General features: G+C 70.4%; 135 protein-coding genes and 10 pseudogenes. 82 read left to right on the plus strand and 63 right to left on the minus strand.

The features are described 5' to 3' along the window. A pseudogene (locus ACFVYN_RS03090) lies at window positions 1–219 on the plus strand (hypothetical protein); the annotation flags it as partial. 67 nt (window positions 220–286) lie between these two features. On the opposite strand, the gene ACFVYN_RS03095 reads toward ACFVYN_RS03090, so the two are convergent. Continuing rightward, window positions 287–1054 carry an SDR family oxidoreductase gene (locus ACFVYN_RS03095; protein ID WP_389991660.1) on the minus strand — a complete coding sequence of 256 codons (768 nt, stop codon included), beginning with the start codon at window positions 1052–1054 and terminating at the stop codon, window positions 287–289. Window positions 1055–1181: 127 nt separating this feature from the next. Here ACFVYN_RS03095 and ACFVYN_RS03100 point away from each other — a divergent pair, with 127 nt between their 5' ends. The 3 genes from ACFVYN_RS03100 to ACFVYN_RS03110 all read left to right on the plus strand — a co-directional run bounded on the left by ACFVYN_RS03100 (window position 1182) and on the right by ACFVYN_RS03110 (window position 4735). Continuing rightward, the gene (locus ACFVYN_RS03100) at window positions 1182–2036 is read left to right on the plus strand and encodes a helix-turn-helix transcriptional regulator (RefSeq protein ID WP_389991663.1); all 855 of its coding nucleotides are present in this window, start codon (window positions 1182–1184) and stop codon (window positions 2034–2036) included. 108 nt (window positions 2037–2144) lie between these two features. After that, complete coding sequence (locus tag ACFVYN_RS03105) at window positions 2145–4160, plus strand: FAD-dependent oxidoreductase (protein ID WP_389991665.1); 2016 nt, start codon at window positions 2145–2147, stop codon at window positions 4158–4160. A gap of 32 nt (window positions 4161–4192) precedes the next feature. Beyond that, a complete protein-coding gene (locus ACFVYN_RS03110; protein ID WP_389991668.1) occupies window positions 4193–4735 on the plus strand; it encodes a PadR family transcriptional regulator in 543 nt (180 codons plus the stop codon). A gap of 26 nt (window positions 4736–4761) precedes the next feature. Here the strand turns inward: ACFVYN_RS03110 and ACFVYN_RS03115 are convergent, their stop codons facing one another. Next, complete coding sequence (locus ACFVYN_RS03115) at window positions 4762–5313, minus strand: hypothetical protein (protein ID WP_389991671.1); 552 nt, start codon at window positions 5311–5313, stop codon at window positions 4762–4764. Between the two features lie 188 nt (window positions 5314–5501). Then, entirely contained in the window at window positions 5502–6482 is a 981-nt protein-coding gene (locus ACFVYN_RS03120; protein WP_389991674.1) for a fibronectin type III domain-containing protein, read from the minus strand. Window positions 6483–6849: 367 nt separating this feature from the next. On the opposite strand from ACFVYN_RS03120, the gene ACFVYN_RS03125 reads away from it, so the two are divergent. After that, the gene (locus tag ACFVYN_RS03125; protein ID WP_389991677.1) at window positions 6850–7575 is read left to right on the plus strand and encodes a glycoside hydrolase family 75 protein; all 726 of its coding nucleotides are present in this window, start codon (window positions 6850–6852) and stop codon (window positions 7573–7575) included. On the opposite strand, the gene ACFVYN_RS03130 is transcribed toward ACFVYN_RS03125, so the two are convergent. From ACFVYN_RS03130 to ACFVYN_RS03150, 5 genes are all read right to left on the minus strand, one after another. Continuing rightward, window positions 7560–7970, minus strand: a complete 411-nt coding sequence (locus tag ACFVYN_RS03130) for a PTS-dependent dihydroxyacetone kinase phosphotransferase subunit DhaM (RefSeq protein WP_389991679.1) — start codon at window positions 7968–7970, stop codon at window positions 7560–7562. The genes ACFVYN_RS03125 and ACFVYN_RS03130 overlap by 16 nt on opposite strands. After that, the gene (gene dhaL, locus ACFVYN_RS03135; protein WP_389991682.1) at window positions 7963–8562 is read right to left on the minus strand and encodes a dihydroxyacetone kinase subunit DhaL; all 600 of its coding nucleotides are present in this window, start codon (window positions 8560–8562) and stop codon (window positions 7963–7965) included. The genes ACFVYN_RS03130 and dhaL overlap by 8 nt, the downstream gene beginning before the upstream one ends. A gap of 37 nt (window positions 8563–8599) precedes the next feature. After that, on the minus strand, window positions 8600–9592 hold the full coding sequence (gene dhaK, locus ACFVYN_RS03140; protein WP_389991685.1) for a dihydroxyacetone kinase subunit DhaK: 993 nt from the start codon (window positions 9590–9592) through the stop codon (window positions 8600–8602). A 131-nt stretch (window positions 9593–9723) separates the two neighbouring features. Then, window positions 9724–10374 carry a TetR/AcrR family transcriptional regulator gene (locus tag ACFVYN_RS03145; protein WP_389991688.1) on the minus strand — a complete coding sequence of 217 codons (651 nt, stop codon included), beginning with the start codon at window positions 10372–10374 and terminating at the stop codon, window positions 9724–9726. A 17-nt stretch (window positions 10375–10391) separates the two neighbouring features. Beyond that, window positions 10392–10856: a PaaI family thioesterase gene (locus ACFVYN_RS03150; protein WP_389991691.1), complete on the minus strand. Its 465-nt coding sequence runs from the start codon at window positions 10854–10856 to the stop codon at window positions 10392–10394. Between the two features lie 43 nt (window positions 10857–10899). Between ACFVYN_RS03150 and ACFVYN_RS03155 the strand changes: the two genes are divergently transcribed. Beyond that, the gene (locus ACFVYN_RS03155) at window positions 10900–11553 is read left to right on the plus strand and encodes an NAD(P)H-binding protein (RefSeq protein WP_389991694.1); all 654 of its coding nucleotides are present in this window, start codon (window positions 10900–10902) and stop codon (window positions 11551–11553) included. Window positions 11554–11619: 66 nt separating this feature from the next. On the opposite strand, the gene efeB is transcribed toward ACFVYN_RS03155, so the two are convergent. The 3 genes from efeB to ACFVYN_RS03170 form a co-directional block, all read right to left on the minus strand. After that, on the minus strand, window positions 11620–12891 hold the full coding sequence (gene efeB, locus ACFVYN_RS03160; RefSeq protein WP_389992236.1) for an iron uptake transporter deferrochelatase/peroxidase subunit: 1272 nt from the start codon (window positions 12889–12891) through the stop codon (window positions 11620–11622). Window positions 12892–12941: 50 nt separating this feature from the next. Next, a complete protein-coding gene (efeU, locus tag ACFVYN_RS03165) occupies window positions 12942–14975 on the minus strand; it encodes an iron uptake transporter permease EfeU (protein ID WP_389991697.1) in 2034 nt (677 codons plus the stop codon). Window positions 14976–15181: 206 nt separating this feature from the next. Then, window positions 15182–16555 carry a Tat pathway signal sequence domain protein gene (locus tag ACFVYN_RS03170; protein ID WP_389991700.1) on the minus strand — a complete coding sequence of 458 codons (1374 nt, stop codon included), beginning with the start codon at window positions 16553–16555 and terminating at the stop codon, window positions 15182–15184. Between the two features lie 448 nt (window positions 16556–17003). Between ACFVYN_RS03170 and ACFVYN_RS03175 the strand changes: the two genes are divergently transcribed. Next, complete coding sequence (locus ACFVYN_RS03175) at window positions 17004–18644, plus strand: hypothetical protein (RefSeq protein WP_389991703.1); 1641 nt, start codon at window positions 17004–17006, stop codon at window positions 18642–18644. A 34-nt stretch (window positions 18645–18678) separates the two neighbouring features. Here the strand turns inward: ACFVYN_RS03175 and ACFVYN_RS03180 are convergent, their stop codons facing one another. Together ACFVYN_RS03180 and ACFVYN_RS03185 are read right to left on the minus strand one after the other, a co-directional pair. Continuing rightward, complete coding sequence (locus tag ACFVYN_RS03180; protein ID WP_389991706.1) at window positions 18679–18873, minus strand: hypothetical protein; 195 nt, start codon at window positions 18871–18873, stop codon at window positions 18679–18681. A 95-nt stretch (window positions 18874–18968) separates the two neighbouring features. Beyond that, window positions 18969–19286, minus strand: a complete 318-nt coding sequence (locus ACFVYN_RS03185; protein ID WP_389991709.1) for an AsnC family protein — start codon at window positions 19284–19286, stop codon at window positions 18969–18971. A gap of 365 nt (window positions 19287–19651) precedes the next feature. Between ACFVYN_RS03185 and ACFVYN_RS03190 the strand changes: the two genes are divergently transcribed. Next, window positions 19652–21391 (plus strand): glycoside hydrolase family 15 protein, encoded by a 1740-nt coding sequence (locus ACFVYN_RS03190; protein ID WP_389991712.1) that lies wholly within the window; start codon window positions 19652–19654, stop codon window positions 21389–21391. Between the two features lie 102 nt (window positions 21392–21493). On the opposite strand, the gene ACFVYN_RS03195 is transcribed toward ACFVYN_RS03190, so the two are convergent. Beyond that, window positions 21494–21871 carry a DUF6479 family protein gene (locus ACFVYN_RS03195; RefSeq protein WP_389991715.1) on the minus strand — a complete coding sequence of 126 codons (378 nt, stop codon included), beginning with the start codon at window positions 21869–21871 and terminating at the stop codon, window positions 21494–21496. Window positions 21872–21976: 105 nt separating this feature from the next. Here ACFVYN_RS03195 and ACFVYN_RS03200 point away from each other — a divergent pair, with 105 nt between their 5' ends. After that, a complete protein-coding gene (locus ACFVYN_RS03200; protein ID WP_389991718.1) occupies window positions 21977–22351 on the plus strand; it encodes a ferredoxin in 375 nt (124 codons plus the stop codon). Window positions 22352–22421: 70 nt separating this feature from the next. Continuing rightward, a complete protein-coding gene (locus ACFVYN_RS03205) occupies window positions 22422–23600 on the plus strand; it encodes an acyl-CoA dehydrogenase family protein (RefSeq protein WP_389991721.1) in 1179 nt (392 codons plus the stop codon). Window positions 23601–23669: 69 nt separating this feature from the next. On the opposite strand, the gene ACFVYN_RS03210 is transcribed toward ACFVYN_RS03205, so the two are convergent. Both ACFVYN_RS03210 and ACFVYN_RS03215 read right to left on the minus strand, forming a co-directional pair. Then, entirely contained in the window at window positions 23670–23897 is a 228-nt protein-coding gene (locus ACFVYN_RS03210) for a hypothetical protein (protein ID WP_389991723.1), read from the minus strand. Beyond that, window positions 23795–24175 (minus strand): hypothetical protein, encoded by a 381-nt coding sequence (locus ACFVYN_RS03215; RefSeq protein ID WP_389992265.1) that lies wholly within the window; start codon window positions 24173–24175, stop codon window positions 23795–23797. The genes ACFVYN_RS03210 and ACFVYN_RS03215 overlap by 103 nt, the downstream gene beginning before the upstream one ends. Here ACFVYN_RS03215 and ACFVYN_RS03220 point away from each other — a divergent pair. From ACFVYN_RS03220 to ACFVYN_RS03240, 5 genes are all read left to right on the plus strand, one after another. Beyond that, on the plus strand, window positions 24174–24710 hold the full coding sequence (locus ACFVYN_RS03220) for an ImmA/IrrE family metallo-endopeptidase (RefSeq protein ID WP_389992239.1): 537 nt from the start codon (window positions 24174–24176) through the stop codon (window positions 24708–24710). The genes ACFVYN_RS03215 and ACFVYN_RS03220 overlap by 2 nt on opposite strands. A gap of 1192 nt (window positions 24711–25902) precedes the next feature. Then, window positions 25903–26166, plus strand: coding sequence for a helix-turn-helix transcriptional regulator (locus ACFVYN_RS03225; RefSeq protein WP_389991726.1), 264 nt, complete (start codon window positions 25903–25905; stop codon window positions 26164–26166). Window positions 26167–26325: 159 nt separating this feature from the next. Further along, window positions 26326–27210 carry a DUF6083 domain-containing protein gene (locus ACFVYN_RS03230; RefSeq protein WP_389991728.1) on the plus strand — a complete coding sequence of 295 codons (885 nt, stop codon included), beginning with the start codon at window positions 26326–26328 and terminating at the stop codon, window positions 27208–27210. Continuing rightward, entirely contained in the window at window positions 27207–27698 is a 492-nt protein-coding gene (locus ACFVYN_RS03235) for a hypothetical protein (protein ID WP_389991731.1), read from the plus strand. The genes ACFVYN_RS03230 and ACFVYN_RS03235 overlap by 4 nt, the downstream gene beginning before the upstream one ends. Before the next feature lie 10 nt (window positions 27699–27708). Next, window positions 27709–29184: a UvrD-helicase domain-containing protein gene (locus ACFVYN_RS03240; protein WP_389991733.1), complete on the plus strand. Its 1476-nt coding sequence runs from the start codon at window positions 27709–27711 to the stop codon at window positions 29182–29184. Between the two features lie 595 nt (window positions 29185–29779). Here the strand turns inward: ACFVYN_RS03240 and ACFVYN_RS03245 are convergent. Further along, window positions 29780–30019 (minus strand): RICIN domain-containing protein, encoded by a 240-nt coding sequence (locus ACFVYN_RS03245; RefSeq protein ID WP_389992242.1) that lies wholly within the window; start codon window positions 30017–30019, stop codon window positions 29780–29782. Window positions 30020–30584: 565 nt separating this feature from the next. Between ACFVYN_RS03245 and ACFVYN_RS03250 the strand changes: the two genes are divergently transcribed. Beyond that, complete coding sequence (locus tag ACFVYN_RS03250; protein WP_389991736.1) at window positions 30585–31820, plus strand: MFS transporter; 1236 nt, start codon at window positions 30585–30587, stop codon at window positions 31818–31820. Between the two features lie 56 nt (window positions 31821–31876). Beyond that, window positions 31877–34030 (plus strand): alpha-galactosidase, encoded by a 2154-nt coding sequence (locus ACFVYN_RS03255; protein ID WP_389992245.1) that lies wholly within the window; start codon window positions 31877–31879, stop codon window positions 34028–34030. A gap of 96 nt (window positions 34031–34126) precedes the next feature. Here the strand turns inward: ACFVYN_RS03255 and ACFVYN_RS03260 are convergent, their stop codons facing one another. Together ACFVYN_RS03260 and ACFVYN_RS03265 are read right to left on the minus strand one after the other, a co-directional pair. After that, window positions 34127–34312, minus strand: coding sequence for a transposase (locus ACFVYN_RS03260; protein ID WP_389991739.1), 186 nt, complete (start codon window positions 34310–34312; stop codon window positions 34127–34129). Window positions 34313–34654: 342 nt separating this feature from the next. Continuing rightward, window positions 34655–34954: a DUF1330 domain-containing protein gene (locus ACFVYN_RS03265; RefSeq protein WP_307672739.1), complete on the minus strand. Its 300-nt coding sequence runs from the start codon at window positions 34952–34954 to the stop codon at window positions 34655–34657. Between the two features lie 136 nt (window positions 34955–35090). Between ACFVYN_RS03265 and ACFVYN_RS03270 the strand changes: the two genes are divergently transcribed. Continuing rightward, window positions 35091–36044: an AraC family transcriptional regulator gene (locus tag ACFVYN_RS03270; protein WP_389991741.1), complete on the plus strand. Its 954-nt coding sequence runs from the start codon at window positions 35091–35093 to the stop codon at window positions 36042–36044. A 691-nt stretch (window positions 36045–36735) separates the two neighbouring features. Here ACFVYN_RS03270 and ACFVYN_RS03275 read toward each other — a convergent pair. Together ACFVYN_RS03275 and ACFVYN_RS03280 are read right to left on the minus strand one after the other, a co-directional pair. Continuing rightward, window positions 36736–37461: an SDR family NAD(P)-dependent oxidoreductase gene (locus tag ACFVYN_RS03275; protein ID WP_389991744.1), complete on the minus strand. Its 726-nt coding sequence runs from the start codon at window positions 37459–37461 to the stop codon at window positions 36736–36738. Between the two features lie 835 nt (window positions 37462–38296). Then, complete coding sequence (locus ACFVYN_RS03280; RefSeq protein WP_389991747.1) at window positions 38297–39178, minus strand: helix-turn-helix domain-containing protein; 882 nt, start codon at window positions 39176–39178, stop codon at window positions 38297–38299. 173 nt (window positions 39179–39351) lie between these two features. On the opposite strand from ACFVYN_RS03280, the gene ACFVYN_RS03285 reads away from it, so the two are divergent. From ACFVYN_RS03285 to ACFVYN_RS03330, 10 genes are all read left to right on the plus strand, one after another. Continuing rightward, entirely contained in the window at window positions 39352–40368 is a 1017-nt protein-coding gene (locus ACFVYN_RS03285) for a zinc-dependent alcohol dehydrogenase family protein (RefSeq protein ID WP_389991750.1), read from the plus strand. A gap of 84 nt (window positions 40369–40452) precedes the next feature. Then, a complete protein-coding gene (locus ACFVYN_RS03290; protein WP_389991753.1) occupies window positions 40453–41118 on the plus strand; it encodes an SDR family NAD(P)-dependent oxidoreductase in 666 nt (221 codons plus the stop codon). A 4-nt stretch (window positions 41119–41122) separates the two neighbouring features. Next, window positions 41123–41650 (plus strand): cyclophilin-like fold protein, encoded by a 528-nt coding sequence (locus ACFVYN_RS03295; RefSeq protein ID WP_389991756.1) that lies wholly within the window; start codon window positions 41123–41125, stop codon window positions 41648–41650. A gap of 166 nt (window positions 41651–41816) precedes the next feature. Beyond that, complete coding sequence (locus ACFVYN_RS03300) at window positions 41817–43073, plus strand: MFS transporter (protein WP_389991759.1); 1257 nt, start codon at window positions 41817–41819, stop codon at window positions 43071–43073. Window positions 43074–43143: 70 nt separating this feature from the next. Beyond that, on the plus strand, window positions 43144–43266 hold the full coding sequence (locus ACFVYN_RS03305) for a hypothetical protein (RefSeq protein ID WP_389991762.1): 123 nt from the start codon (window positions 43144–43146) through the stop codon (window positions 43264–43266). Window positions 43267–43372: 106 nt separating this feature from the next. Beyond that, complete coding sequence (locus tag ACFVYN_RS03310) at window positions 43373–44140, plus strand: SDR family NAD(P)-dependent oxidoreductase (RefSeq protein ID WP_389991765.1); 768 nt, start codon at window positions 43373–43375, stop codon at window positions 44138–44140. 166 nt (window positions 44141–44306) lie between these two features. Then, window positions 44307–44627 (plus strand): carboxymuconolactone decarboxylase family protein, encoded by a 321-nt coding sequence (locus ACFVYN_RS03315; RefSeq protein ID WP_389991768.1) that lies wholly within the window; start codon window positions 44307–44309, stop codon window positions 44625–44627. 71 nt (window positions 44628–44698) lie between these two features. Then, window positions 44699–45133 (plus strand): cupin domain-containing protein, encoded by a 435-nt coding sequence (locus ACFVYN_RS03320; RefSeq protein WP_389991771.1) that lies wholly within the window; start codon window positions 44699–44701, stop codon window positions 45131–45133. Continuing rightward, entirely contained in the window at window positions 45130–45987 is an 858-nt protein-coding gene (locus ACFVYN_RS03325; RefSeq protein WP_389991774.1) for an aldo/keto reductase, read from the plus strand. The genes ACFVYN_RS03320 and ACFVYN_RS03325 overlap by 4 nt, the downstream gene beginning before the upstream one ends. A 172-nt stretch (window positions 45988–46159) precedes the next feature. Next, on the plus strand, window positions 46160–47146 hold the full coding sequence (locus ACFVYN_RS03330) for an aldo/keto reductase (RefSeq protein ID WP_389991777.1): 987 nt from the start codon (window positions 46160–46162) through the stop codon (window positions 47144–47146). Here ACFVYN_RS03330 and ACFVYN_RS03335 read toward each other — a convergent pair. Further along, entirely contained in the window at window positions 47110–47967 is an 858-nt protein-coding gene (locus tag ACFVYN_RS03335; RefSeq protein WP_389991780.1) for a carbohydrate ABC transporter permease, read from the minus strand. The genes ACFVYN_RS03330 and ACFVYN_RS03335 overlap by 37 nt on opposite strands. A 79-nt stretch (window positions 47968–48046) precedes the next feature. Here ACFVYN_RS03335 and ACFVYN_RS03340 point away from each other — a divergent pair, with 79 nt between their 5' ends. The 8 genes from ACFVYN_RS03340 (at window position 48047) to ACFVYN_RS03375 (ending at window position 57490) form a co-directional block, all read left to right on the plus strand. Further along, window positions 48047–48460 (plus strand): cupin domain-containing protein, encoded by a 414-nt coding sequence (locus ACFVYN_RS03340; protein WP_389992248.1) that lies wholly within the window; start codon window positions 48047–48049, stop codon window positions 48458–48460. A gap of 341 nt (window positions 48461–48801) precedes the next feature. Further along, entirely contained in the window at window positions 48802–49452 is a 651-nt protein-coding gene (locus ACFVYN_RS03345; protein ID WP_389991783.1) for a (2Fe-2S)-binding protein, read from the plus strand. A 12-nt stretch (window positions 49453–49464) separates the two neighbouring features. After that, window positions 49465–50445 (plus strand): FAD binding domain-containing protein, encoded by a 981-nt coding sequence (locus ACFVYN_RS03350; protein ID WP_389991786.1) that lies wholly within the window; start codon window positions 49465–49467, stop codon window positions 50443–50445. Next, on the plus strand, window positions 50442–52637 hold the full coding sequence (locus ACFVYN_RS03355; RefSeq protein WP_389991789.1) for a xanthine dehydrogenase family protein molybdopterin-binding subunit: 2196 nt from the start codon (window positions 50442–50444) through the stop codon (window positions 52635–52637). Before ACFVYN_RS03350 ends, ACFVYN_RS03355 begins: the two co-directional genes overlap by 4 nt. A gap of 160 nt (window positions 52638–52797) precedes the next feature. After that, window positions 52798–53952, plus strand: coding sequence for an XdhC family protein (locus ACFVYN_RS03360; protein WP_389991792.1), 1155 nt, complete (start codon window positions 52798–52800; stop codon window positions 53950–53952). A gap of 201 nt (window positions 53953–54153) precedes the next feature. Then, complete coding sequence (locus tag ACFVYN_RS03365; protein WP_389991795.1) at window positions 54154–55143, plus strand: aldo/keto reductase; 990 nt, start codon at window positions 54154–54156, stop codon at window positions 55141–55143. Window positions 55144–55577: 434 nt separating this feature from the next. Further along, window positions 55578–57101 carry an MFS transporter gene (locus ACFVYN_RS03370; RefSeq protein WP_389991798.1) on the plus strand — a complete coding sequence of 508 codons (1524 nt, stop codon included), beginning with the start codon at window positions 55578–55580 and terminating at the stop codon, window positions 57099–57101. 14 nt (window positions 57102–57115) lie between these two features. Further along, complete coding sequence (locus tag ACFVYN_RS03375) at window positions 57116–57490, plus strand: DUF2255 family protein (protein ID WP_389991801.1); 375 nt, start codon at window positions 57116–57118, stop codon at window positions 57488–57490. A 400-nt stretch (window positions 57491–57890) separates the two neighbouring features. Here the strand turns inward: ACFVYN_RS03375 and ACFVYN_RS03380 are convergent, their stop codons facing one another. From ACFVYN_RS03380 to ACFVYN_RS03425, 10 genes are all read right to left on the minus strand, one after another. Beyond that, complete coding sequence (locus ACFVYN_RS03380) at window positions 57891–61079, minus strand: RICIN domain-containing protein (RefSeq protein WP_389991804.1); 3189 nt, start codon at window positions 61077–61079, stop codon at window positions 57891–57893. Window positions 61080–61162: 83 nt separating this feature from the next. Then, complete coding sequence (locus ACFVYN_RS03385) at window positions 61163–62923, minus strand: amylo-alpha-1,6-glucosidase (protein WP_389991807.1); 1761 nt, start codon at window positions 62921–62923, stop codon at window positions 61163–61165. 68 nt (window positions 62924–62991) lie between these two features. Further along, window positions 62992–63816, minus strand: a complete 825-nt coding sequence (locus ACFVYN_RS03390; RefSeq protein WP_389991810.1) for a carbohydrate ABC transporter permease — start codon at window positions 63814–63816, stop codon at window positions 62992–62994. Beyond that, a complete protein-coding gene (locus ACFVYN_RS03395; RefSeq protein ID WP_389991812.1) occupies window positions 63813–64796 on the minus strand; it encodes a carbohydrate ABC transporter permease in 984 nt (327 codons plus the stop codon). The genes ACFVYN_RS03390 and ACFVYN_RS03395 overlap by 4 nt, the downstream gene beginning before the upstream one ends. Window positions 64797–64815: 19 nt before the next feature. Beyond that, window positions 64816–66066: an extracellular solute-binding protein gene (locus ACFVYN_RS03400; RefSeq protein WP_389991815.1), complete on the minus strand. Its 1251-nt coding sequence runs from the start codon at window positions 66064–66066 to the stop codon at window positions 64816–64818. Window positions 66067–66210: 144 nt separating this feature from the next. Next, the gene (locus ACFVYN_RS03405) at window positions 66211–67257 is read right to left on the minus strand and encodes a LacI family DNA-binding transcriptional regulator (protein ID WP_389991817.1); all 1047 of its coding nucleotides are present in this window, start codon (window positions 67255–67257) and stop codon (window positions 66211–66213) included. A 1135-nt stretch (window positions 67258–68392) separates the two neighbouring features. Next, the gene (locus tag ACFVYN_RS03410; RefSeq protein WP_389991820.1) at window positions 68393–69229 is read right to left on the minus strand and encodes an ABC transporter ATP-binding protein; all 837 of its coding nucleotides are present in this window, start codon (window positions 69227–69229) and stop codon (window positions 68393–68395) included. Then, window positions 69226–70986 (minus strand): dipeptide/oligopeptide/nickel ABC transporter permease/ATP-binding protein, encoded by a 1761-nt coding sequence (locus ACFVYN_RS03415; protein ID WP_389991823.1) that lies wholly within the window; start codon window positions 70984–70986, stop codon window positions 69226–69228. The genes ACFVYN_RS03410 and ACFVYN_RS03415 overlap by 4 nt, the downstream gene beginning before the upstream one ends. Continuing rightward, window positions 70983–71924 carry an ABC transporter permease gene (locus ACFVYN_RS03420; protein WP_389991826.1) on the minus strand — a complete coding sequence of 314 codons (942 nt, stop codon included), beginning with the start codon at window positions 71922–71924 and terminating at the stop codon, window positions 70983–70985. The genes ACFVYN_RS03415 and ACFVYN_RS03420 overlap by 4 nt, the downstream gene beginning before the upstream one ends. Before the next feature lie 9 nt (window positions 71925–71933). Continuing rightward, window positions 71934–73487: an ABC transporter substrate-binding protein gene (locus ACFVYN_RS03425; RefSeq protein WP_389991829.1), complete on the minus strand. Its 1554-nt coding sequence runs from the start codon at window positions 73485–73487 to the stop codon at window positions 71934–71936. A 436-nt stretch (window positions 73488–73923) separates the two neighbouring features. Between ACFVYN_RS03425 and ACFVYN_RS03430 the strand changes: the two genes are divergently transcribed. Both ACFVYN_RS03430 and ACFVYN_RS03435 read left to right on the plus strand, forming a co-directional pair. Next, on the plus strand, window positions 73924–74925 hold the full coding sequence (locus tag ACFVYN_RS03430; RefSeq protein WP_389991832.1) for a LacI family DNA-binding transcriptional regulator: 1002 nt from the start codon (window positions 73924–73926) through the stop codon (window positions 74923–74925). Between the two features lie 138 nt (window positions 74926–75063). Continuing rightward, window positions 75064–75984 carry an alpha/beta hydrolase fold domain-containing protein gene (locus ACFVYN_RS03435; protein WP_389991835.1) on the plus strand — a complete coding sequence of 307 codons (921 nt, stop codon included), beginning with the start codon at window positions 75064–75066 and terminating at the stop codon, window positions 75982–75984. Window positions 75985–76055: 71 nt separating this feature from the next. Here ACFVYN_RS03435 and ACFVYN_RS03440 read toward each other — a convergent pair whose 3' ends face one another. Genes ACFVYN_RS03440 through ACFVYN_RS03455 form a run of 4 tightly spaced genes read right to left on the minus strand, consistent with a single transcriptional unit; the run spans window position 76056 to window position 83071 of the window. Beyond that, window positions 76056–78320, minus strand: a complete 2265-nt coding sequence (locus ACFVYN_RS03440) for a glycoside hydrolase family 3 C-terminal domain-containing protein (RefSeq protein ID WP_389991837.1) — start codon at window positions 78318–78320, stop codon at window positions 76056–76058. 31 nt (window positions 78321–78351) lie between these two features. Then, window positions 78352–80994 carry a family 78 glycoside hydrolase catalytic domain gene (locus ACFVYN_RS03445; protein WP_389991840.1) on the minus strand — a complete coding sequence of 881 codons (2643 nt, stop codon included), beginning with the start codon at window positions 80992–80994 and terminating at the stop codon, window positions 78352–78354. After that, window positions 80991–81767 (minus strand): alpha/beta hydrolase, encoded by a 777-nt coding sequence (locus tag ACFVYN_RS03450; RefSeq protein WP_389991842.1) that lies wholly within the window; start codon window positions 81765–81767, stop codon window positions 80991–80993. Before ACFVYN_RS03450 ends, ACFVYN_RS03445 begins: the two co-directional genes overlap by 4 nt. Next, on the minus strand, window positions 81764–83071 hold the full coding sequence (locus ACFVYN_RS03455; RefSeq protein WP_389991844.1) for an MFS transporter: 1308 nt from the start codon (window positions 83069–83071) through the stop codon (window positions 81764–81766). Before ACFVYN_RS03455 ends, ACFVYN_RS03450 begins: the two co-directional genes overlap by 4 nt. Window positions 83072–83284: 213 nt before the next feature. Here ACFVYN_RS03455 and ACFVYN_RS03460 point away from each other — a divergent pair, with 213 nt between their 5' ends. Continuing rightward, window positions 83285–84289 (plus strand): LacI family DNA-binding transcriptional regulator, encoded by a 1005-nt coding sequence (locus tag ACFVYN_RS03460; RefSeq protein WP_389991846.1) that lies wholly within the window; start codon window positions 83285–83287, stop codon window positions 84287–84289. A gap of 1301 nt (window positions 84290–85590) precedes the next feature. Here the strand turns inward: ACFVYN_RS03460 and ACFVYN_RS03465 are convergent. The 4 genes from ACFVYN_RS03465 to ACFVYN_RS03480 are packed head-to-tail and all read right to left on the minus strand — an operon-like array spanning window position 85591 to window position 91959. After that, a complete protein-coding gene (locus ACFVYN_RS03465) occupies window positions 85591–87549 on the minus strand; it encodes a TniQ family protein (RefSeq protein WP_389991849.1) in 1959 nt (652 codons plus the stop codon). A gap of 5 nt (window positions 87550–87554) precedes the next feature. Continuing rightward, window positions 87555–88805: an AAA family ATPase gene (locus ACFVYN_RS03470; protein ID WP_389991851.1), complete on the minus strand. Its 1251-nt coding sequence runs from the start codon at window positions 88803–88805 to the stop codon at window positions 87555–87557. Next, window positions 88802–91192, minus strand: coding sequence for a transposase (locus tag ACFVYN_RS03475; protein ID WP_389991854.1), 2391 nt, complete (start codon window positions 91190–91192; stop codon window positions 88802–88804). Before ACFVYN_RS03475 ends, ACFVYN_RS03470 begins: the two co-directional genes overlap by 4 nt. Beyond that, window positions 91189–91959 carry a TnsA-like heteromeric transposase endonuclease subunit gene (locus ACFVYN_RS03480; protein ID WP_389991856.1) on the minus strand — a complete coding sequence of 257 codons (771 nt, stop codon included), beginning with the start codon at window positions 91957–91959 and terminating at the stop codon, window positions 91189–91191. The genes ACFVYN_RS03475 and ACFVYN_RS03480 overlap by 4 nt, the downstream gene beginning before the upstream one ends. Window positions 91960–92429: 470 nt before the next feature. Here ACFVYN_RS03480 and ACFVYN_RS03485 point away from each other — a divergent pair. The 5 genes and pseudogenes from ACFVYN_RS03485 to ACFVYN_RS03505 all read left to right on the plus strand — a co-directional run. Beyond that, window positions 92430–92885 (plus strand): annotated as a pseudogene (locus ACFVYN_RS03485) (TniQ family protein); the annotation flags it as partial. A 1581-nt stretch (window positions 92886–94466) separates the two neighbouring features. Continuing rightward, window positions 94467–94956, plus strand: a pseudogene (locus ACFVYN_RS03490) (transposase). A 525-nt stretch (window positions 94957–95481) separates the two neighbouring features. Then, window positions 95482–96327, plus strand: a complete 846-nt coding sequence (locus tag ACFVYN_RS03495; RefSeq protein WP_389991859.1) for an oxygenase MpaB family protein — start codon at window positions 95482–95484, stop codon at window positions 96325–96327. Window positions 96328–96387: 60 nt separating this feature from the next. After that, the gene (locus ACFVYN_RS03500) at window positions 96388–98661 is read left to right on the plus strand and encodes a tetratricopeptide repeat protein (protein ID WP_389991862.1); all 2274 of its coding nucleotides are present in this window, start codon (window positions 96388–96390) and stop codon (window positions 98659–98661) included. A gap of 62 nt (window positions 98662–98723) precedes the next feature. Then, window positions 98724–100295, plus strand: a complete 1572-nt coding sequence (locus tag ACFVYN_RS03505; RefSeq protein WP_389991864.1) for a phytoene desaturase family protein — start codon at window positions 98724–98726, stop codon at window positions 100293–100295. Window positions 100296–100348: 53 nt separating this feature from the next. Here ACFVYN_RS03505 and ACFVYN_RS03510 read toward each other — a convergent pair. Continuing rightward, window positions 100349–100528, minus strand: a pseudogene (locus tag ACFVYN_RS03510) (SDR family oxidoreductase); the annotation flags it as partial. Between ACFVYN_RS03510 and ACFVYN_RS03515 the strand changes: the two are divergent. The 3 genes and pseudogenes from ACFVYN_RS03515 to ACFVYN_RS03525 all read left to right on the plus strand — a co-directional run. Further along, window positions 100528–100830 (plus strand): annotated as a pseudogene (locus tag ACFVYN_RS03515) (transcriptional regulator); the annotation flags it as partial. The pseudogenes ACFVYN_RS03510 and ACFVYN_RS03515 sit on opposite strands and share 1 nt — an antisense overlap. Before the next feature lie 111 nt (window positions 100831–100941). Next, window positions 100942–102051, plus strand: a complete 1110-nt coding sequence (locus ACFVYN_RS03520; RefSeq protein WP_389991867.1) for a nitronate monooxygenase — start codon at window positions 100942–100944, stop codon at window positions 102049–102051. Beyond that, on the plus strand, window positions 102048–103601 hold the full coding sequence (locus ACFVYN_RS03525; protein WP_389991869.1) for an acyl-CoA synthetase: 1554 nt from the start codon (window positions 102048–102050) through the stop codon (window positions 103599–103601). The genes ACFVYN_RS03520 and ACFVYN_RS03525 overlap by 4 nt, the downstream gene beginning before the upstream one ends. A gap of 3 nt (window positions 103602–103604) precedes the next feature. On the opposite strand, the gene ACFVYN_RS03530 is transcribed toward ACFVYN_RS03525, so the two are convergent. Then, window positions 103605–106001 carry a penicillin acylase family protein gene (locus ACFVYN_RS03530; protein WP_389991872.1) on the minus strand — a complete coding sequence of 799 codons (2397 nt, stop codon included), beginning with the start codon at window positions 105999–106001 and terminating at the stop codon, window positions 103605–103607. 63 nt (window positions 106002–106064) lie between these two features. Between ACFVYN_RS03530 and ACFVYN_RS03535 the strand changes: the two genes are divergently transcribed. Next, entirely contained in the window at window positions 106065–107561 is a 1497-nt protein-coding gene (locus tag ACFVYN_RS03535; protein ID WP_389991874.1) for an acyl-CoA synthetase, read from the plus strand. Between the two features lie 22 nt (window positions 107562–107583). Here the strand turns inward: ACFVYN_RS03535 and paaK are convergent, their stop codons facing one another. Then, the gene (gene paaK, locus ACFVYN_RS03540; RefSeq protein WP_389991877.1) at window positions 107584–108879 is read right to left on the minus strand and encodes a phenylacetate--CoA ligase PaaK; all 1296 of its coding nucleotides are present in this window, start codon (window positions 108877–108879) and stop codon (window positions 107584–107586) included. Window positions 108880–109021: 142 nt separating this feature from the next. On the opposite strand from paaK, the gene ACFVYN_RS03545 reads away from it, so the two are divergent. Continuing rightward, window positions 109022–109480, plus strand: a complete 459-nt coding sequence (locus ACFVYN_RS03545) for a hypothetical protein (RefSeq protein ID WP_389991879.1) — start codon at window positions 109022–109024, stop codon at window positions 109478–109480. A 69-nt stretch (window positions 109481–109549) separates the two neighbouring features. Continuing rightward, window positions 109550–110284 carry an alpha/beta fold hydrolase gene (locus ACFVYN_RS03550; protein WP_389991882.1) on the plus strand — a complete coding sequence of 245 codons (735 nt, stop codon included), beginning with the start codon at window positions 109550–109552 and terminating at the stop codon, window positions 110282–110284. Here ACFVYN_RS03550 and ACFVYN_RS03555 read toward each other — a convergent pair. After that, window positions 110262–112109, minus strand: coding sequence for a sulfatase (locus tag ACFVYN_RS03555; RefSeq protein ID WP_389991884.1), 1848 nt, complete (start codon window positions 112107–112109; stop codon window positions 110262–110264). The two genes, ACFVYN_RS03550 and ACFVYN_RS03555, sit on opposite strands and share 23 nt — an antisense overlap. A 144-nt stretch (window positions 112110–112253) precedes the next feature. Further along, on the minus strand, window positions 112254–113870 hold the full coding sequence (locus tag ACFVYN_RS03560) for an acyl-CoA synthetase (RefSeq protein ID WP_389991886.1): 1617 nt from the start codon (window positions 113868–113870) through the stop codon (window positions 112254–112256). 176 nt (window positions 113871–114046) lie between these two features. Between ACFVYN_RS03560 and ACFVYN_RS03565 the strand changes: the two genes are divergently transcribed. The 9 genes and pseudogenes from ACFVYN_RS03565 (at window position 114047) to ACFVYN_RS03605 (ending at window position 120530) form a co-directional block, all read left to right on the plus strand. Further along, window positions 114047–114847 (plus strand): crotonase/enoyl-CoA hydratase family protein, encoded by an 801-nt coding sequence (locus ACFVYN_RS03565; protein WP_389991889.1) that lies wholly within the window; start codon window positions 114047–114049, stop codon window positions 114845–114847. A gap of 150 nt (window positions 114848–114997) precedes the next feature. After that, window positions 114998–115939: a Zn-ribbon domain-containing OB-fold protein gene (locus ACFVYN_RS03570; RefSeq protein WP_389991891.1), complete on the plus strand. Its 942-nt coding sequence runs from the start codon at window positions 114998–115000 to the stop codon at window positions 115937–115939. Further along, entirely contained in the window at window positions 115936–116979 is a 1044-nt protein-coding gene (locus tag ACFVYN_RS03575; RefSeq protein WP_389991894.1) for a thiolase domain-containing protein, read from the plus strand. The genes ACFVYN_RS03570 and ACFVYN_RS03575 overlap by 4 nt, the downstream gene beginning before the upstream one ends. Further along, the gene (locus ACFVYN_RS03580) at window positions 116976–118142 is read left to right on the plus strand and encodes a thiolase domain-containing protein (RefSeq protein ID WP_389991896.1); all 1167 of its coding nucleotides are present in this window, start codon (window positions 116976–116978) and stop codon (window positions 118140–118142) included. The genes ACFVYN_RS03575 and ACFVYN_RS03580 overlap by 4 nt, the downstream gene beginning before the upstream one ends. Before the next feature lie 95 nt (window positions 118143–118237). Beyond that, window positions 118238–118480 (plus strand): DUF397 domain-containing protein, encoded by a 243-nt coding sequence (locus ACFVYN_RS03585; protein ID WP_389991899.1) that lies wholly within the window; start codon window positions 118238–118240, stop codon window positions 118478–118480. Between the two features lie 39 nt (window positions 118481–118519). Further along, window positions 118520–118765 (plus strand): annotated as a pseudogene (locus ACFVYN_RS03590) (universal stress protein); the annotation flags it as partial. A gap of 26 nt (window positions 118766–118791) precedes the next feature. Continuing rightward, window positions 118792–119275 (plus strand): annotated as a pseudogene (locus ACFVYN_RS03595) (CGNR zinc finger domain-containing protein); the annotation flags it as partial. A gap of 7 nt (window positions 119276–119282) precedes the next feature. Continuing rightward, window positions 119283–119882, plus strand: coding sequence for a hypothetical protein (locus ACFVYN_RS03600; protein WP_389991901.1), 600 nt, complete (start codon window positions 119283–119285; stop codon window positions 119880–119882). Window positions 119883–120032: 150 nt separating this feature from the next. Further along, window positions 120033–120530 carry a hypothetical protein gene (locus ACFVYN_RS03605; protein ID WP_389991904.1) on the plus strand — a complete coding sequence of 166 codons (498 nt, stop codon included), beginning with the start codon at window positions 120033–120035 and terminating at the stop codon, window positions 120528–120530. Between the two features lie 53 nt (window positions 120531–120583). On the opposite strand, the gene ACFVYN_RS03610 is transcribed toward ACFVYN_RS03605, so the two are convergent. Next, on the minus strand, window positions 120584–122539 hold the full coding sequence (locus ACFVYN_RS03610) for an N-acetylmuramoyl-L-alanine amidase (protein ID WP_389991907.1): 1956 nt from the start codon (window positions 122537–122539) through the stop codon (window positions 120584–120586). Between the two features lie 283 nt (window positions 122540–122822). After that, window positions 122823–123962: an aminoglycoside phosphotransferase family protein gene (locus ACFVYN_RS03615; protein ID WP_389991909.1), complete on the minus strand. Its 1140-nt coding sequence runs from the start codon at window positions 123960–123962 to the stop codon at window positions 122823–122825. Between the two features lie 243 nt (window positions 123963–124205). Here ACFVYN_RS03615 and ACFVYN_RS03620 point away from each other — a divergent pair, with 243 nt between their 5' ends. Then, window positions 124206–125699: a hypothetical protein gene (locus ACFVYN_RS03620; RefSeq protein WP_389991912.1), complete on the plus strand. Its 1494-nt coding sequence runs from the start codon at window positions 124206–124208 to the stop codon at window positions 125697–125699. 5 nt (window positions 125700–125704) lie between these two features. Here ACFVYN_RS03620 and ACFVYN_RS03625 read toward each other — a convergent pair whose 3' ends face one another. Beyond that, window positions 125705–127135, minus strand: a complete 1431-nt coding sequence (locus ACFVYN_RS03625; RefSeq protein WP_389991914.1) for a PP2C family protein-serine/threonine phosphatase — start codon at window positions 127133–127135, stop codon at window positions 125705–125707. Between the two features lie 373 nt (window positions 127136–127508). Between ACFVYN_RS03625 and ACFVYN_RS03630 the strand changes: the two genes are divergently transcribed. Then, complete coding sequence (locus tag ACFVYN_RS03630) at window positions 127509–127922, plus strand: SsgA family sporulation/cell division regulator (protein ID WP_389991916.1); 414 nt, start codon at window positions 127509–127511, stop codon at window positions 127920–127922. Window positions 127923–127954: 32 nt separating this feature from the next. Here the strand turns inward: ACFVYN_RS03630 and ACFVYN_RS03635 are convergent, their stop codons facing one another. The 3 genes and pseudogenes from ACFVYN_RS03635 to ACFVYN_RS03645 form a co-directional block, all read right to left on the minus strand. Further along, window positions 127955–129052, minus strand: a complete 1098-nt coding sequence (locus ACFVYN_RS03635) for a chemotaxis protein (protein WP_389991918.1) — start codon at window positions 129050–129052, stop codon at window positions 127955–127957. Window positions 129053–129167: 115 nt separating this feature from the next. Continuing rightward, window positions 129168–129560, minus strand: a pseudogene (locus ACFVYN_RS03640) (PaaI family thioesterase); the annotation flags it as partial. A gap of 249 nt (window positions 129561–129809) precedes the next feature. After that, window positions 129810–131396: an alpha/beta hydrolase gene (locus tag ACFVYN_RS03645; RefSeq protein ID WP_389991921.1), complete on the minus strand. Its 1587-nt coding sequence runs from the start codon at window positions 131394–131396 to the stop codon at window positions 129810–129812. Between the two features lie 81 nt (window positions 131397–131477). Here ACFVYN_RS03645 and ACFVYN_RS03650 point away from each other — a divergent pair. Beyond that, window positions 131478–131612 (plus strand): annotated as a pseudogene (locus tag ACFVYN_RS03650) (chaplin family protein); the annotation flags it as partial. Between the two features lie 149 nt (window positions 131613–131761). On the opposite strand, the pseudogene ACFVYN_RS03655 reads toward ACFVYN_RS03650, so the two are convergent. Beyond that, window positions 131762–132239 (minus strand): annotated as a pseudogene (locus ACFVYN_RS03655) (nucleoside deaminase). Window positions 132240–132254: 15 nt separating this feature from the next. After that, window positions 132255–133454 (minus strand): MFS transporter, encoded by a 1200-nt coding sequence (locus ACFVYN_RS03660; RefSeq protein WP_389991924.1) that lies wholly within the window; start codon window positions 133452–133454, stop codon window positions 132255–132257. 58 nt (window positions 133455–133512) lie between these two features. On the opposite strand from ACFVYN_RS03660, the gene ACFVYN_RS03665 reads away from it, so the two are divergent. Beyond that, on the plus strand, window positions 133513–133890 hold the full coding sequence (locus tag ACFVYN_RS03665; protein ID WP_389992250.1) for a MerR family transcriptional regulator: 378 nt from the start codon (window positions 133513–133515) through the stop codon (window positions 133888–133890). A gap of 40 nt (window positions 133891–133930) precedes the next feature. Then, window positions 133931–134707, plus strand: a complete 777-nt coding sequence (locus ACFVYN_RS03670; RefSeq protein ID WP_389991927.1) for a GNAT family N-acetyltransferase — start codon at window positions 133931–133933, stop codon at window positions 134705–134707. Between the two features lie 89 nt (window positions 134708–134796). Here ACFVYN_RS03670 and ACFVYN_RS03675 read toward each other — a convergent pair whose 3' ends face one another. Both ACFVYN_RS03675 and ACFVYN_RS03680 read right to left on the minus strand, forming a co-directional pair. Next, window positions 134797–135678, minus strand: a complete 882-nt coding sequence (locus ACFVYN_RS03675) for a GNAT family N-acetyltransferase (RefSeq protein WP_389991930.1) — start codon at window positions 135676–135678, stop codon at window positions 134797–134799. Window positions 135679–136139: 461 nt separating this feature from the next. Continuing rightward, the gene (locus ACFVYN_RS03680; RefSeq protein ID WP_352386050.1) at window positions 136140–136403 is read right to left on the minus strand and encodes a GlsB/YeaQ/YmgE family stress response membrane protein; all 264 of its coding nucleotides are present in this window, start codon (window positions 136401–136403) and stop codon (window positions 136140–136142) included. A 230-nt stretch (window positions 136404–136633) separates the two neighbouring features. Here ACFVYN_RS03680 and ACFVYN_RS03685 point away from each other — a divergent pair, with 230 nt between their 5' ends. Next, window positions 136634–138076: a hydrolase gene (locus ACFVYN_RS03685; protein ID WP_389991932.1), complete on the plus strand. Its 1443-nt coding sequence runs from the start codon at window positions 136634–136636 to the stop codon at window positions 138074–138076. Here the strand turns inward: ACFVYN_RS03685 and ACFVYN_RS03690 are convergent. Beyond that, a complete protein-coding gene (locus ACFVYN_RS03690; protein WP_389991935.1) occupies window positions 138069–138614 on the minus strand; it encodes a hypothetical protein in 546 nt (181 codons plus the stop codon). The two genes, ACFVYN_RS03685 and ACFVYN_RS03690, sit on opposite strands and share 8 nt — an antisense overlap. Window positions 138615–138713: 99 nt before the next feature. On the opposite strand from ACFVYN_RS03690, the gene ACFVYN_RS03695 reads away from it, so the two are divergent. Further along, window positions 138714–139439: a phosphotransferase family protein gene (locus tag ACFVYN_RS03695; RefSeq protein WP_389991937.1), complete on the plus strand. Its 726-nt coding sequence runs from the start codon at window positions 138714–138716 to the stop codon at window positions 139437–139439. A gap of 75 nt (window positions 139440–139514) precedes the next feature. Here ACFVYN_RS03695 and ACFVYN_RS03700 read toward each other — a convergent pair whose 3' ends face one another. After that, window positions 139515–139955 (minus strand): SPW repeat protein, encoded by a 441-nt coding sequence (locus ACFVYN_RS03700; protein ID WP_389991940.1) that lies wholly within the window; start codon window positions 139953–139955, stop codon window positions 139515–139517. A gap of 171 nt (window positions 139956–140126) precedes the next feature. Between ACFVYN_RS03700 and ACFVYN_RS03705 the strand changes: the two genes are divergently transcribed. Then, a complete protein-coding gene (locus tag ACFVYN_RS03705) occupies window positions 140127–141098 on the plus strand; it encodes a MerR family transcriptional regulator (protein ID WP_389991943.1) in 972 nt (323 codons plus the stop codon). 38 nt (window positions 141099–141136) lie between these two features. Here ACFVYN_RS03705 and ACFVYN_RS03710 read toward each other — a convergent pair whose 3' ends face one another. Beyond that, window positions 141137–142510, minus strand: coding sequence for a cryptochrome/photolyase family protein (locus ACFVYN_RS03710; protein ID WP_389991946.1), 1374 nt, complete (start codon window positions 142508–142510; stop codon window positions 141137–141139). A gap of 37 nt (window positions 142511–142547) precedes the next feature. After that, window positions 142548–144074, minus strand: coding sequence for an SDR family oxidoreductase (locus ACFVYN_RS03715; RefSeq protein WP_389991949.1), 1527 nt, complete (start codon window positions 144072–144074; stop codon window positions 142548–142550). A gap of 159 nt (window positions 144075–144233) precedes the next feature. Between ACFVYN_RS03715 and ACFVYN_RS03720 the strand changes: the two genes are divergently transcribed. Next, window positions 144234–144422: a hypothetical protein gene (locus ACFVYN_RS03720; protein WP_352386039.1), complete on the plus strand. Its 189-nt coding sequence runs from the start codon at window positions 144234–144236 to the stop codon at window positions 144420–144422. Window positions 144423–144431: 9 nt separating this feature from the next. Here ACFVYN_RS03720 and ACFVYN_RS03725 read toward each other — a convergent pair whose 3' ends face one another. Continuing rightward, entirely contained in the window at window positions 144432–145352 is a 921-nt protein-coding gene (locus ACFVYN_RS03725) for a LysR family transcriptional regulator (RefSeq protein WP_389991952.1), read from the minus strand. A 143-nt stretch (window positions 145353–145495) separates the two neighbouring features. Here ACFVYN_RS03725 and ACFVYN_RS03730 point away from each other — a divergent pair, with 143 nt between their 5' ends. The 7 genes from ACFVYN_RS03730 to ACFVYN_RS03760 all read left to right on the plus strand — a co-directional run bounded on the left by ACFVYN_RS03730 (window position 145496) and on the right by ACFVYN_RS03760 (window position 151951). Continuing rightward, a complete protein-coding gene (locus ACFVYN_RS03730) occupies window positions 145496–145573 on the plus strand; it encodes a putative leader peptide (RefSeq protein WP_350786652.1) in 78 nt (25 codons plus the stop codon). A 146-nt stretch (window positions 145574–145719) separates the two neighbouring features. Continuing rightward, entirely contained in the window at window positions 145720–146829 is a 1110-nt protein-coding gene (sfnG, locus tag ACFVYN_RS03735) for a dimethylsulfone monooxygenase SfnG (protein WP_389991954.1), read from the plus strand. A gap of 13 nt (window positions 146830–146842) precedes the next feature. Beyond that, window positions 146843–148063: an acyl-CoA dehydrogenase family protein gene (locus ACFVYN_RS03740; RefSeq protein WP_389991957.1), complete on the plus strand. Its 1221-nt coding sequence runs from the start codon at window positions 146843–146845 to the stop codon at window positions 148061–148063. Between the two features lie 67 nt (window positions 148064–148130). Beyond that, a complete protein-coding gene (gene ssuE / locus ACFVYN_RS03745; RefSeq protein ID WP_389991960.1) occupies window positions 148131–148685 on the plus strand; it encodes an NADPH-dependent FMN reductase in 555 nt (184 codons plus the stop codon). Between the two features lie 6 nt (window positions 148686–148691). Further along, a complete protein-coding gene (locus ACFVYN_RS03750; protein ID WP_389991963.1) occupies window positions 148692–149900 on the plus strand; it encodes an SfnB family sulfur acquisition oxidoreductase in 1209 nt (402 codons plus the stop codon). A gap of 32 nt (window positions 149901–149932) precedes the next feature. Next, window positions 149933–151078 (plus strand): LLM class flavin-dependent oxidoreductase, encoded by a 1146-nt coding sequence (locus tag ACFVYN_RS03755; protein ID WP_389991965.1) that lies wholly within the window; start codon window positions 149933–149935, stop codon window positions 151076–151078. 57 nt (window positions 151079–151135) lie between these two features. Next, complete coding sequence (locus ACFVYN_RS03760; protein ID WP_389991967.1) at window positions 151136–151951, plus strand: alpha/beta fold hydrolase; 816 nt, start codon at window positions 151136–151138, stop codon at window positions 151949–151951. Here the strand turns inward: ACFVYN_RS03760 and ACFVYN_RS03765 are convergent. Beyond that, a complete protein-coding gene (locus ACFVYN_RS03765; RefSeq protein ID WP_389991969.1) occupies window positions 151948–152994 on the minus strand; it encodes an acyl-CoA dehydrogenase family protein in 1047 nt (348 codons plus the stop codon). The two genes, ACFVYN_RS03760 and ACFVYN_RS03765, sit on opposite strands and share 4 nt — an antisense overlap. Window positions 152995–153088: 94 nt before the next feature. On the opposite strand from ACFVYN_RS03765, the gene ACFVYN_RS03770 reads away from it, so the two are divergent. The 5 genes from ACFVYN_RS03770 to ACFVYN_RS03790 all read left to right on the plus strand — a co-directional run bounded on the left by ACFVYN_RS03770 (window position 153089) and on the right by ACFVYN_RS03790 (window position 157595). Beyond that, on the plus strand, window positions 153089–153445 hold the full coding sequence (locus ACFVYN_RS03770) for a YciI family protein (protein WP_389991972.1): 357 nt from the start codon (window positions 153089–153091) through the stop codon (window positions 153443–153445). Next, a complete protein-coding gene (locus tag ACFVYN_RS03775; RefSeq protein WP_389991975.1) occupies window positions 153445–154614 on the plus strand; it encodes an RNA polymerase sigma factor in 1170 nt (389 codons plus the stop codon). The genes ACFVYN_RS03770 and ACFVYN_RS03775 overlap by 1 nt, the downstream gene beginning before the upstream one ends. Before the next feature lie 118 nt (window positions 154615–154732). Further along, window positions 154733–156055 carry an aldehyde dehydrogenase family protein gene (locus tag ACFVYN_RS03780; protein WP_389991978.1) on the plus strand — a complete coding sequence of 441 codons (1323 nt, stop codon included), beginning with the start codon at window positions 154733–154735 and terminating at the stop codon, window positions 156053–156055. Between the two features lie 204 nt (window positions 156056–156259). Further along, a complete protein-coding gene (locus ACFVYN_RS03785; RefSeq protein WP_389991980.1) occupies window positions 156260–157144 on the plus strand; it encodes an NAD(P)-dependent oxidoreductase in 885 nt (294 codons plus the stop codon). A gap of 28 nt (window positions 157145–157172) precedes the next feature. Beyond that, complete coding sequence (locus ACFVYN_RS03790) at window positions 157173–157595, plus strand: PPOX class F420-dependent oxidoreductase (protein ID WP_389991982.1); 423 nt, start codon at window positions 157173–157175, stop codon at window positions 157593–157595. A gap of 73 nt (window positions 157596–157668) precedes the next feature. Here ACFVYN_RS03790 and ACFVYN_RS03795 read toward each other — a convergent pair whose 3' ends face one another. After that, a complete protein-coding gene (locus ACFVYN_RS03795) occupies window positions 157669–158463 on the minus strand; it encodes an IclR family transcriptional regulator (protein ID WP_389991984.1) in 795 nt (264 codons plus the stop codon). 255 nt (window positions 158464–158718) lie between these two features. Between ACFVYN_RS03795 and ACFVYN_RS03800 the strand changes: the two genes are divergently transcribed. Further along, window positions 158719–160509 carry a bifunctional sugar phosphate isomerase/epimerase/4-hydroxyphenylpyruvate dioxygenase family protein gene (locus tag ACFVYN_RS03800; RefSeq protein WP_389991987.1) on the plus strand — a complete coding sequence of 597 codons (1791 nt, stop codon included), beginning with the start codon at window positions 158719–158721 and terminating at the stop codon, window positions 160507–160509. Window positions 160510–160561: 52 nt separating this feature from the next. Continuing rightward, window positions 160562–161467 carry an oxidoreductase gene (locus ACFVYN_RS03805; protein WP_389991989.1) on the plus strand — a complete coding sequence of 302 codons (906 nt, stop codon included), beginning with the start codon at window positions 160562–160564 and terminating at the stop codon, window positions 161465–161467. A 4-nt stretch (window positions 161468–161471) separates the two neighbouring features. Here the strand turns inward: ACFVYN_RS03805 and ACFVYN_RS03810 are convergent, their stop codons facing one another. Continuing rightward, on the minus strand, window positions 161472–161927 hold the full coding sequence (locus ACFVYN_RS03810) for a pyridoxamine 5'-phosphate oxidase family protein (protein WP_389991992.1): 456 nt from the start codon (window positions 161925–161927) through the stop codon (window positions 161472–161474). Window positions 161928–162138: the final 211 nt, after the last annotated feature.

Consider the following 162138-nt stretch of genomic DNA (forward strand, 5'->3'; position numbering starts at 1 on the left):
CGGCCGATGGTGTGGCTGGGGACCTTCGAAGTGACCGAGGCGCGTTCCTGCCCACCGCCCGAGCCGTTGTCGTCCTCCGTCGAGATCGACGCGCAGGGTGGCTACTGGGCCATCGAGAAGCTTCGGAAGACGTTGGACTCGACGTTCACGGTGCGGGATCTCTCGTCCGCGTCGGGGGACCAGGAGCGGGAGCTGCACGTGCGACTCGAGAGCCGGTGACGGATCGTCGGTTCTCGACGGCGGGGGGGGTTGGTTCCCCCACCCCCCCCCCCCCCCCACCCCGCGGTCAGCCCTGCCGCACCGGTACCACCACCATCTCCGCGACGTTGACGTTGGGCGGGGCCGCGGTCGCGAAGACGACGGCCTCCGCGATGTCGTCGGCATGCAGGGGTTGCACATCGGTGCGCAGACGGGACAGTGCCGCCCGGGTCTCGGCGTCCCGCATGTCGGCGCCCAGCTCGGTGGTGGTCACCCCCGGCTCGATGTTCTTCACGCGCACTCCGCGCGGACCGAGTTCGGCGCGCAGATTGCGCGTGAGATGGGCCACGGCCGCCTTGGTGGCGCAGTAGACGGACCAGTCGGGGAAGAGCAGATGCCCGCCCACGGAACCGACGTGGACGAGGTCCGCCGGGCCGCCGCGGGAGGCCGCCGCGAGGAGATCGTCGGTGAAGGCGCGGGAGGTGTGCAGCAGACCGCGCAGATTGACGTCGATCATGCGGTCCCACTCGTCGGTCGCGGCGCGCTCGAAGGGGGCGCCCAGCATGACGCCGGCGTTGGCCACGACCAGGTCGACGGTGCCGAGCGCCCCGGTGACGGCGGCGGCCGCCCGAGAGACCGCCTCGGCGTCGGTCAGGTCCACGGGCACGGGCAGGACCGTGCCGTCGGCGGAAGGGCGCAGTTCGTCCGCCAGCGCCTTGAGGCGGTCCTCGCGGCGGCCCAACAGCGCGACGCTCGCTCCGCCGGCGGCGAGGCGCCTCGCGGTGGCCGCGCCGATCCCGCTGGTGGCACCGGTGACGACGGCGACGCGGTGGGTGAGGTTCCAGGTGTGTGTCATGCCGTCAACGGTGGGACCGGCCCCGGCCTGGGACCAGGCCGTGTCACCCCGAGGAGAACGGATCGTAGGAGTACCGCGGCCACCTTGTGGACTCCCGTGGGCCGGTGAACGGCCTAGGGTCGAGCGCATGGACAGTGACAACCGGCTCGGTCTCTTCCTGCGCGCCCGCCGTGCCCTGGTCCGGCCCGAGGACGCGGGGCTGCCGGCCGGAAGCCGGCGCCGGGTGGCGGGCCTGCGCCGCGAAGAGGTCGCGGTGCTGGCCGGGGTCAGTACCGACTACTACGTGCGCCTGGAACAGGGACGCGAGCGGAACCCCTCGGCGCAGGTGGTCGACGCCCTGGCGCGGGCCCTGGGCCTGGAGGAGGACGCCGTCGAGCATCTGCACGGGCTGGCCCGACCCGTCGCCGACCGGTCCCGCGCTTGGCGGTCCGAGGCGGTGAGCCCCGTACTGCTGCGGATGATGGAGGACTGGCACCGCACTCCGGCGGTGGTCCTGGACCGGTGCCTGACCGTGGTGGCCCGCAACGTCCTCGGAGGCGCGCTGTTCGCCGGTCACACCCACAGCGGGGACCTGCTGCGGCTGGTCTTCCTCGATCCGGACGCGCGCGGGTTCTATCCGGACTGGGAGCCCGTGGCGGTGAACACCGTGGCCGCGCTGCGGGCCGCCGCCGGAACCGGTCACGAGGACCCGCGGCTGGTCGCCGCGGTCGGTCAACTGTCGCTGCGCAGCGAGGAGTTCCGCAGGCTCTGGGCCCGCCACGACATCCGCCGCAAGACGCAGGAGAACAAACGCTTCCGGCATCCGTTGGTCGGTGAACTGACCCTGGACTACGAGTCGTTGACCGTCAACAGCGCCCCGGGCCAGCAGTTGGTCGTCTACCGGGCCGAGCCCGGCAGCCCGTCCGAGCAGGCGCTCGCACTGCTGGGGAGTCTGGCCGCCGAGAAGTTCGACGTGGCGAGCGGCAAGGACACGTACCGCTGAAGCCGCCGACGTGGCTCGGATCACCCGTCCCCGGTTGTGCAACTAGTTGCATAAAGGGTCCGCGGTCCTCTACAACAGAGAGGCACGAGACCGCGACGGAGGGGCCCCATGAGCCGTTACCCGCACCTGCTGAACCCGCTCGACCTGGGCTTCACCACGCTGCCCAACCGCGTTCTGATGGGCTCCATGCACGTGGGCCTGGAGGAGGCCGAGCGCGGCTTCGAGCGCATGGCCGCCTTCTACGCGGAGCGGGCCCGCGGGGGAGTGGGCCTGATCGTCACCGGCGGCATCGCGCCCAACGACGAGGGACGGCCCTACGAGGGCGGCGCCAGGCTCACCACCGACGCGGAGGCCGAGCAGCACCGGCAGATCACCGAGGCCGTGCACCGCGAGGGCGGCAGGATCGCGATGCAGATCCTGCACTTCGGCCGGTACGCCTACCACCGGGACCTCGTCGCCCCCAGCCCCCTCCAGGCGCCGATCAGCCCCTTCCCGCCCCGCGAACTCACCGACGCCGAGGTCGAGCGGACCGTCGACGACTACGCCCGCGCGGCCCGCCTCGCCCGGCAGGCCGGCTACGACGGCGTGGAGATCATGGGCTCCGAGGGCTACCTCATCAACGAGTTCATCGCCGCGCAGACCAACCACCGCACCGACCGCTGGGGCGGCTCGTACGAGAACCGCATGCGCTTCCCCGTGGAGATCGTGCGACGGGTGCGCGAGGCCGTCGGCGAGGACTTCATCATCGTCTACCGGCTGTCCATGCTGGACCTCGTCCCGGGCGGCTCGACGCTCGACGAGGTGATCACGCTCGCCAGGGCCGTCGAGGCCGCCGGGGCCACGATCATCAACACCGGCATCGGCTGGCACGAGGCCCGCATCCCCACCATCGCGACCTCGGTGCCGCGCGGCGCCTACACCTGGGTGACGAAGCGCCTCATGGGCGAGGTGTCGATCCCGCTCGTGACCACCAACCGGATCAACACCCCCGAATTGGCCGAGGAGTTGCTCGCCGACGGGTACGCGGACATGGTGTCGATGGCCCGCCCGATGCTCGCCGACCCGGAGTTCGTGAACAAGGCCGCCGAGGGGCGCCCCGAGGCCATCAACACCTGCATCGGCTGCAACCAGGCCTGCCTCGACCACACCTTCAGCGGGAAGATCACCTCCTGCCTGGTCAACCCGCGCGCCTGCCACGAGACCGAGCTGGTGCTGTCCCCGACCCGGCTGCGCAAGCGTGTGGCAGTGGTCGGAGCCGGCCCGGCAGGGCTCGCCTGCGCGGTCTCCGCTGCCGAACGCGGCCACGAGGTCACCCTGTTCGACGCCGCGAGCGAGATCGGCGGCCAGCTCAATGTCGCCCGCAAGGTCCCCGGCAAGCAGGAGTTCGACGAGACGATCCGCTACTTCCGCCACCAGCTCGACGCCCACGGTGTGGACGTACGTCTCAACACCCCCGTGTCCTCGGGCGACTTGGACGCCTATGACGAGGTCGTCGTGGCCACCGGCGTCACCCCGCGCACCCCCGACATCCCGGGCGTCGACCACCCCAGCGTGGTCGGCTACCTCGATGTCCTGCGCGGCGGCGCCCCCGTCGGCGACCGGGTGGCGATCCTCGGTGCCGGGGGCATCGGCTTCGACGTCGCCGAGTTCCTCACCGACGGCGGTGACAAGGCGCACGAGAACCCCGAGACGTACTTCCGTCAGTGGGGCGTCGACATGGACTACACGGCACCCGGCGGACTCGCGGCCCCCGAACGCCCCGCCCCGCCCCGCACCGTGCACCTCCTCCAGCGCAAGACCAGCAAGGTCGGCGCCGGGCTCGGCAAGACCACCGGCTGGATCCACCGCACCGAGCTCAAGCACCGGGGCGTCACCATGGTCCCCGGTGTGCGCTACGACCGTATCGACGACGCCGGACTGCATGTCACCGTAGGCGAGGAGAGCACGGTCCTGGAGGTCGACACCGTCGTGCTGTGCACCGGGCAGGAACCGCGCCGGGACCTGTACGAGGAGCTCGTCGCCGCGGGCCGCAACGTGCACCTGATCGGCGGTGCCGACGTGGCCGCCGAGCTGGACGCCAAGCGGGCCATCAAGCAGGGCACCGAGGTCGCAGCCGCCCTCTGAGGCCCCTGCGGCGCCGTCCCTAGGATGACTCCATGTCACTCCCGCACGCGATCCTCACCGCACTGCTCGAAAGGCCGTCGGCGGGGCTGGACCTGACCCGCCGGTTCGACAGGTCGATCGGCTACTTCTGGTCGGCCTCGCACCAGCAGATCTATCGCGAGCTGGGAAAACTGGAGGCCGGAGGGTACATCCGGGCCCTCCCCGCGGCCCAGCCGACCCGCGGGCAGAAGAAGAGCTATGAGGTCCTGCCCGCGGGCCGCGCCGAACTCGAACGCTGGACGGCCGCGGCGCAGGACCCCAAGCCGCACCGGGACGCCCTGCTGCTGAGGCTGCGCGCGGCCGCCGTCGTCGGCACGACGGGCCTGGAGGCCGACCTGCGCCGCCATCTCGACCTGCACCGGCGGCAGTTGGCCGAGTACGAGGAGATCGAGCAGCGGGACTTCCCGCCCGGCAACGACAGCGCGCAGGCCAGGCTTCAGCACCTGGTCCTGCGCGCGGGCATCGAGCTGGAGACCTTCTGGACGCAGTGGCTCACCGAGGCTCTGCGGGAGCTGGACCAACTCCCGGACAGCTGAAGGCTTTTCAGAAGTGCCGTCGCGCTTCAGAGGCGGTACGGCCGTGAGCGCCGGCGCAGGAACCACGCCGCGGCCACCGCGCCGACCGCCACCAGGCCGCCGCCGGCCGCCAGCGTCAGGGTGCCGTAGTCCTTGGTGGCGCCGCCGAGGCCGCCCATGACACCGCGGGACGGGGAGGCCGAGGCCGTCGCCGAGATCGTGGGCGTGGCGGACCCCGAGACGATGATCGACTGGGTGCCCGCCGTGCTGTTGTTGTGGGCGCACATCACGATGACGGTGTATGTCCCGGGGTTCACGCTCGACCAGGCCGCGGACTGCAGCGAGGTGGTCCCGGACAGGGCCACCTGTCGGCCCTGGCTGAAGTTCGCCTGGCTGCTGGTGAGCAGCGAGGCGGTGCCCCAGCCGCCGCTGGGCGCGGTACGGGAGCAGGACGTGGTCGTGACGGAGACCGTGGATCCGGAGGTGCTCACGGAGATGCCCGATGCCGCGGCGGCCGGCCCGGCGGTCAGGGCGAGCGGCAGCGCGGCGACGGCCGCGACGGTCAGGCCGGAGCGGAGAAGTAGCTGTTCAGTGCGCATGGACTGCCCTCCGGCGGCACGGTCGGCGGTACATCCGTGGCGCCGCCGAGGTGGGGGAAGCCCGTGCTGCCTCGGGGACAGCCAATGTGCCCGGGGCCCGGCGCGCATGCGGAGCTGCGCCGGACAGGTGACGGATCGCTCCGTCCGGCGCAACGTGAGCGGCCGTCATGAAGGGAGAGGGACGGCTGTCATGGGGGAGTAGCGGCGCCCGTCGTCACCGACCGTTCCACCGACAGGCCGCCCCAGGTGCCGTCGGGCAGCCGCGCCCGGATCCGCACCCGGTGCCTCTCCCCGGCCTCGCGCCCCAGGTAGAAGCTGTACGTCGCCCTCCCTCGCGGAAGTGTCCCGCCGAACACGAGCGAGGTGGCTGCCCTGCCGTCCAGGTGGACCTGGTACTCCGTGACGACACCGTCCGTCCGCGGCGGCATCCAGGACAGGTCGAGGTAGTACGCGCCGTCGGCCTCCTGCCGGGTGGTCGCACGGAAGTCCGTCGGTGCCGTGTCCCGGCCGTCGTCGCCGCCCGGTGTGGTCAGGCGGACGGCGTCCCCGGCCGGCGAGAGGTTGTCGGCCGCGTCCCGGGCCCGGACGGTGAAGGAGTAGCGGGTGCCAGGACGCAGCCCGGTGACCACGGCCGCCGTCTGGTCGCCGCCCACACTGTGGATCTTCGTGCTGCCCTGGTAGATGTCGTACGACACCACGTCCCGGTCGTCCGTGGCGGCGGCCCAGCTCAGCTGGACGGCCCGGTTGCCCGCCGTCCGGCCCCGCAGTTCGCCGGGGCGGGTCGGGGCCGAGCGGTCCGCCGCCGCGACCGCCGGAGTCGTCGCCCGCACCTCCCGGCTCGGCGGACCGAGGCGCCCCTCGGTGTCGCGGGCCCGCACGGTGAAGGCATACGGAGTGGCGGGGTCGAGCCTGATGACATCCACCATGTGATGTGAACCAGGCACATCCTCGACCTTTGTGGTGCCGCGATATACCTCGTAGCACTCGATCCCCGCGCCGACGGCGTTCCACATCACGTGCACACTGGTCGCGCTGCCCGCGGCGGCGGTGACGCCCACGGGGGCGGCGGGCAGTCGGCCGCTCTCGCCGTCGTCCGGTCCGCCCCACCCGCAGGAGCCGACGAAGACAAGCACGGCGCAGAGGCACAGGCGGACGGGAACGCCGCGCATGGCTTGCCTCCCGGGAGAACACCACTGCAATGGTCCGGACCAATATGACGCCGGGTGCCTGCCCGCATCAAGAGGGCGGACCGTGTGGGCCGAGCTGGGGAGAGTTACGCCGAGCTCGGAAGAGTTACGTATGCTGAAGGCCTTCACGGCCGAACTCGCCACCAGGTGACCGGAGTTCGTGCCGATGGCGCGGGCCGCTGTCGTCGCTGTCCCCGCGCCGTACGGGCGGCCGGGAGGCCGGGGTTCGTCGAGGACTCCGGCCCCCGGCCCCTGCCCCGTCCGGCCCTTCTGCGGTGGCCGCTCGGCTGAAGCGGCATCAGATTGGGCTGAGTGCCCGTCAATGCCGCCGAGGAGAGGGACCCTTATCGTGCGTGTCCAGTCGCTGACACTGGCCGCGGCAAGTGCCGCTCTGCTCGCCCCGACGACATCCCCCGCCGTCGAGCAGGCCGCCGCCCGGACCGAGCCTGTGGTGCGGCGCGAGGGGGCGGTCCTGGCCGCCGACCTCCTGGCCAAGGTGCGCACCTGCGAACCCGTGTCACACGGTCGCTACCGCAGCGACGACGGCACGGCCGCGACCATCCCGGTCTGCGGCACCAGGGATGCCGTCTTCTGGAAGGCCGACATGGACATCGACTGCGACGGCCGGCCGGGCAGCCGCTGCAACCGCCGCACCGACCCGCTGTTCTCCGACGCCACCGCCTTCGAGCAGTCCGACGGCCGCTATCTGAGCGCCGAAAGCCTGCCGTACATCGTGGTGCCGGCGCCGAGCCAGATCTGGGACCACCGCGAGCACGGGGTACGCGGCGGTGCTGTCGCGGCCGTCGTGTACGGGGACCAGGTGCAGTACGCCGTGGTCGGGGACGTAGGGCCCGGCCACATCATCGGCGAGGCGTCCTACGCCACCGCGAAGGCCCTCGGGATCCGTCCCGATCCGCGCGGCGGCGGCACGCCCTCCGGCGTCACCTACATCGTCTTCAGGAACACACAGGTGAAACCGATCGAGGACCACGCCGCCGCCGTCGCCCTGGGGGAGCGGCTGGCGAAGGAGTTCGTCCAGGACAAGCCGCTCCCCCCGCGTCACACCTTCCGGTAGCTGTACGCCTCCGCGGCCGCCGCCTCCACCGCGGCGAGGTCCGCTCCGGTCGCCGCCGTGACGACCGCGGCCACCGCTCCCTCGACGAACGGGGCGTCCACCAGCCGGGTGCCCTCCGGGAGCTCGTCACCCTCCGCCAGCAGCGCCTTGACGGTGAGCACCGCACTGCCGAGGTCGGTCAGGACGGCGACCCCGGCGCCCCGGTCCACGGCGGCGGCCGCCCCCGCGATCAGCTCCGCACTCGTACCGAGTCCGCCGCCCTCGGTGCCCCCGGCCGCGGCGACGGGCACCTCCGTGCCACCGCCCGCGAGCCCCTTGGCCAGTTCAGCCACGGACGCGGCGACCTCCGCGCTGTGCGACACCAGCACGATCCCGACCAGCTTCGCGTCACTCACCTGCGGCCTCCGCGAGCGCGGCGATCAGCAGGGCGGCCGAGGTCGCGCCCGGGTCCTGGTGCCCGATGCTGCGCTCGCCGAGATAACTCGCCCTGCCTTTGCGGGCCTGCAAGGGCGTGGTCGCCAGGGCCCCCTGCTCGGCGGCCATCCGTGCCGCGCCGAAACCGGTACCGAGGGCGTCGACGGCCGGCACCAGCGCGTCGATCATGGTCTTGTCGCCGGGAGCGGCCCCGCCCAGCGTCATGACCGCCTCCACCCCGGCCCGCAGCGCCTCGGTGAGCTGCTCGGCACTGACCTCACCGGCGTCCCCGAGCGCCTTGCCGGTCCGCCGCAGCAGGGTCCCGTACAGGGGGCCCGAAGCACCGCCGACCGTCGAGATCAACCGGCTTCCGGCGAGGATGAGGACCGCGCCCGGGGTGTGAGGGGCCTCCTTCTCCAGGATCGTGGCCACCGCGGTGAACCCGCGCTGAAGGTTGCTGCCGTGGTCGGCGTCCCCGATGGGGGAGTCGAGGGCGGTGAGCCGCTCGGCCTCACGGTCCACGGAGGCTGCGGTCGCCGTCATCCAACGGCGGAAGAAGTCGGCGTCGAGCACTGGATCTCCTTGCGTGGTCGGTACGTTGATCGCCTGCTCACACTCCCCAGCGCAGCCCCGGCGTCCTGACCGGCGCGTCCCACAGGCGCAGCAGTTCCTCGTCCACCTGGCACAGGGTGACAGAGGCGCCGGCCATGTCGAGCGAGGTGACGTAGTTGCCGACCAGGGTGCGGGCGACGGCGACCCCGCGGTCGGCGAGCACCCGCTGAACCTCGGCGTTGAAGCCGTACAGCTCAAGGAGCGGGGTCGCTCCCATGCCGTTGACCAGGACGAGCACGGGATTGCGCGGGCTCATGTCGTCCAGGATGGCGTGCACCGAGAAGTCGGCGATCTCCCGTGAGGTCATCATCGCCCGCCGCTCCCGGCCGGGCTCGCCGTGGATGCCGACCCCCAGTTCCAGCTCGCCGGCCGGCAGGTCGAAGGTGGGGCTGCCCTTGGCGGGCGTGGCGCACGCGCTGAGCGCGACGCCGAAACTCCGGGAGTTCTCGTTGACCTGCCGGGCGATCGCCTCCACCCGCTCGAGCGGCTGCCCCTCCTCCGCCGCTGCCCCCGCGATCTTCTCCACGAACAGCGTGGCGCCGGTGCCTCGCCGGCCGGCCGTGTAGAGGCTGTCGGTCACCGCCACGTCATCGTTGACCAGCACCTTCGCGACCTGGATGCCCTCGTCCTCGGCGAGTTCGGCCGCCATGTCGAAGTTGAGCACGTCACCCGTGTAGTTCTTCACGATGAACAGCACACCGGCCCCACTGTTCACAGCGGCCGCCGCCCGCACCATCTGGTCGGGCACCGGGGAGGTGAACACCTCGCCCGGGCAGGCCGCGGAGAGCATGCCGGGGCCGACGAATCCGCCGTGCAGCGGCTCATGCCCGGAGCCACCGCCGGAGATCAGGGCGACCTTCCCGGCGACCGGGGCGTCCCGCCGTACGATCACCCGGTTCTCGACATCCACGGTCAGCTCCGGATGGGCGGCCGCCATACCGCGCAGGGCGTCGGCGACCACGGTCTCCGGGACGTTTATCAGCATCTTCATGGCTATCTCCTGGTGATATTCAGGCTGCGAGTGCTGCTTTCGGCAGTATCGACCTTGCGGCAGCGGAGGTCACGCCGGGAGAGGTTCCGCTGTGCCGGTGACGGCCTGCGGCTGAGCCGGCCCGGCGTTCTTCAGCCCGACTGCGGCACACCGGCCAGTGAGGGGCTGATCATGTGGGACGCGGTGAGAAGGGCGCCGTGGACGGCCGAGGACGCCGCCCGTCTGACGTAGCGATCGCTGTCCGGTGGCCATACGTCACGCTCCTGGTGGATCAGAAGGGATACCGCCCCGTGCACGCTGGCACACAGCACTCTGGCCGTTTCGGTCCTGCTCGTCACAGGTACCCCGGCATCAGCGCAGGCTGCGACCTTGTCCCGGAAATATCGGAAGCATTCGTCTTCGTTCCGGCGGCTGGCCTCGGTGGCCTCACCGGCCATCACCAGTCGGTACTGGGAAGGATGACGAAGTCCGAATGCGATGTAGGCGACGCAGGTTTCGTACAGCGCCGTCACGGGGTCCGGGATGTCCCGGGACACCGCTTCCAGCTCGGTGAACAGTGAGCTCCACACACGCAGGCACGCCGCGTGGACGAGTTCCCTCTTCGAGGCGAAGTGGAGGTAGACGGCCGGCGGGCTGACTCCCGCTCTTGTTGCCACCGCTCGAATCGTAAGAGCGTCTACGCCTTCGTCTTCCAGCAGCCGATCGGCGATGTCGAGAAGCTGGTCCCGGAGCAGACCGCCCTGGCCTTTGGCGGCGCGCACCCGGGAACGGGTCACGGACATGGGTGCGTGCTCGGGCATCAGGATGTCTTCGGTTCGACGGTGGTGACCACCTGGGTCACCCGGGCGCACAGTTCGCCCTCGGCATCATGGATGTCGACCTCGATGACCGTGTTGCGTCCCAGACGCAACGGACGAGCTGTCGCGACGACGCTCGTGCGTGCCGAGCGTAGGAAATGCGTGGTCGACTCGACGGTGGCCGGCGCGGCGCCGGCTGGACCGCTGAGTGCTGCGCACACGGCGGCGCACACATCGGCGAGCCCCATCAACGCCCCTCCGTGGAGACCGCCGCCCACCGTGGAGAGGGAGTGGTCGTGCGCCAGTCCGGCTCGAACGCCGGCTTCCGTCATCTCCTCGAACTCGACCCCGAGTGTCTTGGCGTACGGCGCGAGCGCGTAGACGTCATCGGCTTCAAGTGTGACCACAGGCCACTCCTTCTCGTGGGTTAACGGCGATAAGTTATCGTCGTTAACCCAGGTGGTCAACGGGACACCCCCGAGTGGCATCGAGACAACGGGAGAATCCGAGGTGGACGTCTTCGTCATCGGCATCACGGGCGGTATCGGTGGTCTGCTCGCGCGGAAACTGCGCTCTCGGGGAGACCCCGTCCGCGGGCTGGTTCGCCGGGAGGACCAGCAGGCCGGACTCGCATCGCTGGGCGTGCACACACGCGTGGGTGATCTCTCCGGCATGACCGTGGAGGAACTCGCGACAGCGTTCGGTGACGCCGACGTGATCGTCTTCAGTGCCGGATCGAACGGCGGCAGCAGGGAGGTCACCAAAGCCGTCGACGGTGACGGGGTCGTCAAAGCGATCGAGGCGGCACGCCTCGCCGGGGTGGAGCGCTTCGTGCTGGTGTCGGTGCTCCCGGAATCTTGGCGGGAACGCGATCTCCCGGACGAGGTCGAGTACTACTTCGCCGTGAAGAAGGGTGCGGACGTCGCCCTCAGCCGCAGCGATCTGAATTGGCTGATCCTCCGTCCCTCACTCCTTCTCGACGGTCCGGGGACCGGCACCGTGTCCCTCGGGCCGGCGGAGTTCCACGGTCGGATCGCTCGCGACGACGTGGCCGCCACCCTCGCCGAACTGCTCCACGAGCCCCGGATCGGCCGGCAGATCCTCGAACTCAACACCGGGTCGACACCCGTCGACGAGGCGGTCCGGGCAAACGTCCGCTTGTGAGGCTGTCGGTCGCACGGGCAGGTGTCGCACAAACCCCGGCGCGAACCGAGGAGTTCCGCGTGGCCGTCACGGCGTGAGCAGTTCCCGGCCCAGCCAGTCGGCCGCGTCGCGGACACCGGGCAGGGCGAAGAAATAGCCGCCGCCGGTCGGGGAGATGTAGTCGACGAGGGGCTCGTCGATCAGGCGGGTCTGGGTGGCCTCGAACTGGCGCCGCACGTCCTGCTGGTAGCAGCAGAAGACCAGGCCCATGTCCAGGTTGCCGACGTCGTCGATGCCGCGGTCGTAGTTGTAACCCCGGCGCAGGATGCGGGAGTTGTCGGTGGCGGCGGTGCGCGGATTGGCGAGGCGGATGTGCGCGTCCAGGGGGATGGCCGTGCCGTGCGGGTCCTTGGCGTAGTGCGGGACGTCGGTCTCCTTGACGCCGTCGAGCGGGGCACCGGTGTCCTTGCGGCGGCCGAACATCTGCTCCTGCTCGGTCAGCGAGACCCGGTCCCAGAACTCGACGAGCATCCGGATGACGCGGATGACCTGGTAGCTGCCGTCGCGCGCCCAGGCCGGCTCGCCCTGTCCGTCGCCCACCCACACGAGCCGGTTCATCTCGCGGGCCGACGTCACCTCCGGGTTGGCGATGCCGTCCTTGAAGCCGAGGAGGTTGCGCTGGGCGCCGCTGGGGCGGGGCACGTTCTGGAAGCCGTCGACGCGCCATTTGATCTGCATCGCGCCTCGGGTGTGCTTGGCGATGTCGCGCAGTGCGTGCAGCACCGTGTCCTGGCGGGCGGCGCAGAGCTGAAGGGACAGATCGCCGTGGCACGCGGCCGGATCGAGGTTGTCGTTGGGGAAGGTCCGCATCGGGGTGAGCCGGCGCGGCTTCGCCTTCGCGAGGCCGTAGCGTTCGTCGAACAGCGAGGCCCCGACCCCTACGGTGACGGTGAGGGCGTCGGCGGGGACGTCCGGGCCGAGGATGCCGTTGTCGGAGGGCGGGGCGCCGACGCCGAGGTCGGTGGGGGTGCCGCCGGTGGTCAGGAAACGAGCGCGTGCGGTCAACGTCAGCAGCAGTTCGGCCAGTTGGGCGCGGTCGTCGGTGATGACGTCGAAGGAGACAAAGGTGGCCGCGGCCGGTGCGGGGGTGAGGATGCCCGCCTGGTGGACGCCGTGGAAGGGCACCTTCGCGGTGCCGGCGGCGTCCGCGGCCTGTGCCTCGGCCGTGCCGCCGCTCGCGCTGAGGGCGAAGGCACCGCCGGCCAGGGCCGCGCCCGCGGCCGAGGCGCCGAGGGCCGTGCGCACGAAGGAGCGGCGGCCGGCTCCCGCGGGACAGCCTGATGCTTCGGTCGACGGCATGGGGTGGTTCCCTTCAGGCTGCTGGTGCTGGTGCTGCTGGTCGTTGTTCTTCACGCGGACTTCCTGATCTCCAGCAGGTCCGGCACCGGCGCGAGGTCCTCCAGGAGCTGTCCGGTGGCCCCGTTCAACCGGCCCCGCGCGGTCGCGTCGAGACGGGCGACCGGGGTCCAACTCCCGCTCGCGTGCGCGGAGTCGAGCAGCTTCTGAAGCCGGGCGATGTCCGTGTCGACGGCGGTCAGCAGATGCGGGGCGCGGCTGGTCAGCAACGGCCGCAGGACGGTGAGGAGTTCGCGGGTGCCGGCGAGGTTGGCGTCGGCGGTGGCGAGTTCGGTGCCGCTGCCCTGGTCGGCGTCGCCGGTCAGTTCGAACTGGAGGGTGTTCTCCAGGATCTCGTGGGCGCGCAGGGGCAGGTCTCCGGGGTCGAAGTCCTGGGTGGGGAACGCCTTGCGCAGTGCGGCGGTGTCGGCGGCGAGCCGCCGGGCGGGCGCGGCCAGTTCACTCGCGTGCTCGCCGTGCCACAGGCCGTACTCGATCCGGTGGAAGCCGGAGAAGTCCTTGTCGTGCACGCCGCCGGGGAGTCCGTCGGGCCTGCCGTCGATCTTCTGGTCGTAGTCCTGGAAGGTGCCGTAGGCGGCGCCGAGCGAGGCGTAGGTGCGGTGCGCGGTCAGCCAGTCCGTGCGGGCCGCCCCGAGACGGCCGGCCTCGACGTCGTCGCTGAGCCGTCGGGTCTGCGTGACGAGGGTGGCCAGGCCCTGCTCGACGTACGCCTTGTACGACGCGAGCGGCGCCGCCAGATCGGCGGCGGAGACCGGGACGACCGCCGCCGTGGCCCCACCGCCACCCGTGACCCGGACCGCGCGCGAGGTGACCGCCTTGCCGGAGCTGGGCACACAGCGCCAGGCGTAGGTGCCGCCCGCGACGGTCGCCGCGAGATCACGGGTAGTGCCCGGAGCGAGGCCCTCGACCTCGCCGTAGACCGCGCCGGTGCCGGGGTCGATGAGGTACACCTCGGAGGTACTGTCGCCGGTGTTGTGCATCTGGAAGGTCCGGCGCCCGGGCTTCGGCGCGGTGAAGCCCTTGCCGCAGTCCGTCTCGGACACGGCCACGGTCTGGGCACCTGCGGGACGGGAACTGCCGAGGCTGACCGCCACTCCCGCCAGCGCGGCGGGCAGGGCGACGACCGCGACGGGAACCACCCAGGCGGGGCGGCGGCGAACGGGCGCCGGACGGGCCGGCTCGGTCTCCCGCGCCTTCGGAGCCGGTTGCGTCGGTCGGCCCGGCGTGCTGCGCAGGAACAGCGGCATCACGACCGCGAGATAGCCGGCGTACGCGGCCACCTGGAGCCCGGTCATGGTCGGCGTCAGGTTCAACACGCCCTGCACGAGAGTGCTGTACCAGGCTCCCGCGTCGATGCTGCCGCCGAGATCGACGGCGTACGACGTCCCGCCGGGCAGCACTCCGCCCTCCTGGAGGTCGCGCAGACCGTAGCCCAGCACTCCCGCCGCGATCACGATGAGGACGGCGCCGGTGGCGGTGAAGAACCTCGTCAGGTTGATGTGCAGGACACGCCGGTACAGCCCCCAGCACAGGCCCGCCGCGAGGACCAGGCCGATCGCGGCACCGGTCAGGGGGCCCGCGGACTCGCCGGCCGCGCGGGCCGTGGTCCACAGGAACAACGCGGTCTCCAGGCCCTCGCGGCCCACCGCCAGGAACGAGGTGACGATCAGCATGCCCGCGCCCATGCTCAGCGCGCCGGTGACCTTCTCCCGGATCTCACCGGAGAAGGTGCGCGCCGAGCGGCGCATCCAGAACACCATCGCGGTGACGAACCCGACGGCCACCACGCTCAGCGCACCGCCGAACGCCTCCTGGGCGGTGGCGGACAGGGATGCGGCGGTGAAGGTCAGCACAGCGCCGAAACTCAGGGCGAGGGAGATGGCGGCCAGGACCCCGGTCCACACCTGCGGCAGCCGGGCCCGGTCACCGGACCGCACCAGCGTGGCGATGAGAACGGAGACGATCAGTCCGGCCTCCAGGCCCTCCCGCAGTCCGATGAGGAAGCTCGGAAACGCGTCGTCCCACATGGGTGCTGCGCCCCTCCATGACAGTCGTTCTCGGCCTGCCGTGGTCGCTGGTTAGCGTAGGCACGCCTTACTTACGCCGACCATCATGAGTGCAGGCAGGCAGCTATCCGGTCATGGATCAGCAGTTATCCGGTCATCTCCCTGCCATGGGGCAGCAAAGATCGCCTCCTGTCGACCGGTCGGAGTGGGCGGAGCGGGCTGGGGCGTCAGCCCCGCAGCGGATTGGCACGGGCCGTGGCCAGGAGGTACCAGGCGGTGGCGCCGGTGTGCCGGTAGGGGTAGTAGCCGAACCCGAAACCGGTGTCGAGCGGGCTGCTCGCCGAGACGACCCCGGAACGGGCCGGAAGGGTAGTGCCGCCGATGGTCTGGGCCTCGCCGAGACGGTCCTGGGCGCGCTCGATCGAGCCGAGCAGGCGGCGGGCACGCGTCTCGTCGCCGGAGTGTCCCCGGTGCCGCAGCGCGAGCGCGAGGTGGGCGGTGCCCTCGAACCAGACGCCGTTGCGGTCGGGCCTGGGCTGGCCGTCGGCGATGGGGGCGCCCTCGTTCGCCAGCAGGCTCGCGGAGCTGAAGGTGACGCCCTCGTACGACTGCCCGACGGGAACCGTGCTGTTGGGGCGGTCGGCCGTGTCCCGTACGGCCAGCTCGGCCGCGGCCCAGTCGAGGGAGCGGGAGTGGGCCGGGGAGGCGAGGGCGAGGTGGGTCCAGGTCTGGGTGTCCTCGGGGATCGGGGACTTGTTGATCGTCACGCCGTCGTTGGTGCCGGTGTAGAAGAAGCCCCCCGACGGCTCCCACATCTTCTCGACGAAGGCCCTGGCATGCGCACGACGCTCCCGCCAGACCTTGTCCCCGGTCAGCCGGGCAAGCCGCCCGAACAGGCCGACCAGGTCGGTGTTGTGCTCGGTCGAGCTGAACGGCAGCCTCTTGTCGGCCCCGTCGACCCCGAACTTGTAGCCGCCGAGCGGCTCGTCGGTCCGCGCCACCCGCTCGATCCACTCGCCGATCCGTACCGCGCCGTCGAGGAAGCGCTGCTGACCGGTCCGCCCGGCGAGCGAGCTGAGCGCGACACCGGCCCACGCCATGTCGCCCACGGCGGTCCCGGTGAAGCCGAACTGCGTACCGACGTTGGCCGTGCCGTCGGCCTTCACGAACCCGTCCGGCTGCGGGGAGCCGTCGTAGAAGGTGTACGGCCCGACGTTGTACGCCTGCCGCAGTCTGCCGTCGTCGTGGGCGGGGTCGTGGGCCTGGGCGTAGAGGAGTGCGTCACCGAGGGCCACGGCCCGGTTCCCGCCCGAGGGGTCGGCCAGGAGGGCCAGGATCGTGAGGGCGTTGTCGTAGGTGAACGCGGTGCTGAATAGGCCCGCCTGGTCGGCGTAGCTCTGCGCGAGCCGGATCGTGCCGTGGTCGGGGTACCCGTCCATGGCGGCGGCGAGGAAGGCCTGCGCACGGCGGGGCGCGGAGGTCGCCGACCCGCCCTGCGTCGCCTGGGCCGGACCGGTGCCGGTGGCGGTGAGGACTGCGGCTCCGATGCCGCTCGCGATGAGCGTACGGCGGCTGAGGGGCCGGCGTGGGCTGCCGTTCATGGGTCTCCTCGGAAAGAGGGGTTTCGGCTGGAATTCTGAGAGCGCTCTCAAAGGGGCTGGCTCATTGTGCTGGAGCACTCGGGGCGGGTCAACGTCCGGGATACGAACAGCAGTTGCCTCCTGGGGCTCACCCCATGGGAACCGATGCCCGACGACGACCGGGAGTGAGCGGAGATCCACTGGCACGACAGGCCCCATCCCGCACCGGCCTCCGAGGCGATCCACCAGGTCATGCGGCACACGTGGGCGTCGACGTGGGGTGCCTCTGGACGGCGGGGTGGCTCTGGACGAGGGGCCCTCGGCCGAACGGCCGAGGGCCCCTCGTGCTCGGTGGCTGTTCCTGGCCGAACGGCCGATGCCGCCAGAGGGGACGCGATCAAGAATCGATCAGGAGTAGGCGCCACCTGACCGTGAGCGGCCGCCGGACCGCTGAACGGAGACGTCTCCCATGACCACTGCTGTCGCGCTGCCCCCTGCCCGGGTGGACCGGGTCGCACCGCGCAGGACGTGGCCCGGACACCGGCTGCGGGGGTTCCTGCACCGCCGCCGAATCCCGCTGCTCGCCACCGTGACCACGCTGCCGCTGTATCTGGTGTGGGCGTTCTTCCGGGCGAACGGGGGCGGGGACCTCGCGGCCCAGGAGACCTGGGCGCGCTTCGCGGTCGAGCACGGCGACTCGGCGTACGGCCTGTTCTGGTTCGGCGGCGCCCACACCGCCAACTACAGCCTGATCTCGCCGTACCTGATGGGTTTCTTCGGAGTCCGCACGCTCGCCGTGGCCTCGGGGCTGGTCGGCGGCTGGCTGGTCGCGGTCCTGGTGCTGCGCTGCGGGATCAGGCGGCCACTGCCGCCCGCCCTGCTCGCCGCGTTCGGGCTGTGGACCAACGTGGCGGCGGGACGTACGACCTTCGCACTCGGCGTCGCCTTCGGCCTGGCCGCCTGTGTGCTGCTGGTGGGGGAGCGGCGGACGGTCCTCGCGGCGGGGTACGCGCTGCTGGCGACGGCGGCGAGTCCGGTCGCCGGACTGTTCCTGGTCACGGCCGGCGCGGCGCACCTCCTCGCGCGTGACTGGAGGCGGGGCGGGGCGCTGATCGTCCCGCCGTTCGCCGTGGTGGCGACGACCAGCCTGCTGTTCCCCTTCCACGGCCAGGAGCCGATGGCCTCGGGCCGGATCCTGTGGCCCTGTCTGCTGGGCACGGCCGTCGCCCTGTTCGCGCCGCGAGGTCTGCGGACGTTGCGGCTGGGCGGCGCCGTGTACGCCGTCGGGGTCGTGCTGGCCTTTCTGATCCCCTCGCCGATAGGCACCAACGTGGAGCGGCTCGCGCTGATCTTCGCACCGGCCGTGCTGCTCGCCGCCCTGCTCTCGACGCACCGCCGCGCCCGGGCCCGGCGCGGTGTCCTCGCCCTCGCGCTGGCGGGCTCCCTGTTCTGGCTCGGATCGGGGACACCCACCTCGTTCCTGCGTGGCAGCGCCGAGGTCCCCGCGTGGGCCGCCGACACCGACGGGGTGCTGCGCTCCCTGGACCGGCTCGGCGCCGACCGCGCCCGTGTGGAGGCCGTTCCCGCCGACGATCACCGCGAGGCGGCCCTGCTCGCACCGCACGTCAATCTCGCCCGCGGCTGGAACACCCAACTCGACATGGAGCGCGGCCGGTTCTTCTACGACGGCACCTTCTCGGCAGCTGGGTACCGGGCCTGGCTGGACCGCTGGGCCGTCGGGTTCGTCGTCCTGCCCGACGCCGTGCCTGACCGGTACGGCGCGGCCGAGGCGCGGTTGGTGCGCAGCCGGCCTGCCTGGCTGGAACCGGTGTGGAGCGACGCGCACTGGCGGGTCTACCGGGTGCGGAACGCGGTGCCGCTGGTGTCGGCGCCCGCCACCGTGGTGCGCGCGGCGGCCGCCGAACTCGACATAGGGATGCCGTCGTCGGGCTCTGTGACCGTGCGGGTCGCGTACTCGCCGTGGCTGCGCGTCGACGCCGGATGCCTCAGTGCACAGGGCGAGTTCACCCGGCTGACGGTCAGAAGTGCCGGGTTGTACCGGATCGGTTCGGCCTATCTCGCACCCGATTCCGGCGCGGGCGGATGCTGATCTTCGGAAGGCTGTTGTGCCGTGCCCGTAGGGATCAGCCGGCCGGCCACGACGGGACCAGCCTGCCGTGCGCGATGAGGGAGGCGGCCTGTTCGAGGCGTCGGACGCGGATGCTGACGCCGTGGGCGTCGATTCCGGGGACGGCCGCCACGCGTGTGGTGAGGTAACGGTAGAAGTCCTCCGCGGCACGGCAGTTGGCGACGACCATGATGTTGTGGTCGCCGCTCATGCATGGCGCAGGCGAAGGCCACCTCCTCGTGCTCGGCCAACTCCTCGCCGATCCGGTGAAGATGTGCCGGGCCACCCGCAGCCAGAGGGTGGCGTTCAGGCGGTGACCCAGCCGCTCCGGGAGCAGGTCGACGTCGGAGGTGAGCGCGCACCCGAGGACTCCGGGACGTCGAGCCGTCGGGCGACGCGCGCTTTGGACCAGCCGGCGAGTTCGGCGAGCCGGGTGTGGGTGGTACGGCCGTCTTCCGCGAGGGCGTCGAGCAGCGGGGTGTCCTCGGCGGTGGGTGCCTGGAAGGGGCCGGTGGGCGCAGGCGGCCGGTCGGCGGTGAGCCGCGCCGTCTGGCGTCCGGGTGGGTGGTGAGGTGCCGGTTCGCGCGGGGGTGTGGGGCGCCGGCCCACGGGGGCGCGCGGCACGGCTCGGTGGCGGGATGCCGGTCGGCCGGTTGCGTTGGTGCGGGTCCGCAGGTGGCGTGGGGTGGTCGGGCGGGTGGTGGGACACCGCTCGAGCAGTGGTGGGGAGCGTGGCGTGGCCGGTCAGTCGGGTTGTATGACGCCAGTCCAGGGCGGTGCGGCACGGTCCCGTGAGGGCGGAGGGCGGAGGGCGGAGGGCGGAGGGCGGAGGGCGGAGGGCGGAGGGCGGTGCGCCACGGTCACCTGCCGGTGTGGGACGACGACCCGCGCCGGTTGGGGATCGGCGAGGGAAGGGGCGTTGGCCCAGCCGGGGGCAGCGGCGCGGATGCCGACCGTTGGCCCTCGCACCCCCTGGGTACCCGTGTGCCATGAGCAGCCCCTTCCCGCCCCACGCACTGCACGACTACGCGCTGCTGGCCGACGGCGAGCGCGGGGCGCTGATCGGGCCCGACGGGGCCATCGGGTGGCTGTGCGCGCCCACCTGGCACGACGAGGCGGTCTTCGCGGGACTGGTCGGCGGGCGGGGCACGTACGCCGTCACTCCCGCCGGACGGTATGTCTCCGGCGGCTACTACGAAGAGGGCACGCTCATCTGGCGCAGCCGCTGGGTCACCGACGACGGGATCGTCGAGTGCCGCGAGGCGCTGGCCTTCCCCGGCGACCCGGACCGGCTCGTCCTGCTGCGGCAACTGCACGCGCTGGACGGCCCCGCCCGGGTCTCAGTCGTCCTCGACCCGCACAGCGGATACGGCGCGACACCGATCGACCCCGGCTCGGTCCGCCGTGGCGACGACGGAGTGTGGGAGCTGCGCACCGGCCGGCACCGAGTGCGCTGGCAGGGAGCCCCGCAGGCCGTCATCGCGGAGCGGGGTCTGACCGCGGAGATCCAGCTGAGGCCCGGTGAGCGGCACGACCTCGTCCTGGAGTGCGCCGTATCCCCCCTGCCGGCCGAACCACCGAGGCCGGAACGGGCCTGGGCCGCCACCGAAGCCGCCTGGCACGAGACGGTCCCCGCGCTCGACGGCACCGCCGCACCCCGCGAGGCACGCCGGGCGTACGCCATCCTGCGCGGCCTCACCGCACACGGCGGCGGCATGGTCGCGGCGGCCACCACCAGCCTGCCCGAGCGCGCCAAGGAAGGCCGGAACTACGACTACCGGTACGTGTGGATCCGCGACCAGAGCTACGCCGGACAGGCCGCTGCTGCCGTCGGCGCCCATGACCTCCTCGACGCCTCCGTCGGATTCGTCACCGCGCGCCTCCACGCGGACGGGCCCCGCCTGGTACCGGCGTACACCGTGCACGGCGACCCCGTTCCCGCCCAGCGCGGACTCGACCTGCCCGGCTACCCCGGTGGTTTCGACCGCGTCGGCAACCAGGTCTGCGAGCAGTTCCAGCTCGACTGCTTCGGTGAGGCCCTCCTGCTCCTCGCCGCCGCCGAACGCCATGGGCGCCTGGACGAGGGCCACTGGAAGGCGCTGGAGATCGCCGTGCGGACCATTGCCGACCGGTGGCGTGAACCCGACGCCGGGATATGGGAGTTGAGCGGCCAGCTGTGGACCCACAGCAGGCTCGTCTGCGTCGCGGGCCTGCGGGCCGTCGCCGCGGCAGCGCCCCGCCACCCGCTCGCCGACGCCTGCACCGCCCTGGCCGGCACCCTCCTCGACGCCGTCGAGCGGACCTGCCTGCACCCCGACGGTCACTGGCAGCGCACCCCCGACGACCCGTCCGTGGACGCCGCCCTGCTGCTGCCCGGCATACGGGGCGCCCTGCCCGCCGCCGACCCGCGCACCCGGGCCACCCTCGCCGCATGCCGTCGGGAACTCGCGGACGACCACTTCCTCTACCGCTTCCGCCACGACGAACGCCCCCTGGCGGAGGCAGAGGGCGCTTTCGTGCTGTGCGGGTTCGTCATGGCGCTCGCCGAACACCAGCAGGGCCGGACCGTCGAGGCGTACCGCTGGTTCGAACGCAACCGGGGCGCCTGCGGGGCCTCGGGGCTGTACGCCGAGGAGTTCGACATCGCCCAGCGTCAGCTGCGCGGCAACCTCCCGCAGGCGTTCGTGCACGCGGTGCTGCTGGAGGCGGCCGCCCGGCTCGGTGAGTGACCGGGCGCCCGCCTCCAGCAGTTCCAGGGCTCTTCCAGCGGTCACCGCAGGGCCCGGCCGCGCGGCACGGCCGTGGACGTCAGCCGCCCCCGGCCGTGGACGTCAGCCGCCCCCCGGCCCACCGCTGCCGAACGAGCCGCTGCTGCCGTCGTCCCAGCGAGGACGTTCGCCCGCCGGGCCCGTCCGGGTCGGACTGTTGCCGTGCTGGGGCATCTCGTGCGGGGTCAGGCGGGTGTCGCTCCTGGGCACCTCGTCGGGCTCCCGGTGCTCCCTGACCTCACGGACCGGCCCGCCCTCGGGCAGCCTCGGCTGTTCCTCGGGAGTGGGCCGACGCGACTCCCGGCGCTTGACGCGGGAGCCCAGCCAGAAGGCACCGATCAGCACCGCCACGACGACCACACCCGCCGCGATCACTCCGGCCGCGAGGCCGCCCCGGCCCGCGGCCAGATCCATCCATTCGGTGTTCAGGGCTTGGTTCATGTCACGCGAGTACCCCTGGACCTGCGAGCGAATCGACCCACCCGGGGGACGCAAGCCCCCGGGAACGCCGGGTTTGGCCGCCCGGACCCCGGCTACCCGCCTGTCGTGACGACTTCGACTTCTCAGCAGGAGCTCTTCCGGTTCCTTGAGGACCGCTTCGCGTGCGCCCAGGCGTGTACCGAGTGCGCACGGGCCTGTGCGCTGCGCGCGAGCCTGGTCGATCCGGACGGTACCGAGGAACAGGAACTACTGCGACGCAAGGGCATCATGTGCGCCGAGGTGTGCGACGCGACCTGCCGGGTCCTGTCCGAGGAGAACCACCTCGACGAGGCCAGCATCCGCGTCCAGCTGGAATGGTGCAGGTCGGTCTGTCTGGAGTGCGCCCAGGTCCTGGACCGGCACGCCGGCAACGAGGACGCGGCCAAGGCATGCCGCGAGTGCGCCCAGGCGTGCACGGACTTCATGGCGACCCTCGTCTGACCGTTCCCAATTTCTGGAACACGTTCTACCGTGTGCGCCGTCAGGACCGGCCTGGGAGCCTGGAGGCGCCGTGCATCTCGACCACACGCCCGAGCAGCAGCGGCTGCGCACCGAGCTGCGCACCTACTTCGCCGATCTGGTCCCGGACAACGCACATGCCCGCTTCACCGACCGGGGCGCCCAGAAACGCTTCTACCGCGACACCATCCGGCGTCTCGGCACGGACGGCTGGCTCGGGGTCGGCTGGCCCAAGGAGTACGGCGGCCGCGGCCTGACCGCGATGGAACAGTTCATCTTCTTCGACGAGGCCGCCCAGGCCGGCGTACCGCTGCCGCTGATGGCCCTCAACACCGTGGGACCGACGATCATGCGGTACGGCACCGAGGAGCAGAAGTCCTGGTTCCTGCCGCGCATCCTCTCCGGTGAGATCGACTTCGCGATCGGCTACAGCGAGCCCGGCGCGGGCACCGACCTGGCCTCCCTGAAGACCCGCGCGGTGCGGGACGGCGACGAGTACGTCGTCAACGGCCACAAGATCTGGACCACCAACGGCGACACCGCCGACTGGGTCTGGCTCGCCGTGCGCACCGACCCCGACGCCCCGCCGCACAAGGGCATCACCATGCTCCTGATGCCGACCACCGACCCCGGCTACTCGTACACCGTCATCAACACCCTTGCCTCGCACGACACCACGGCCAGCTACTACGAGAACGTCCGCGTCCCCGTCTCGCACCGGGTCGGCGAGGAGAACCAGGGCTGGCGGCTGATCACCAACCAGCTCAACCACGAGCGCGTCACCCTCGCCGCCCACGGCACCATGGCGATCCGTGCCCTGCAGAACGTCCAGCGCTGGGCCACGGACACCAAGCTGGCCGACGGCCGCCGCGTGATCGACCTGCCGTGGGTGCGCCGCCGCCTCGCCCAGACCCACACCCGGCTCGACGCGCTCAAACTCCTCAACTGGCGGATGGTCAACGCCGTCGAGGACGGCACCCTCACCCCGCAGGACGCCTCTGCGGTCAAGGTCTACGGCTCCGAGGCCCGCCGGGACGCCTACGCGTGGCTCATGGAGATCGTCGCCGCGGCCGGCGCGCTGAAGGAGGGCTCGGCGGGCGATGTCCTCCACGGCGAACTGGAACGCGGCTACCGCTCGGCGGTGATCTTCACCTTCGGCGGCGGCAACAACGAGATCCAGCGGGAGATCATCTCGTGGATCGGTCTGGGTATGCCGCGGGTACGGCGGTAGCCTGCTTGTGACGAGGATTTTTAGTTGGCACAAAAGAGGGATAGTTGGCATCAAGATCACCGCCCCTTCTCAGAGGTGACGGCGCATTACTTCAATGCATGCCGCGCGGGCGGCTGTTGATCGGTCACGGGGGTAGGCCGCGCCGAGGTTCATCCCCTCGTCGGTCCTGATGGGCGGCTGCTGCCAGGCAAGACTCATTTGCGCGCCGGCTTTCGCGCGGGCCGTGGCGACGAGATTCGAGTACGGCCCTGCGACGGACGACGCTTCGATCTGGAGCCATGCCTGGTGGAACGCCATGCGCGCCAGCGACTGCTCACCTCGTCCGTGAGCTGCTGTCGCATGGAGGCCGAGGACTCCGGACGGCGCCGTATGCGGTACGGCATCTCCAGGTACTCCTCGACCGCTGTCAGGGCTTCGGCGAACGTCTTCGCCTGGTGCTCCCGTCTCGCCGCCCGCTGGTTGAGGGCGTACGTGAGGAAGGCGCCGAACACGGCGATGAACGGGACGATCAGCGCGGTGGTCTGGGACCAGGTCCACCCGCCGCTCGTCGCCGCTGTCGCCGCGATGACCTCCATGCACCACTCCCCGGCATGCTGTGCGGGGCGTCCTCAATTCGAGCGACTTCTCACCACCGAGCAGGAGGCCGTGAGTGCTCTCACCGTGCATGCAGGGACACGGCGACAGATCTGGGTGAACGACTCCCACGACCCGGGGCGTCAAAACAGCTCGGCCGACCACGAAATCGCCCATGCGCTCCTGATGCATCCGCCCGGTCCGGCGCTCGATGTTCGCGGTTGTCGGCACTGGGATGGAGAGATCGAGGAAGAAGCGGACTGGCTGGCCGGCAACCTGCTGATCACCAACGAGGGAGCGTGGTCTATCGCCAGAAGAGGGCTGAGTCCTGAGGCGGCGATGCTCCGGTACGGGGTCAGTAGGAGCATGTTGACCTGGCGCATGAACAAGGGTGGCGCCCAGCGGCCGCAGGGTTCGATCAGCCAGCTGAAGGTGCTTCGTCGAGGCGCTGGGCGACCGGTCTGCTGGGAGGTAGCGGGCCGGTCGCCTCAGCTCTCGGGATTCTTGAGAGCGTCAGATCGGCGGGCTGCCCGCTGATTCTGATTGCCCTTCGGCGGTAGCTCCCAGTGCAGATCGCCTGAGGCGAGGGCCATGCTCCAGGAGGCGAGGAACGTCGCCAATTGGTCGAGCGCAGGGAACAGAGCCTCAGGAACGAGTCCACACTCACGCGCGATCCGGTCCATGTCGGCACATCCGCGACCGGTTGAGGAGTCGGTGTGTGCCGCGAGGCAGAGGGCGGTCAGCCGCAGAGACGGGTCGCCGACACCCGCACAGCCACTTCTCGCCATGCGTAGCGCCCAGTCGGCAGCGCTCCTGCGGTCTGGACGTGCGGGATGCTGAGCAAACAACACGCCGTCGAGAATCTGGGCGCCCACCACCCGGTCGGCGGAGCTCCGGGTAACCGGCGTTCTGCGGAGCCATCGCGCCTGCTCCAGCTCGCTCCACGGGAGCGGATTGCGGCCAAGGAGAAGACTGCGTAGGAGTCCAGTCGGCATCCGGATCTTCCCTTCGGAGTCCATGCGCAGTGCGCACTGCACGGCGAGCAGTCGGGCTGCAGCCCCTGTGTGGCTTGGCAGGGCTGCGGCCAGGTAGCTGAGCATCTCCTGTACTCGGATCTGGTCGCCCGGCCCTTTGGTCCGTCGCTTGTGACGCCGTGAGGCGCCGCCCGACGACGCCACGGTCATAGGGAGGAAGGTTTCCGGAACCACGGCGGCCTGCGCCGTCACCGACGCGCAGGCCGTACAGGCATCGGCAAGTCGCCAGAGTCGTCCGCCCCGCTCGCGGGCGAGAAGTAGATGGATGGGGCCGGCGCAGCCGCGGTGACGGGGATGCCATCGGCAACCTCGCTCGTGGCACTGGCAGGTGCGCAGGTATGACGGCAGGGCGTCGCGCCGAGCGTGGCCGGCCAGATGCTCGAGTGCTGCGGAGCGCGCGGATACGGCAGCGAGCAGTGCACCCCGGTGATCGCACTGCTGACACACAAGCTGCGGCCCGTCAGAGCCTGGCCGCAGCTCCACCGTCCAGGCACGCCGCGTTGCCGGGCGTGTTGTGCAAAGCCTCATAGGGCGTGCTCCTCTCAATCCTGCTTCCCCGCCGTTGTCCGCTCAGGAGAGAGCGACGGCCGCACACGGTAGTGCAGACCTCTGCCCTCGCGCCTGCGCTGCGACCTGGGGAAATAGGGCAGAGGTCTGCACTGACAGGGCAGGTGTCTGCACCGTCGGATGGTCGGGTGACGATCTTTCCGCCCGATCCGGACTTCGAGGCACTCCGCCTGGAGCTCGCACGCCTGCGGGCGGCCCGAGGATGGAGCTATGACGAGCTCGCCGACCGTAGTGGCCTTGCCAGACGGACTCTCATCGAGATTGAGCAGGGCCGAACGATCGGGACGCTGAAAACCTGGCACGCCCTCGCGCACGCCCTGAGTACCCCGCTCGACGAGCTCTTCGCCACTCTGTGCAACGGACATGAGCCTCCCGGGAAGACCGACGGCTGACCGCTTTCGGGACGGCCTTCACCAACCGCCCGAACAGGTGACTCTGTGCGAACGCATGAGCGTTACCTCGAAAACCAGTCTCACCAAATGCGGCACTTCGAGGGATACCTACGGTACTGACACCCACTGGACGGCGTGTCAGCTGACAAGTTCGCCCGCATGCACTCCACACCCCATTCTTCACGCCGTTGCGATGGCAGCCCCGTCCATGTCCGCGCGAGGCGTTCCCTACGCGTAAGCCACGACAGCGCCAGTCGTCTACTGCGATGCGGGCAGAGTGGCCGCTGCCGGGACTGCGGCAACCGAATCGAGTGGTACCACCGCACCAACGAGCGGCCCATCCGCCTGCACCCTCACGAACTGCCTGCCGAAAGAGTGCCCGCTACCTGCCAATGGCACGTCAGCTGCGGCGTCGCTCACCCGGCGGGCGACGGCAGCAGTTGGTGCCGCCTGCCGCACGCCATGCTCTGCCCTGCCCGTCACGCCCTTCCAGCCGTGCCCGAACTGACAGGACTACGCCGCGCTCTGGCGGTCAACACCCGCCGCCTGATCGACAGCGGCGCCTTCGTACCTCCTTCCACCCCGCCGACGACAGAAGCCTCACCGATGGCAGCTTGTCGGCCTGGCCGTCCCGTCGTCCAGCTCCTGTACATCCGCTACCTCGCCAACCGCCCGGTGGACGAGATCCAGTGCGTCGCCCAGACCCGACGCCGCCACCGCTGCACAAGTCCCCTGATCACGCCCAAGACCCAGCCAGGTGTCTGGACTCTCGTGCCCCTCGCCACGGAGCCCGGTCAACTTCCTCTGCCCGGAGCAGTCCTGGCCGTCTACTCGCTCACCGGCCTGCCCTATGCCGAGCAACTGCGCTGGAGGGCCCAACGCTGCCCCGAGCACGCCGACATTCCCACAGCCGCCGACGTGGCGGTGACCGAGTGGGAACCCTTCGACTCCCTCGTTCACCACGAGCACATCCACACCCGGCTCCCGACACTCACCCGACGGCAGGCTCCTGCCGGCCGGGGCAGGAAGGCGACGCAACCATGACCGCGCACCACGCGATCGAGATCACCCTCACCCGGCCTGCCACCGACTGTGAATTGCACCGTGCGCGTCGTGTTGTGGCCCTGGCTGGCAACAGCGACGGCACCCGGCTGCTGACTCTGCAGCGCGCCAGGACTCCTGGGCGTGCTCTGCGAACCCTTCGGCGTCGACTCGGCGGCGCATTGCCCATCGATGTCCTGACCACCCATTACCCAGACCGGCAGGGCTGTGTCCTGCTGAACTTCGCTCTCAGTCACACCGCCCGCGCCATTATCCGCCAGGCTGCGGAAGCCTGCGGGCAACGGCCCCGGGACTTCCTAGGGCAGGCAGTCATCGACGCTGTCGCACAGCACAAGGAAGAGCGCGTCCGCCGGATGATGACCCGGTTCGAAGGGCTGCTGGACCAGCACACCCCAGAAGAGCTGCTGGTCTGCGCGGCGAGCACTCTCCTCCGTCATGACAACCGCCTGCCCAGCTCCACCCTTTCTTGAGGAGCCTTTTGTGCCCACCCCGACCGACGAGCAGGTTCAAGCCTCCGACACCTTCCGAGCAGGGCAGCACCTCGTTCTGCAGGCGGGGGCCGGTACCGGTAAGACCAGCACCCTCGCGATGCTCGCCGCCGGCACCAAACGACGCGGCTGTTACCTCGCCTTCAACAAGGACATCGCTCGCGACGCCGCCACACGCTTTCCCCGAACGGTGATGTGCAAGACCGCCCACGCGACCGCGTACGCAGCACTCGGACACCGCTACGCGGGCCGACTCAACGGCCCCCGTCAGCCCGCCTGGAGGACCGGCCAGGCCCTCGGCATCACCCGGCCCGTCCGCATCGGCGATCACGAGATCAGCCCCAAGACGCTCTCCCACACGGTGCTACGCGCCGTGACACGCTTCTGCTACTCAGCCGACCGCACTCTGACCCGCCACCACGTACCGCACCTTCGCCTGGCAACGCCCGCCGAGCACACCCAACTCGCCAACGCGGCCCTGCCGTTCGCGGCCAAGGCCTGGGCCGATCTACAAAATCCCGACCAGGGCGCTGTCCGATTCGAACACGACCACTACCTGAAGATGTGGGCTCTGACCGAACCAAAGATCGAAGCAGACTTCCTCTTCCTTGACGAAGCCCAGGACACGAACCCCGTCCTGGAACAGGTCTTCAACGCCCAGCGCGACCACGCCCAGCTTGTCATGGTCGGCGACTCTGCTCAGGCCATCTACGGCTGGCGCGGTGCGCGCGACGTGATGACCGACTTCGACGCCATCGGTCTCACCTTGACCCGCTCCTTCCGCTTCGGCCCCCTCCTTGCCGAGCAGGCCAACCGCTGGCTCGAACTTGCCGAGGCACCCATCCGCCTGACCGGAAGCGAGAGCATTCCCACCGAGGCCGGGGACATCGCCAACCCGGACGCGGTGCTGTGCCGCACCAACATCGGTGCCATGGCCGAAGTCATTCGCCTCCTCTCCGAGGGCCGCCGCGTCGCTCTGGCCCGCGGCGGACACACGCTCGCCGCGCTGGCGCTGGCGGCTGGCGACCTCAAAGAAGGCCGCCGCACCAGCCACCCCGAACTCGTTCTCTTCGGCTCCTGGGGCGAAGTTCAGGATTACGCGGCCTACGACCCCGCCGGGGGTGACCTCCAGCCCTTCGTCGACCTCGTCGACAGACATGGTCCCGAAGCCATCCTCGCAGCGGTGGACGAGCTCACCGACGAGGAACATGCCGACGTAATCGTGTCCACCGCCCACAAGGCCAAGGGACGCGAATGGCCCACCGTCCGGATCGGTGACGACTTCCCACCTCCCAAGGACACCGACCAACTCGGAGCAGAGGGCTGCCCAATCCCGGAACCGGTCAACGACACCGACGCACGCCTCGCATACGTCGCCGTCACGCGTGCCCGCCGCCGACTCGACCTGGGTGGGTTGTCCTGGATCGAGACGTACCCTGCAGCTCCAAGTGTCATTGAGGTTGCGTAACCCAACACGAGCGCACAAGCCCCATCCACCCCCCGCTCGCAGGATCTGACGTTCCCCTCACCGCCATGCCGCCAGGAACCTGGACTTCTACTACCTGCGCGACGGCGAAGTCCGCTGCCTGACGAAGACTTTCATGGCATGGGCAGGCCGGGACACGGCCGGCGCGCCATCGTTCTCGGTCTGGCTTCCGCCGCGGCGGCGTGGTCGTCATCCTCATCAGATCCCGTGGCCGTCACGAAACGCCCCATGCAGAGGCTCGTCCAGCCCACCGGCTGGACGCGTGCCCGCGAAGGGATCACCGACAGCCGAGCCTGCCGCCCGCGTGACCACAGCGTCGGGGCGAGACAAGCAGCTTCACACGCCTGCCCCTGGCGCGGACGACCTTGGCGTCGGGCCGTGCGTCACGCTGACCTCAACCAGCCGAAAGACGACAGAAAGACGGACAGGACAGCCGCTATGACCGACCCCGCTCCTTCAATGACAGCGAGCGGTTCAGCAACGGGTCGGGTGGGTTTGAGGTGCTCTTCGGCCCGCTCGCTCTGCTGCTGCAGTGAAGACATCGCTCCCGATCCTCAGACGACGAGCCACTGCTGGTTCACGCCGCCGTTGCAGCTCGACTGACTGAGGGCTGCTCCATTGTGGAGGTCGATGCTCCGGCGACCTGGAGGCACAAACCGCTGTTGACGTTGGTGGACGTGACGTAACCGCCTATCGCCGCCCTCTTGCGCCAGAGTTGATGCGTGCCGCCTTCGCAGGTCCACTGATCGGCCGTCGCACCGTCGGCGGTTGAGCCACCGGGGATTTCCAGGCATTTCCCGCTGTTGACGTTGACCAGCCGGTAGTTGGGTCCGACGAGGGGTGGGCACCCACTGCTGGTTGGTTCCGGAGTTGCAGTTCCCTGAGTTCACGGCCGCACCGTCGCCGGTGCTCGCGTACGTCGGCGCACTTGTCACTGTTGCGGTTCAGGAGGTGGTTGCTCGTGGAGCCCACCCCGCCTGGCCATCCGGCTTGCGTAGGCGCGTCGTCCTCGTTGCGGAAGGTCTCCGCCAAGCCGACATCGAGAGCGTCGGAGCCAGCCCGGCGAGATCCTCCGCCGCGCCGACCGCACGGGCCAGGGCGGCGTACGGCGTCAGGGCGCGCGTGCCCGCCCTGACGCCCCGGTGTGGGGCCGATCGCCGCCACGAGAGGCCGGGAGCCGCCCGGCTACGACCCTGACAGGACGCCACCCCTGACGCTCTCCCGGTAACTGTTGGACGGATAAATTCGCATACGCGGACTCTTTGCATCCGGCAAGGGAGAATTTCCTCCCCCTCACAGAACGGATTTCCGGTGCGAGGCTGTGCGGCGTCAGCACTCCCCGCGGCAGTCGCGGTTCGCTCCGGAAAGAGAACACCACTCAGATGCCACCCCTGACCGACGACCGATCCGCCAAGCTGCCTTTCGTCGTCCTGGTGCTGGCAGCCGGGATCTTTCTGATGGGCACCACCGAGTTCGTCATCGCGGGCCTGCTACCCGAGATCTCGGACGATCTGGGCGTCAGTGTGTCTCACGCGGGGCTGCTGATCACGGCCTTTGCGGCAGGCATGATCGTGGGCGCACCGGCGATGGCGATCGCGACGCTGCGCCTGCCGCGGCGGTTCACGCTGGTCCTCGCGCTCAGTGTCTTCGCGCTCGGCCACGTGGTCGCCGCGCTCAGTCCGTCCTTCGCGGTCGTGCTCGCGGCTCGCGTGGTGACCGCACTGGCCACAGGTACCTTCTGGTGCGTCGCCGCAGTCGTGGCGACAACCGCGGCAGGACCGGCAATGACGTCCCGGGCCCTGGGCATGCTGCTCGGGGGCATGACCGTGGCCAACATCGCCGGCGTACCGCTGGGCTCGTGGCTGGGGCAGGTATCCAACTGGCGGGGGCCGTTCTGGGTGCTGGCCGCCCTGTCCGCCGCCGCGGCGGCGGTCATCGGCCGGTACATCCCCGACGAGGAGCGGCGCGAAGCGCGTTCTGTCCGGGCTGAGTTCGCCGCGCTGCGCCAGGGCCGGGTCTGGCTGGCGCTGAGTGCCATCGCGTTGCTCATGGGAGGTGTCCTGGCGACCTACACCTACATCTCGCCCCTGCTCACCGAGCGGGCCCAGATCCCCGCCGCGGCTGTGCCCCTGGTTTTGACCGGCTACGGTGCGGGCGCCCTGCTGGGCACCACGCTCGGTGGGCGCCTGGGCGACCGTCGGCCGCTCGCCACCCTCGTCACGGCCGCCGCCGCGACCAGCCTGATCCTGCTCCTGCTGGTGTTCTTCTCCACGAGCCCCGTGGCAACCGTCGTCCTGGTGACGGTCATGGGGGTGACCGCGTTCGCCGCCTCCCCGGTGCTCGGCGCGCTGGTCCGGCGCTTCGCCGGTTCCGCGCCCACCCTGGCCTCCGCGCTGGCCAGTTCGTCGTCCAACGTGGGCGTCGCCGTCGGCTCCTGGGCGGCAGGCATCGCCCTGGCCTCACCCCTGCGGCAGGCCGGGCCACCGCTGGTCGGCACGGTGACAGCCGCCCTGACCCTCGTACCGCTGACCGCGCTCGCGCTGATGGGCGCCACCAAATCTGACGACCACGCCGCCGCCAGCGACCCCTCACCCCGTGGTCGAGCCCGGGTGGGGTGACGAAGCCACACCTGCAGATCCCCGTAGTGAGACTGCCGAGAGGGGCCATCGTGACCATTCCAACCGAAGCCGCAGCCGAGGGCATCATTCATCTCCGCGCTGCAGGTGTGAGCCTGGTACTCGACCTGCGGGGCAACGGTCTGCCCGCCGTTCTGCACTGGGGCGCCGACCTCGGTGACCTCAGCCGCCAGGACCTGGACCGGCTGGCCGACGCCGTCACCATGCCGCCGATCGCAGGATTCCCCGACGCCGTACCGCGTGCCGCACTGCTGCCCGAACACGGCACCGGCTGGCCCGGTCAGCCCGGACTCACGGGACACCGTCAGGGAGTCGACTGGTCACCCCTGTTCACCCGCGACTCACTGGAACTGGAGACCGCAGCACAATCCGTGAAGGTGCGGGCCACCGACGCCGCGGCCAGGCTCAGCCTGGTACTGGAAGCCGGACTCACCGCGTCCGGTCTCGTGCGCATGCGAGCCGCCATACGCAACGACGACCCGGACCGCGACTACACCCTCAACGGCCTGCTGCTCGCCCTGCCGGTCCCCGACACCGCCACCGAGCTGCTCGACCTCACCGGCCGGTGGTGCCGCGAACGCGCCCCGCAGCGCCGGTCCTTCACCCACGGCACCTGGTTGCGCGAGACTCGCAGTGGGCGCACCGGCCACGACGCCCCCCTGGTCCTGGCGGCCGGAACCGCGGGATTCGGCTTCGGCACCGGCGAGGTATGGGGCCTGCACCTGGCCTGGAGCGGCAACCACCGCGTACTGGCCGAGCGACTCCCCACCGGCCGTCCGGTCATCGCTGCCGGCGAACTGCTGCTGCCGGGCGAGGTCATCCTCGGCCCGAGCGAGGAGTACACCGGCCCGTGGCTGTACGCCTCCCACAGCGGCCAGGGGCTCGACGGCCTCTCCGCCCGCTTCCACGACCACCTCCGCTCCCGTCCCGGCCACCCCGACCGCCCTCGCCCGGTGGTGCTCAACACCTGGGAGGCCGTCTACTTCGATCACGATCTCGACCGGCTCACCCTCCTTGCCGACCGCGGCGCCGAGGTCGGCGTGGAGCGTTTCGTCCTGGACGACGGCTGGTTCCGCCACCGTCGAGACGACCGGTCCGGACTCGGCGACTGGTACGTCGACGAGACCGTGTGGCCGACGGGACTTCATCCGCTCATCGAGCACGTTCGCGGCCTCGGCATGGAGTTCGGCCTGTGGGTCGAGCCGGAAATGGTCAACCCCGACTCCGACCTATCCCGCGCCCACCCCGAATGGATCCTGGCCACCGGCGGCCGCACCCCCGCCGACCGCCGCTCCCAACAGGTCCTGGATCTCACCCGCCCCGAGGCGTACGCCCACATCCTGCAGCGGCTCGACGCCCTGCTCAGCGAGTACGACATCAACTACCTCAAGTGGGACCACAACCGCGAACTGGTCGACGCCGGCCACTCACCGGGCGGCGAGCCCGCCGTGCACGCCCAGACCCTCGCCGTCTACGCCCTGCTGGACGAACTGCGCCGCCGCCACCCCGGCCTGGGGATCGAATCCTGCGCAAGCGGAGGCGGACGCGTCGACCTCGCCATCCTGGAGCGCACCGACCGCGTCTGGGCCAGCGACTGCAACGACGCCCTGGAACGCCAGTCGATCAATCGCTGGACCCAGCTGCTCCTGCCGCCCGAACTCATCGGCTCGCACATCGGCGCCGCCCTTTCTCACACCACCGGTCGCACCCACGACCTGGCCTTTCGGGCGGGTACCGCGCTCTTCGGTCACCTCGGCATCGAATGGGACCTCACCCGCGCCACCGAGACCGAACGCGCCGAACTGGCGCACTGGGTAACCCTGTTCAAGCAGCTGCGCGGGCTGCTGCACACCGGCCGCGTCGTACGCATCGACCACCCCGACCCGGCCCTGTGGGCACACGGCGTCATCTCCCACGACCGCACGGAAGCCGTCTTCGCCCTCACCGCCATGGCCACCCCGGTCTCCGCCCAGCCCGGCACGCTACGGCTGCGCGGCCTCGATCCCAACGCCACTTACCGCCTGCGCCCGCTGCCGCCCGCCGACCAGGCACCCGGCATGGAACGCGGCACCCCCGCCTGGTGCACCAAGGGCGGCAGCACCCTGCCCGGCACAGTCCTGGAACACGTCGGCATCCAGATCCCCAACCTCCACCCGGAACAACTGCTTCTGCTGCGGCTGTCGAAAGCGTGACCCCGCCGCCCTCGGTCTCCGGTGTAGTAGGCGCGTTGGAGGCCGCAGTGGCTGGATACTGCCGAGCTGGCCGCGCAGGCGAGGTTGACCCGCCGTTCAGATCACGCCCTCGTCGATGGCCAGGACGTCGGCAAGTAGGGTCAGCAGTTCAGGCTCGTCGTTCCGCATGCGCCGCGACAGCAGCCGTTTGCCCTCGGCGTCCACCACCACGCAGTGGTAGTGGTTCTTGCCGATGTCCGTTCCACCCAGATCCGGGCCACCTGTTCTCCGGTCGTTCGACATGCGCTGTCGCTCCGGACGACCTCGGCGGCGCGGTCCAGCTCAGCGAAACACCCGCAGGGGCTCGCAGCTCTTGATCAGCGGCCAAGTCCGGCTGAAGGCCGTACCCGGCGTCTCTGGGCCTGCGGACCTTTCGACGGTTCGTCCGACCTGCCAGCAACGTAGGACTGGCTGAACTGCTCGTCCAGTAGCGTCGACCCACGCCGCTCGGCCCCGGGCCGTCACCAGGCATTGGACCATCTCCATCCGCAGCTGTACCACGGAGCTCTCCGACTGCGTCCGCCGACAGGCCGCGGCGAAGCATCCGCCGGGACGCGACCGTGCGAACGGCCCTGCGTGACCGTGTCAGGACTCGGGGAGGCTCTGCAGCGCAGCGATCCCGGCGACCGTCGAGGACTTGCGGCGCAGCTCCTTCAGCGGCTGGTACTCCTCCGAGTCCCAGAACTCCTGCACCGCGGCCTCGGACGGGAACTCGAGGACGACCAAGATCGAGGGCTTCCAGTCTCCCTCCAAGGCAACAGCGTCGCCGGCGGCCAGGACCCTTCGGGCGCCGGCCCGTTCCATGAGCGGAACTATGCCGGCGACGTATTGCTGGAACCCGGCGGGGTCTGTGACGTCGATGTCGATGACGATGAATGCGGGCATGGTCGATATCCGATCGTGTCGTGTCCGGGACTTACTGTCACGACGGTATGGCGTCCTGAACGCTCCTTCCTATACGTATGAAGACCGGAACCATACGTCATCGTCCCAGCGTTGCCTGGATCGCTAGAGTCATCCCATGGACGTCGTCAGTGATGTGATCGCCTCGATGAGGGTCGGCCAGGCTATGTTCGTCCAGACCCGGCGTGATGGTGAGTGGGGCAACCGGTTCGGCCCCTATTCGGGCGCGGGCTTTCACATCGTGCTGCGAGGAAGTTGCTGGTTCCTTGCTCCCAGTGGCCCCGCGAAGCTACTGACCGCGGGAGACGTCGCCTTCCTGCCGCACGGAGCCATGCACGGCCTGAGCAGTGCGCCGGATCAGGTGGCCGGTCTTCTGCCACCTCACCAAGTCCCGGACGGGGGCGGGGCGATCCCGGACGCTGCTGCGGAACCCGGACACCACTCGGGCGGGGTGACCCTGCTGTGCGGCATGTACCAACTGGACGAGGGACAGGCACATCCCCTCCTACGGGCACTGCCGGAAGCGATTCACATTCCCGCCGGCCCCGGCAGCCACCCGGCGCTACGTGCCTCCGTCGACCTGCTCGGCGCGGACCTGAAAGACGCGGGCCCCGGAGCGGACGTTGCCTTGCCGGCTCTGCTGGATCTGCTGCTGGTGTACATCCTCCGCGCATGGCTGGAAGAGGAGACCTCCCGCAGTCAGTCCGCCGGCTGGAGTGCCGCCCTGGCCGATCCGCCGGTCGCCGCAGCCCTCAACCACATCCACCGCCACACCGCGCACCCCTGGACGGTGCAGGAACTCGCCCGTCGTGTCGGCATGTCGAGGACCGCTTTCGCGAGGCGGTTCACGCGCCTTGTGGGGCAGCCGCCGATGGCCTATCTGACGTGGTGGCGACTGAGCACGGCGGCACGAATTCTGCGTGCCGGCGACGATTCCCTGGGCGTCGTGGCCCGACGGGTCGGGTACACCTCCGAATTCGCCTTCGCCAACGCCTTCAAGCGTGCCTTCGGGGTGGCCCCCGGCCGCTTCCGACAGGCGCGACGCACGTCACGGCTGTCCGAGACTGACTGACTCCCACCCACACGGCCGGAATACTTCGAGCGGTGCGACCGATCACCCCTGCCCAGCTGTCGCGCCCCGTTCCGGTGTCGCGCCACCTTGGCCGAGCACCCTGGAGAGCGTCCCCTGAACGGTGGCCCCGGCCCGTCCGGGGTCGTCGAAGTCGAGCCCACGGCGAGCCCGTCCCTCAGCATCAGGAGGATGTCGGCGGCCCGCTCCGCGTGGTGCAGTTCGTCCCACATGCTGCCTCGTTCCACGAGGCCAGGCGCCGCCGGCACGGCAGGCCCGAGCCGAAGCCCAACTCCTGCGACAGGCACTCCTCGCGAAGGTCGCGCGCTGTTCCCGGCAAGCGACGCCGCGAGCTACATGACCGGCAGCGTCGTCGTCGACGGAGGCAGCCTCATCGGCTGACCGCAAATGGCCCGGGCCTCGGCGCAGTCCCTCGGAACTGCGGCTGTCGTCGGCGTCGGCGCGGACGGGCGCGCACGCCACCGGTGTCACCGTCGCGGGCGAGATCGGCAGCGAGGCAATTTCGAGCTGGAAGTGCTCGCCCGGGCACATCTCGGCCTGCGACACCAGCCCGACAGCGAACGGCAGCACGAGCTGCTGCGCGACTGAACCTCCTGGGGGTTCACTCTGTGCCGAGAGGCTCCACGGCGTCGGCGTGGAGCCCCTCAGCGCTGCTCGCGGTGTCCATCCGGAGTCAGAGTGCGGTGCTCGTCTCCTCGGCCAGCGTCTGTAGGAGGTGGTCCTGGAACGTCTCGTCGTTGACGGCGCGGTGCGGCTGCTGCCGCTGGCGGTGGTACCAGTAGCCGCCGCTGGCCAGGGCCTCGGGATCGTCGCTCGTCGCGAGCCACTCCTGCGTGCGATGGCCGAGTTCCAGATCGTCCGGTGCGCCTGGTCCACCCATCTTGGTCGGCACCCAGCCCGGGTCCACGGCGTTGCTCAGCACGCCGGGGCGCAGGCGGGCTACGGCAGCTGCGAGGGTCGTGACGAACAACTTGCTGTCGGAGTACGAGCCCGCGCTCTCGCCCCGCCAGTCGACCCCGTTCAGCGTGGGGTGCCCGCCGAAGTGCGAGCTGCTGCTGAGGTACACCACTCGGCGCGGCCCGCGCAGCAGGGCCGTGAGCAGGTACGGGGCGATGATGTTGACCGGCATGACGGAGCGTCCGCTCCACACGCCGGCGTTGTGGATGACCGCGTTCAGCGGCTTGGCGTCGTTCAGCTCGGCGGCGATACGCCGTACGGCGTCGCGGTCGGTGAAGTCGCCCACCACGAGGTGTGCTCCCCGGTCGACCAGCGCGTCGAGGCCCGCTGCGCGCTCATGGTTCCGGGCGTGCACGACGACGTCGTGCCCTGTGGACAACAGGGAATCCGCCGCGGCACGTCCGAGGCCGTCCGCCGAACCGGTCACCAGGATCCGACTCACGAGTGGACCGCCTTGTGCATGACTGCTCCTCGCACAGGAGTGTTCCCTTCCCATCATGGTTGCCTGCCGGGGTGCGGTCAGGCTTGCTTCTCGAACGGAGTTCCACGGAGTCTCGGCCGCCCCCGGCCGGAACCACAGTCGTGGAATGAGCGCTGCCGGTTCTTGACGCTGCCAGAGCACTGGTCGGTGGCGTCGCCGCCCGCCACGCGGATCAGCAGACCCGGCCGCGGGTCGCGGCGGCCATGACCAATCGCGGACCACCGGGTGCCGGGGTGACTGATGGTCGCCCTACGTGTCAGGCTCCCGCAGGTCAGCGCCGCCCTGCGCCCCCGGCACCTCGGCTCAGGTCGCGATGGCGCGGAGTCGTGGGGCCGACCTCGGCTTCGTCGAGGGCCCGCACGCCTGCGGTCTTCGCAGTCGCACCGTCGCCGAGAACGAACCGTGATGGCGGCGCCGGGGCACCTCGCGCTGACGTGTGCCACTGTTCCGACGTACCGCTGCCCAGGCCAGGACCAGCCGCAGACCGGCCGGTCGAGGCCGGCCGGCAAGACATGGCCCGAAGGCATCGCGGAGGAGCTCCCTCCCTCTGCTGTCTCGCGTCGGGCCAGTTGCACCTCCCGGTGTCGGGGACGGCCTGCGCCTGCCGTTGGACGGTGCCGCTGATGAGGCGCTCGCCGATCGGTCTTGACCTCGGTGGTGCACGCACACCCAGGGGAGACGGCGGTGTCCGTCGCCACGGAGTTCCTCGCCCGAACCAGCCAGGGCACAGGCCGGCCTCGGTCCCAGACCATAGGCACGATGCAACAGGCGCTCCTACAGCGGCGGCCGGTCGCGGTCAGCTGAGCGGGGAGGAGGCCGGCAGGTGCTGGTCGGCGGCCCAGGAGGCGAGGATGCGCAGCCGTTCGTGGGTGGGTGAGCCGGGTGCGGCCGTCCAGACGGTCAGGTTCTGGTCGGGGTCGGTGTTGGCGGTGAGGGTGTCCCAGTCCAGGACGAGTTCCCCCACGACGGGGTGGTGGAGGGTCTTCGTGCCTACCGTGCGGCCGGCGACGTGGTGTTCGCCCCACCATCGCGCGAACTGCTTGTCGCGCAGGGACAGTTCGCCGACCAGCTCGATCAGGCGGGGGTCCTCGGGATACTTCGCGGCCTCCATGCGCAGTTGGGCCACGGCGATGTGCGCGGAGCTCTCCCAGTCGGCGTACAGGGTGCGCATGGCGGGGTCGGTGAAGATGATCCGGGGATAGTTGCGGTGCTTTTCCGGGAGGTGGGAGAAGTCGGTGACCAGGGCGGCGGCCAGCGCGTTCCAGGCGAGGATGTCGCCGCGCCGGCCCTGCACGATGGCCGGGGTGGCGGTGAGGTCGTCCAGGACCCGTTGCAGTTGCGGCTGGACCTTCTGCCGGCCGCGGCGCCTGGTGCGGGTGCTGGTCTTGCCGGCGAGCTGGAAGAGGTAGCCGCGCTCGTCGTCGTCCAGATGGAGTACCCGGGCGAGGACGTCGAGTACCGGGGCCGATGCCTGCATACGGCCCTGTTCGAGGCGGGTGTAGTAGTCGGTGCTGATGCTGGCGAGCTGGGCGACCTCCTCGCGGCGCAGCCCGGCCACGCGCCGGGGGCGGTCGCTTTCGGGCAGTCCGACCGTGCGCGGGCTCAGCTCGGAGCGGCGCTTCTTGAGGAATTCTCCCAGCTCATTGAGGGGGACGTTGGCGGTCATGCTGCCCAGCATGACACCGATTCCACTCAGGAAAGGGGGGAGGATTTTCTCCCAGGATGTTCTCCTCCCAGGATGGATTTCTCCGCTTTTCGCGTCGGCCCTCGCGTGTGAGGCTCCAAGTCGAGCAGCCGGTTTCGTGACCACCGGCTGCCCGCATACCGACCCTCGCACCGAAGGAAGACCCCATGCGCGGAGCAGTCATCTACGCCCCCGGCGACGTGCGCTTCGAAACCCTCGACGACCCGAAGATCATCGACCCGACCGACGCGGTGATCCGTACGGTCGCCACCTGCGTGTGCGGATCGGACCTGTGGCCCTACCGCGGCGCGGAACCCATCGGCGACCCGCACCCGATGGGGCACGAGTACGTCGGCATCGTCGAGGAGGTGGGCAGCGAGGTCACCAACGTCAGGCCGGGCCAGTTCGTGGTCGGCTCCTTCGCCACCTCCGACAACACCTGCGCCAACTGCCGCAACGGCTGGCAGTCCTCCTGCCTGAACCGCGAGTTCATGAGCACCTGCCAGGCCGACTACGTGCGCATCCCCAACGCCCACGGCACCCTCGTCGCCACCGACGAGCACCCGGACGCCGAGCTGGTACCGAGCCTGCTCGCCGTCTCGGACGTGATGGGCACCGGCTGGTACGCCGCTCTCGCCGCCGAGGTGAAGCCCGGCTCGACGGCCGTCGTGGTCGGCGACGGAGCGGTCGGCCTTTGCGGTGTCATCGCCGCCAAGGAACTGGGTGCGGAGCGGATCGTCGCCATGTCCCGGCACGAGTCCCGGCAGAAGCTGGCCCTGGAGTTCGGCGCCACCGACATCGTCAGCGAACGCGGCGACGAAGGCATCGCCCGCGTCAAGGACCTCACCGGCGGCATCGGCGCCGACTCGGTGCTGGAGTGTGTGGGCACCGCTGAGTCCATGCGGCAGGCCCTGCACTCCACCCGGCCCGGCGGTAACGTCGGCTTCGTCGGCGTCCCGCACGACGTGGCCGTCGACGGCCAGGAGCTGTTCTTCTCGCACGTCGGTTTGCGCGGCGGCCCCGCCCCCGTGCGCCGCTTCCTGCCCGACCTGATCGACCGTGTCCTGTCCGGCCGGATCAACCCGGGCAAGGTCTTCGACCTCACCCTGCCCCTGGACCAGGTCGCCGAGGGTTACCGGGCGATGGACGAGCGCCGCGCCGTCAAGACTCTGCTCAAGCCCTGAGCGCAGACGCGTCCACACCCGGGGCCGCACCGAGGCGGTGCGGCGCGGACCGGCAACCACCCCTCGCTCGCACAAGGACTGACCATGACGACCTTCGCCCTCATCGGTGCCGGACCCGGTCTCGGGCTCGCGACCGCCCGCCACTTCGGAGCCGCCGGCCACACCGTCGCCCTCATCGCCCGCAACGCGGAGAAGCTGGATGGCCTGACGGCCGAACTCGCCCGTGACAACATCCAGGCTCGCGCCTACACGGCCGATGTCCTCGACGTCGAGTCCCTGACCACGGCCCTGTCCGCTGCGGCGGCCGACCTGGGCGCCGTCGAGATTCTCCAGTACAGCCCCGTGCCCCGCGCCGACTTCATGAAGCCGGTCCTCGACACGAGCGCCGACGACCTGGACGCCCCGCTCGCCTTCTCCGTCAAGGGCACCGTCACCGCGGTGAACGCGGTCCTGCCCGGCATGCGCGAACTCGGCCGCGGCACCCTGCTGTTCGTCAACGGCTCCAGCGCCGTACGCCCCAACTCGAAGGTCGCCGGTACCTCGATCGCCTTCGCCGCCGAGAGCGCCTACGCCCGCATGCTGCACGACACTCTCGCCCCGGAGAACATCCACGCCGCCCAGCTGATCATCCCCGGAGCGATCCGGCCCGACGCCGAGCACAGCAGCCCCGACGTGCTGGCCCAGCGCCTGTACGACCTCCACACCAAGCGGGACGGCTTCCGCCACTACGCCGAGCCCCTGCCCGACTGATCCCTTGGACGAACTCGTGAACCCGGCACCCCTGCGAACTCTCGCCCGCGTGGTCCCGGCCGCCGCCGTGCTGCTGGCCGTGACCGCCTGCACCAACGACTCCCCGTCCTCCTCGTCGAAGCCCGCGTCGCCGCAGGCTTCGACAGCCCCGGCCACCACGTCACCGTCCGCTAGGACTACCGCCATGAACATCCGGCTCGCCATCAACGGCCACCGCTTTGACGCCACCCTGAACGACAGCCCCACCGCCCGCGACTTCGCCGCCCAGCTCCCTCTCACCCTGTCTGTGCGCGACTTCAACCAGGCCGAGAAGACCGCCGATCTGCCCCGGAAGCTGTCCACCACCGGCGCCCCGGAAGGCGCCGACCCTCAGGTCGGTGATCTCGCCTACTACGCGCCCTGGAACCATCTCGCCACCTACTACCGCGACGCCCCCTACGCGACCGGCCTGGTCATCCTCGGGCACATGGCAGACGGCGGCGCCGAGCAGCTCGCCACCGCCGACGAGATCACCATCGAAGCCGCGCCCTGACCCGCCACCGTTAGTCCCTGTACGAAGGGGGGAGAAGATCCTCCCCTTTTCGACCGGTGCGCTCCATGGAACCGTGAAAGACGTGGCCGCGCCGTCCACTGTCCGCCGCGACGGCTTCAGCCGCCACCATGATCCGCCGAATTCCACGCAAGGAAAGAGCACACGTATGCCTTCCGCATCCGGGGCCACCCCCGGAAAGCTTCCCTTCGTCGTCTGGGTGCTCGCCGCCGGCACGTTCCTGATGGGGACCACCGAGTTCGTCGTCGCCGGCCTGCTGCCGGAGCTGGCCGGTGACCTCGGCGTCAGCGTCTCCCACGCCGGCCTGCTGATCACCGCCTTCGCCGTCGGCATGATTATCGGCTCGCCGACCATGGCCATGGCCACCCTGCGCCTTCCCCAGCGCCAAACACTGATCCTGGCCCTGGCCGTGTTCTGCCTCGGACACCTCGTCGCCGCCCTCAGCACGTCCTTCACGGTCGTTCTCGCGGCCCGCGTCGTCACGGCCCTGGCGACCGGAGCGTTCTGGTCCGTGGGCTTCGTCATCGCCACCACCGCCGCAGGCCCGCGCAACGCCACCCGCGCCACGGGTGTCATGATCGGCGGGCTGACCCTGGCCAACGTCGTCGGCGTGCCGATCGGCTCCTTCGCCGGCCAGTTCACCGGCTGGCGCGGCCCCTTCTGGGCCCTGGCCGTCCTGTCCGGGCTTGCCGCCGTGTTCATCGGCCGCTTCATCCCGGCCCAGGAGCAGCGCGTCGACGTGTCCCTGCGGGCCGAGGTCCGGGCCCTGCGGCAGGGCCGGCTGTGGCTGGCGCTCGCCGCCGCGATGCTGATCATGGGCGGTGTGCTGGCGACGTACACCTATGTCACCCCGCTGCTGACCGACCGCGCCGGCATCCCCGCAGGCGCCGTACCGCTGGTCCTCATCGCCTTCGGCGTGGGGGCCCTGGGGGGCACCACCACGGGCGGCCATCTGGGCGACCGGCGTCCGATGGTCACCACCATCGCGGCCGCCGCGGCCACCGCCCTGGTCCTGCTCCTGCTGATCCCGCTGTCCACCAACCCGGTCACGGCCACCGTCCTCGTCTTCCTCATGGGACTGACAGGCTTCACGGTCAACCCGGTCGTCACCGCGCTGGCCATGCGCTTCGCGGGCGACGCCCCCACCCTCACGTCGGCGCTGACCACCTCCGCCTTCAACGTCGGTGTCGCCGCCGGATCGGCGATCGCCGGCAGGGCCCTGGACTCCTCCCTCGGCCTGACCGGCCCGCCCCTGGTCGGCACCGTCATCGCCGCCCTCACCCTCCTCCCGCTGACCGCCCTCGCCCTCCACGGGGCCTCCCACAAGGGGCGGATCGTGGCCCAGAGCAGCGCTTCCACGCACGAGCAGTCCGACGAGCCCGCGCAGGTGCCCTCCCAGCACTGACTCAAGCCGCGATCCGCGTCCTGCCGAATGCGAACCCGACGACGTACCCGCTAGCGAGAGGACTCCGCCCATGACCGTGACCAACGCGGCCCTCACCGGCAAGGCGGCCTTCATGACCGGAGCCGGCATCGGCCGCGCCACTGCCGTCGCCACCGGCCCTGCTCTGGTCGTCGACAGCGGACAAACCGTCTGACGGCGGCCCACGGCAAGGCGCAGCGCCACCGCGGCAAGGTGGAAGCCAAGCAGCCCGGCACCACACGCGCGCTCCCACAGTTCCGCGCTCGAAGGGACAACCCGAGATGAACCCCAGCTACGACTTCACCGGCCAGGTCGCTCTCGTCACCGGGGCCGGCGCCGGTATGGGCCTGGCGACCGCCCGCGCGTTCGCCGCCTCCGGAGCCGCCGTCGCCCTCACCGACATCGACGAAGCGGCCCTGAACGCGGCCGCGAAGGAACTCACCGACGCCGGCCATCGGGTCCTCGCCCTCATCTGCGACGTCAGCGACGAGGACCAGGTCGCCGCCGCGGTCGACCGCACCGTGGAGACCTTCGGCCGCCTCGACATGGCCTACAACAACGCCGGCATCCAGATTCCGCCCAGCGACGCCGCCGAGGAACCCGCCGAGATGTTCGACCGCGTCAACGCCATCAACCTCCGCGGTGTCTGGGCCTGTATGAAGCACGAACTGCGGCACATGCGCGCCCAGGGCAGCGGAGTCATCGTCAACTGCTCCTCCCTCGGCGGCCTGGTCGGTCTCCCCGGCCGCGCCTCCTACCACGCCTCCAAGCACGGCGTGATCGGCTTGACCAGCAGCGCTGCCCTCGAATACGCGCCGCGCGGAATTCGTATCAACGCCGTCTGCCCCGGCACCATCGACACCCCCATGGTCAGCGACATGATCGCCAAGGGAGAACTGGACCGCGCCGAGGCCGAGGCCAACCAGCCCATCAACCGGCTCGGCACCGCCGAGGAGATCGCCCAGGCCGTCCTGTGGCTGTGCAGCCCCGGTGCCAGCTACGTCACCGGCATCGCGCTGCCCGTCGACGGCGGCTACACCGCTCAGTGACCTTCAGCGGCGGAGTGCGGTTCCCGGGACCATGATCAGGTATCCCCGGACATCGCCTAGGAACCGATAGGGAAGGCAGCGACGCCGCCCCGGCCCTGAACTCGGGGATGGTCGCCGCTGAGAGTGAATGTGGGATCCGTGTTCGTACCTCGCAAGGAGTCATCGCATGGCGAAGCAATCCGCGCCTCAGGAGCTGGCACAGATCGCGCCGAAGCTCGTCGAAATCTCGAACGATGTGCTGTTCGGCGATGTGTGGGAGCGCCCCGGGCTTTCCCCCCGCGACCGCAGCCTGGTCACGGTGAGCGTGCTGGCCGCGCTCTACCGCAGCGAGCAGCTCCCGTACCACCTGGGCAAGGCCCTGGAGAACGGACTGAGCGTCGAAGAGCTCTCCGAGGCCATCACCCACCTGGCGTTCTACGCCGGATGGCCCAACGCCATGACCGCGATCACGCTGCTGAAGAAGATCGCGGACGAGCAGTCCGCCTGACCATCAGCGCGACCAGCGCGCCGATGCCCCGCACGGTCAGTGGGGCGTGTTGACTCAAAGGAGCGAACGAGATGGCTGTCCACGAATTTGATCAGGTCTTCCCCCTCGGGGAGAAGAACGACGCCTTCGCGCAGTACTTCATCGGCCAGAGCTACCTGGCTCCGCTCGCCTCGGGGAGCGTTCCCGTCAGTAACGTCTCCTTCGAGCCGGGGTGCCGCAACAACTGGCACATCCACCACGGCGCAGGCGGCGGCGGTGACCAGATCCTGCTCTGCACGGCGGGCAGCGGCTGGTACCAGGCCGAAGGCGAGGAGCCCGTCAGCATGGAGCCGGGGACGGTGGTCCGCGTCCCGGCGGGCACGAAGCACTGGCACGGCGCGAAGGCCGACTCCTGGTTCTCCCACGTCGCCTTCATCACGCCGGGCGAAGACGTCAGCAACGAATGGCTCGAGCCCGTCACCGACGAGGTGTACGGCAAGCTGCCGAAGAGCGGAGCGAACGCATGACCATCCTGAACGAGACCTACACGCTGTCCAACCGCGTCGAGATCCCCAAGCTGGGGCTGGGCACCTGGTTCATCGACGACGACCAGGCGGCCGACGCGGTCCGCGCAGCCGTCGAGATCGGCTACCGCAACATTGACACCGCCCAGGCATACGGCAACGAACGCGGCGTCGGCGAGGGCGTGCGCACCGCCTCCGTACCCCGCGACGAGCTGTTCGTATCGACCAAACTCGCCGCGGAGATCAAGGACCACGACCAGGCGCTCGCCGCGATCGACGGCTCCCTCAACGGGCTGGGCCTGGACCGCATCGACCTGATGCTGATCCACAGCCCGCAGCCGTGGGACGACTTCCGCGGCGGCGACTACGCCCAGGGCAACCGCGAGGCATGGCGTGCCCTGGAGGACGCCCACCGGGTGGGCAAGATCCGGTCCATCGGCGTCTCCAACTTCCAGCAGCACGACCTCGAGAACATTCTGCAGGGCGCGACGGTGGTCCCGCACGTGAACCAGTTGCTGGTCCACGCCGGCAACACCCCCGCAGAGCTCCTGGCCTATTGCGAGAGCAAGCAGATCCTCGTCGAGGCGTACTCGCCGATCGCCCACGGCGCGATCCTGCAGAACGCCGAAGTCCAGGCGATGGCACAGAAATACGGCGTGACCGTCCCCCAGTTGTGCATCCGATACACCCTTCAGCTGGGCGTTGTGTCGCTGCCCAAGACGGCGAACCCCGAGCACATGCGGTCCAATGCGGAGGTCGACTTCGAGATCTCCGGCGATGACATGGACGTCCTGCGTGAACTGCGCGACGTGGACTACGGCGAGCACAGCGCCTTCCCCGTCTACAGCGGCAAGTGACGCCAGGCGAGTGCCACCCTCGCGTCGGCACGGGTCGGCCCTGACGCCCGGCCGTGCAGCGACGCCGCCGGCTTCGTCGTCGGCGTCGCCCTGCCCGTCGACGGCGGGTACACGAGTCGCTGAACCGCGGGCCACTCGCGTCCCGCACCATCACCGGCAAGGGAGAACGAGCATGCACACGCGCACATTGGGCCAGGGTCTGCAGGTGTCGGCGATCGGCCTGGGCTGTATGGGGATGTCCCAGAGCTACGGCCCGAATCCGGGCAGCCGCACGGACATGATCGGCGTACTGCGCGGGGCCGTCGAGCGCGGCGTCACGTTCTTCGACACGGCAGAGGTCTACGGCCCCTATGTGAACGAAGAACTCGTGGGCGAGGCCCTGTCCCCGGTGCGGGACCGGGTCGTGCTGGCGACGAAGTTCGGCTGGCGCATTGAGAACGGCGCCTCGAACGGTCTCGACAGCCGACCCGAGCAGATCAAGCGGGTCGCCGACGCCTCGCTGCGCCGGCTGCGCACGGAGACGATCGACCTGTTCTACCAGCACCGGGTGGACCCCGACGTGCCGATCGAGGACGTGGCCGGCGCCATCGGGGAGCTGGTGCAGGCCGGTAAGGTGCGGCACTTCGGGCTGTCCGAGGCGGCGGCCTCCACGATCCGCCGCGCCCACGCCGTGCACCCGGTGACCGCGGTGCAGAGCGAATACTCGCTGTGGACTCGCGACCCCGAACCCGAGGTCCTGCCGGTGCTGGCCGAACTCGGCATCGGCTTCGTGCCCTTCAGCCCGCTTGGCAAGGGTTTCCTCACCGGGACCGTCGACACCACCACCACGTTCTCCGACGGCGACGTCCGCACCACAATCCCGCGCTTCAGTGAGGACAATCGCGCCGCCAACCAGCAACTGGTCGACCACGTCACCGCCCTGGCCCAGGCGAAGAACGCCACACCGGGGCAGGTGGCGCTGGCGTGGCTGCTCGCCCAGCACCCCTCGATCGTGCCGATTCCCGGCACCCGCCGGATCGAGCGGGTCGAGGAGAACGCCGCCGCCACAAACGTGGCCCTGTCCGCGGATGAGCGGGCGGATCTTGACGCGGTGGCGGGACGTCTCGGTGTCCATGGTGACCGCTACAACGAGACCCACATGGGCCTGGTCGGCAAGTGACCCAGCCGTGCGGGCCACCGTCGCGCACTGGCGCAGGCCGGGCTGGTGCCTGAACGGCCGTTGCCCCGGTTGACGTAGGTCAGCAGGACGTACTGCAGGGGCCATTTCTGGCTCTCGGTGGGCATGTAGAGCATGACGTTGAAGAAGGCGTTCCAGTAACCGACCGCGTAGAAGAGGGTGATGACCGCGGTGACGGCACGGGAGGTGGGCAGGACCACCGACCGCAGGATCCGCCAGTCCCCGGCGCCGTCCGTGCGGGCGGCGTCGATGAGTTCCGCGGAGGTGCCGGAGTAGAAGGAGCGCAGGACGAGGATGTTGAAGACCGACACCGCGCCGGGCAGGATCAGCGCCCAGTACTTGCCGTAACCGCCGAGGCCGGTGACGACCAGGAAGGTGGGGGTCAGGCCGCCGCTGACGAACATGGTGACGACCAGCAGGGTGAGGATCGGCCGGTGTCCGTATGACTGGGCGCGGGAGAGCCCGTAGGCGCACAGTACCGACACGGCCATGGACAGAGCCGTGCCCGCGACCGTGATGCCCAGGCTGACCACCACGGAGGTGCGGACGGTGCGGTCTTCGAGCATCTGGCGGTACGCGGACGTGGTGAGACCGTCGGGCCAGATCACCAGGCCGCCGGCGCGGTTGACGGCGCCCTGGGTGGAGAGGCTCGTGACCACGATGATCCACAGGGGTACCAGGACCGCGGCGATCATCCCGGTGAGGGCCACGCCCCTGCCCGCACGTCCGGCCGTGGTCGGTTCCTCGTCCCAGACGGGGCGGTTGCCGCTGCGGCGCTGCCGCAGGGGGAGACTGACGCTCATTTGCGGTACAACCCGTCCTCCCCGAAGGCATGCGTGAGTTTGTTCGCGCCTCTTCAAGAGCGTCATCTCACTTCTGCTGATCTGGGGCATCAAGCAGCAGCCCAGCAGCAAGGCGCCGGCGGACTGGTTCACCGGCGACGTGTGGTGGGACGTCATCGTGGCGGGGCAGGAGCCGTCCCGCATGCGCGCCAACCTGGTCCGCTTCTCCCCGGGCGCCCACACCAACTGGCACTCCCACGCCGTGGGCCAGACCCTGCACGTCGTTTCCGGCATCGCCCTGATCGGCACCCGCGACGGCACGATCGTCGAGGCCCACCCCGGCGAGACCGTCGCGTGTCCGCCGGACGAGGAACACTGGCACGGTGCCGTCCCCGACCGGTTCATGGAGCACATCGCCCTGTGGGAGGGCACGGGCGACGGCAGCCCCGAGACCGCGTGGGCCGAGCCGGTCACCGACCAGCAGTACAACGGCCCCCGCCCCCGCAACCAGTAGCCCGGCCGACCGATCGTGCAACCCGGGGTCGCTCGAGACGTCAAGGCACCCCGGAGGAGGGCCGTTGTGGGTCCGCCAGCCAGGCAAGGAGGCGGCGCGGCTCTGTCCTGCCTCCCCCGCGCGAAAGTGCCCCCGATCATGTCGGCCATTCGCTCCTGACGGAGCGTAAAGGGGGAGGAAAGTCTCCCTGCCACGAGCGTTGCCGGTGGTGCAAGACTCCCCATGCGACCAGTCGCCGCCGCCAAGGCGCGCGGTGGCCCGGTTCCCCGCGGTGACGACGCGCCGTTCTCCCGTCCCGCTGGTGTGTACAGCCGATCCGTCCGCGATACGAAGGCGTACGTATGTCCACTGAACTCCCCGAGTCTGCCGTTCCACCCCCCACCGGAGCCGGCGAGTCCGCCCCGGCGCCCACTCGGCGCACCTTCATCGCCACCAGTACGGCGGTCGGTGGTGCGGTCGTCGCGGGCGGCGTGATCGGAGGAACATTCCTCGCGGCCCCGGAAGAGGTGGCCGCCGCCGAGGCGCCGCCCTCCAGCCGCGTGTCCCTGACGGTCAACGGCACCCGCCGGACCGTGACGGTCGACAACCGCACATCGCTGCTGGACCTGCTGCGCGAGCACCTCGGCCTCACCGGCTCCAAGAAGGGCTGCAACGCCGGGGCCTGCGGCGCCTGCACCGTGCTGGTCGACGGCCGGCGGGTCAACTCCTGTCTGACGCTGGCCGTTCGCCTGGAGGGCGAAGAGGTCACCACCATCGAGGGCCTGGCCGACGGCGACCGGCTCCACCCGCTGCAGCAGGCGTTCATCGACGAGGACGCCTTCCAGTGCGGCTACTGCACACCCGGCCAGATCGTCTCCGGCGTCGGCTGCATCCAGGAGGGCCACACCGGCTCTCCGGAGGAGATCCGCGAGTGGATGAGCGGCAACATCTGCCGCTGCGGCTGCTACGTGAAAATCGTGCGCGCGGTCGAGCAGACCGCCGCCCGGAAGTAAGGAGCGGCCGTCATGCATCCCTTCACCTACACGCGCGTGTCCGACACGCGGGAAGCCCTCAACGCCGGTCGTCGCGGCGGGCGTTACATCGCCGGCGGCACCACGTTGGTCGACCTGATGCGGGAGATTGTCGAGCGCCCCGAGGCGTTGGTCGACATCAGCGGTCTGCCGCTGGACGAGGTCACCGTCACCGAGCGCGGCGGGCTGCGTATCGGTGCGCTGGTGACCATGTCTGAGGCCGCCGCCCACCGCAAGGTGCGCACCCTGTTCCCGGTCATCTCCGAGGCGCTGGAACTGAGCGCCTCCGCCCAGTTGCGGAACATGGCGACCATCGGCGGCAACATCATGCAGCGCACCCGGTGCACGTACTTCCGGGATGTGACCGCCGACTGCAACAAGCGCGAGCCCGGCTCCGGTTGCGCCGCGCTGCACGGAGTCAACCGCACGCACGCCATCCTCGGCACCTCCGACGCCTGCGTGGCCACCCACCCCTCCGACGTCGCCGTGGCGTTCGCGGCGCTTGAGGCGCAGGTGCGCCTGCTGGGCCCGGACGGGGAGCGCCAGCTCCCCTTCACCGACTTCCTGCTGCGTCCGGGCAGCACCCCGAACCGTGAACAGGCCCTCAGAAAGGGCGAGTTGATTACCGCAGTGGAGATTCCCGCTCTTCCGCGTCCGCTCAGGTCCGGCTACCTGAAGGTGCGGGACCGGCAGTCCTACGAGTTCGCCCTGACCTCGGCGGCCGTCGCGCTGCACGTGCGCGGCGGGGTGATCCGCGAGGCGAGAGTGGCCGCCGGAGGGGTGGGCACGGTGCCGTGGAAGCTGCCGGCCGTCGAGCGGCACCTCGTCGGCGAGCGCCCCTCGGACGCGTTGTGGACGGCCGCTGCCGCCAAGGCGGCGGAAGGCGCCCGTCCTCTTCAACACAACCGGTTCAAGGTCGAGTTGCTGATGCGGACCGTCGAACGCCAGCTGCGCATCGTAGGAGGTACGAAGTGAGTCCCCAGCCGCAGGCAGCCGTGGGTGCGCCGCTGTCCCGGGTGGACGGCCGGCTGAAGGTCACGGGCAAGGCGCAGTACGCCGCCGAGTTCGATGTCGACGGGGCGGTGCACGCCGTCATCGTGGATGCGAGCATCGGCCGCGGCCGCATCACATCGATCGACACCGGCGCCGCCGAGGCCCAGCCGGGCGTGCTGCGGGTGATCCACCACGGCAACGCACCGAAGCTGCCGTACCGCGACAACGCCGGGTCGAACAACCCGCCTGGGCGCAGGCTGCGGGTCTTCCAGGACGACCGCGTGCGCTTTCACGGCCAGCCGGTCGCCGTCGTCGTCGCCACCACCATCGAGGCAGCGCAGCACGGCGCGACTCTGGTGAAGGTCGACTACGACGCGGCACAGCCCTCGACGGACCTCCACGATGCGGAGCGGGACAAGCCGACGAACTACGCGCGCGGCGATGCGGAAGCGGGCCTGCGCGACGCGCCCGTACGGCTGGATCTGACGTACCAACTGGCGCGCAACCACCACAATCCGATGGAGCCGCACGCCACCATCGCCCGCTGGGACGGCGACAAGCTGACCGTGTGGGACAAGACGCAGTGGGTGATGGGCACGCATGACGAGCTCGCGGCAGTGTTCGACCTGCCCGCCGAGTCGGTGCGCGTCATCAACCCGTTCGTCGGCGGCGGCTTCGGCAGCGGACTGCGCTGCTGGCCGCACAGCGTCGTCGCCGCCCTGGCCGCGCGGGAGACGAAGCGTCCGGTCAAGCTGGTGCTGAGCCGCAAACAGATGTACTTCGGCACCGGTTTCAGGCCGTCGTACGAGTACCGGCTGCGCCTCGGCAGCGACCGGCGCGGCCGGCTGACCGCCGCGATCCACGGCATCGACGCCGAGACCTCCTCCTACGAGACGTTCACCGAGGCAGTCATGGGCGCGGGGCAGATGCTCTACAGCATGCCGAACGTCAGCCAGGCGTACCGGACGGTCCCCCTGGACGTGAACACCCCGATCTGGATGCGTGGCCCCGGCTTCGCCTCGGCGTCGTTCGTGATCGAGTCGGCCATGGACGAACTCGCGCACAGGCTGGGCGTCGACCCGATCGAGCTGCGCCGGCGCAACGAACCGAACGAGGACGAGTCGAGCAACCTGCCGTTCTCCACCCGTCGGCTGCGCGAGTGCTACACCGTCGGCGCCCGCGAGTTCGGCTGGCAGCGCCGCTCCGCCCGGCCACGTTCGAGGCGCGAGGGCGACTGGCTGATCGGCCTCGGTATGGCCGCCGGTGTCTACGACCCCGGGCAGTACCCCGCACAGGCCCGGGCCCGCCTCGATGCCGACGGCACCGCCGTGGTCGAGGCGGCCACCAGTGACATGGGGCCGGGCACCTACACCTCCCAGACCCAGGTCGCCGCCGACGCCCTCGGGCTGACCATGCGCACGGTCACCTTCCGGCTCGGCGACTCCCTCTACCCGCCGACCTCGCCGCACGGCGGCTCGGCGACCATGGCCAGCGTCGGCACCGCCGTCCACGACGCCTGCACCCAGGTGCGGCAGCAGGCGATCAAGCTGGCCGTCGAGGACCGCGAGTCGCCGCTGTACGGGGTGAAGGCGGACGACGTGGTCGTACGCGGCGGCCGGCTGCACGTGCAGGGCAACCCGGCCCGCGGCGAGACGTACCGGACGCTCCTGGCCCGCAACGACCGCACCCACCTCGAAGCGGGCGGCTCCTACACCGGGCCGCCCAGTCCCGAGCGGCACTCCTACCACGCCTACAACGCCACCTTCGCGGAGGTCGCCGTCGACGCGACCCTGGGCCTGGTGCGGGTCAGGCGCATGCTCGGCGTGTACGACGCGGGCCGCATCATCAGCCCCAAGCTCGCGGACAGCCAGGCGATCGGCGGCATCGTGGGCGGCATCGGCACGGCCCTCCTTGAGCACACGGCCACCGACCACCGCGACGGCCGGATCGTCAACGCCAACCTCGCCGACTACCTCGTCCCCGTCAACGCCGACGTCCCCGAGGTCAGGGCGATCTACCTGGACGGCGAGGACAACGACGGCAACGCGCTCGGCGTCAAGGGCCTTGGCGAGGTCGTCCAGGTGGGGGTGGCGGCCGCGATCGGCAACGCGGTCTTCAACGCCACCGGCCGCCGCATCCGCGAACTGCCCATCACCGCGGAGGCGTTGCTCTGACCCGTGCGCTTCGGGCCGGCGCGGTGCACACCGCTCGTCCGGCGGCCCGTCCCCCGTTCGGCCGCCGGACCTCCCGGGGCCGCCGCCGCATGACGTTTTCCCCGGCGTCGTGGCGGCGGCCCGCTCACTTTCCGATCCTGTCCTGCCATGGAGAACCGCCATGCTCAACATCGCGGACACACTGCACCGCTGGTGCCGCGAGGCACGCCCCTTCGCCCTGGCCACCGTCGTCGACGTGACCGGCAGCGCACCGCTGCCGGTCGGTACGTCGGTCGCGGTGGACGAGGACGGCACCGCGGTCGGCAGCATCTCCGGCGGCTGCGTCGAGGGCGCGGTCTACGAACTGTGCCGACAGGTGCTCCGCGACCGGGGCGCTCCGCAGCGGGCCTGGTTCGGTTACTCCGACGACGACGCCTTCGCCGTCGGCCTGACCTGCGGCGGCGAACTCGACGTCCTCGTCCAGCGCGTCGATCCCGCGGCCCAGCCGCACTTGGTCACGGCCCTCTCCGAGATCGACCGAGGACGACCGGTCGCCGTGGCACAGGTCGTGGACGGCCCGGAGCGCCTCCTCGGCTCCACGCTGAGCGTGCTCGGCGGTGGCCATGCCACCTACGGGCGCGTGGATGGCGGCCCGGCAGACCGGGCGGTGGCCGGCCAGGCCCGGGCCCTGCTGCGGGCCGGCCGCACCAACCGCGTCGACATCGGCGGGGAGGGAGACGGATGCCATGACCGGCTGTCCGTCCTCGTCCACGTGCAAGCGTCCCGGCCGCGCCTGCTGGTCTTCGGCGCCGTCGACTTCGCCGCCGCACTCAGCCAGGCCGGCCGCTTCCTCGGCTACCGGGTCACCGTCTGCGACGCCCGCCCTGTCTTCGCCACGACCGCACGCTTCCCCCACGCGGACGAAGTGGTGGTCGACTGGCCCCACCGCTACCTCGAACGCGCCGAGGTGGACGAGCGCACCGCCGTATGCGTCCTCACCCACGACGCCAAGTTCGACATTCCCCTGCTGCGCCTGGCCCTCGACCTGCCCGTCGCCTACGTGGGGGCGATGGGCTCACGTCGCACCCACGCCGAGCGCCTGCGACTCCTGCGTCAGGAGGGCGTCACGGCAGACGAGTTGGCGCGGCTGCGTTCCCCGATCGGCCTCGACCTCGGAGCCCGTACGCCCGAGGAGACGGCTCTCTCCATCACCGCGGAGATCATCGCCCAGGCCAACCAGGGAACGGGCCGGCCCCTGACCCGGATCACCGGCCCGATCCACCGGCCGAGTTCTACAAGGCAATGGACGAGACCCGAGCCGTCAAGGCCCTCCTGAAGCCCTGACCGGACGCCGGAGTTCGGCCTACCGGCCGAGGCGTTACGTCGCACGGTAGCGGGCGCTGACCGTGGTCAACGGCACACCGTCACCACGGGACGACCGATCGACCGTGTGAGGGCGATCTCCTGACCCATCAGTTCTTCGCGGTACGGGTACGCAGCCGCCCGTCCGCGCCCCCCCACCAGAAGGGTGAACGCCATGCAGTACGCACACCTGGGCCGCACCGGCCTGAAGGTCAGCCGTCTCGCGCTGGGCACCATGAACTTCGGCGACGCGACGGACGAAGCCGCCAGTTTCAAGATCATGGACTCCGCGCTGGAGGCAGGCATCAACCTGTTCGACACCGCCGACGTCTACGGCGGGCCGCAGTCTCCTGACATGGAGCAGGGGTACGGGCTGTCCGAGGAGATCATCGGGCGCTGGCTTGCCCAGGGCGGCGGCCGGCGGGAGCAGATCGTGCTGGCGACGAAGGTGTACCAGCCGATGGGCACCGGCCCGAACGACAAGTATCTGTCCGCGTACAAAATCCGGAAGGCCGCGGAGGACAGCCTTCGGCGTCTTCAGACCGACCACATCGACCTCTACCAGATGCACCACATCGACCGGTCGACTCCCTGGGAGGAGATCTGGCAGGCGATGGAGCAGCTGGTGCGCGAGGGCAAGGTGATCTACGTCGGCAGCAGCAACTTCGCCGGCTGGCAGATCGCGACCGCACAGAACGCCGCCGCCTCCCGCAGCTTCCTCGGCCTGGTGTCCGAGCAGAGCCTGTACAACCTGTCCGCCCGCACCATCGAACTCGAAGTGATCCCGGCACTTCGCCACTACGGGCTCGGCCTGATCCCGTGGAGCCCCCTGGGCGGCGGGCTGCTCGGCGGAGCACTGAAGAAGGCACAGGAAGGCCGCCGCGCGAAGCCGCAGATGCAGGACATCATCGAGCGGTACCGGTCCCAGCTGGAGGCGTACGAGGCGTTGTGCGCCGAGATCGGCGAACAGCCCGCCGACGTCGCTCTGGCCTGGCTGCTGCACAACCCGGTCCTCACCGCCACGATCGTCGGCCCCCGCACCCCCGAACAGCTCGCGACCAGTCGCCGCGCCCTCGACGTGCACCTGTCGAAGGAAACGCTGGACAAGCTCGACGAGATCTGGCCCGGCCCCGGCGGCGAAGCCCCCGAAGCGTATGCCTGGTAGACCCGAACGGATGATCCCGCCGCACCATGCGGGACATGGCGGATCGGCGGCGTCTCCGTACTCCGGCGAGTAGCCGCGAACGATCCCGGAGCAGAAAGCTGCTGGCAGGGGCCGTCCATGGAAGAGTTCACCAGCACTCTGAGCGCAGGCACCCATGGCCACGATCCGCGGAGCGCGGTGTTCGTCTCCGGCCCGGGGGCGTCGCTGGAGGCGAGCCACTCCTGTGTCTGATGGCCGAACTACAGATCGTCCGGTGCGTCCGGTCCGTCCGTCTTGGTCGGCGCCCACCCCGGATCCACGGCGTTGCCGTCGCTGTGCGGCCTCGGCGCAGGCTTCGTCGTCGGGGCCGCGCTGCCGGTCGACGGCGTACGTCGCCCGCTGCATCCTCGCCGCGAACAGAAGGGATGAGCCGCCCCGAGGGCGGAGCAACAACCATGCTGAAAAGGTCCATTCTGCGCCGGCGTAAGCCGGCCGACGACACAGGCTCAGTCCTCGGGCAGCCGGTCACCGGGCGTATCCGTGCCGGGACGGGGCCGGTGCTGCGGGTGCGGCCGGGCGCGGCGCTGGCAGCGGCGCTGCTGGGGTTCTTCGTCATCACTCTGGACGCCCTGGTCGTCAACGTCGCCCTGCCCGCCATCCGGACCGACCTGGGCGGCGGGATGACGGGCCTGCAGTGGGTCGTCGACGGCTACACCTTGATGTTCGCAGCCCTGCTGCTGTCGGCTGGTTCGCTCTCGGACCGCGTCGGCGCGCGCCGGGCGTTCGCCCTGGGCCTGGTGGTGTTCGTGGCCGCTTCCGCCGCGTGCGGGATGGCCCCCGGCCTGCCCGCCCTGATCGCCGCCCGCCTGGTGCAGGGTGCCGGGGCGGCCGCGATGATGCCCACCAGCCTGGCGCTGATCCGCGAGGCGTACTCCGATCCGGTCAAACGGGGCCGGGCGGTGGCGCTCTGGGCGGTGGGCGGCGCGGTCGCCTCCGCCGCCGGGCCGGTCGCCGGTGGTGCGGCCAGCCTGATCAGCTGGCGGACGATCTTCTTCATCAACCTGCCGGTCGGCGTCGCCGCGCTGGTGCTGCTGGCCTTCGCCGCCCGCTCACCGGGCCGCGCCGTGCCCTTCGACGTCACCGGGCAGATCAGCGCGGTCCTCGCGATGGGCGCGCTGACGTTCGCCGCGATCGAAGCGGGCTCCGCCGGTTTCGCCGCACCCCAGGTCTGGGCAGCCGCCTTGCTCACGGTGGGCGCAGCCGCGGTGTTCGTCCGGGCCCAGGCCCGCGGCCGGCATCCGATGGTGCCGCTGGAGCTGCTGCGCCGACGGACCGTGCTGATCTCCTGCGGCGCCGGGTTCGCGTTCATGGCTGCCTTCTACGGCATGGTGTTCGTCTTCAGCATCTACCTCCAGCAGCAGCGCGGCCTGTCCGCGCTCGCGACCGGGCTCACGTTCGTCCCGATGACGGTGCTTTCCGCGTTCGTCAACCCGCTCTCCGCCCGCGCCGCCGAACGCTTCGGGCCCCGGGTGCCGATCGGGTGCGGCATGTACCTCATGACCTGCGGCCTGCTCTCGCTGGCCCTGGTGCCGGCCGGGATACCGACGTGGGCGCTGGCCCTGCTGATGCTGCCGGTCGGACTCGGCGGCCCGCTCGCCATGCCTCCGACCACCGCCCTGCTCGTCAACAGCGTCCCCGCCCACGAGACAGGCACCGCCAGCGGCGTCTTCAACACCAGTCGCCAGCTCGGCGGCGCACTTGCCGTCGCCGTCTTCGGCGCCCTCATCGCCGACCAGGCGCACTTCCTGCCCGGGCTGCGCATCAGCCTCGTCCTCGCCGCCTTGACCACCCTGGCCGCCGCTACCGCCGGCCTCTACCTCCGCCCCACACCAGCGGGCGCCCCAGAAGACGAAGACCCCGCCGCTCCGTCGGCCGTTCCCCGGCCTGTGGCTCCCCCCTCCACGGACAACCGCGCGTAGAAGGAGACACCGCGATGACGCACTGGACCAGCGACCAGCTCAACACGATCGAGCAGACCGGCGAACTGCACATCCAGCCCCAGCGGGCCGACGGCCGGCTGCGCACGCCCACCACTATCTGGGTGGTGCGCGAAGGAGACGACCTCTACGTGCGTTCCTACAACGGCCCAGACGGTGCCTGGTTCCGCACCGCGAAGGCGAGCGGCACCGGACGCATCCGCTGCGGCGGCATCGACCAGGACGTCACCTTGACCCCGATCCACGACGGCGCGCTCAACGACCGCATCGACGGCGCCTACCGCACCAAGTACGCCGCCGCCAGCGCATACGTCCCGCCGATGGTCGCCGACCGGGCCCGCGCCACCACCCTCAAGCTCACCCCCCGCTGACCGAGCCCAGCCAGTCCCTCGCTCGGCCGCCAGGGCTTCGACATCAGCTGAAGGTAGGTGGACGCCCCCGGTGCCTCGTCGGTGGCCATACGGGCCTCCCTCGCGGGTCATCGCCGCTCTCCGGCGCGCGACTCCAGACTGGCGCGTTATATGTCTTTATTCTCCCGCTTGGGTGAGCAGGCGACTGCGGCGAGGGCCTGAGGTGTGCGCGCTGCTTCGGCCGCCCTGGGTGCGTCCGTCCGTTCCGCGCCCTGGGCCGTCCAGGTCCACGGCGACGGCAGATTCTCTGCACCGGCATGATGGCCCACCGACCGCGGCGCCGATGTGAAAGGCATCGGCCCGCCGGGCTGAGCCGGCGGGCCGATGCACGATCATGTGCCATTCCCGGTGGCGGGGCAGGTCAGTCCTTGCCGGTGAGCCGCCAGATCTGGTTCTTCTTGGTGTTCAGAGTGCTCCCGGTGTCGCAGGTCCACTGGTGGACGAGGGCGCCGGGCGCGGTGGAGACGGTGCTGACGTCGACGCACTTGCCGCTGTGCACGGCGACCAGCTGGTAGTCGTGGCTGTTGCCGAGCGCGGTCACCGCTCTCAGCGTGAACCGCTGGTTGGTGCCGTTGAGGCAGGTCCACTGCTGGACGGCGGCCCCGTCGGCCGTGGAGAGGCCGGAGACGTCCAGGCACTTGCCGCTGGAGTGGTTGACGACGGTGTAAGTGTCGGTCGTGCCGGCGACGGGGTGGAAGTCGAAGACCTGCTCCGGGCCGGTGCCGCAGGTGTTCTGCTGGTACTGGGTGCCGTTGGCGGTGGACTGGCCGGGATCTTCGAGGCAGAGCCCGCTGTGCTGGGCGACGGCCGTGGAGGAGAAGCCGGTCGAGGCGCCGATGTGCAGGCTCGCGGGGGCGAAGGAGACCTGGTCGAGGTGGGGCGCGGAGCTGGAGCGCATGGGCTGCCCGATGTCGCTGCCGCCGCCGGAGTAGACCAGGCCGATGGTCGTGCCGTCCCAGTTGTAGAGCTGCGAGGCGGTGAACTTGACGCTGTTGGCGCCCTTGGCGAGGGTCACGGGGACGGTGTAGTCCTCGAACTGGTTCCAGTGCAGGGTGCTGGCGAAGTTGACCCGGGTGGCACTGCCGCCGTTGACGCTGACGTCGGCGTGCTCGGCGTACAGGTCCGGGTTGTAGTGGTTGGAGGGCAGTTCCTCGGCGTTGGCGTAGCGCATGGTCATGGCGTAGGTGCCGGCCGTGGGCGCGTTGACGTTGAGGGTGAGGGAGTTGGCGGTTCCGTTGCCGATGCCGGTGACGACGCCGCCGTTGGCCTGGCTGTAGGTGGTGTCGGCGGCCGCGGTGCCGGCGAGGGTGCCGTTCTCGGCCTGGTAAGTGACGACGTTTCCGGTGGTGACGGCGTCGGTGGCGCTGAACGGGGTGACGGTCAGGTCGTCCAGGGCCAGGGTGCCGCTGGAGCCGGTCACCTTGACCTTGTTGACGCCGCCGTTGAGGTACACCCGGTTGGTCGAGGTGGACCAGGCTCCGGTCGTCGCCCCGGAGAGGGTCTGGTCGTCGGCGGTTTTGCCGTTGACGGTGAGGGCGGCCTGGCCGGTGTTGCGGAAGCGGGCCGTCAGGTCGGCGTATCCGTCCCGTGCGGAGTAGACCCAGAACGTCGCGGACTTGCCGGAGGTGAGGTTCACCGCGCCGGCGCCGGACTGGCCCTGGGAGGTGTAGGTGGCGGTGCCGCTGTCGGAGAGGTTGGCCTGCTCGGCCTCGTAGAGCGTAGTGCCCTGGACGGAGGCGTCCTTGTACCGCAGGTCGATCTTGTCGATGATGGCGTCACCGACGGTCGCCGCGCCGTTGTCGCCGGTGGTGGCCAGGGTGATGGTGTGGCTGCCCGCCGTGAGGTGCACGGTGGTGTCGCTGTGCCCCCACACCACCCACTGGAAGCCCACCGGGATGTCCATCCTGGTCGAGGCGCCGCCGTCGACCCGCATGTACACGTTCGTCGGGCCCTTGACGTCGGCGTCCTTGGCGTAGCTGTTGCCGAACACCGACAGGTCGTAGTCGCCGGTGGTGGGGACGTTGACGGGGAAGGAGATCACCGTGGTCGAGCCGGTGCGCAGGCCTCCGACGTCCTTGGTGCCGGAGGTGGCGAACTTGCTGACGTTGCCGGTCGTGCCCTCGGTGTTGATGTTGTAGCCGCTGCCGCTGAGGGTGGCGTTCTCGGCCTCGTACGTCCCCGTCCAGGTGCTGTCGGAGGCGGTGCTGCTGCCGGTGCCGCCCGGGGAGACGATCACCTCGTAGGCGGACATCGCGTCGAGGGTGATGGGAAGGGTGATCGAGCCGTCCGAGCCCACGGCGACGTCCGCGTCGGAGAGCCGGGTCGGGGTGGCCGCCGCGCCGATGTAGCCGCTGTAGCGGTCCTGGAACACGCTGACGTGCACGGTGCTGCCGAAGACCGCGGGGTCGATGTTCTTGATGACCGTGCTGGAGTCGCCGCTGGTGCCGCCCCCGGCGAGGATGACCCGCGCCTGCTTCTTGGCCGTGTCCAGACTCGCCAGGCCCTGGAGGGTGTACGCGGCGTTGGCGCCCGTGCTGGTGACCTTGACCGTGTTGCCGCTCATGGAGCTGTACCAGTTGTACAGCCACCACTGGGCGTTGGGCGTGTTCTGGGCCGCGGCCGAGTCACCGAGGTTGCCGTTGATGTTCCAGTACGGCAGGTTCCCGTCGATCTTCTCGTCCTCGATCGCCGCGATCCACTGGACCATCTGCCCGGGGTCGGTCAGGTGGTAGCGGTGGGCGTACTCGTTGAGGTTGACGGGGATCGGCGAGGTGATGCCGGCGGCGGTCTCCGCCGCGCGGTAGGAGTCGACGGTGCTGCGGACGTCCGCCGGGCTGCCCAGGGTGTGCCAGGTCACCACGTCCGGCAGGCAGTTGTTGGCCTTGCAGTACGTGAGGAAGCCGCTGAGGGAGGAGGAGGTGTAGCTGGAGGTGTTGGGCCCTGCCAGCCGTGCCGCGGGCCAGATGCCCTTGATGAAGTTGTAGGTCTGGCGCCACTCGGCGTTGAAGTTGGCGAGCGCGGTCGAGTTGGTGCGCATGCCGCTGAACCAGTTCAGGTCGGGCTCGTTGTAGGGGATGAAGACGATGTGGCTCGCGTAGGGGCTGGCCATCGCCTGCTCGACCTGGGTCTTCATGGTCGCCTGGTAGGCCGAGTAGCTCGTGCGCTCGTAGTTGGCCCGGTAGACGTCCGTCATGTAGATGAAGATGTCCCCGCCGCCGCTGTCGGTGAACGGCTTGGCGATCTCCAGGGCGTCCGAGCCGGGGTGCTGCTGACCGTCCTGGTACTTGGTGTTGGTGGTCTCCAGCCCCATCCCCTCGATGAGGTTGTTCGTCGGCACGTCCGGTCCGTACAGGCCGTACAGCGCCCCGGAGGCGCCGCCGCGGAAGGCCCCGGTGGTGGTGCCGAGATCGACGGTGAGCGTGGGGGTGGCGGCGGAGGCCGGCGTCGCCATCGTGGTGACGCCGGCTACGACGGTCAACGGGAGCAGCGTCTTGGCGATGCCGTGGAGAAGGCGTCTGCTGGTCGAGCGCCTTTGCCCGATTCGTGGCATGTCCTTACGTCCCTTCAGGGATGCGGTGGGTTGGTGCTGCGCCGGCCCCCCGTGCCGGACGTGGGTGGGGTGTCGCTCGTCGGTCAGGCGACAGTGGTGTCGGCCGCGGCCTCCGCACGGCGCCGGCGGTGGTCGCGGGCGAGCATCAGATAGCTGCTCGCGGTCCAGGTGTAGGCGCGGTCGCGGAGTCCCTCGCCGGTCAGCGCGTCGAAGTTCTCGGCGAAGCCGGAGGTTTCGCAGAGGGCGCGGAAGCGGGCGCTGATCTCGTCCGCGAGCCGGTCGTGCCCGGCGCGGCGCAGGCCGTCCTCGATGAGGACGGTGGCGGGGGCCCAGATCGGGCCGCGCCAGTAGCCGTCGGACTCGTAGTGCGGGGAGCCGGGGTGTTCGGTCGCCAGGCCGTGGGCGGTGAGGTGGGCTTCGATCCGTTCGGCCAGCCGGTCGTGGACCTTGGCGGGGAGGCGGTCGCCGAGCACGATGGGCATCAGGTCGAGCAGGCTCGCGCTCTGGGCGAGGTCTCCGCCGTGGGCCGGGCGGCTCAGGAACCGTTCGCCGTCCCACAGCTCGTCCAGCAGGGCGGCCTGGAGGGCGTCGGCTATCTCGGTGCGGCGCCGGGCGTCCTCCGGGAAGCCCAGTTCGGCGGCCAGCCGGGCCAGTTCGTCGAGCTGGAGGATCAGCGTCGCGGTGAGGTCGGCGGTGACGGCGAGGCGTCCGGGGTCGAAGGTGGTGGCGTTGTCCCAGCCGCTGTCGTTGCCGTGCTGGTAGTGGGGCAGGGCGGCGCCGGGTGCGCGCCGTGCGGTGAGCCAGAAGTCCGTCCAGCGGGTCAACCTGTCGTACGCCTGAGCCAGTTGGGCCGGGTCGAGAGGCTCGGTGAGCCGCGTGCGCACGTGACCCAGGGCCCAGCCGTGGATGGGCGGTTTGACGAAGTTGTAAAGGACCTCCGAGTGGGTGACGGAGTCGGGCAGGGCTCCGCTCTCGTCCTGGTGGTCGAAGGGCAGCGAGAACTGGTCCCAGGCCAGTTCGGGGCAACCGGGGGCCAGTGCGAGGGCGTTGAAGCAGTGGTCCCAGCTCCACACCTTGTCCATCCAGTGCTTGGACATCAGGACGCCGGGCCGGGTGACCAGGCCGGCCGGGCGCACGGTCGCCGACCACACCACGTAGGCGGCGAGTTCGGCTGCCGGAGTGTCGTCCGAGCGCCAGGGGGCGACCGTATCGGCGAACTCGGCGAACGATCGCCGCGCGGCCTCCATGACCTCGCCGAACGCCGCCGAGGCGCGGTAGGACCGACGCGCGCTGTCGAGTTCCTCCACCGCGACCTCCCACGATCCGTCGGCCTCGCCGGCGACCGTGAGACCGCGGTCCCCGGCGCCCAGGGCCTGGGCGCCGGACACCTCGGCGACCGTCCCGGACAGCACGGTGATCCGGTAGCGGCGCCCGGTCTCGTAGGAGGTGAACGTGTGGGCTCCGTCCACCGGGTCGCGGTAGAAGTAGGTGCCGCTGAACGGGGTCAGCGCCGGTGCCGCAGCGGAAACGCGCAGCGACAGACCCGCACCGCGCAGTCGTACGGTGTCCGGCGTCTCGTAGGCGAGGTCGACGCGTCCGGCCGCGCCGGTCCAGGTCAGCAGGCCCGGTGTGGCATCGACCAGGGTCTCGGCCCGCTCGCCCGTCGCCGCGTCGAGGGGAACCAGGCTCAGGACGGCGTGCATGCCGTTCTGGTGCGAGACGAGGTGGAGGTCCTCCGCGTACGTCTTCTCCGCCACCACGGGGGAGACGCCGAACCAGGATCCGTGGCTGCTGAAGGGTATGTCGTGGACGGAGAAGGCCGGGCCGGACGGGGCGGCGGTCATGGTGGCGGTACTCGTTTCTTGAGCGGGGATCGTCGGTGATCTTCAGGGGAAGGGCCGCGCCGCGGACGTCAGTCCTTGACGGCGCCGGCGGTGACGCCGGCGGCGACGTAGCGCTGGGCCAGGACGAGGATGACCGTGGCGGGCAGGGAGGCCACGACGGCGGTGGCCATGATGGCGTTCCACTGCTGGTTGTTGTTGCCGATGTAGTGGTAGATGCCGAGGGTGATCGGCTCGTGGGCGCCGCCGTTGGCGAGGGTGCTGGCGAAGATGAAGTCGGACCAGGACCACAGGAACGCGAACAGGGACACGGTGACGATCGCGTTGCGGCTCATCGGCAGGACGATGGACCAGAAGGTGCGCAGGGCCCGTGCTCCGTCCATCTGCGCGGCCTGGAGGAGTTCGCCGGGGATGCCGGACATGAACGCGGTGAAGATGAGGACGGCGAAGGGGACGGCCAGAGTGGAGTCGGCGACGATCAGGCCGGGGACGGACTGGAGCAGGCCGAGTTGCAGGTAGATGGCGTAGAAGCCCATCGCCATGATGATGCCGGGGATCATCTGCGCGACCAGGAGGAGGAAGCTGAGTGCGCCCCCGCCGCGTGGGCGCAGTTTGGCCAGCGCGTAGCCGGCCGGGGCGGCCAGCGCCACGGTCAGCACGACGGTGCCCAGACCGATGACGAGGCTGGTGCCCAGGTAGGGCAACTGCTGGTCGACGACGGCCCGGTAGCCCTCCAGCGTGCCGTGGGCGGGGAACAGGTCCGGCGGGGACTTGCGCATGTCCTGGTCGCGGGTGAAGGACACGTTGAGCATCCAGTAGACCGGGAAGAGCATGACCGCGGTGAGCAGGACGCCGAGGGTCGTCTTCCACCATGGACGGCTGGTGCCTGCGTTCATGACAGGGCCTGCTTTCGCTGGACCTTCAGGTAGATCAGGCCGAAGACCAGGGCGGCGACGACGAGCAGGTTGCCGACGGCGGCGCCGGGGCCGAACGCGGGCAGCAGGTTGCCGAAGCCGAGCTGGTAGGACCAGGTGGCGAAGGTGGTGGAGGAATCCGCCGGGCCGCCCTTGGTCATGATCCAGATGATGTCGAAGACCTTGAGGGTGTAGACCAGGCCCAGCAGCAGGGTGATGGCGGAGACCGGGCGCAGCAGCGGGAAGGTGACGTTCCAGAAGCGCTGCCAGGCGTTCGCGCCGTCCAGGGCGGCGGCCTCGTACAGGCTGGCGGGGATGGACTGCAGGCCGCTGTAGAGGACGACCAGGTTGAAGGGGACGCCGATCCAGATGTTCGCGATGATCACCGAGGTCAGCGACCAGGTCGGCGAGGTCAGCCAGTTCACCGGGTCGACGCCGACCGCGTGCAGGACGGAGTTGACGATGCCGGAGTCGCTGTTGAGCATCCACGACCAGGTCGACGCCGACACGATCAGCGGCAGCAGCCACGGCACCAGGAACAGCGCCCGCAGGGTGGCCGAGAGCCGGAAGTGCTGGTGGAAGAAGACCGCCAGCGCCAGACCGATCGCGTACTGGAAGACCAGGCACACGGTGGTGAAGACGGCGGTGTGCCACAGGGCCGGGGCGAAGGTCGGGTCGTCGAAGACCTTCCGGTAGTTCGCCAGGCCCGTGAACGGCGCATCGCCCCGCACGAACGAGCGCACCGTGTAGTTGCGCAGGCTCAGATCAAGGTTGCGGTACAGCGGATAGGCGTAGAACAGGACGAGGTAGAGGGTGACCGGGGCGAGGAAGGCCCAGGCGGCCCACTGCGGGGAGGCGGGATGACGCCGGTGGGCCGCGCGAGCCTGGGACGGGGCGGCGGTGGCCGCCCCGTTCCGGTCGCGCACCGGCTGCCGGTCCGGCAGGTGTGTGGTGCGGTTCATCTGGAGCCGGGAGTCCTTGCTACTTGGCGGCGGCGGTCTGGGCCGCGACCATCGCGTCCTTGGGTGACTGGGAGCCGCTGAGGGCGGACTGGACGGCCTTCCACATCTGCTCGGAGATCTTGGGGTACTTGGTGCCGAGGTCGTCGCTGGTGCGTCCCTTGGCCGCCTTGACCGCCTCGATCCACGGCGCCAGCTCCGGGTTGGCTGCCTTCTCCTTGGCCTGGATGGTGCCGGTGGGCGCCACGTAGGACAGCGTTTTGTCGGTGAAGTTCAGGTTCTCGTCGCCGGTCAGGCAGGAGACCAGCTTCTGCGAGGTGGTGTAGCGGCCGGTGTCGCCCTGGACCGGGACGGTGACGAACTCGCCGCCGGTGGGGGCGGAGGCGTTGCCTCCTGCGGCGGCGGGTATGGGCAGGACGCCGTAGTCGAGGCCGCCCTTGTCGGCGGCTGCGAGCTGCCAGGTGCCGTTCTCGGCGAACGCGTAGTCGCCGCTCGCGAACTCCTGCCAGCTGGTCGTCTGGGTGTTGTTGATGACCGAGTTGGGCGCGTAGCCCTTCGTCAGCCAGTTCTTCCACAGCGACAGTGCCGAGACGCCCTGAGACGAGTCGAGCTCGGTCAGCTTCGCACCCGAACCCCAGAACCAGGGCAGGAACTGGAAGCTGCCCTCCTCCGTGCCGATCGCCGAGAACGTGATGCCCTTCTTCCCCGCCTGCTTGACCTTGGCGAGCGCCGCAGTCAGCGACTTCCAGTCCTTGACCGAAGCGATGTCCACGCCGGCGGCCTTCAGGACCTTCTTGTTGTAGTACAGCGCCAGGGTGTTGGCGCCGATCGGCGTGCCGTACGTCTTGCCGCCCGACTGGCCGGCCGCGAGCAGGTTGGGGTCCACCTTCGAGGTGTTGATCTTGTTGTCGTCGGTCGTGGTGAGCACCCCTGCCTCCGCCAGCGTCGACACCACGGGGTTGTCGACGATCAGCACGTCCGGGGAGTTGCCCTGCTGCGCCGCGAGCAGCGCCTTGTTCGTGAGGTCACTGGTGTCGAAAGCAGTCCGCTTGATCTTCACGCCGGCGCCCTTGCCGCAGGTGTCCAGCACCTGGGCCCAGGCCGAGGTCTTGTCGAACTGCGGGTAAGGGTCCCAGATGGTGTACGTGCCGCTGTCGGCGCTCTTGGTGCCGCTGCTGCCCGAGCCGGAGCCGCAGGCGGTGGCGCCAGCGGCCACGGTCAGGACGGTCAGGGCCGCGGCGGTCAGACGGCGGTGTCTGGAGGAGCTGTTCATCGCAGGGTTCCTTTGCTTTTGGGCATGGGAGTGCCGAGGGCACGGGGTGGGGAGGGCACGGGGTGGGGAGGTGAGGCGGGCACGGAGAACGGCGCCGCTGAGCAGTTCGGTCGTCGGGTGGTGTGGGGCGGTATGCGTGGAGGGTCAGAGGGGGGTGGCGGGCCCGTCGATCGTGGTGGGCGTGACGTGTACGGGCCCTGTACTCGCCCGCAGTGAGATCGGCGGCGCCAGGAGATGGTGCCGGGGCGGAGCGCCGGGACTGCCGAGCCGCTCCACCAGCAGTTCGACGGCGAGGCGGCCCATTTCTTCCGCCGGTACGTCGGCCGCGGTGAGCTGCGGGGTCACCGTCTCCGCCCAGCGGCCGGCCACGACCCCGGTGACGGAGAAGTCGCGCGGCACATGGCGGCCCGCCTGGGCGAGCCCCCGGTAGAGGCCGCCCAGAGCGGCCTCGTTCAGCGTGACCACGGCTGTGGTGGCCGGATCGTCATGCAGGATCCGCTCCAGGCATGCCTGGCCGGAGGCGACGTCGTCCCCGCAGCAGTACGTCCGGACGGTGAGCCCGCGTTCCGCGGCGGCCTTGGTGAACCCGTCCAGACCCCGGTGGGCGGACTCGTACCCGGCCCGCAGAAGCTGCTCGGGCCGGTTGACGAAGGAGACCCGCCGGTGGCCAAGGTCCGCGAGGTGGTGCACGCAGGCCGCCGCCAGCGCTGTGTGGTCCAGGCCCACCCACCATCCGCCCTCAGGGTGGGAGGTTCGGCCGATGGCGACGGAGGGGAAATCCAGTGCCGTGAGGTGGTCCAGCCGGTCGTCCTGCAGCCGGATCTCCATCAGGATCGCGCCGTCGACCCGCCGTTCCCCCAGCAGCCGCTGGAACGAGCGGTCGCTGTCCACACCGCTCGGAGAGAGCAGCACGTCGTAGTCGTGGGCCGCGGCGGCCTCGGTGACGCTGCCGATGAAGTCCAGCTGCATGCCGGTGTAGTGGTTCCCGGCCGGCGGGAAGACCAGACCGATGGTGTTGGTCCGGCCGTTGGCAAGCGCTCGCGCACTCGCGTTGGGCTGGTAGCCCAGTTCGTCGATGACCCGCTGGATCCTCTGCCGGGTGTCTTCCGACACCGGGCGCTTCCCGCTCAGGGCGTACGACACGGTGCTCCGCGAGACACCGGCCCGCTTGGCAATCTCACCGATGTTCACGGAGGCTCCTTGCCGGATCGGTCGAACTGGTTCGACCGCTTCAGAGAACTGAACTGAGCGGATACCGATCGTCGAACCGGTTCGCGTGAAGTGAAGGTAGGAGCAACCTGGACGGGTGTCAACGCCTCGTGCCGATTTTCTCGAAACGACTCGGAAACGTCAGTGAGTAGAGGTTTTGTACCTGGTCTGCCTGGGCGAGCGTCCGATCATCGGCAGGTCAGGTGCAGGAGACGGCGGACCGGACGCTCTGGACCTGCCGGGCCGGGCCGGCCGTGCGCGGCCGAAAAGATCCGTGTCGGGGGTATTGCTGGCCGGTTTCCTCGGTGCTAGCTTCCTCGAACCGGTTCGACGAAACGTTGAGAGGCCTTCATCGCGCTCGCCCATGACGCTTCCTGCAACGGTGAGAGCGGTGTGGCCAGCCCTACTTCGTCTTCTCTCCGGAAGCGTTCGTCGAGGACTTCAGCGCCCGCGTGGGACTCCGGTGTGCACCCGCTCGTGGACCGCGACCGCGACCGCGACCGCATCGGCGTCTGCGACCAGGGCGGTTTCGCGTTGAGCGCCGCACAGATCGACCGCGGATGAAGGCCGTCGCCACGGTCAACATGTACGACGTCGGGTGAGACTCTTCCTGCCGTGGGAGTCGCTGGCGATGCCACATTCCTTGTGCGGCCGGCTGTGGCTGTCAAGGCGTGCTGTCACTCAGGTCCTCGGGCGAGGACCATCCCGCCTCCTGGCATGCCGACCGTGCATGGCGATTTGTCCCCGCCCGGGAACCCATGCTCGACGTGCCGCAGACCTGGGCCGAACGCGCGCCGCTCCGGAGTTTTTGTCCAGCAGGGCAGCACCGCCCAGACTTGCCGCAGCTGTCCCTACCCGAACGTGGCGGTCACGGCCGGAGGTCATCAGTCCTGCCAGAGGAGGAACGGGGTCCCCGACGACCTCGACGCGCCGTCTCCCTGACTTCTGGGAGAAATAGCTCCAGGCCCGGAGCCCGGTCGTCGCAGCCTTCCCCCCTTGGCGCGACGCGCGACGCGGCGCAGAGCGCTCTGTCTGGCGGAGAGCCATCGGTCACGCAACGCCTCATGGAAATCTCGTACTGCGGTGGGCAGCCGCACGGCGGTGGCCGTGTCGTCGGTCATGCAGTCGCCTCCGCTCCCAGTCGCTGATGACGGCGTCCGCGTTGCAGGACCGGGTCCGGGACTGGTGCGGCCGCTACCAGTCGCCGGGTGTACTCGTGCTGCGGCTGGTCGCACACGTCGGTGCTGCGTCCCTCTTCGACGATGCGTCCGTGCTGCAGTACCAGGGTGCGCGCCGCGAACTCTTTGACCACGGCGAGGTCGTGAGTGATGAACAGGTACGCGCACCCGAGCGAGTGCTGGAGCTCGGCGAGGAGGTCCAGGGCGGCGGCCTGGGTGGTGACGTCGAGGGCGCTGGTCGGTTCGTCGCAGATGATGATTTTGGGTTGCCTGGCGACCGCCCTGGCGATGGCGATGCGCTGGCGCTGGCCTCCGCTGAACTGGGCCGGGTAGCGGTCGGCCGCGTCCTCGGGCAGGCCGACGCGGCGGAGCAGGTCGGTGATGTGATCGCGGACTTCGCCGCGGGAGCGGGTCGAACCGGCCAGCAGGGGTTCGGCCAGTGTCCGGCCCACGGGCAGTGCCGGATTGAGCGAGGCGTACGGGTTCTGGAAGATCGCCTGGAGGTCGCAGGACAGTGCGCGGCGGGCTCGGCCGGTGAGGTGTGTGATGTCCTGTCCGTCGAGCAGTACGCGTCCGCCGCTGACCGGGGCGAGCCCCAGGACCGCTCTGCCGATGGTGGTCTTGCCCGAGCCGGACTCGCCCACGAGCGCGACCGTCTCGCCCTGGCCGACCTCGAAGGACACGTCCTCGATGACCGTGGTCGGGGGCTTGCGGAAGCCGCGGGACGGGTAGCGGACCGCGAGGCCGTCGAGCTGGAGTATGGGAGTGCCGGTCACGCGATCCTGCCCTCGGTCGTCGCGATGCTGGGTGTGCTCTGGATGAGTTTCTTCGTGTATGCGTGCTGGGGCCGGTAGAAGATGTCCTCGACCGGGCCTTCTTCCACGATTCGGCCCTTCTCCATCACGGTTGCCCGGTCGCAGATGTCGGCCACCACCCCGAGGTCGTGAGTGATCAGGATGATCGCCATGCCGCGCTCGTCGCGCAGCGACCGGAGCAGGTCCAGGATGCCCGCCTGTACCGTGACGTCCAGTGCCGTGGTGGGTTCGTCGGCGATGAGCACCTTCGGTGACCCGGCCAGTGCCATGGCGATGGCGACCCGCTGGAGCATTCCGCCGGACAGCTCGTGCGGGTGTCGGCGCGCGACGTCGTCCGGGTCGCGCAGGTGGACGCTGGTCAGCAGCTCGCGGACGCGTTGCCGCACGGCGTCCTTTCCGCCCGCCGCGTCCCCGGTTCGGCGGACGACCTCGGACAGCTGGGAGCCGATGGTGAAGTACGGGTCGAGCGCCCCCATGGGTTCCTGTGACACCAGGGCTATCTCCCTGCCGCGGATGCGCAGCAGCTCCCGCTCCGGCAGACCGTTGATTCGGGTACCGGCCAGCCAGGCCGAGCCACCCGTCGCCGCCCCGCCCGGGGCGAGCAGTCCGAGCAGCGACAGGCCAGTCACCGTCTTGCCGCTCCCGGATTCGCCCACGAGACCGAAGATCTCACCGGCGTTCACCGTGAAGCTGACGGAGTCGACGACGGTACGTGGGCCCTGCGCGGTGGCGAAGGCGATCGAGTAGTCGCGCACGGCGAGCACAGCCCCGTCCGACGGCTTGTCCGACGGTTCGCCGGCGTCTTCGGCGACCGCCACGGGAACCGGCCGCCGCGACCGGCCTCCGCTCCCTCGCCTCCGGTCCTGGGTGAGGTCGCGCAGCCCGTCGCCGAGCAGTCCGAAGGCGACGGACATGAGGCCGATCAGACCGCCGGAGACGAACAGCAGGGAGGGGTTCTGCTCGATGACCTGCGAGGCCTCCCCGACCATGCCGCCCCAGCTGGGAGCGGGCGGCGGGGTGGCCAGACCGAGGAACCCGAGGCCTGTCTGCACCATGAGGGCGATGCCCGAGAAGAGGCACACCTGGACCAGCAACAGCCCCACGAGGCCGGGGAAGATGTGCCGTGCCATGATCCGCACCGGGCTGAGTCCGGACACCCTGGCGGCGTCCACGAACAGTTCCTCCCGCAGCGCGATGCACGAGCTGCGGATGATCCGAGCGAGGCCCGCAGAGGAGAGGACGCCGAGCGTGAGCATGGCGGCGACGTTGCTCTGGCTGAAGATCGCCAGGACGGCCAGCATGAGGATGGCCACGGGAACGGAGAGCATGACGTCCATCACGGCCACGATGACCCGGTCGGTCCAGCCGCGTAGAAAACCGGCCAGGATGCCGAGTGACATGCCCAGGACGATGTAGACGCTCACGGCCACACCCACCCCCAGCAGGGCCGGCCGGCCGCCGTAGAGCAACCGGCTCAGCACGTCGCGGCCGAGATCGTCGGTGCCCAGCGGGTGGCTTGCCGACGGACCTCCGCGGGCGTGGAGCAGGTCCTGCGCCAGCGGCGGGTGCGGTGCCAGCAGGGGGGCGAGGACCACGGCGACGGTGATCGCCAGGACCACGGCGAGCGCTGCCGCGGTGAGAGGACGGCGCCAGATCCCCGCCAAGGGGTTGGTCCACTTCCGAGAGTGCACGCTCATGGGCGGATCGGCAGCGGTCATGCCACACGCACCTTCGGGTTCAGGAGGCTGTAGAGAACATCGACGAGAAGGTTCACGGCGATCACCAGCAACGTGAAGGTGATGGCAGCGCCCTGCACGACCGGCAGATCGTGCTGGTTGGTCGCGTCGACAACCGTCGTACCGAGCCCGGGCAAGGTGAAGATGTTCTCGACGAGAATCGAGCCGGGGATGTACGCGATCACCGTGAGGCCGATCGCGGTCGCCACCGGCATCCCGCACCCGCGCAGGGCGTGCTTCCAGACGATGGAGGCGGGCCGGACGCCGCAGGCCCGTAGGGTTCTGATGTGGTCGAGGCCCAGGGTGGTCAGCATCGCGTCTCTGGTGATCTTGGAGATCAGGGCGACGCCCCCGACCGAGAGCGCGATCACGGGCAGTACGAGGCCGGCCGCCCATTGCCCCGGTGACTGGGTGAACGGGGTGTACCCGGTGGCCGGGAAGATCGGGAACCTGATCGCGAACAGGGATACGAGCATCAGCGCGAGCCAGAAGTTGGGCAGGGCGCTGCCCAACAGTGACACCACGTCGATGAGCCGGCGGCTGAAGCGGCCCCGGGTCGCGCTGTACACGCCGAGCAGGACGCCCGTCAGGGTCGAGACCACGGTGGCCCCGATCACCAGGGTCAGCGTGACCGGCAGGCGCTGCCCGATCGTCCCCAGCACGGACTCGCCGCTGAACAGCGAGGCGCCGAAGTCACCGTGCAGGATGTCGCGCAGGTACAGCCAGTACTGCTCGGCGAACGGCTTGTCGAGATGAAGCGCGGCTCTCAGCGCGTCGTACTGCTCCTTGGTCGCGTTGATCCCCAGGACCGTTCGTGCCGGGTCACCAGGCACGAACGACTCCAGGAGCGAGGTGATCGCCGAGACGACCACCAGGAGCGGGACGGACAGCGCCAGCCTGCGCAGAATGATGGGAAACATCTGTCCTCGTCAGCCAGTGGTCCACGTGACGTTCGGGGTCAGCTGTGCGGTGCCCACCCCGAACGTCACTCCGCGCAGCTTGCTGTTGTACATGGCGATCGTGTCGGTACCGGACACCGGCAGCGCGAGCGCCTTCCGCACGATCACGTCGGTGAGATCCTTCGCCGCCGCGCCGCTGGCCTTGGGGTCCGACTCGGCGAGCCGGGCGAACGCGGCGTCGACGTCCTTGTCGTCCACGCCGAAGACGTTCATGATGCCCGTCTTGGTGAACCCTCCTTGTTGCGCGTAGAAGTTCTCCTGGCCGCCCTGGCCGGGCGAGAGCACGGTGGCCGCGTACTTCTTCGACAGCAGGTCGTTGATCCAGCCGCCGAAGTTGGCGGCGGCCTTCAGCTTCAGGGTCACACCCACCTTGCCGAGCTGGTCCTGCACGGCCTGGAGCATCTTGGTCGTCGAGGGGTCGAACGATCCGTAGTTCACCGGGATGGTCAGTCCGTCCCCGTATCCGGCAGCCTTCAGCAACTGCTTGGCCTTGGCCGGGTCATAGGGGTACATCTTCTCGGCTTCGGGGCTGTAGCCGTCGTAGCCGGGCATCGCCGGCTGGGAGACCGGTGCCCCGAAGCTGCCGTAGACCGCCTTGGTGATCGCGGGTCGGTCGACGGCGTAGTTCAGCGCCTGCCGGACACGTACGTCGGCCAGTCCCTTGACGACGGTGCCGTCGCGGTCCAGGAGGAACAGGCCCGCCCAGGCGGTGGGGCTCTTGATCGTGGTGAGCGACTTGTTGCCGGCGATGGTCGGTGCCACGTCCGGGGTGCCGTACATGAGGTCGATCTGCCCGGACTTCAGGGCCTGTGCCTGCGAGTTGACGTTCGGCATCACCTTGACGGTGATCTTCTTGAAGTGAACGGCGGCCTTGTCCCAGAAGTTCTTGTTCGGCACGTAGACGTAGTGGTCGCCGGAGACCGACTGCTGGGCGCTGAGCACGTAGGGCCCGGCGCCGAAGGTAGCGGAGGCCAGCTTCTTCGGATCCTTCAGTCCCACCGGGCTGATGATGGCGCCGCCCATGAGCGCGGGCGTGAACAGTGCGCCCATGTCGGGGTTCGGCGTCGGGCTGCTGACCACCACGGTCGAACTGTCCGGCGTCGAGAAGGTCAGGGCACGGTAGAAGGAGCCGTTGGGTCCGCTGCCCTTCACGTAGTACTTGATGGAGTTGACGACGTCGGAGGCGGTGACGGGCGAGCCGTCGGCGAACTTCGCCCCCTTGCGCAGCTTCAGCTGGAACTTGGTGTTCCCGCTGCCGACGTAGCCCCACTGGTCGGCCAGCCCGGCCGCCAGGGTGCCGTCGGCCTTACGGGTCAGCAGCGAGGCGTAGGCCGGGTCCATGTAGTTCAGGAAGGGCCCGACCGCGACCTGGGCGGGATCCAGGCTGTTGGGCGCCGAGTTCAGGGCGATGGTCAGGTTCGCCGGGCCGGCACTGCCGCCGCTGGTGTTCCCGCCGCCGCAGGCGGCGAGCGCAAGCGCTGCCACCACGCCGATCGAGGCTTGGAGTGCGGTTCTTCTCTTCATTGAGGGTCTCCGTTGCAAGAGGTGCGGGGGAGCGGGGAGGGCCGGGCGGCCTCGTGGGGAGGCCACTGGCGCGGATGGTCCGCGGTGCGGGTGGGCGGGTCTTCAGGTGGGGATACCGGTGCGACAGGCGGCTGAAGTGGATGTCGCTGTTGTGGGGTGGCGGGGCGGAAGCCGCGTGAGCGGTCGCGCAGAGGCCGATCCGCTGCTTGTGCCTGGCCGGCCGTCGAGCTCGGAGGGTCACTCCGTCTCCTGCACGGCGCAGGCCTTCTGCTTCAATGTCGGCGACTGGATGAATCGGCGGGGCCGCCCCATCGCACCACCTCGCATCGTGGCTGCTGAGAGTCGCTATAACGTGTCGCTAACACGTTATAGTGAGTGCCCGTAAATTAACTGTGTCTCCTGCGTTGCGCAAGAGGTTCGTGGAAGGTGGTCATGGATGGCACCGCGGAGCAGCAGGGTGACGAGTGCGGATGTGGCTCGTGAGGCCGGTGTGTCCCGGGCGACGGTGAGCTTCGTTCTCAACAACACCCAGCATCAGAAGATCACCGATGCGACTCGTCAGCGGGTGCTGGCGGCCGCGTCGAAGCTCGGCTACGCCCCCTCGCCCGCGGCGCGGACCCTGCGGTACGGGCGTACGGATGTGGTGCTGGGCCTGCTGCCCGACTGGCCACTCGGTCATGCGGTCGGAAACCTCATTCAGGAGCTGACGCTCGCGTTCGCGAAGCGAAATCTCACGTTCGTCGTCCACTCCAGCATCCGGGGCGCCCGTTCGCTGAGTGAGATCTGGAAGGCGCTCACGCCGGCCGCCGTGCTGACCTTCGAGCCTTTCTCCGATTCGGACGCGGCGGCGATGCGGTCAGCGGGCATCGAAGTGATCGTCGCCCTGTACGACTCGAGCGGGCTCGGGGCGGAGGCGAGCGTCACGAGTGCGAACATGATCGGTGCCGTGCAGGCCCGTCACCTTGCCGCCTCCCACCGGCACCTCGGCTACGCCTACCCGGACGACGAGCGGGTCGCCGTCTTCGCCCGACCGCGCCTGGACGGCGTCCGAGCCGTCTGCGCCGAACTCGGCCTGCCCGACCCCGACGTCCGGACCGTCCCGCTGTCACCGGGTGCGGCCGCGGCCGCCATCGAGGCCTGGCTCGCCGCCGATTCCCCCGTGACCGGCATCTGCGCCTTCAACGACGAGGTGGCCATGACCGTGCTCGCCGGTCTGCGGCAGCTCGGCCTCGAAGCCCCTCGGGACATGGCGGTGATCGGGGTCGACGACAGCCCCGCCGCGGCGCTGGCCTGCCCGCCGTTGACCACCGTCGTCGAGGACCTCCCCGCCGTCGCCGAGCTGTACGCGGACACGGTGATGGCCGCACTCGACGAAACACAGGTCTCGGGAAGTTCCTATAAGCCCCAGGTCCGGCTCGAGGTCCGGGAGTCAGCGTGACGGCCTGAGCGGACACGATGCAGGCCGTCACGGGGCGCGGCTCCGCATCGGCTACGCCGGCCGTCGGCCACCGCGGTTTCGCCGCGCCTGCAGACACCTCGTTGGTCCCACGTCAAAACGCCACAGAAAGCGGTCACCATGCCTCTGGACCCCTATCTCGCGGAGAGGCTGCACCTCCTCGCCGGTATGACGTTCGCCGATCTGGCCGACCCGGACGCTCTGGCACGGTTCGTCGAGTTCGCACAGGATCCGACCGAGTGGGTACAACCCGACGTCGCGGTCGAGGACCGCGAGATCGCCGGCCCTCATGGCCCGGTTCCGATACGGACGTACACACCTCGACGAGCCGGTACCGCGGCCGTGTTGTGGGTGCACGGCGGCGGTTTCCTCGGCGGTGACCTCGACATGCCCGAAGCGCACGTCGTCGCGGCCGAACTGGCGGCGCGGGCCGACGCGCTGGTGGTCTCCGTCGACTACCGGCTGGCGACGGGCGGCGTCCACTACCCCGTCCCGTTGGACGACGTACGCGCCGCGTGGCGGTGGCTCAGGACCGGTCCGGCCGCCGAGGCCGAGCATGTAGCCCTCGGCGGGGCGAGCGCGGGCGCGGCCCTGGCTCTGGCCTCAGCCCTCCGGGACCGCGACGAGACACTGCGGCCGGCCGATCTCCTCCTGCTCGCCTACCCGTTCGCGCACTTCCCCGTTCCGGCCCTGGACGGCGCCACGGCCCCCGAGATGACGGCTCTGCCTCCGACGATGCGCTTCTCCGTGACCGACATCGAGTTCATGGTCCAGAACTACGTCGGCCGTCTCACCGATCTCCCGCGCGACGCACTGCCCGGCGGGGCTCCGCTGCACGGCCTGCCGCCCGTTCACCTGCTGGTCTCCGAGTACGACGACCTCCGGCCGTCCGGCGAACTCCTCGCCCGGCAGCTGACCGCATCCGACGTCACGGTCACGACCTACCTGTCCGCCGGCATGCCGCACGGCCACCTCAACCGGACGCCGGCCCTCGCCGAGGTCGACCGTTCACTCGACTTCTTCGCCGACGCGCTCAAGTAGAGCGGCCCGCTGCGTGTCAGGGCACAGCGGGCCGCCGTAGGTGGGGCCCGCGACCAGCCCCGGCACAGGGGTCAGCCGGCGGCAGGGTCCAGGTCCGCCTCGCTCATCCTCATCAGCCGTTCCAGCGCCTCGTCCGGCATCGGCCGGGGCAGGAACCCGGCGAACTGACGCATCGCCATGGACGACAGCAGGACCAGCGCGTCGGCGTCCTCCTCTGCGGCGCCGGACTGCTCCTCGGCCGGTCCGGACATCATCGCCGCCCTCAGGGCAGGGCCGACGGTCGGGTGGCCGAACCACTCGCTGACGGTGGAGTCGAGGGTGAGCGGCCGCACCAGGTGGTCACCCGCCAGGTCGAGGGTGGCGGTGGCGACGACGGCGTGTGCGTTGTCGGCGAGCTGCACCCGGTACTGTCCGGCGGCGACGGTCCAGTCGCCGCGGGTGATGTCCCAGTAGGCGAAGGCACGGCGGTCGAGGTCGATCTCGACCGTGGTGGTCTCGCCCGGTGCGAGCGCCACCTTGGTGAAACCGCGCAGTTCCCGGGCCGGGCTGCTGACCGGGCGCTCGGGTGCGGCAACGTAGACCTGCACCACGTGCTTTCCGGAGCGCTCGCCGGTGTTGGTGACCGTGACGCTGACCGTGGCGGTGTCCGGGCCGGTGGGCGTGACCTGAAAGCCGCTCTGCTTGAAGGAGGTGTAGCTCAGGCCGTGGCCGAAGGGGTAGCGGACGGCGACGTCGGCGGTCTCGTAGTAGCGGTAGCCGACCATGACACCCTCGCCGTAGCGGACGTGGCCCTGCTCGCCGGGGAAGTTCAGGAAGGACGGAGTGTCGGCCAGCCGGAACGGCATGGTTTCGGGGAGCCGCCCCGACGGGTCGACCCGGCCGGTCAGCACGTCCGCGATCGCACCACCGCCCGCCTGGCCGGGCAGCCACGCCTCCACCACCGCGTCCACGTCGTCGTGCCAGCCCTCCAGGCTCACCACGCCACCGTTGAGAAGCACGACGACCGTACGCCGGGCCGCCTGGGCCACGGATCGGATCAACTCCACCTGGTCGGCTGGAAGTTGAACGTGCTCGCGATCGAAGCCCTCGGACTCGTCGGCCTCGCGCAGGCCGATCACCAGTACGGCGGTCCCAGCCTGACCCGCGAGAGCGACGGCCTCCTCACGGAGCACCCCGGCGTCCGCGGACCCGGCGGTGTCATACCCCTGCGCGAACTCGACCTGGGCCTCGGGCAGCAGGACACGCAACTCCTCCAAGGGGCTCTCGACGCGGGTGGCGTTGACGTGGGAGCTGCCGCCGCCCTGGTAGCGCGGGTTCGTGGCGAACTCGCCGATGACGGCGATGCGGCCGTTGGGAGCGAGCGGCAGGGCTTGGTGGTGGTTCTTCAGCAGCACCAGACAGTCGGCGGCTGCCTCACGTGCCAGCCGGTGGTGCGCGTCGAAGTCCACCGCCACGGGGTCTGCCTGCGCGCGGACCCGCTCGGCCAGGCCGCGCAGCCGGGCGAGGGCGGTGTCGACGACGGCCTCGTCCAGCGCGCCGGAGCGGACCGCGTCGGCGACCTCGGCGTCGGTGCGGCGGTGAGTGCCGGGCATTTCCAGGTCGGTGCCGGCGAGCAGCGCGGCGACGCGGTTGTTGACGGCGCCCCAGTCGGAGACGACCAGCCCGTCGAAGCCCCATTCCTCGCGGAGCACCTGGGTGAGCAGCCACCGGTTCTCGGCGGCGTAGGTGCCGTTGACCTTGTTGTAGGCGCACATGACCGTCGCGGGGCGGGCCTGGGTCACGATCCGCTCGAATGCCGGGAGGTAGATCTCGCGCAGGGTGCGCTCGTCGACGTCGGCGCTGACCCGCATCCGGTCGCTCTCCTGGTTGTTGGCGGCGAAGTGCTTGACCGAGGAGCCCACGCCCCGGCTCTGCACTCCGGCCACGTGCGCCGCACCCAGGACACCGCTCAGCAAGGGGTCCTCGGACAGGTACTCGAAGTTGCGGCCGCACAGCGGGGAGCGCTTGATGTTGACGCCGGGCCCCAGCAGTACGTCCACACCGAGTGCCCTGGCTTCGCGGCCGAGGGCCTCTCCCACCCGGCCGACCAGTTCCGGATCCCAGCTGGAGGCCAGCGCGACCGCGGGCGGGAAACAGGTTGCCGGATGACTGTCGTAGAGGCCGAGACCGGAATCCATGCGCTGGCGCCGGACGCCGTGCGGTCCGTCGCTCAGCACAAGTGCGGGAATTCCTGCCCCTTCGGCGGGCTTGGTCGTCCACATGTCCCGGCCTGAGAGCAGTGCGGTCTTCTCATCGAGGCTCAGCTCGGCTGCGCCGTGGTGGTGGCTGGTCGCCATGTGCGAAGTCCTTGGGAGAGAGAGAGGGGGTTCAGGGCCTGGTGCGGGGGCGCAGGACCAGGCGGTGGCTTCCTGACCCGAGCAGGCGAATGGACTGTGTGGAGTGCCAGCCCTCGGGCGGGAGGAAGCGTCCGGTGGTGCCGGGTGGCAGTACGGCGTCCACCGTGAGGGTGGTGCCGCTGATCGTCCAGGCGACGGACGCCGTGCCGTACGGCGTGCTGATCGACGTGCTGGCGGACGTGAGCGTGCCGCCGGGGCGGGGAGCGATCTCGAGGGTGCGGTAGCCGGGGGCGGTAGGCCGCAGTCCGGCGACGGACCGGTAGAGCCACGCGGCGACGGCACCGTAAGCGTAGTGGTTGAAGGACAGCATCATGCCGGCGTTCTCGACGTCGATGGTGCCGTCGGGACGGATGGCGTCCCACCGCTCCCACATGGTGGTGGCGCCGCGTTCGACCTGGTAGAGCCAGCCCGGACACTCGATGTTGAGCAGGAGTTGATACGCCTCGGCTACGTGTCCGGTGCTGGTGAGGGCGGGCAGCACGAACGGTGTGCCGAGGAAGCCGGTGGCGATGCGTCCGTCGCGGGCGCGTACCAGGGCCGCGAGGGTCTCGCCCACTGGGGCGCGCTCGGCGGCGGGTGCGATGCCGAACTCGAGGGCGAGGGCGCATCCGGTCTGGGTGGTGCGGGCGTGGTCGCCCCACTTGTGCCAGGCGGCCTCGGCGGTGCGCCGGTGCAGGCCCGCGTAGCGTTCCGCGTCGTCGGCATGTCCCAGTTCCCGGGCCGCTTCGGCGAGCAGGTGGGCGCTGTGCGCGACGAAGGCGGTAGCCACGTAGGCGGAGTCGGTGGTGGCACGCGCCGGGTCCTCCGGTGGCGCGGCCGGGTCGAGCCAGTCACCGAGCTGGGCGTTGCCGCTCCAGGTCCCGTCCTCGTCGAGATGGTCGACGGTGAACTCGACCCACGCGTGCATCGCCGCGTAATGGCGCCCCAGCAGGCTGCGCCTGCCGTAGGCGTCGAAGAGGGCGGCCGGTACGACGGTGGCGGCGTCGCCCCAGCCCGCGGAGCCGCCGGCCTTCGGCAGTTCGGTCGGGGGCAGTTCGCCGAGGGGGACGTCGGGGATCACCAGGGGGACCGCGCCGTCGTCCCGCTGCTCGATGCGCAGGTCGGTGAGCCAGCTGTCGAGGAAGGCGCCGCTGTCGAACGTGGCGCATGCCGTCGGGGCGAAGGCCATGATGTCGCCGGTCCAGCCGAGGCGTTCGTCGCGTTGCGGACAGTCCGTGGGCACGGCGAGGAAGTTGCCGCGCTGGGAGCGGACGACGTTGGAGTACAGCGTGTTGACGCGTTCGTCGGAGCAGCGGAAGTCGCCGATGCGGCGCAGGTCGCTGGCCACGACGACGACTTCGACCGCCTCGATGGTCACACCGGGGGAGGCGTCGATCTCGGCGTACCGGAAGCCGTGGAAAGTGAACTCCGGCTCCAGCTCGACGCTGCCGCCTGCCAGCGTGTACTGGTCGGTGGCGCGTGCGCCGCGCAGGATGCTGGTCAGCAGACGGCCGTCCCCGTCAAGGACCTCGGCATGGCGGAGGGTCACTGTACCTCCTGTCGGGCCGGCGGCGCGGATCCTGAGCCAGCCGGTGATGTTCTCGCCCGCGTCGAGGGCGATCGTGCCGTCGGGCAATGTCCGTTGCTCGGGCTGGATGACTTGTACGACGCGAACAGGTGGATGGGCGCGCTGTGCCAGCCCGGCGGGCAGCGGGAGTGTGGCGACCTGCTCCCAGTCGTGGTCGTCGAAGCCTGGCAGTTGCCAGCCATGGGGCTCCTGGCGGAGGTCGCGCTCGCAGCCGTCGTACAGGTCCGCCGCCAGCAGGTCGCCGTAACCGCCCCGCCATTGGTCGTCGGTGGCGACGGTGACGGTGGTGCCGTCGGTCAGGGTGACTTCGAGCTGGGCGAGCAGTGCCGCTGTGTCGCCGTAGACGTTGCGGTTCTTGTGCCAGGTGAGATGGCCGCGGTACCAGCCGTCACCGACCGCGGCGGCAAGGGCGTTGCGGCCGGGGACGAGCAGGTCGGTGACATCGTAGGTGGCGTAGAGCAGCCGGTTGGGATAGCTCGTCCAGCCCGGTTCCAGCAGTTCGTCGGAGACGGGCCGGCCGTTGACGGTGGTGCGGTGGACGCCCAGTGAGGTCACGTACAGTCGCGCCGATGCCGGCTCCGCCGGGAGGTCGAAGTCCCGGCGGAGCAGCGGCACGGGGCCGGGGGAGGTGCGGCCCCGGTCACTGGGCACATGGACGGGCTGCGCCGTCCAGTGCATGTCGTCGAGCAGCGCGGCTTCCACACGGGCGGGCCCGCTCCACGCCGTCCACCCGAGGTCTGTGCTGACACGGACGCGCCAGTAACGGATCTCGCGGCTGCGCAGCGCTGTGCCCGGCCAGGGATGGTCGGTCACCACGTCGGACTCGATCTTTTCGCTGGATGTCGGGTCGCTGAAGGAGCGGTCGCTCGACACCTGAATCTCGTAGGCGTGCTGCAGGACGCCCGGCCTGTCACTAGCCAGCGACCAGGACAGGCGGGGTTCGGGATACGGGGTGGCCACGAGACCGGAGTCGTCCGCGGTACGCAGATCGATGACCGTCGTCGTGGTGTCCGTCGTGCGGAGTGCCGCGAAGTCGGATGTCTTCATCGCTGGAGGTGCCTCCGAAGGAATCGCAGCGTGGACTGGTGCAGCGCGGTTCGGTGCGGCACGGTTCCCCACGCGTGGTCCGCGCCTTCGACGATCTCCAGATGTGCGTTGCCGTCGTAGTGGTCCAGGTAGCGGCGCACGAATTCGTGGGGAGCGATGTCGTCCTTGTCGCCGTGCAGGATGTGGACCGGGCCCGCGTACGCGCTGGAACGGCCATAGACGTCGAGGCTCGCGATGTCATCGACAAGAGCTGGGCTCATTCGGTGCCCGTCGGCGTCGATATAGCCCTTCTCCTCGAGTTCCGGTGCGATGCGGCGGCCCTTGAAGTAGCCGCTGCCGATCTCGAAGGGCGCGACGGCGGCCGGGGACCACAGGCACAGCGCGCCGATCCCCGGCTCCTCGGCGGCCACGATGCCGGCGACCACACCCCCCATGCTCATACCGACCAGGCCGATACGGTCGGGGTCGACGAAGTCGAAGGTCCGGACTGTCTGCAGTACCGCGCGGGTTTCGGCGATTTCGCCGGTGATGGTCACGTCGAAGAAGTCGCCGTCGCTCTCGCCATGGCCCGACAGGTCGAACCGGACCGAGGCGATTCCGTGGGACTCCAGCAGCCGGGACATGGCGACGAAGTTCGGCAGTTCGAGCCGGTTGGAGGCGAAGCCGTGGACGAACACCGCGGTCGGATGGCGGGTTCCGGCCGGCCAATCGGGGATGTGCAGTGTGGAGCGCAGCGTCAGGCCGTTGTGCCGGATGTCGTGGTTGCAGATCACTGTGTGGCCATTGCGGTCGTCTCCGGGGCGGGATGGTTCACCAGGTCGGCGGGCTCCGCGGGCCGGGGGGCTTTGGGCAGTTGCGGCACCCAGACCAGGCCGATGACCGCCGAGATCACCATGAAGCCGAAGAGCATGCCGAAGAACAGCCGGGTGTGGCCCAAGGCGAAGGCGGGAGTGCCCAGCGCGACCAGTCCGGCGATGGCCCGGGTGAAGGCCATCGTCACGCCGCTGGCGGTGGCCCTCAGCAGGGTGGGGAAGAGCTCTTGGGACCAGACCCTGTAGATCGAGTCGCCGGCGAAGGCGTTGCCGAGGCCGGAGATGAGCATCACGGCGACCAGGGTGAACTTGTTCGGTCCGAGGAGTGCGGGCAGAGCCCAGGCGATGACCAGCAGGGCCGATCCCGCGGCGAACCAGGCGTGCCTGGCCGGCCGGTCGATCACCCGCATGAACACCAGGCCCGCGAGGAAGCCCACCGGCAGTCCGAGGAGCGTCAACTGGGAGTACTGCGCGACCTCTCCCTTGGCGAGAGCGGTCCACAGGAAGGTGCCGAACTGGCCGAGCGTGTTGCTGCCGAGGCCCCACATGGCGGAATAGAGGCCGGTCGCGAGCAGGGCATAGCCGGTCGGCGCTCGGAAGAGGTCCCTGACACGGCTGAACTGGATGGCCTTGGAGTCCTCGGTCGTGACCGCGTCGGCGGCCCGGCGCGCGGCTGCCCATTCCGTCGACTCGCTGAGAGTCAGGCGCAGGAGCAGCACGATGACCGCGACGACCAGCAGGTGGGCGAACAGCACCCGGCCGCCGAGTATGCCCTGCACTCCCATGAAGGAACTGAGCACCAGCACGGACACGATGCCGGCGAGCCACAGCATCCCGGAGAACACCACCATGGTGCCCTTCTTGCCGGCCGGTGCCTCCTCGTTGGCGAGTGCGAGTGAGACGGGCAGGTCCGCGCCGATGGCAACGCCGGTGGCGACGACACCGGCGTACAGCAGAGCGGGACCCGCTGCCACGAGGAGCAGCAGGGCACCGACCGCGTAGAGCAGGAGGGAGAGGGTGAAGATCTTCCGGCGGCCGAACCGGTCGCCGAGGCAACCACCGAACAGCGCACCGGCCGCGAACGCCAGGGTCTGCAGCCCCAGCAGTGATCCGATGGTCCCGGCGCTGAGCTGGAGCGGGGCTGCGTAGTAGCCGCCGATGGCGATTCCCGACGTCACGAGGGCCGCAGCGTCCAGGTAGGAGGCCATGCCGGCGAGGATCGCGGTCTTCCAGGGGCTTTTCGTGGTGGTGGTCAGGTCAGGCATGGGTCCTCTTCGTTGAGTACCAAGGAGGGGGAGGGTGGGGGCCGGGCCTGAGCGGGTGGGGGCCTGATGAGGCGGCGCCTGGGACGGAGTCGGTCGGACTCTTGCCCACGGCGTTACTTACTCGCGCCACTTAAACGTGTAGGTAGACTGTCCGGGTAAGCTAACCGCAGCCATGGGCTTTGGCAAGGGGTCCTTTTTCAGAGGGTGGGGTGCATGGCCGAGTCCAACGGCAGAAGGGCGACCAGCGGAGATGTGGCGCGGGAAGCGGGCGTCTCGCGTGCGACGGTGAGTTACGTCCTGAATGACAACCCGAACCAGAAGATTCCCGAGGCGACGCGCCGTCGGGTGTGGGACGCGGCCACCCGGCTCGGCTACGCACCGTCGGCTGCGGCGCGCACCCTGCGGACGGGACGCTCGGACATCGTGCTCGGCCTGCTGCCCCACTGGCCGATCCAGCATGTCCTCGGGCGACTCATTCAGCAACTGACCAACGCCTTCGCCGAGCACGAGCTGACCTTCCTCGTGCACTCCTCGGCTCAGCCGACCCGGCCCCTGCGGGAGATCTGGAAGAGCGTGACGCCCGCGGCAGTGCTGGCCCTGCACGACTTCCCTGAGTCCGAGGCAGACGCGATGCGTGCGGCAGGCACGGAGGTCGTCATGGCGGTGCACGGCTCGGCGCACGCGGGAACCCGGCCTCCCTTGGTGTCCGAGGAGCCGATCGGCGCAGCACAGGCCCGCTACCTGGCCAACTCACACCGCCGGCTCGGCTACGCCTACCCCGATCTGGCAGGACTCGGCGTGCTCGCCCAGCCGCGTCTGGAGGGGGTCCGCAAGGCCTGTATCGAACTCGGACTGCCGGAGCCGGACGTTCGCATCATCCCTCTGGGTCCAGAGGGTGCCGCGGAGGGGGTGAAGGCATGGCTGGCCGCCGAGCCCCCCGTGACGGGCATCTGCGCTTTCAACGACGACGTCGCTCTTGCGGTGCTGGTCGCCATGCAGTCCCTTGGGCTGCGCGCCCCGCACGACCTCGCCGTGATCGGCGTCGACGACATCCCCGGCGCGGCAACGGCCCAGCCGCCGCTCACCACGGTCGTCCGCGACATCGACGCCATCGCGCGCGGCCTGGCCCGCCGCGTCGTCGACGCCCTCGACCGGAAGCAGACACCCGCGCACCCCATCCAGGACCCGCTTCGAGTCCATACCCGGGGATCGGCCTGACCTGGGCTTCCGCCGGAGCAGCCGCAACACGGATTACAGTACGTCGACGAGGCCGGGAATCCTCGGCGATGCGTGAGAAGGCTGGACGCGGCGACGGACGTCCGGCAACTGTGCCAGTCACTTCCCCTGGGCACACGAGGCGGCCCCGATCGCCCGCGTGCAAGACGAAGTGCGGACTACGCCGCTCGGCCGGGGACAGAGCCCATGGTCCAGGACATCGGGCGTCTCATGAGTGCCGCAGCTGGCCTGGCGCCGTTTGCTGCAGCATGCCGCCATACTGCGTCCTAACCATGCCCTAGCCCTGTCTCGCTTTGACGGCAGCCGTGTTCGAAACGGGCCGGCCGCTCGACGAGTGGATACCCCCACTGCACGGTTTCGCGACGCCGACGAGTTCCCAGAGCGGAGCACGCCTGCGTCGACGATCGATCTGCCTGGAAGATCCTGTGGGACTGCCGCCTAAAAGGACGGCGGTGCCCACCAGGCCATGCTCGGCAGATCGAGCACCTCACCGCCACCCTCACCGAGACCGAACCACGCCTCGCGGACCTGGCCACCAGCCGGAAGTCATCGCCGAACTCGCACCGACCGCAGACGAACCAGATCCACCCGAGACGACCACCGCCTACCAGAACATCCTGCAGGCCTTCAACCAGCACACCGACCAGGCATTCGGGTCCGCGAACTACACGATCTCCACGGTCGTGTCCCGCCACGTGGTGTAGCAGATGAACCAAGCGGAACACCGCCGCCGACCTCACCCTCGACGACGAAGCCACCATCGCACTCGACCAGGTCAGCACCCCCACACCCGGCGACTACCCCTACGGCCCGTTCGGCACCAGCCAGCGCGACCGCCGCCTCCGAGGCGGAGACCAAGCCCTCGGCGACCTCGTCGGACAGGGCCCCGACCATCCCCTCGGCCGCCCCTGACCTGACCGCCCGTTGCCGGGCGTCGCTCCTCATCGGTGGCGTCCGGTCCGCGCAGCGGGCGCATCCTCCCCGGGGGGAGTGTCATGAATCAGGCTCTGGCCCGTAGTCGGTGATGACGCGGGGTAGCCCTCCTTGATCATGATCTCGTGCTGGATGTCAACTCCCTTGCCATCACGGTGGTGGTCACGGCTCGCACTCGGGATGTGGCGGTAGCGTGTCCCGCGTGCGGGACGCTGACGGCGAAGGTGCACGGGTATCACTGCCGGACGGTGACGGCTGGTTGTTGAACTGGTCATCCAGGGCGGCCGCAGCCCCACGGGCTGCACCTCCTCCACGGCCTCGACGGAGATGGTCACGTCTTTCATCAGGTGTCACTTTCTGCCCGAAGATCCACCGTTGGCCGTACAGTCCCGTTTAGCAATGAGAGAACCTGTAACGAGTTGGCTACCGTGCGCATGGTCGCACGCGCGTGCCAGACGGCCGGCGTAGTGCTCAAGCCGGTCGGCCAAAAGGGCTTTTTCACCTTGCCTCCGGCAAGCGGCTCGGAGGATCTGGTTCACGCTGGCGACCACGGGCGTGGTGTCACTTCCGGAGTCCCGCAGCGCATGGAGAACAGGGCTGTGCAGGTAGTCGCCTTGAGTGACGTGGGCCCAGAGAAGTGCGGTCGCGGCTGTCGGACTCGGTGACGTCGGTCCGCCTCTGAACGTCTCGAACCCATCGCGGAGTTCAGTCCAGGCGGCATCCGACAGGCGCCAGGGTGACAAAGCGCGGCGCCGGTTAGCGTAGTCGATGCGATTGGTATCAGAGTCCAGAGCGTAGGCGATTCGCTCAACTGCTCGGTCGAATTCCGCCCATGATTCCGTGGTGCCCAGTACTCGCTTGAGGATTCTGAGGCTCTGCTGTGCTGTGGTCAAGGGTGTGCCGAGAGCCTCAGCACACTCGGACCATGTGCCGCCTGCGACCATCTCGACGAGTTTCAGCGAGGTGGCCCGGCGCAGATGGCGGGTGTTCCAGTCTGTGATGGCTCCCAAGCGTTCTCGAAGCTCGGCGAAGTGGCCGTCCGACCATGTTGTGGGTAGTAGCGCCGGAACGTGCTCGATGCCGAAGAGGCACTTCCGTGACGGTGTACGGAGCTTGGAGCCACGATGACCGCCCGCGTGGTAGAAACCGTTGATCTTGCGAGCTAATGCACGGGCGAGAACTGGTGAGAAGTCCATCCGCCGGAACCCTGCGGCCTGGTTCGAGGGGAGCCGTTCGAAGGCCGTGCGCGCCAGTGGTTGAACCCGGTCCCGGAACTCTGCATCGCCTTCATCACGGTGACTGAGAAGCTCGCCGGCTGCGGCCAGCAAGGCTGCGCACTGGGCGGGGTTGTCCGGGGCAGGCCAAGGGCTGGACTGTCGAGGGCCGGGCCCGGAGCCGAGCGGCCTATCCAGCCGCTGGGCGATCGCCGTGGCATGGCTGTCGATCAGAGAGGCGAGATGCGCGGAACGGACCAAAGATGCTCCTAGCGGCCAACTGAATTTGATCAGATGAGCCAGGGCGACCAGATCGAGGAAGAAGTAGGGATCCTTCTTTGCGGGCGGGGAAGGCGTGGCAAACAGGTGCTGGTCAATGTGGAGTTGCAGGGTGAGAACGCGATCCAGGTCGGCGTGAGTCATCATCGGTTGGCTGCCGCGTGACTGATCGAGTCGGGCTCCGCAACAGCGGGTCTCGGCCGCTGTCGAGCGCGTGCCCAGCAATGGGTGACGGCACTGTGCGGGATGGAGCCCGACTGCCGCACGCTGCATGAGCAGACCGGAGCGTTCGGTTCCGGGGGGACGATTGGGCAGGTTGTCGCACTGCGGGCAGGCGCTGGACAGCAGCATCGAGTGCTGGGCGCAGGCGAATACAACGGGAAGGTGCCAGCGGAGTTTCCAGGCGCTGCCGAACGTGTCTTGTACGGGAGTGCCATCGCCCGCCAGACACTGGGGGCAGAAGCGGCTGGACAGGTTGATGGCCCAACGCCGTCGCGCGGCCGCATGGTTGCGGCCCTGATCCAGACGGGTCGTGACGAGTGGCGCGTATGTGGAGGTGAGACCCGATCCGGCGAGCGTGAGTGACTGTGCTTCGGGGGAGGAGAGCCGCGCGGCCTTGGCGAGCGCCTTGGCAGGCTGCGGGGGCAAGGCAATCAGATAGTCGGCGGGCAGACGACGGTGCATGGTGCTGAGCCCGCACAACGCACCGATGCGGGCAGGCGACCGTTCCAGCCGGTAAGCGAGTCGGAGGAGGAAGCCGGGCAGCGATTCCTCGGGGAACGGGGCCAGACTTCGGGGTAGTGCCCGGCTTTCCATCCGGCTTACCCCGCCGACCCTGCGGCCTCCGGGCCGTCGTCGTCGAACACGGTGTTGCGGCCTTTGGGCTTCCTCTTCGGCGTTGGCGTGTGCATTGGGATATCGGGCTGTTCGCCGGATTCGGCGTCGAGGTCGGGCATGTCGCCGGGGGTGACGGTGAACTGGTTGAGCAGGTCCTTGGTCAGGCCTTCGCTTTTGTCCTCCATGGCGCGGCGGCAGCCGTGCTGGATGAGCTTCTCCAGAATGCCGACCACGCCATTGGTGCGGCTGAACAAGTACTCGGGCATATCGCCGTCGGTAAGCATGCCGACGGTGCTGTTCAGCAGCCGCAACTCGTCTTCCAGACGCTGGAGATGGTCCTTCCAGGCCTGCATCTCCGCGGGTGTGGTGTATCTGAACGGGTCGAGGTCGACGACCTGAAAGCGGCGTTCGTGCTGGCTGGCAGCATGGTGGTTGGGGCTGCGGCCGCGGTCCTTGACCTGTGGGTAGATCCACTGCTGGGTCTTGGGGTCGCGGAGGCCTTCGCGCAGTAGGCCCGAGGTGGGGATGCCGACGCCGACGAGGATGAGTGTGACCGGCATGCTCATCATCTCGCGGATCAGGTCAAGGACGTCCTGGTCGGCCTCCCGGTGGAGCTTGAGGCGGGTGATGTCGTCGATCACGAGTGCTTTGGTGGCGTGCTCGACGACGGCGGTCTTCACTGTGCGCACGAGGTCTTCCAGGCGCATGCCTTTGTAGTCTTCGCCGTAGAAGTCGAGGATCCGCTGGCAGGTGGAGATGGGGGTGGCTTTGACCGGGCAGCGTACGTAGGCGACGGGAGCGACCAGGTCGCGGGTGCCGGGCATGGCGTCGGGGTTGGCGTAGTTGTTGAGGGCTAGCCATTCCTCCTGGAAGCAGGCCAGGGCCTCGCACACGGTCTCGGTTTTGCCCTGGGCGCCGTCGCCGTTGACCATGATGCCGCCGCGAGTTCCGGCCTTGTGGCTGTAGGCGCCGTCGTCGATGCGGGCCAGCACCGCGTTGGCGACGTTCTCACTCATCGGGGTGGCCTGAATGGGCAGGGAACTGTGCGTCGCGAGGCGGTGCAGATCGTGGATGCGCCGCTGGCGCTTCGTCAGGCGGCCGTACTCCTGTGCCGTGAGGATGGGGGCAGCGACGAAGGCTTTGCGGGTTTGGCACCACCGGTTCCAGCCTTCGAAGGTGGTGCGGTCCACCGCCGGGCCGGGAAGGAACGACAACGGGTTCTGCTGGGAGGTCACTGGCGGGCCTCTTCCTCGACCTCATCGGCCGTGTTGTTGGTGTCGTCATCGTCGGAGTCGTGCAGCAGGGCCGACAGACTGTTGGCGCGCAGCCGTTCGGACAGATCGGGCGGTGGGGACCGGCGGTCGGAGACGGAGGCCTCGCGGCGGCGTCGGCGTTCGCTGTTCACCGCGTCGTGAACCTGCTGAGCACGCTCCTTCGGACGAATAGGCACGACCTTGGCGTCATCGGATCCCGCTCCTGCTGTGGGAACGGCGGCGGGACGTGACGGCGACTCCTTCTTGACCACGCCTGCGGGGCGGTCGGCGGCAGCTGCGGCCGCCTGGGCGACTTCGCGTGCGTGTTCGGTGCGCTGTCTTTTGGAGAGTTGGGTCGGCCACTGCTCGACCGGGATGGTGCCGCCGATCAACTCGAGTAGTACTGGCAGGAGTTCGGTGTCCGCCATCGGGGCAAGGCCCCTCCTGCGCAGTTCCCGCATGGCCTCACGGACGCGGGCGTCGCTGAAAGCCGGGACCTCGCCTTCCTCGGGCAGTCCCGTCCAGCGAAGTGTGTGCCACTCGTGTGTGCGCGGGTCCTGGAAGAACACGAAGCACGGATCGCGTGGATCACGGTGGATGACGTACTTGTTCTTGTGCCGACCTCCGCGGTGGGAGAGCTCCCCGCGGTACGGGTCCAAGGCGTCGCCGTCGTACCAGAGGTTCTTGATCTTCACGCCGCGCCTGCCGTGGATCGCGACTTTGTGCCGCGGCAGGAGCTCGTAGTACAGCTCGGCCGGGGGAATCCGCAGGGCAAAGCCGCCCTGGGACATCGCCGCCGCGAACAGGCTGTTGGGGCTGTGGTCGCCGCGGGGGTCCCAGCTTGGGGCGTACGAGCCAAACCGGCGGTTCTGCCAGGTCTCGACAACCCAGGTCGCGATGAGGTGTTCCATCTCTGTCACGGTCAGACAGGCATCCGCTTCCGGGTCCACGCCCCGGTCGGCGACGTCCGTGCCCTGGTAGCCGAGCAGGAGGGCGAACAGCAGCGACCTGATGGCGCCGAACGTCCGCTCCACGGAGTGCTTGTCGGTCGGCCGTAGGACACGACTGGGTTTAATGTTTGCCTTGATGACCCGCTGCACCTCGACCAAGTGGTGGTTGCGGTAGACGGCGCCGTGATCGGTGGTGACCGTCTCGGGAGGGAAGAACGGCAGTCCCGCGACCTCGTACCCGGCGAACTCCGCGACCACCGTGTTGGGGACACCGGGGTAGGCCCACTCCACCTCCTTGCCCCAGTCCGGGCGCATGGGCAGCGGCATCATCATGTCCCGCAGCACCATCGCCACATCGATCGAGCTGTCGGACACGAGGCTGAGCCGGAAGGCAACGATCGAGCGTGTGTAGACGTCCACGGCCAGTGTCAGATGCACGGACACCGGGTCGCCGAACACGTTGTCCAGCACCTTCACCGGCAGCACGGTGCTGTCTAGCGCCACCACCTGGCCGGGCCGGTGCACCACGATGTGCCGGCCGGTGGCGTACTGCTTCGCCTTTGCCGCCGAGCGTGCGTAGCGCTGCCGCGCCCCGTTGGAGCCGAACCACTCCTTCCAGATGGCCCGCAGGGTGTCGTAACCGGGGATCTCCACCCGCGGAACGTCAGCGGGATCAGCGTCAGTGGCTTGACCGTCAGCGGGCTCAGCATCTGCAGAGTCGAACACCTCGCGGACATACTGGTGGATGAGACGCTCTTTGTCCCGCATGGTCAGCTTCGAGCGCCGATCCGACGACTCGGCGTATACGGCGAACAACGCCTCGCGCACTTCGGGACAGATCGTGTGCCCGGTCGCTTCCCGCAGCCACCGATCGTCCGCGACACCGACCGGACCGTACTTCGCCCGCGCGGTGTCCCAGCGGACCAGTGTGCGTAGGCTCACCCGGTGCAGCCCGTTCGCCTTCGCCTGCGCGGGGGCTTCAGCCGCGGCTTTCCGTAACTCTCCCACTTTCGCGAGGCGGCGCTGGGTCAGCGTCGTGTTGTTCGGGTCGTACTGCGGCCGTGGCTCATGCGGCAGCGCATCGAGCGGGGCACCGCTGCGAAAGCCCGTCTCGACCTCCCGCAGGTGCTCCATCCGGAGCGTGACGATCGTGTGTTCGTGCTCCTCCAGGTCGTCCATCGCCTTGGGCTGTCGCCCCCGGTCCGCCGCCGGCAGGTCCGTCCGGGTCCGGGTTGAGAGGCGGCAGTCCCGGCGATGAATCAGTTCGCTCAGCGAGGTCTTCCACGTCTCGCCGTCGTCGTCGACCAGCGTGACCCGGCCGAGGTGGGGCAGAGAGGACCGGATCCGCCACGCGCTGCCGCTGATGATCAGCTCGGTGCCCGGCTCCAGGTTCCACATGGGTTCTACCGCGATGCTCACCGTGCCAGCTCCCGATGATGCAGTTGCGGAGCCAGCCGAACCAAGCTCCCGTCCCCGAACGGCCCTGAGAGATCCACACCCAGGTGGCGGTGCCACAGCAGATGGATCGCATGTGCCCGGGCGATCGCCGGAACACGGCAGCGCTCCACCAACTCGCCAAAAAGCAAAGAGCCGTGCGCTGCTGCCGCATCCCGTAACTGGCCCTGAATTCCCAGCACGTCCGGCAGCGGCCGCCGCTCCGCGGAGAGCGCGTCCACGTTCGTCCACAAATGCTGGCGCCACCCCGCCACGACGCCGTACTGCCATCCAGCTGACAGTGCTGCCTCCGCCGCCGCAGCGAACTTCAGCGCGTCCTCCGGTTTGATCCGCTCGGCCGGACGTACGTCGATCAGGAAGAGCCCGGAATCCGTCACCAGCAGGAAGTCCGGGGTGTGGCGGATCACCTTGCCTTCGGAGAGGAACCGCAGCCGGAACGGCTGACACAGGGCCTCTACCAGGCCTGCGGCGAAGTCCGCGATCAGCAGAAGCCGTTCCTCTTCGTGACTCTCGAAGCCGTGGTGCCGATCTGTCGCCATCAGGTACTCGAGCCCCGGCCGGTGGAACTGGTCCGTGCGCCACGTGAAGCGGCGCACAGGAACACTCCGCCCGATGTCTACCTTGTCCAGGTCGCGCACCGGGCCGGTTACAAGATCCCGACCGAACTTCCACGTCGTGGTCCAGCGCAGGGGCCAGTTCTCATCAAGATCCAACGACTGCATGTAGTCCATGAACACGGCGTCCAGAACTGCAAGATCCTCAAGACGGCAAGCGTCGGACCACACGGCATCGGAGGAGCGCCCCGACGATCTGCAGGACCAACCGTACTTCGGATCCGTCGAGTTCACCTGCTGCGACTCCCCTGACCGACATCACCGACATCGCGCCATGATCCGTGCGCTCAGAGCATCATGACGGTACGGCGTACGTCGCGACCTGAGGTAGCCACTCTTTTCGAGAGTCACACGATTGAGTGAATGTCTTCCCGTTTCCCTTCCGTGACGACAGGTGAGCTGATGTGTTGAGCTGGGATGGCGCGGCACGAAGTAGCGATCTGGGCCGTTGAAAATGTGGCACAGTACTGCGGCACTATCGGGGCGAGCGCTCGGCGGGGGAAGCTGCGCCTGGGCGTTTCCTGAACGTTGGCAAGGTCAAGTCATCAGCAGACTTGTTGTTCAGGCCAGGATGGAGAACTAGCTGCATGGCGCCCCAACAGCTCCCGCGTAGTCTCACGCCACTCACAGGGGAGTCGTTGCCCGGATTTTTGCTTCGCACGGCATACAGGCTTGAGCGCTCTCCTGTCCGGGTCGCTGAGTTGGTCGGCCTGACGTCGCGATATCGCCGGATCGCCCACGCTTACCTTCGAGCCATGCCTGAAGGAGTGATGCGGGAGTTCGCCTTATCCGCGCGCCTAACAGAACGCGAAGCCGACGCTCTGACCTTGAGGAGATTCGCTCAGACGTATTCCCCGCTCAGCAGGATCCAGACGCACAGCAGAGGTATCGGGAATAGTGCTGCAGTTCATTGGGCTGTCGCTAGCTCCGGCCGATACTGCCCTGACTGCCTGCGAGGCGACGGCACAGCTATTGAAGAAGCCTTGGGGGGAGCCTGGCAGTTAGCATGGCATCTGCCGGTCATCTTCGCCTGCGTACAGCATCGGCGTCTGCTGGAACACCTCTGCCCAGCGTGCTGTCAACCTGTTGAGGTTGCGGGTGGCATGCGGAACAGCTTGATTATGAATTCTGGACTGGCCGGATTGCACCCATTGCAGTGCCGTAACACTCTTCCTCGTAGGACGGGCGATCCGCTCCATTGTGCCGAGCGGCCCCAAAGCGTGCTGTGCGGAATGCGACTTGACCGCGCTAGCCAAGGTTCTGAACGTGCAGTGGAAGCCAGTGATCTGGATCATCTTCTTGCCCTGCAGCAGCGCATCTTGGAGTACCTCTCGCCGCAGACTACACCCCTGCATGCGAGCGCCGCACCTGACAGGTACTATTTCTCGGACCTGATCGCAACTTCTCATCTGATAAAGCTGACGTGGCCCCTGGGTGCCGAATTCCTCCAATCCGCCCGCCTGGAAGGCCTAGTGCAAGGTCATGTGGAACCTTTGCTTGCGCAGATCGCCGCCAAGCAACAGAACAAGCAGCAGAAATCGGCAAATAATCGAGGGGCAAAAATTGCCCCTAGTGACTCCGCACTGTGCGGAGCTCTGCTAGCCGCCGCCGATGTGGCGCTGGGAAATCGTGAACTCCTTACGCTACGGCCCCGCCTACAGCCTTTGGCTCGGGAGGCGTACCGCCGGGCAAGGAGCTACGCCGGCGGTATCTGTAGAAGCACCGACATCTCGCCGACTCTGGCCCGGGCCACCACGTGGCGCATCCACAGGCTGCCTGCTCGAGACGAGTTGCGAATCGCTCTCACGCGTCAACACCACTTCCGAGCCGAAGAGATCCCGTCGTTCCTGCCTCTGACATGGTTCGGCCAGCACTTTGCTGAATTCGTTGAGCGCCTGCCGCGCTTTACCACCTCGATCGAACGGCACCTCCGGCGGGCCGCTTCGCTGCAGCTTGCCGAACTGAAGTCAGGCGCCAATTGGGGCGACTGTGCACCGGTGGTAGGCATGCAACCGGGTCTTGCTCGAAGTACCCTCAAGCATCTCGGGCGCCAACTGGAGGCGTTCTGCCTTTGGCCAGCTTTCGAAGAGGCTGTCGAACAGATCGCGAAATGCTTGGACACAACTTCTCATCGTATCGACTATGCCAACAGGCGAAGAAGCTTGGCTTTCTGGCGTCTGCCGCTGGACGACTGGCTCACCATGAGTGACGGGCTTCCTGGACTGGAGAGGCTAAGGGAGCAGGCGAACCCGACAATGGGCTCGGCCCTAGTGTGGGCTGAAGTGACTGAAGGAGAGCGCATGCACAGTCCGGCAGTGCTCGACCTTCGGAAGTCTGGCGAGGATAGGCGGGAACTCTGTGCACTCCTGTACCGGATGGGCAACGGAGCGAGGGGACCGAGCCTGAGGCTGCGCCGGCGACTCCACTTGTATGCCAAACGCCTCGCGATTTCTTGTGACCAGAACCATGAACCGGCGATCTCAGTGCATGACGTCATCCGTGACGAAGAAGCTGCAGCCGCTGGTGCCGTTCAGCACGAGGGGTTACAGGCGAATCTCGATGCGACGTCACGTGTTGCGACACTGAACCGTACGGTTTGCGAGTTGACGGACCCCGTAGGGCAGATGGCGCCGGACCACCTGTGGGAGCTGTTCCAACGCGTGGTCCCGTCGGCATCCGACCAGGCGCGCAAAGCGGCATCCCGACGCATCGGCAACCGAGAGGCATTGGCCGCGATTGTGTTCGCTTCGACATCAGGCTGCGCGTGGCCACTCCTTCCATCCGGATTTGGGCTCTCGGGCGGAACCGCTCTCCAGAGGTTCATCCAATGGTCCGAAGCCCATGTGTGGACGGCAGTGCGTCAACTACTCCGTGACGCGACTGGAAGCCAGGGTGACCTGGACTGGTCGCGACACGCCATCGACGCCGTAAGCACGCGAGCAGCCAAGAGAGTGCGCAGACGGCGCTGAATCAGCTCGGTCGGCACCGCTGGGTGGTCGAGGGAACGGTTTCCTGGCTGGCGGCCGACGCCTCTACCGCTGCTACGAGCGCAAGGCCGAACACTTTCTCGCCTTCGTCGGCATCGTCTCCCCCTCATCGGCTCCCGACGACTGATCGCCCTGTTCAGGGCCTGACCCGGTTCTGCTGCACGACGAAACAGGCCAGCCCCATCGAGTTCGCCAGGTCTGCCGCGTAGGCCGACGCTTCCTCGGCCATGTTCCAGCTACGCGTAAAGGCCGGATCCGAGCTGAACGGCAACCTGATTCGTGGCCCTCCTTGTTGCGCTGCTCGTCGAGGTCGGCATGCGAGTAGGCCCATTGCTGGGCCGGCTTGCCGCACCGGCAGACGAAGGCCGATGGGCGACCCCCTTGACTCTCCGCACGTACCTGCCATTCGATACGACAAGACCGCAACCATCTGCCTCGCCAGCATCTTCATCTGGTCGGCACGATGATCCAAATGAAACGCCCGAGTTGGATTGAATGCCCAAGTGCGGCGGCACTCCTTGTGACCTGCGCTGTACCAAAGTGCCAACTACCTCTCTGATTCCGTGCCTGCAACCGCTGAAGCTACTTGGCATCAGCGCAGGTCCCGAACGTGGCCTAGTGCCAACTACCGATCCTGGTCACACCTGCCGACATGGCGGGTGATCCGGGGTTGTTCGGTCCATCGTCCGTGACCTGGCAGTTGCACGGCGACCCGATGATGTGGGTCGCCGGCATCCGGGCGCTCTACCTCCAGGCTCTGCACCCGCGCGCCCTGCGCGGCGTCACGCAGAACTCGGACTTCCGGCGCGACGCCTGGGGCCGGCTGATGCGGACCGCCCATTTCGTCGGTACCACGACCTACGGCACCACCGAGGCCGCGGAGAAGGCCGGTGCCCGGGTCCGGAAGATCCACAGCATGCTCGGGGCGACCGACCCCGACACCGGCGAACGCTACGGCGTGGACGAACCCGAGCTGCTGCTGTGGGTGCACTGCGCCGAGGTCGACTCCTACCTCCAGGTCGCCCGCCGCTCCGGCTTCCGCCTCACCGACGAGCAGGCGGACCGCTACATATCCGAGCACCGGATCAGCGCCCGCCTGGTCGGCCTGGACCCCGACGCCGTACCGGCGAACCAGGTCGAGATGGCCGCCTACTTCGAGAAGGTGCTCCCCGAACTCGCGGCTACGCCCGAGTCCCGCGAGGTGGACGACTTCCTGCTCCGCCCGCCCGCACACCCTCTTCTCGTCCCGGCGCGCGAGGTGCTGTGGCGGCGCGTGGCGCAGCTGGCGTACGCCGCCCTGCCGCCGTACGCCCACGAGCTGTACGGCAGGAAAGCCCCCGAACCCTCCACCGTCACCCGTCAGTTGCGCGCCACCGGCACCCTGCTGCGCTGCGTTCCCGCACGTCTGCGCTGGCAACTCCCGCCCAAACACATCCTGCGCGCCATGGCCCGGCTCGGACCCGGCACCCGCCCCGCCCCGTACAAACTCGGACGATAGGTCGCCATACTGGGCAGGCCAGGGGTGGCGGGGCGAGTTCGACGGGGGCGGTCGCAGCAGATGGGGGACAGCAGGCTCATCCAGGGGCGGTACCGACTGCTCGATCTGATCGGGCGCGGGGGCATGGGCGAGGTGTGGCGGGCCCGCGACGAGTCGCTCGGCCGCCATGTCGCCGTGAAGTGCCTCAAGCCGCTGGGCGGGCACCACGACCAGAGCTTCACCCGGGTCCTGCGGGAGCGGTTCCGGCGGGAGGCCCGGGTGGCCGCCGCGCTCAGCCACCGCGGCATCACGGTCGTCCATGACTTCGGCGAGTCCGACGGCGTCCTCTACCTGGTGATGGGGCTCTTGGACGGCCGCAACCTCAGCCAGCTCCTGGAGGACAACAAACAGCACCCCCTGCCCGTGGCCGACGTCGTCGAGATCGCCGACCAGGTCGCCGCCGCCCTCGCCTACACCCACCGGCAGGGCATCGTGCACCGGGACCTGAAGCCCGCGAACATCGTCCGCCTCACCGACGGCACCGTGAAGATCTGCGACTTCGGCATAGCCCGGCTCGGCCACGACGTCGACTTCACCTCCCGGCTGACCGGCACCGGCATCGCGATGGGCACCCCGCACTACATGTCGCCGGAGCAGATAGGCGGTTCCGAGGTCGACGAGCGCAGCGACCTGTACTCCCTGGGGTGCGTGCTGTACGAGATCGCCACCGGGGCCCCGCCGTTCGACCTGGAGGACGCGTGGGCGATCCTCGTCGGCCACCGCGACACCCCGCCCCGGCCGCCACGCAGCCACCGCGCCGAACTCCCCGAGTACCTCGACAGGGTCATCCTCGACCTGCTGGCCAAACAGCCCGAACAGCGCCCGCGCGACGCGCGTGAGCTGGGCCGTCGGATCACCGTGGGCCGCACCACACCGGCGTACGTGCCCACCGTGGTGACCCCGCGGCCCGACTTCAGGGCCCAGGAGCCGCCCGACCTCCGCCCGCAGGAGTGGCCCGACCCCGCCCGCCCGCGCGAGACCCGGCTGCCGTCCTGGACCCGGGGCATGACCACCGGCCACAAGGCCACCGGCGCCGGCCTCGTCACCACCCCGCCGGACGCCGGGGCCGGTCTCACCGGCGAGTGGATCGCCCGCCCCGCCACCGGCCGCGTCGAGGAACCCGTGCCGGACGAGCCGCCCGTGCCCTCCGCGCAGGCACTCGCGGCACTTGCCGGGCGGCACAACGCGGGACTCAGCCTCGGGCGCCTGGGCCGCTGGGCCGAGGCCGGCGAGGTGCACCGCGCGGTCGCCGCCGAACGCGAGCACCTGCTCGGCCCCGACCATCCCGACACCCTCGCCAGCCACTACGAGGTCGCCTTCACCCTCAGCCGCACCGGCCGTGCCGCCGACGCCCTGCGCGCGTACAAGCACGTGGCCGCGACCAGGACCCGTACCCTGGGCGCCGACCACCCCGACACCCTCGCCGTCCGTCAGGAAATGGCCTACGTCCTCGGTCAGTTGGGACGCCACTTCGACGCCCACCAGGTCTACACCTCGGTGCTCGCCGCCCGCGAGCGCGGGATGGGCCCGGACCACCCCGACACCCTGCGCTGCCGTCACAACCTCGCCTTCAACCTCAGCAGGCTCGGCCGCCTGGAGGACTCCTACCGCATGGCGTGCGAGGTGGCCGCCGCGCGCGCCCGGGTGCTGGGCCCCCACCACCCCGACACCCTCGTCACCCGTTACGAAGTCGCCTACGCGCTCGGCCAGTTGGGCCGCTGGGCGGACGCCCTGCAGACCTACCACGAGGTCGCCGAGGCCCGCGCCCGGGCCCTCGGCCCCGAGCACCCCGACACCCTCGCCGCCCGCTACGAGGTCGGCATCAGCCTCGGCCGCCTCGGCCGCAGCGCCGACGCGCTGCGGCTCTACCACGACCTGGTCGAGGACCGCACCCGCGTCCACGGCCCCGCCCACCCCGAGACCCTGCGCGCCCGCCACGGCCTCGGCGTCAACCTCGGCCGCCTCGGCCGCTGGGAAGAGGCCCTCGCCGAGTCCCGGGACGTGTGCGCGATCCGCGAGCGCGTCCTCGGCCCCGAGCACCCGGACACCCTGGTCAGCCGCCGCGAGGTCGCCGTCGGGCTCGGCTGGCTCGGCCGCTGGACCGACGCCCTCACCGAGTACCGCACGGTGGCCGGAGCCCGCGAGCGCGTCCTCGGCGCCGACCACCCCGACACCCTCGCCAGCCGCAACGACGAGGCCCACTGCCTGGAACAGCTCGGCCGGGGCGCGGAGGCGGTGGAGCTCTACCGGAGAGTGGCGGTACTGCGGCAGCAGCGGGCCTCGGGCGGGCAGTGACCGTCGCCGCCGGGTGCCGCCCACGTCTGGCCGACCTAGATCATCACGTGTTACGAAGAACCATGCCTGCACACGAGGGACTCCACCGCGCCTACGACGCCGTCATCGTCGGCGGCGGCCACAACGGTCTGGTCGCCGCCGCGTACCTGGCCCGCGCCGGGCGGTCCGTACTGGTCCTCGAACGGCTCGGGAACACCGGGGGAGCCGCGGTCTCCACACGGCCGTTCACCGGGGTGGACGCCCGGCTTTCGCGCTACTCGTACCTGGTCAGCCTGTTGCCCAAGAAGATCGTCCGCGACCTCGGACTGGACTTCCGGGTCCGCACCCGCAACGTCTCGTCGTACACGCCCGTCGAACGCGACGGCAGGCCGACCGGACTGCTCGTCGGCGGCGGCGAGCGCCGCACCAGGGAGGCCTTCGCCAAGCTCACCGGCGGCGAGAGCGAGTACCGGGCCTGGCAGCGGTTCTACGACATGACTGGTCGCGTCGCGCAGAAGGTCTTCCCCACCCTCACCGAGCCGCTGCCCACCCGGGACGAGCTGCGCCTGCGGGTGGACGACGAGGAGGCCTGGCGGGTCCTGTTCGAGGAGCCGATCGGCGTGGCCGTGGAGGACCGGTTCGCCGATGACCTGGTCCGCGGTGTCGTCCTGACCGACGCGCTGATCGGCACCTTCGCCGACGCCCACGATCCCTCCCTCAAGCAGAACCGCTGCTTCCTCTACCACGTGATCGGCGGCGGAACCGGCGCCTGGGACGTACCCGTCGGCGGCATGGGCGCCCTCACCGACGCCCTGGCCACCGCGGCACGGCAGGCCGGCGCGGTCCTCGCCACCGGCCACGAGGTCGTGGGGATCTCCACGGACGGGGGCTCGGCGGAGATCACGTACCGCTCCGGGGAGGCGGAGGGCACCGTCGCTGCCCGGCACGTCCTGGTCAACGCCTCCCCGCGGGACCTCGCCGCCCTCACCGGCGACCGGTCGCCCGCCCCCGCCGAAGGCGCCCAGCTCAAGGTCAACATGCTGCTCAAGCGCCTTCCGCGGCTGCGCGACAGCGAGGTCGACCCGCGCGAGGCGTTCTCCGGCACCTTCCACATCGCCGAGGGCTACCAGCAGCTCGCCACCGCCCACGCCCAGGCCGCCGCCGGCAGGCTCCCCGCCGCCCCGCCCTCCGAGATCTACTGCCACTCCCTCACCGACCCGACCATCCTCGGCCCGGACCTCGTCGAGAGGGGCTACCAGACCCTCACCCTGTTCGGCCTGCACACCCCGGCCCGGCTCTTCGACCGGGACAACGACGCCGTACGCGAGGAACTCCTCAAGTCGACCCTCGCCCAGCTCGACGCCCACCTCGCCGAACCGCTGGCCGACTGCCTGGCCACGGACGCGGACGGCCGGCCCTGCATCGAGGCGAAGACCCCGCTCGACCTGGAGCGGGACCTGCGGCTGCCCGGCGGGAACATCTTCCACCGCGACCTGTCCTGGCCGTACGCCCAGGAGGGAACCGGCCGCTGGGGCGTGGAGACCCGGCACGCGAACGTGCTGCTGTGCGGGGCGGGCGCGGTGCGCGGCGGCGGGGTGAGCGGAGTGCCGGGGCACAACGCGGCGATGGCGGTGCTGGAGGAACTGGGCGGCTGACGCGGCGATGGTCCGGCTGCGGGAACTCTGCGGCCGACGCTCGCGTGCGCGTACGCCCGGCTCCCGCCGTCGACGCGGAGCACCACGCCGGTGACGTACGAGGCCCGGTCGCTCAGCAGCCAGGCCGCGGCCTCGGCGATCTCGGCCGGGTCGGCGCCCCGGCCCAGCGGGGTCTGTGCGACGACCTGCTCGACGATGCCCGGGGAGTTCGTCTCCCACTCGTCGATCATGTCGTGCCGCCTCCGACCGATATCCCGACGATCGCGAGCTGACCGGCCTGGCGGCCGAACTCCTCGACAGCAGCGAGGAGTTCGCCCGCCTGTGGGCCGCCCACGACGTCACGGCCCGCCCCACGCCCCGCAAGACTTTCGACCACCCCGTGGTCGGCCCGGTCGCCGTCAACTGCGATGTCCTGGACATCGCCGACCGCGACCAACAGGTCGTGATCCACACGGCCGTACCCGGCTCCCCGTCCGAAGAGGCGCTACGGCTCCTGTCGGTCGTCGGCACCCAGCGGCTGGGCGCCCCCGGCTGAGCCGCCGGTCCCCGGCCTCGGTCCGGCCCGTGGCCCCGGTCCGCGACCTGAATCTGACGGAGCATCAGAAAAACCCTTCCGTCGTCCGGAGGTCTGCGGCATCCTGCGCCCATGCAGACGGAGCTGAGCAAGAAACTCGGAGTCGAGCACGCCGTCTTCGGCTTCACGCCGTTCCCCGCCGTCGCCGCGGCCATCAGCCGGGCCGGCGGCTTCGGAGTGCTCGGCGCGGTCCGCTACACGGCCCCCGACGAACTCAAGCGCGACCTCGACTGGATCGAGGCCCACGTCGACGGCAAGCCGTACGGCCTGGACGTCGTCATGCCCGCCAAGAAGGTCGAAGGGGTGACCGAGGCGGATGTCGAGGCGATGATCCCCGAGGGGCACCGGCAGTTCGTCAAGGACACCCTCGCCAAGTACGGCGTGCCCGAACTCGCCGAGGGCGAGGTGTCCGGGTGGCGCATCACGGGCTGGATGGAGCAGGTCGCCCGGAACCAGCTGGACGTCGCCTTCAACTATCCGATCCGGCTGCTCGCCAACGCCCTCGGCTCCCCGCCCGCCGACGTGGTGGCCCGCGCGCACGACCAGGACGTCCTCGTCGCGGCCCTCGCCGGCAGCGCCCGGCATGCCCTCAAGCACAAGGAGGGCGGCATCGACATCGTGGTCGCCCAGGGCTACGAGGCCGGCGGCCACACCGGGGACATCGCCTCGATGGTCCTCACGCCCGAGGTGGTCGACGCCGTGGACCCGCTGCCCGTGCTGGCGGCGGGCGGCATCGGCAGCGGTCAGCAGGTGGCGGCCGCACTGGCACTAGGGGCTCAAGGTGTGTGGCTGGGCTCCATATGGCTGACCACCACAGAGGCCGAACTGCCCTCGCCCAGGCTGATCGAGAAGCTGCTCGCGGCCGGCTCCGGCGACACCGTCCGCTCCCGCGCGCTGACCGGGAAACCCGCGCGCCAGCTCCGTACCGAATGGACCGACGCCTGGGACTCCGCCGACGGACCCGGCACCCTCCCGATGCCCCTGCAGGGCCTGCTGGTCGCCGATGCGGTGTCCCGCATCCAGAAGTACGAGGTGGAGCCCCTGCTGGGCACGCCCGTCGGCCAGATCGTCGGCCGGATGACCAGCGAGCGCAGCGTCCAGGCCGTCTTCGACGACCTCACCCGCGGCTTCGAGAAAGCCGTCGACCGTATCAACCGCATCGCCGGAAGGAGCGGCCAGTGACGAGCACACCTCCCGCGGGCTTCTGGGCCCAGGCCACCCAAGACCCCTCACGTACGGTCCTCATCGCCCCCGACGGCTCGCCCTGGACCGCGGGCCGCCTCCACGCCGCCGCCAACCAGCTCGTCCACGGCCTGCGCGCCGCCGGACTCGAACGCGGCGACGCCTTCGCCGTCGTCCTGCCCAACAGCGCCGAGTTCTTCACCGCGCACCTCGCCGCCAGCCAGGCCGGCTTCTACCTGGTCCCGATCAACCACCACTTCGTCGCCCCCGAGATCGCCTGGATCGTCGCCGACTCCGGTGCCAAGGTGCTCCTCGCCCACGAACGCTTCGCCGACGCCGCACGGCAGGCGGCCGACGAGGCGGGCCTGGCGGCGAGCCACCGGTACGCCGTCGGCGAGATCGAGGGCTTCCGGCCGTACGCCGAACTCCTCGACGGACAACCCGAGTCGCCGCCATCGGACCGCGAGCTCGGCTGGGTCATGAACTACACCTCGGGTACGACGGGCCGTCCGCGGGGTATCCGCCGGCCCCTGCCCGGCAAGCGGCCGGAGGAGGCGTACCTCGGTGGCTTCCTCGGCATCTTCGGCATCCAGCCCTTCGGCGACAACGTCCACCTCGTCTGCTCGCCGCTCTACCACACCGCCGTCCTCCAGTTCGCGGCCGCGTCCCTGCACATCGGGCACCGGCTGGTCCTGATGGACAAGTGGACGCCGGAGGAGATGCTGCGGCTCATCGACGCACACAGGTGCACCCACACCCACATGGTCCCCACCCAGTTCCACCGCCTGCTGGCCCTGCCCGAGGACGTGCGGGCACGCTACGACGTCTCGTCCATGCGGCACGCCATCCACGGCGCCGCCCCCTGCCCCGACCACGTCAAGCGGGCGATGCTCGACTGGTGGGGGCCCTGTGTGGAGGAGTACTACGCGGCCAGCGAGGGCGGCGGAGCCTTCGCGACCGCCGAGGACTGGCTGAAGAAGCCGGGGACGGTCGGCAAGGCCTGGCCCATCAGCGAGCTCGCGATCTTCGACGACGACGGCAACCGGCTGCCGCCCGGCGAACTCGGCACCGTCTACCTGAAGATGAACACCGGCGGCTTCGCCTACCACAAGGACGAGGCCAAGACGAAGAAGAACCGCATCGGAGACTTCTTCACCGTCGGCGACCTGGGACTCCTGGACGAGGACGGCTATCTCTTCCTCCGCGACCGCAAGATCGACATGATCATCTCCGGCGGGGTGAACATCTACCCCGCCGAGATCGAGTCCGTCCTGCTGCAACACCCCGCCGTCGCCGACGCCGCCGCCTTCGGCATCCCGCACGACGACTGGGGCGAGGAGGTCAAGGCCGTGGTGGAACCCGCCCCGGGCCACACGCCCGGGCCGGACCTGGCCGCCGACCTCCTCGCCCACTGCGCCGCCCAGCTCGCCGGCTACAAGCGGCCGAAGAGCGTCGACTTCATCACCGAGATGCCCCGCGATCCCAACGGCAAGCTGTACAAGCGACGGCTGCGGGAGCCGTACTGGGAGGGGCGCCCGCGACCGGTGTGAGCCTCATGACCGCACCCGCACGATCCTCAGACCGGGCGACGACATGATGTCCTTCTCGCAGAACCGGGACGTCACCCACTTCTGAGCCGAGAACAGCCGCGTCTGGTCGCTGTAGTGCGGCGAGTTCGGGTTCGAGGACTGGGAGTACGTCAGCAGGGTCCGGGCCACCGGGCAGCGGCCGCCGTCCCAGCCCACCGCCTGGATGTAGCTGGACCCGGTGGTCACCTCCGTGTATCCGCCGCCCGCCGGGTCCCACACCGGCTCGACCTTGTTCCACACCCCCAGCGACTCGGTGCCGCCCGGAACGGCGATGTGCTTGCCGTTGCGTACGACGAACTGGTGCTCCCCGAGCCGCGAGTCCAGCGGGATGCCGGCCGCCGTCAGCTCCGTCACCGTGTCCGCGAGGGCCGTCGCGAAGGCGGGTGACCCGGTGTTGAGGGTGTTGGGGGTGTGCACCGGGTCGGCCGCCGAGAAGGGCACCTTCCACAGCTGGGCCACGGGCAGCTTCCGCCACAACCGGTCGAAGAGCAGCGCGCCCCGGCTGTCGGTGTTCGCGGTGCGGTCCCAGGCCGCGAGCACCCCGCAGGCCTTACTGACGTCAACGGCCGTGCCGTCACTGCCTGTTGCCGTACCACCGGGCAGAGCCGCGCACGCCTTCGCCGCGTCCGGCGCCACCAGGTCGCCTGCGGTCACCCGGTTGGCGAACTGCTGCGCCTGAAGGTCCCGCACGGTCAGCCGCCCCCGCGAGGCCATCGCGGACACGTCCCGGAGGGCACCACGGGTGCGCATCGAACGCTGCGTGCCCACACTGCCGAAGACCCGCTCGTACCCGGTGATCGGCTGCTCGGCGTTGGCCAGCCAGGCGCTGTCGTTGGAGTTCTCCGCGTACGGCGCGTCCTTGAGGACCGGCATCTTCGCGGGCCCGAAGATCCCCGGCTCCACGGCGTCCGGATCGCTGCCGAGGGCGCAGTCGCCGCGGGAGCCGTCGAGGATCGCCACCCCGGAGGCGGGGTAGGTGACCTTGCCCAAGGGGGTGGAACAGCGCTGGGCCAGCTCGTCGGTGATCCGGGGGAGCACCTGGGACTGCGTGAACAGCGTGTGCCCGCGCGAGTCGGCGGCGATCGTGTTGACCCACGGCAGACCCTGGGTGCGCTGCAACGCGCCGAGCACGTCACTCGTACTGCGGGCCTTGCTGAAGCCGAGCGCCGTGTCGGAGGCGCGCAGGTTGGTGGCGTTCGGGTCGTTGAGGGCGTACGCCGTCGTGGTCGTCCAGGGCAGCGGCAGCGCGGCCCCGAGCGAGGTGACGACCGGGCCGTACCGCGTCCACCACTGGGTCTTCGTCACGGGTTCGCCGCCCTGCACGGCGACGGTCACCCGGCGCTCGGTCATCCGCTCCGGCTTGCCGTCCACCAGGTATGTGGTCGGGTCGGCCAAGTCCAGGGTGAGCTGGTGCAGGTTGAGGGTGATGCCGGTGGCCACCGTGTGGCTCCAGGCCACGTGTGCGTTGTGGCCTATGGAGATCGTCGCCGAGCCGAGCAGGGAGCCGCCCGCGATGTTCAGTTCACCGGGGATGGTCTGCTGCGACTGCCAGAAGCGGCGGCCGCCCTGCCAGGGGTAGTGCGGGTTGCCGAGGAGGAGTCCGCGGCCGTTCGCCGTAGTGGCCCCGCTGAAGGCGACGGCGTTGGAGCCCATGTCCGCGGAGTCGGCCGCGAAGAGGTCCCGGGCCGCGCGGGCGGTGTCCCGGGCGTCCGGTGCGCCGGCCGTCGGGGTGGTGGACGTGGGCGGCTGCGCGGCGGTGATGCCGTCCACGGCCCGGCCCTGACCGCCGAGCACGGCCAGCGCGAAGTTGCGTGCGGCGACGTCCTGGACGGTCACCGGCCGCACCCAGCCTGCGCCCTTGCATGCCGGGTCGGTGATGCGGTTCTTCTTCAGCCAGGTGTTGTAGCCCGCGGTGAAGCCCCGCATCAGCTCCTTCACCGCACGGCTCGGACCGCGCGGCGCCGGTTCGGCCATCAGCTTCTCCACCGTCCCCGCCTCCCGCACGCCGCGGAAGTACAGGTCACTGGAGAGGTTGTTCGTGGCGGAGGAGAGCGCCGGGTCGGAGGCCGCGTTCGCCCCGAAGAAACGCGCACGCTCGCCGCGCACGGTCACGAACCCGTCGGCGAGCGTGCACACCTGGTCGGCGGCCTGCGCCCACCCGGTGCCGAAGCCGAGGTCCGCATAGTTCTTCGCGAGAATGTGCGGGATGCCGTACTCGGTGTAGCGGATGGTGGCGGACAGACCGCCGTGCGAGGGATGTTCCTGGTGCTGCCGGTCCTGCGCGGCTGCGGCGGGCAGCGTGCCGACGGCGGCGAACAGGGCCACGGCCGCGACGACGGCGCGTCTGGGGCGGGTGCGCATCGTGCCTCCCAACGTCGTTGAGGGAAGGAGCGGTTGAGCGTACCAACCGGTAGGTTGTTCCGTATGACGCCTGGACACGGCAGTACGGTTGACGGGGTGCTGCGGCGCACCGCCCGGCGCACCCCGGCGCGCGTCGCGGTGGAGTACGGCGAGCGCTCGTGGACGTACGAGGAGCTCGACGACGCCGTCTCACGAGCGGCCCGCATGCTTCTCGACCAGGGCCTGGACCGCGGTGACCGGGTCGGCGCCTACGGCCACAACTCGGATGCGTATCTGATCGCCTTCCTCGCCTGCGCCCGGGCGGGGCTCGTGCATGTGCCGGTCAACCAGAACCTCACCGGCGACGATCTCGGGTACATCGTCGGCCAGTCGGGCAGCACGCTCGTCCTCGCCGATCCCGGCCTCGCGGGGCGGCTCCCCGACGGTGTGCGCACGGTGCCCCTGCGGGACACCGACGACTCGCTGCTGGCAGGCCTGGCCACGACACCGCCGTACGACGGTCCCGAGCCGCGCAGCGAGGACCTCGTCCAGCTGCTCTACACCTCGGGGACGACGGCCCTGCCGAAGGGCGCGATGATGACCCACCGCGCCCTGGTGCACGAGTACCTGAGCGCGATCACCGCCTGCGATCTGAGCGCGGGCGACCGCCCCGTGCACTCGCTGCCGCTGTACCACTCGGCCCAGATGCACGTCTTCCTGCTGCCCTACCTCGCGGTCGGCGCGACGAACGTCATCCTCGACGCGCCCGACGGCGACCGCCTCTTCGACCTGATCGAGGAGGGCCGCGCGGACAGCCTGTTCGCCCCGCCCACGGTGTGGATCGGGCTGGCCAACCGCCCCGACTTCGCCACGCGCGATCTCAGCGGGCTGCGCAAGGCGTACTACGGCGCCTCGATCATGCCGGTGCCCGTCCTGGAACGACTCCGCGAGCGGCTGCCGAAGCTGGCCTTCTACAACTGTTTCGGCCAGAGCGAGATCGGCCCGCTGGCCACCGTCCTCGCGCCCGACGAGCACAAGGGGCGGATGGACTCCTGCGGCCGAACCGTCCTGTTCGTCGACGCGAGGGTCGTGGACGAGAGCGGCAAGGACGTGCCGGACGGTACGCCCGGCGAGATCGTCTACAGGTCACCGCAGTTGTGCGAGGGCTACTGGGACAAGCCTGAGGAGACCGAAGCGGCCTTCCGGGACGGCTGGTTCCACTCCGGCGATCTCGCGGTGCGGGACGCGCACGGCTACTTCACGATCGTCGACCGGGTGAAGGACGTCATCAACTCCGGCGGGGTGCTGGTCGCCTCACGCCAGGTCGAGGACGCGCTGTACACGCACGACGCCGTCGCCGAGGTCGCCGTGATCGGCCTGCCCGACGAGCGGTGGATCGAGGCCGTCACCGCGGTCGTCGTCCCGCGCGGCGAGGTCACCGAGGCCGAACTCCTCGACCACGCGCGGGAGAAGCTCGCCCACTTCAAGGCGCCCAAGCGGGTGGTGTTCGTGGACGAGCTGCCGCGGAACGCCAGCGGGAAGATCCTCAAGCGGGAGCTGCGGGACCGGTTGTCGCAGTGAAGGGCGTGAAGGGCGTAAAGGGCTAGCGGGGGCGCAGGTCGACGATCCGGCGGATCTTTCCGACGGACCGCTCCAGGGACTCCGGTTCGACGATCTCGACGCCGACCGACACCCCGATGCCGTCCTTGACGGCCGCCGCGATGGCCCGGGCGGCGGCGTCGCGGGCCTCGGGTGTGGCGCCGGGCCGGGACTCCGCGCGCACGGTGAGGGCGTCCAGGCGGCCCTCGCGGGTGAGCCGGAGCTGGAAGTGGGGCGCGACGCCAGGGGTGCGCAGGACGATCTCCTCGATCTGTGTGGGGAAGAGGTTCACCCCGCGCAGGATCACCATGTCGTCGCTGCGGCCGGTGACCTTCTCCATACGCCGGAACACCCGGGCCGTGCCCGGCAGCAGCCGGGTCAGATCCCGGGTCCGGTACCGGACGACGGGCATGGCCTCCTTGGTGAGCGAGGTGAACACCAGCTCGCCCCTCTCACCGTCCGGCAGGACCTCACCGGTGATCGGGTCGACGATCTCGGGGAAGAAGTGGTCCTCCCACACATGGAGCCCGTCCTTGGTCTCCACGCACTCCTGCGCGACGCCCGGGCCGATCACCTCGGACAGCCCGTATATGTCCACGGCGTCGATCGCGAAGCGTTCCTCGATCTCCCGGCGCATCTCCTCGGTCCAGGGTTCGGCACCGAAGACGCCCACCCGCAGGGAGGTGCTCCGCGGATCGACGCCCTGCCGCTCGAACTCGTCGAGCAGCGTGAGCATGTACGACGGGGTCACCATGATGACCCGGGGTTCCAGGTCCTGGATGAGCTGGACCTGGCGAGCCGTCATGCCGCCGGACGCGGGGACGACCGTACAGCCGAGCCGCTCGGCGCCGTAGTGTGCGCCCAGCCCGCCGGTGAACAGACCGTAGCCGTACGCCACATGCACCACGTCCCCGGGGCGCGCGCCGGCCGCCCGGAGGGAACGCGCCACCATGTCGGCCCACAGGGAGAGGTCGTTCTCGGTGTAGCCGACGACCGTGGGGCGTCCGGTGGTGCCGCTGGAGGCATGGATGCGGCGCACATGGTCCCGGGGCACGGCGAACATCCCGTACGGGTAGTTCTCCCGCAGGTCGGCCTTGGTGGTGAACGGGAACCTGGCCAGATCGGTCAGGGACCGGCAGTCGTCCGGCCGGACACCGGCCCGGTCGAAGGACGCCCGGTAGAACGGCACATGCTCGTACGCGTGCCGCAGCGACGCCCGCAACCGCTCCAGCTGCAACGCCCGCAACGCCCCGGCATCCAGCCGTTCCCCCGAGTCCAGCAGCTCCGCCGCGTCCGCCATCGGAACGCCCCTTCCGCCAACCCCATCATTACGGACGACCGATCATTCGGTCGAGGTGCTGGGATCAGTAATCCAGGCGATCAGCGCCGAGGCAAGGGTTCCGCTCGCACATCAAGGGCGAAGCCCACCGCACAATGGGACCGTGGACCTGCGACCAGAACTGCTTCCCGCCGCGGTACCGGAATCGCGCCTGCGGGAGCTGTGCCGTGAGATCGAGCGGATCGAGGGCTTCCTGGAGGGCGGCGAGCGGGCGGCAGCGGAAACGGCCATCGCCGCGTTCAACGAGGCCACGGGGCACGCATACGAGGCGTACGACTTCCTCGCGTACGCCGGGTCGCGGAGCGTGGAGGAGTTCGCCCTGGAGGCGGCGCGGCCCGCGCACCCACGCGTGCCCGGCATCACCCGGGACGAACTCGCCGAGATTGTCCGCAGGAGCCGTGCGGGCGGGCCGGACCAGGACTACTACCTGCTGCTCTTCGAGACCAACGTGATGTGTCCGGGGGCGTCGCAGCTGGTCCACCATCCTCCCGCGGACCTTGCGGACGCCTCCGCCGAGCGGATCGCCGACCTGGCCCTGGCGTACCGCCCCGTCGCCCTGTGAGGGAAGCCGGCGTTCTGCCCTGGGCAGAGCAGGTCTGCCAACGGCCGCCCAGCGGATACGTTCGCCGGCATGGACATCGTCAAGGCGAACGGCGTCAGCCTCGCGTACCGGTCCTGGGGGCCCGAGTGCGCGCCGCCGGTGCTGCTGTTGCACTGCCGGGGCGCGGATGGCGGGGACTGGGCCGAGATCGCCGAGCGCCTTGCCGCGGGGGTGTGCCCGCGGCGGGTGTACGCGCCCGATCTGCGGGGTCACGGGCGGAGCGACTGGCCCGGAGAGCTGCCGGGAGCGTACGCGTATGAGGCGATGCGCGACGACATGCTCGGCTTCCTGACCGCGCTCGGTGTCGACCGTGCCGACGTCGTGGGCCACTCACTGGGCGGAATCGTCGCCTACCTCCTCGCGCAGCACGCGCCCGGTGTCGTACGACGGCTGGTCCTGGAGGACGTACCCGCGCCGATCCCCCTCGACCCGCCTCGACCGTCCACCCCCGACCCGGACGCCGATCCGCCCTTCGACCGGGCCATGCTGCGGGCCACCGACGCCCAGCGCAACCACCCCGACCCCCTGTGGTGGGACCACATGGAGCGGATCACCATGCCCACGCTGCTCATCGCGGGCGGCGCAGGCAGTCCGATTCCGCAGGAGCAGGTCGCCCTGCTGGCCTCGGCGATCCCCGGCGCCCGGCTGGTGACCGTCGGCGGCGGTCATCTGGTGCACGAGGCCAGGCCGGAGGAGTTCCTGGCCGCTGTCGTGCCCTTCCTGGACGCGCCGCCGTCGGACATCACTTCGCGAACGCCGTCATGAAGCGGTCGCGGAACTTGTCCATGCCCCACTCGGGTGCGTTGTCGGCGGGCTTGAGGCCGTCCGTCCAGTGCCAGTCGGCGACTCGGTCGAGCACCTTCGGGTCCTTGGCCACGATCGTGACCGGCACGTCCCTGCTGGTGGATCCCTTGGTGACGGTCGGTACGGGCTGGTGGTCGCCGAGGAAGACCAGGACCGTGTTCTTGTCGCCGTAGCGCTGCATCCACTGGGTCAGGCTGTCCACGGAGTACTGGATGGCCTTGCGGTACTCGGTGCGCACCCGCTCCTGGCTCTTCCAGACCTCCGTCGGGTTCGTGCCCTCCTTCTTGATCTGCTCGAAGACCGTGCCGTCGCCGAGGTCGTTCCAGCCGATCGTGTGGGCGATCGGCGACCAGGGGTTGTGACTGGAGGCCAGGATGATCTCCGCCATGATCGGGTCACGGTTCTTCTTGCCGTGCTCCAGCTTCTGGAAGGCCTCCAGGCTGAACTGGTCCGGCACCGGCGTCCAGCTGAAGTAGGGGCCCTTGTAGCCGAGGTGCGTGGAGTCGTAGATGTGGTCGAGGCCGAAGTACTTGCCCTCGGGCCAGGACTTGCGCACCCCCGGCACGATGCCGACCGTGCGCCAGTCGCCGGTCTTCTGGAAGTAACTGGTGAGCGTGGCGCGCTTACTGGAGGTGAGGTTCAGGTACCGCTGCTGGTTCTTGACCCACAGGCCGGACAGGAACGTCGAGTGGGCCATCCAGCTGCCGGCGCCCGTCACGGGGGACGTCAGCCAGCCGCTGCGGGAGGCGAAGCCCGCCGCCTTGAGTGTCGCGTCGCCCTTCTTGAGCGTCGCGTCCATCTCCGGTGCCATCGCCGGGTCGTCGATCGCAACCCGGCCGTAGCTCTCGATGAACGTGAACAGGACGTCCTTGCCGCGCAGCCCGGTCAGGAGCTGGTCGGGAGGGGTCGCGGCGAAGGCGTCGACGGCGGACTGCTTCTCGAAGACCTTCGCGTCGCCCAGTCCGTTGCGCACCTGCTGCACCCGGTTGGCGACGAACCCGGTGTAGCCCTTGGTGGCGAAGGCGACCCCGCCGAACTGCACACCGAGGTTGAAGCAGGTGACCCACACGGTTCCGAGGACGAGTGTGGTGACAACCGCCCGGGGGCGGTGCCGGGACATGACATTCGTCAACCGCACCACCGCGAGCGTGCACAGCACGAGGACCGCGATGAACAGGATGATCACCCCGGCGATCGCGAGCACCTCGCCCGTGCGCCCGAACGACTCCCGGAGCCAGTCCGTCGCGTTGCCCAGCATGATCCAGTCGAAGACCAGGTCGAACGGCCGGGCCATGGTCTGGCGGAACCCCATGTCCATGAGCTTCACGAGGGTGAGCAGCCCGATGAAGGCCCCGAAGAACACCGCCGCGATCCGGCGGACCTTCGAGGGGAGCACCAACAGGACGGTCGCGAGGACGATCAACTCGACGGGGAACCGCAGGAACGCCTGGAGGTCCATGCGGTCGAGCCGGGCGGGGGAGAGCAGCACGACCAGCAACAGAAGCCCGGCCAGCACGCTCGTCCCCACGGACACCCCACGGGCCGTACGGGGGTAGCGGCGGCGCCAGCCGAACCAGCCGGGGCGCGGGGACTCGCCGGCCTCGGGGGTGTCGGCGGCCTGAGTGGTCTCAGCGGCCTCGGTGCTCTCGGCCGTACCTCTCTCGGCCGTCCCGGTCTCCTCTGCGGCCTCCTCCGTCACCTCTTCCCCCGTCGCACCCCCACCATCCGCGTCCGCCTCGTCCCGAGCGGTGTCCGGCAGTTGACGAGAGCGCGTGAAGAGCGACACCCGGTGGTCCTTCCGTGCGGTCTTGCTATGGCGTGCGGTCCTGCCACGACGGCATGACGAACAGGGCCCGCTGGCCGGGCCTGCCATCACCAGTACGTTCGCACGTCACGTTCTGTTCAGTCGCACGGGGCCCGGACCGGAGCGTCACCCGTCCGTGGCCGCCACCGCGACCTTCTGTGCCCACCGGTAGTCCGCCTTGCCGCTCGGCGACCGGCGGATGGACTCCGCGATCACCAGCTGGCGCGGCACCTTGTACCCCGCGAGCCGCGACCGGCAGTGTGTCTGCAGATCGTCCAGGGACATCCGCACCGCCCCCCGGCGCAGCTGCACGACGGCGGCCACGTGGTGCCCCCACCTCACGTCCGGCACCCCGGCCACGAGTGCGTCGTACACATCGGGATGCGCCTTGAGGGCCTGCTCGACCTCCTCCGGGTACACCTTCTCGCCGCCCGTGTTGATGCACTGCGAGCCCCGCCCGAGGACGGTGACGACCCCCTCCTCGTCGACGGTGGCCATGTCGCCGAGCAGCACCCACCGCTCGCCGTCCTTCTCGAAGAAGGTCTCGGCGGTTTTCCGCGGGTCGTTGTAGTAGCCGAGGGGCACATGGCCGCACTGTGCGACCCGGCCGACCTCACCCACGGGCACCGGCTCGCGCGTGGCCGGATCGACCACCTGGGTACGGGAGTTGACCCGGACCCGGAAGCCGCGCTCGGGACCGGAGTCCTCCGTCGCCGTCCCGTTGAAACCGGATTCGGAGGAGCCGAAGTTGTTGAGCAGTACGGCGTTCGGCACGAGCGCCCGGAACTGCCGGCTCACCGTGTCCGACATGATCGCGCCCGACGAGGACACGCTGAACACCGACGACATGTCGGTGCCCTTCATCGGACCCTCCAGCGCGTCGATGAGCGGCCGCAGCATCGCGTCGCCCACCAGCGACATGGCGCTGACTTTCTCCCGCTCGACGGTCCGCAGCACTTCCTCGGGCACGAACTTGCGGTGCAGGACGACCCGTTGGCCGAAGTTGAAGCCGATGAGGGTGGTCAGCGTAGAGGTGCCGTGCATCAGCGGCGGCGTGGGGAAGAAGGTGATCCCCGCCCCGCCCGCCGCGACCCGCTCGGCGAGCTCCTCGGGCCGCTCGACCGGCTCCCCGGTCGGTGCGCCCCCGCCCAGCCCCGAGAAGAACAGGTCCTCCTGACGCCACATCACCCCTTTGGGCATCCCCGTGGTCCCGCCGGTGTAGATGATGAACTGGTCGTCGCCCGAACGCGCCGGAAACCCGCGCCCGGGCGCCCCGGAAGCCTCGGCGTCCGCGAAGTCCACCGCCGGCAGCGCGCTCGGCCCCGCCTCCCCGACCCGTATCAGGTGCCGCAGCCGTTCCGCGTGCGGCAGCGCGGCCGCCACCCGGTCGGTGAACTCGGTGTCGAAGACGAGCCCCACCAGATCCGCGTCCCGGTAGAGGTAGACCAACTCTTCTTCCACATACCGGTAGTTGACGTTGACCGGGACGATCCGCGCCTTCAGGCAGCCCAGCAGTGCCTGTACGTACTCCACCCCGTTGTAGAGGTGCAGCCCGACGTGCTCACCGGCCCGTACTCCGCTGTCGAGCAGGTGGTGGCCGATCCGATCGGCCGCGGCGTCCAGTTCCGCGTACGTCAGCCGGCGCTCCCCGCCCGTACCGGGAATGTCGATGTACGTGAGCGCCTCACGGTCCGGCACCACGTCGACGACCGACTCGAACAGGTCGGCAAGGTTGTACTCCACCGTTCCTCCTGAACTGGTCCCGGCCTGGCTCTGTGACGGTTCGCCGGTCATCAGAGCAAAGGGCGGCGTGACTGTGAAGGGCTCGCGCGAATAAATCTGACTGTCTGTCAGAAAACCCTTGAAGTGCATCGGCGCCTCCTGCAACCTGTTCTCGTTCTGCAGAGGGGAGACGGTCGATGGGTGGGACGGAACACCTCGACATCCAGCGCGAGGGCGCCACACTGGTGCTCACGCTCAACAGGCCCGAGGCGAAGAACGCGCTCTCGTTGCCGATGCTGGTCGGCCTGTACGACGGCTGGCTGGAGGCGGACGCGGACGACTCGATCCGCTCGGTGGTCTTCACCGGCGCGGGCGACTCGTTCTGCGCCGGCATGGACCTCAAGGCCCTGGCGGGCAAGAGCTCCGGCGGCGAGCAGTACCGGGAGCGGCTGACCGCCGACCCGGACCTGCACTGGAAGGCGATGCTGCGCCACCACCGCCCCCGCAAACCGGTGATCGCGGCCGTCGAGGGCTACTGCGTGGCGGGCGGCACGGAGATGCTCCAGGGCACCGACATCCGGGTCGCCGGCGAGTCGGCGACCTTCGGCCTCTTCGAGGTCAGGCGCGGCCTGTTCCCGATCGGCGGCTCAACGGTCCGGCTGCAACGCCAGATCCCGCGCACGCACGCGCTGGAGATGCTGCTCACGGGACGCCCGTACACCGCACGCGAGGCCGCAGACATCGGCCTGATCGGACATGTCGTCCCGGACGGCACCGCTCTCGCCAAGGCCCTGGAGATCGCCGAACTGATCAACGCCTGCGGCCCGTTGGCCGTCGAGGCGGTGAAGGCCTCGGTCTACGAGACGGCCGGGATGACCGAGACGGAGGGCCTCGCCGCCGAACTGAAGCGCGGCTGGCCGATCTTCGACACGGCCGACGCGAAGGAGGGTGCGCGCGCCTTCGCGGAGAAGCGCCCGCCCGCCTACCGGCGCGAGTAGGCGACTTCGTCGCAAGGGCGTCGGACACTGCGGGCCGTCGGTGGCTGGTCGCGCAGTTCCCCGCGCCCCTGGGGCGTTGGACCCGCCGAGCCTGCCAAGCCACCGTCCGCCCACCCGCGCGCGTCCGTCCTCGAAGGAGGCACGCTCTCGATGCCCGACGTACTCAAAGCCCCCCTGGTCGTCGAATTCCCCTTCACCCGCTCTCTCAGCCCCGTCCAGAGCGCCTTCCTGACCGGTCTGCGAGAACGCGTGATCCTCGGTGTGAAGACCCGCGACGGCCGCACCCTGGTCCCGCCCGTCGAGTACGACCCCGTCACCGCCGAGGAGATCAGCGAGCTCGTCCACGTCGGTCTCACCGGGACCGTCACCACCTGGGCGTGGAATCACGAACCGCGCCGCGGTCAGCCGTTGGACACGCCCTTCGCCTGGGTCCTGGTGAAGCTCGACGGCGCCGACACCGCCCTGCTGCACGCCCTGGACGCCCCCGGCCCCGACGCCGTCCGCACCGGTATGCGCGTCCGCGTCCGGTGGGCCGAGGAACGCACCGGCGCCATCACCGACATCGCCTGCTTCGAGCCGTACGACGGAGACGACTCCGAAGTCGCCGTCCACGCGGGCGAGTTCGAGGACCCGGTCCACGGCATCGTCGCCGAGGCCCGCCTCGACTACACCTACTCACCGGGCCGCGCCCAGACCGCCTACATCAACGCCCTCGCGGAACGCCGGGCCGTCGGCGAGCGCTGCCCGTCCTGCAGCAAGGTGTACGTCCCGCCCAGGGGTGCCTGCCCCACATGTGGTGTCGCCACAGCGGAACAGGTGGAAGTGGGGCCTGCCGGCACAGTGACCACCTTCTGCATCGTCAACATCAAGGCGAAGAACCTCGACATCGAAGTGCCGTACGTCTACGCCCACATCGCCCTCGACGGCGCCGACCTCGCGCTGCACGGCCGGATCGGCGGCATCCCGTACGACCAGGTGCGCATGGGTCTGAGGGTCGAGCCGGTGTGGACCGAGGGCGGCCGCTACCCGGACCACTACCGGCCCACCGGTGAACCCGACGCGGACTACGAGATGTACAAGGAGCTGCTGTGACGCGTGACATCGCGATCGTCGCCTTCGCCCAGTCCGACACCCTGCGCTCCACCGAGGAAGTCTCCGAGGTGGAGATGCTCATGCCGGTCCTGCACGACGTCGTCGCGCAGACCGGTCTGAAGACCGCCGACATCGGCTTCACCTGCTCGGGTTCCTGCGACTACCTCGCGGGACGCGCCTTCTCCTTCACCCTCGCCCTCGACGGGGTGGGCGCCTGGCCGCCCATCTCCGAGTCGCACGTCGAGACGGACGGGGCGTGGGCGCTGTACGAGGCGTGGACCAAGCTGCTGTCCGGGGACGCCGACACCGCGCTGGTGTACTCCTACGGCAAGTCCTCGCCCGGCTCCCTGCGCGACGTGCTCACCCGGCAGCTGGACCCCTACTACGTCGCCCCCCTGTGGCCCGACTCCGTCGCCCTCGCCGCCCTCCAGGCCCAGGCACTCATCGACGCGGGCGACACGGACGAGCGTGAACTGGCGACGATCGGCGCCCGCAGCCGCGCCACCGACAACCCGCGCGCACAGCTCAAGGGCCCTGTGCCGCAGGGGGACTACCTCGTACGTCCGCTCCGCACCGGGGACTGCCCGCCCATCGGTGACGGTGCCGCGGCCGTGGTTCTCGCGGCGGGGGAGCGGGCCAGGGACCTGTGTGAGCGCCCCGCCTGGATCCGCGGCATCGACCACCGCATCGAGGCGCACTCGCTCGGCGTCCGCGACCTGACCGACTCGCCCTCCACCCGCCTGGCCGCCGAGCGCGCCGGGGCCTTCGAACGGCCCGTGGACACCGCCGAGCTGCACGCGCCGTTCACCTCGCAGGAGGTCGTCCTGCGCAAGGCCCTGCGACTCGACGACTCCACGCGGATCAACCCGTCCGGCGGCGCCCTCGCCGCCAACCCGATGATGGCCGCCGGCCTCGCCCGCATCGGCGAGGCCGCCGCCCGTGTCCACCGGGGCGAGTCCGACCGCGCCCTCGCCCACGCCACCTCCGGGCCCTGTCTCCAGCAGAACCTGGTCGCCGTACTCGAAGGGGATCCCCGATGAGCAAGGAGCCCGTGGCCGTCGTAGGCATCGGCCAGACCAAGCACGTCGCGGCCCGCCGGGACGTGTCGATCGCCGGGCTCGTCCGGGAGGCGGCCCGACGGGCGCTCGACGACGCCGAGCTGACCTGGGCCGACATCGACGCCGTGGTGATCGGCAAGGCGCCCGACTTCTTCGAGGGCGTCATGATGCCGGAGCTGTACCTGGCCGACGCGCTCGGCGCGGTGGGCAAGCCGATGCTGCGGGTGCACACCGCGGGCAGCGTCGGCGGCTCCACGGCCCTGGTCGCGGCGAACCTGGTGGCGGCGAGGGTGCACGCCACCGTCCTGACCCTCGCCTTCGAGAAGCAGTCCGAGTCCAACGCCATGTGGGGCCTGTCCCTGCCGATCCCCTTCCAGCAGCCCCTGCTGGCCGGAGCGGGCGGCTTCTTCGCACCGCACGTGCGCGCGTACATGCGGCGCACCGGCGCGCCCGACACGGTCGGCTCCCTGGTGGCGTACAAGGACCGCCGCAACGCGCTCAAGAACCCGTACGCGCATCTGCACGAGCACGACATCACCCTGGAGAAGGTCCAGGCCTCGCCCATGCTCTGGGACCCGATCCGCTACTCGGAGACCTGCCCCTCCTCGGACGGCGCCTGCGCCATGGTGCTCACCGACCGGGCGGGAGCCGCCCGCGCGCCCCGGCCCCCAGCCTGGATGCTGGGCGGCGCCATGCGCAGCGAGCCGACGCTGTTCGCGGGCAAGGACGCCGTGTCGCCGCAGGCCGGCAAGGACTGCGCGGCCGACGTGTACCGGCAGGCCGGGATCGCCGACCCGCGCCGGGACATCGACGCCGTCGAGATGTACGTGCCGTTCTCCTGGTACGAGCCCATGTGGCTGGAGAACCTCGGCTTCGCCGACGAGGGCGAGGGCTGGAAGCTCACCGAGGCCGGGGTCACCGAACTGGACGGGGATCTGCCCGTCAACATGTCGGGCGGAGTGCTGTCGACCAATCCGATCGGCGCCTCCGGCATGATCCGCTTCGCCGAGGCCGCCCTCCAGGCGCGCGGACAGGCCGGGGAACACCAGGTGGAGGGCGCCCGCAAGGTGCTCGGGCACGCCTACGGCGGCGGATCCCAGTTCTTCTCCATGTGGCTCGTGGGGTCCGAGCCCCCTGATGCGTGAATCGACTCCCGAAAGGTCCCCCTCACGTGGCCTGTCGGCGGTCCGGGTGGATCGCTAGGCTGGCCGCGGACGACGCAATCGGGAGGAGCACGGACGTGGCCGAGACCACCATCCAGCAGCAGCGGCTCATGGGCTGGGAGAAGCCGGAGCTGGACCTGAGCAACGCCGATTGGCACTCGAGCAGCCGCGGTCTGGGGGATGTCCAGATCGCCTTCGTCGAGGGGTTCATCGCGATGCGCAACAGCGGCCGCCCGCAGAGCCCTTCCTTGATCTTCACCCCCGCGGAGTGGGGCGCGTTCGTGTCAGGGGCGCGGGAAGGAGAGTTCGACCTCACCTGAGGGTGAGCACAGAGGGGGGACGTGGACCGACGGGTCGATCCGCTGCCGACGGAGTACCTCGGTGTCGGGGGCGCGCCTGGTGCCGTACTGCCCGAACCGGGCGCCACGGGCCAGGTCCTGGTGCTCGGCTCCCCGGGCCGGGGCGGCTTCGCCGGCCTCTTGCTCGGCTCCAGCGGCACGGGCGCCGCCCGCGACGCCGAGTGCCCTGTGGTCGTGGTGCCCCGTCCCGGGAGCGAGGTCGACGGCGGGGCGCCCGCCCGGGCCGGTCCCGCGTGTGGGGCCGGCCCCGCCTTCTGCAAGCCGCGAGCCCGGTGGCGGCGGCCGCAGTCGCAGCCCGCGTTTATGGGTGCAGTGGCATCTATTCCGTCGACGAGATGACCCTCGCCGCGGTATGTGACCTGCGGGCCGCCGTCCGCGCCCTGTTCGCCCACGCCGTACGCCCCGACGCGCCCAGCCCCGCCGACGCGGCACGCCTCCTGCCGGTGCCCGAGGCCGTCGCCCGCCTCAACGCGGCCGCCGCCCGCACTCCGACCGTCCCCGTGCTGCACTGGGCCGACGACGCCGGACCCGTCGTACACCGGCAGCCGTCGTCTCGGGGGCCGACCTCCGGCCGTACTCGCGCAGGCCGCGATCGCGTTTCTCTCCGGAGCCGACCGGCGGCGGCTGCGCGCCTGCCATGCCCCGCGGTGCGTGCGGTACCTCCTGAAGGATCATCCGCGGCAGGAGTGGTGCGGGCCGTCCTGCGGCAACCGCGCCCGGGTGGCACGGCATCATGAGCGTCATCGGAAGCAAGGGGAGGGTCGTGACGTCGAAGGTGGCCCGGCGGCGGTTCGAGAAGGCCAGGCGGCTGCGGGCGTTCCGGGAGACGCGGCGCAAGGAGCGATGGAAAGAGCGGGGTGAGCGGTTCCGTTCGGTCCTGGCCGTCCTGACGTTCCTCGCGTTCGGCGTGGTGCTGACCGGATACTGCGGTCTGATGCTCGCGGGTGCCGTGGGACTGTCCGGTACCTCGGGACGGCTGCACGTCGACTCGTGCGCGGTGGTGCGGACGGAAAGAAACAAGCCGACCACCGAATGCCATGGCCAACTGCTTTCGCCCGCCGGCCGGTTGGTCGACGCCGACGCGGTCATCGAGGCCGACGCCCGTATCGGAGCCACGATCCCCGTACGCGACCAGCCGCTGACCGGGCTCGAAACGCTCGGTTTCAGGGCGATCGCCGGCTGGGCGACCCTGACGGTGATGGGGCTCGCGGTCCTCGACTTCGGGATGGTCACGCTGTTCACGCTGTGCGGCTGGGAAGCCGCCGCAACAGCCGGATCGCGCTCCGGCGTCACGCTCGCCGCGGGTGTCGGCGTCGGCGGCCTTGTCTACCTCCTCGCCGTGCTGTACGAACACGCCCTCTAGCCACGGCCCGGTCAGATCCCTCGCGAGCCGGAACGCACAGCACAGGCCCACGAACGGTGAGTGATCCCGCACGGGAGTGCGGGAAAGTCCGCCCCGGCCCCGACGCACCTGCGCCCGCAAGACCACGTGACTGCCCATTACCATGGGCCCATGTCGTTCCTCCGTCGCCGCAGCGCAACCCCCGCCGGTCCAGACTTCGACGTCCTGGCCATGGACCCGGGCGACTGGCCCGGCAACCTCGGCGCGGGGCTCCTGCCCGCTCCCGACGGCACCTGCCAGGGCGTCTTCCTGCGCTACGACCTCTTCGGCGGGCGCGGCCCCGCGATGATCATCGGGAACCTCCCCGAGGGCTCCCCGGCCCGCGAGGTCCCCGAAGGGCAGGTTCCCTTCGAGGTGGCGCAGCTGCTGCTCGCGCTGGAGAACGACGAGGAGGTGACCGTCACCGACACCGAGGACATGCCGGTGATGCAGGGCGACAACCTCCTGATCGTGCGCCGCCTCAAGCTCTCCGAGAGCCGGATCTCCTGCGTCCAGTTCGACCGCAGCGACAACGTCCAGGTGACCATCGCCGCCTGGGACCGTCCGATCACGGACGACCTGTACGCCCTCCTCAAGCCCCTGCCGGCGGAGCTCTTCCAGCAGGGCTGACTCTGCTTGCAGTGGGGGGCACCGTCCCGGACGGTGTCCCCCGCCCGTTCCCGCTAGCGCCGCACCGAGGGCTTCACGTCGACGTCCGCCGCCCGCACGAACTCCACCCGGTGGCCGTACTGGATCTCGTAGTACAGGTCCTTGCCGACCACGACCTTGTGCGAGTCCGTCGTGAAGGTGACCGCGTAGTAGTACTCCCCGGGCACCCTGTCACCGACCACGTACGTCTGCCCCTTGAGCACCTTGTACGGCAGTGGCGACACCGCCTGCGCGGGCACCCCTGTCGGATAGGCGGAGGCCTCGGGGTAGGCGCGGCCGTACACCGGGACGCTGTCGAGGCCCTCCTTCGGGGTCACCACGAGGCCGGCGGCGCTGACCGCGGTCGGGCTGCTCGCGGGGTTCTTGAACCAGGCCTTCTGGCCCAGGTACCAGATCGCCGTCCAGTCGCCGTCGTGCCCGGCGACCGCGTACTGCTGACCGGTCGAGACCCGTGACGACAGGTCGTTGACGTCGGTCGTCGGGGCCCTGCCGCCCAGACCGATGTCCGTGACGAGAGCGGAGCTCTCGTCGGGCGCCGAGTAGAGCCGCACCTCGCTCGAACCGTGGGACGCGCAGGGCTCGCCCTTGGTGACGCAGCCCGTGTACCGCGGCTGGTTGGTGGCGTAGTCCGGCCGGATCGTCACCAGGCCGCCCCGCTGGGGAGCGGTTGCCCTGAACGGGTGGCCCAGCAGCTCGAAGTAGTGCCGCCAGTCCCAGTACGGGCCGGGGTCGGTGTGCATGCCCGCGACGGTCGAGGTCGTCGGGCCGGGCACGTTGTCGTGGCCGAGGATGTGCTGCCGGTCCAGCGGGATGCCGTACTTCGCGGAGAGGTACTTCACCAGTCGCGCCGAGGAGCGGTACATCGCCTCCGTGTACCAGGCGTCCGGATTCGCCAGGAAGCCCTCGTGCTCGAGACCGATCGACTTGGCGTTGATGTACCAGTTGCCCGCGTGCCAGGCCACGTCCTTCGCCTTCACATGCTGGGCGATGTGACCGTCGGTCGAGCGCAGGGTGTAGTTCCACGACACATAGGTCGGGTCCTGCACCAGGTTGAGGACGCCCTCCCAGGTGCCCTCGGTGTCATGGACGACGATGTACCTGATGCTCTGCGAGGCCGGGCGGTCGCCCAGGTCGTGGTTGCCGTAGTCGTTGTCCCCGAACTCCTCGTACGGGGCCGGGATCCACTCGCAGGACACCGTCTTCGGGCACTCGGTGCTTCCCGCCCTGGGCTTCCTGAGGCCCGCACGGGCCAGCTGCGCGGTGTCCGGGGCGAGCTTCGGGCGGGCGGCCAGGGCGACCTGCTGGCCGGCGTCCGTGGTGCGCTCCTCGCCGGTGCGCAGCACGTCGAAGACATCGTTCGCGTACGCCGCCGCGGTCGCGCTGTCGTCCGCGCCGGAGAAGCGGGCCACCGCGCCGTACCAGTCGGCCGGGTCCTGGCTCAGCGGTTCGCCCAGGCCCTGCTGGGCGGCGGCCAGCAGCGCGGCACCGCCGGCGACGTTCGCCGCGGGGTCGGTGCGCAGGTCCTCGGCGCTCAGGCCGGTCAGCTCGGCGGCCTTCGGCAGGGTTTCGAGGCGGGCGGGGAGCTCGGCGGGCTCAGGGATCTTCGTCTCGGGCAGCAGGGCGGCGCGGGCGCTGTCGCCGCGCGCGTCCTCGGTGCCCTCGCTGTGGTGCGGTGCCGAGGCGAGCGCGGTGTGGGCGTCGGTCAGGTGCATGGGACCGTAGCCCCCGGTCACGCTCGGTGCGCCGGCGTGGGTGTCCCAGCGGGACTGGAGATACGAGACGCCCAGCAGGACGCTCTGCGGCACGTGGTACTCGGCGGCCGCCGCGGCGAAGGCCCGCTGGAGGCCGACCGCCGAGTCCTCGGCCGACGACTGGGCCGCGCCGAGCAGGGGCAGCAGCAGGGCTGTACCGGCCAGCGTGCCGAGCACCCTCCGGATGGCTCTGTTGGGGTCGGTGGCGGATCCTCGCAATGCAGCCTCCTGGGACGATCGAGCGCGATGAGCCGAGCGTGGCCGGGCGTGCGTCAGTGCTACCGGCTTGTCGACGATCCGTCAATCATGCCCAGAGGCAGGGGATTTCCCATGTCAATACGGGTTCACGGGAGTTTCGTGGCGGAGGCCTCGCGGGCCTGCGGGGCGTCAGTGGCCTACACCATTGACCGGCATCATTGACCGGGACCCGCGAAGACGCCCCGGACATACGACGGTCCGCGGCGCGCCGCTTCACAGCGCGCACCGCGGACCATCGTCCCCGTCAGCGAGTGCCGACCGCCGCGCGTACGGCCCGACGGGCCAGCTGGCAGTCGTCGTGCAGCCGCCTCAGCAGCAGCCGCTGTTCCTCGCCGGACGGCGCGGCACCGGGGTGGGCCGCGCCCGGTGCCGCCGGGGTCGCGTCGTGCATCGAACGCTGCACGGCCGTCTCGTAGGTACGGATCTCACGGGTCAGTACGAGCATCAGGTTCACCAGGAACGCGTCCCGCGAGGCGGGGCCCGCCGACTGGGCGATCTGGCTGATCTGACGGCGCGCCACCGGCGCGTCACCGAGGACCGACCACAGCGTCGCCAGGTCGTAGCCCGGCAGATACCAGCCCGCGTGCTCCCAGTCCACCAGCACTGGACCGGCCGGTGAGAGCAGGATGTTCGAGAGTAAAGCGTCGCCGTGGCAGAACTGGCCCATGCCCTGCCGGCCCGCCGAGTGCGCGATGCCGTGCAGCAGCTTCTGCAGGTCGCCCAGGTCCCGGTCGGTCAGCAGCCCCAGCTCGTGGTAGCGGGAGATGCGGGCCGCGTAGTCCAGCGGGGCGTCGAAGGTGCCCGCGGGCGGACGCCAGGCGTTGAGCCGGCAGACCGCGCCGAGCGCCGCCCTGATGTCCGCGCGGGGCGGGGCCTCCGCGGGATGCCGGTGCAGCGCCGCCACCCGGCCGGGCATCCGTTCGATGACCAGGGTGCAGTTGTCCGGGTCCGCCGCGATCAGCCGGGGGACCCGCACCGGGGGCCGGTGCCGGACGAAGGAACGGTATGCGGCTATTTCGTGCCGGATCCGCTCGGCCCATACGGGGGAGTGGTCGAGTAAACACTTGGCGACGGCCGTGCTGCGTCCCGTCGTACCGACCAGGAGCACGGAGCGTCCGCTGCGGCGCAGCACCTGCACCGGGGCGAACTCCGGGCAGATCCGGTGCACCGACGCGATCGCCGTGCGCAGCTGGGCGCCCTGGGGGCCGGACAAGTCGAGTCTCCCGCTGAGCGGTTGGGTGCCGAGCCCCGGAACGCGTCGTGCCCTGCCGGTACCCGGTACGGGGGCGGTCGGCCGCGCGGGGTCGAGGTAGGGGCCACCGCCCGCCGGGCGGAGATGCGGCGACCTGGGCGGGGCGGACACGGAGGACGATGCTGCGTACATGGGAGAGACAGATCCCTTCGTGTGCCTGCTGTGCCTGGAGAAGCAGTGCGCCGCCCGATCCGGACCACCGGGTGCACCCTGGGGAATGTCCCTGTGCGGTCCGGGTCGGGGTGGCGCGTTCCTACCTCAGCGCATATGCCCCGTGGCACACCATCTGGCGCACCATGGCGAACCCTGGCGAATAGTCCCGGAGCAACTGACCCGGGGCTACTGTCAACTCAGCCGAGAACCTGGGGGCTTGACGTGAGCGGACAACCCAACGCCCGACTTTCGGACCTGTTCGGCCTGGCCGGCTGGTCCAAGGGTGAACTCGCGAGGCTGGTCAACCGGCAGGCGGCGGCCATGGGCCATCCCCAGCTCTCGACCGACACCTCCCGGGTGCGGCGGTGGATCGACATGGGAGAGATCCCGCGCGATCCCGTGCCGCGGGTGCTGGCGGCTCTGTTCACCGAGCGTCTCGGCCGTGTCGTGACCATTGAGGACCTCGGTCTGGTCCGGCACGGGCGTACGGGAAAACGGCAGGGCGACGGGAGCGAGGAACATCCCGACGGCATGCCGTGGGCGCCCGACCGAACCGCCGCGGTCCTCACCGAATTCACGGGAATGGACCTCATGCTCAACCGACGCGGCTTGGTGGGCGCGGGTGCCGCGCTCACCGCGGGATCCGTACTCACCAGCGCCATGCACGACTGGCTGCACACCGATCCGGCCCTCACCGCCGATGCCCCCCACTTCGACGACCCCCTGCACGCCGACCCCGCCGGGTTCGACCGTTACGAGGCCGCCCCCATCGGGTCGCAGGAGATCGAGGAGCTGGAGCGCTCCGTCGAAGTGTTCCGGGCCTGGGACGCGGCCCGCGGCGGCGGCCTCCAGCGCAAGGCGGTCGTGGGCCAGCTCAACGAGGTGGGCGGCATGCTCGCCTACCGGCACCCCGACCATCTCCAGCGGCGCCTGTGGGGCGTCGCCGCCAACCTGGCCGTCCTCGCGGGCTGGATGTCCCACGACGTCGGCCTCGAACCCACCGCACAGAAGTACTTCGTCATCGCCGCCCATGCCGCGCGAGAGGGCGGTGACCGGCCCCGCGCCGGCGAGGCGCTCTCCCGGGCGGCCCGCCAGATGGTGCACCTGGGCCGGCCCGACGACGCGCTCGACCTGATGAAGCTCGCCCGGTCCGGCTCCGGCGAAGAGGTGCTGCCCCGCACACAGGCGATGCTCTACACCATCGAGGCCTGGGCACAGGCATCCATGGGCAAGGGCCAGGCCATGCGCCGCACCCTCGGACAGGCGGAGGACCTCTTCGTCTCCGACAAGAGCGACGTCCCGTCGCCGAGCTGGATGCAGACCTTCAAGGAGGAGGACCTGTACGGCATGCAGGCCCTGGCCTACCGCACCCTGGCCGAGCACGACCCGAGTGCGGCCGCGCACGCCCAGCACTACGCGGAGAAGGCCCTGGCCCTGCGGGTCGACGGACGTCAGCGGTCGAAGATCTTCGACTTCCTGTCGATGGCCTCGGCCTGCTTCATCGCGGACGACCCCGAACAGGCCGACCGGTACGCGCGGTTGGCGCTGGTGTCGATGGGCTCCAATTCCTCGCATCGCACCTGGGACCGGCTGCGTCAGATGTACCGGCTCACCGCCGAGTACTCCGGCTACCCGAAGATCAGCGAGCTGCGCGAGGAGATCAGGCTGGCGCTGCCGAAGCAGAAGGGAAGGGGTGGCAACAGCGCGCGGGCGTGAGGTTGTTATGAAGTCACCTTGGCGATGAGCACGCAGGCGTCGTCCTCGCGCTCGGCCTCGCCGAACTCCTCCATGACCGTCCGCACACAGTCCTGCGCGGTGCGCGCCCCGGCGAACCGGGGAGCGAGGTCCAGGAGTCGGTTCACGGCAGCCGCGTTGTCACGTCCGGGCACCAGTCCGTCCGTGTGCAGCAGGAGCAGGTCGCCCGGTTCGAGGGTCTCCTCGGCCTGCGCGTAGACGGCTCCGGAGGTCGCGCCGAGGAGCACGCCGTCGGGGGAGTCCAGCCTGCGCCCCGTCCCGCCCCGGAACAGCAGCGGGGCGGGGTGCCCGGCCTGCGCCCAGACCAGGGTGCGGGTTCCGGGGCGGTAGCGGCAGCAGACCGCGCTGCCGAGGGCCGGCTGCACGGTGGCGTCGAGCAGCTGGTTGAGCAGGGACATCAGCGGGCCGGGCTGGGTGCCCGCCATCGCCATGCCGCGCACGGCGCCGAGCAGGGTCGCCATGCCGGAGGCCACGGCCACGCCGTGCCCGGTGAGGTCACCGACGCTCAACAGCGTTTCCCCGTCGGCCAGTTCGAGCGCGTCATACCAGTCGCCGCCGATCAGGGCGCTGGACGACGAGGGCAGATAGTGGGCGGCCAGGTCCAGGGTCTCGGTGCCCCGGTGCGGGAGCCGCAGGGAGCCACGCCACGGCAGCAGCACGGCCTCCTGCAGCTCGACCGCGAGCCGGTGTTCGCTCTGCGCGCGCTGCCGGTGGCGTTGTAACGAGTCACGGGTCTCGCTCACCGCCCGTTCGCTGCGGCGCAGTTCGCTGACGTCCCGCAGTACCGCCCACATCGCGGCGGTGCTGCCGTCGGCGGCGAGCACGGGCTCGCCCATCATGTGGACGGTGCGCACCTCGCCGTCCGGCCGCACGACACGGAACTCGCCGTCTATGCGTTGGGCGTCGACCAGACAGTCCGTGACCATGACCGTGAGCCTCGGCCGGTCCTCGTCGAGCACCAGGGAAGGGAGCTCGTCGAGGGTGAGCGGGGGAGCGGTGCGGTCGCGGCCCAGGATCTCGTACAGCTCCCCGGACCAACTGGCCTCGTCCGTCAGCAGGTTCCACTCCGCGCTGCCGACCCGGCTGAGCAACGAGCCACGCCGGGGAGCGGGCGGCGCGGTTCGCGCCGGGGACGGTGCCGCGGGTGCCGACGGCACGGGCGGCGGGCCGTCCCGCAGTTGTGCCAAGTGCTCGTCCAGGTCGGTGAGTTGGTGCAGCGCGAGGTCGTACAGCGCGCGCTGCCAGCGCTCCTGGGGATCCGAATCGTCGCTCGGCGCGTCCCGTCGTACGGCGTCCACGTCGCCCTTGAGCCGCCGCGCCTGCGATATGAGCGCGTCGACCGAGCCGCGTCCGGGGGGCTGGGCGGCGGGGCGGTCCGCGGAGAGGTGGGACGACATGACGCACTCCGATGGGGGACGGTTTCGACCAAGGCGGGACGGAGGGACCGTTACGACTGTTGCACAGGCCGCGACGCGCTGTAAGGGATTTGGCAACACACGATACGGTGGTGCTTCTGGCATATGCCACAGTCTTCGCGGAGCGGTCGTACCGGACGTCTTGTCTACGCCGTTCGCTGCCCCAAGTCGTAGGTGGCGTACGTGACTTGACGGATCACCGGGGTGGTCGGCCGGGTACTCATTTATGTGTTCGACGGTCCTGTGTTCCAAAAAGTCTAGGCGACTCCGTGTGATCACACGCATGTGATGCAGGTCACAAAAATTCACCTACGTTCAGGCGTAATGCAAAGGGGGTCTGCGTGCTCCTAAGAACATGGACACGACCCTCGAGCAGCCCGCATGCGCCCGTCTGGTCACCGCGGAGAACCAGCAACTGCCCGTCCCCGCGACCCTGCGCTACGGCTCCACCGACCCGCTGGCGGTGTGCGTCGACTTCCCGCCCGAGGTCTCCCTGGACGGACAGGGGGTGACCTGGACTTTCGCCCGTGCCCTGCTGGCGGAGGGGTTGAGCGGGCCGGCCGGCGGCGGGGACGTGCACATCTGGCCGTGCGGCCGGGACATCACGGTCGTGGAGTTCCACTCGCCCTACGGCCTCGCCCTCCTCCAGTTCCCTACGCCCACCCTGCGCGGCTTCCTGCTGGGGACCTACGCGGTGGTCGGCGCCGGGCAGGAAGACCTCGACCAGGCCGTCGAGCGGGGGCTCGGCGAGCTCTTCGGGAGCGTGTGAGCCGTGCGGCGGACCAGAGGATCGCCCAGGGGTCAGAACCGCAGCACACCCGCGATGCCGTCGGCGCCGCCCAGCGTGCCGTCCGGTACGAAGCGGACCTCGGCGCCGGTCTCCAGGCACTGTTCGACGATCTCGTCCACGATGTCCTCGCGGGCGTCGAGGTCACCGCTGTCGGCCGGGACCAGATGGTCACCGCCCTCGTCGCGGACCGTGACTCGGTAGTTCTCCTCGACGGCCAGCAGCCGCAGCCGGCCCTCCCGGGCGCTCTGCCAGATCTCGTCGACACCGGCCGCGAACGCCCGCCGCCCGCGCGCCGATTCGAGCTCGCGGGTCACCGCGTCGGTGCTCCTGCGGGCATCCGCGGCGACCAGCGGCCGGACCGCCTGCCACACCGCCTCCGGGGTGCCGTGCGCGAGCCCCCCGTGCGGGACGTGCACCGCGTCCCTGGTGACACTGCCGACCTCGTGCAGGGCGGACAGCGCCCCGGTCTCGCCGGTGACGTACAGCGGGCGCGGGTCCTCGCGCAGCACCTTGGTCATCGCCGAGTCGGCGTCCCGCAGGAAGTGCCGCGTGTCCTCGTCGCGGTAGGTGCTGGGCAGGTCGCCGATCCGTTCCAGGCGCTCGGCGTCGAAATTCTCGCGGGTCCTGGTCAGCGGGAAGCCGCCGGCGCGGTGCTCGGCGACCCGGTCGACACCACCGTTCCACAGTGCGGCGCGATCGGCGGAGACCGACAGCACCCAGAACGGTCGCTCGGAGGCCTGCGCGGAGACGAGGTTGCGGGTCAGGAAGGTGTCCGAGAGAACCACGCGCTCCGGCACGGCACGGGCCAGGGACCAGACCTGGTGCTCACCCGGCGCGGCGAAGATCGCCAGTCCGTCCTCGGTATGCGCCAGATCGATCTCGGCGAGGGCCTGGTCCAGCTGCCGGGAGACGTCGATGCGCCGCAACCGGGGAACCGCCGGATCGGCCTCCAGCTGCTTCTTGGCCTCGGCCACCACATTGCGCAGCCGGACCGGATCCTGGGCGTTCTCGGGTTCGCGGCGGTGGGTCGGCGTCAGCACGGACACCGCCGGATAGGCGCGCGGGCGGCGCAGTTCGGAGAGGGTCGCAGGACTGAGTGCGTGCTCCATAACAGCACCATAGGGCCGATCGGGCTATTAGGCATTCGGGGCAACTTGATCGGGCATACTGGGCATTTCGTTGATGTGACGCCGGTACCTGACGGCTCACGCCGTGAGCAGTGCGCGTAACGGCGATCGAGCCCTGCGCCACCGCGCACAGGGTCTCGGCGCCGTCGGCGTCCACGGTGCTGAGGCCGCTGCGGCACACCACCCGGGTACGACCGGCCCGCACCACCCGGGTACGACCGGCCCGCACCACCCGGGCGCGGGCGCGCAGCAGCTCGCCGCGGGCGGGCCGCAGGAAGTCGATGGAGAAGTCTGCGGTGGTCACCGTGGAGACGGCCATCGAACCCGCCGCGAACGAGCACGCGTTGTCCGCCGCGTAGCCGAGCACTCCGCCGTGCAGGGTGCCGTGCTGCTGGAGCAGGTCGCCGCGGATGCCGAACTCGAGTGTCGCCCCGCCCTCCTCGAAAGCGGTCAACCGGGCGCCGACCAGCGCGCGGCGGCCAGACAGCACCGGTCGGCGGGGGTGCGCAGGCGGTGTGCGGCCCGCTGGAGCAGGAAGTAGAGACCAAAGGAAGCGCACCCGCGTGAACACCGGGCCGTCGTACTGGAGTTGACCGAGACAGGGGCCGACGCCCTGCGCGCCGCCCAGCCGGAGATCGACCGCTTCAACGCGGAACTGCGCGAGGTGCTGGGCGGCGACGGCCATGCACCGGCTCGCGTGCTGGGAGTCCTGAGCCGGACCCCGGTTCCCCCGTTCGCCTCAGTCGTCGCGTTCTGCCCCGCACGAGCTGCCGTTCGGCGGCAGGCTGCCGTACATCAGGAAGTCGTCGACCTTGCGGTGCACGCACTTGGAGGAGCCGTAACCGGTGTGGCCCTCGCCCTTGTTGTCGAGGACCACGGCCGAGTCGCCGAGGCGCTTCGCGGTCTCCACGGTCCAGCGGTACGGCGTCGCAGGGTCGCCGCGGGTGCCGACGAGCAGTATCTTCGGCGTGCCGACGTCACGGACCTTCTCGCGGATGAAGTCGGTGCCCTTGGGGCGGCCGTAGCACATGAGGTACTCGGTGAGCCGGTAGCGGCCGAAGACCGGGGACGCCTTCTCATAGGCGGCGCGCAGCCGGGTCAGGTCCTTGGTGATCCGGTCGGCGCCGGGGCGGTCGGGATCGTCCGCGCAGTTGACCGCCATCAGCGCCGCCGGAAGATTGTCGAGCGGCACGTCCTCCACGTCGGTGAGGGTGCTGTGCGTCGGGTCGTCGGAGGAAGGGCGGGCGCGGGTGAGGAAACCGGAGCCGCCGCCCGCGAAGGCGAGGACCCCAGTGGTGTCGCCGTCGTCGACCAGCTGGGCGAGCGCCCGCTCCAGTGAGGGCCACAGATCCTCGCTGTAGAGCGCCTGGCTGATGGCGCCCACGAGGTCCTGTCCGGTGAAGTCGGGGCCGAAATCCGTCGGCACCGGGTCCTCGTCCAGTGACGCCACCAGTCGTACGACCTGTTCCCGGGCGCCGCGTGCGTCGGTGCCGAAGGGACAGCCGATGTCCTTCACGCACCAGTCGACGAAGTCCTCCAGCGCAGTCTGCTGCCCGGCGGCGCCCGCCACGCCCTGCTCGGACAGCGGCTCGGTGAGGGTGTCCACACCGTCCAGCACCAGGCGGCCCACCTTCTTCGGGAACTGGGCCGCGTACACCGCTCCGAGCCGGCTGCCGTAGGAGAAGCCGAGGTAGTTGAGCTTCTTGTCACCGAGGGCCTGGCGCATGATGTCCAGGTCGCGGGAGGCGTTCACCGTGCCGATGTGCCGGAGCACCGGTCCGGAGTGCTCGGCGCACTGGGCGGCCGCCTTCCGCAACCTCCCGAGCACGGTCCGCGGATCCTGCGTGACGGCCGTCTCGTCGTCGGTGGCCGCCAGCGCCTCGTCGGTGCCGGCGCCGCAGCTGACCGGCGAGGACCTGCCCACGCCGCGCGGATCGAAGGACACCACGTCGTACTCGTCCGTGAGCCCCATGAAGTCGTCACCGCCGGCCGCGAGACCGGGCACGCCCGCGCCACCGGGGCCGCCGAAGTTCAGCACCACCGAACCCCGCTTGTGCTCGGCCGTGGACCGGTAGCGCGCGAGTGCCAGGTCGAGGGTGCGCGCGCGGGGCCTCGCGTAGTCGAGGGGAACGGTGACCTTTCCGCACTGCAGGTCGTCGGGGGTCTCCATGCCCACGCACTTCGACCACTTGATCTTCTGGTGGTAGAAGCGCGACAGGTCCGGTCCTGCGCCGTCCGCGGCCACGGCCGGCAGTCCGGCGCCGAGCAGGGCCAGCCCCACGGCTCCGGACAGAGCGCATCGCCGCCTCGTCACCTTGGCGAGCATCCATGCCTCCAAGGACGCCCATCGGCGCCCTCGATCACCATAAACGGCCCTTTGGCGGTCCGCCTCCGGACGAGCGGCGGCGTGTGCGTCGAGGGTGGCGGTAAGGGCTCGCCGGCTGTGCTCTCCCGCGACGGGGTACGCCTCCCGGCCCACCTGCCGGTCAACATCAGCGGCAACGCCGTGAACGTGGTCGGCGTGGGCAGCGCGTCCGTCGGCAACGAGTCCGTGTACCTGCCCGGGGGCCGGGCCGGGGGCGACCTCCCCCACACCGGCACGGGCCCACTCCTGCACGCCACGACGACCGGTACCGCACTCTGCTGCCGGTGGCGCCCATGGGAAGCACGCCGACGGGTGGCTTGCGAGAGTCAGCTCTCGTGGAACCGGCGGTGCAGCTGCCGTACGCGCTCCGTCAGCTCGGGCACCGGGCCCTCGACGACCACATCGGGGGCGACCTCGTTGACCGGCAGGGTCCGCACCGGTGCGCTGGCACTCCCAACTGGCCGAGCCACTCGGCGAGGCGCGGACGAGGTGACGTACACGATGCGCCCGAGGCCGACCCAGGTGTGCGCGGCGGCGCACATCGGACCGTGCTCACCGGAGGTGTACACGGTGGCCGCGGCCCGCTCCCCGGGTGGTCAGGCGCGCCGCCGACCAGCGGGTCGGCTCGAACTCGGGGTGCCGGGTGCGGTCGCCGGAGGCCACGCGGTTGCGGTCCTCGGCGAGGATCTCCCCGGCGGCGCTCACCAGGACCGATCCGAACGGTTCGGCCCCGGCCTCCAGTGCCTCGGCGGCCCGCTCGACGCAGCGGCGCAGATACGGCAGCTCTGTGTCCTTCGCGACCATGACCCGAGCCCAGGATCACCGCCGCGCCGGCGGAAACGCGTTTCGCCGGCCCACGGCGACCACTCCGAGCGCGACCAGCACCAGCGGCAGCGCCGTCCAGGGCAGGGCGCCCGCACCCAGGTCCTCCAGCGCCACTCCGCCGGTCAGCGAACCCACCGCGATCCCGGCGTTGTACACCGTGGTCTGCAACGACGTGGCCGCGTCCGCCCGCTCCGGGCCCGAGGCGTCGACCAGCGCCGTCTGGATCAGCGTCGGCGCGCCCCCGAACGCGACGCCCCACAGGGCGACCGAGACCAGCAGCACGCCCGGCACCCCGGCGGCGAGCCCCAGTACGAGCATCACGGCCGCGCACAGCCCCAGCGCCCCGAGAAGCGTCGGCCGCGGATGCCGGTCCACCAGCAGCCCGGTGAGCCAGATCCCCACCACCGTCGCCGCCCCGAACACCAGCAGGACCACTCCCGTACGGCCGAAGCCGGCATGGGCCGCGAACGGGGCGACGTACGTGTACATCACCTGGTGCCCGACCAGAAGGAACAGCGTGACGGACAGGACGGCCGGGACGCCGGGCAGTGCGGCGACCCGGACGAGCGGTACGCGCGCGTGCCGCGTCTCGCCGGGGAAACCGGGCACCCGCCACCGCACCCAGCCCACCAGCAGCACCGCGAGCCCGGACAGCAGCCCGAACGCCGTGCGCCAGCCCACCGCCCCGGCCAGCGCCGTGCCGGCCGGGACGCCCAGGGACAGGGCGAGGGTGATCCCGGCGAGCACGATCGCGATGGCCCGGCCGCGCCGCGCGGCCGGCACCATCCGTGCCGCGTACCCGGCGAGCATCGCCCACAGGGTTCCGCCCGCGCACCCGGCGACCAGCCGGGCGGCGAACGTCAGGGAGTACGACGAGGACAGCGCCACCACCGCGTTGCTCACCGCGAAGCAGAGCAGCGCCCCGCCGAGCACCCGTCGGCGCGGCAGCCCGCGCAGCAAGGCCGTGAGCGGGATGGCGGCGGCAAAGGACGCGGCCGCGTACCCGGTGACGAGGAAGCCGATCCGGGCCTCGGAGACACCCAGGGCCGGGGCCATGCGGGGCAGCAGTCCCGCGGGCAGCAGCTCGGTCAGCACGGCGGTGAAGGCGGCCGTGGACAGGGCGAGGAGCCCGGACCACGGCAGCGGGGCGGACGCGGGCAGGGGTGTGCCCTTGGCCGGGGAGATGGTGGACATGCGACCATGCTCGGACCTTCACATCAGTGTGAAGGCAAGGGCGACCCGGGAGCACGTCATGAGGATCGGTGAGCTGTCCCGCCGTACGGGAGTCCCCACCAGGCTGCTGCGCTACTACGAGGAACAGGATCTGCTCCACCCCGAGCGGGCCGACAACGGCTACCGCTTCTTCGGCGAGGCGGCGGTCCGGGACGTCCAGCAGATCCGCGGGCTGCTGGACTCGGGCCTGACCACGGAGATGATCCGCGCGATCCTGCCGTATCTGTCGGGACCGGAGGAGATTCTGCTGCCGACCGAGCACCTGACGCCCGAGACGGCCGCCCTCCTGGAGGCCCACGTCGACCGCATCCAGGCCCGGATCGACTGCCTGGCCCGCAACCGCGACCGGCTCAGCGCCTACCTGGCGTCGGTGCGCGCGGCGGACGGGCGGCCGTAACGCCATTGCCGCGGGGGCTTCCGGGTGATGAAGTGGGCCCATGGATCATGTTGCGGTACTCGCCCTCTTCGACCGGAATATGCGCGAAGGCGCCCAGCCGGACGGTCCCGGTGCGCGTGTGGAGCGGGTCGGCAGGGTGGTCCGTCAGGTCGCCGCCGACCATGGCTGGAACGGCGTGGTCTGGTCCGACCTGGACGAGGCGAGTGCCGACAAGGCCATCGCCGAGCAGATCGCGCACTACACCGGGCTCGGCATCGAGTTCGAGTGGAAGCTGTACGGGCACGACCTGCCCGTCGACCTGGGAGAGCGGCTCAGGGCGGCCGGGTTCACCCCCGAGCCCGAGGAGACGCTGATGATCGCCGAGGTCGCCGACCTCACCCTGGACATCGAGCCGCCCGAGGGGATCCGTTTCCTCCCGGTCACGGACCGGGCGGGCGTCGACCTCGTGGCGGACGTGCACGAGAAGGCATTCGGCACCGACAGCTCCCGGCTACGGCGCCAACTGCTGGCCCGGCTCCAGGACGACCCCGACACCGTGGTCGCGACCGTCGCACTCGCCGGTGACGAGCCGGTCAGCGCGGCCCGTATGGAGCTGGTGCCCGGCACCCGTTTCGCCGGCCTGTGGGGCGGCGGCACCGTCGAGGGCTGGCGCGGCCGCGGCATCTACCGTGCCCTGGTCGCCCACCGCGCCCGCGCCGCCGTGGAACGGGGATACCGCTACCTCCAGGTCGACGCGATGGCCACGAGCCGCCCCATCCTGGAACGCCTCGGGTTCGAGCCGCTGACCATCACGCAGCCGCACGTGTACCGGCCGTAGACTCCGGCGCCTGTCAACTGGGGTGGACGCCGGTGTACCTCTCCGGCCGCAAGGGTCTGGCCGCACTGCGGGCCGCCACGACCCGGTGATCACAGGTCGAGCTGGTACTCCACGGCCCGGTGCGTCGGCAGGTATCCGAGGGAGTCGTTGACGGCGAGCATCGGCTTGTTGCTCTCCGCGGTGTCGGTGCACAGCCCGGACAGGGCGGGGTGCCGTTCGAGGGCGTGGCGGACGGCCGCCGCCTTCATCCAGCGGGCGAGGCCACGCCCACGGTGTTCGGGGAGCACGGCGGTGCCGTAGTGCTGACCGTCGCCCAACCCGTCGCCGGGCACGACCAGTTCGGAGAACCCGACCACGCTTCCGTCCGCCGCGTCCACGACGGCGACGGTGTGCAGCAGCTCGCCGCGCCGCGCGACGGCCTCCGCGGCCGCGACCACGCGCTCCACGTCCCAGACGACCCTGCCGAAGTCCGTACCCTCCATGGGCATGTCGTCCATCGCCCGCCGCGAGTCGGCGAACGACCGCGCCAGGGCGTCGGGCACGGTGCCTTCCCACTCGGTCAACCGGTAGCCGGGGTGGGGCAGTTCGAGGAGCGCGTCGATCGCGGCACGATCGACGTCGGCCAGCGTGAGCCGGGCGTACGTGAGCGCCAGGACCGGCCGGAAGCCCCGGGCCGGCAGGAACAGATCGGCGGGGGAGCCCTGTACGGCCTGTGCGATGACCGACCGCCGTCGCTCCGCCTTCGCCGTTTCCAACGCGGCCTGCAGAAGCCGGGTTCCGATGCCCTGCCGCCGCTCGGCGCCGTGCACCGCGAGCTGCAGTTCGGCGAGGTGCTCCTGCCCCTCCTTCGTGAACAGCCGCAGGAAGGCGGACCCGAGCGGCACACCGTCGTCCCCGGCGGCCAGCCAGGCCAGACGGCGACTGGAGGGGGCGGGCCGGGGATCGGCGAGCGGGATGATGTCGAAGGACAAGCGGGTCTCCGTCACGGGGGAGGGGCGGCGGGCGCTTGAAGCCTGCCGTCGGACTCCGGCGTACGCAACGGGATTTGCCGCCGTGGTCCTGCGCGGGGCGCCGTGGTCCTGGGCGCGATGCCATGGTCCTGAGGCGCGATGCCATGGTCCTGGGTGCGGCACCGCGGCCCTCCGGGCGGCGCCGGGTCCTGCGCGGGGCGCCGGGTCCTGCACGTGGTGCCGCGGTCCTGCACGTTGCCATGGTCCTCCACACGGTGGCGTGGCCTACGTGCGGTGGTGTGGCCTATGCGCGGCGGGGCGGCCTCCACTCAGCGGGGTGGCCTACGCGCGGCGGGGTGGCCTACGCGCGGCGGGGTGGCCTATGCGCTGCGGCGCGCCGGAGGCTCCGGCGCGCCGCACTCTCGTACGTGCTCGCACCGAAGCTCGTACGTGCTGGTGTGCTGCTTCGTTCCGTACAGCTGTCAGCGGCGCGCCTTCGACCGGTCCAGCGCCGCCACTCCGAGCGCGGCGAGGGCGATCTGGATGAGCCACTCGACCCAGTCGACGCCGTTGGTGTCGGCCACGCCGAAGGCCGCGGCGATCGCCGAGCCGATCAGTGCGGCCACGATGCCGACCAGGATGGTCAACAGGATTCCGATGCGCTGACGGCCCGGCACCACGAGCCGGCCCAGGACACCGATGACGATGCCGATCACGATGGCACTGATGATGCCGCTGACTTCCATCTCCGCCCCTTTTCCGATGAGCAACGATGCACTCCGGATGCCCGCCGACGGCGTCCGCAGTCAGGCTCTGTCCCAACCGTCGGTCAACACCGGGTCAATCCTCGTCGGGAGGACCGGACGGTTCTGTTCAGCCCTCTGCATGTCATGTACGGTCCAAATGGATCGCGTATCTATGCGCGTAGTTCCCGTCCCGCATCGCCCTTCCCCAACTCCTCACGGAGGTATGCCGGATGCCCGGACTCACCCTTCCCCGCCACAGACTCGGCGCCGTCCTCGCCGGAGTCACCCTCCTCGCCGCAGGTGTCGCCGTACAGGCCACCGCCACTCCCGCCGCCGCTGCCACCCCGCACCGGATCCTCTTCGACAACGCGCACGCCGAGACGGCCGGAAACGCCGACTGGATCGTCTCCACCAGCCAGCCCGACCCCTTGGGGCAGGACTCCTCGCCCTCCGCCGAGACCGACTGGACCGGCGCCCTCTCCTCCTGGGGCGTCGCCCTGCAGAAGACCGGCGCCTACAGCCTCAAGACGGCGACGAGCGCCCTCACCTACGGCGGCTCCTCCGCCACCGACCTGTCCAACTTCGACACCCTGGTCCTGCCCGAGCCCAACACGCTGTTCACGACCGCCGAGAAGACGGCGATCATGACCTTCGTGAAGAACGGCGGCGGCCTCTTCATGATCTCCGACCACACCGGCTCCGACCGCAACAACGACGGCGAGGACGCGGTCGAGATCCTCAACGACCTGATGAGCAACAACAGCGTCGACTCCACCGACCCGTTCGGCTTCTCCATCGACTCCCTGAGCATCAGCTCCGACTACCCGTCGGCCATCAGCGACAGCGGCAACCCCGTCCTGCACGGTTCCTTCGGCACGGTCACGAAGAGCCTCATCGCCAGCGGCACCACGGCCACCCTCAAGCCCGCCGACAACGCGAACGCCAAGGGCCTGCTCTACCGGACCGGTTACTCGGGCAACACCGGCGCCTTCTTCGCCACGAGCACCTTCGGCAGCGGCCGGGTCGCCTTCTGGGGCGACAGCTCACCCGTCGACGACGGCACCGGCCAGTCCGGCAACACCCTCTACGACGGCTGGAACGACTCCGGCGCCACCAACGCGGCCCTCGCCCTCAACGCCACCGAGTGGCTGTCCGGCGGGAGCAGCAGCGGCGGCGGGGACGGCGGCGGAGGTTCCACCTGCACGTCGGCGCAGCTCCTCGGCAACAACGGCTTCGAGTCCGGCAGTTCGACCTGGACCGCGAGCAGCGGAGTGATCACCAACTCCGGCAGTCAGTCCGCCCGTACCGGCTCCTACTACGCCTGGCTCGACGGCTACGGCTCCGCGCGCACCGACACCCTGTCCCAGTCCGTGACCGTCCCCTCCACGTGCACCAAGGCCACGCTCAGCTTCTACCTGCACGTCGACACAGCCGAGACCTCCACCAGCACCGCCTACGACACCCTCAAGGTGCAGGTCCTCAACAGCTCGGGCACGGTACTGAGCACCCTGGCCACGTACTCGAACCTCAACGCGGCCTCCGGCTACACCCAGCGCAGCTTCAACCTGGCGGCCTACGCGGGCCAGGGTGTCACCCTCAAGTTCACCGGCACGGAGGGCTCCACGCTCCAGACGTCGTTCGTCATCGACGACACGGCACTGAACGTCAGCTGATCCCGGCCGGGACCCACCCGGTGGCGGCCGTCACCTCGGCCGCGACGTCGATCACCGTGCGCCCGTCGGTCCCCACGCGCAGCGTGCCGGCGGGCGCACGCTCGTCCAGCAGTCGCGCCTTGCGGGCACTGCCCCGCAGCTCCCGCTCCAGCTCGGAGCCGAGCTCCCGCCCGGTCAGCCGCCGTTCGGCCGTCTCGTCGGTAGCGGTGAGCAGGACCCGTACGATCCGCACGCCGTCCCCCATCACCCGCCGGAACATGTCCGTCGACTCCTCCAGCACGCTCGCGGTGTTCACGTAGACGAGGCGCCGGTAGCCGAGCTCGGCGTAGTTCCCCCACACGGCGCTCAGGTTGCGCTCACCGATGGCGGCCCGGTGGGGATCGCCCTCGGGTGCCGGATGGACCTGCTCCATGAAGTCCCCGTCGATCACGGCATGGGCGACCCGAGCGGCCCGCAGGCGCGCCGAGACCTCCCAGCCCACGGTCGTCTTGCCGACCCCGGCGCGTCCCCCGACGAGCAGCACCTCCGCATGATCCATACGGCGGGAGTGGCACGCCGAGTCCGGGCAGGGCCAGGTAGTTTCAGAGGGTTCGGTTCGGGTCCATGGTGCGAGACCCCCCCGGGGAGGCGGTCGAAGATGGAGGAGTCGGTGCTCGGCGGCGGCGCGGTCAACCTGGTCGTCCGGGTCGGCGACACCGTGCGGCGCCCGCCACACGAACGGTCGGACTTCGTGCGGGAGTTGCTCGCCCTGTTCGAGAAGGCGGGCTGGCCCGGGGCGCCGCGGTTCCTCGGTGTCGACGGACTCGGCCGGGAGACCTTCGGCCATGTCGAGGGCCGGGCCGCCGTGAGCCCGCGCGAGCGCGCCGCGGTCCGGACCGACGAGGCCCTCGCGGAGGTTGCCCGGCTAGTCCGTGTCTTCCACGACCTCACCCACGGAACAGCGCTCGCCGGGGACCGGGACGTCGTCTGCCACAACGACCTCGCACCGAAGAACACCGTGTACACCGCGGGGCGGCCCGCCGCGTTCATCGACTGGGACCTTGCCGCTCCGGGCGAGCGGATGCACGACGTCGCCCACGTGTGCTGGCAGTACCTCGACCTGGGGCCGGACGTGGCGGACGTACGGGGGGCCGCGCGCCGTATCCGGCTGATCTGCGATGCCTACGGCCTCGACGGGCGGGACGGGTTGCTGGACACGGTGCTGTGGTGGCAGGACCGGTGCCGGAGGGGGATCGAGGCGGGTGCGCTACGGGGCGAGCGGGCCATGATCCGGCTGCGCGAACAGGGGGTCGTGGACGAGGTGCGGGCCGCGGAGGAGTGGGTGGCGGATCACCGCCGTGAACTCGGCGCCTTCCTGGGATGACCGCCGGTCCGGACACGGCATGGCCGGTCCACGTCGGGTGGACCGGCCATGCCGTCTCCTTGGTCGAGGGATCCGCTACGGCCTGGGGGCGCTCTTCGCCGCCGTGACGGTGCACATCAGCCCCAGGATCACCGCGAGGGCGCCGATGATGATGTTGTTCAGCGCCACACCGGCGTCGGGGCTGTCACCGACGACCCAGGGAGCGATGATCATCCAGACGCCGACCGCGCAGAAAGCCCAGCTGAGGCCGTACATGCGCTCCGGGGTCTGGGTGAATCCGAGCGCCAGCAGGCCGATCGCAATGCCCACGATGAGGTTGTGGGTCATGAGGGCGGGCTGGCTCGTCGTGTAGTGGAGTATCCAGGGGGACACGGCACAGTACAGACCGAGCAGGAACACCGGTCCGTCCACGAGCGCCACATCGCGACCGCCGAGCATGCGGGCGTAGCGTTCCCGCATTTCCGGAGCGTCCGGGTGGCTCGTGATGTCACCTCGGCTGCGTGAGACGTTGGCCATGATTCGTCTCCTTCGACTTCTGGCCCGACCGCGGCTGATGCGGGAGTGCGGTAGGCACCGCCTGTGTACATTCTGCGCTTATTTCCCCTTTATGTGTAGAGGTGACTGCGGGTCTCGGAGGGGATAGCAGGTCCCAGAACTCGCGTCGGTTCTGCGTCGTATAGTCACTCCATGAGTGAGACCAGTCTCACCACCGGTGCCCTGGCCCGCCGACTGGGCGTGTCGCCCACCACGCTGCGCTCCTGGGACCGCCGCTACGGAATCGGCCCCGCCGTCCGCACCGACGGCCGGCACCGCCGCTGGACACCGCGGGACGTCGCCGTGCTGGAGGCGATGTGCCGGCTCACCTCCGCGGGTGTACCGCCCGCCGAGGCGGCCCGCGCGGCCAGGGAGCCGGGCGGCGCCACGGTCCCGCCGAGGACGCCGGTACCCGCGGCCCGCGCACGGTCCCGGGCGGCCGGCCCGCTTCCCCTGGGCGATGTGCGCCAGGAGTGCCGTGGTCTCGCCCGCGCGGCCGTGCGCCTCGACGCGCCCGCCGTGGAGGAGCAGTTGACCGCGGCGGTCGAGACCCACGGCCTCGCCGTCGCCTGGCAGGAGGTGATGGTGCCCACGCTGCACGCGGTGGGCCGCAAGTGGGCCTCGTCCGGGGACCGTTACGTCGAGGTCGAGCACCTGCTGTCCTGGCACATGTCCACCGCGCTGCGCCGCCGCACCCGCCCCCCGGCCCGACAGGGCGACCCGCTCGGCCCCGGGCCGGTCGTGCTGGCCTGCGTCCCCGGTGAGCAGCACACGCTGGCGCTGGAGGCCCTCAACGCCGGCCTGAGCGAACTGGGCCTGCCCACCAGGATGTTGGGGGCCGCCGTACCCGCGGAGGCGCTGACCGCCGCGGTGGACCGGCTCGGCCCGGCGGCCGTCGTCCTGTGGGCGCAGGCCCGCTCCACGGCGAGCCTGCCGCTGGCCCGGCATATCGCCGGTGCCCAGTGGGGTGTGAAGGGCGCCCGCAGAAGCCCCGCGGTGATGCTGGGCGGGTCCGGTTGGCTCGGCCGTTCCGCCCCGGGAACGCTCCGGCCGACGGCCTTCGAGGACGCCCTGGACTCCCTGGCCCGTCTGTATACGGCCGAATCGCCTCCGGTGTCCGGCTGACCTCAGGGGCCCGAGCCGTCTCCGGTACCCCGCCGACCTCAGTCGCGGCCGCGCGCCCGCTTGAAGCGGGCCAGCCCCTCGGACAGGTCCACGATCGGATCCGGGTAGTCCAGCGCGGCGCGGTCCAGGCCGCGTAGTTTCCAGGGCTCGTGCACCGCGGGCCCCTCCAGCGCGGCCAGTTCGGGCACCCAGCGGCGGACGTACGTGCCGTCCGGGTCGTACCGCTTGGCCTGCGCGACCGGGTTGAGGACCCGGTTGGGGCGGGTGTCGGTGCCCGTGCCCGCCATCCACTGCCAATTGAGCTGGTTGTTGGCGAGGTCCCCGTCCACCAGCAGGTCCAGGAAGTGCCGGGCGCCGATCCGCCAGTCCACGTACAGCGTCTTGGTGAGGAAGCTCGCGGTCAGCAGGCGGCCGCGGTTGTGCATCCACCCTTCGTGCCGCAGCTGGCGCATCGCCGCGTCGACGACCGGGTAGCCGGTGCGGCCCGCCTTCCATGCCTCGATGTCGTCCCCGGCGGTCCGCTCGGAGCGCCAACTGTCGTGCTGTGTGCGGTAGTCGGCGGCGGCCGAGGCAGGGCGGGCCGCGAGCACCTGCCGGTGGAAGTCGCGCCAGGCGAGCTGCCGTACGAAGGCCTCCGCGCCCGGACCGCCCGCCCGGCGCGCCCGGTGGACGAGTTCCACGGGGGAGAGGGTGCCGAAGTGAAGGTGCGGGGAGAGCCGGGAGGTCGCGTCGCCGGCCAGGTCGTCGTGACGGTCCGCGTACCCGGCGAGGCCGGTCCGCAGCCAGTCGGCGAACCGCTTGCGGCCCCGCGTCTCACCGCCCTCGGCGAGGCCCTCCGAGAGCCCGGCCAGGCCGTCGCGGGACGGCAGCGGTTCGGACTCCACGCCGTCGGGGACCCGCAGGGTCCGCAGGGCGGTGAGCGGGTCCCGCAGCCGTTCCTGCGACCAGCGCCGGAAGTAGGGCGTGAAGACGGCGAAGTGGTCCGACAGGGCCGGGACCACCACGCCGGCGGCGACGGCCGTGGTCACCGTGGCGTGGACGTGCAGCCGTACGCCCTCCGCCTCCAGGGCCCGGCGCAGCCGCTCCTCCCGCCGGTGGGCGTGTGCGCTGACGTCGGACGCCATGTGCACCTCGTCGGCGTCCGCCTCGGCGGCGACCTTGCGCACCTGGTCGACGAGGTCGCCGGAGCGCACGACCAGCCGGCCGCCCCGCTCGCGCAGACCGGCGTCCAGGTCGCGCAGACAGTCGGCGAGGAACGCCAGCCGGTTGGGCGCGGCGAACCCGGCGGCGTCCACGGCCCGGTCCCGCACGAACAGCGGGACGACCCGCTCGGTGCCGTCGAGCGCCGCCGTGAGCGGCGGATGGTCGTGCAGGCGCAGGTCGCAGGTGAACAGGACGACCGAGATGCTCATGGTGCGTACTCCGGGGGTGCGGAAGGGAGCCGGGAGGTCAGGGGACCGGGACGCGCTTCGGATCACGGGCCGCCGAACCCGCCGCGGCCCGGGCGATGTTGCGGGCCATGCCGCCGAAGACGATCGCGTGGAAGGGCGAGACGCTCCACCAGTAGGCGTGGCCGAGCAGACCGTGCGGATGGAACAGGGCACGCTGCCGGTAGCGGGTGCCGCCGTCCTCGCCGGTCCTGACTCCCATCTCCAGCCAGGCCAGGCCCGGCAGCCGCATCTCGGCCCGCAGCCGCAGCAGCCGGCCGGGCTCGATGGCCTCGACCCGCCAGAAGTCCAGCGAGTCGCCGACCCGCAGCCGTGCCGCGTCCCGGCGCCCCCGGCGCAGTCCGACCCCGCCCACCAGCCGGTCCAGCAGGCCCCGTAGCGCCCACGCGAGGGGGAAGGAGTACCAGCCGTTCTCCCCGCCGATGCCCTCGACGACCCGCCACAGCGCCTCGGGCGAGGCGTCGACCCGCAGCTCCCGCTCGTCGCGGTAGAGGCTTCCGCCGGCCCAGTCGGGATCGGTGGGCAGCGGATCGCTCGGGGCCCCGGGCACCGACGCCGACGACCACCGGGTGGTGACCCGCGCCTCCCGCACCCGTTGCAGAGCCAGTCGTACGGCGTCGTCGAAGCCGAGCGGAGGGCCGGGCGGGCCGGAGAGGTGGTGGGCGATGTCGTCCTCGTGGCAGACCACCTCGTGCCGCAGCGACTCGGTGAGCGGACGGGCGATCGAGGCGGGCACCGGCGTCACCAGGCCCACCCAGTGACTGGAGAGCCCGGGGGTGAGCACCGGCACCGGAAGGATGATCCGGCGCGGCAGCCCGGCGACCGCCGCGTACCTGAGCATCATCTGCCGGTAGGTGAGAACCTCCGGGCCGCCGAGGTCGAAGGCCCGGCTCACGTCCGACGGCATCCGGGCGCTGCCGACGAGGGCCCGCAGCACATCGCGGACCGCCACCGGCTGGATGCGGGTGTGCACCCAGCTCGGGGTGACCATCACGGGAAGGCGCTCGGTCAGGTACCGCAGCATCTCGAAGGAGGCCGAGCCCGAGCCGATCACGACGGCCGCCCGCAGGACCGTGGTCGGGACCCCGGAGTCCAGCAGGATGCGGGCCACCTCGGCGCGGGAACGCAGGTGCGGGGAGAGTTCCTGCTCGGGCACCCCCGCCGGGGTGAGGCCGCTGAGGTGCACGATCCGTCGCACACCCGCGATCCGGGCCTGCTCGGCGAAGATCCGTGCGGCCCGGCGGTCGGTGTCCTCGAAGTCGCTGCCGGAACTCATCGCGTGCACCAGGTAGTACGCCACGTCCACCCCGTCCAGGGCCCGGGCCACGGACGCGGCGTCCGTCACGTCACCGCCCGCCACCTCGGCCCGGCCGGCCCAGGGATGGTCGCGCAGCCGGTCGGGGGAACGGGCCAGACACCGCACGCGGTACCCCGCGTCCAGTAGCTCGGGAACCAGACGCCCGCCGATGTATCCCGTCGCACCGGTCACCAGACAGCGCGGTCCCGCGCGCGTGACGTCCTGGTCCATCGCTTCCCGGCCCTTCCTGTCGCCCCCTGTGATCACTTCCCCCGCCGGGCCTCGTCCGGATGCGGGTCCGGGCCATGCAACCGGAGCGAAAACACCAAGACGTGCACATGTGCGCCTGAATCCCGGGCAAGCGGAGTCGTACGAGACGGTTCGTCAGCGATGTTGGAGGTGTCTGCCGCTATGAGCGCGAAGGTGTTGGAGCGGTTTCCTGCAGGGGCTCCGCGCGGATCGTGGCCGGCAGAGGAGTATGCGGCGCAAAGGCGTGCGCAGGGGGAACCTGCGACCGTGGTGATGGACATCCAGTCCGACGCGTTCCTCGTGGTCGTCCCGAGCCGCGACGAGGACTGACACGCGGCCTCAGGGGGAGCTCGTCAGCGTCCCGCCCAGCTGCCGGGCCCGGCGCACGAACACCTCGTGCAGGTCCCGCGCCGCCCGCGGCACGGACTCGGCCCTGCGGCGCTGAAGCATCAGCAGCACCCGGGTCGTGTCGCCCTCGATCGGCCGGTGGGTGATCGTGCCCTGACGTTCCAGCGGATCCCCGACCACGCTGAAGTCGGGAAGCACGGTCACCCCCAGCCCCTCTGCCACCATCAGCTTGCCCATCTCCGCCCCGTCGGTGGAGTACGCGAAGGAAGCGTCCCGCCCGTCCAGCAGCCGGTGGACGAAGCGGTGCATGACATAGCCGGTACGCATGGCGATCAACGGCTGGGAGAGCAGATCGTCCACCGGCACACTCGTTCGCGCGGCCAGCGGACTGTCCGGGCGCAGGCACACCACAGGGCGTCCGTGCAGAAGCTGCGTCGACTCGAAACCGGCCGGTGTGTCGTCGCCGTCGAGATGGTTGACCAGCCCGAGATCGAACCCGCCCTCCGACAGGGCTCGGTGGATGTCGCTCTGCTGGGCGCCGACCACCTCGACCTGGGTGACCGGATGCGCGGCCCGGAAGTCCTCGACCGCCGGGATGAGCAGCGGCACGGTCGCCGCGTTCACCGTGCCGACGCGGACCATACGGCTGATGCGGTGCTGTTCCCCCGCCGCCGACCGCAGCCGGTCCACCGCCTCCAGCACGCCGACGATGTGCGGCAGCAGCTCCCGGCCCTCCGCGCTCATCGTCGCCCCGGACCGCTTGCGCTCCAGCAGGTCGACCCCGAGCTCGCGCTCCAGGTTCCGCACGGTCTCGCTCAACGCGGGCTGCGACAGGCGCAGTTCCTCCGCCGCCCGGCGCAGTGAACCGAGCCGGGTCACCGCGGCGATGTATTCCAGTTGTTCGGTCCGCATGCCCGAAGAATGCGGGCCATTTCCCGCCCGGTTCAAGGGTTTCCCTGTCACACGTTCGTGAAATTCAATGGTCCGCGATACGAGACCGGTCGGGTTTTCCTTGACGCCTCTCGCCGCCGGCTGTCACGATCGACGGCATGAAGATGCGACTGGACCTCACGCGGCGACGCCATGTCGACCTCGCGCGCGTCTCCAGCGCCTCCTGTTGCGCCGCGGCCTGATCAACCTCCCGCCGATCCGCCGCGCCTCTCCCTCTTTCGAGAGTTCTTGCGAGAGCTCTTTCGAGAGTTTCCACGCCTGAATTCCGTGCGCCCGCGCACCCCTTGAATTCGGCGTGCCCGAGAACATTCCGCAACAGGAGTCACGCATGCCTGCCGCGCCCGTGAAATTCGCCTACTGGGTCCCCAACGTCAGCGGAGGACTCGTCACCAGCAAGATCGAGCAGCGCACCGACTGGGGCTACGACTACAACCGCGAACTCGCCGTCCTCGCCGAGAACAACGGATTCGACTACGCCCTCAGCCAGGTCCGCTACATGGCCAGCTACGGCGCCGAGTACCAGCACGAGTCGACCAGCTTCAGCCTCGCCCTGCTGCTCGCCACCGAGCGCCTGAAGGTCATCGCCGCCGTCCACCCCGGCCTGTGGCACCCCGGCGTCCTCGCCAAACTCGGCGCCACCGCCGACCACCTCTCCAAGGGCCGCTTCGCCGTGAACGTCGTGTCGGGCTGGTTCAAGGGCGAGTTCACCGCCCTCGGCGAGCCCTGGCTGGAGCACGACGAGCGCTACCGCCGCTCCGAGGAGTTCATCACCGCCCTGCGCAAGATCTGGACGGAGGACCACGCCGAACTCGCCGGTGACTTCTACCGATTGCGCGACTTCTCCCTCAAGCCCAAGCCCCTCAACACCGAGGAGCGGCCGCACCCGGAGATCTTCCAGGGCGGCAACTCCACCGCGGCCCGCGCCATGGCCGGCCGGGTCTCAGACTGGTACTTCTCCAACGGCAAGGACTTCGACGGGGTGGTCGAGCAGCTCACCGACGTCCGCAAGGCCGCCGCCGAAGTCGGGCGCACCGCACCGAAGTTCGGCCTCAACGGCTTCCTCATCGCCCGGGACACCGAGGCCGAGGCCCGCGACACCCTCCGGGAGATCGTCGCCAAGGCCGACAGCGAGGCCGTCGAGGGATTCGGCGCCGCCGTGAAGCAGGCCGGACAGTCCACCGGCGACAAGAAGGGCATGTGGCAGGACTCCACCTTCGAGGACCTCGTCCAGTACAACGACGGCTTCCGCACCGGCCTCATCGGCACACCGGAGCAGATCGCCGAGCGGATCGTCGCCTACAAGAAGCTCGGCGTCGACCTCCTCCTGCTGGGCTTCCTGCACTACCACGAGGAGGTCGAGTACTTCGGCAAGCGAGTACTGCCGCTCGTGCGTGAGCTGGAGGCCCAGCTCCCCGAGTCCACCCCCGCCCAGGTCTGAGGAGGTCACCGAGATGAGCACCGTCACCAACAACACCGACTGGCAGAACCGTCCCGCCCCCGAGACTGCGCGGGACTGGATCGCCCGCGCCGCCGAGGTCGCCGCAGTCCTCGCCACCGACGCCGCCGCCCGGGACCGGGCGGGCGCCACGCCGTACGCCGAGGTCCAGCTCCTCAAGGACGCCGGCCTCGTCACCCTCCTCGGCCCCACCGAGCACGGCGGCGCGGGCCAGGACTGGCCCACCGCCTACCGGGTCGTCCGCGAGATCGCCAAGGCCGACGGCTCCATCGGCCAGCTCCTCGGCTACCACTACCTGTGGTTCTGGGCCGCCCGCCTGGTCGGCACCCGCGAGCAGTGGGAGCACGTCGAGGCCGAGGCGTCCCGCAACCGCTGGTTCTTCGGCGGCGCGGTCAACCCGCGGGACAAGGACGTCGTCGTGACCGAGGACGGCGACGACCTCGTCTACACCGGCCGCAAGTCCTTCTCCACCGGCAGCAAGGTCTCCGACGTCACCGTCCTCGAAGGCGTCCTGGAAGGCACCGACCAGCACATCTTCGCCATCGTGCCCTCCGACTCGGCGGGCCTGACCTTCCACGACGACTGGGACAACATCGGCCAGCGCCTCACCGAGAGCGGCGGTGTCACGCTCGACGGCGTACGCACCCCGTGGTCGAGCGCGGCCGGATACGTCGACAAGGTGTTCCAGCCGCGCGTCTACAACACCCTCAACGTCCCCACCATCCAGCTGGTCTTCGTCAACTTCTACCTCGGCATCGCGGGCGGCGCGCTGGAGACGGCCGCCACCTACACCCGCGAGAAGGCCCGCTCCTGGCTGCACGGCGGCTTCGAGCGCGCGGTCGACGAGCCGTACGTCATCGACACCTACGGCGACCTCACCGCGAAGCTCTGGGCGGCCGAGGCCCTCGCCGACGCCGTCGCCGCCGAGGGCCAGAAACTGCACGACGACCCCGACGCGGTCACCGAGCAGGCCCGCGGCGACTTCGAGGTGCGGGTCGCCGCCGTGAAGGCCCGCGCCACCGACGTCGCCCTGGAGATCTCCAGCAGGATCTTCGAGGTGACCGGCGCCCGTTCCACCGCCACCGCCGAAGGCCTCGACCGCTTCTGGCGCAACGTCCGCACCCACACCCTCCACGACCCCGTCGCCTACAAACGGCGCGAGGTCGGCCGCTGGGTCCTCGAGGGCGAACTGCCCGAACCCACCTGGTACTCCTGACCGCTTCCCCGGGGCGCCCCCTCCTGAACCGGGGGCGCCCCGCCTCCCCGCCCCGAAAGAGGACCCCATGGCCACCGTCCTGTCCGTCTCCGGCAGCCCCTCCGCCTCCTCCCGCACCAACCGGCTGCTGCGCCACCTCGACCGGCGCCTGACCGCGCAGGGCCACGAGGTGATCCCGCTCGACGTGCGGACCATCCCCGCCGAGGCCCTGCTCGGCGCCGACTTCCAGCATCCGGCGATCGTCGAGGCCACCGAACTGTTCGCGCGGGCCGACGGGGTCGTCGTCGCCACCCCCGTCTACAAGGCCTCGTACTCCGGAGTCCTCAAGGCCCTGCTGGACCTGCTCCCGCAGTACGCCCTCGCCGGCAAGACCGTGCTGCCGCTGGCCACCGGCGGCTCCACCGCCCATGTCCTGGCCATCGACTACGCGCTCCGCCCGGTCCTCAGCTCCATGGGCGCGGCCCACATCGTGCAGGGCTGGTTCACCCTGGACAAGGAGATCAGCGTGCAGGACGACGGCACGCTGAGCGTCGCGCCCACCGCGACCGAGGCGCTCACCCTGGTCGTGGACCAGTTCTCGACCGCGCTGGGACGGCGGCCGGTGCTGGCGGCGGCGGGCTGATCCACCATGACAGCGTCGAGCACATCCCCCGGTCCGGCCCACGTGATCGCCGACGACGCGGAGGCCCTCGCGGTCGCTGCGTCGCTCGCCGCGGAGTTCCGCGCCGGCGCCTCCGCCAGGGACGCCGAACGCAGGCTGCCCCGCGAGGAGTTGGACCGGCTCTCCGCCTCCGGGCTGCTCGCCGTCACCGTCCCCGCCGAACACGGGGGAGCGGACGTGAGCGCGCCGACCCTCGCCGAGATCTTCCGGCTGCTCGCCTCCGCCGACGCGAGCCTCTCCCAGATCCCGCAGAGCCACTTCGTCTACGCCAATGTGATCCGCCGTCAGGGCACCGACGAGCAGCGGAAGTTCTTCTTCGCCGAACTGCTCGCCGGCCGCCGCTTCGGCAACGCGCAGTCCGAGGCCGGAACCAAGCACGTCCAGGACATCCGCACCCGACTGCACCCGCAGCCGGACGGCTCGTACCGTCTCGACGGCGTCAAGCACTACTCCACCGGCGCCCTGTTCGCCGACTGGATCCCCGTGCTGGCCCGCGCCGAGGACGACAAGCTGTACGTGGCCTACGTGCCGGCGGACGCCCCCGGCCTCACGGTGATCGACGACTGGGACGGACTCGGTCAGCGTACGACGGCCAGCGGCACCGTCCGCCTCGAAGGCGTCGAGGTCCCCGCCGACCGCGTCCTGCCGCACCACCTGACCTTCGAGGGACCCCAACTCCACGGAGCCGTCGCCCAGTTGCTGCACGCCGCCATCGACACCGGCATCGCCGGGGGAGCGCTCGCGGAGGCGGCGGAGTTCGTCCGGACGAAGAGCCGCCCCTGGTTCGAGAGCGGTGTCGACACGGCCGCCGAGGACCCGCTGCTGATCCAGCGCTTCGGCGAACTGGCCATCCAGGTAAGGGCGTCCGAGGCCCTGCTGCGGGAGGCCGCCCAGGCCGTGGACGCCGCCCGGGCCGACCTCACCGACGACTCGGCGGCCGAGGCGTCCATCGCGGTCGCCGCCGCCAAGGTGCAGGCGGCACAGGCCGCGGTGGAGGTGGCGAGTGCCCTCTTCGAGGTGTCCGGCACCCGCTCGGCCCTCAACTCCCTGAACCTGCACCGGCATTGGCGCGACGCGCGGACCCACACCCTGCACGACCCGGCCCGCTGGAAGATCCAGCACATCGGCAAGTACGTGCTCAGCGGCACCCGGCCGCCCCGGCACGGCCTCCTGTAGCACACAGCGGACCTTCCCGATCGGAGACCCCCATGTCCCTCACCTTCCACTGGTTCCTGCCGACCAACGGCGACAGCCGCCATGTCGTGGGCGGTGGTCACGGCACGCCCGCCACCGTCTCCGGACGGGACCGGCCGCCGACGGTCGCCTACCTGAGCCAGATCGCGCGGGCGGCCGAGGACCTGGGCTTCGTGGGGGCGCTCACGCCCACCGGCGCCTGGTGCGAGGACGCGTGGCTCACCACCGCGATGGTCAGCCAGAACACCGAGCGCCTGAAGTTCCTGGTCGCCTTCCGGCCCGGCTTCGTCTCGCCGACCCTCGCCGCGCAGATGGCCTCCACCTTCCAGCGGCAGACCGGGGGACGGCTGCTGCTCAACGTGGTCACCGGCGGGGAGAGCCACGAGCAGCGGGCCTACGGGGACTTCCTCGACAAGGACGCCCGCTACCGCCGTACCGGCGAATTCCTGGACGTCGTACGGGGGTTGTGGGAGGGCAAGACCGTCGACCTGCACGGCGAGCACCTCCGTGTCGAGGACGCGAAACTGGCGCGGGTGCCCGACCCGGTGCCCGAGGTGTACTTCGGCGGGTCCTCACCCATCGCCGGGGAGATCGCCGCCAAGTACGTCGACGTGTACCTCACCTGGGGCGAGCCGCCCGCGCAGGTCGCCGAGAAGATCGCCTGGATCCGGGGGCTCGCTGCCAAGGAGGGCCGCACCCTGCGCTTCGGGATCCGGCTGCACGTCATCACCCGGGACACCTCCGAGCAGGCCTGGGCGGAGGCGAACCGGCTGCTCGACGGCTTCGACCCGGAGACCGTCAGGTCGGTGCAGGCCGGGCTCGCCCGCAGCGAGTCGGAGGGGCAGCAGCGGATGCTCGCCCTGCACGGCGGCGGCGACCGCAACGGCCTGGAGATCCACCCCAACCTGTGGGCCGGCATCGGCCTGGTGCGCGGCGGCGCGGGCACCGCGCTGGTCGGCAGCCACGACGAGGTCGCCGAGCGGATCAAGGAGTACCACGCCCTGGGCATCGACGAGTTCGTGCTCTCCGGCTACCCGCACCTGGAGGAGGCGTACTGGTTCGGCGAGGGCGTCCTGCCCCGCCTCGCCGCGCAGGGGCTGTGGCAGCACCCGTCCGGCGAGCGGGCCGCGCCCTCGGCACAGGTGCCGTTCGCGAGCTAGGTCCGTCACCACGTACGCTCACGGGTTCGACTGCGCATCCGTCGAGAGGAACAGCCCGTGAGCGACTGGACGTTGACCAGGACCTTCCGCAGCAGCTCCGGTGAGGTCCGCTGGGACAGCCTCGGAGATCCCGGCCGTGACCCGGTCGTCCTCCTGCACGGCACGCCCTTCTCCTCGTACGTGTGGCGTGCCGTGGCCCGGGCCCTGTCCCGGCGCCACCAGGTGTTCGTGTGGGACATGCCCGGCTACGGAGCCTCCGAGAAGTCCGCGGGCCAGGACGTCTCCCTGGCGGCCCAGGGCAGGGTCTTCACCGAACTCGTCGCGCACTGGGACCTGGACCAACCCCGCGTGGTGGCCCACGACTTCGGCGGTGCCGTGTCCCTGCGGGCCCATCTGCTGCACGGCGCCCGCTACCGCTCGCTCACCCTCGTCGACCCGGTCGCGCTGGCCCCCTGGGGAACGCCGTTCTTCCGGCTCGTCGGCGAGCACTCCGAGGTCTTCGACCAACTCCCGCCCGCCCTGCACCGGGCCCTCGTCCGCGAGTACGTCAGCTCCGCCAGCAGCCCGGGCCTGCATCCCGCCGTCCACGACCGGCTCGTCGAACCCTGGCTCGGCGACACCGGCCAAGCCGCCTTCTACCGCCAGATCGCCCAGGCCGACCAGCGTCACACCGACGAAGTGCAGGACAGGTACGGCGAGATCGCGATCCCGGTCCTGGTGTGCTGGGGCGAGGACGACACCTGGATCCCCGCGGACAAGGGGCGCGAACTCGTGGCCCGCATCCCCGGAGCGCGCCTCGAACTCATCCCCGGCGCCGGTCACCTCGTCCAGGAGGACGCACCCGCCGAACTCATCGCGGCCCTCCTCGGCTAGATCTCCGTGAGCGCGTCCAGATGCGCCCGCCGCACCTCGGCCGTCTGCCCCTGCACGAGCAGGAACATCCCCTCCCGGAACAGCCGTTGGGCCGTACCGCCGAGATCCATGGCCCGGCCGCCCCCGGCCACCACGGCCGCGGTCGTGGCGGCGCGCATCAGGTCGTACGACCGCGTCTTGAGCGCCAGCCGTTCCGGCACGCGCTCATACGGGACGGGATGCTCGGCCAGCTCGTACACCTGCCCGCGCACCTCGTCGAGTCGGCCGCGAAGGGCGGCTGCCGTGTCCCGCTCGCCGGCCTCCTCCAGGAGGTGGAGCGCCGCGTAGGCCACGCCGAAGACGGCGGGGGAGGCGTTGGTGTTGCGCGGCCGGTCCACCAGCGCGAACTTCTCCTGCGGGGTGCGCAACACCACGGCGTCCTCGGGCAGCCACAGGCCGTCCAGTTCCAGGGAGACCGTCCGGGCCGCGGTGAGTGCCGCGAGCCGCATCGGCTCCGACGCCCGCACTCCCGGCTGCTCGTGCGCCTCGGTGAACGCGAACACCACCTCGTCCGCCTCGCTCACCCCGGCCAGCAGCATCACGTCGTTCAGGCCCCAGCCCGTGTACCAGGGCACCTTCCCGTCGAACCGCCAGCCGCCGCGCTCGGCCGTCGCCCGCACCGGCACCCGCGGAAACGCGCGGACGTGCGCGAACGCGATCCCGGCCAGCAACTCACCGGTCGCCAGCGGCCCGAGCAGCCGCTCCCGCACCGGCAGGGCGGACTGCGCGAGCATCCGCACCGGCGAGTGGTGCTGCGTCTGCACGAACCAGGTGGAGCAGCACGCCCCGGCGAGGATCTCCTGGACCTCCCGCGCCACCGCGTCGGGGGCGCCCGCACCGCCGTACTCCCTGGGCGCGCTCACCCCGAGCAGCCCTGAGCGCCTGATCGCGTCGAGGTGGCCCCTGGGCACCCCTTCCTGGTCGACCCGGGCCGCGTGCGGGGCGAGGAGGCCGTCGGCGAGGGTGCGGGCGGTGGCGAGGAGCGGGTGCGGTGCGGTGGTCATGGACAGGATTCTCCCGACTCCGTCGCGCGCGGTGTCGATCCGGGAGTGTGCCGTTCGTGTAGGAGGTGAGACACACTCACAGGAGGAGACCCACATGCAGTACTACCTGCTCAACGTCATGCAGCCCGGCTGGGACGAGGTGCCCGGCCCCGAGGTGCTGGCCGAGATCGGCAAGCGGCTCGACGCCTTTCACCAGGAGCTCCGCGAGGCCGGGGCCTGGGTCTTCGCCGGGGGACTGCACAGCCCCGACTCCTCGACCGTGCTGCGGCCCCGCGGCGGCGACGTGCTGATCACCGACGGGCCCTACGCCGAGGGCAAGGAACAGCTCGGCGGTCTGTGCATCGTCAAGGCACCCGACCTGGACGCGGCCCTGGAGTGGGGGCGCAAGGCGGCCCTGGCCACCACCCTGCCCATCGAGGTGCGCCCCTTCCAGCACGAGTCCGAGGACTGATGACCCCGGACGTCGAGGGCGTCTTCCGCGAGGAGTACGGCCGCGCGGTCGCCGTCCTCGTCCGCCTCCTCGGCGACATCGACCTCGCCGAGGAAGCGGTCCAGGACGCCTTCACCACGGCCGTACGGCGCTGGCCGGAGACCGGTGTGCCGCCCAGCCCGGCCGGCTGGATCATCACCACCGCCCGCAACCGCGCGATCGACCGGCTGCGCCGCGAGTCCACCAGGCGGACCCGCCAGGCCGAGGCCGCCCTGCTTCACGCCCCCGACGCACCGTCCGAGGAGGGCCCCGTGCGCGACGAACGGCTCCGCCTCGTCTTCACCTGCTGCCACCCCGCGCTCGCCCCCCAGGCCCGGGTCGCCCTCACCCTGCGGCTGCTCGGCGGCCTCACCACCGCGCAGATCGCCCGCGCCTTCCTGGTCCCCGAGCCGACGATGGCCCAGCGCCTCGTCCGCGCCAAGGCCAAGATCCGCGACGCCCGCATCCCCTACCGCGTCCCCCGCGACGCCGACCTCCCCGACCGGATCGAGGCAGTGCTCGCCGTCGTCTACCTCATCTTCAACGAGGGCTACGGCGGCACCCCCGAACTGTGCGCCGAGGCCGTACGCCTGGGCCGTCTGCTGACCGAGCTCATGCCGGACGAACCCGAGGTAACCGGGCTCCTCGCCCTGATGCTGCTCATCGAGTCCCGCCGGGCCACCCGCACCGACGACAACGGCGCACTCGTGCCGCTGTCGGAGCAGGACCCGGGCCGCTGGGACCGCGCGTTCATCGCCGAGGGACAGTCGCTCGTACGGCGGTGTCTGCGCCGGAACCAGCCGGGGCCGTACCAGATCCAGGCCGCCATCCAGGCCGTCCACAGCGACGCGCCCACCGACTGGGACCAGGTCCGGCGCCTGTACGACCAGCTCATGGCCGTGGCGCCGAGCCCTGTCGTGGCCCTGAACCGCGCGGTCGCCGTGGCGGAGACAGACGGCCCCGCCCCGGCCCTCGCCTTGGTGGATCCGCTGGACCTCGACGGCTACCACGTCCTGCACGCCGTCCGGGCCGACCTGCTGCGCCGCCTCGGACGCGACAAGGAAGCCGCGGACGCCTACGCCAAGGCCGCGGAACTCACCGAGAACCCGGCGGAGCGCGCCTACCTCGAACACCGTCGCCACTGCTTGTGACTCTCCTCACGGAAAGTACGGGCGGCGGCTTGGAATGTGCCCGGACGGGAAAAGGTTGCAATATACATCTGAACGTCGAGACGAGGCCGTAAGGCCCGAGCACCCCAGTGAGGCATCCGTGAACCACCCCGGCCCCGAGCAGCCCGCCGACGTCGTCGCCCGACTGCGCGCCACCTTCCGCAGCGGCCGTACCAAGCCCGTCGAGTGGCGTACGACGCAGCTGCGCCGGCTGCGCGAGATGCTCACGGAGAAGGGCACGGAGCTGGCCGCCGCCCTCCACGCCGACCTGGGCAAGAGCTCCACCGAGGCCTTCCGCACCGAGATCGACTTCACGATCCGCGAGATCGACCACACCCTGGACCACCTCGCCGACTGGCTGCGCCCCGAGTCCGCCCCGGTCCCGGCCCACCTCGGCGCCGACGCGAGCGCCCGGACGCAGTACGACCCGCTCGGCGTCGTCCTCGTCATCGCGCCCTGGAACTACCCGGCCCAGTTGCTGCTCGCCCCGGTGGTCGGCGCCCTCGCCGCCGGCAACGCGGTGGTCGCCAAGCCCAGCGAGCTCGCCCCGGCCACCTCCGCCGCCGTGGCCCGGCTGCTTCCCGCCTACCTGGACACGGACGCCGTCGCCGTCGTCGAGGGCGGCATCCCGGAGACCACGGCCCTGCTGGCCGAGCGCTTCGACCACATCTTCTACACCGGCAACGGCACGGTCGGCCGTGTCGTCCTGCGCGCCGCCGCCGAGCACCTCACCCCGGTCACCCTCGAACTGGGCGGCAAGTCCCCGGCGTTCGTCGACCGCGACGCCGACCTCACCGTCGTCGCCGAGCGCCTGGCCCGCGGCAAGTTCCTCAACGCCGGGCAGACCTGCGTCGCCCCCGACTACGTCCTGACCGACCCGGAGACGGCGGCCGCCCTGGAACCGCTGCTCGCGAGCGCCGTCGAGAAGCTGTACGGCAGCGACCCCGCCGACTCCGGCGAGTACGGCCGCATCATCAACGAACGGCACTTCGACCGGCTCACCGGACTGCTGGACTCGGGCCGCACGGTCGTCGGCGGCACGAGCGACCGCACGAGCAAGTACATCGCGCCCACCGTCCTCGCCGACGTGGACCCCGGCTCCCCGGTGATGGGGGAGGAGATCTTCGGCCCGATCCTGCCGATCGTCACCGTCCCCGGCCTCGGCGCCGCCATCGACTTCATCAACGACCGGGACAAGCCCCTCGCGCTGTACGTCTTCACCGACTCCGACACGACCCGGCGCCGCATCGCCGACGAGACCTCCTCCGGAGGCCTCGGCTACGGCCTGCCCCTCGCCCATCTCACCGTCTCCGACCTGCCGTTCGGCGGGGTCGGCGAGAGCGGCATGGGCAACTACCACGGCCGCTACTCCATCGAGACCTTCAGCCACCGCAAGGCGATCCTGGAGAAGCCGCTCGGTTAGTCGCGGGTCGCCGGTCGCGGGTCGCGGTGCGGCAAGGCCCGGCAGGCCCCCAACTCCTGCTGGGCCATCCGCGCGAGTTCCGCCCTGGAGCGCCCGAACCCGATGCTCAACGGTCACCAGGCGTGGCTGGACGGGCTGATCCCCGCCGCTTCCGGCAAGCTCGGTGCCTGAACAGACATCCGTACCCCGCAGGGAGTTGACGTCATGACCGACAAGCTCACCGTGAGCGTCCTGGGCACCGGCATCATGGGTGCCGCGATGGCCCGCAACCTCGCCCGCGCCGGACACACCGTCCGCGCCTGGAACCGCAGCGCGAGCAAGGCACAGCCGCTCGCCGCTGACGGTGTCGAGATCGCCGGCAGCCCCGCCGAGGCCGTGCGCGGCGCCGATGCCGTCCTGACCATGCTGTACGACGGCCCCGCGGCCCTGGACGTCATGCGTCAGGCCGCCGAAGGGCTCCGCCCGGGCACCGCCTGGGTGCAGTCGACCACCGTCGGCACCGAGGCGATCGCCGACCTGGCCGCCTTCGCCCGCGAGCACCGACTGGTCTTCTTCGACGCGCCCGTCCTGGGCACCCGCCAGCCCGCCGAGGCCGGTCAGCTGCTGGTCCTCGCGGCCGGACCGGTCGACGGCCGCGGCGCCGTCACCCCCGTCTTCGACGCGGTCGGCGCCCGCACGGTGTGGACCGGCGAGGACGGTGCCGAGGGCAGCGCGACCCGGCTCAAGCTGGTCGCCAACAGCTGGGTGCTCGCGGTGACCAACGCGGCCGGCGAGGTCCTCGCCCTCGCGAAGGCCCTCGGCGTGGACCCGCAGGGCTTCTTCGACGCCATCGACGGCGGCCCCCTCGACATGGGCTATCTGCGGGCCAAGACGGGCATGGTCCTGGACGGCCGGTTGTCACCGGCCCAGTTCGCGGTCTCCACCGCCGCCAAGGACGCCCGTCTGATCGTCGAGGCCGGTCAGCGGGGCGGAGTCCGCCTGGACGTGGCCGCCGCGAGCGCCGAGCGGTTCGAACGTGCCGCCGCCCAGGGGCACGGTGACGAGGACATGGCCGCCGCCTACTATGCGAGCTTCGACGAGAACGCCTGAACCCGGGGATCCCGAGGAGGAGCCCTTCGTGTCCAAGCCCCCGCTGCCGCAAGAGGCCGTCGAACTGCTGCGCCGCCCCAACCCCTGCGTGATGGCGACCCTTCGCTCCGACGGCACGCCGGTGTCGGCCGCCACCTGGTATCTCTGGGAGGACGGCCGTGTCCTGATCAACCTGGACGAGGGCCGGGTCCGGCTGAAGCACCTGCGCCGCGACCCCCGCGTCACCCTCACCGTCCTGGACGGCGACAACTGGTACACGCACATCACGCTCATCGGCCGCGTGACCGAGACGTACGAGGACAAGGACCTCGCCGACATCGACCGCCTCTCCACGCACTACGGCGGCCGTCCCTACCCGAACCGGGTCCGGGGCCGCGTCAGCGCCTGGATCGAGGTCGAGCGCTGGCACGGCTGGGGCGAGATGAAGGACAGCGACCAGGCTTCCGGGTGAGGACAGGACCCGGGCGAGGCTGCGACCGCACCCTCGCCCGCCCGTCAATGGTGGAGCCCAGGGCCGCCTGGTGTCAGACGCCGCTGCTCAGCGGGTGGCTGAAGCCCTGGCCGGAGATGAGGCGGGCGCCCTCGGCGAGCTCCGTGACGAAGCGCTCGACGGCCTCGTAGGGGAAGCGGTGGCTGGGGCCGCTCAGGGAGAGGGAGGCCACGACCTCGCCGGAGCGGCCGGTGACGGGCACCGCCACGGCGGTCAGCCCCTCGTCCCACTCGCTGCTGCTGACGGCGTAACCGCGCTCTGCCGCCTCCGCGACCCACGCCCGCAGCCGCTCGACCTGTGCCTCGCCCTGCGGTGAGGCGACGGCGACCCGGTGCAGGAACGCCTCGGAGGCGTCCCGCAGCAGGATCTTCGAGGAGGCGCCCGCCCACAGCGGCTGCTCGTCGCCGACGTCGACGACATGGCGCAGCGGGTGCGGACTCTCCTCGTGGGCGACGCAGATGCGGTGGACGCCCCGGGCGACGAACAGATTGACGGTCTCGCCCAGCCGGTCCGCCAGATCCCGCATCACCTTCCGGGTCTCCTGCGGCACCTCCCACTGGCTGCGCGCGAGATAGGCCCAGCGCCACAGCGCGGGCCCGGCGGTGTACCCGGACGGGTGCGAGCCCAGCAGACCGGTCTCCTCCAGGGTCTGCACCAGACGCAGCGCGGTCGTCTTGGCGAGCCCCGTCGATTCGGTGATCTCCCGCAGGGTGATCACCGGCCGGTCCTCGGTGAGCAGGGCCAGGATGTCGAAGGCCCGCCGCACACTGCGCACCCCGCCCGCGTGCTGGTCGGCGTCGCCCTCTGCCCGCCGCTGTCCGTCGCTCACCCGCTGCCTCCCCGTGTGTTCGGCCCTCGTCCGGTGCCGCTCCCGACCGTAGTCCGCTGTGCGGACCAAGGAAACCGCGACGCTGAAGAAGTCGCAGGTGGCTGCCGTCTCCGTCGACCACGGCCTTGTTCCAGGAGCCTAGGGCACCTACTCTGACCGCACAGTGGATCGAATGAACCATCTGGTGGTTTTCTGGAGTCCGACGGGAACGTGGTCCGGCCGGGAGCGAGTATGTGTGACACCTCGGGAGCGAACATGCGCAAGTCCATCGCCACCGTCTGCCTCAGCGGCACCCTCACCGGGAAACTGACGGCCGCCGCACAGGCCGGCTTCGACGGCGTCGAGATCTTCGAGAACGACCTCCTCGCGAGCCCCCTCGCCCCCGAGGAGATCGCCGCCCGCACGGCCGACCTGGGCCTGCGCATCCACCTCTACCAGCCGATGCGGGACATCGAGGCCGTCCCGGAGGAGATCTTCGCCCGCAATCTGCGGCGTGCCCGGCACAAGTTCGAGGTGATGCGCAGGCTCGGCGCCGACACCGTCCTCGTCTGCTCCAGCGTCGCCCCGCAGGCCGTGGACGACGACGACCTCGCGGCGGAGCAGTTGAGCCGCCTCGCCGACCTGGCCCGGGAGTCCGGCATCCGGGTCGCCTACGAGGCCCTGGCATGGGGACGGCACGTCAGCACGTACGACCACGCCTGGCGGATCGTCGAGGCCGCCGACCATCCGGCGCTCGGCACCTGCCTGGACAGCTTCCACATCCTGTCCCGGGGCTCGGACCCGAAGGGCATCGAGGACATCCCCGGCGAGAAGATCTTCTTCCTCCAGCTCGCCGACGCCCCGCTGATGGCCATGGACGTCCTCCAGTGGAGCCGTCACTACCGCTGCTTCCCCGGCCAGGGCGGATTCGACGTCGCCGGACTCCTGCGCCACGTCCTGAACGCCGGCTACGACGGACCGTTGTCCCTGGAGGTCTTCAACGACGTCTTCCGCCAAGCCGACGCGGGCCGCACGGCGCTAGACGGACTGCGCTCCCTGCTCGCCCTGGAGGAGAGCGCCGGAGTCTCCCCGCTCCCGGCCCGTGTGGTTCCCTCCGGCGTCGCCTTCGCCGAACTCGCCACCAGCGACCCCGAGCCCGTCGGCGAACTCCTCACGGCTCTCGGCTTCACCCGCACCGCCCGCCATCACGGCAAGCCGGTCGACCTCTGGGAGCAGGGCGAGGCCCGCGTCCTGGTCAACACGGGCACCGCGGGCCGCCGTACCGACACCGCCCTGGCGGCCGTAGGCCTGGAGACGGCGGATCCGGCGGCCTCCGCGCGGCGGGCGGAAGCCCTGCTCGCGCCCGCCCTGCCCAAGCGCCGCAGCGCACAGGACGTCCCCCTGGAGTCGATCGCGGCCCCGGACGGCACCGAAGTCCTGTTCTGTGCGACCGGCCGCCCCGAACTCCCCAGCTGGACGGACGACTTCGCGTACACAGCCGACAGCGGGCCCGCCGAGTTCGACGGTGTCGTCACCGCCATCGACCATCTCGCGCTCACCCAGCCCTGGCACCAGTTCGACGAGTCGGTCCTCTTCCACCGCACGGTGCTGGGCCTCAGTCCGCACGACACCGTCGAACTCGCCGACCCCTACGGCCTGTTCCGCAGCCGTGCCCTGTCGGCCTCCTCGGACGGGCCCCGGGTGGTCCTCAACCTCGCGCCCGCGCCGCAGGAGGACGGTGAGACACGGGCCCGGCACGTGGCGTTCGCCGTCGACGACATCGTCGCCGCGGTCCGTCGCTTCCGGGTGGCCGGAGCTGGGCTGCTGCACATCCCGGCGAACTACTACGACGACCTGGAGGCGCGATTCGAGTTCGCCGAGGGGGAGTTGGAGACGTATCGCGAGCTCGGCATCCTCTACGACCGCGACGAGCGGGGCGGCGAGTTCCGGCACTGCTACACCGAGACGGTCGGCCGTGTCTTCTTCGAGTTCGTCCAGCGCTCCGGCGGCTACGCCGGGTTCGGTGCGGCCAACGCGCCCATCCGGCTGGCCGCGCAGCGGAGGTAGGAGTGCGGAAAACGCGTACGTCGGCGGGCCAAAGTTGTGTCATCATCCGCCGATGACTTCTGAAACGATCACCGCGGACGCGGCAGGCACCTGGACACTCGGCGATCTCACCGTCAACCGCATCGGCTTCGGCGCGATGCGGCTGACCGGCAGCGCGGCTTTCCATTTCGGCACCCCGAGCGACCGGAAGCGGTCCATCGCCGTGCTGCGCAGGGCGATGGAGCTGGGCGTGAACCACATCGACACCGCGGCCTTCTACTTCTCCTCGCTGCGCTCCTCCAACGAGATCATCAACAGCGCGCTGTCCCCCTACCCCGACGACCTCGTCATCGCGGCGAAGGTCGGGCCCTTCCGGGACTACACCGGCGAGTGGGGTACCTCGGCCCGACCGGAGGACCTGCGCGGCCACGTCGAGGAGAACCTCCGCCAGCTCGGCCGTGACCACCTCGACCTGGTGTACCTGCGCCGCATGCGCCAGGACTCGATCGCCGAGCACTTCGGGGCCCTCGCCGAACTGCGCGAGGCGGGCCTGATCCGGCACCTCGGCGTCTCGAACGTCGAGCCCCGCCATCTCGCCGAGGCGCAGGCGATCGCGCCGGTGGTGTGCGTGCAGAACCGGTTCGGGATCGACTCCCGCAACCGGGTCACCGACGAGATGGTGCGGATCTGCGGCGAACAGGGCATCGCCTTCGTGCCGTTCTTCGCGATCGCCGGGGACGTCGGAGAAGAGGGCGCCACCACCGCCCACGACGAGGCGGTGCTCGCCGTCGCACGGGCGCACGGCGCGACCCCCGCACAGGTCCGGCTCGCCTGGACCCTCGCCCAGGGCCCGCACGTCCTCGCCATCCCCGGCACCGGCAACCCCGACCACCTCGCCGAGAACATCGCGGCGGGCGCCCTCCGGCTCGGTGACGAGGAACGGGACATGCTCGACTCACTGCACCACAAGGCCGGTTGAGCGGTCATACGACCCACACGCCGTCCTCCATGACATGCCGCCCACGCATCTCGTGCACGCCGTTGAGGGCCTGCACCGCGTGCGGGCGCACCTGGAAGAAGGCGTAGGCGGCGCTGTCCTCGCGCGGGTCCCAGCCCGTCTTCCCCCGGAAGACCTCGATCGCGGCGGCCGGCACGTCCGTCCCGGCGTACGTCCGCACCTCCCCGTCGATGAGCACGACATCCTGGGTGTCCCCGAACGCCAGCCTGGCGCGGCCGCCGTCGCGCAGATTGCGGCCCGTGGGGTTGGTGATCCGGGTGGACAGCCAGACGGACTCACCGTCCCAGGCGAACCACAGCGCGACCAGACAGGGCAACCCGTCGGAGTCCGCCGAGGCCACCCAGATGTCCGTCTCCCGCTCCAGACGGGCCAGTACGTCACGCTTGCGCTGTTCGGGGCGGCGGCTCTCGGTGATCGTCATGGCCGGGACGCTACCGGCCGCCTCGCCCCGACGCCTCGGTCCCGGGCCCTACTCCCGCGGACCGAGGCGCCGAAACCGCCGGCGCGGTCCCTGACGCGTCGCCGAGCCCCGGCCTCGTAGTCCTACCGTCCGCGGGTCGGAGACGCCGGAACGCTCGCGCGGTGCGGCAGGGACCCCGGCCCCGGGTGACCCGGCCCGCGCGGCCCCCTGC

The organism is Streptomyces sp. NPDC058307, from assembly GCF_042880295.1.
Lineage (GTDB): Bacteria > Actinomycetota > Actinomycetes > Streptomycetales > Streptomycetaceae > Streptomyces.

Bases quoted from the DNA above. Each gene is read 5' to 3' on its own strand.
- ACFVYN_RS03390 (WP_389991810.1), bottom strand. From the start codon at position 63,816: ATGAACGCAGGCACCAGCCGTCCATGGTGGAAGACGACCCTCGGCGTC.
- ACFVYN_RS03615 (WP_389991909.1), bottom strand. From the start codon at position 123,962: ATGTACGCAGCATCGTCCTCCGTGTCCGCCCCGCCCAGGTCGCCGCAT.
- ACFVYN_RS03375 (WP_389991801.1), top strand. From the start codon at position 57,116: ATGACGCACTGGACCAGCGACCAGCTCAACACGATCGAGCAGACCGGC.
- ACFVYN_RS03580 (WP_389991896.1), top strand. From the start codon at position 116,976: ATGAGCAAGGAGCCCGTGGCCGTCGTAGGCATCGGCCAGACCAAGCAC.
- ACFVYN_RS03305 (WP_389991762.1), top strand. From the start codon at position 43,144: ATGACCGTGACCAACGCGGCCCTCACCGGCAAGGCGGCCTTCATGACC.
- ACFVYN_RS03235 (WP_389991731.1), top strand. From the start codon at position 27,207: ATGACCGCGCACCACGCGATCGAGATCACCCTCACCCGGCCTGCCACC.
- ACFVYN_RS03630 (WP_389991916.1), top strand. From the start codon at position 127,509: ATGGACACGACCCTCGAGCAGCCCGCATGCGCCCGTCTGGTCACCGCG.
- ACFVYN_RS03570 (WP_389991891.1), top strand. From the start codon at position 114,998: ATGCCCGACGTACTCAAAGCCCCCCTGGTCGTCGAATTCCCCTTCACC.
- ACFVYN_RS03215 (WP_389992265.1), bottom strand. From the start codon at position 24,175: ATGGAGGTCATCGCGGCGACAGCGGCGACGAGCGGCGGGTGGACCTGG.
- ACFVYN_RS03690 (WP_389991935.1), bottom strand. From the start codon at position 138,614: ATGGATCATGCGGAGGTGCTGCTCGTCGGGGGACGCGCCGGGGTCGGC.
- ACFVYN_RS03220 (WP_389992239.1), top strand. From the start codon at position 24,174: ATGCACCACTCCCCGGCATGCTGTGCGGGGCGTCCTCAATTCGAGCGA.
- ACFVYN_RS03775 (WP_389991975.1), top strand. From the start codon at position 153,445: ATGACCCCGGACGTCGAGGGCGTCTTCCGCGAGGAGTACGGCCGCGCG.
- ACFVYN_RS03440 (WP_389991837.1), bottom strand. From the start codon at position 78,320: ATGGCGACCAGCCACCACCACGGCGCAGCCGAGCTGAGCCTCGATGAG.
- ACFVYN_RS03230 (WP_389991728.1), top strand. From the start codon at position 26,326: ATGCACTCCACACCCCATTCTTCACGCCGTTGCGATGGCAGCCCCGTC.
- ACFVYN_RS03700 (WP_389991940.1), bottom strand. From the start codon at position 139,955: ATGGCCAACGTCTCACGCAGCCGAGGTGACATCACGAGCCACCCGGAC.
- ACFVYN_RS03250 (WP_389991736.1), top strand. From the start codon at position 30,585: ATGCCACCCCTGACCGACGACCGATCCGCCAAGCTGCCTTTCGTCGTC.
- ACFVYN_RS03455 (WP_389991844.1), bottom strand. From the start codon at position 83,071: ATGCCTGACCTGACCACCACCACGAAAAGCCCCTGGAAGACCGCGATC.
- ACFVYN_RS03280 (WP_389991747.1), bottom strand. From the start codon at position 39,178: ATGCTGGGCAGCATGACCGCCAACGTCCCCCTCAATGAGCTGGGAGAA.
- ACFVYN_RS03705 (WP_389991943.1), top strand. From the start codon at position 140,127: ATGAGTGAGACCAGTCTCACCACCGGTGCCCTGGCCCGCCGACTGGGC.
- ACFVYN_RS03500 (WP_389991862.1), top strand. From the start codon at position 96,388: ATGGGGGACAGCAGGCTCATCCAGGGGCGGTACCGACTGCTCGATCTG.
- ACFVYN_RS03720 (WP_352386039.1), top strand. From the start codon at position 144,234: ATGTTGGAGGTGTCTGCCGCTATGAGCGCGAAGGTGTTGGAGCGGTTT.
- ACFVYN_RS03730 (WP_350786652.1), top strand. From the start codon at position 145,496: ATGCGACTGGACCTCACGCGGCGACGCCATGTCGACCTCGCGCGCGTC.
- ACFVYN_RS03755 (WP_389991965.1), top strand. From the start codon at position 149,933: ATGTCCCTCACCTTCCACTGGTTCCTGCCGACCAACGGCGACAGCCGC.
- ACFVYN_RS03210 (WP_389991723.1), bottom strand. From the start codon at position 23,897: ATGGCGTTCCACCAGGCATGGCTCCAGATCGAAGCGTCGTCCGTCGCA.
- ACFVYN_RS03310 (WP_389991765.1), top strand. From the start codon at position 43,373: ATGAACCCCAGCTACGACTTCACCGGCCAGGTCGCTCTCGTCACCGGG.
- ACFVYN_RS03810 (WP_389991992.1), bottom strand. From the start codon at position 161,927: ATGACGATCACCGAGAGCCGCCGCCCCGAACAGCGCAAGCGTGACGTA.
- ACFVYN_RS03315 (WP_389991768.1), top strand. From the start codon at position 44,307: ATGGCGAAGCAATCCGCGCCTCAGGAGCTGGCACAGATCGCGCCGAAG.
- ACFVYN_RS03170 (WP_389991700.1), bottom strand. From the start codon at position 16,555: ATGAACGGCAGCCCACGCCGGCCCCTCAGCCGCCGTACGCTCATCGCG.
- ACFVYN_RS03180 (WP_389991706.1), bottom strand. From the start codon at position 18,873: ATGAGCGGCGACCACAACATCATGGTCGTCGCCAACTGCCGTGCCGCG.
- ACFVYN_RS03365 (WP_389991795.1), top strand. From the start codon at position 54,154: ATGCAGTACGCACACCTGGGCCGCACCGGCCTGAAGGTCAGCCGTCTC.
- ACFVYN_RS03270 (WP_389991741.1), top strand. From the start codon at position 35,091: ATGGACGTCGTCAGTGATGTGATCGCCTCGATGAGGGTCGGCCAGGCT.
- ACFVYN_RS03460 (WP_389991846.1), top strand. From the start codon at position 83,285: ATGGCCGAGTCCAACGGCAGAAGGGCGACCAGCGGAGATGTGGCGCGG.
- ACFVYN_RS03660 (WP_389991924.1), bottom strand. From the start codon at position 133,454: ATGTCCACCATCTCCCCGGCCAAGGGCACACCCCTGCCCGCGTCCGCC.
- ACFVYN_RS03190 (WP_389991712.1), top strand. From the start codon at position 19,652: ATGAGCAGCCCCTTCCCGCCCCACGCACTGCACGACTACGCGCTGCTG.
- ACFVYN_RS03715 (WP_389991949.1), bottom strand. From the start codon at position 144,074: ATGGACCAGGACGTCACGCGCGCGGGACCGCGCTGTCTGGTGACCGGT.
- ACFVYN_RS03505 (WP_389991864.1), top strand. From the start codon at position 98,724: ATGCCTGCACACGAGGGACTCCACCGCGCCTACGACGCCGTCATCGTC.
- ACFVYN_RS03325 (WP_389991774.1), top strand. From the start codon at position 45,130: ATGACCATCCTGAACGAGACCTACACGCTGTCCAACCGCGTCGAGATC.
- ACFVYN_RS03415 (WP_389991823.1), bottom strand. From the start codon at position 70,986: ATGACCGCTGCCGATCCGCCCATGAGCGTGCACTCTCGGAAGTGGACC.
- ACFVYN_RS03115 (WP_389991671.1), bottom strand. From the start codon at position 5,313: ATGCGCACTGAACAGCTACTTCTCCGCTCCGGCCTGACCGTCGCGGCC.
- ACFVYN_RS03535 (WP_389991874.1), top strand. From the start codon at position 106,065: ATGACGCCTGGACACGGCAGTACGGTTGACGGGGTGCTGCGGCGCACC.
- ACFVYN_RS03680 (WP_352386050.1), bottom strand. From the start codon at position 136,403: ATGGAAGTCAGCGGCATCATCAGTGCCATCGTGATCGGCATCGTCATC.
- ACFVYN_RS03480 (WP_389991856.1), bottom strand. From the start codon at position 91,959: ATGGACTACATGCAGTCGTTGGATCTTGATGAGAACTGGCCCCTGCGC.
- ACFVYN_RS03265 (WP_307672739.1), bottom strand. From the start codon at position 34,954: ATGCCCGCATTCATCGTCATCGACATCGACGTCACAGACCCCGCCGGG.
- ACFVYN_RS03345 (WP_389991783.1), top strand. From the start codon at position 48,802: ATGTCCACTGAACTCCCCGAGTCTGCCGTTCCACCCCCCACCGGAGCC.
- ACFVYN_RS03625 (WP_389991914.1), bottom strand. From the start codon at position 127,135: ATGTCGTCCCACCTCTCCGCGGACCGCCCCGCCGCCCAGCCCCCCGGA.
- ACFVYN_RS03805 (WP_389991989.1), top strand. From the start codon at position 160,562: ATGACTTCTGAAACGATCACCGCGGACGCGGCAGGCACCTGGACACTC.
- ACFVYN_RS03670 (WP_389991927.1), top strand. From the start codon at position 133,931: ATGGATCATGTTGCGGTACTCGCCCTCTTCGACCGGAATATGCGCGAA.
- ACFVYN_RS03400 (WP_389991815.1), bottom strand. From the start codon at position 66,066: ATGAACAGCTCCTCCAGACACCGCCGTCTGACCGCCGCGGCCCTGACC.
- ACFVYN_RS03685 (WP_389991932.1), top strand. From the start codon at position 136,634: ATGCCCGGACTCACCCTTCCCCGCCACAGACTCGGCGCCGTCCTCGCC.
- ACFVYN_RS03800 (WP_389991987.1), top strand. From the start codon at position 158,719: ATGCGCAAGTCCATCGCCACCGTCTGCCTCAGCGGCACCCTCACCGGG.
- ACFVYN_RS03635 (WP_389991918.1), bottom strand. From the start codon at position 129,052: ATGGAGCACGCACTCAGTCCTGCGACCCTCTCCGAACTGCGCCGCCCG.
- ACFVYN_RS03105 (WP_389991665.1), top strand. From the start codon at position 2,145: ATGAGCCGTTACCCGCACCTGCTGAACCCGCTCGACCTGGGCTTCACC.
- ACFVYN_RS03765 (WP_389991969.1), bottom strand. From the start codon at position 152,994: ATGACCACCGCACCGCACCCGCTCCTCGCCACCGCCCGCACCCTCGCC.
- ACFVYN_RS03120 (WP_389991674.1), bottom strand. From the start codon at position 6,482: ATGCGCGGCGTTCCCGTCCGCCTGTGCCTCTGCGCCGTGCTTGTCTTC.
- ACFVYN_RS03350 (WP_389991786.1), top strand. From the start codon at position 49,465: ATGCATCCCTTCACCTACACGCGCGTGTCCGACACGCGGGAAGCCCTC.
- ssuE (WP_389991960.1), top strand. From the start codon at position 148,131: ATGGCCACCGTCCTGTCCGTCTCCGGCAGCCCCTCCGCCTCCTCCCGC.
- ACFVYN_RS03285 (WP_389991750.1), top strand. From the start codon at position 39,352: ATGCGCGGAGCAGTCATCTACGCCCCCGGCGACGTGCGCTTCGAAACC.
- sfnG (WP_389991954.1), top strand. From the start codon at position 145,720: ATGCCTGCCGCGCCCGTGAAATTCGCCTACTGGGTCCCCAACGTCAGC.
- ACFVYN_RS03710 (WP_389991946.1), bottom strand. From the start codon at position 142,510: ATGAGCATCTCGGTCGTCCTGTTCACCTGCGACCTGCGCCTGCACGAC.
- ACFVYN_RS03785 (WP_389991980.1), top strand. From the start codon at position 156,260: ATGACCGACAAGCTCACCGTGAGCGTCCTGGGCACCGGCATCATGGGT.
- ACFVYN_RS03530 (WP_389991872.1), bottom strand. From the start codon at position 106,001: ATGCGCACCCGCCCCAGACGCGCCGTCGTCGCGGCCGTGGCCCTGTTC.
- ACFVYN_RS03435 (WP_389991835.1), top strand. From the start codon at position 75,064: ATGCCTCTGGACCCCTATCTCGCGGAGAGGCTGCACCTCCTCGCCGGT.
- ACFVYN_RS03520 (WP_389991867.1), top strand. From the start codon at position 100,942: ATGCAGACGGAGCTGAGCAAGAAACTCGGAGTCGAGCACGCCGTCTTC.
- ACFVYN_RS03605 (WP_389991904.1), top strand. From the start codon at position 120,033: ATGTCGTTCCTCCGTCGCCGCAGCGCAACCCCCGCCGGTCCAGACTTC.
- ACFVYN_RS03665 (WP_389992250.1), top strand. From the start codon at position 133,513: ATGAGGATCGGTGAGCTGTCCCGCCGTACGGGAGTCCCCACCAGGCTG.
- ACFVYN_RS03330 (WP_389991777.1), top strand. From the start codon at position 46,160: ATGCACACGCGCACATTGGGCCAGGGTCTGCAGGTGTCGGCGATCGGC.
- ACFVYN_RS03565 (WP_389991889.1), top strand. From the start codon at position 114,047: ATGGGTGGGACGGAACACCTCGACATCCAGCGCGAGGGCGCCACACTG.
- ACFVYN_RS03425 (WP_389991829.1), bottom strand. From the start codon at position 73,487: ATGAAGAGAAGAACCGCACTCCAAGCCTCGATCGGCGTGGTGGCAGCG.
- efeB (WP_389992236.1), bottom strand. From the start codon at position 12,891: ATGCCGTCGACCGAAGCATCAGGCTGTCCCGCGGGAGCCGGCCGCCGC.
- ACFVYN_RS03095 (WP_389991660.1), bottom strand. From the start codon at position 1,054: ATGACACACACCTGGAACCTCACCCACCGCGTCGCCGTCGTCACCGGT.
- ACFVYN_RS03465 (WP_389991849.1), bottom strand. From the start codon at position 87,549: ATGGAAAGCCGGGCACTACCCCGAAGTCTGGCCCCGTTCCCCGAGGAA.
- ACFVYN_RS03420 (WP_389991826.1), bottom strand. From the start codon at position 71,924: ATGTTTCCCATCATTCTGCGCAGGCTGGCGCTGTCCGTCCCGCTCCTG.
- ACFVYN_RS03445 (WP_389991840.1), bottom strand. From the start codon at position 80,994: ATGAAGACATCCGACTTCGCGGCACTCCGCACGACGGACACCACGACG.
- ACFVYN_RS03740 (WP_389991957.1), top strand. From the start codon at position 146,843: ATGAGCACCGTCACCAACAACACCGACTGGCAGAACCGTCCCGCCCCC.
- ACFVYN_RS03290 (WP_389991753.1), top strand. From the start codon at position 40,453: ATGACGACCTTCGCCCTCATCGGTGCCGGACCCGGTCTCGGGCTCGCG.
- ACFVYN_RS03335 (WP_389991780.1), bottom strand. From the start codon at position 47,967: ATGAGCGTCAGTCTCCCCCTGCGGCAGCGCCGCAGCGGCAACCGCCCC.
- ACFVYN_RS03300 (WP_389991759.1), top strand. From the start codon at position 41,817: ATGCCTTCCGCATCCGGGGCCACCCCCGGAAAGCTTCCCTTCGTCGTC.
- ACFVYN_RS03260 (WP_389991739.1), bottom strand. From the start codon at position 34,312: ATGTCGAACGACCGGAGAACAGGTGGCCCGGATCTGGGTGGAACGGAC.
- ACFVYN_RS03320 (WP_389991771.1), top strand. From the start codon at position 44,699: ATGGCTGTCCACGAATTTGATCAGGTCTTCCCCCTCGGGGAGAAGAAC.
- efeU (WP_389991697.1), bottom strand. From the start codon at position 14,975: ATGTGGGACGACGCGTTTCCGAGCTTCCTCATCGGACTGCGGGAGGGC.
- ACFVYN_RS03725 (WP_389991952.1), bottom strand. From the start codon at position 145,352: ATGCGGACCGAACAACTGGAATACATCGCCGCGGTGACCCGGCTCGGT.
- ACFVYN_RS03645 (WP_389991921.1), bottom strand. From the start codon at position 131,396: ATGCTCGCCAAGGTGACGAGGCGGCGATGCGCTCTGTCCGGAGCCGTG.
- ACFVYN_RS03100 (WP_389991663.1), top strand. From the start codon at position 1,182: ATGGACAGTGACAACCGGCTCGGTCTCTTCCTGCGCGCCCGCCGTGCC.
- ACFVYN_RS03430 (WP_389991832.1), top strand. From the start codon at position 73,924: ATGGCACCGCGGAGCAGCAGGGTGACGAGTGCGGATGTGGCTCGTGAG.
- ACFVYN_RS03145 (WP_389991688.1), bottom strand. From the start codon at position 10,374: ATGTCCGTGACCCGTTCCCGGGTGCGCGCCGCCAAAGGCCAGGGCGGT.
- dhaK (WP_389991685.1), bottom strand. From the start codon at position 9,592: ATGAAGATGCTGATAAACGTCCCGGAGACCGTGGTCGCCGACGCCCTG.
- ACFVYN_RS03370 (WP_389991798.1), top strand. From the start codon at position 55,578: ATGCTGAAAAGGTCCATTCTGCGCCGGCGTAAGCCGGCCGACGACACA.
- ACFVYN_RS03770 (WP_389991972.1), top strand. From the start codon at position 153,089: ATGCAGTACTACCTGCTCAACGTCATGCAGCCCGGCTGGGACGAGGTG.
- ACFVYN_RS03750 (WP_389991963.1), top strand. From the start codon at position 148,692: ATGACAGCGTCGAGCACATCCCCCGGTCCGGCCCACGTGATCGCCGAC.
- ACFVYN_RS03695 (WP_389991937.1), top strand. From the start codon at position 138,714: ATGGAGGAGTCGGTGCTCGGCGGCGGCGCGGTCAACCTGGTCGTCCGG.
- ACFVYN_RS03395 (WP_389991812.1), bottom strand. From the start codon at position 64,796: ATGAACCGCACCACACACCTGCCGGACCGGCAGCCGGTGCGCGACCGG.
- ACFVYN_RS03495 (WP_389991859.1), top strand. From the start codon at position 95,482: ATGGCGGGTGATCCGGGGTTGTTCGGTCCATCGTCCGTGACCTGGCAG.
- paaK (WP_389991877.1), bottom strand. From the start codon at position 108,879: ATGGCGGACGCGGCGGAGCTGCTGGACTCGGGGGAACGGCTGGATGCC.
- ACFVYN_RS03550 (WP_389991882.1), top strand. From the start codon at position 109,550: ATGGACATCGTCAAGGCGAACGGCGTCAGCCTCGCGTACCGGTCCTGG.
- ACFVYN_RS03360 (WP_389991792.1), top strand. From the start codon at position 52,798: ATGCTCAACATCGCGGACACACTGCACCGCTGGTGCCGCGAGGCACGC.
- ACFVYN_RS03385 (WP_389991807.1), bottom strand. From the start codon at position 62,923: ATGACCGCCGCCCCGTCCGGCCCGGCCTTCTCCGTCCACGACATACCC.
- ACFVYN_RS03195 (WP_389991715.1), bottom strand. From the start codon at position 21,871: ATGAACCAAGCCCTGAACACCGAATGGATGGATCTGGCCGCGGGCCGG.
- ACFVYN_RS03110 (WP_389991668.1), top strand. From the start codon at position 4,193: ATGTCACTCCCGCACGCGATCCTCACCGCACTGCTCGAAAGGCCGTCG.
- ACFVYN_RS03380 (WP_389991804.1), bottom strand. From the start codon at position 61,079: ATGCCACGAATCGGGCAAAGGCGCTCGACCAGCAGACGCCTTCTCCAC.
- ACFVYN_RS03175 (WP_389991703.1), top strand. From the start codon at position 17,004: ATGACCACTGCTGTCGCGCTGCCCCCTGCCCGGGTGGACCGGGTCGCA.